This is a genomic window from Faecalibacillus sp. H12, from assembly GCF_013361255.1.
GTDB classification, from domain to species: Bacteria; Bacillota_I; Bacilli_A; order Erysipelotrichales; family Coprobacillaceae; genus Faecalibacillus; species Faecalibacillus intestinalis.
Genome location: NZ_JABWDK010000002.1, coordinates 172,552 through 337,304 on the forward strand (window position 1 = coordinate 172,552; position 164,753 = coordinate 337,304).

151 protein-coding genes, 9 pseudogenes and 1 riboswitch (1 of these 161 running past the window's edge) are annotated in these 164,753 nt (G+C 35.1%); of the genes and pseudogenes, 143 read left to right on the forward strand and 17 right to left on the reverse strand.

What is annotated here, in order from left to right:
* The 4 genes in view from HUU89_RS03915 to HUU89_RS03930 are tightly spaced (at most 22 nt apart) and all read left to right on the forward strand, a layout consistent with a single transcriptional unit that may run on beyond the window.
* On the forward strand, positions 1–247 hold the 3' portion of the coding sequence (locus HUU89_RS03915; RefSeq protein ID WP_147579628.1) for an HAD family hydrolase. Its footprint begins 584 nt before the window's first position; only the last 247 of its 831 coding nucleotides appear in the window; its start codon lies off the left edge, out of view; the stop codon is at positions 245–247.
* A gap of 15 nt (positions 248–262) precedes the next feature.
* Positions 263–1,018: a MurR/RpiR family transcriptional regulator gene (locus tag HUU89_RS03920; protein ID WP_175301046.1), complete on the forward strand. Its 756-nt coding sequence runs from the start codon at positions 263–265 to the stop codon at positions 1,016–1,018.
* A 13-nt stretch (positions 1,019–1,031) separates the two neighbouring features.
* Positions 1,032–1,787, forward strand: a complete 756-nt coding sequence (locus tag HUU89_RS03925; protein WP_032090355.1) for a MurR/RpiR family transcriptional regulator — start codon at positions 1,032–1,034, stop codon at positions 1,785–1,787.
* A gap of 22 nt (positions 1,788–1,809) precedes the next feature.
* Positions 1,810–2,367, forward strand: a complete 558-nt coding sequence (locus HUU89_RS03930; RefSeq protein WP_175301047.1) for an NUDIX hydrolase — start codon at positions 1,810–1,812, stop codon at positions 2,365–2,367.
* Here HUU89_RS03930 and bilS read toward each other — a convergent pair.
* From bilS to HUU89_RS03950, 4 genes are all read right to left on the reverse strand, one after another.
* Complete coding sequence (gene bilS, locus HUU89_RS03935) at positions 2,364–2,801, reverse strand: flavodoxin family protein BilS (RefSeq protein WP_175301048.1); 438 nt, start codon at positions 2,799–2,801, stop codon at positions 2,364–2,366. The genes HUU89_RS03930 and bilS overlap by 4 nt on opposite strands.
* Positions 2,785–3,135: a hypothetical protein gene (locus tag HUU89_RS03940; RefSeq protein ID WP_032090352.1), complete on the reverse strand. Its 351-nt coding sequence runs from the start codon at positions 3,133–3,135 to the stop codon at positions 2,785–2,787. The genes bilS and HUU89_RS03940 overlap by 17 nt, the downstream gene beginning before the upstream one ends.
* Positions 3,136–3,204: 69 nt before the next feature.
* Positions 3,205–4,098 carry an ROK family protein gene (locus HUU89_RS03945; protein WP_106986840.1) on the reverse strand — a complete coding sequence of 298 codons (894 nt, stop codon included), beginning with the start codon at positions 4,096–4,098 and terminating at the stop codon, positions 3,205–3,207.
* A gap of 48 nt (positions 4,099–4,146) precedes the next feature.
* Positions 4,147–5,490: an FAD-dependent oxidoreductase gene (locus HUU89_RS03950; RefSeq protein ID WP_175301049.1), complete on the reverse strand. Its 1,344-nt coding sequence runs from the start codon at positions 5,488–5,490 to the stop codon at positions 4,147–4,149.
* 101 nt (positions 5,491–5,591) lie between these two features.
* On the opposite strand from HUU89_RS03950, the gene HUU89_RS03955 reads away from it, so the two are divergent.
* The 16 genes from HUU89_RS03955 (at position 5,592) to HUU89_RS04030 (ending at position 18,924) form a co-directional block, all read left to right on the forward strand.
* Positions 5,592–6,134 (forward strand): TIGR00730 family Rossman fold protein, encoded by a 543-nt coding sequence (locus HUU89_RS03955; protein WP_032090349.1) that lies wholly within the window; start codon positions 5,592–5,594, stop codon positions 6,132–6,134.
* A 55-nt stretch (positions 6,135–6,189) separates the two neighbouring features.
* Entirely contained in the window at positions 6,190–6,924 is a 735-nt protein-coding gene (locus HUU89_RS03960) for an HAD family hydrolase (RefSeq protein WP_175301050.1), read from the forward strand.
* Complete coding sequence (locus tag HUU89_RS03965; RefSeq protein ID WP_032090347.1) at positions 6,924–7,718, forward strand: MurR/RpiR family transcriptional regulator; 795 nt, start codon at positions 6,924–6,926, stop codon at positions 7,716–7,718. The genes HUU89_RS03960 and HUU89_RS03965 overlap by 1 nt, the downstream gene beginning before the upstream one ends.
* Before the next feature lie 118 nt (positions 7,719–7,836).
* Entirely contained in the window at positions 7,837–8,289 is a 453-nt protein-coding gene (locus HUU89_RS03970; protein WP_119363546.1) for a heme-binding protein, read from the forward strand.
* Positions 8,270–9,004 carry an HAD-IIB family hydrolase gene (locus HUU89_RS03975; RefSeq protein ID WP_175301051.1) on the forward strand — a complete coding sequence of 245 codons (735 nt, stop codon included), beginning with the start codon at positions 8,270–8,272 and terminating at the stop codon, positions 9,002–9,004. Before HUU89_RS03970 ends, HUU89_RS03975 begins: the two co-directional genes overlap by 20 nt.
* Positions 9,001–9,921 carry a Gfo/Idh/MocA family protein gene (locus HUU89_RS03980; RefSeq protein ID WP_147579634.1) on the forward strand — a complete coding sequence of 307 codons (921 nt, stop codon included), beginning with the start codon at positions 9,001–9,003 and terminating at the stop codon, positions 9,919–9,921. The genes HUU89_RS03975 and HUU89_RS03980 overlap by 4 nt, the downstream gene beginning before the upstream one ends.
* Positions 9,921–10,898, forward strand: a complete 978-nt coding sequence (locus tag HUU89_RS03985) for a Gfo/Idh/MocA family protein (RefSeq protein ID WP_175301052.1) — start codon at positions 9,921–9,923, stop codon at positions 10,896–10,898. Before HUU89_RS03980 ends, HUU89_RS03985 begins: the two co-directional genes overlap by 1 nt.
* Positions 10,888–11,919, forward strand: a complete 1,032-nt coding sequence (locus HUU89_RS03990) for a Gfo/Idh/MocA family oxidoreductase (RefSeq protein ID WP_175301053.1) — start codon at positions 10,888–10,890, stop codon at positions 11,917–11,919. Before HUU89_RS03985 ends, HUU89_RS03990 begins: the two co-directional genes overlap by 11 nt.
* 1 nt (position 11,920) lies before the next feature.
* A complete protein-coding gene (locus HUU89_RS03995) occupies positions 11,921–12,694 on the forward strand; it encodes an HAD-IIB family hydrolase (protein WP_175301054.1) in 774 nt (257 codons plus the stop codon).
* 159 nt (positions 12,695–12,853) lie between these two features.
* A complete protein-coding gene (locus tag HUU89_RS04000; protein ID WP_175301055.1) occupies positions 12,854–13,399 on the forward strand; it encodes a transposase in 546 nt (181 codons plus the stop codon).
* A gap of 58 nt (positions 13,400–13,457) precedes the next feature.
* A complete protein-coding gene (locus tag HUU89_RS04005) occupies positions 13,458–13,802 on the forward strand; it encodes a hypothetical protein (protein ID WP_175301056.1) in 345 nt (114 codons plus the stop codon).
* A gap of 534 nt (positions 13,803–14,336) precedes the next feature.
* Positions 14,337–14,783, forward strand: coding sequence for a DUF6568 family protein (locus HUU89_RS04010; protein ID WP_175301057.1), 447 nt, complete (start codon positions 14,337–14,339; stop codon positions 14,781–14,783).
* 12 nt (positions 14,784–14,795) lie between these two features.
* Entirely contained in the window at positions 14,796–16,076 is a 1,281-nt protein-coding gene (locus HUU89_RS04015) for an FtsX-like permease family protein (RefSeq protein WP_175301058.1), read from the forward strand.
* Positions 16,057–16,806, forward strand: a complete 750-nt coding sequence (locus HUU89_RS04020; protein WP_175301059.1) for an ABC transporter ATP-binding protein — start codon at positions 16,057–16,059, stop codon at positions 16,804–16,806. Before HUU89_RS04015 ends, HUU89_RS04020 begins: the two co-directional genes overlap by 20 nt.
* A gap of 107 nt (positions 16,807–16,913) precedes the next feature.
* Positions 16,914–18,320: an ROK family protein gene (locus HUU89_RS04025; protein WP_175301060.1), complete on the forward strand. Its 1,407-nt coding sequence runs from the start codon at positions 16,914–16,916 to the stop codon at positions 18,318–18,320.
* Positions 18,321–18,324: 4 nt separating this feature from the next.
* Positions 18,325–18,924 (forward strand): MBL fold metallo-hydrolase, encoded by a 600-nt coding sequence (locus tag HUU89_RS04030; RefSeq protein WP_119363535.1) that lies wholly within the window; start codon positions 18,325–18,327, stop codon positions 18,922–18,924.
* Here HUU89_RS04030 and HUU89_RS04035 read toward each other — a convergent pair.
* Positions 18,921–20,114 carry an MFS transporter gene (locus HUU89_RS04035; RefSeq protein WP_175301061.1) on the reverse strand — a complete coding sequence of 398 codons (1,194 nt, stop codon included), beginning with the start codon at positions 20,112–20,114 and terminating at the stop codon, positions 18,921–18,923. The two genes, HUU89_RS04030 and HUU89_RS04035, sit on opposite strands and share 4 nt — an antisense overlap.
* 166 nt (positions 20,115–20,280) lie before the next feature.
* Between HUU89_RS04035 and HUU89_RS04040 the strand changes: the two genes are divergently transcribed.
* The 7 genes from HUU89_RS04040 (at position 20,281) to HUU89_RS04070 (ending at position 27,744) form a co-directional block, all read left to right on the forward strand.
* Positions 20,281–21,357 carry a M24 family metallopeptidase gene (locus HUU89_RS04040; RefSeq protein ID WP_175301062.1) on the forward strand — a complete coding sequence of 359 codons (1,077 nt, stop codon included), beginning with the start codon at positions 20,281–20,283 and terminating at the stop codon, positions 21,355–21,357.
* A gap of 493 nt (positions 21,358–21,850) precedes the next feature.
* Entirely contained in the window at positions 21,851–23,023 is a 1,173-nt protein-coding gene (locus tag HUU89_RS04045) for an MFS transporter (protein ID WP_175301063.1), read from the forward strand.
* Between the two features lie 178 nt (positions 23,024–23,201).
* Complete coding sequence (locus HUU89_RS04050) at positions 23,202–23,771, forward strand: manganese efflux pump MntP family protein (RefSeq protein WP_175301109.1); 570 nt, start codon at positions 23,202–23,204, stop codon at positions 23,769–23,771.
* A gap of 13 nt (positions 23,772–23,784) precedes the next feature.
* Positions 23,785–24,729: a calcium/sodium antiporter gene (locus HUU89_RS04055; protein WP_175301064.1), complete on the forward strand. Its 945-nt coding sequence runs from the start codon at positions 23,785–23,787 to the stop codon at positions 24,727–24,729.
* Between the two features lie 78 nt (positions 24,730–24,807).
* Positions 24,808–25,647: a Cof-type HAD-IIB family hydrolase gene (locus HUU89_RS04060; protein ID WP_032090332.1), complete on the forward strand. Its 840-nt coding sequence runs from the start codon at positions 24,808–24,810 to the stop codon at positions 25,645–25,647.
* Complete coding sequence (locus tag HUU89_RS04065) at positions 25,635–26,348, forward strand: DUF554 domain-containing protein (protein ID WP_175301065.1); 714 nt, start codon at positions 25,635–25,637, stop codon at positions 26,346–26,348. The genes HUU89_RS04060 and HUU89_RS04065 overlap by 13 nt, the downstream gene beginning before the upstream one ends.
* 73 nt (positions 26,349–26,421) lie before the next feature.
* Positions 26,422–27,744 (forward strand): NCS2 family permease, encoded by a 1,323-nt coding sequence (locus HUU89_RS04070; protein ID WP_175301066.1) that lies wholly within the window; start codon positions 26,422–26,424, stop codon positions 27,742–27,744.
* Between the two features lie 102 nt (positions 27,745–27,846).
* Here HUU89_RS04070 and HUU89_RS04075 read toward each other — a convergent pair whose 3' ends face one another.
* Positions 27,847–28,065 (reverse strand): hypothetical protein, encoded by a 219-nt coding sequence (locus HUU89_RS04075; protein WP_107030335.1) that lies wholly within the window; start codon positions 28,063–28,065, stop codon positions 27,847–27,849.
* A gap of 124 nt (positions 28,066–28,189) precedes the next feature.
* On the opposite strand from HUU89_RS04075, the gene HUU89_RS04080 reads away from it, so the two are divergent.
* Complete coding sequence (locus HUU89_RS04080; protein ID WP_175301067.1) at positions 28,190–28,453, forward strand: hypothetical protein; 264 nt, start codon at positions 28,190–28,192, stop codon at positions 28,451–28,453.
* A gap of 43 nt (positions 28,454–28,496) precedes the next feature.
* On the opposite strand, the gene HUU89_RS04085 is transcribed toward HUU89_RS04080, so the two are convergent.
* Complete coding sequence (locus HUU89_RS04085; RefSeq protein ID WP_032090322.1) at positions 28,497–29,798, reverse strand: fused HPr family phosphocarrier protein/2-hydroxyacid dehydrogenase; 1,302 nt, start codon at positions 29,796–29,798, stop codon at positions 28,497–28,499.
* A gap of 137 nt (positions 29,799–29,935) precedes the next feature.
* Here HUU89_RS04085 and HUU89_RS04090 point away from each other — a divergent pair, with 137 nt between their 5' ends.
* The 7 genes from HUU89_RS04090 (at position 29,936) to HUU89_RS04120 (ending at position 38,070) form a co-directional block, all read left to right on the forward strand.
* Positions 29,936–31,501 carry an L-lactate permease gene (locus HUU89_RS04090; protein WP_175301068.1) on the forward strand — a complete coding sequence of 522 codons (1,566 nt, stop codon included), beginning with the start codon at positions 29,936–29,938 and terminating at the stop codon, positions 31,499–31,501.
* Positions 31,502–31,708: 207 nt separating this feature from the next.
* The gene (locus tag HUU89_RS04095; RefSeq protein WP_175301069.1) at positions 31,709–33,133 is read left to right on the forward strand and encodes an extracellular solute-binding protein; all 1,425 of its coding nucleotides are present in this window, start codon (positions 31,709–31,711) and stop codon (positions 33,131–33,133) included.
* Between the two features lie 15 nt (positions 33,134–33,148).
* Positions 33,149–36,109 carry an EAL domain-containing protein gene (locus HUU89_RS04100; protein ID WP_175301070.1) on the forward strand — a complete coding sequence of 987 codons (2,961 nt, stop codon included), beginning with the start codon at positions 33,149–33,151 and terminating at the stop codon, positions 36,107–36,109.
* A gap of 57 nt (positions 36,110–36,166) precedes the next feature.
* Complete coding sequence (locus HUU89_RS04105; RefSeq protein ID WP_175301071.1) at positions 36,167–36,646, forward strand: HD-GYP domain-containing protein; 480 nt, start codon at positions 36,167–36,169, stop codon at positions 36,644–36,646.
* A 138-nt stretch (positions 36,647–36,784) separates the two neighbouring features.
* Complete coding sequence (locus HUU89_RS04110; protein ID WP_147579653.1) at positions 36,785–37,165, forward strand: D-alanyl-D-alanine carboxypeptidase family protein; 381 nt, start codon at positions 36,785–36,787, stop codon at positions 37,163–37,165.
* Positions 37,166–37,567: 402 nt separating this feature from the next.
* Positions 37,568–37,729 carry a hypothetical protein gene (locus tag HUU89_RS04115; protein ID WP_175301072.1) on the forward strand — a complete coding sequence of 54 codons (162 nt, stop codon included), beginning with the start codon at positions 37,568–37,570 and terminating at the stop codon, positions 37,727–37,729.
* A gap of 89 nt (positions 37,730–37,818) precedes the next feature.
* The gene (locus HUU89_RS04120; RefSeq protein WP_117346789.1) at positions 37,819–38,070 is read left to right on the forward strand and encodes a hypothetical protein; all 252 of its coding nucleotides are present in this window, start codon (positions 37,819–37,821) and stop codon (positions 38,068–38,070) included.
* 187 nt (positions 38,071–38,257) lie between these two features.
* On the opposite strand, the gene HUU89_RS04125 is transcribed toward HUU89_RS04120, so the two are convergent.
* Both HUU89_RS04125 and HUU89_RS15420 read right to left on the reverse strand, forming a co-directional pair.
* Positions 38,258–40,846, reverse strand: coding sequence for a cation-translocating P-type ATPase (locus HUU89_RS04125; protein ID WP_117481324.1), 2,589 nt, complete (start codon positions 40,844–40,846; stop codon positions 38,258–38,260).
* A gap of 246 nt (positions 40,847–41,092) precedes the next feature.
* Positions 41,093–42,369 (reverse strand): annotated as a pseudogene (locus HUU89_RS15420) (ISNCY family transposase).
* A gap of 254 nt (positions 42,370–42,623) precedes the next feature.
* On the opposite strand from HUU89_RS15420, the gene HUU89_RS04135 reads away from it, so the two are divergent.
* The 68 genes and pseudogenes from HUU89_RS04135 to HUU89_RS15435 all read left to right on the forward strand — a co-directional run bounded on the left by HUU89_RS04135 (position 42,624) and on the right by HUU89_RS15435 (position 117,555).
* Positions 42,624–43,082 (forward strand): PTS glucose transporter subunit IIA, encoded by a 459-nt coding sequence (locus HUU89_RS04135; protein WP_117346791.1) that lies wholly within the window; start codon positions 42,624–42,626, stop codon positions 43,080–43,082.
* Between the two features lie 84 nt (positions 43,083–43,166).
* Positions 43,167–43,313, forward strand: coding sequence for a CAT RNA binding domain-containing protein (locus HUU89_RS14690; protein WP_217498420.1), 147 nt, complete (start codon positions 43,167–43,169; stop codon positions 43,311–43,313).
* 62 nt (positions 43,314–43,375) lie between these two features.
* Positions 43,376–43,990, forward strand: coding sequence for a PRD domain-containing protein (locus tag HUU89_RS15270; protein WP_317992321.1), 615 nt, complete (start codon positions 43,376–43,378; stop codon positions 43,988–43,990).
* Between the two features lie 146 nt (positions 43,991–44,136).
* A complete protein-coding gene (locus tag HUU89_RS04145) occupies positions 44,137–45,558 on the forward strand; it encodes a PTS transporter subunit EIIC (protein WP_117346793.1) in 1,422 nt (473 codons plus the stop codon).
* 58 nt (positions 45,559–45,616) lie between these two features.
* Complete coding sequence (locus HUU89_RS04150) at positions 45,617–46,897, forward strand: DUF4038 domain-containing protein (protein WP_175301073.1); 1,281 nt, start codon at positions 45,617–45,619, stop codon at positions 46,895–46,897.
* Positions 46,890–48,359 carry a glycoside hydrolase family 1 protein gene (locus HUU89_RS04155; protein WP_117481326.1) on the forward strand — a complete coding sequence of 490 codons (1,470 nt, stop codon included), beginning with the start codon at positions 46,890–46,892 and terminating at the stop codon, positions 48,357–48,359. Before HUU89_RS04150 ends, HUU89_RS04155 begins: the two co-directional genes overlap by 8 nt.
* A gap of 11 nt (positions 48,360–48,370) precedes the next feature.
* A complete protein-coding gene (locus tag HUU89_RS04160) occupies positions 48,371–49,147 on the forward strand; it encodes an SDR family NAD(P)-dependent oxidoreductase (RefSeq protein ID WP_117346796.1) in 777 nt (258 codons plus the stop codon).
* Between the two features lie 503 nt (positions 49,148–49,650).
* Entirely contained in the window at positions 49,651–49,935 is a 285-nt protein-coding gene (locus tag HUU89_RS14900; protein WP_227359288.1) for a hypothetical protein, read from the forward strand.
* Positions 49,932–50,051, forward strand: a complete 120-nt coding sequence (gene rhuM, locus HUU89_RS14905) for a RhuM family protein (protein WP_227359289.1) — start codon at positions 49,932–49,934, stop codon at positions 50,049–50,051. Before HUU89_RS14900 ends, rhuM (HUU89_RS14905) begins: the two co-directional genes overlap by 4 nt.
* Before the next feature lie 104 nt (positions 50,052–50,155).
* A complete protein-coding gene (gene rhuM, locus HUU89_RS14910; protein WP_230311141.1) occupies positions 50,156–50,596 on the forward strand; it encodes a RhuM family protein in 441 nt (146 codons plus the stop codon).
* A 154-nt stretch (positions 50,597–50,750) separates the two neighbouring features.
* Positions 50,751–50,897 carry a hypothetical protein gene (locus HUU89_RS04170; protein WP_158546538.1) on the forward strand — a complete coding sequence of 49 codons (147 nt, stop codon included), beginning with the start codon at positions 50,751–50,753 and terminating at the stop codon, positions 50,895–50,897.
* Positions 50,898–50,939: 42 nt separating this feature from the next.
* Entirely contained in the window at positions 50,940–52,556 is a 1,617-nt protein-coding gene (locus HUU89_RS04175) for a recombinase family protein (protein ID WP_158561377.1), read from the forward strand.
* The gene (locus HUU89_RS04180; RefSeq protein WP_117346798.1) at positions 52,553–54,106 is read left to right on the forward strand and encodes a recombinase family protein; all 1,554 of its coding nucleotides are present in this window, start codon (positions 52,553–52,555) and stop codon (positions 54,104–54,106) included. The genes HUU89_RS04175 and HUU89_RS04180 overlap by 4 nt, the downstream gene beginning before the upstream one ends.
* The gene (locus HUU89_RS04185; protein WP_117783176.1) at positions 54,093–54,887 is read left to right on the forward strand and encodes a D-alanyl-D-alanine carboxypeptidase family protein; all 795 of its coding nucleotides are present in this window, start codon (positions 54,093–54,095) and stop codon (positions 54,885–54,887) included. Before HUU89_RS04180 ends, HUU89_RS04185 begins: the two co-directional genes overlap by 14 nt.
* Positions 54,888–54,975: 88 nt before the next feature.
* Entirely contained in the window at positions 54,976–55,299 is a 324-nt protein-coding gene (locus tag HUU89_RS04190) for an STAS domain-containing protein (RefSeq protein WP_022000917.1), read from the forward strand.
* A complete protein-coding gene (spoIIAB, locus tag HUU89_RS04195; protein ID WP_175301074.1) occupies positions 55,296–55,721 on the forward strand; it encodes an anti-sigma F factor in 426 nt (141 codons plus the stop codon). Before HUU89_RS04190 ends, spoIIAB begins: the two co-directional genes overlap by 4 nt.
* Positions 55,714–55,950 (forward strand): annotated as a pseudogene (locus HUU89_RS04200) (sigma-70 family RNA polymerase sigma factor); the annotation flags it as partial. The gene spoIIAB and the pseudogene HUU89_RS04200, both read left to right, overlap by 8 nt.
* Positions 55,951–56,156: 206 nt before the next feature.
* Positions 56,157–56,903, forward strand: coding sequence for a hypothetical protein (locus HUU89_RS04205; RefSeq protein WP_118575369.1), 747 nt, complete (start codon positions 56,157–56,159; stop codon positions 56,901–56,903).
* 2 nt (positions 56,904–56,905) lie between these two features.
* On the forward strand, positions 56,906–57,700 hold the full coding sequence (locus HUU89_RS04210; RefSeq protein WP_118575371.1) for a ParA family protein: 795 nt from the start codon (positions 56,906–56,908) through the stop codon (positions 57,698–57,700).
* A complete protein-coding gene (locus tag HUU89_RS04215) occupies positions 57,678–58,610 on the forward strand; it encodes a ParB/RepB/Spo0J family partition protein (RefSeq protein ID WP_226870871.1) in 933 nt (310 codons plus the stop codon). The genes HUU89_RS04210 and HUU89_RS04215 overlap by 23 nt, the downstream gene beginning before the upstream one ends.
* A 4-nt stretch (positions 58,611–58,614) precedes the next feature.
* On the forward strand, positions 58,615–59,034 hold the full coding sequence (locus HUU89_RS04220; protein WP_217498422.1) for a DUF6050 family protein: 420 nt from the start codon (positions 58,615–58,617) through the stop codon (positions 59,032–59,034).
* Positions 59,035–59,161: 127 nt separating this feature from the next.
* Positions 59,162–59,560 (forward strand): hypothetical protein, encoded by a 399-nt coding sequence (locus tag HUU89_RS04225; RefSeq protein WP_118575373.1) that lies wholly within the window; start codon positions 59,162–59,164, stop codon positions 59,558–59,560.
* 13 nt (positions 59,561–59,573) lie between these two features.
* Positions 59,574–59,972 carry a single-stranded DNA-binding protein gene (locus tag HUU89_RS04230; RefSeq protein WP_054335695.1) on the forward strand — a complete coding sequence of 133 codons (399 nt, stop codon included), beginning with the start codon at positions 59,574–59,576 and terminating at the stop codon, positions 59,970–59,972.
* Between the two features lie 13 nt (positions 59,973–59,985).
* A complete protein-coding gene (locus tag HUU89_RS04235) occupies positions 59,986–60,378 on the forward strand; it encodes a hypothetical protein (RefSeq protein ID WP_175301075.1) in 393 nt (130 codons plus the stop codon).
* Positions 60,371–61,252: a replication initiator protein A gene (locus HUU89_RS04240; RefSeq protein WP_175301076.1), complete on the forward strand. Its 882-nt coding sequence runs from the start codon at positions 60,371–60,373 to the stop codon at positions 61,250–61,252. The genes HUU89_RS04235 and HUU89_RS04240 overlap by 8 nt, the downstream gene beginning before the upstream one ends.
* Positions 61,253–61,262: 10 nt before the next feature.
* Positions 61,263–62,081: a replication initiator protein A gene (locus HUU89_RS04245; protein WP_175301077.1), complete on the forward strand. Its 819-nt coding sequence runs from the start codon at positions 61,263–61,265 to the stop codon at positions 62,079–62,081.
* A complete protein-coding gene (locus HUU89_RS04250; RefSeq protein ID WP_175301078.1) occupies positions 62,081–62,875 on the forward strand; it encodes an ATP-binding protein in 795 nt (264 codons plus the stop codon). Before HUU89_RS04245 ends, HUU89_RS04250 begins: the two co-directional genes overlap by 1 nt.
* Positions 62,876–62,959: 84 nt before the next feature.
* Complete coding sequence (locus HUU89_RS04255) at positions 62,960–63,451, forward strand: PcfB family protein (protein WP_118575383.1); 492 nt, start codon at positions 62,960–62,962, stop codon at positions 63,449–63,451.
* A 56-nt stretch (positions 63,452–63,507) separates the two neighbouring features.
* Positions 63,508–64,311, forward strand: a pseudogene (locus HUU89_RS04260) (type IV secretory system conjugative DNA transfer family protein); the annotation flags it as partial.
* A 691-nt stretch (positions 64,312–65,002) separates the two neighbouring features.
* Entirely contained in the window at positions 65,003–66,913 is a 1,911-nt protein-coding gene (gene ltrA, locus HUU89_RS04265) for a group II intron reverse transcriptase/maturase (RefSeq protein ID WP_009005801.1), read from the forward strand.
* Between the two features lie 132 nt (positions 66,914–67,045).
* Positions 67,046–68,119, forward strand: a pseudogene (locus HUU89_RS04270) (VirD4-like conjugal transfer protein, CD1115 family); the annotation flags it as partial.
* A gap of 79 nt (positions 68,120–68,198) precedes the next feature.
* A pseudogene (locus HUU89_RS04275) lies at positions 68,199–68,327 on the forward strand (Maff2 family mobile element protein); the annotation flags it as partial.
* 722 nt (positions 68,328–69,049) lie between these two features.
* Positions 69,050–70,936 (forward strand): group II intron reverse transcriptase/maturase, encoded by a 1,887-nt coding sequence (ltrA, locus tag HUU89_RS04280; protein WP_096240995.1) that lies wholly within the window; start codon positions 69,050–69,052, stop codon positions 70,934–70,936.
* Between the two features lie 148 nt (positions 70,937–71,084).
* Positions 71,085–71,183: pseudogene (locus HUU89_RS04285) on the forward strand (Maff2 family mobile element protein); the annotation flags it as partial.
* A 12-nt stretch (positions 71,184–71,195) separates the two neighbouring features.
* Positions 71,196–72,065, forward strand: a complete 870-nt coding sequence (locus HUU89_RS04290) for a VirB6/TrbL-like conjugal transfer protein, CD1112 family (RefSeq protein ID WP_175301079.1) — start codon at positions 71,196–71,198, stop codon at positions 72,063–72,065.
* A 23-nt stretch (positions 72,066–72,088) separates the two neighbouring features.
* Positions 72,089–72,553 (forward strand): PrgI family protein, encoded by a 465-nt coding sequence (locus tag HUU89_RS04295; RefSeq protein WP_118576004.1) that lies wholly within the window; start codon positions 72,089–72,091, stop codon positions 72,551–72,553.
* Positions 72,435–74,606 (forward strand): annotated as a pseudogene (locus HUU89_RS04300) (VirB4-like conjugal transfer ATPase, CD1110 family); the annotation flags it as partial. The gene HUU89_RS04295 and the pseudogene HUU89_RS04300, both read left to right, overlap by 119 nt.
* 338 nt (positions 74,607–74,944) lie before the next feature.
* Positions 74,945–75,229: pseudogene (locus HUU89_RS04305) on the forward strand (conjugal transfer protein TraE); the annotation flags it as partial.
* A gap of 16 nt (positions 75,230–75,245) precedes the next feature.
* On the forward strand, positions 75,246–75,356 hold the full coding sequence (locus HUU89_RS04310) for a hypothetical protein (protein ID WP_008688066.1): 111 nt from the start codon (positions 75,246–75,248) through the stop codon (positions 75,354–75,356).
* 3 nt (positions 75,357–75,359) lie between these two features.
* On the forward strand, positions 75,360–78,176 hold the full coding sequence (locus tag HUU89_RS04315) for a CD1108 family mobile element protein (protein ID WP_217498424.1): 2,817 nt from the start codon (positions 75,360–75,362) through the stop codon (positions 78,174–78,176).
* Positions 78,157–78,510, forward strand: coding sequence for a DUF4315 family protein (locus HUU89_RS04320; RefSeq protein ID WP_243868275.1), 354 nt, complete (start codon positions 78,157–78,159; stop codon positions 78,508–78,510). Before HUU89_RS04315 ends, HUU89_RS04320 begins: the two co-directional genes overlap by 20 nt.
* Positions 78,473–79,897: a CD1107 family mobile element protein gene (locus HUU89_RS04325; protein WP_217498425.1), complete on the forward strand. Its 1,425-nt coding sequence runs from the start codon at positions 78,473–78,475 to the stop codon at positions 79,895–79,897. The genes HUU89_RS04320 and HUU89_RS04325 overlap by 38 nt, the downstream gene beginning before the upstream one ends.
* A 4-nt stretch (positions 79,898–79,901) precedes the next feature.
* A complete protein-coding gene (locus tag HUU89_RS04330; protein ID WP_118576006.1) occupies positions 79,902–80,462 on the forward strand; it encodes an MT-A70 family methyltransferase in 561 nt (186 codons plus the stop codon).
* Entirely contained in the window at positions 80,459–82,534 is a 2,076-nt protein-coding gene (locus HUU89_RS04335; protein ID WP_118576008.1) for a DNA topoisomerase 3, read from the forward strand. Before HUU89_RS04330 ends, HUU89_RS04335 begins: the two co-directional genes overlap by 4 nt.
* A 69-nt stretch (positions 82,535–82,603) precedes the next feature.
* Complete coding sequence (locus HUU89_RS04340; protein ID WP_175301081.1) at positions 82,604–88,897, forward strand: SpaA isopeptide-forming pilin-related protein; 6,294 nt, start codon at positions 82,604–82,606, stop codon at positions 88,895–88,897.
* An 82-nt stretch (positions 88,898–88,979) separates the two neighbouring features.
* Positions 88,980–89,120: a hypothetical protein gene (locus HUU89_RS04345; RefSeq protein WP_005344203.1), complete on the forward strand. Its 141-nt coding sequence runs from the start codon at positions 88,980–88,982 to the stop codon at positions 89,118–89,120.
* Between the two features lie 6 nt (positions 89,121–89,126).
* Positions 89,127–90,215 carry a DUF5688 family protein gene (locus tag HUU89_RS04350; RefSeq protein WP_118576012.1) on the forward strand — a complete coding sequence of 363 codons (1,089 nt, stop codon included), beginning with the start codon at positions 89,127–89,129 and terminating at the stop codon, positions 90,213–90,215.
* A 945-nt stretch (positions 90,216–91,160) separates the two neighbouring features.
* A complete protein-coding gene (locus HUU89_RS15425; RefSeq protein WP_082426300.1) occupies positions 91,161–91,505 on the forward strand; it encodes a TnpV protein in 345 nt (114 codons plus the stop codon).
* Positions 91,506–93,355: 1,850 nt separating this feature from the next.
* Positions 93,356–97,966: pseudogene (locus HUU89_RS15430) on the forward strand (DEAD/DEAH box helicase family protein); the annotation flags it as partial.
* An 80-nt stretch (positions 97,967–98,046) separates the two neighbouring features.
* On the forward strand, positions 98,047–100,797 hold the full coding sequence (locus HUU89_RS04360; protein WP_175301083.1) for a YodL domain-containing protein: 2,751 nt from the start codon (positions 98,047–98,049) through the stop codon (positions 100,795–100,797).
* Positions 100,798–100,814: 17 nt separating this feature from the next.
* Complete coding sequence (locus HUU89_RS04365; protein WP_008371602.1) at positions 100,815–100,982, forward strand: hypothetical protein; 168 nt, start codon at positions 100,815–100,817, stop codon at positions 100,980–100,982.
* Entirely contained in the window at positions 100,970–101,140 is a 171-nt protein-coding gene (locus HUU89_RS04370) for a helix-turn-helix domain-containing protein (protein WP_008371604.1), read from the forward strand. Before HUU89_RS04365 ends, HUU89_RS04370 begins: the two co-directional genes overlap by 13 nt.
* A 115-nt stretch (positions 101,141–101,255) precedes the next feature.
* Positions 101,256–101,936, forward strand: coding sequence for a GTP pyrophosphokinase family protein (locus HUU89_RS04375; RefSeq protein WP_175301084.1), 681 nt, complete (start codon positions 101,256–101,258; stop codon positions 101,934–101,936).
* Between the two features lie 35 nt (positions 101,937–101,971).
* On the forward strand, positions 101,972–103,531 hold the full coding sequence (gene cls / locus HUU89_RS04380; protein WP_117502253.1) for a cardiolipin synthase: 1,560 nt from the start codon (positions 101,972–101,974) through the stop codon (positions 103,529–103,531).
* A 253-nt stretch (positions 103,532–103,784) separates the two neighbouring features.
* Positions 103,785–105,149 carry a citrate/2-methylcitrate synthase gene (locus HUU89_RS04385; RefSeq protein WP_172679323.1) on the forward strand — a complete coding sequence of 455 codons (1,365 nt, stop codon included), beginning with the start codon at positions 103,785–103,787 and terminating at the stop codon, positions 105,147–105,149.
* Between the two features lies 1 nt (position 105,150).
* Entirely contained in the window at positions 105,151–105,576 is a 426-nt protein-coding gene (locus tag HUU89_RS04390) for a MarR family winged helix-turn-helix transcriptional regulator (RefSeq protein WP_173702063.1), read from the forward strand.
* 175 nt (positions 105,577–105,751) lie between these two features.
* Entirely contained in the window at positions 105,752–107,185 is a 1,434-nt protein-coding gene (locus tag HUU89_RS04395; RefSeq protein WP_175301085.1) for a phospholipase D family protein, read from the forward strand.
* The gene (locus tag HUU89_RS04400; RefSeq protein WP_003693048.1) at positions 107,164–107,874 is read left to right on the forward strand and encodes a response regulator transcription factor; all 711 of its coding nucleotides are present in this window, start codon (positions 107,164–107,166) and stop codon (positions 107,872–107,874) included. Before HUU89_RS04395 ends, HUU89_RS04400 begins: the two co-directional genes overlap by 22 nt.
* Positions 107,874–108,917, forward strand: coding sequence for a sensor histidine kinase (locus HUU89_RS04405; RefSeq protein ID WP_158421470.1), 1,044 nt, complete (start codon positions 107,874–107,876; stop codon positions 108,915–108,917). Before HUU89_RS04400 ends, HUU89_RS04405 begins: the two co-directional genes overlap by 1 nt.
* Before the next feature lie 31 nt (positions 108,918–108,948).
* Positions 108,949–110,013 (forward strand): FUSC family protein, encoded by a 1,065-nt coding sequence (locus HUU89_RS04410; RefSeq protein WP_175301086.1) that lies wholly within the window; start codon positions 108,949–108,951, stop codon positions 110,011–110,013.
* Entirely contained in the window at positions 110,003–110,575 is a 573-nt protein-coding gene (locus tag HUU89_RS04415) for a CDP-alcohol phosphatidyltransferase family protein (RefSeq protein ID WP_055062482.1), read from the forward strand. The genes HUU89_RS04410 and HUU89_RS04415 overlap by 11 nt, the downstream gene beginning before the upstream one ends.
* A 57-nt stretch (positions 110,576–110,632) precedes the next feature.
* Positions 110,633–113,254 (forward strand): cation-translocating P-type ATPase, encoded by a 2,622-nt coding sequence (locus tag HUU89_RS04420; protein ID WP_005360247.1) that lies wholly within the window; start codon positions 110,633–110,635, stop codon positions 113,252–113,254.
* Between the two features lie 20 nt (positions 113,255–113,274).
* The gene (locus tag HUU89_RS04425; protein ID WP_175301087.1) at positions 113,275–114,471 is read left to right on the forward strand and encodes an AI-2E family transporter; all 1,197 of its coding nucleotides are present in this window, start codon (positions 113,275–113,277) and stop codon (positions 114,469–114,471) included.
* Positions 114,472–114,551: 80 nt separating this feature from the next.
* A complete protein-coding gene (locus tag HUU89_RS04430) occupies positions 114,552–115,424 on the forward strand; it encodes a DegV family protein (protein WP_005360251.1) in 873 nt (290 codons plus the stop codon).
* Positions 115,425–115,575: 151 nt separating this feature from the next.
* Positions 115,576–115,947 carry a transposase gene (locus tag HUU89_RS04435; protein WP_175301088.1) on the forward strand — a complete coding sequence of 124 codons (372 nt, stop codon included), beginning with the start codon at positions 115,576–115,578 and terminating at the stop codon, positions 115,945–115,947.
* 31 nt (positions 115,948–115,978) lie between these two features.
* The gene (locus HUU89_RS04440; RefSeq protein ID WP_005360253.1) at positions 115,979–116,389 is read left to right on the forward strand and encodes a hypothetical protein; all 411 of its coding nucleotides are present in this window, start codon (positions 115,979–115,981) and stop codon (positions 116,387–116,389) included.
* On the forward strand, positions 116,349–117,224 hold the full coding sequence (locus HUU89_RS04445; protein WP_217498427.1) for a transposase: 876 nt from the start codon (positions 116,349–116,351) through the stop codon (positions 117,222–117,224). The genes HUU89_RS04440 and HUU89_RS04445 overlap by 41 nt, the downstream gene beginning before the upstream one ends.
* Before the next feature lies 1 nt (position 117,225).
* Positions 117,226–117,555, forward strand: a complete 330-nt coding sequence (locus HUU89_RS15435) for an IS110 family transposase (RefSeq protein ID WP_005360256.1) — start codon at positions 117,226–117,228, stop codon at positions 117,553–117,555.
* A 207-nt stretch (positions 117,556–117,762) separates the two neighbouring features.
* Here HUU89_RS15435 and HUU89_RS04460 read toward each other — a convergent pair whose 3' ends face one another.
* Positions 117,763–118,101 (reverse strand): hypothetical protein, encoded by a 339-nt coding sequence (locus HUU89_RS04460; RefSeq protein ID WP_007887600.1) that lies wholly within the window; start codon positions 118,099–118,101, stop codon positions 117,763–117,765.
* Positions 118,102–118,465: 364 nt separating this feature from the next.
* On the opposite strand from HUU89_RS04460, the gene bsh reads away from it, so the two are divergent.
* Both bsh and ftsH read left to right on the forward strand, forming a co-directional pair.
* Positions 118,466–119,455, forward strand: a complete 990-nt coding sequence (bsh, locus tag HUU89_RS04470) for a choloylglycine hydrolase (protein WP_005360258.1) — start codon at positions 118,466–118,468, stop codon at positions 119,453–119,455.
* A 50-nt stretch (positions 119,456–119,505) separates the two neighbouring features.
* Positions 119,506–121,320: an ATP-dependent zinc metalloprotease FtsH gene (gene ftsH / locus HUU89_RS04475; protein ID WP_117502266.1), complete on the forward strand. Its 1,815-nt coding sequence runs from the start codon at positions 119,506–119,508 to the stop codon at positions 121,318–121,320.
* 131 nt (positions 121,321–121,451) lie between these two features.
* Here the strand turns inward: ftsH and HUU89_RS04480 are convergent, their stop codons facing one another.
* Together HUU89_RS04480 and HUU89_RS04485 are read right to left on the reverse strand one after the other, a co-directional pair.
* Positions 121,452–122,810 (reverse strand): relaxase/mobilization nuclease domain-containing protein, encoded by a 1,359-nt coding sequence (locus HUU89_RS04480; protein ID WP_175301090.1) that lies wholly within the window; start codon positions 122,808–122,810, stop codon positions 121,452–121,454.
* Positions 122,777–123,100, reverse strand: a complete 324-nt coding sequence (locus tag HUU89_RS04485; protein ID WP_117502270.1) for a MobC family plasmid mobilization relaxosome protein — start codon at positions 123,098–123,100, stop codon at positions 122,777–122,779. Before HUU89_RS04485 ends, HUU89_RS04480 begins: the two co-directional genes overlap by 34 nt.
* A gap of 211 nt (positions 123,101–123,311) precedes the next feature.
* On the opposite strand from HUU89_RS04485, the gene HUU89_RS04490 reads away from it, so the two are divergent.
* Positions 123,312–123,725 carry an MmcQ/YjbR family DNA-binding protein gene (locus HUU89_RS04490; RefSeq protein ID WP_217498428.1) on the forward strand — a complete coding sequence of 138 codons (414 nt, stop codon included), beginning with the start codon at positions 123,312–123,314 and terminating at the stop codon, positions 123,723–123,725.
* Positions 123,722–124,156 (forward strand): flavodoxin family protein, encoded by a 435-nt coding sequence (locus HUU89_RS04495; protein ID WP_117502272.1) that lies wholly within the window; start codon positions 123,722–123,724, stop codon positions 124,154–124,156. The genes HUU89_RS04490 and HUU89_RS04495 overlap by 4 nt, the downstream gene beginning before the upstream one ends.
* Before the next feature lie 57 nt (positions 124,157–124,213).
* Here the strand turns inward: HUU89_RS04495 and HUU89_RS04500 are convergent, their stop codons facing one another.
* Both HUU89_RS04500 and HUU89_RS04505 read right to left on the reverse strand, forming a co-directional pair.
* Positions 124,214–124,414 carry a helix-turn-helix transcriptional regulator gene (locus HUU89_RS04500; RefSeq protein WP_005344265.1) on the reverse strand — a complete coding sequence of 67 codons (201 nt, stop codon included), beginning with the start codon at positions 124,412–124,414 and terminating at the stop codon, positions 124,214–124,216.
* 56 nt (positions 124,415–124,470) lie between these two features.
* The gene (locus tag HUU89_RS04505; RefSeq protein ID WP_008688138.1) at positions 124,471–125,202 is read right to left on the reverse strand and encodes a helix-turn-helix domain-containing protein; all 732 of its coding nucleotides are present in this window, start codon (positions 125,200–125,202) and stop codon (positions 124,471–124,473) included.
* Positions 125,203–126,028: 826 nt separating this feature from the next.
* On the opposite strand from HUU89_RS04505, the gene ltrA (HUU89_RS04510) reads away from it, so the two are divergent.
* The 6 genes from ltrA (HUU89_RS04510) (at position 126,029) to HUU89_RS04535 (ending at position 130,506) form a co-directional block, all read left to right on the forward strand.
* Positions 126,029–127,498 (forward strand): group II intron reverse transcriptase/maturase, encoded by a 1,470-nt coding sequence (ltrA, locus tag HUU89_RS04510; RefSeq protein WP_175301091.1) that lies wholly within the window; start codon positions 126,029–126,031, stop codon positions 127,496–127,498.
* 17 nt (positions 127,499–127,515) lie between these two features.
* On the forward strand, positions 127,516–128,823 hold the full coding sequence (locus HUU89_RS04515; protein ID WP_217498429.1) for a DNA polymerase thumb domain-containing protein: 1,308 nt from the start codon (positions 127,516–127,518) through the stop codon (positions 128,821–128,823).
* A 14-nt stretch (positions 128,824–128,837) separates the two neighbouring features.
* Positions 128,838–129,050 carry a DNA-binding protein gene (locus HUU89_RS04520; RefSeq protein WP_118576025.1) on the forward strand — a complete coding sequence of 71 codons (213 nt, stop codon included), beginning with the start codon at positions 128,838–128,840 and terminating at the stop codon, positions 129,048–129,050.
* 12 nt (positions 129,051–129,062) lie between these two features.
* Positions 129,063–129,302, forward strand: coding sequence for a hypothetical protein (locus HUU89_RS04525; RefSeq protein WP_055180584.1), 240 nt, complete (start codon positions 129,063–129,065; stop codon positions 129,300–129,302).
* A 250-nt stretch (positions 129,303–129,552) separates the two neighbouring features.
* Entirely contained in the window at positions 129,553–130,125 is a 573-nt protein-coding gene (locus HUU89_RS04530) for a hypothetical protein (RefSeq protein ID WP_008688147.1), read from the forward strand.
* A 9-nt stretch (positions 130,126–130,134) separates the two neighbouring features.
* Entirely contained in the window at positions 130,135–130,506 is a 372-nt protein-coding gene (locus HUU89_RS04535; RefSeq protein ID WP_118576124.1) for a hypothetical protein, read from the forward strand.
* 76 nt (positions 130,507–130,582) lie between these two features.
* On the opposite strand, the gene HUU89_RS04540 is transcribed toward HUU89_RS04535, so the two are convergent.
* The gene (locus tag HUU89_RS04540) at positions 130,583–130,789 is read right to left on the reverse strand and encodes a DUF6219 family protein (protein WP_082210884.1); all 207 of its coding nucleotides are present in this window, start codon (positions 130,787–130,789) and stop codon (positions 130,583–130,585) included.
* 179 nt (positions 130,790–130,968) lie between these two features.
* Between HUU89_RS04540 and HUU89_RS04545 the strand changes: the two genes are divergently transcribed.
* The 12 genes from HUU89_RS04545 to rpsO all read left to right on the forward strand — a co-directional run bounded on the left by HUU89_RS04545 (position 130,969) and on the right by rpsO (position 140,170).
* The gene (locus HUU89_RS04545; protein WP_008688152.1) at positions 130,969–131,286 is read left to right on the forward strand and encodes a helix-turn-helix domain-containing protein; all 318 of its coding nucleotides are present in this window, start codon (positions 130,969–130,971) and stop codon (positions 131,284–131,286) included.
* Positions 131,287–131,436: 150 nt separating this feature from the next.
* A complete protein-coding gene (locus tag HUU89_RS04550; protein WP_024720749.1) occupies positions 131,437–131,649 on the forward strand; it encodes a sporulation initiation factor Spo0A C-terminal domain-containing protein in 213 nt (70 codons plus the stop codon).
* Between the two features lie 4 nt (positions 131,650–131,653).
* On the forward strand, positions 131,654–132,085 hold the full coding sequence (locus HUU89_RS04555; RefSeq protein ID WP_118576027.1) for a hypothetical protein: 432 nt from the start codon (positions 131,654–131,656) through the stop codon (positions 132,083–132,085).
* A 326-nt stretch (positions 132,086–132,411) separates the two neighbouring features.
* A complete protein-coding gene (locus HUU89_RS04560; RefSeq protein WP_172677496.1) occupies positions 132,412–132,885 on the forward strand; it encodes a sigma factor-like helix-turn-helix DNA-binding protein in 474 nt (157 codons plus the stop codon).
* Between the two features lie 580 nt (positions 132,886–133,465).
* Complete coding sequence (locus tag HUU89_RS04565) at positions 133,466–133,831, forward strand: type II toxin-antitoxin system PemK/MazF family toxin (protein WP_175301092.1); 366 nt, start codon at positions 133,466–133,468, stop codon at positions 133,829–133,831.
* Positions 133,832–133,967: 136 nt separating this feature from the next.
* Positions 133,968–134,156 carry a hypothetical protein gene (locus HUU89_RS04570; protein WP_118576033.1) on the forward strand — a complete coding sequence of 63 codons (189 nt, stop codon included), beginning with the start codon at positions 133,968–133,970 and terminating at the stop codon, positions 134,154–134,156.
* 67 nt (positions 134,157–134,223) lie between these two features.
* Positions 134,224–135,636 (forward strand): recombinase family protein, encoded by a 1,413-nt coding sequence (locus HUU89_RS04575; RefSeq protein ID WP_118576035.1) that lies wholly within the window; start codon positions 134,224–134,226, stop codon positions 135,634–135,636.
* Positions 135,637–135,769: 133 nt separating this feature from the next.
* Entirely contained in the window at positions 135,770–136,261 is a 492-nt protein-coding gene (locus HUU89_RS04580) for a sigma-70 family RNA polymerase sigma factor (protein WP_317992322.1), read from the forward strand.
* Between the two features lie 26 nt (positions 136,262–136,287).
* Entirely contained in the window at positions 136,288–136,794 is a 507-nt protein-coding gene (lepB, locus tag HUU89_RS04585; RefSeq protein ID WP_117481333.1) for a signal peptidase I, read from the forward strand.
* Between the two features lie 200 nt (positions 136,795–136,994).
* Entirely contained in the window at positions 136,995–138,752 is a 1,758-nt protein-coding gene (locus HUU89_RS04590) for a phosphoenolpyruvate carboxykinase (RefSeq protein WP_147579657.1), read from the forward strand.
* 27 nt (positions 138,753–138,779) lie between these two features.
* Positions 138,780–139,793, forward strand: coding sequence for an AI-2E family transporter (locus HUU89_RS04595; protein ID WP_175301093.1), 1,014 nt, complete (start codon positions 138,780–138,782; stop codon positions 139,791–139,793).
* Between the two features lie 110 nt (positions 139,794–139,903).
* Positions 139,904–140,170: a 30S ribosomal protein S15 gene (gene rpsO, locus HUU89_RS04600; protein ID WP_022000911.1), complete on the forward strand. Its 267-nt coding sequence runs from the start codon at positions 139,904–139,906 to the stop codon at positions 140,168–140,170.
* A gap of 84 nt (positions 140,171–140,254) precedes the next feature.
* Here the strand turns inward: rpsO and glmS are convergent, their stop codons facing one another.
* The gene (glmS, locus tag HUU89_RS04605; RefSeq protein WP_032090317.1) at positions 140,255–142,078 is read right to left on the reverse strand and encodes a glutamine--fructose-6-phosphate transaminase (isomerizing); all 1,824 of its coding nucleotides are present in this window, start codon (positions 142,076–142,078) and stop codon (positions 140,255–140,257) included.
* Between the two features lie 317 nt (positions 142,079–142,395).
* Between glmS and HUU89_RS04610 the strand changes: the two genes are divergently transcribed.
* On the forward strand, positions 142,396–142,953 hold the full coding sequence (locus HUU89_RS04610) for a hypothetical protein (protein WP_227351855.1): 558 nt from the start codon (positions 142,396–142,398) through the stop codon (positions 142,951–142,953).
* Positions 142,954–142,984: 31 nt separating this feature from the next.
* Here HUU89_RS04610 and HUU89_RS04615 read toward each other — a convergent pair whose 3' ends face one another.
* Positions 142,985–144,175 (reverse strand): acetate/propionate family kinase, encoded by a 1,191-nt coding sequence (locus HUU89_RS04615; RefSeq protein WP_032090316.1) that lies wholly within the window; start codon positions 144,173–144,175, stop codon positions 142,985–142,987.
* A gap of 98 nt (positions 144,176–144,273) precedes the next feature.
* Positions 144,274–144,374: riboswitch (TPP riboswitch) on the forward strand.
* Positions 144,375–144,430: 56 nt separating this feature from the next.
* Here HUU89_RS04615 and HUU89_RS04620 point away from each other — a divergent pair.
* The 17 genes from HUU89_RS04620 to nifJ all read left to right on the forward strand — a co-directional run bounded on the left by HUU89_RS04620 (position 144,431) and on the right by nifJ (position 164,356).
* Entirely contained in the window at positions 144,431–144,946 is a 516-nt protein-coding gene (locus HUU89_RS04620; protein WP_254697694.1) for an energy-coupled thiamine transporter ThiT, read from the forward strand.
* Positions 144,947–145,025: 79 nt separating this feature from the next.
* The gene (locus tag HUU89_RS04625) at positions 145,026–145,583 is read left to right on the forward strand and encodes a DUF402 domain-containing protein (RefSeq protein ID WP_175301095.1); all 558 of its coding nucleotides are present in this window, start codon (positions 145,026–145,028) and stop codon (positions 145,581–145,583) included.
* Positions 145,558–146,028: a tRNA (adenosine(37)-N6)-threonylcarbamoyltransferase complex ATPase subunit type 1 TsaE gene (tsaE, locus tag HUU89_RS04630; protein WP_022000905.1), complete on the forward strand. Its 471-nt coding sequence runs from the start codon at positions 145,558–145,560 to the stop codon at positions 146,026–146,028. The genes HUU89_RS04625 and tsaE overlap by 26 nt, the downstream gene beginning before the upstream one ends.
* Complete coding sequence (gene tsaB, locus HUU89_RS04635; RefSeq protein WP_175301096.1) at positions 146,006–146,611, forward strand: tRNA (adenosine(37)-N6)-threonylcarbamoyltransferase complex dimerization subunit type 1 TsaB; 606 nt, start codon at positions 146,006–146,008, stop codon at positions 146,609–146,611. Before tsaE ends, tsaB begins: the two co-directional genes overlap by 23 nt.
* On the forward strand, positions 146,602–147,042 hold the full coding sequence (gene rimI / locus HUU89_RS04640) for a ribosomal protein S18-alanine N-acetyltransferase (protein WP_175301097.1): 441 nt from the start codon (positions 146,602–146,604) through the stop codon (positions 147,040–147,042). The genes tsaB and rimI overlap by 10 nt, the downstream gene beginning before the upstream one ends.
* 2 nt (positions 147,043–147,044) lie before the next feature.
* Positions 147,045–148,067: a tRNA (adenosine(37)-N6)-threonylcarbamoyltransferase complex transferase subunit TsaD gene (gene tsaD, locus HUU89_RS04645; protein WP_032090310.1), complete on the forward strand. Its 1,023-nt coding sequence runs from the start codon at positions 147,045–147,047 to the stop codon at positions 148,065–148,067.
* A 1-nt stretch (position 148,068) separates the two neighbouring features.
* Positions 148,069–148,701 carry a redox-sensing transcriptional repressor Rex gene (locus HUU89_RS04650; protein WP_032090309.1) on the forward strand — a complete coding sequence of 211 codons (633 nt, stop codon included), beginning with the start codon at positions 148,069–148,071 and terminating at the stop codon, positions 148,699–148,701.
* Between the two features lie 10 nt (positions 148,702–148,711).
* Positions 148,712–150,094: an asparagine--tRNA ligase gene (gene asnS, locus HUU89_RS04655; protein WP_032090308.1), complete on the forward strand. Its 1,383-nt coding sequence runs from the start codon at positions 148,712–148,714 to the stop codon at positions 150,092–150,094.
* 52 nt (positions 150,095–150,146) lie between these two features.
* A complete protein-coding gene (locus tag HUU89_RS04660) occupies positions 150,147–151,613 on the forward strand; it encodes a metallophosphoesterase family protein (RefSeq protein ID WP_175301098.1) in 1,467 nt (488 codons plus the stop codon).
* Complete coding sequence (locus tag HUU89_RS04665) at positions 151,597–152,979, forward strand: D-2-hydroxyacid dehydrogenase (protein ID WP_175301099.1); 1,383 nt, start codon at positions 151,597–151,599, stop codon at positions 152,977–152,979. Before HUU89_RS04660 ends, HUU89_RS04665 begins: the two co-directional genes overlap by 17 nt.
* 64 nt (positions 152,980–153,043) lie before the next feature.
* Positions 153,044–154,627: a DEAD/DEAH box helicase gene (locus HUU89_RS04670; RefSeq protein ID WP_147579665.1), complete on the forward strand. Its 1,584-nt coding sequence runs from the start codon at positions 153,044–153,046 to the stop codon at positions 154,625–154,627.
* Positions 154,628–154,782: 155 nt separating this feature from the next.
* On the forward strand, positions 154,783–157,416 hold the full coding sequence (ppdK, locus tag HUU89_RS04675; protein WP_022000896.1) for a pyruvate, phosphate dikinase: 2,634 nt from the start codon (positions 154,783–154,785) through the stop codon (positions 157,414–157,416).
* Between the two features lie 104 nt (positions 157,417–157,520).
* Positions 157,521–158,420 (forward strand): alpha/beta hydrolase, encoded by a 900-nt coding sequence (locus HUU89_RS04680; protein WP_119363510.1) that lies wholly within the window; start codon positions 157,521–157,523, stop codon positions 158,418–158,420.
* A gap of 233 nt (positions 158,421–158,653) precedes the next feature.
* Positions 158,654–159,661 (forward strand): DNA-processing protein DprA, encoded by a 1,008-nt coding sequence (locus HUU89_RS04685; protein ID WP_032090304.1) that lies wholly within the window; start codon positions 158,654–158,656, stop codon positions 159,659–159,661.
* On the forward strand, positions 159,645–160,259 hold the full coding sequence (locus HUU89_RS04690) for a rhomboid family intramembrane serine protease (RefSeq protein ID WP_147579667.1): 615 nt from the start codon (positions 159,645–159,647) through the stop codon (positions 160,257–160,259). The genes HUU89_RS04685 and HUU89_RS04690 overlap by 17 nt, the downstream gene beginning before the upstream one ends.
* 9 nt (positions 160,260–160,268) lie before the next feature.
* Positions 160,269–160,724: a hypothetical protein gene (locus tag HUU89_RS04695; protein WP_032090302.1), complete on the forward strand. Its 456-nt coding sequence runs from the start codon at positions 160,269–160,271 to the stop codon at positions 160,722–160,724.
* Positions 160,725–160,846: 122 nt separating this feature from the next.
* Positions 160,847–164,356: a pyruvate:ferredoxin (flavodoxin) oxidoreductase gene (gene nifJ / locus HUU89_RS04700; protein WP_175301100.1), complete on the forward strand. Its 3,510-nt coding sequence runs from the start codon at positions 160,847–160,849 to the stop codon at positions 164,354–164,356.
* Positions 164,357–164,753: the final 397 nt, after the last annotated feature.

Consider the following 164,753-nt stretch of genomic DNA (forward strand, 5'->3'; position numbering starts at 1 on the left):
AATTATTTCAAAGAACTGTACGAAGGCAGATGCCATTGAAAGAGTGATGGATTACTATCATGCCAGTATGGAAGATACAATTGCTTTTGGAGATAGTATGAATGATTATCAAATGCTTGAAAAAGCAAATCAAGGAATTGTTTTTGAAGGAGCAAAGGAAAAGTTATTAGATATTGCTTATGATACTTTCAAAGATCCTGATCAAGATGGAATTGCCTTAAGCTTAGAAAAACTAGGCTTAATATAGAAAGGAAAGGTACGTATGGGAAATGTACTACTTGCAAGAATACTTGAATACTTTAATGGAACTCTTTTTTTAGATGATAATTATCGTTTTTGTGTATTCTTTATTGAAAATTATATAGATTTTTATAAAATGACATTAGAAGAGGTGGTTGAAAAATCAAAGATTTCTAAAGAAGCAATTTTAAATTTTTTAAGTCATTTGGGATTTGATGATTATACGTCTTTCCAAGATAAACTTTATGCCGATGTTATTTTAAGACAAGATCAAATTCGTTCAAGAATGCTTGGTTTAAAAATGGATGATCTTTTTAAACAAGTGCATTTATGTGATGATAAAGAAAAATTTATTGAAGATCTCGATCATATTTGTCATGATATTTCAACGTCTAAAAGAGTGGTTATTATTGGAGCACTTTATCCAATTTCTATTGCCGTTGAATTTCAAACAGATTTGATTACTTTTGGAAAGCCTGTTTTCCAATATCATTCTTTTGATACACAATTGGATCTCAATAAAGATGATTATGTTATATTTGTTTCGGCAACAGGAAGAGCTTATGATGCTTTCATGAATGATCATCAAGATTTTGATATCAATAGATCTCAATTCTTACTCATTACACAAAATAAAAAATATAAGAGTCAAATTGGGGATGAACGTGTGATCTATGTTGCAAGTTCAAGACATGATAGTATTGATTTTAACTATCGTTTGATGACAATCTTTGATATTATGCGAGTAACGTATTATAAAAAATATCATTTTATTTAAAGGGGAGGATGTTATGAATATACTACTTTCAAGAATTTTAAAATATTTAAATGGTACATTGTTTCTTGATGATGCGTATCGTTTTTGTGTATTCTTTATCCTTCATTATCAAAACTTTGGAGATTATTCGTTAGAAGAAGTTGCAAATGAATTAAAGACAACACCAGAAAGTATTTTAAACTTTTTAAAATATTTAGGTTTCTATGATTATCAAACATTTGTAGAAACTTATTATAAACATAAACGAATACGTCTTGAACAGATTGAAGAACGTATGGAAAATCTCAATATTTGTACGTATGTTGAACGCATTAAAGTTTCTAATGATAATAAAGAATTTTTAAAGAAAATAGAAGAAGTCTGTACAAAAATCCATGAATCAAAACGAGTAATTCTTGTAGGGGCTCTTTATCCTATGTCTATTGCGGTAGAATTTCAAACAGATTTAATTTCTTTTGGGAAAACAGTTTTACAATATCATACGTATGATAAAGATATGATTTTTAATGAAAATGATTATGTTATTTTTACTTCTTCTTCAGGAAGGTCTTTAGAAGGCTTTATGTATACAAGAACAAATCTTTCATTACAAAATACGACATCTTTGCTTATTACCCAAAATCCAACCTATGCAAGAAGAAAATTAACTACAGATACGATTCAAGTACCAGGAAGATTTGATGGTATTAACTTTAACTATCAAATTATGACGATCTTTGATTTAATTCGTGTGATGTATTATCAAAAATATATTGAAAAACAGGGATAACCTGTTTTTTTAAGGAGAAGCAATGAAACAAAAACTACTCAATTATCAACCTTTTAATGAACAAGAAGAAAAAGATAAAGAACTTTTACTTAAAGTGATTGAACAAAAAGATGTTCTCACACGTAAAAATACAATAGGACACTTCACTGTTTCTTGTTGGGTTTTAAATCAAAGTCATGATAAGGTTTTAATGTGTTATCATAAAATTTATAATTCTTGGTGTTGGCTTGGAGGACATGTTGATGGGCAAAAAGATTTTAAAAAAGTGGCATTAAAAGAATTTCAAGAAGAAAGTGGTTTAAAACATGTTCAGTTTTTAAAGGATGACCCTTTTTCAATTGAAGTTTTAACTGTTAATGGACATATTAAAAATGGAGTTTATGTATCCAGTCATCTCCATTACAATATTACCTATTTAATGGAAGCTGATGATCAAGAAAGATTAATTATTAAAGAAGATGAAAATAAAGGATTACAATGGTTTGACTTTGAAGAAGCTCTAAAAGCTTCTACAGAACCATGGTTGGTCGAAAATGTTTATAAAAAATTAAATAAAAAAATAGAAAAAGGTTACCATTAAATGATAGCCTTTTTCAAATTTTCTAAATCTTCTTCATTTGGATGATTTAGTGCTTCATAGTAGTTTTCAATAAGTAAATCAATATTTTTTGGTGCCTTGTCACTTTCTTTTAAAGAAAGATAACGTTGAAGAACAGAGTCAGGCATCTTTCCTTGACACATAAAACTTCCAACAACTTCATTGGTTGAATCAATGCTTTCTTTCACTTTGTTTATAATACGTTTAAAATATTCTTCGCTTTTTCCAAAACCAGCAGTTCCAAAGAGAAAGATTTTTTGATGATGCAATGTTTTTAAATAATCTAAAGTTTCTTGATTGGCGTTTCCTTTATCTGTCCAAAAACCAACATAGATTGTTTTTGAATCATTGATATTGTCTTTTAAAAAATCTCCAAGGAGTTTGGTGTTTCCTGTTTGACTAAAATAATGAATCATCTTTTACAACTCCTGCAACTTTTGTAATAGGCATTGCAAAGGCAATCCCTGTATTATGTTTTTTTAAACCACCCAAAGCTTTATCAATTGTATCAAAAACAAGATCTGTTTGTTCATCGTTAATAATGAAAAACATTGTTTTACTATCAGGACGTGCTTGTTCAAGGAAAAGTCTTAAAGAACCTAAGATATAACTTTCATCACTTTCTTGAATATAAGAAATCATTCCCTGAGAATCAAGAATCGTTCCACCACTTACTCCTGCTTTTTTTAAACTTGTTAATAAATTTTGTAAAAGTTCTGTTTTATGTAAAACAACAAATACTACTTGCATAATTGTCACCCCTCAATGTTATTGTACACTGATTTTAGTTTTTAAAAAAGATATTTCTCAAAGAGAAAATTATTTAAAAGTTTGAATGTGTTGGTAAAGAGCACCAATTAAATTAGCGTCATTTCTAAATTTACAAGGAACAATTTCAGGATGATAAACATCAAAGTGTAAATTATCAAAAATTTCATTCATATTTTTATTAATGAGTTCAATAAGTAATGGTTGGGCAGATATACCACCACCAATAGCCACTTTTTCACAATCAAAAATAATGTGTACATTAAAGATTTGAGTTGCGACTTCCTTGGCAAAAGCATCGATTCCTGCAATGACTTTTTCATTACCCTTATTAGCCATTTCAAAGATTTCAATTCCAGTATATTCTTTGTCTGTTTCAAGTGCCTCTTGAACACGTTGTAATAACCCAGAAATACCATTTCTCGTACACCAAGCATGATTCCAAGTAAAAGGATCTAAGTTGTTTGTTTTAATAAAAGAAAATTCACCCGCTGAAAAATGTTTTCCTGTATGAACTTTATGATCTTTAATCAAACATCCACCAATTCCTGTTCCTAAAATAACCACAGCGCCATCTTGAATATCTTGGAGATTTCCAAAACCAATTTCCGCATTGGCGGCACATTTAGCGTCATTACCAATTGTAATGTTTGTTGGACAACGCTTCTTTAAAACTTCTACAGTTTCTAATTTATCAATATAACGTAAAGCACCACCTGTATATTGATAGCCTCTTTCAGGATCAATGATACCAGGCATAGAAAGAGCCATACCATCGATCTGATCTTGAAATTGATCATAGATTTTTCCAATTGTTTCAATAAAGTTTTCAAGGGTGTCCATAGGAGTTGGTACACTTGATTTTTCTAAAATAGTTAAATCTTCTTGCAATAGCGCATATTTGATGGCACTGCCTCCAACATCTAATGTTAAATATGTTTTCATAAACTTCCTCCCATATATTATTATATAATAGAAGGGATGAAATAGGTATCATTTTTGTTTATTCATATCTTTTAAACAAGGCCCTTCAATAAGTTTTCCATAACAATCAAAAACAGATTGATGACAGGGACAATGCCATATTTGATTTTTTTCATCAAAAGAAAGTAGACCTTTTAAATGAGGACAGTAGGGAGAAAAATAATGATAAATGCCTTGCTTATCTAAATAAACAGCATAGAGTTTATGATTGATTTTCATTAATCCTCCTTGACCTCTTTGTAAATTTTTCTTGGTATGAAAATGAAATTTGACATAACCAAGATAAAGGTGATGAAGCATTTGTTTCAAATATATTTTAGAATAGCTTAAAGAATAATAATGACAAGAAAATAAGGAAAGATAGGCATTATCGTTATTTAAATAAAGATCTTTAATGATTTTAGACGCTAAAAAAGAATTTGTCATACCCCATTTTTGAAAACCATAAATAAAATATTCATGTTCTTTATAACGCCCCATATAAGGAATACCTCTTAAAGGAATCGTATCTTGTGCAAACCAGTCTTTACTCTTAGAATTAATAACTAAAGCATGATTTTTTAAAGGACGATAACTTTCTGTAAGATCAATAGAGAGGGTACATTGATTTCCTGTTCTTTGTTTTAAATCAATATTTTCTAAAGATTGAAACATTTTTAAAAAGTAGAAACCTTTTTTTATAAAAGGATAACGCGAGGCATGAATGAGATCTTGGCAGATAATACGATGTCCTTGTACATAGACAAGAAAATCGTTTTTTCTTTTTATGATTTTATCAACACGACTATGTTCATAAAATTGAACATTTTTCTTTTGACAACATTCCACAAGATGATAGAGATATTTTAAAGGATGAAAGATATATTGATGATGCAAACTGATTGTTTTTAAATGTTTTTGATTGTCAAAAACAGTTTCACCAAAGAGGTGTAAATAATGTTGTTCTTTTTCAAGCATTCCAACATTTTTTAAATCATCGGTATATAAAGACATCGTACATTCTTTTAAACAACAATCGATTTTTTCTTTTTCAATTAAATCTTTAATACCTTTCATTGCTTCTTTTTGACTTTGATAGTAGAGATAAGCTGTTTCAATATTATAATGTTTTACAAGTTTTTGATAAATAAGACCTTGTAAAAGAGTAATTTTAGCCGTTGTATGTCCACTGGTATGACTACCTAAAAGATTCTTTTCAACAATAGTTATTTGTTTACCTGTTTCTTTTAATTGATAAGCGCATGAAATGCCGGATAGACCACCGCCAATAATAAGAATATCGGTTTTTATATCTTTATTTAATTGTTTAAAACAAGGATGTTGACTTGTCTTTTGCCAATAAGATTCATTCATAAAATCACCTGCTTTATTATGAAACAAAAACGCATTTTTTATACAGAAAATGATATAATAATCAAAAGGATAAAAAAGATTTATAAATTTTGGAGGTATACATGAATATAACAGTTTATTTAGGGGCAAGTAATGGAAATGATCAAAATCTTATTTTAGCAGCAAGAAAACTTGGAAAGTGGATTGGCGAAAATGGACATACACTTGTTTATGGAGGCTCTAAATGTGGTTTAATGGGAGAATTGGCGGAAAGTGTATTAAAGGCAAAAGGAAAAGTCATAGGTGTGGAACCACAATTTTTCATTGATGCCGGTTTTGATTATCCTAAAATAACACAATTAATTGTGACACAAGATATGAGTGAAAGAAAAACAAAAATGATTGAATTAGGGGATGCTTTTATTGCTTTTCCAGGAGGAACAGGAACTTTAGAAGAAATTACAGAAGTCATGTCTAAAGTTTCATTAAAACATTTAAAGACACCTTGTATGCTTTATAATTTAAATGGATATTATGATGATTTAAAGAAACTTTTAGATAAGATGATTACTTTTGATTTATCCTCTAAAGAAAAACAAGAAGGTATTTATTTTGTGGAAAATTTAGAGGAAATAAAAGAAATATTAAAAAAAGAAAATCGATGAAAATGATTTTCTTTTTTTACAAAATCAACTACAATAAAGGCATTGGAGGATTATTATGAAAGTACTAGCAAGTGATTATGATGGAACATTATTATTTAATGAAAAATTTAAAGAAGGGGATTTAAAGAAAATCAAAGAGTTTCAAAAAGCGGGTAATTTATTTGGTTTATGTAGTGGAAGACCTTTTAAAGGCATCTATGAATTTTGTAAGCCTTATATTGATTTTGATTTCTATATTCTATGTACAGGAGCACTTGTACTTAATAAAGAAAGAGAAGTTATTTATAAAAGTACGATTTCTAAACATTTATTGCATGAATTTTATGATCGTTATCAAAAAGATTATGATATTTTTATTCAAGCTAATATGCAAATCTATACATTTTTAAAAGAAGACTTAGGTCCAATGGTTAGACAAGTTATTACTTCTTTAGATGAAGTAGAAGGAGATATTTATGGTTTATCCATGAATGCAAAAACAGATGAAAACGCTAAAAAAGTGTGTCTTGATATTGAAGAACATTTTCCTGAATTAACTGCACATCAAAATAAAGAATATATTGATATTACTGAAAAAGGATGTTCTAAAGGTTTAGGAATTTTAAAATTAAAAGAATTAATGCATTTAGAGGAAGTTGCCGGAATTGGGGATTCGTATAATGACATTCCTATGTTAGAAACAGTGGATCATTCTTTTACTTTTCCAACATCACCAGAAAGTTTAACATCGATTGTTGATGATGTAGTTGATAGTGTGGAAGAAGCGCTTGATATTTTAATGAAAGAATAATGAAAATATTACAACAACTTAAAGAAAATCATTATACCGAATCAGAACAACAAGTCATTGATTATTTATTAGATCATTTAGAAGATTTAACTTTACTTTCAATCAATGATCTGGCAAAAAAGAGCTATACTTCAAATGCCACGATTATTCGTTTATGTCATAAAGTAGGCTATCAAGGGTATCGACAATTTAAATTGGCTTTATTACAGGAACTTGAAGCTAATAAATATATGGTAAGTCAAGTAGACTATACAATCCCATTTCAAGTCAATGAAACAAGTGAACAAATCATTCAAAACATGTTTTCTCTTTATCAAGAAAGTATTCAACAAGTCTATCATCATTTATCTATTGAGACCTTAAATAAAATAGCAACATTGATGGTACAAAAGAAAAGAGTTTTTATTTATGGTTATGGCGATAGCCAAATAACAGCAGCAAACTTTATTAATAAACTTGCAAAGCTTAACTTATTTCCTGTCTTAGCAACTCAATACGGGGAAGAAATCTATATTTCCAAACAATTACAGCCAGGAGATTTTGCTTTGTTTATCTCTTATAGTGGAGAAAATACATCCCTTTTAGAATGTATGAAAATCTTAAATCAAAAAGGAATTCAAACAGCTTTGGTTACTGCTAATCTTCAAAGTCCACTTGTTGTTTATAGTCAATATCAGATTATGATTCCTGACTATGAAAAACAAAACAAGATTGCAACCTTTTATTCTCAACTTGCTTTTATGTACATCTTAAATAATTTACATGCCCTTATTTATCATCTTAAAAATAAGTGAACCAAAAGTTCAGTTTAACTGAGCTTTTTTTCATTTACCTTGAACCTTATTTCCATAATGAGATGCATCTCTTAAAAAGAGAAAGAAGATATGCTATAACAAAATTGAGGTGAAAGAGATGACAAAAGAAGAAGTCTTACAATTAGAAAAAGAACTTTCTTTTCAAGAATTCAATAATCATGATGCCTATCAATTAGGACAAATCATTGTAGATCATATTGAAAAGAATCATTTAAAAAATGTTAGAATCCGTATTGTTTTAGATAAAGATATTGTTTTTCAATATTTAATGGATGGTAAAAAAGGAGTCATTTGGCTTGATCGTAAACAAAAAACAGTTGAAAAATATGGACATAGTAGTTATTACATCTATTTAGAAAATGAAGAAAATAAAACATATCAAGAAGATGAAAAAGATGAAAGTCTTGTTATTTGTGGAGGAGGTTTTCCTTTAATTATTCATGATGAATTAAGAGGAAGTATTCTTGTTTCAGGGCTCGTCCATGATGAAGATCATCAAGTCATCGTTGATTGTTTAAGGAAACTAAAAGATGAAGGCACTTGCAAGTGATATAGATGGCACACTTGTTTTTAATCAACAAATAAAAAAACAAGATAAAGAGGCTATTGAAAAGTATCAAAAAGAACATCTTTTTGGAGTATGTAGTGGAAGGCCTCGATGTGCCCTGTTTGATTTAGAAAAGCTAAAATTAGATTTCTATATTCTTTCTTCAGGAGCAATGATCTTAGATAAAGGTTTAAATATCATTCAAGATTTTTCAATGAAAAAAGAAATCGTTCAACAAATCTTTAATGAATATAAAAAGAAAGCACACATCATTTTACAAACAGGAAATGCAGATGTCTTTTATGCAACCCTTAAAGAAGATTATAATCCTAAATTAAAAATCATTTCTTCTTTTAAAGAAGTAGAGCATGAAATAATTTATGGCATATCTCTTGTTTTTAAAGATGACAAAATAACCAAGAAAGCTTGTCTTGAAATTAATCAAAAATATCAAGAAGTTGAAGGTTTTCAAAATAGAAATTCAATTGATATTGTAAGAAAAGGCTGTTCAAAAGGAACAGGGATCAAAATCATTAAAGATTATTATCACTTAGAAAAGGTAGCAGGAATAGGGGATTCCTATAATGACTTACCGATGTTAAAAGTCGTAGATACAGCCTTTACTTTTAAAACATCCCCTCAAGAAATACAAAAACAAGTACATTATTGTGTTAATGATATTGCTGAAGCAATAGCGTTATTGGAGGTAGAAAAATGAATTTTGGAATTATAGGTTATGGAAACATAGCGCGTAAGTTTGTTAAAAGTATTACTTATACTAGTGGGGGAAAAGTGCATGCCATTGCCTCACATTCTTTAGATGAAAACGACAGTTACTTACAAAGTCATCCTTTAGTTAAACTTTATCGTGATTATGAGGAACTTTTAAAAGATGAAGATATTGAGGCCGTTTATATTGCAGTTCCTCACTATGAACATAAAAAATGGATTATAGAAGCCATTAAACATCATAAAGCGGTTTTATGTGAAAAACCACTTGTCTTAAAAAGTGAAGATATTGATGAAATTAATCAATATGTTAAAGAATATCAAGGCTATTGTTTAGAAGCTTTTAAAACAAAATTTAATGTAGGTTTTGATCATTTAAAAGAAGATTTAAAGTTGATTGGAAAATTAAAATCAATTGAAGCAAACTTTTGTTTTGATGGGACAGATAAAAAAGATTCTTACTTGTTTGATCCAAAACAAGGTGGGGCTTTAAATGATGTAGGAAGTTATGTCGTTGGTTTTGTCCTTGGTTTAGTGGATGCACCAGTTGAAAGTGTTGAATCTCATATTGAAAAAGAAAATGAGATTGAAATGAATTTTAAAGCAACTTTAAATTTTAAAAATGAAATTCAAGGAAAAGTAGAAGGTTCAATTAATTATAATAAAGAACGTTATGCTTTAATTAAAGGAGAAAAGGGAGAAATCTATGTCCCAATGTTTAACCGTGTAGTTGAATACACAATTCATTTAGAAAATGAAGTCATTCAAAAAACATATCCAATTGAAGGAGATGACATGACTTTAGAAATACAAGCTTTAATTAATCATAATCAATCAACACATACATTACAAGATTCAAAAAAATTACAAGAAACAATTGAAAAAATTAGAGAGGAAGCAAAATAATGAAACTAGGAATTTTAGGAACAGGAATGATCGTTAAAGATGTTCTTACCATGTATCATGAACTTGGCGTTGAAAAGACTTATCTTTTTTCAACAAAAAAATCAAAATCACAAGCATTAGAACTAATTGAAAAATATCATTTAGATAAAGTTTACACAGATTATGATGAATTACTTCAAAGTGATGTTGATACAATTTATTGTGCTTTACCTAATCATCTACATTATGAATTTTCAAAAAAAGCTTTAGAAAATGGTAAAAATGTCATTATTGAAAAACCAATTACAGCGAATAGTAAAGAATTAGAAGATTTAATTGAAACCGCCAATAAAAAGAATTTAATGATTTTTGAAGCTATGAATTTACATTACACACCTGCTTTTCTTTCATTAAAAGAAGATTTAAAGAAATTAGGAGATATTAAAATTGTTTCATTTAACTATTCGCAATATTCATCAAGATATAATGCTTTTAAAGAAGGAACAATTTTACCAGCTTTTGACTTTCATAAAGCTGGTGGAGCTTTAATGGATTTAAATGTTTATAACATTCATGCTTTAATCGATTTGTTTGGGAAACCTGTTTATCATAAATATATGGCAAATATTGAAAGAAATATTGATACAAGTGGGATGATGATTTTTGATTTTGAACATTTTAAAGCTTTATGTATTGGGGCTAAAGATTGTAAAGCGCCTTTAATGAATACGATTCAAGGAAACTTAGGAGCAATCGTTGTTAAATGTCCGTTAAGTCAAATGACAGAATATGAAATCTGTTATAACGATGGGACAAGTGAAATAAAATCTTTTGAAAAGAAACATCGTTTAATTTATGAATTTAAAGAATTTATGAGAATGATGGAAGAAAATGATGTTAAAAAACAAAAAGCAATGTTAGAACTTTCATTATTGATTTCTAAATTAATGGAAGAAGGAAGAATGCAAGAAGGGATCGTGTTTGATAATGATAAATAATAAAATTGTTTTAGGATATATTGGAAATGGAAAAAGTACCAATCGTTATCACTTACCATTTGTGATGCAAAGACCAGATAAGTTTATTGTTAAAACAATTTATAATCCACGTATTCATCATGATATATGGGATAAAATTGAAGGAGTCAACTATACTGAAAATCAAGATGATATTTTCTTAGATGATGAAATTGATATGGTGGTTGTATGTACAGGACATCATTATCATTATGAATATACTAAAAAAGCACTTGAACATAATAAACATTGTTTATGTGAAAAGCCTTTTATGGAAAATAGTGAACAAGCTAAAGAAATCTTTGCACTTGCAAAATCAAAAGGACTTTATTGTTCAGCTTATCAAAATAGAAGATATGACAGTGACTTTTTAACAGTACAAAAAGTGATTGAATCAGGGAAATTAGGAGATTTATTAGAATTAGAAATGCATTTTGATTACTATCGTCCTGAAATACCTGAAAGTGTTGATCATTTTGATCCAGCAATGTCTTATTTATATGGACATGGTTGTCATACTTTAGATCAAGTCATTTCTTACTTTGGAAAACCTGATGATATTCATTATGATGTAAGACAACTTTTAGGAACAGGTCGTATGAATGATTATTTTGATCTTGATCTTTATTATGGAACATTAAAAGTATCCGTTAAATCAAGTTACTTTAGGGTAAAATCAAGACCTTCTTTTATCGTTTATGGTAAAAAGGGAATGTTTGAAAAATATAGTAAAGATCGACAAGAAGAACATTTAAAACTTTTCCATATGCCTACTAATAGTGATTTTGGAAAAGATTTACCAGAACATTATGGAACCCTTACTTATTATGATGAAGATGGTATTTATCATGAAGAAAAAGTTCCAACAGTTGACGGCGACTATGCACGTGTGTATGATGGTATCTATGATAGTATTGTAAATGGTAAGGAACAAGTCATCCAACCATGGCAAACAATTCTACAAATGGAAATGTTAGAAACAGGAGTAAAGGATTTAAAATAGTATGAAAAAATATTTTTTCTTTGATATTGATGGAACACTAACTGATTTAAAAACACATCAAATTGTCCCAAGTGCGAAAATTGCTTTAGAAAAGCTTAAACAAGCAGGTCATTTTGTTTGTTTGAATACAGGAAGAGCCCATTATAAAGCGGAAAAAACAAGAAAAGAATTTAATTTTGAAAATATGGTCTGTAATGGGGGCAATGGAATTGTATTAGATGGTATTTTAAAAGAAAATATCCCCTTAGACAAACAAGGAGCTTTAAAAATCATTCAAGAAGCTAAAGAAAAAGGGATTGGTTATTTAGTAGCAATCAATGATAGTCAAGAAGTCTATGGTGAAAATGATTTATTTATTCAACAAGTAGGCTATCGTAAAGAACCAACAACTTATATCTTAGATCAAGATTTTGATTATACACAAGTAGAAAACTTTTATAAAATCTATCTTGCTTTAGATGAAAAAGAAGAAGCTTCTTTTCAAAACAAAGATCAATTAGGTTCATTACGTTTTGAAAAAGAATACTTAATGTTTCAACCAGATAATAAAAAAGGCGGTATTTTCAAAATGATGGAAATACTCCAAGCACCTATTCAAGATGTAGTTGTCTTTGGTGATGATTATAATGATCTTGATATGTTTGATAAAGATTTATGGACAGGTGTCGCTATGGGAAATGCCTGTGATGCTTTAAAAGAAAAAGCAACTTACATCACAGATAAAAATGTTGATGATGGTATTTATAATATCTGTGAAAAAATGAGTTGGTTTTAATAAAAAAATGAAGAGGCTGTAACAAAATAAAATAAACCGCCAAAAATAGAAAAGAACAATGAAACAGCAAAAACTGAAACATTGTTCTTTTTTGTTGTATAATTTATATATGGAAAACAAAATTCTAAAACAAATGATTATAACGCATTACAACTGTCTTTGCCAATAGATTTAGGTATTAAAATTGATGAAGATGATATGGTTATTTCTTTCCTAAAGGCACTAGAAGGAGTGAATTTGTCTAAATATTTCAAAAAAGGTAAGTGTCGAGGAAGAAAGGAATATGACAGATGTAAGCTTTTGAAGGTTGCACTTTTTGCCTATATGTTATGCGATAATGATTTGAGATCCATGGAATCATTATGCAGATATGATATTCGTTTCATGTACATAATGGGTGAAGAAAGACCCAGCTTCATGGCTTTTGAAAGACTTTTAAAAGATTATCTCGTTAAGAATATTGATGAGATATTTTTTGAACTTTCAAATAGTATAGGTGCTTTAATGAAAATAAATAAAGAAATTCAGTACATAGATGGAACAAAACTGGAAGCAGATGCAGGAAAATATACATTTGTCTATAAAATAAGGATCATCAATGCAAGAAAAAAACTGTGGCAAAAAATAAGTGATTCAATAGCTGATATCAATAAAAACAGAGGATTAGGATTCAATCAAATGATAAATACTGTGCTCAAGAAATAGGATATATCGTACAATATCTTTTTGAAATCATGAAACAAGAGATGCTGAAGATGCCGATTTGGATAGGTATACAAGAGATAGTCTTATTAGAATCGGCGATTGGGATCAGGCTGAGGTTGTTAGAAGAAAACTTGATACACATACAAGTAAAGAACTTCCTAAACTAAAAAAACAGAGAGGTATTAAGAACGATGAGATAACCGGTGAGCCATTAGGTAAAAATGTTGCATTTCATCATTCGAATGAGAAAGAGCTTTTTACGGAACCAGTCGATGTTCTCGATGAAAATAAAGGCATTAATGTAAATAATGATACGCACAAAGAGATTCATAAACAGAACACCAGGACTGCGGATGAGCTTAAAAAGAAATCGGTAAGTATAAAGAAAGTGATAGCAAAATAGAATTTGTCCGACGGAATGGTGCAACTTTTTTGCATTTGCGTTAAAGGGTGTAAAAAAATATGATTACATCACCACGTGCGCGAATGTTAATGCGATGCAGGATTTCAATGCATGTGGAAACATGCATTACACTTGGGGAAAAATATGTAGATGAATTCATGTTTCAATATAGGGAGTATTTGATATTATGATTTTATTTGATTTGGTTATAAATATTATTGAGGTTTTAATTTTAAAAAATAAGATTAATATTTGTTAATTTTATTAGGCAATTAGCACAGCATTTAGATGTTCGATATAAAGTGACACAAGATAATGGGTTATGTATTTTTAAAAGCATTCAATCAATGAAGTAGGTTTAAATTACCTACTTTTTTATTTTCGTGCCATAAAACTGACTTCCATGCCAAAAAGATACTGATTTAAAAGAAAATAATAAGTGTAGAGAGGAAATATAAAAAATATTTCAAAAAGTACTTGAGTATAAAGTGACTCTATAGTCTATGTTGAAGGTGTCAAAGGAGGAAATGACTTATGGAAAAGAGTAAAAAGACATTAAAAATGATTGGAATTTGTATTATTGGACTTGTAATTGTGGTAGCAGTAAATATGTTGAAGAAACCAGAAGATCCATTTAAAAATCCAAAAGGTGTTGGATTTAGGTATCAACATATAGAAGAAAAGAATCTATTAAATAATTCTGAAAATGATACGTATTTTGTATATTTCTATGAAACAGGAAATAACCAATGTGAAGAAGTAAATGATGATGTCAAAAAAACTTTAAGTGGGCATTCAAATCTTTATTTTTTCAATGTTGAAGATACTACATTAAAAACAGGAAAAGATTTTGATTATAAAAATGTGACAGATTATAAAGATATTACAATAAAACAAGTACCAATGCTTATTCATGTAGAAAACAAAAAGATTGATCATGTTTATTACAAAGCAAGTGATATAAAAAAAGCATTAGAATAGTAGGTGAAAGTTATGTTGAAGTTTGCATTAGAAATGTTGTGGACAGAAAGAAAAAAAGCATATGGCTTGATTGTTTCTATTGTCACAACACTTAGTATTTGTTTATTGTTTTTACATTTTATTATTAATCCATATCTCGCTAAAAAGGTGACATATGATGATATTCTTGATTTTAGTGAACCTTATTGCATTATGTTGATGGGATTGTTTATTTTAATGGTTTGTGTTTCATTGATTTGTTATTCATGTAACTATTATATGAAACTTCATGCTAGAGAAATAGGAATGCTTAAAATGGCAGGATTTAATCAGGGTAAAGTAGTGCTTTATCAATTGATTCAAATGATTATGCTCATGATTGTTTCAGTAATAATCACTTGTTGTTTATCACTAGTGACAACACCAATCTTTTTAACAGTTGTTTATCGTTATTGTCATATTCATCAAAGTATTTTCTATTTTAATACAAGATTATTTTCAATGATAGGAATTTTAGTTGTTTGTATTTTAATTGTTTTAATTGGAATGCAAGTGAACTATATCAACAATAATTCTTTATCATCGCTCATTAAAGATAAATATATTACAACACAAAAAGAAGATCATCGTGTATTTATCATACCTGATTATATCTATATTTTAGGTTATTTCTTAGGACTTTATGCGATGTATGTAGGAGAAGAATTAGATGCAGGATTTGCGATTGCTTCTTGTATTGGGGCTATCAGTGCTTATGGTTTGTTTTATTATTTCATTCCTCATACTTTAAATGAAATGGTTGATTCGTTGAATCTAAAAGGAGAAGATACGATTGTTTTAGGTGATTTAGCCTTATTTATGCAACAAAGTAAATTACTCATTGTTTTTATTATGTTAGCTGTCATTTTAATACCAACATTTATTTTCTCGTCACTTCATATGAAGATGTTGCATATTGCTTTACACATTGGCGCTATCTTAATTAATTTTGTTTTATGTTTAAGTGTTGTCAGTCGTTTTGATATCGATGCTTTAGAAAAGAAAGAACATTTTAAAAACTTATGTAAGATGGGACTTACAAATCAAGATGTCAAGAAAATATCTTATAAAGAAGGAAATGGATTTTATGTTGTATTATGGATTTTTGCAGGTATTTATATTTTAAGTATTGCGTGTACGTTTTTAATTCGTACATCGATTGATTTAGGACTTGTTGGTATTGTTTTACTTGAGTTTGTTGTTCCTTATGGAATGGCTGAATTGATTGTTTATTTAAAGAAAAGAGGTCAAAATTATGAGTTACATGGAAATTAGAAATTTAAAGAAAGTTTATAATCCTTATGGCATTCATCCTAAGGTGGCTTTAAATGGATTGGATTTTGAAGTAGAAAAAGGAGATTTTATTTGTATTATGGGAGCCTCTGGTTCAGGAAAAACAACACTTGTTAATATCTTGTCAACGATTGATGAAGCAACTCATGGACAAATTTTTCTTAATCAAAAAGATTTACTTCTTTTATCAGAAAAAGAAAAAGCAAATTTAAGGGAAGAAGAAATTGGATTTATTTTTCAAAATTATAATCTTATTGAATCATTAACAGTCAAAAATAATATTTTATTTTCATTAAGACTAAATAAAGTAGATCAAAAAATACAATTAGAAAAATTAAATGAACTTACAAAAATGTTAAATATTGAAGAAATCATTGATAAATATCCATCCCAATGTTCAGGTGGACAACAACAAAGAGCAGCGATTGCTAGAGCGTTGATCAATGATCCAAAGATTATCTTCGCTGATGAACCAACAGGGAATCTAGATAGTTTAAATGCCAGAGAACTGATGGAATATCTTGGTAAAATCAATGAAGAAAAACATACAACGATTATTATGGTGACGCATGATAGCTTTGTGGCTTCTTATTCAAAGAAAGTTTATTACATGAAAGATGGACATTTAGACTTATCGATTGATCGTCATACAAAATCACAAGATGATTATTATAAAGAAATCGTTAAAGTTACAACACAAATGCATTTATAAAACAGGAGCTTTTCCTGTTTTTTATATAGAATTATTTTTTCTAATTTTGTAAGAGCTTTCAATGATGTGCAATAGTGTGTTAAAATAGCAATAAAGGTGGGATTGAAATGGATGATTTTTTAAGAGAAATACAAACCTCTCTATTTAGAGAATGGATCAATAATCAAAAAAGAGATTATTATCATCTTCATCAAAGTGAAACAGATCCAGATGCAATTATTATAGAAAATGAATATTGTTATAGCTATGTAACCTTTAATCCACAATGTATTATTGAATTATGTGTAATGAATAAAAGAACAGATGAAATGGCTTTTTATCTCCATTTTCAATTCAAAACGCTTAAACATGCCATTTCTTTGTTTGAAGAAATGGATCAATGTATTAAAAAAATGATAGATCAACCGATCTGTCGACTTTTACTATGTTGTAGTGGTGGAATGACAACAGCCTTTTTTGCAGATAAAATAAAAAATGGTATTAAAGTATTAAATTTAAATATGGAAGTAGCCGCTACTTCTTATCAAAAAATATATAATGTTGCTCAAAATTATGATGTGATTTTACTTGCACCACAGGTATCTTATGTTAAATTACAAGTTGAAAAAGTCTTTAAAAACAAACTTGTTTTAAAGATACCAACACAAATTTTTGCTTCTTATAATGTGGGTGCATTGATTACTTTTATAGAAGAGTCTTTAAAACATAAAGAAAATAAATATAATGGTTATGTTGAACCATTAGCTTCAATGATGGAAATAAAGACAAATAAAAATGTTTTAGCGGTATCTATTAACGCTAATGGTGAAAATAGTCATATTTCTTATCGTTTATATAATTCACATCAAGATATTGTCTTAGACAGTAATATTATTAAAAGTAATATTAAACTTCAAGATGTATTGGATGCTTTGGATACAGTTGTTTTACAAAATGAAATGATTGATGTGATTTCTATTGCTTTACCGGGTGTTATGGTTGAAGGAAATGTTTATTCAGGGATTATAGAAGGTGGTAATCATCAATTAAAAGAACGCTTAGAAAAAAGATATGAAAAAGAAATTTATTTAATTAATGATGTTAATGCCGCGGTTGTTGGTTATTATGCTTCACAAAATGAATATAAATCACTTGCTTTTTTATTTCAACCAATTGGACGTATGGCTGGAAGTGGGATTGTTGTAAATGGACAACTGGTAAGAGGAATGGATCATTTAGCAGGTGAAGTAGCATTATTACCTTTAAATCTTTCGGATGCTTATTTAACGCTAGCTAATACTCCAGAAGGTACTTTGGAGTTGGTGACTAAAAATATCATGAGTATTATTGCGATTGTGGCACCTGAAGCGATTGTTGTTTATAGTGATTTGATTTTAGATAGTCAAGATGTTAGTGATGAAATCAAAAAAGCATTAAGTCAATATCCTTTAAAAGTGTATCCACAAATTATTAAAGTAGAAAATATCTTAGAATATATATTATTAGGAGCAATGATTTTAAGTGCAAAGGAGTAAGAAAATGAATATTATTTGGCATGGACATTCATGTTTTGAAATAACAGGAAAAGATGGAACAATTGTTTTTGATCCTTATCAAGCAAATTCAGTTCCAGGATTAAATTCTTTAAAATTGAAGGCAAATCTTGTGTTGTGTTCTCATGAACATGATGATCATAATGCAAGAAATTGTGTAGAAGTAGCACCAAAAGATTTTAAAGTGACATGTATTGAAACCTATCATGACCATCATCAAGGAAGTCATCGAGGTAAAAATACGATTCATATCGTTGATTTTGAAAATCTGAAAGTTGTTCATATGGGAGATATAGGTTGTATGATGGATGATGTTTCAAAACTAAAAAACTGTGATGTTTTGATGATTCCGATCGGTGGCTATTATACAATTGATACCAAAGAAGCTTTAAAATATATTGAACGTATTCAACCACGTATTGTTATACCAATGCATTATCACAGTCATGAATTTGGTTATGATGTATTATCAACCAATGAAGAATTTATTCAACAATCATCTTCTGTTACTTATGTTGATGATTGTTTGGAAGTTAATAAGGATACTAAAACACAAACAGTTGTATTTAAAAAACCAAGGAATTAATTTTCCTTGGTTTTTGTTGTAATCATTAATAAGAGGATACTTACAAAAATCATAGCAAGAGCGATGATAAAAGCATAGATATAAGAACCGAAGAAATCATAAATATAACCTACCATCGATAAAGAAATAGCTGCACCAACATTAGAGGCAAAAGAAATTGTTGGAAATGCTTTTGCATAGTTTTCTGTTTTAAAGAAATATTTTGTAAGTAAAGGAACAGCAACAGCTCCTAATGAATAACATGAACCAAATAAGAAAGCACCAACGATAAGAAGTGTCATGGAACGTCCAATTATTAATAAGTCAATTCCTAGAATATTTACACTAATCATCATTAAGGTTGCTTTCATTTCGCCAAAATGATCACTTAAACTTCCAATAATTAATTTAGAAACAATATTTCCCATCATTCCTGCCGATAATAAAATCGCACATGAAGTTAAAGGAAAACCTAATGATTCACCATAACCTGGTAAATGTTGTGTTACACTGGTAATACAGCTAATTAACATACCAAAGATAAAGAAGGCGATAAAAGAAATTGACATAAAATGGAATGAAGATGTTGCTTGATTTTGTGTTGTTTCATGTTTTTCTTGATAACCATAAGGAAGAAGACCTTCATCTTTAGCATTCATCGAAAATGGATAAAGAACAGCTGGTAAACATAAAAGTAAAAGAATAACCGCTTTTAATAGATAACCCATTTGCCAATTAAAAGAACTGATTACACTTGATAAAACTGGAGAACAAAGCGTTCCACCTAAACCACTAAAACCAAAGGCAATACTTGTCGCAAGACCATGTTTCTTTTCAAACCACCCATTGATAATCATGGTAATGGGTACAATGGAAAAAAGGCTTGTTGACATACCACGAATGGCTCCTAAAATATAGAAAGTAATGGCATTTTTTCCAAGTGCCATAGCGGCTGTTGAAACAACGGCAATAATAACACTGAAAGTTAGAATCTTTTTAAAAGAAAATTTTTGATAGATCTTTGGTACAAACAATGATATGATGGCAGTTGCTAGAGAAAAAAGTGTCATATGCATTGAAAATGTACCTCTTAATATATGTAAACTTTTTGAAACAGGTGTATAAAAAACACCTGATGAATTAATTGAAATACCAATCGATGCTGCAGCTAAACCACAGCAATAAATTAAAACGGACCAATGTTTTTTCATAATGTGTCCTCCTTTTCTGATTCTATTTTATAAAGAGTTTTATATAATGTCTAATACTTATAATTTATGTTTTTAATGCTTTTTAGGCATTAAAATAAATATGATTATATTTCTTTAATTTTTGAGATAAACGTATTAAAATAGTTAACAGTAGGGGGATAAAGAGATGAGATTAGAAAAAGTACTTAAAGAAATGCAAAAAAGACAATTAACACATTTAATTATTAATGATCCATCATCAATTGATTATTTAATCAATTATAAAAATAATCCAGGTGAAAGAATGTATTTACTTCTTTTATCAAGTGATGGACATCATAAATTATTTATGAACAATTTATTTTATTTAGATCATGAACTTGATATTGAACAAGTATGGTATAGTGATACAGATAATTATCTTCAATTACTTGCAGATGAATTTGATGGAGCATGTTCTATTGGAATCGATAAAAACTTTCCAGCAAGATTCTTAATTCCTTTAATGAATTTAGTAGATGAATGTCATTTTGAATTAGGATCTGAATGTGTTGATCGTGTGAGGATGATCAAAGATGAAAAAGAACAACAACTCATGATAGAAGCTTCAAAAATCAACGATTTAGTTGTCGATGAAGTCATTAATATTTGTGCTAAGGGAGACTTAACAGAAGAAGAAGTTTCTAAACAACTTGAAGGAATTTATCAAAAACATGGGTGTGTAGGAAATTCCTTTGAACCAATTGTTGCCTATGGTAAAAATGGTGCTGACAACCATCATAGTGGAGATGACAGCCGTTTAAAAGCTGGTGACAGTATTGTTATTGATATTGGTGGTTTATATAAAGGATATTGTAGTGATATGACAAGAACTGTTTTCTATAAAGAAGTATCACTAAAACAAAAAACAGTTTATGAACTTGTTTTAAAAGCGCAAAAAGCAGCTGAAGCAATGATCAAACCAGGGGTAAGACTTTGTGACATTGATAAATGTGCTAGAGACATTATTGCTGAAGGTGGTTATACGGTTGAATTTAACCACCGTTTAGGACATTTCATTGGACGTGACGTTCATGAATGGTGTGATGTTTCACAAAACTTTGATTTAGAAGTTCAAGAAGGAATGACTTTCTCTATTGAACCAGGTGTTTATTTACAAGGTGAATTTGGAGTTCGAATCGAAGATCTTGTACTCGTTACAAAAGATGGATGTAAGGTCTTAAATAGTTATCCAAAAGATTTAAGAGTTATTGGTAATGACTAATTAAAAGCATAGGTTAGAAAATCTAATCTATGCTTTTTAAATACTCTAAAAATAAAGCAAGTGTTTTAGAGTGGTTTTGATGATACAAAGCACTACTTGCTCCTAAAAGACCAAGATTTAATTTATTAGATCATTTAAAACAACTTCATGTAGAATTTACTTTAGAAAATAAAGTTGTCAAAATTAATTAAGATAGTATTGTTTATGAAAAACATAATCAATTAGAAATACTTTCTCATTTTGATACGATTGTTTTAGCTTTTGGTTCTAAAGCAAATCAAGATCTTTATCAAGAAATAAAAGGGGAACATGTTCATTTAATTGGCGATGCAAGTAAAGCGGGCGATGCTAAAAAGGCTATCTTTGAATCTACTCAACTTGCTTTAAAACTTTAGAAAGGGAAAACCCTTTCTTTTCTTTTTCAAATTATGAAAATAGCATCATCTTAAAAAAAATATGTTAGAATGTATTTTACGATTAGGGAGGAAGAAATATGTCACTAAAAGCAAAATATAATTTTTTACATTTATTTTATTGGTTTACTGGATGTTGTATTAATGGTTTCATTGCCGTTTTCTTACAATCAAAAGGTTTATCAAATACGGAAATTGGAATTGTAACAGGTGGTTCTTGTGTTGCTACAATTTTCCTATCACCATTTATGTCATCTTTAATTTCTAAAATTAAAGGCATGACAATCAAAAAATTAATGACATTTTTAATGTTAACAACAGTTTTGTTATATATTGCGATGGCTTTTTTACCAATACCAGCCTTTTTAGTTATGATTTTCTATGTCATCATGTATGCCTTAAATATGTCAACAGTACCTATGCTTACGATGATAGCAATGAATTATATCAATGAAGGAACATATGTTAACTTTGGACTTGCGCGTGGAATTGGTTCAGCTTCGTGGGCGACAAGTGCTTTGGTTTTTGGACAAGTCGTTTCATTTTTAGGAGCTAATATTTTATCAATTGCCTACTGTGTCTTTGCCTTAGTGACATTATTTATTTTATATCATTTACCTGAATCAAAGATTACAAAGACAAAAACAGAAGAAGTTCAAGAAGAAGGCTCTGTTATTACTGTTATTAAAAAATATAAAATCTTCTTTTTCTTACTTTTAGGTTTTTGCTTTATGTTTTCTGGAGCAACAGCGATCGGTACTTATTTAATTAATATTGTTAAAAGCTTAGGTGGAAATACGTCACTTTATGGGGTAGCTATGTTTGCTATGGCCTTTAGTGAATTACCAGTCATGATGACTGTACCAAAACTTATGAAGAAATTTAATAGTGTGACCCTTATTTTAGTGGCTTCTATTTTCTATATTTGTCGTAACTATACCATTGGTTTAGCACCAAATCTTATCGTTTTAATTATTGGAATGATGTTCCAAGGACTTTCTTATGGATTATTTACAGGGGTTATTACTTACTATGTGACTTATAATCTAGATACCCAAGATCAAATGTCAGGACAAACAATGATTGGTATTATGACATCAGGAATAGGGTCAACTTTAGGAAATGTTTTAGGTGGTATTTTACAAGATACTATAGGTTTAAATGCGTTATTCACTTTTGTTTATTTAATGACAGCTCTTGGGGCCGTTATTATCTTTATTTGTAAATTTGTAAGTGTAAAAGTCAAAAAATAACTTGCTTTTACTTAAAGACTTTGATACTATCAAGATGTTGAATGAGGGAGTAGTACACGTCTTAGGACGCGGTTTGTCAACATCATGGCGTAAGCCTGGCAAATCTTAAAGAACGAGACTCATGCATAAGTTTTTTTATGCATGGGCCTCTTTTATTTTAGGAAGAAAGGAATTTGGTATGAGTTTGTTTATTGAAATCTTTTTGATTGGGGTAGGTCTTTCAATGGATGCTTTTGCAGTATCTATTTGTAAAGGTTTATCAATGAAAAAGATAAAAAAGAGAAATGTTTTTATTATTGCACTATTTTTTGGAGGCTTTCAGGCTTTAATGCCTTTTATTGGATGGTTTTTAGGAAAAGGTTTTGAAAGTTATATTACGAGTATTGATCATTGGATTGCTTTTATTTTATTAGGTATTATTGGTGGTAAGATGCTTATTGATGGAATTAAAGCAGAAGATGATGAAGAAACAGGAGAATTTAAATTAGATTTAAAGGAATTATTTTTACTTGCGATTGCAACATCGATTGATGCTTTAGCTGTAGGAATTACGTTTACTTTTTTAAATTATCCAATTGTGGAATGTATGAGTATTATTGGTTGTACAACTTTTATTATTTCTTTTATTGGTGTTTATATTGGTAAGATTTTTGGGTCAAAATATGAACATAAAGCAGAAATTGCTGGTGGGATTATTTTAATTGTAATTGGTTTAAAGATTTTATTAGAACATCTAGGAATATTTTAAAGGAGAGAAAGTTATGACAAATGTATTTGTATCATTATTAGTTCTTATTGTTGGTTTTATTTTATTAATGAAAGGAGCGGATTTCTTTGTAGAAGGAAGTTCTTCTATTGCCACAAGATTTCATATTCCTTCATTAATCATCGGTTTAACAATTGTGGCTATGGGAACAAGTTTACCTGAATGTGCTGTCAGTATTACAGCATCAATGGATGGAAATAATGCTTTAGCGGTGGCAAATGCCGTAGGTTCTAATATTTTTAATTTAATGGTTGTTTGTGGTATATCTGCTTTATTTGTACCGATTGCAGTGCAAGTAAATACGCTTAAAAGAGAATTTCCATTTTCTATTTTATGTGCTATTTTATTAATGATCTTAGGTTATTTTGGGATGATCTTAGGACATATTGATGGAATTGTTCTTTTGATTTTATTTGTAGGATATATTGTTTACATGATTGTTTCGGCTAAAAAAGCCATGAATACATATCAAGAGGAAGAAGAAATTAAAGTTATTTCAATGGGATTAAGCTTGGTTTATATTGTTGGTGGAGCAATCGCTATTAAATTTGGTGGAGATTTTGTAGTAGATAGTGCTTCCAATATTGCTTTATCTTTAGGAATGTCACAAAACTTAGTCGGTCTTACCATTGTTGCTCTTGGAACTTCTTTACCAGAACTTGTTACTTCAATGGTAGCTGCTAAAAAAGGTGAAGTAGATATGGCTCTTGGAAATGTTATTGGTTCAAATATTTTTAATATTTTATTTGTTTTAGGTATTGCAGCAACAATTAGTCCAATTACTTTTATCTTTGAAAATATTATTGATATTCTTATTTTAACAATTTTTTCTTTAATAGTTTTATATTTTGGATTTACGAAACATAAAATTGATCGTAAAGAAGGAATTATTATGCTTCTTCTTTATGTCGCTTACTTAGCCTATATCATTATACGTTAGAGAGCATTGCTCTCTTTTTTTTGTTGCTAAAAGAAAGAAAAACAATTAAAATAGAGTCATTGAAAAAGGGGTAGAAGCATGAAAAAAATAGTATTTTTAGATATAGATGGAACATTAGTTACACCAAATTATCCTTTATCAGCTCTTGTAAAAAAAGGAATTAAAAAAGCAAGAGAGAATGGACATTTGATTTTTTTATGTACAGGAAGAAATCGCGTAAGTATAGAAAATATAATGTCTGATGATTTTGATGGTTGTATTTGTTCAGCGGGTGGTTATCTTGAAATTAAAGGGGAAATGATTGAAACAACTTATTTAGATAAAGAAGAAGTTGAACAAGCAAGAAAAGTTTTTGAGCAAAATCATATGCTTTATAATTTAGAATCAACTTATATGACTTTTGCTAGTGATGAATTACGTCATTATTTTGCTCATGCCTTGTTAGGTGATGAGGGTACTAATTCAGAGTTTGAAAGATTAAAAGAACAACAAAGGAAAGAATATCATATGATTGATATAAGCAAATATCAAGATCAAGGAATTCATAAACTTTGTTTCATTGCTTTTAATAGAGAAGATATTGAAAAAACAAAAATACTCTTACCAAATTACCATTTTATTGTTCATGAAATGTTTAGCCAACATTCTATCAATGGTGAAATCATCAAAAAAGGAATGGATAAGGGTCTTGCTATTAAAAAGGTCGTTGAAACACTTCATATGAAAATGGAAGATACGATTGCTTTTGGTGACAGTATGAATGATTATGAAATGTTACAAGTTTGCAATTATGGTGTAGCAATGAAAAATGCATGCCAAGAGTTAAAAGCAAGTGCTGATAACATTTGTGAAAGTGTTGAAAATGATGGTGTGTATTATGAAATGGAAAGGTTAGGATTGTTTGAATGTTTGGATTAGGAACAATTGTTAATACTATAGCTGTTGTTGTAGGTGGTATTATTGGTTTGTTATTAAAAAATGGTTTAAAAAATAGGTATCAAGAAACGATTATGCAAGGAATTGGTTTAGCAGTTTTGTTTGTCGGTATTTCAGGGTCGATGACAGGGATGTTAAAGATTTCTAAATCAATAATAGAGTCAACGGGTTCTTTAATTCTTGTTTTATCTTTATGTTTTGGAGCTTTAATAGGAGAATTTATTAATATTGAAAAAAGAATTGAACAGTTCGGTTTTTATTTAAAAAGTAAAGTAAAAAGCAATGATTCTAAATTTATTGAAGGTTTCGTTTCAACTTCACTTGTTATATGTGTAGGAGCCATGGCTATTGTTGGTTCTTTTCAAGATGGTTTACTACATGATCCAAGTATCTTGATTTCAAAAGCGGTCATGGACTTTGTTATTGTTATGGTCTTTGCTTCAACATTAGGTGTGGGAACTATTTTTTCCGCAATTCCTATCTTTGTTTATCAAGGATTACTGACAGTTTGTGCTTCTTTTCTAGCACCTTATTTTACGACGACGATGATTTCTAATATTTCTTTTGTGGGTTCGGTTTTAATATTTGCGGTAGGGACAAATTTATGTTTTCATACAAAAATTAAAGTAGGCAATCTTTTACCAGCGGTATTTATGCCCTTGTTATTAGCACTTTTTATGTAAGTGCTTTTTTTGTTTGCTTGTCAATTGTCTAAAAATAATGTACGATAATAACGTTTGAAGAAGGGGGAAATTTATGTTAGACAAGTTTTTTAAGTTAAGTGAAAAAGGCACTACAGTAAAAACTGAAATTTTAGCTGGTGTGACAACATTCTTAGCAATGGCTTATATTTTAGCAGTCAATCCAGCAATGCTTGGTGAAACGGGAATGTCTGTTCAAGGGGTATTCCTTGCAACTGCTATTGCTTCTGCTGTAGCTACCATTATTATGGGACTTGTTGCAAACTATCCAGTGGCTTTATCTGCTGGTATGGGTGTGAATGCTTTATTTACTTATACAATTTGTTTTGGTATGGGCTTATCTTATAAAGGAGCCTTAGCCTGTGTTTTTGTCTCAGGTATTATTTTCTTAGTTATTTCTATTACAGGAATTAGAACAATGATTATTAATGCTATTCCTGCACAACTTAAATTAGCAATTGGGGCAGGTATTGGTTTCTTTATTGCCTTCATTGGTCTAAAAAATGCAGGTATTATTGTCGCAAATGAATCAACATTTGTCGGTCTTGGTAACTTACAAGAACCAACAGTTATTTTAGCAGTAGTTGGTATTTTAATTACTTTATTACTTTTAACTAAAAATGTTTCTGGAGCTGTTTTCTATGGTTTAGTTGTTACAGCTGTTGTGGGAATTTTTGCTGGAGTTTGTGGTGTTGAAGGAATGCCAGAAATTCCTACTGGAGTTATTTCATTTGACTTTGATTTTTCATTAGTAGGAGCATTTGCTTCAGGACTTGGAGAATTAACTTCACATCCACAATGTTATGTAGCCATCTTTTCATTATTATTTGTTGATTTCTTTGATACTGCAGGGACTTTAGTTGCTGTATGTAACAGAGCAAACTTAGTTGATGAAACTGGAAATCTAGAAAACGTAGATCGTGCTTTATTAGCTGATTCAATCGGTACAGTTATTGGTTCTATTGCTGGAACTTCAACTGTTACATCATTCGTTGAATCAACTTCAGGTGTTGAAGTAGGGGGAAGAACTGGTTTAACTGCGGTTACTACTGGGGTATGCTTCTTATTATCTGTTTTCTTTTCACCATTACTTTCATGTGTTACAAGTGCAGTGACAGCGCCTGCATTAATTATTGTTGGTATTTTAATGGCACAACAATTAAAAGGTATTGAATGGGATAATCTTGTTTATGCAGCAAGTGGATTCATGACAGTTATTTTTATGATCTTGGCTTATTCTATTTCAAATGGTATTGCTATTGGATTTATTACATATACCGTTTCTATGATTGGTGTTGGTAAAATTAAAGAAATTAAGCCAATCGTATGGATCTTAGATATCTGTTTTGTAATCTTCTTAGTGTTCTTACCTAAATAGTGAAGAAGTGAGTTTTACGCTTAGGCGTAAGACTCTTTTTTTATTTAAATGAAAAGGATGTTTTGTACATCCTTTTCAATATGATAGGGTTAGAGTGTAAGCTTACATGCCTCCGGGACTGCGGAAAGTCATATGTGCTTGTGCTCTTGAAATTTCATAGTTGTCACTATGAACATCTCTGGATAAATCATGAAGTTCTTTTGTTTTTAAGTAAGTTTCTTTGTTTTCTTTACCTTTATTTTTTCTATCTTGGATGAATAAATAAAGATAAATTCCAATAATGATGATAATAATAAAAACTACTAAATAAATAAGCTTCATATAGATCACCTCTTATCTTTATTATATTATAACATTATTATGTGTAAATATTATGTACTTAAAAATGAAAACACAAGATTTACACAAGTAAGTATTATAATTTATAAAAAAGGAGGGATTATGTATGTTTGATGTTCATCTTACGACAATTAAAGTGATTGATATTGAAAACAATAAAGTGGTGATTGATAGTACTTTTGGAGAAAAAGAATATGTTTTAGATAAGATTAAAAATGGAGTTAAATTTGAACTTCCTAAATACAAAAGTACCTTACAATATCAAGAAAAAAACGATATATGTTATGTATTCACAAACAACCAAGGTAAAAAGCTATTTACTGCTTTAGATTCAAAATTAACTCAAGAATTATTAAAAATAATATCGTAATTTTAAGTAATAAAAAAGGAGCCACACTTGGCTCCCATTATTATTATGCTTTACATTCAGCGCTTCCTAATTCATTACCTTCATTGAAGTTACGTGCATTTTCCATTGTAACAACAGCGATTGCTTGTAAAGCTTCACGAGTAAAGAATGCTTGGTGACTTGTTAAAACAAGTTGAGGGAACATTTGTAAACGAGCTGTGATATCGTTTGTGATAGCAACATCACTTTTATCTGTATAAACGTTATTATCTTCACCTTCATATACGTCTAAAGCAACAGCATGGAATTTACCTTGTTTTAATGCTCTGATTAATGCTTCAGGATCAATGATAGGTCCTCTACTTGTATTAACTAACATAACTGTATCTTTCATTAAAGCGATTGTTTCATCATTAATTAAATGATAAGTTCCATTATCTCCCATAATTAATGGACAGTGTAAAGAAATTAAATCAGCTCTCTTTAATAATTCTTCTTTACTTACATAAGTTAATAAACCTTCATCAACTAATGCTTGATTAGGATAAGCATCCCATCCTAAAACTGTCATACCATAACCTTTACAAATTCTAGCCATACATTGACCGATTTTACCAGTACCCATGATACCAGCAACTTTATTATGTAGGTCTAAACCTAATAAACCACTTAAAGCAAAGTTGTTATCTTTAACTTTTGTATAAGCTTTGTGTAAACGACGGTTTGCTTCTTGTAGAATTGCCATTGCATGTTCAGCAACTGCATATGGTGAATAAGCAGGAACACGTAAAACTGTAATTCCACATTCTTTTGCAGCTTGTAAATCAACATTGTTGAATCCAGCACAACGTAATAAGATTAATTTAACACCACATTCATGTAATTTTTCAACAACTGGTCTTGAAGCGTTATCGTTAACGAAGATACATACAGCATCATAACCTTGAGCTAAACCAGCAGTTTCAGGTCCTAATTGAGAATCAAAATATTTGATATCTGAATTGTAAGTTCCTTGACCTTTATCTTTTACTAATTCACTAAAGAAAGTTCTATCATAATCTTTAGTTCCAAAGAATGCGATTTTTAAAACATCTACAGGTTTCTTTTCTTCAAAAGCACCATGTAATAATTCTTCAATTGCTTTTGCTGCAACTTCTTCGTCATCACCATCGATATCAAGTCTTAAAGTATCACCTTTTTTAGCACCTAATGCTAAGATTTGAAGAACGTTATCTCCATCAGCAACTTTTTCGTCTAAGTAAATTCTTACTTGGCTTTTGAAATTCACGCAACATTGAGCAAGCAATGCAGCAGGTCTTGCATGAATACCTAATGTGTTATTAACTACATAACTAATTTCTTTCATTTTAAATCTCCTCCATTTTGCAAGACCATTTTAGCACAAAAAATATGAGAATAAAGAAGAAATTGAGAAAAATTACAAAAGTAATGGAAATTTTATAAAATATCACTATAATAAGCTTGTCAAGAGGGGGAAAAATAATGCTAATTATTAATTTTATCTTAGGTTTATTACCTATTATCTGGTTAGTAATCGCTTTATGTGGTTTAAAATGGCCAGGATATAAGGCTGCTTTAGGTGCCTTAATTATTGCTGCTGTTGAAGCATTAACATATTTTGGATTCTCTATGTCAGATACATTAACTTCTATTTTAGAAGGTTTTGCATTTGCAATGTGGCCAATCGTTATTGTAATTATTGCAGCAGTCTTTACGTATAACTTATCTTTACGTACAGGATCAATCGATATGATTAAAAAATTACTTACAAGTGTATCCGCTGATAAACGTGTTTTAGTTTTATTAATTGGATGGTCATTTGGTGGTTTCATGGAAGCTATGGCTGGATTTGGTACAGCTGTTGCAATTCCAGCAAGTATGTTATGGGTTTTAGATTTTGATCCAATTCTAGCATGTCTTGTTTGTTTAGTTGCCAATGCAACACCAACACCATATGGGTCAATTGCTATTCCTACAGTAACACTTGCAACAAACTTAGGTTTAGAAAATAACTTAATTGCTTTTGCTACTTCATGTGCATTAAGTGTTTTAATTATTTTAACACCATTTGTAATGGTTTATATTTTAGGAAAAAGTACAAAAGGAAAATCTTCTGCCTTTAAAGGCATTGTACCAGTTGTTTTAGTTTCAGGATTATCTTTCTTAGTTCCAGAAATGGTTGTTTCATATTTTGTTGGTGCTGAACTTGCGGGGGTTGCAGCTTCAGTTATCTCATTAGTATGTACAATTTTAGCTAGTATGAAATTTACAAATCCAGACGCTATTCCTGATGAATATCGTTTAGAAGTAAAAAAAGGAAGTCCTTTAAAAGTAGGAAAAACTTTACAAGCATTATCACCGTTTGTTTTAATATTTGTTGTTTTATTACTTACAAGTAATTTAGTACCACCAATTCATGATGCGTTATCATCATTTGCGACAAGTGTAAAAATTTCTACATTCAAAAACGCAAGTATGACAACATTTACATGGATCAATACACCAGGTGTCTTAATTATTTTATGTGCAATTGTTGGTGGATTTATCCAAAAAGCAAAAGTATCAGAAATGGTTGCTGTCTTTATTGCAACATTAAAACAAATGATGTTTACAATTTTAACAATGTTATTTATTTTAGCAACAGCTCGTGTTATGCAATATTCAGGAATGATTGCTGCCGTTGCCGCTTTATTTTCAGTATTTGGACCTGTTTATCCATTCTTTGCCCCAATGTTAGGAGCATTAGGTACATTCGTTACAGGATCAGGTACAAGTTCAAGTGCTTTATTTGGATCAGTTCAAATGTCAACTGCTGCAAGTATTGGTGCTAATAAATATTGGCTTGTTGCCGCAAACAGCTTAGGTGTTGCTACTGGTAAAATGATGGCACCACAAAGTATTGCTATTGGATTAGTCGCTGTTGATGAAGCGGGTAGAGATGGAGAATTACTTAAAAAAGTATTACCATACGCTGCTTTATTCATTATTATTAGTGCACTCGTATGTTTCTTTGGACAATACGTATGGGCAATCTTTGGAATTGCTTAAATTAAAAATAAATGATTTAGGAAGTGTCTGTAAAAAGATACTTCTTTTTCTTTAGGTAGATTTTAAATTATTATATGAAAAGAGAAATCACAGTAAATGATTTCTTTTTTAATTCATTATAAAAAGTAAATATGTATTAATTTCATAGAAAATCCTCGATAGAAAGGAGATTTTATGAGATAATAGATGCCAAGAAGGTGGAAAAATATGAAAAAGGGAATTATGAGTAGTTTTATTATTTTAGGGGTTTTATTATCAGGATGTGGGAGTCAAAAAGAAGAACTTTATTCTTCATCAAATCCTGTTGATATTACAGTATGGACCTATTATAACGGAGATCAATTAAGTTCGTTTAATACGTTAGTTAAGAAATTTAATCGTACACAAGGGAAAGAAAATGGGATATATGTTGAAAGTGTTTCTTGTGGAACGGTAAATGATTTGGAAAAAAACCTTAAAGATTCTATTGAAAAGAAAGTAGGAGCAAGTGAGATTCCAGATATGTTTTCAGCCTATAATGACATTGCTTATACAATTGATCAAATGCATGGTATTGTTGATTTAAATAAATATTTTAGTGATGATGAACTTGATGAATATATTGAGGGATATGTTCAAGATGGGGATATTTTAAATAATGGAAAATTGAAAGTTTTTCCTGTTGCAAAATCAACAGAAATTTTAACAATCAATAAAATAGATTTTGATATTTTTGCAAAAGCAACCAATGTAAGTTCTAAAGATTTATCAACAATTGAAGGACTTGTAGAAGTTTCACAAAAATATTATGAATGGACGGATAGTTTAACACCAAAACCAAATGATGGAAAAGCGTTCTTTGGTCGTGATGCGATGGCAAACTATATTTTGGCGGGTTCTATGCAATTAGGACATGAAATCTTTAAAGTTAAAGATGGAAAAATGAAACTTGATTATAATGAAAAAGTGGCACGTAAATTATGGGATAATTATTATATTCCTTATATTAAAGGTTATTTTACTGCTTCTGGTGTCTTTAGAACAGATGACATTAAAACAGGAAATATTATTGGTTATGTTGGATCGAGTTCTTCAGCAACTTATTTTCCTAAAACTGTAACAAATAGTAATGATGAAACATATTCAATTAAAATGGAAACCTTACCATGTCCTCAATTTAAAGATAGTAAAAATTATGCGATTCAACAAGGTGCAGGAATGGCTGTAATGAAAACAACAAAAACAAGACAACAAGCTGCTGTAGAATTTTTAAAATGGTTAACAGATGCTAAACAAAACGTGCAATTTTCTAAAGAAACAGGATATCTTCCTGTTAAAAAAGAAGCCAATAAAGTAGAACCACTTGTTGATAATAGTGACAATAAGGATACTCAAAAAGTTGTAGAAGTTTCAATTGACACAGTTAAAGAAAATACAATGTATTCTCCAAAAGCCTTTAAACAAGGAACAAAAGCAAGATATTACTTACAATCAATGATGTCAGATAAAGCAACTGAAGACCGTCAAGTTGTTGAAACCAATTTAAAAAATGGGCAAGATCTTGATCAAGCAACAGCCTCATTTACTAGTGATGAATACTTTGAACACTGGTATCAAGAAACAAAAACGCAATTACAAACATATGAAGATTAATAGGAGATTATCGTTATGAATAAGATGGGAAATTCTAAAACGGTATACCGGACGATTTTAAGGCCACTTTTAATAGTGCTTCTTGTTGAAATTGTCTTAATGACAGGGAGTTATTGGCTTTTGGGGATTAATGGCCAGCTTAATAAAAATGCTAGAGATATTTTGATACAACAAACAGAAAATAGAAAAAGTTATCTACAAAATGAAATGATTCAAAAGTGGTCTAATTTATCAACGATTTCACAAACAATCAATGAACGTACCCAACAACTTATTGATCAAAATGTCATTTCTTTACAAACATTGGATTCTTCAAGTAAAGCAAGTGCACCGCTTTTAAATGAGATTTCTAAGGAACTGATTTCAACGCTTTATAGTAAAGAAACAACAGGAATTTTTGTTATCTTAAATACACATGATTTAAGAGAAAATAAAGATAATAAACCAGGAATTTATATTCGAAATGATGATCCTAGTACGGTTTCTGTAAAAGAGCATGGAGATTTACTTTTAGAAAAAGCACCTGTGGAAGTTGTTCGTTCTCTTAATATTTCAACGGATACGCATTGGGAATCGACCTTTGATCTTTCAACAGAAGAAAACACTTTACTCTATAAACCTTTTGAAAAAGCATTTCATGATAAAATAAAGATGGAAGCAAAGGAATATGGTTATTGGAATGAAAAAATCTATCATTTAAAAAATAATGAGAATTCTGCAATCTCTTATTCGATGCCACTTATTTTACCAGATGGAACCGTTTATGGAGTGGTGGGTGTTGAACTTCTTACTTCTTATTTAGAAAATTTAATGCCGATCGATGAACTTAAAAATGATAATCAAGGAAGCTATGTCCTTTCTGTAGAAACGAATGCTCAACACAATTCTTTAGTTGTTTCCTCGGCATCATTAAAGCGTAAGCAATTAAAAAAATTCTATTTAACAGAAGATTATGATAAAAATAATTTTGTATTTTTAAATGGGAAAGAATACTATGCAGCAATTCAAAATTTAGATATTTATAATAGTAATGGTCCTTTCTCCAAACAACAATGGCAATTGATGTCACTTGTTGAACGAAATCAACTTTATTCATTCGCTAATCATTTTTTTTACCTACAAATTTCAATGATTATATTAGGAGGAATTGTTTCATTAATTGGAATCTTTTATGTGTCTAGAAAAATATCTGGATCAATCAGTCGTCTTTCTAAAGAAGTGGATAATTCAAGACTCGTAAAAGAAATACCAGAATTACACGCGACAGGTATTCAAGAAATTGATCAGTTTTCATCCGCAATTATTGATTTAAGTCAGGAAGTTTTGGAAACTTCGACAAAATTCTTAAATATTATGAATATGGCAAGTATTGATATTGGTGGTTATGAAATTAAAAAGGGAAGTAAAAATGTTTATGTCACAGACAATTTCTTCTTGTTGCTTGGTATTGATAAGGTCACTCTTCCTTTAACTTATGAACAATTTGAAGAATTATTTAAAGAAGTAGAAAGGGATTATCAAGTTGAAATTAAAAATGGAAACGAACGTATTTACTGTATAAAAAAATATGTAGGCTTACGTTATGTACGTTTGAAAATGCGAAAAGAAGCAGATCGTGAAATTGGTATTGCTGAAGATATTACGACAAGTTATTTAGAAAGACAACGTATTGAACATGAACGTGATTATGATGTTTTAACAGGATTGTATAATCGTTTTTCTTTCCAAAGACACATGGATTATCTATTTGAACACTCTGAACAACTAAAAAATGCTGCTTTGGTGATGATTGATTTAGATAACTTGAAAAAAATCAATGATGCCTTTGGACATGATTGGGGCGATAACTATATTCGCCAATGTGGAAAATGTTTCCAAGAAAATGTTCCTGAAAAAACAATTTGTGCGCGTGTTTCAGGAGATGAGTTCTATTTATTCTTATATGATTTTGACAACCAAGAAGAAATACGACAAAGACTTATTTCAATGACATCAATTATGCAACATAGAACAGTTTTATTGCCTAATGGTAATAAAATGAATTTAAGTGCCTCTATTGGGATTTCTTGGTATCCTCAAGATAGTATTTATTTTGACTTTTTGAAAAAATATGCAGATTTTGCAATGTACCAAGTTAAGAAATCTACAAAGGGAAACCTTGCAGAATTTGATAAGGACCTTTATGAAGATGAAAAACATGATCGACAAATGCATTTAGAGTTCTATCAATTAATTGAAAAGGAACAATTAACATATCTTTTCCAACCGATTCTTTCCGCAAAAAATGGAGAAATTATTGCTTATGAAGCTTTAATGCGTAGTCAACTTGCTACTTTGAAAAATCCTGAAATGATTTTAAGAATTGCACGTGAGGAAAATAAACTTGAAGATGTAGAAAGAATTTGTATTTTTAAATCAACAGAAACTTTTGATCAATTAAGAAAAAATAAATTAGTTAAAGAAGATGCTTTATTATTTATTAATTCTATTGCATCGGTGTCTTTAAATGATGAAGACCGTGAACGCTTCCATCGCTATTTTAGTCATATTCAATCACAAATCGTCGTAGAAGTAACAGAAGAAGAAAATATGTCAGAAGAAGCTTTGATTCGTAAAAGAGAAACCAAAGGTTTTTCAGGAATGTTTGCATTGGATGATTATGGTAGTGGTTATAATACAGAAATTAATTTATTAAATTTAAGTCCAAAATACATAAAAATTGATCTTACTATTGTAAGAAATATTGATAAAGATTTTGATAAGCAACAACTTGTTTCAAATATTGTTGAGTATGCACATCAAAGAGAGGGTTATATTATTGCAGAGGGTATTGAAACGAAAGAAGAACTTCTTAAAGTCTTAGAGTTAGGGGTGGATTATTTACAAGGCTATTACTTATCTTATCCTCAATTAAACCCTCAAGAAGTTTCTAATGAATCTATTAAAACAATTGAAAATTATTGGAAGAAAAGATGATGAAAAATCATCTTTTCTTTGTTATAATTGTTAGCGTTTGATAACATGAGGATAGAAATGAGCAGACATACAAGAAAATATCAATGTAAAAAAAGTACATTGTTAGAGTATCATGAAATTATTGAATGTATCATGGCGGCATTAGATGCTAAAATTCCTTATACGGCAGGACATTCAAAAAGAGTAAGTGATATGACAGAAATTCTTTGTGGATTACTGGATTTAAATAGAAGTAAAACACGGATGATTCATATTGCTGCCCATTTGCATGATATTGGTAAAATAGGAATTGGTGATGCGATTTTAAATAAAGAAGGAAAATTAGATGAACAAGAATGGGAAATGATGAAGACACATCCTCAAATAGATGCGAATATTCTTGATAAATCACATTTGTTAGCACCTTTTAGTAAAATTGTTTTACATCATCATGAACGTTTTGATGGTAAAGGGTATATTTATGGACTCAAAGGAAAAGAAATTCCTTTAGGATCACGGATTATTGCTATATGTGATTCAATTGATACGATGACATAAAAAATTATCGAGATATATAGACAATTGATTTTTGTTATCATGAAATAGAAAAAATCTAGGGAAAAGTAGTTTTCTCTTTTTTTTCGTTTTTATCAAGAAAATGACAAAAAAACATACAATGTCATGAGGTGGTTTTACATGTTAAAAAAAGGATTATGTTTGTTCGTGGGGATCATGATGCTTTTTTGTCAAATCAATGTTGTTCATGCAACGAATCTTGCAAGTGGGGCAGAAAGTGCTGTTTTAATAGATGCTCAAAGCCAACAAATTTTATATCAAAAAAATGCGACAAAAAAGCTTTATCCGGCATCGACAACAAAGATTATGACGATGATTTTATTGTTTGAAGCCATTCAAGAAAAGCGTTTGAAATGGGATGATATTTTAACGTGTTCAGCTTATGCTTCAAGTATGGGAGGAAGTCAAGTCTATCTTGAAGAAAATGAAACAATGAGTGTCTTTGAACTCTTTAAATGTATTGCAATTGCTTCGGCTAACGATGCAAAACACATCGGGTAACTGTTTATATTGGAATGTTAAATATTGACTTATCAAAGTACAATGATGAGTTTCATCATAGTTATGGAAATTGCAAAGTGAAGATACATATTGTTTATTAATGAGGGCGTGTTCGCTCCAAAATTCAACCGTGTGCGATTTGTAAGGAAAAATAAAGGAATAATGCCATTATGAATTATAAGAGAACGTGTGGCGAAATATGAAAGAAATCTTAAAATGAAGATTTCTTTTTTAACGTTATGAGGATATATTAATTATTCAAATCATGAATTTGACTGTGCAGGTTAAAGGCTAGGTGTAAAAGTGGGTGTAGGATCTTTAATAACAATTGAATTTATCTTGATAAAATGGGACTAATTTAGAAATAAAAGAGGGTGTAAATAACATTAATAGGAGGAGATTATGGCAGAAACTAGAGAAAAAATAACATTTTTGGTATCAAAGGAGCAAAAAGAAAAACTTATACAATATATCAATATATCTAACGATAAAGGAATAACTGATTTTATACTATCGGCTATGGAGTTTTATGGTGGGTATTGTATGACGAGTCAAAAAAGTTAAGTGTGTAATCTTAACTCAAAAAAATTATATATACAAGACTAGATGTTTCATGATTATTCATCGATAATGCTAGCAAGGAGTGGATAGTCATGAATGAAAAAGTCAAAGTGATAAAAGTAGAATTAAAACAAGAATATGGTGAAGAAAAATTAAAAACATATTATCCTGAAGATGTAGAACTTGATGATATTATTATGAGTGTTTATAGTTTATTAAATTTTACAAGTATTATGTTCGAGTACAGTTCTTATCAATTTGATTTAGACATGTCACAAATAAAAACTTGTCTTTATGAGTCAAAAGAAAACATAGAAAATATGCTACAAAAAATCAGTAATTAAAAAGATATGATTTTCTTGTAAGAAAACCATATCTCTATTTGTTTATTGGGATGAGTCTGTCTATTTGATATCACTAAAGGAGTGCCACTGTGTCATACCTGTAACTACTTTTATAACATCTCGTTACAGAGAACATAAATATATTATGCAATCATTTATAATATATGTTGATGCATTTTATAAAATTTTATTTATTAATTTTAACAGATGACCAATATTTTTTAGTCTGAATAATTATAGTAGGAATCAATGCAAATGCATAAATAACAAATAATTGAGTTATCGAGATTGTTTGAATCATAAATAAACTGTGCATAAATGGCACGAATAAAATGACATGCAGTAAAGAAAATCCAATTAAGAATGCATAGATGCTTGAACGATTTGTATAAAAACCAATCTTTGTTAATGGAAGATTGCTACGACAATTGAAACCATGTAATAGACGAGCTAGACAAATTGTAGCAAATGCCATAGTAGATGCAACAAGAGGATCTTGTTTTAGTCCAAATAAATAAGCACACATTGTACAAATTGCAATTATAATACCTTCAAAAGTGATTTGTAAAACAGTTTGTTTGTTTAGAATAGAATCGGAAGAACTTCTTGGTTTTTCTTTTAAAACACCATTTTTTCCTGTTTCCATACCAATTGCGATGGCAGGTAATGAATCTGTAATTAAGTTCATAAATAGTAGGTGTACAGGGAAGAAAGGTGTTGGCAATAAAAGTAATGATGCAATGAAAACACAAAGAATTCCAGCAAAGTTACCAGATAATAAATAGTTGATCGAATTTTTAATATTACGATAAACATTACGTCCAGTGATCACTGCTTTAACAATTGTTGAAAAATTATCATCAGTCAAGATCATACTTGCTGCATCTTTAGAAACCTCTGTTCCAGTTATTCCCATTGCAACACCGATATCACTTTGTTTTAATGCTGGAGCGTCATTGACACCATCACCTGTCATTGCGACGATATCGCCACGTTTTTGCCAGGCTTTTACAATTCTAATCTTATGCTCAGGAGCAACTCTTGCATAAACACTAATATGAGGTAATTTTTCATCAAGTTCCTCTTCACTCATCTTATCTAATTCATAACCTTCAATAGATAAATCCCCATCTTCATAAATCCCAATTTGCGTAGCAATTGCTCTGGCAGTCACAACATGATCACCTGTAATCATAATAGGTTTAATACCTGCTATCTTACATTTAGCTACCGCATCTTGACTTTCAATACGTGGTGGATCCATTAAAGAAACTAAACCTATAAATGTTAAATCATGTTCATCTTCTAATGTGACTTGATTTCCTCTGTAATCTTTATATGCAAAACCTAAAACACGTAAACCATTGTTTGCACATCTTTGATTTTCTTTTTCAATCGCATCTAGATGTCTTTTTGTAATGGGTTCTTTAATACCATTAATTAATATTGTTGAACATCTTTTAATAATAACATCAGGAGCACCTTTTGTATAAATATGATTTAAAGAAGAAATGCTCATTAATTTTCTATCAGAATCAAAAGGTAATTCAGAAGTTCTCACTGCAGTATGTTTGAATTCAATATCATTCTTTGTATATTCATGAACCAAATCAATTAAAGCAAGTTCAGTTGGATCACCAATTCTTTGTTCACCGTTGATAACTGCATTATTACATAATAAACAAGATTTTAATAAGACACTGTGATCATGATGACGATTATCTAATTCAGAAATTTTCATTAAATGATTATAAAAATAAATTGTTTGTGGTGTCATTTTATTTTGGGTTAAAGTTCCTGTCTTATCGCTACAGATGACAGAGACACACCCTAAACTTTCAACTGAATTTAAGTTCTTGATAATCGCATTTTCTTTGACCATTTTTTGAGTACTCATTGATAAAACAATTGTGACAATTGAACTCAATGCTTCTGGAATTGCTGCAACTGCTAAAGCGACAGCAATCATTAAAGAATCAATTAAAGATTGTTTTGCTAAAAAGAGATTTAAACATAAAACAATGAGTGAAATAAAGAAAATACCAATAGATAGCTTTCCACTAAAATCATCTAGACTTTTTTGTAAAGGTGTTTTTCTTTCTTTGGCATTGTTTAACATTGATGCAATCTTTCCAATTTCAGTTTGCATACCAATATGGGTAACGATATAACGTCCTGTTCCATTTGTAACTAAACTACTTGAAAAAACCATATTTTTTTGATCACCAACAACAACTTGACCAGTAATCACATCCGTTGTTTTATCGACACTTTCTACTTCTCCAGTTAATGCACTTTCATTGATTTGGAGAGATGAGCATTCAATAATACGTCCATCACCACTAATCACATCACCTGCTTCAATTTGGACAAGATCGCCAATTGTTAGTTCTGTAGAATCAACTTCTTGAAGTGTTCCCTCACGTATAACTTTCGCTTTAGGAACAGAAAGTTTCTTTAAACTATCCAATGATTTCTCTGCTTTTAATGTTTGAATCGTTCCGAGTATTGCATTGACAATAATAACACTGACAATAACAATTGTACTTTCTATCTGTCCGCTCATTCCAGAAATGATTGCTGCAATGATTAAAATAATAACTAATAAATCTTGAAATTGTTTAAGAAAAATCATAAAAGGATTTTCCTTTTTCTTTTCATCTAAGATGTTATAGCCAAATTGCTGATGACGTTTGATAATTTCTTCATGACTTAATCCATTTTCACTTGTTTCACAAGCTTTCATAACTTCAGATATTCTTTTTTGATAATACATATATGCCTCCTATCTCTTTAGCAAACAAAAAAAGACAAGCTCGCTAAAGAAAATTATTCTTTAACGAGTCTTGTCTTTAAGATGCACCAGGATATTAAATCCGCGTCTGTTGATAACATCACACATTTTTGTGAGACTACTCCCTCATTGGAAAGTATAATAACATAGTCATAAAAATATGTAAATAAATTTATGAAAATAGTGGTTAAGTTTCGTCAACCGAAATTGATAATGTCTCAAAAATAATCAAACATTAGCACCATAACGGTGCTTTTGTTTTGCAGCATAACTGACAAAGCTCGCTTTTCTCCATGGATGATTCATTGGAGGAATATACTTTTTCTTTTCTTTCTTAGGTGCTTCCTTAGGAGCATCAAATTCCTTTGATATTAGTTCATATTCGGGTACTTCTTCCATCAGATAAAGCTTATCAGCGATATTTGCCAGAAGCTGTCCATCAAATGTCTCAATGACCATGTAGTCAGTCTTTCCTGCAAAGTATCTTCTGTCACCATTTTCAGGTACTGGAAAATGGTATTTACTCTGGAATCTGATGCAGTGGCCTTTGTCTATAGTTCTAGTTGAAAGTACTGCAAGAGTACGATTAATTTCCTCCATAGATGGTTGCTTCTCATATACCGATTCGGTACTGTTAAGGCGTAGAGCGAACTGATCATTGAATTTTTTTATGTAGGAGTTTAAAAATTCATTGACGTCCTCTATGTTGGTGATATGAGTGTGCCTTCGTTCGACTGGTAATCGTGACTGGAGCGTCTGGTTGAGTCTTTCGACTCTCCCTTTTGCTTGGGGTACGCTCGTAGTTTTTATATCGATTCCCAGATTATGACAGGCATAAGAGAACTGAGTGAATGTGTCCTCAGCATCTGAAGGTCTGTTTTTTTCTTTTATATTCAAATACAGTACGTCTGTCAGTATAAAATAAAGTAGGGATACCATGATTCGTTAATATTTGATGGAGGACATTGTAATATCCTTTAAGAGTTTCTTGATAATCAAAGTAGGCACCAACGATTTTACCATCGGCATCATCAATTGCAACATGCAGATGCCACACTTCTTTTTCAATCCAATGGAATGATGATGCATCCATCTGTATCATCTCACCTGCATATTTTGATTTAGGACGTCTTGGATGTTCATCCTGTTCATCAAATATTTTGGAGAGAGCACTTCCTCAGCTTTCATCCAGTTGTTGAGTGTTGTATCACTTATCTTTATACGAAAGTCACTTTCCACAATCTCACAGAAGTGAGTGAAGTTTGCGCCAGAGAAATCATTAATATAAAGAGAGATGATCTTATTCTTTATATCTAAAGGAACTGCAGAAGCGGGCAGTCTTCCACGGTTTCCATGCATGAATCTCTTCTTTCCCTGTTTCTTGTATTTAATGATAAGTTGTTGATTGTTCTTACTGTACATCCAAGCTTAGTAGCTGCTCTTTTCTTATTTTCATCTGTTTCTACAAGTTTCTTGATTATTTCATACTTATTCTGTTCATTCATTCTCAATTCAACCTTTTTCATAATAACCTCCCCTGGATACATTGAGATATTATCATTTTTGAATCAGAAATAATCAAAAAATATTTAAAAAGCTGTTGACTTTTTAATAATATTAAATTATTATAAGGGCGTAGAAAAAAGAATAAATAGGTTTGTAACTTCCTTTGAAGGCTTTCCCGAAAAATTCTTATGATTTTTTGGTTGCAGATAAGGAAGTTTTTTTGTTAGATAAAATAGAAAAAGGAGAAAAAATAATGTTTAGTTTATTTAAAAAAGAAAAATTTAAAATTGTTTCACCACTAGATGGACAATTGATATTATTAAAAGATGTACCCGATAGTGTATTTTCTCAAAAACTTATGGGAGATGGTTTTGCAATCATTCCACAAAGTCAAGTTGTTGTTTCACCAATAAGTGGTGTTGCTGAGAGTGTTTTTCCAACTGGTCATGCTGTAGGAATTAAAACAAAAGATGGGATTGAATGTATTGTTCATATAGGTTTAGATACTGTTGAATTAAATGGAGAAGGTTTTACCTCTTTAATTTCACAAGGTGATTATGTAAAAGCTGGAGAACCTATTGTTCAATTTGATAATCAATTTATTAAAGATAAAGGTTACAATTTGACAACAATGGTAGTTTTTCCTTCAGGGTATGAAAAAGATTTTAACTTAGGTGAAAGAGAAGTTAAAAAAGGTGAAGTTCTATTTTAGTTATAATTGACAAGAGTGAAGTGAATCAGTAATATTAAGTTATGTTTTAAATAATCAATAACAAATGGACTGGGGTTGAAAAGAATGAAGGTTATAAAAAATATTAACAATAACGTTGCTATTTGTGTTGATGATAATGGTCATGAAGTGGTCGCGATGGGTAAAGGAATTGGATTCTCAAAGCCTCCATATGAAGTTGATTTATCAAAGATAGAACATACTATAGTTTAGATTCTCATTATGTTACTTTATTAAGTGAGATTCCTGAAGAGGTAATTGATGTCACATTAGAAATTGTTGAAAAAGGAAGTGATTACTTAGGAGTTAACCTTAGTAGAACATTTTGGTTTTCACTTTGTGATCATATTAATTTTGCAATTGAGAATGTAAAGAACGGGCTTGTCATAAGTAACCCAATGACAAATGAAATCAAGCATTTGTATGAAAAAGAAATGTTATTAGGAAAATGGGCTATTAACCATATAGAAAAAAGATTATCTATTCAGTTGCCTTTGAGTGAGGTAAGTGGGATAGCGTTGCATTTCATTAATGCAGAACAAATGACTACAATTGGAACACAAAAAGATGAAATAACACATTTTATAGATGATATTACAGAAATTGTTGAGAGTGAAATGAATATTATTATTGATCGTAATGATTTTAATTATTCTCGATTTGTAACACATCTTAAATATTTATTAAAACGTTCGACACGATTAAATGAAACAAATTCTGAGAATGTCAAATTATATGATGAAGTATATGAGAAATTTCCAGAATTAAGAAAAACTATAGAAAAAATTAAATTATATATTTTGGCTGAATTAAATATAGAACCTAGTAAAGAGGAGCTTCTATATTTAGTTATACATATTAATAGATTTTGTACAAGAGCAGGATTGTAACTTAAATAAGGCTTTACCTGATGTATACTAAGAATGTTTTCATAATGTTCTTATTAGCATCAGGTTTTATTTTGGGCTTTTACAAGATAAAATAGCGCGCAAATATCTTGTTAGCATATATATTATATTAAAGAGAGGAAAGAAAAATGGCAAAGTATACAGAGTTTTGTAATGAAGTTATTAAAAATGTCGGTGGCAAGGAAAACATTTCAGGTGTTGTTCATTGTATGACAAGATTACGTCTTAATGTTAAAGACAAATCAAAAGTAAACGTTGAAGCAGTAAAAGAAGTGAAAGGTGCAATTGGAGCACAATTCTCTGGGGAACAGTTCCAAATTATAATTGGACAACATGTTTCAGAAATATACCCAGAGTTTTGTGAAATAAGTGGAATTGAAAAAACAAAATCAATCGAAGAAAATCTAGATAAAGAACCGTTTGATTTTAAAAAGATTCCAGGAAAAGTCTTAGATTTTATTTCAGGATCTATTGCTCCAATTTTACCTATTATGATGGGTGCAGGATTATTTAAAATGTTATATGCAATGTTGGGTCCAGATTTGTTCAATGTTATGAATGTGGAACATCCTTTTATGAAAATGATATCAATTGTAGGAAATTGTGGATTTTACTTTATGCCTATATTTGTAGCATGGTCAACTGCTAAGAAAGTTAATACAAGTATTCCGATGGCATTATTATTAGGAGCATTGTTAATTGATCCTAATATTCTAAGTATTGTAACAACAGGTGAACCTTTTAAAATGTATGGTATTCTATCAATGCCTTTAGTTAATTATGCACAAACATTGTTACCAACTTTACTTACTGTTTGGGTATTGCAATATGTTTTTAAGTTTTTTGATAATGTTATTCCAAAATCATTTAAGATTATGGGAGTACCATTTTGTACATTATTTATCATGATTCCTTTGATGTTTTGTGGATTAGCTCCAATTGGTAACTGGTTAGGTGAAGGTATGTCATGGGTTATCACAACTTTATATGATGTTGCAGGACCATTGGCTATTGCTTTGGTAAGTGCAGTATTCCCATTTTTAATTGCTACTGGTATGCATGTCGCAGTTGGTCAAATTGGTTTGGTCAATATGACAACTGCTGGATTTGATCCTGTAGTATTCGTAGGTATGAACATTGCATATTATGCTATGTCAGGTATGATTGTAGCTTATTTAATTCGTGCAAAGGGCGAAGAAAAACAAATGGCAGGAGTTAATGCAGTAACTTTAATTGTTGGTGGTATTAGTGAGCCTACAATCTTTGGTGTATTAGTGAGAAATAAAAAAGCAATGATTGTACAAGTTATTGGAAGTGCAATAGCAGGGTTAGTTGGTGGTTTCTTAGGAGTAACTGTTTATTCTTTTGGAGCAACAAACTTCATGACTATTCTTCAATTTGCTGGAGGACCTGGACAAGATTTTATCAATGCATGTATTGCTTGTGGTATAGCATTTATTGTTCCTTTGGTTTTAGGCTTAATGATTGGATTCGATGAAAAAAAAGGATTTAAATTAAGAAAATTTAAATCAAATAAATTATCAAAATAGTTATAAGATTTAGGTTCATTATTGAACCTATTTCTTTGTATAACAAGAGGAGATATTCATGTTAAAAATTTCTAAAAACAAGCAAACTTTATTAAAAGATGGAAAAACATTTTTTTACTTAGCAGATACTTGTTGGTCTGCATTTACAAATATAAGTGATGAAGAATGGGATTATTATTTGTATAAAAGAAAAGTTCAAGGTTTTAATACGATTCAAATTAATATTCTACCACAATGGGATGCATCTCTAACCAATTTCAATTTTAATCCTTTTATTAATAATAATCCAAATTATTTGAATGATGAATATTTTGAACACGCAAAGAAAATGTGTGAAAAAGCTAAGAAAGAAGGATTTGAATTATCATTAGTGCTTTTGTGGTGTAATTATGTACCTGGAACATGGGCGTCTTCTTTAATTCCTGATGGCGTGTTACCTTTTGATTACTTAAAAAATTATGTTGAAAAAGTTCATGAAACATTTAGTAAATTTGAACCATTATATATTGTTAGTGGAGATACCGATTTTCCAACTCAAGAATCTATAAAGTATTATGCTTACGTTGCTTCTGCTTTAAAAAAACTTGCACCAAGTTGTTTATTAACAACACATATCAAAGGAAGATATACATATATTCCAAAAGAAATATATCAGTATTTAGATCTGTGTTTTTATCAAAGTGGACACAATGTAAAAGATTTATCCATGCCATATTCATTAAGTGAAGAAATGCAAAATAAATATCCAGGGAAACCATTAATAAATTCAGAACCATGTTATGAAGAAATGGGATACTCAGGACAAATGTACGGGCGTTGGACTCGTTTTGATGTACGTCGTTGTGCTTTTATGAGTATTTTATCTGGAGCATGTGCTGGTATAACATATGGAGCAGCAGGAATATATAGTTGGCATAAAGTGAAGAAAAGTTTCGAAAGTTCTTTAGGTGAGGGATTTGATATGCCTAAGTCATGGGAAGAAGCAATGTCTTTTACTGGTGCTTGGGATTATGGATATATAAAAGCAATATTTGAAGAATTAAAGGTTAATTCAATAATACCAAAACAAGATATATTGATTAATGATACTAATGATATTCGAGTTGCTCAAGCGAATAATGGATTGATTTTTGTATATGTTCCATATAATACAACTATTCGATTATCTATTAATCTCGATGGGTGGAGTATAAAAGCTGTTGATTTAGCAGAGCGATTTATTGCAAATATAAAAATGATTGTGAAAGAAAAGCATACTGTTATTGATATGCATCCATTTTCTCAAGATGCATTACTAATATTAAAAAAAGAAAATGAAGAGGTGTGTGAAGATGTTTGATAAAGATTTTTTATGGGGTGGTGCTACTGCTGCTAACCAGTATGAAGGTGGTTGGCAAGAAGGGAAAAAAGGTATAAGTACTGCTGATTGCTGTACAAGAGGTTCTAAAACGGAACCTAGAAAAGTTACTTACAAGACTAAAGATGGTAACATTAAAGCAGATAATCTGTTTGGTATGGAAATTAATGATGATGTAGAATTTGGATGTTTTGAAGGCTATGATTATCCTAGTCATAGAGCTAGTGATTTTTATAATCATTATAAAGAAGATATAGCTTTGATGGCAGAAATGGGATTTAAATGTTATCGTATGTCAATTGCATGGACAAGAATATTTCCAAATGGTGATGAAGAAGAGCCAAATGAAGAAGGATTAAAATTTTATGATCAAATTTTTGATGAATGTTTGAAATATGGAATCAAACCGTTGGTCACATTATCACATTACGAAACACCAGTTGGTTTAGTAAATAAATGGGGTTCATGGAGTGATTCAAGAACAATTGATTGTTTTCTTCGTTATGTGAAGTCAGTAGGTGAAAGATATAAAGATAAAGTTGAATATTGGTTAACTTTCAATGAAATCAATTGTATAGATTTTAGTGGATGGGTTGCAGCAGGTATACCTAATCAAAATCCCCAAACAATTGCTGATGCTGCTAAAAACCAATTGATTGCTAGTGCTAAGAGTGTTATAACATTACATAATATTAATCCAAATAATAAGGTTGGAAATATGATTGGCTATGGTATCAAATATCCGAATACTTGTCACCCAAATGATATTTTAAAAACATGGGAAGAAGCAAATGAAGATTATTTTTATTGTGATGTACAAGCACGAGGATATTACCCACGTTATAAATTAAAAGAATATGAAAGAAATGGAGTTGTTTTTTCTTTAAATGATAAGGAAAAAGAAATTCTTAAATCTGGAACAGTTGATTTTATTAGTTTTTCTTATTATATGTCAAATTGTATTTCGGCAGATCCAAAGGTGGCTCCTAATCAAAGTGGAAATATGTCATTTGGAGTGAAGAATCCATATTTAAAAGCTAGTGCTTGGGGTTGGCAAATTGATCCAAAAGGCTTACGAATTGCCTTAAATTATTTATATGATCGTTATCAAAAACCATTAATGGTTGTTGAAAATGGATTAGGTGCACAAGATGAAGTTGATGAAAATAATAAAATACATGATACATATCGTATTGATTATTTGAGAGATCATATTCTAGCAATGGAAGAAGCTGTTCGTATTGATGGTGTTGAATTATGGGGTTACACCTCTTGGGGATGTATTGATCTTGTATCAGCATCAACTGGTGAAATGCATAAAAGATATGGATTTGTTTATGTAAATTACCAAGATGATTGTAGTGGAAATGGAGAAAGAATACGAAAAGATTCTTTTTATTGGTATAAAAAAGTTATTTCTTCACAAGGAAGAGATTTAAAATAGGAGGATTTTATATGAATAGATTAGAAAATAAAGTTGCAATTATTACTGGGGCAGCAATGGGACAAGGAGCTGCTGAAGCTTATCTTTTTGCAAAAGAAGGAGCTAAGGTTGTAGCAACAGATATGTGCGAAGATATTTTGAGAGAAACTGTTCAAAAAATTAATGAAGATTTTTCACATTCTACAATTGCCTTGAAATTGAATGTAACTGATGAAGAAGAATGGAAGAAAGTTGTAGAAGAATGTATTAATCAATTTGGTACTGTTGATATTTTATTGAATAATGCAGGTATTGGATCAAAAGGTATTAATTATGATAAGACAGATTATCAAGCGTTTGAAAATGTGATGAAGATTAATGCTTGGGGACCTTTTGTTGGAATGAAAACAGTTGCGCCAATTATGATTAAGAATAAAAAAGGTTCTATTATTAATGTTTCATCTTTAGCTGCAGTAAAAAGTATTGAATTCAATGCTTATAGTCTTTCTAAAGGAGCAGTTATTTCATTAACAAAAGCAGCTTCTGCTGATTTAGGGAAAAATGGTATTCGTGTTAATACTATTATTCCTGGTACAATAGAAACACCAATGACAAAAATTATTTGTGATTATCCCAATGTTTTGAATTCATGCATTGAAAAGACTGCTTTAGGACATATTGGTGAAGCTGATGATATTGCATATTGTGCCTTATATTTAGCAAGTGATGAATCAAAGTATACAACAGGTACAGATATAACGATTGATGGTGGGCAACGATATAAAGATACTTTAGAATTAGAAATGTAAACATTAGAGGTGAATATTTTAAAACTAGCTTGATGTTTGATTTTATTATTTGGAAAGTGCAGTATTTATTAATTCTTCTTATTATGTAGATATTATAGATAAATTAAATATGAAATAATTAATAGTAAGAAAAATTTATTCTGTTATAAAGTGTCACCAGAAATGTTAGAAATAATTTCTTCTCTTAGTAATTATGCAAAGTATAAATTAGTGAGTACAAGTATTTTTAAAGTTTTAGTACAATGATTAATGATATATTATAGATGTTATTTTAATTATAATACTTTAATTGTTCATATTTTTGGTATTATTCGTGTAACATATCAAGATTAAAATAGGAATTAAATCTAGATTTAATTCCTATTTTAGATTCTATTGTATTTTTTATTGAAAATATAAAATAATTATGGAATTGTATTAGAACTGCTCTAAAATAAATAATCTCCAAAGTTGATAAATTATGATAACTTTATTTTATGGTTTATCATAAGGAGCATAATAAAATGGCAGAAAATGATTTATCTATTCGCAGTTCAGCTGCTGAATATTTAACATATATAGCATCAACAGGAAATACTGACGAAAGTATTGAAATTCGTTATGAAGATGAAAATATACGGTTAACACAAAAAATGATGGCTGTTTTATATGATGTTGAAGCTCATACAATCAATTATCATATTAAAAAGATATTAGAAGATAATGAATTAAATGAAAATTCAACTATTCGAAAATTTCGAATAGTTCAAAATGAAGGTGAAAGACAAATCACTATAATTTACAAATGATTATAGCTGTAGGATTTAAAATTAATAATGAACGTGCTATTCAATTTATAAAATGGGCAAATACAATTGTAAAAGATTATACAATTAAAGGTTGGGTTATGGATGATGAAAGATAAAAAAAGGAACATTCCTAACTGATAAATACTTTGAAGAACAATTAGAACGTGTTCGTGAAATTAGAGCGAGTGAACGTAAATTTTATGCAACTGTTCAAAACAAAATGCATTATGCAATTCATGGTCATACTGCAGCTGAACATATTTTAGAAAGAGCTGATCATCAAAAACAAAATATGGGATTAATGACTTGGCAAGATGCACCAGATGGCAAAATTAAAAAGAGTGATGTCATAATTGCTAAGAATTATTTATCTGAATTTGAATTATCACAACTTAATCGTATGGTTACATCTTACTTGGATTTTGCTGAAAATATGGCTCAAAGAAAAATACCATTAACAATGCAAGACAGGGAAACAAGACTTAATGGATTCATTGAAATGTTTGAATATGGTTTATTAAAAGATGCTGGTAAAGTAACTGCTGCAATTGCTAAAATTCATGCTGAAACAGAATTTGAAAAATATCGAATTATACAAGATCAATTGTATATGTCTGATTTTGATCGCTATTTGTTAGAGTTAGAAGAAAAAATGAAATAGAATTTGAGAAGATATGAGTTATTCATTATGAATATATTCATATCTTTTTATTGTTGAGTTACCGAGGATTCCTCGATAACAGGGAAGGAGTGTAAAAAATGAACGACATATATTATTTCGTTAAAACATAGATTTTAAAAAGGGGGAATTATTATTGAGAGGAAATGAAATTGATATTTCAATTATTGTACGAAATGCAATTTTAGAAGAACTCTATGAAGAAAAAGAAATAGATGAAAAGACATATCACAAAATGAAAGAAATATTTTTAAACCAAGAGAAGAATTCACTAGATAAATAAAATAATCTTAGTAGTATGTTGATTGAAATGAGTGAGCGAATAATGAAAAAATTAAAAGCTGTTTTTTATGCAAGAGTATCTACAGATCATAGTGATCAACTTCATTCTTTAAAGGCACAACAAGATTATTTTTATCAATATTTAGATAATCATCCAGAGTTTGAATTAGTTAATTCATATGTTGATGAAGGTATTACAGGAACAAGCATTAAAAAAAGGAAATCATTCCAAAAAATGATTAATGATGCTTTGCATCATCATTTTGATATTATTCTTACAAAAGAAGTAACACGATTTGCAAGAAATACTTTAGATACTTTACAAATGGTCAGGTTATTAAAAGAAAATAATGTGAATGTGTTATTCTTGACAGATATGATTGATACAAGAACACATGAAGGTGAATTGCGTTTATCTTTAATGGCTACAATTGCTCAAGAAGAAGGTAGAAAAATTAGCCAAAGAGTCAATTGGGGATTTCAAAGAGCATTTGAAAATGAAAAACTTGTAATTACTAATGTTTATGGTTATGACATTGTCAAAGTTGGTCATGTGAGAAAACTTGAGGTGAATGAGCAACAGGCATATGTGATTCAACATATATTTAAATGGTACTTACAAGGATTGGGATATGGAAAAATTTCAAAAAGATTATATGAATGGAATATTCCTTCTCCTTCTGGTAACGCACATTGGGATACATCGGTGATTGCTAAAATATTGGCCAATGAGAAATATATTGGTAGACTTGTGCAAGGAAAACAAAAGACAAATAATTATCTAGAAAAGAAAATATTAAGAAATATATCAAGAAATGATATGTATATTACTAACAATCATCATGAAGCCATTGTTGATAAAGAAATATTTTATGCAGTCCAACAATTAAGACAATCAAAAGTAAAAAATGGAGAAAGAAATCGAAGATATCCGTTGTCTGGTAAAGTCATTTGTGCAATGTGTGGAAAATCATATGCTCGAATGAAATATGGAAACAGTATTGGTTGGGGATGTAGAAAATGTGAAAATACGAATATTATTAATGAAACAGTACTTATAGAATTATTACGTTCATTTATAAGTACTGTTTTCATAAACAAAGAAAAGGTCAAGAAAGAATTGGTTGATGCGTTAATGAATTCTTATGATTTTATGAACTGTGAGAATCAAATTAATCAATTACACAAAGATATTGGATATATTAGACGTCGAATGAAATTATATTTAGATGATTATTTAGAAGAAAAGATATCAATAGAAGTCTATAAAGAAAATAAATTAAAAGAAGAAAAAGAATTAGAAGCAAAAGAAAAAGAACTTCAAGCATTAGAAATGAAGGAAAGTAATAATGATATGAAGAATGCTATTCATCATATTGTGAAAGTGATTGAAAAGAAAGTTGAAATAGATAAAGGAGTTATTCATCAAATCATTATCCAATATATAAAAGCAATCATTCCTAAAAAGATGAATGAGTATCACTTATATATGGATTTAAGTGATTGTTACTTTAAAGAAAATGTGGATTTATCACAATTTGAATATGTGAAAACTTATATATTTGATTTACAAGACTATCAATCGCCATATGTTAAAAAGAAATATAAACAACTTCAAAATACAAAACTTCATCTTTACATAAGGAGGTTGTCGTTATGAAAAAGACAAGAGTCGTTTTCTATGCCAGAGTTTCAAAAGATACCGAAGAACAGTTACATTCTTTTGAAGCACAGAAAAAATATTTTGAAGAATTTATTAGTAGAAATAAGGATATGGTATTCATAAGAGGATACGCAGATGAGGGAATATCAGGAGTTAATGTAAAGAAAAGAAAACAATTTCAACAAATGATTGAAGATGCTAAGAATAGCGAGTTTGATTTAATTCTTACAAAAGAAGTCACCCGTTTTGCAAGAAATACAGTGGATACTTTAGTCAATACAAGATTGTTGTTGAAATATAATGTTGGTGTTCTTTTTACAACAGATAATATTGATACAAGAAGTAATGATGGTGAATTACGTCTATCTTTAATGGCTACGCTTGCTCAAGAAGAAAGTCGCAAAATCAGTTCACGTGTCAATTGGGCAACAAAAAGAAATTATGAAAATGGTGTTGCACATGGGACAATGCCTTATGGTTATAAGCGAGAGAATGGAAAAATTGTTATTGTTGAAGATGAGGCTAAGGTTGTTCAACAGATCTTTCGACTTTATATTGATGGGTATGGCACAAGACGAATCGCTAACACATTAAATGAACAAGGTTATTATAATGCAACTGGTGGAGAGTGGCTTCCTTCTACGATAAGAGGAATGTTAAAGAATCGAAAATATTGTGGAGATCTTGTTCAAGGAATGAGTAAGACAATTGACTTTTTAGAAAAGAAAAGAGAAGTTGTTAAAGATGAAAGTCAATATTATGTATGTGTTTCGCATCATGATGCTATTATTGATAAACAAACTTTTGAATATGTTCAACAACTTCAAGAGAATCGTAAGAGTATAAATGATAAAAACGAGGTTAAAGTTCCCTTTAAATATAGCAATCAAAATATCTTTTCTAATAAGATTTTCTGTGGATATTGTAATGCAAGCTACCGTAGAATCAAAAGAAAGAATGATAGTATTTACTATAAATGTTCAACTGCAGACAAGAAAAAACGTGTTTTCTGTCCTGAAAGTGAGAACATAAAGGAGGAGGCTTTAAAAGATATTATTAAACAGACTGCTCAATATTTTAAGGTCAATGAAGAAGATATTATTAGACAATTTGAAGATGTTTTAAAAGAAATTGAAATGGATTTAGATGAAGATTCAATTCAAGGTATCGAAGAAAAGATACAAAGTAATCGTTCTAAGCTAGAAAAACTAGTTGATCTTTATATGGAAGGTTTGATTGATAAAGAGATTTATTTTCATAAAAAAGAAGAAATTGAAAAAGAAACTTATGAACTGAACCAAAAGATGAATATGACGAGTCAAACACAAGTCAGTGTCATTCAAAAGGTTAAAAATTTGATAGAAACTATCAAAGATAAGCTGAATCATTGGAGAGATATGAGTGATACTTTGATTAAAGAATTAATCTATAAAATTGTGGTCTATAGTAAAGAAAAACTTGATATTTATATCAATGTTGCGAGTTATCAAAAAATAAGTTATGAAAATGGGGTGTTTGTGTTACCGAATGTGAGTGAAATGGAATGATGCCTGTGTTGTCGTGGCAGAAAATATTGCAGGAAGTCATGAAGAATTTGTTTCGATGATGAATGAAAAAGCAAAAGCTTTAAAACTTAAAAATACGCATTTTGTCAATTGTACAGGATTGCATGATAAAAATCATTATACTTGTGCGAAAGATCTTTCAACTATGGCCGCTTATTTACTACAAATTGGTGGCAAGAAACTTTTAGCCGTCACATCGCTTTATGATAGTTATGTTCGCGAAAAAACAAAACAAAAGTTTTGGCTTGTAAATACCAATAAACTTTTAAAACAATATCCAGGAGTAGATGGTTTAAAAACAGGTTTTACCAAAGAAGCTGGGTATTGTATTGTCACAACATGTAAGAAAAAGGATTTAAGATTAATTGGTGTTGTCATGAATGAAGATAAGCCACAAACACGCAATGAAGATATGAAAGGGTTATTGAATTTTGGTTTTTCGAAGTATCAACAAGTTAAACTTTATCAAAAAGGAGAAGTGATTGATACTGTAAAAGTCAAAGATATGGTTGAACAAAAGATCAATGTTGTAAGTCATAAAAATCTTTATTATTTATCTGAAAAGACAAATCAAGAAAAGTTCAAAAAGAAAATTGTTTTTGATTCTTTACAATTACCAATTAATCAAAATAAAAGTATTGGAAAGCTTATTTTATATAATAAAGATAAAGCTGTTGCTAGTTATCCTTTATATAGTGAAATAAATGTCAAAAAAATGAGTTTTTTAGATAAATTATTAAGAGTCTATAAATCGTTGATTTAGGCTCTTTTTTTGTGTTTTATTCTAGTTTTGTCGAATCTATTTTTTTTCTTTTTAAGATGAGCTAAGATGCATTTAAGGAGATGAAAAAATGGAAAATAAAATGGAACATGAAATTGAAAATGGACAACTGATTATTTCATTTTACGGAGAAATAGATGGTTATAATGTTGCGTATTATCGAAATAAATTAAATGTACTTCTAGCAATTAATGATGATGATGTCATTTTTGATTTTAAGCATACGACTTTTATCGATAGTGCAGGGGTAGGGTTGGTTTTAGGCAGGTATCAACAATTATCTAAAGAAGGAAGAAAATTATCACTTAGAAGATTGTCTAATACAGCTTATAAGGTTTTTGAGTTAAGTGGGTTATTTGAAATTATGGAATATTTAAAGGAGGCGCAAATATGACAAATGAAATGTCATTATCTTTTAGTGCAACTTTGGAAAATGAACCTTTTGTAAGAACATGTATTGCCTCTTTTGTGGTTTGTTTAAATCCTACGATAGATGAAATTGTAGAAATTAAAACGATTGTAGGAGAGGCTGTTTCTAATGCCATCATTCATGGTTATAACGGTGATAAAGGCTGTCTTGTAAAGGTTAAAGCTTATATCGAAGATGATTTGCTTACAATCTATGTCATTGATAAAGGACAAGGTATTCAAGATATTGAAAAAGCAAGACAACCGATGTTTACTTCTAAAAAAGAATTAGAACATGCTGGAATGGGACTTAGTATTATTGAAGCATTATGTGATGAAATGACGATCGAATCTTCTTTAGAATTAGGAACTCAACTCATAATGAAAAAAAGAATTGTTCATGAATAAAGAAGCTGTTTTAAACAATATTCAATTAGCACAACAAGGGGATGAAGCAGCTAAGGAATTAATTGTTAAAAATAATTTAGGTTTAGTTTGGTCGATTGTTCATCGCTTTAAGAATAATTATTATGATAAAGAAGATCTTTTTCAAATTGGTTGTATTGGATTAATGAAAGCTATCAATAATTTTGATGTTCATTATGGTGTTCAATTTTCAACGTATGCGGTGCCAATAGAGTAAGATAAAGGAAACGACCGGAATAGCCTTAAAATAAGGGATTTCTGATAAAGGCATTAGATTAAAAATCAGTGCTGTCAGATAAACATTTCGATATCTTATGTTGAAATAGCAGTGTAGATAAGATATTGAAAACAATTCGGAATTGTTTCTGATAGAAACCTTCTTGAATGAGATGATGAGCATTCAAAGGAGGTTTTTTTATGGCAAGAATTATGACAAGAAGAAAAGCCATACCCAAAGCAATTGAATTACTACAATGTCTGCCACAGACGGAGGAAGTTGTGGAAGTGATACAGGCATTAAAAAAATATTCCTCCACCCCATTGGATAGATGGGATGTAGCCAGTGTATATGAAGCACTGGATGAATGGACAGAATCGCATGGTGGAGTCCCGCCGAAAATAAAAGAGTGTGACAGTCATAAGGAATTGCCAAGTCATATGGTCTTTGAAAAGCTTTTTGGAAAAACAGCAAAAGAGTTTCTGAACGATTATTATGGAGAAATCGAATATGTAAGGATTGGACGTCATGGAACAAAATGTGTTGATGATCAATATGATTTTCTGGAATTATTTAGAAATGAATTTGAACGAATACAACCGGCAACATCAAAAATATATGATGCTTGTAGAAATCCAGAAACGCCATCATGGGGAACAATCGCAAGAAGGTGTAAAGTATCTTCCTGGTCAGAGCTGGTTACGCTGTCTGGTGTAGAGGCGAATTGCATCAGAAGAAGATATAACACATATAATATTAGAAATAAGTTGAGTGTTTCACAAAAAACAAATGTGGAAACAAATATGACAGTACACGAACAGAAAGAAGAAAAAGAACGATTTGAGGCATTGTTGATAAAGACACATGATTTAACATTGCAGGCTGAGAAGCAGGAAAAGACAGAAAAAGCAGTTTCAAAACATACATTACGAATTGGGAGGAAATAGAGATGGCAAAAGTTATAGCAATAGTCAATCAAAAAGGCGGTGTCGCAAAGTCAACTTCGTGTGTGAATTTAGGAATTGGACTCGTTAAAAAAGGATATAAAGTTCTGGCAATAGATTTCGATCCACAAGGAAGCTTAACAGAGAGTCTTGGTTATCAGAATCCAGATGAATTGGAAATAACTGTAGCAACAATTCTTCATTGTGAGATGAACGGTCTTGAATTACCAGAAAGTTATGGAATTCTTCACCATGAAGAGGGATTGGACATTCTTCCGGCAAATATTGAACTTTCTGGGGTAGAAGTCAGCCTGGTAAATGTTATGAGCAGAGAATATGTGTTAAAACAGTTTATCAAGTTAATTTCGCCGGAATATGATTACATCCTGATTGATAATATGCCATCGTTAGGAATGCTCACTGTAAATGCGCTTGCAGCAGCTGATTCGATTATCATCCCGGTTATGGCACATTATCTTCCGGTTAAAGGTCTCGAACAGTTGATGCAGACAATATATAAAGTCAGGAAGCAGATAAATCGAAAACTTCAAATTGACGGAATCTTACTTACCATGGTGGATCGCAGAACAAATTTTTCAAAAGAGATTATAGAATTACTTCATGCTAATTATGGAGAATATATCCATATTTTTGAGACTGCAATTCCGTTTTCTATAAGAGCTGCAGAGACGAGTGCTGAGGGAGTAAGTATTTATAAACATGATCCCAAAGGACGTGTTGCCGAAGCATATAAGAAACTGGTAGAGGAGGTGATTGATGATGGCAGTGAAAGAGAGTAGTGCTTCAAAGATAAAATTCAAAGGTGTAGATGCACTGTTTGGATTGTCAGAGGAGCAGGAGTGTGTGCGAGAAATTCCACTGGACGAGCTGGATACATTCAAGAACCATCCGTTTAAAGTATTCAGGGATGACAAAATGGAGGAAATGATTGAAAGTATTTCAGAATATGGAGTTCTTGTGCCAGGAATTGCAAGACCTTCAAATTCTGGGGAAAAGGATTATGAATTAGTAGTGGGGCACAGAAGAAAATATGCTTGCAGAGAATTGGGACTGAAAACAATGCCGGTTATTATTAGAGATATGTCTGATGATGAAGCAACTGTAGTTATGGTCGATTCCAATATTCAAAGAGAAAACCTGCTGTATAGTGAGAAAGCATTTGCATACCGCATGAAGTATGAAGCACTGAAACGTCAAGGCAGAAGAACAGATCTAACTTTGGTCCAAGTTGAACCAAAGTTAAAAAAAAGATGGGCAGCTGAGATGGTAGGTACAGAAGTCGGGGAAACAATGAGTACAATCAAACGATATATACGATTGACCTATTTGTCGAATTATTTGCTGGAGTTTGTAGACAAAAATGAATTGCCATTCACTGTTGCAGTAGATCTATCGTATTTAAAAAGCAATGAGCAGTCGTTATTATTGGCGTTCATAGGAACAACAAAGAAAATGCCTAATGGATCTCAGGCAAAAAAATTGAAAGAACTTAGTCAGCAAAAAGAATTGACTGGAGAAGATATTGAGAAAATTCTTAGAGGAGAAGCAAAAGTGAATTACCAGAAAATCAGCTTTTCAGAAAAGCAACTGCAAAAATATTTTCCACCAGATTATAAGAAAGAACAAATTGAAAAAATTATATTTCAGTTATTAGATTCGTGGAAGGCACAAACAGAACAAAGGGGATGATAGAATGGAATATGATAAGCAAATAAGATATAATGATAGCCAGATGGAAAGATATCAGGCATATATTTCTAAAGTACAGAAGATAAACAGATTGGATAAGAGGACAAAAGAAATGACGATTGGAGATGTAATTAAAAAATCAATTCTGCCACTGGCATTTATGGTATTCTGGTTTTGGATGACAAAAACAATTATGAAAGTCAGCGGACAGACGGATTGGTTCTGGTGGATATTTATTGCCGGATTACCATTTGGAATACATAAAATGCGGCTGATTCTAATCCCAAGAGGAATGGATACCACAGCAATACTTGGTATGGCTGCATTAAGTGTCATCATTGGAGCATTGATCGGAAGTATCATGATTCCAGTGTATGTGATCAGAGCGATATACGTTTTTATACGGTATATCATTGAAAGGTAGAAAATTAGTTTGATAAGAGGCAGGCTTGCGAAAACAAAAATCGTAAGTCTGCCTCTTTTTTTGTGCCTAAAAACAGGCAGTTCAGGGTAAATCCCTTTTGCAAATATAAATTTTGGAGGATTTCATTATGAGAGAGCGAATTGAAAGCAAGTATGTAACAAAAGAAATCAAAAGTCAGATGCCAGTGATTCCGGTTGAGATTATCAAAGAAAGAGGTTGTACGTTCTGCCCATATTATCTGGGAAGCTATGAGAAACAACCACGATGCATGATGAAAAATTGTGCCTGGGATGATGAAAATGAGCGTTTTCATCCAGTTCTTCGTGAACTGATTCCATTTTACAAAGAGAAGATGGAAAAAGCAGAAGAGAAGTTCCTGGCAATGAAAAAGATTTACACAACGCTGTTAGGAATGTTTGCCGATGAAATGAAGCAGGAAGAGTTGGAAAAAGATGAATGTTACGGATGTGCCTATGGAAAATGTGGACCATGTATCGGTATCTGTTACAAATCAATGAAAGCATAGGAGGGGGAAGCCAATGAATACAACAGTTATTTCTGGGCGATTGGTAAGAAATCCCGGATACAACGAAGTGGAGAATGAAAAAGGACTTCATAAGATTGCCAAGTTTGTTCTGGCAGTCAGAAGAAATTATTCCGATGAAGTTAGTTTCATTCCGGTAAAGGCTTTTGCAAAGAAAGCAGAATTTGCCAGAGATTATCTGATACAGGGAACGAAGGTCATGGTGGAAGGCGAGATTGTCACGGGTAATTATGAAGATAAAGATACCGGGAAAAAGATTTATACCACCGAAGTGTATGCAAACCGGATTGAATTTGCTGGTGCAAAAATGGTTGACAGACCACCGTTTCCAGAAGATGCGGAAGGGTTCTTAGAGATACCGGAGGGCATGGAAGAGGAAATGCCGTTTAGATAGAGGAGGATAAAAGATGGTTTCAGTAGATCAGGCGTATATGGTAGGGCATATGAAAAATGCCGATGGAAGTATCAATAACAAAAATGTAGTTCTGTCAGCAGCATGTGAAGCAGCGGAACTGTTCCAGTGCATGATGTCAGTAAATCAGAAACTGGAGGACTGGCAGAGATTTAACCACACTTTGGAGATGCATCTGAGAAGTGTGGAATGTGAGAAAATCCATGATATCTGTCAGGCAGTATATGGAATGAAACATCCGTCCAATGAACTGGAAGGACTGTATCTGGCAAGAGAGGATGAACAGATATGCCTGCTGTATTATCAGGTATTTGTGGGTATGTTGGAAATCAATATCAATTCAGCTGAAGTGCTGTACAAACAGAAGGAGAAAACAATCAATGAGTAAGATGGAGTATATGCCGGTAGATTGTCTGCAGGTGCCAAAGATGCTATTTCAGATGGATAGATACAAGAATCTGTCAAATACAGCAAAGATTTTATACAGCTTATTTCTGGATCGCTTAAAATTTGCGGTGCAGAATGGCTGGGTAGATAGTGAAGGGGATCTGTTTGTTATCTATCCGAAAAGTGAAATGAAGAAAGACCTGAACACGACCAGATATGGTGTAGATCAGGCAGTACAGGAACTGGTTCAGGTTGGTAATCTGGTGCGTATCATTCCAAACAATGGAAAGGCGAACCACTTTTATATCAATGATATTTATGAAAATGAGATGGAGGAAGAATCAATGATGACATTAGACAGAATTATGGCAAATATGCCGATGGAAGAAAGAGAAATTATCATGGACAAGATGGTGAAAGCATCCAGAGATATTCTGGGAACAATTGCAGATATGGGATATCTGGATGAATATGAGACACCACTGACTCCTATGGAAGAGCGTGGCTATTACGATGAAGAAGGTAATCTTGATATTGATGCCGTAGAAGCCGATGGCTATGAGTTTGGTATGGATCTGGCATTTGGCGTGTTATCTGTTTTTGATGGAAAGCCCGAACGTGTACTGGAAATTCAGAAATATGTAAATGAACAGTATGAGTGCTGCTCTAATAAGAAGTTTATGAAAGTTCTGGAAACGATCGCACGAATGAATGGAAACGAGGAGGTTTATATCGAGGATATGTATGCCTGCAATAAAGAAGCAAGAAATTATTATCTGAGCGAGTTAATGATGTGCTTCAACTTTGTGTTTAATGAGATGTGTCATGGAACAGGCAGTGCAGCAGGGTGTGATTTTAATAATGAGGAAGAATAGGAAATAAGCTATGGCAGATTTTGAATATTTCAGAGCAGAAGAATCTGACCAGTTTTCTTTTTTTCGGATACCAAAAGCTCTGTTCACAGAAAAAGAGTTTGCAAGCCTGTCTACAGACGCAAAGCTCCTTTACGGAATTCTGCTTGATCGAATCAGCCTATCCAAGAAAAATGGCTGGATTGACAGTGATGGTTATGTCTATATCATTTACACGATTGCAGAATTGCAGGAACTATTGCGAATGTCGCATACGACAGTGACAAAGCTTCTTTATGAGCTTGACAGTGTGCATGGGATTGGATTGATTGAACGGTATCGGCAGGGGAATAATCGTCCCTCTGTCATATACGTGAAAAATTTTGTGAAACGGATTAGAGGAAAGCCAGTAAGATACTTTGCTTCTGGAACGCCAGAAACTGGAAATCCGGACTGCAAGGAATTGGAAATCCGGATTGCAAGAAACTGGAAGTCCGGAACGCAAAAAAATAGAAGTCCGGACTGCAAGAATCTGGATGGAAGTAATACTAAGATAAATAAGACTGAAAAGAATCATACTGATAAGAGTAAGGGCAATACTCCCGCTCTGGAAGAAAAATTCAGTCAGTATGGTAGATTTAAAAATGTTGTCCTGTCAGAAGCCGAACTGCAGGAGCTGATGACGTTATTTCCATGGGATTACCAGAAACGGATTGATCATCTTTCTGTTTATATGAAATCCAGTGGAAAAGAGTATCAAAACCATTTTGCAACAATCTGTCTTTGGGCAGAAAGGGATGGAGCCAGGACAGGAATGGATAAATATGAATTTCAGGAAGGAGAAAGCCTGTGATGGAAAATAAAGTAACAGCAGATTATCTGGATGAAGAGGGATGTCTTCATTGTGGTATCTGTGGAAAAAGAAAACAGATGAAAGTTAGTCTGATGGGATTTGAGCATGTAGTGTCCTGTTTGTGTGAATGCGAGGTAAAAGCCAGGCAGGAACTTGATGAGAAGATGCAGCGGGAAGAAGCACAGCGGCAGCTTTATCAGAGAAAATCCGTCGGACTTCGGGAAAGAAGATTCTGGGAATGGAAATTTGAAAATGACAATGGAAGCAACCAGAAGATACTAATTGCCAGGCAGTATGTAGAAAACTGGACAGATATGAAGAGAAAAAATGTAGGATTGCTTCTGATGGGACCAGTTGGAACCGGGAAGAGTTTTTTTGCAGGCTGTATAGCAAATGCACTTTTGGAACAGGGAGAACGTGTCATGATGACAAATTTTTCTAGGATCTTAAATGAAATGACCAGCTATCAGGCAAATAAGAACCAGATCATACAAAATCTTGTGGATTATCCGTTGCTGATTATTGATGATTTAGGAATAGAACGAAATTCTGAGTTTGCTTTGGAGCAGGTTTATAATGTGATAGACAGCCGTTATTGTAAAATGCTTCCGCTGATCGTAACAACGAATCTGGGACTGAATGAAATGAAATCTACAGATTTGGATACTGCCCATCAGCGCATTTACAGCAGAATACTTGAAATGTGTGTTCCCATCTATTGTGGTGGGGAAGACAAGAGAAAAGAAGAAGGGACAGAAAAACTCGTACAGGTGCAGCACCTGATTACCGGTTAATCTGTCCTTTTTCATTGAAGGGGGGGTGATTGCCATGATTACAGATCTGGACAGCAGTTGAATCGCTGAAAGGAGGGAAAAGTCATGCAGGAAGAGGTAACTCAGAAAACGGTCACGTTCTGTATTCGGGCTACTAAAATTACGGCAGACCTGTTGAAAAAGGTTCTTGCTGCGTATCTGCGTCATCAAAAGCAGAAATCAGTAGAGAAGAAAGCACAGAAAAATCAGCCGAAACAGGGAAAGGTCACGGTAAAAGAGCTGGCAAAACAGAATGCCGGGATGGTCAATATCGAGATCACGGACAAAAATATCAAGTCCTTTGAACGGTATGCCAGAAAATACGGGATCAATTATGCTCTGAAAAAAGACAAGAGCAAAGATCCTCCGGTTTATCTGGTATTTTTCAAGGGACGTGATCAGGATGCCCTCAATGCTGCTTTCCGTGAGTTTTCCCAGAAACAGATTCAAAAAGCGAATAAGCCTTCCATTCATAAGCGTCTTGCAGCTTACCGGGCAATGATGCCAAAGAAGACGAAGGACAAAGTAAAGAACCGGCATCAGGAGCAGAGTCGATGAAAAAGAAAAGCGGCAAAACTCTGATGCAGAAGTGGAAGAATAAAATCGGGGGTAAGCTGTCCGCCCTGGATAAAAAGAAACTGGTTCTTACAAATATCCCTTATGCTCTGGCTGCTTTCTATGCAGACCGGGCATTTTTTCTTTACCGGAACAGTCCGGGAGAAGATATGGGGAACAAACTTTTATATGCAATGGAACACGCAGACCGGATTTTTGCTGGTTTTATGTTAAGCAATAACTGGAAAGATCTGCTAGCAGGTATTGTTGTTGCAGTCGTTCTGAAAGTCTTGGTCTGGCAGAAACAGGCAGATGCAAAGAAATTACGGAAAGGCATCGAGTATGGTTCAGCCAGATGGGGAACCGTAGAGGATATCAAGCCTTATATGTCGGAAGATCCATGGATGAACATTCCATTGACAGCAACAGAAGCACTGACCATGGAGAGCAGACCGAAGCAGCCGAAGTATGCAAGAAATAAAAATATAGTGGTCATCGGCGGCAGTGGTTCCGGTAAGACACGTTTTTTCGTAAAACCATCGGTCATGCAGATGAACTGTTCTATGGTCATTACAGATCCGAAAGGCACTTTGATTGAAGAGTGCGGGAAGATGTTAGCAAAGGGACCACCTAAGAAAGATAAGAATGGAAATATCATGAAAGATAAATCTGGAAAAGTGGTACATGAGCCATATGTGATTAAGGTTCTGAATACCATCAATTTTTCCAAGTCCCTTCATTACAATCCATTTGCTTATATACGGTCTGAAAAAGATATCCTGAAGCTGGTGACAACAATCATTGTAAATACCAAAGGCGAAGGGGAAAAAGCTTCCGAAGATTTTTGGGTGAGTGCGACTCGTTCGCAGACGGTAAAAAGTCTGCGCACGAGCAACGGTTTTCCGTTGTTCGGAGAACTGGTAGTTTGATAGGTGGAATGACGGGGTAACGCCCTGAAACGCCTACCCTTGATGGGCGTGCATTAGCTGTAATGGCTGGTGTACGAAGCCCCATGACAAAGGCTGAGAGTAACCGTAACCACTGCCTAAAGTGGTCGAAAGCGGTCTGGAGGCAGACTGTGTTACCTATAAGCCGAGAGTCTATAAGATACCTATGGTTAGAATGTTCGCTTTGGCGGGCGGACTGACGAACCTGCGAATGTACAGGTCTAAAAGAAGACCACGCAGAAATGTGTGGGTGCGTTAATGCGCAGTCGGTGTGGTTTAGTAGAAATTGATCCTACGAACGACCATGCTGTGTTACAGGCACAGGCAAGCCGACAGGTCTATAGCAGGAACCTATGGGTATGTATGAACAGATAGAACTATCGGAACGAGGAAAGGCAGCAGATTCCGCAAGGAATAGTCTGACGAAAAACAATAAGCAGACGAACTGCTGCTGAAAAGTAGTGGTCGAACCTATGATGTGCTTGCGTTATGTGAGCTACGGAGGAATGGCCACAAGTCGGTTGAGATAAGCAGGCATTATTCAATCCAACATAAGGATTCGAGTAAGACCAAAAGGGTCACTTTCGCAAAAAGGAGGTGATGCCTTATGCCAAAGAAAAACAAAACTCTATGTGTAGATGACTTACGTCATGCCGAGTATTACGGTATGCAGCCAGTTTTTGATGAACTCTATCATCGAAGTTTGGAGGGAGAAAATTTTACCGACCTTATGGATTTAATTCTGAGCCGGGACAACATTCTTCTGGCATATCGGAACATCAAAGCAAACGGAGGAAGCTACACAGCAGGAACAGACAACAAAAACATCAGTGACATCGGGTGTTTACCGCCCGAAACAGTTGCAGAGAAAGTGAGGTTTATTGTCACAGGAAGTCAGCACGGATACCGCCCAAAGCCGGTAAGACGCAAAGACATTCCGAAACCAAACGGAAAAACCAGACCGTTAGGTATTCCCTGTATCTGGGACAGGCTGGTACAGCAATGTATCAAACAGGTCATAGAGCCAATCTGCGAAGCGAAATTCAGCGACAACAGTTACGGCTTTCGCCCGAACCGTTCCGTGGAACACGCCGTGCAGAAAACTTACACCATGCTTCAACGCATGAACCTGCATTATGTGATTGAGTTTGATATAAAAGGATTTTTCGACAACGTAAATCACAGCAAGCTAATGCGGCAAATATGGGCAATGGGAATACACGACAAACAGTTGATTTTTATTATCAAGCGGATTCTGAAAGCACCGATTAGAATGCCAGACGGCACTACACTCATTCCAGACAAAGGCACTCCGCAAGGCGGTATCATTTCACCGTTGCTTGCCAATATCGTGCTGAATGAACTGGACAAATGGGTTGAGAGCCAATGGCAGAACCACCCTCTTGTAAAGGAATACGGGTATGAGAGGAAAATCAGAAACTCGATTACTTTTGACCGGAGCAAGGCATTCCTCAAAATGAGGAAAACAGGGTTGAAAGAAATGTATATCGTGAGATATGCAGATGATTTCAGAATTTTCTGCCGGAATAAAGAGGACGCTTTGAGAACGAAAGAGGCTGTAACGGCATGGATAACCGAGAGGCTGAGGTTGGAGGTATCGCCAGAGAAAACAAGGATAGTCAATGTTAGAAAACGCTATTCAGAGTTTCTTGGGTTTAAGATACGAGTCAGACCGAAAAGCAGGAAGTACATCGTGCAATCTCATATCTGTGACAAAAAGTTGGAACTGGAAAGGCAAAAACTGGTGGAACAGGCGAAACGAATTGCCCGACCTTCAGAGGGAAAAAGACCTTTGGACGAAATACGGCTGTACAATTCAATGGTTCTGGGAATACAGAATTATTTTCAACTTGCCACCTGCATCAGCATTGATTGCAGGAAAATCCACAGACAGGTCATGACAGTTTTAACAAATCGGCTCAATACAGAAACCGGGTGCAGACTTGTTCGAGAGGGCGGCGCAATGACCGAGAGCGAAAAAGAACGGTTTGGAAAGTCGGCAATGATACGGTATGTATCTGGAATCGACCAACCTATCTACCCTATCGCATACATCAAGAACAAGATACCGATGGCAAAGAAAGCGGCGGTTTGCAGTTACACGGTAGAGGGACGGGCATTGATACACACGAACCTAAGTATGAACTCATCTGTTCTATCAGGTTTGAGGAATCAACCGTCTATGGGGCGAAGCACAGAACTTACTGACAGCAGGATTTCACTATTCTCGGCTCAACGTGGAAAATGTGCGCTAAGTGGGGAACTCTTTGAAAATGCGGCTGACATAGTATGCTGGCTGAAAACACCGGCAGAATTGGGCGGCAAGGAACGCTATCGAAATATGATTTTGTTCCATAATAGATTTCTTCCACTCCTGCAAGAGTGTCCTAAGAATGAGCTAAAAGAGATAGCCGACACGCTCAAGGCAACAAAGGAACTGATGTTAAAAGTGAACAGTCTGCGCCAGCAGGCTGGTTTGTCCGCAATAGAAAACTAACATTTCATTTGGTGATTGATTAAATGCTTGTGAAAACAACCGATGGAACGCCGGATGCGGTGAAAGTCGCACGTCCGGTGTGGAGTGGGGGAAAATCCGGCGATAACTTCAAAGGATTACCTATCACTATAAGCAGAGAAATTGCTCTACACAGCATTGATTGCTTTTATCTGGTATGAAGGGGATGAAGAGGAAAAGAATCTGAATACCCTTCTTGATCTTTTGAATGAAAGCGAAACCCGTGAAGAGGATGAAACTTACCAGAATCCAGTGGATATGATGTTCCAGGAACTGGAAGAAAGAGATCCGCAACACTTTGCGGTCAGACAGTATAAAAAATACAAAATGGCGGCTGGAAAGACAGCGAAAAGTATTTTGATATCTTGTGGGGCCAGACTTGCCCCATTTGACATCGCAGAGCTTCGAGAGATCATGTCTTATGATGAAATGGAACTGGATAAGATCGGGGATAGGAAAACAGCCTTGTTTCTGATTATGTCTGATACGGATACCACATTTAATTTTGTGATTGCCATGTTACAGTCACAGCTTTTCAATCTGCTTTGCGATAAGGCAGACGATGTATATGGTGGAAGACTTCCGGTGCATGTGCGTGTCATTGCTGATGAGTTTGCCAACATCGGACAAATTCCTCAGTTTGACAAGCTGATTGCAACTATCCGAAGCAGGGAAATCTCTGCTTCTATTATTTTGCAGTCACAGAGCCAGTTAAAGGCAATGTACAAAGATAGCGCAGATACGATTCTGGGCAACTGTGATACTACGCTTTTCCTTGGTGGCAAAGAGAAAACTACCTTAAAGGAAATGAGCGAGCTTCTGGGGAAGGAAACTATTGACCTGTATAACACTTCGGAGACGAGGAGTAATCAGAAATCCTTTGGACTGAATTATCAGAAAACGGGCAAACAGCTGATGACAGAAGATGAGATTGCAGTCATGGATGGCGGAAAATGTATCCTGCAGATTCGTGGTGCCAGACCATTCTTTTCGGACAAATATGATATCACGAAACACAAAAATTATCGGTATCTTGCAGATGAAAATGAGAAAAACCGATACAAAGTAGAAAAAGAGTTAAATCCGCAGTACACACCGAAACCTGAAGAAGAGGTGGAGGTAATTCAAGTAGATCTGTCGAAGTAACCTTGGGAATGAACGGAAAATAATGAGGAAAGGAATAACTGACATTAGGTGCGCCGGCTTTTTAGTCGGTGTTTTTTCATTCCCGTAAACACCTGAAAGAAGTCAGTTTTGGTGAATGTATATGGCATTTTTTAGCAGTGCAATTACAACTTTAAAAACTCTTGTAGTCGCAATCGGCGCAGGTCTTGGCGTGTGGGGTGTCGTAAACCTTCTGGAAGGATATGGAAACGACAATCGTGCGACACGTTCGTAAGTGAAAAGCTTACGCACAAAGTCGAAGGGCAATTGTAGCCCGAAACTTTGGAGAACTGATATTCCGATGGGTGAAATGAGGGGGTAACGTCCCGAAGCGCCACCCTAATACTCCGAATGGCGGGGAGCATGCAACGGCTCTCTCCAAAAGTTTATAGAGCTCGGTGAAGTCGGCAGAGAGCAATCGTAAGACTGGTTTTCAGGCCAGACACGAAAGCTGTCCAGAGGTGGATGGTGTTGCCTATATGCCGGGGGTCGGATATCCATGGTGAGAATGTATGAAAATACTGACGAAATTCCGAATGTACGAGTCTAAACGTTGATGCTGTCGAAAGGCAGTACACCTTTCATGGTGGTATCTGTGGGCAAGTAAAATTGGTTGTTATGAAAGTCCATGCATCGTTACAGGCGGTGCGGTTATGCATGACCAGATACAGGCTTAGAGGAAGAACCTAAAGATATCCAATGATAGGAATATCGGAACGTGGAAAGCTGGGGACACGGAGGCGGTTGCAAGCCAGTGATGTGGTGGATGGGAATACCTTCGCGAGAGGGCAATAACCATTCTTTATTCCAGTGAGAGTAGTGGCACAGTACCTATGAAGCCGTGAATAAGTAAGCGGTGGAGGGATAGCCACAAGTCGAATTCAGCAATGAAAATGAAAACACAACAAACACAGCTTCGAGTATGACAAAGAAAATCCAAACCGAAGGGAGAGGATGCCTGTGTTGACTTCGGGGCAGCAAGAAAGGAAAAGTAAACAGAGAAAAATCCGCAACTCAGAGTATTACGACATGGAAGGTACTTTTGACAGGCTGTATGCAGAAAGTAAGAAAGATAAAACCTTCAACCATCTGATGGAAATCATCGAGAGTGAAGAAAATATCAAGCTTGCATACAGAACGATAAAGAAGAATACAGGAAGTGATACTTCGGGAGTGGATAAAAGGACGATAGCCGACCTTGCAAAGTTAAGCGAGGAAGAATACGTCCGTCTCATACGGAAACAATTCAGTAATTATCATCCACGACCCGTAAGGCGAGTGGAAATACCAAAGCCCAATGGAAAGACCAGACCGCTGGGAATTCCAACTATCGTGGATCGGATCGTACAGCAATGTATTTTGCAGGTCATGGAGCCGATATGTGAAGCAAAATTCAGTGAGAACTCCAACGGGTTCCGCCCGAACCGTTCCGCTGAGACTGCTATTGCGCAATGCATGAGGCTGATACAGGTACAGCATCTGTACCATGTGGTTGACCTCGATATTAAAGGCTTCTTTGATAATATCAGCCATACAAAGCTGATGCGTCAGATATGGGCATTGGGAATTCGGGACAAAAAGCTGCTATGCATTATAAAAGAGATGTTGAAAGCACCTGTTGTTCTGCCAAATGGGGAGAAAACATATCCCACACGGGGTACTCCGCAAGGCGGTATTTTGTCGCCATTGCTTGCAAATATCGTATTAAATGAACTGGACTGGTGGATTGCTTCCCAATGGGAACAGATGCCAACAAAGACAAAATTCAAAACGAGGAGCAATGCGCAGGGAACAGAGATTAAGAGCCACGCTTACAGGGCTCTGCGCCGGAGCAGATTAAAAGAGATGCATGCAGTTCGGTACGCAGATGATTTTAAAATTTTCTGCGCATCACATGAGGATGCCGTCAGAGCATACAAGGCAACAGAGTTATGGCTAAAGGACAGGCTGGGGCTGGAAATCAGCCCTGACAAATCCAAAGTAGTTAATCTCAAAAGACAGTATTCTGATTTTCTCGGGTTCAAGCTGAAAGTCCGTAGAAAGGGTAAGAAATATGTGGTTCGGTCTCATATGAGCGATAAAGCATACAAAAAGGCTCATGATAAAGTCTCGGAAGAAGTAAAGGAACTGGCTCATTCGTCAGATGATAATGTTCAGTTCATGCAGCTTCAGAAATACAACTCTGTAGTTGCTGGACTTCATGAATACTATTGTATTTCCACAGAAGTATCTCATGACTTCAGCAGACTTGCCTTTAGTATCAACAAACAGCTCAGAAACAGACTGAAAGGCGACTTATCCAAAAAGGGACAACTCAGAAATGGGTTCATCAAAGAAAAGTATGGAACAAGCAGACAGATGAGGTTCCTTCATGGACGTCCGGTGGTTCCACTGGGATATGTCCAGCCGAAGAACGCCCAGCATAAAAGGAAATCCATCAATAAATACACGGTCAAAGGTCGGGAACAGATTCATAAGAATCTTGCAATCGACACAGCGACGATGTTATGGCTGATGAGAAATCCTGTAAAGGGTAGAACCATTGAATATGCGGATAACCGTATTTCTTTGTATGCGGCACAGTATGGTAAATGTGCAGTGACGGGAATTCCGATGGATTCTCATGATATTCATTGCCACCATAAAGTGCCGGTAAGCAATGGTGGTTCGGATGAATACGCAAATCTAATTCTTGTCAGCAAAGAGGTTCATATCCTTATCCATGCTTCCTCAGAACCCACGATTGAGAAGTACCTGAAATCCTTAAATCTTGACAATAAACAAATAGAAAAGCTTAACAAACTTCGTAGTATGGCAGAAATGCCACCTATTATTCTTTGAATTTAATGCTGTAACGAAGTGTGTAAGTTGTGTTTAAAACCCTGGACGGCTGAATTCGATGGAGCGCCGTGTGCGGTGAAAGTCGCATGCACGGTGTGGAGCGGGGGAAAATCCGGAGATAACTTCAAAGGATTACCTATCGCTATCCGGCGCTAAGAGCCAGGGCATCAAACAGCTGATGGCTGGTGCCGGAATCATGCTGCTGGGAACTACCCTGATTCCACAGCTGGCAACCCTGTTCTCTTAAGAGGAGTGGTAGATGAACACCATCATTGAGAGAATTACGGAAGCGATAAAGGATATCCTGATCGGACTTATCAAGTCAAGTTTGGATAACATGTTCACGTCTGTCAATGAGCAGGTGGGAACCATAGCCGGGCAGGTGGGACAGACACCGCAGGGATGGAATGCAGGGATTTTTAATCTGATTCAGAATTTATCCCAAACGGTGATTGTCCCCATTGCGGGACTGATCATCACCTTTGTCCTGTGCTATGAATTGATCACGATGGTAACACAGAAAAACAATTTCCATGAATTTGAGACTTATAACATTTTCCTCTGGATCTTCAAAGCGTATGTAGCCATTTATCTGGTGACAAATACGTTCAATATCACGATGGCGGTCTTTGATGTTGGCCAGCATGTGGTCAACAATGCCGCCGGGGTGATATCAGGAAACACTGCGGTGGATGCAACAGAAGCAATTACACGGATTGTGGATGCCCTGGAGGATATGGAGTTAGGGGATTTGTTCCTGCTATCCATGGAAACGATGTTGATCAGTGTTACCATGCACATTCTGTCAATTATCATTACGGTAATCTTGTACGGAAGAATGATAGAAATTTACCTTTATACTTCCATAGCACCAATTCCGTTTGCCACCATGACCAATAAGGAATGGGGCAATATCGGAAACAACTATTTAAAAGGCTTGTTCGCACTGGCATTTCAGGGATTCTTCATGATGGTCTGTGTGGGAATTTATGCAGTTTTAGTAAATGCAATGACCATATCCAGTGACCTTCATGCAGCAATGTTTTCAGTAGCGGCTTATACCGTGATTCTTGCATTTTCATTATTCAAGACCGGAAGCCTTAGCAAATCAATATTCAATGCCCATTAGCGGGCAGGAAAGGAGCGCATACCATGGCGTATGTACCAGTACCAAAAGACCTTACCAAGGTCAAAACAAAAGTAGCGTTAAATCTGACAAAGCGGCAGCTGATTTTCTTTTCACTTGCCGCAGTTGTGGGAATTCCGTTTTATCTGGTCATGAGAAAACCAATTGGTTCCAGTATCGCAGCCATCCTGATGGTAACGATCATGCTTCCATTTTTCTTCATGGCAATGTATGAAAAAGACGGTCTTCCCTTTGAAAAAGTGGTGGCAAATATCATTCGACAGAAGTTTATCTGTCCGGCGGTAAGACCATATAAGACAGAAAATTTTTATCAGGAGATTTCCACCCTTGTAAAAAAGGAGGGTGTGCCAGATGGCAAAAAAGACAAAGCAGGAGGCTCAGCAGGAGCGTCTGTCCCTGGCGGAAAAAAGAAACCATCAGGAAAGAAGAAACAAAACAAGCAGAAAAGAAAGAGAACAGGAAAAGCGTAGGAAGAAGCAGGAACGGGATCGTAGGAAACAGAAAAACATTCCTACAACTGCACAGCAGAGTATTCCGTATATTCGGATGCTGCAGGATGGTATCTGCCAGGTGACAAAGACCTTTTTCTCTAAGACAATTCAGTTTTATGACATCAACTATCAGCTTGCTTTAAATGAGGATAAAACCACGATATTTGAAAATTACTGTGATTTCTTAAATTACTTTGATTCTTCCATCAGTGTGCAGCTGTCCTTTATCAATCAGCAGGTGGATGTGGCAGAATTTGAGAAAAGCATTGACATTCCTGATCAGAACGATGACTTCAATGCCATTCGTGAAGAGTATCGTACTATGTTGAAAAATCAGCTTTCAAAAGGAAATAATGGTCTGGTGAAGACAAAGTATATTACTTTTGGAATTGAAGCAGAGAGTTTGAAAGTAGCAAGACCAAGGCTTGAAAGAATCGAAACAGATATCTTAAATAACTTTAAGGTTCTGGGGGCACAGGCACATTCCTTAAATGGTCTGGAGCGGCTGGAGATTCTATATCATGTGTTCAACCAGGATAGGATTGAGCCATTTAAGTTCCAGTATAAGATGTTGCCGGAAACAGGATTGAAGACCAAAGATTTTATTGCACCGACTTCCTTTAACTTTTCCAAGAATCAGACATTTTTGATGGGAAGAACGATGGGGAGCGTGAGTTACCTGCAGATTCTGGCACCGGAGCTGACAGACCGGATGCTTGCAGATTTCCTGGATGTGGATGACAGCATCAATGTCAACATTCATATCCAGTCCATTGACCAGAGTTCTGCGATCAAAATGATCAAGAGTAAGATTTCAGATCTGGATAAGATGAAGATTGAAGAGCAGAAGCGGGCAGTACGTTCCGGTTATGATATGGACGTACTTCCATCGGACCTTATAACCTATGGAGAAGAGGCGAAGAACCTGTTGGAAGATCTGCAGTCCAGAAATGAACGAATGTTTCTTGTAACGGTTCTGGTGATGAATACCGCAAAGAAGCGTCAGAAACTGGATAACAATATTTTCCAGGTGCAGGGAATCGCACAGAAATATAACTGTTCCTTAAAACAACTGGATTATCAGCAGGAAGCAGCACTCATGTCCTGTATTCCACTGGGAGTCAATCGAATTGAAATTCAAAGAGGGCTTACCACATCTTCAACAGCGATCTTCGTGCCATTTACGACACAGGAACTGTTTCAGGAAGGGGAAGCTCTTTATTATGGATTGAATGCATTATCCAACAACATGATTATGGTTGATCGGAAACGTTTGAAGAACCCGAATGGACTGATTCTTGGTACACCAGGTTCCGGTAAGTCCTTCTCAGCAAAGAGAGAAATTACAAACTGCTTCCTGATCACAGAAGATGATATCATTGTCTGCGATCCAGAAGCCGAATATTCGGCACTTGTGCAGGCACTGCACGGGCAGGTGGTACGGGTTTCTCCGGTATCTGACCAGTATATCAATCCAATGGATCTGAACCTGAATTATTCCGAGGAAGACAATCCACTGTCACTGAAAGCGGATTTTATTCTGTCGTTGTGTGAGCTGATTGTTGGAGGAAAGAATGGACTGGAGCCGGTAGAAAAAACTATCATTGACCGTTGTGTGCGGTTGGTTTATCAGGAATATCTTGCCGATCCCGTACCGGAGAAGATGCCAATCCTGGAGGATTTATATAATCTGTTGCGGAAACAGGAAGAGTCGGAAGCACAGCGTCTTGCAACTTCATTGGAGATTTATGTTACAGGCTCCCTGAATGTATTTAATCATCGCACAAATGTAGATATCAACAATCGTATCGTTTGTTTTGATATCAAAGAGCTTGGAAAACAGCTGAAAAAGATCGGGATGTTGATTGTGCAGGACCAGGTATGGAACCGAGTGACTATCAATCGTTCCGCTCATAAATCTACCCGTTACTATGTGGATGAATTCCATCTTCTATTAAAAGAAGAGCAGACAGCAGCTTACAGTGTGGAAATTTGGAAGAGGTTCCGTAAATGGGGAGGTATTCCAACTGGTGAACTGGTTTGTTACTTGTTAGTCGCTTAAAGTGCAAACTATCGCCGTTCTGACTGAAACCGGCAAGTAAGTCAGAAGTATCAATGCGGAAAAAAACGGGAAAGGGGTAGCGACCTAATCCGAGTGGAAGGCTATTCATAATAGAATAGCCACACGCAACGCATAGAGCTTGAACCTGCATAAGCAGAATATAACAGCTCCAAGAGGCCGCATTGCCAGCCGGTACGATATAATCGTGGTAAAAAGATATGCTATGCTGAGCGTGAAATGACACGCTGATGAAAATGGGCGAAAGCCCCAGAGAGGTGGATAAAAAGCCACCTGATAATAACAATCAGATAACACAGAATATCAAAGATTTATTGGCTTCCAGGGAAATCGAGAATATTTTTGAAAACTCTGATTTCATTTATATGCTCAACCAGGCTTCTGGAGACAGGCAGATTCTGGCAAAACAGCTGAATATCTCACCAACCCAGTTGTCCTATGTAACCAACAGTAATGAGGGGGAAGGACTTTTGTTCTATGGAAATGTCATTATCCCATTTGTAGACAGATTCCCGAAGAATTCCCTCTATAAAATCATGACAACCCGCTTAGAGGAGACTTCCGAAGCAGGTTAAATCAAAGGAGAAAACAATGTTACGAGCAATTTCATATGTATTAACTTTTAGTGGCGGTGCTGTTTTCGGCATCGCTTTTCTCTGCTTATTACAGGCAGGGAAAGGGTATCCGAAGAAGGAGGAGTAAGTAGTGGCAGAACAGAGAATGAAAGTCAGGGACAAGAAAGTCCAGAAGATGACCAAGGATGGGCTGGTGGAAGAAAACCTGACAGATAAATCTTCTGTTCGTGTCAGTAACCGTGTCGGTGATGTGCAGATGGGAAGAAAACAGGGGGAAAAAGAAGAAAACCTTGTGGATAAGTCTCCTCGCCAGTCTGAACGGAGTGGGAAAAATATTCGTCCCTCTGTGCAAAAATCCAGAGATGCACCGGAACTGATACGGACAGAGAAGCAAAGTGAGGATTTTGGACAGAGTAGTAAACAGCAAAATAGAAAAAGAATCCGTGCTGAAGTTGGAAAAGAATCCAGACTTGCAGAAAAATACGAAGCCGGACAGTCAGGGAGACTGAAAGAAAAACGTGCTGATCTATCAGAAAACAGAGGAGACAGCCGGAGAAATCAGACAGGTGGCAGCAAAAAGCCAAAACAAAAACAACGTTTGAAGTTTGCTTATGAGGAAACTGGTGCTTCTGTGAAAAATGACAAAGATATGGAGAAATTGAACCAGATGGATACGGATGGAGTCAATTTCCGCCATCAGAAACAGAAAGAAAAAGCCAAAAAGTTTTCTTATGAAGAAGCAAGAAAGAAAAAGGAAGCAAAGCAGCATTCCAAGAAAGCACAGGTCTATCAGGCAAATGAAGGAGAAACTCCTGGAAAGAAAAAATCCCGTTTGAAGTTTGGTGAAGGGGAATCTGTGACAACAGAAAAAACTTCTGTTGTCAAGAAAGCAGGAAGTGCAACTTCCGTAGCATTGCACCGTGAGATCAGCAAAAATGAAGACGATAATGCGGCGGTAGAAGGTGCCCATAAGTTAGAAGAAAGCGGCGAAGGTGTTTACCGGCTGGAACAGAGAAGTGCCAGACGCAGGAAACAGTGGGCATCCAGAAAAAGAAGCAGACTTGAAAGACAGGAAGAGAAACAGGCACAGGCTGCATCCCATCAGGAGCAGAAGAAGCTGAAAAAACAGATTCAGAAGCAACAGATCAAACGGGATTATGCCAAAGCGAAGCGAAGTGAACAGACAGTAGGAACAGCTACAAAAGGCACGATTGATTATATTAAGAAGATTGGCGGTAAGGTCACCAACTTCTTTAAAGAAAACCGGAAGGTGTATATCAGTGTAGCAGTTCTGATCGGATTGATGTTTCTGATCATAACGAATGTCACGTCTTGCTCTGCAGTGTTTTTACAAAATGTGATCACTTATACCGGAACCAGTTATCTGTCATCGGATCAGGCAATCCGGGAAGCGGAACTGTATTATACACAGCTGGAAGCTAATCTGCAGGAGCGGATCAACAACATGGAATCTGAAGAACCGGGACATGAGGAATACCGATATAACATCGGACCTATTGAGCATGATCCGTTTATCCTGATCAGTTATTTGTCAGCAAAGTATGAAGAATTTACCTTTGAACAGGTAAAGCCAGAACTGGATGCTCTTTTTGCATTGCAGTATCGGTTAGAAACAGAAGCAGTCAATGAGACTGTGACAGAGACAGCAACTGTAAGAGTTGGAGAATCTTTGGGACAGGTTGTGACCAGTGGGTATTGTAACTGCCCAATTTGTTGTGGTATTTGGAGCGGAGGACCGACTGCCAGTGGAGCATATCCAACTGCCAATCATACCTTAGCGGTAGATGCTTCCAATCCGTTTGTACCAATGGGAACAAAGGTAGTTATGAATGGTGTCGAATATACTGTAGAAGATACCGGAGCTTTCGCAAGATACGGTGTACAGTTTGATGTCTATTATGACAGTCATGCGGCAGCATCTGCACATGGACATCAAACATGGGAATGTTATCTGGCAGATGATAATGGAAGCAATGAAGTGGAAGTGACCAGGACAAGAGATGTAGATGTGCTGAATGTCACCTTAAATAGTGGAAACCTGATGTCAATCTGTCAGGACAGGCTGGGATTTTTCCAGAAAGAACTGTTCAGTGCCTACAACGATACAAAAGGCAACTTGCAGATGTTTGCAACACCGGTTGATTTTAACTGGTATTCCAGTGTGACCAGCTATTATGGATATAGGATTCATCCAATATCAGGAGCAAATCAGCTTCATAATGGTATGGATATCGGAGCACCGGAAGGGACAAAAGTAATGGCAGGGCTGACCGGAACGGTTACAACTTCTGCTTATAACGACAGCTATGGCAATTATGTTGTAATCAAGGACAGTAAAGGTTATGAACTGCGGTATGCACATTTAAGCAGCCGAAGTGTATCTGCAGGAGCATCCGTCACGAAAGGTGATGAGATAGGTCTTATAGGAAATACTGGAAATTCTACAGGGAGCCATCTTCATATTGAACTTTTGAAAAATGGAGAGCGGTTAAACCCGATCTTTTATCTGGAAACAGGAGAAGGGGCAGGCTTTGGCGGTAATGAATATACCAGTGAAGCAGCACAGCGTTTGTTAAATGAAGCAGCGAGATATCTTGGAACACCATATGTGTGGGGTGGATATTCGCCAAGTGGATTTGACTGTTCTGGATTTGTAAGTTACTGCCTAGTTCATTCTGGGGTTAGAAACACCGGGAGGTTGACAGCACAGGGATTGTACAACATTTGTACACCTGTATCACAGTCAGATGCACAGCCGGGAGATCTGATCTTCTTTACAGGAACCTACGATGCAGGAGAACCAGTAACGCATATCGGAATCTATGTGGGCAATGGTCAGATGATCCATTGTGGGCATCCGGTTCAGTATACGTCCATCAACTCTCCATACTGGCAGAGCCATTTTTATGGATTCGGACGATGGTAAGGAAAAGGGCGGTGTAACAGCCGTCCGGAAAGGAGAAGCGATGAAAAGTCTTGAAAAAGCAACGGCAGATTATGAGAAAGCCAAGGAAAAAATGGAAGCATCCAAAGCCAGATATGAAGCAGATTTAAAGCGGTTCAAGGCTGCGGAGATTGCAAAAACAGAAGCGGAAAATCTGGAAATTGTAAAAATTATCCGTGCGATGGATATGAGCATTCCAGAGCTGGAAGCTTTCAAAAAGAGAATGAAAAATGAACTGCCCGGCAGGGTAGAAATACAGGAGGAGGAAACAAGGTCTGATGATGAATTTAGAGAAGATGAAACAGAAGAAATCTAAAAATAGCGTGAAAAAAGGATTGCTTGCAGCAACGACATTTCTTTGCCTGACAACACCTTTGCTCCAGACACAGACTGCTTATGCAGCTGAGAATATCACACCTGCAATCACGATTGAGAAACCGGATGGCTGGAAACAGGGAGAAACAACTATTACTGTTACGGTAGATGCCAGTCATATGCCGGAAGGTTTCTCGATAGCAAAGATTGAAGCAAAAGCTGGAAAAGATGGAAGCTGGCAGGATGTAACCGGAAGCGGAAGTATCACGATTACTGGAAACCAGACGGTATACGTGCGTGTGACAGATGGTGAGGGGAAGGTCTATGAGCAGAATCGCTCTATTAAGTGTTATGACACGGAAAAGCCGACACTCTCTGCTTCCCTGACAGATGGTGTACTGACGATTCAGGGAAATGATACAGTATCCGGGATTACTGCAGTAACAGTTAATGGCACCGCTTATACAGATCTGAAGGATGGAATGCTGAGAGTGCAACTGACACAGAAAGATTTTTCAACAAAACAGATTGAAATCACGGTAACGGATGGTGCCGGAAATACTTCTGAGAGGTATGTACTACAGAATCCTTATTATGAATGGGCAAAGAAGCAGGCAGAGAAACAGAAAACCTCCAGTGACAGTAATGGCGCAATGGCAACTACGACTAGTGCAGATGCAACTGCTACTGAGAAAACAACGACTTCACCACTTCCGCAGGATGCACAGGCTTCTGAGCCGACAGATGCAAAAGGAACTGTGGATAATCGGACAGTGACAGGTATCGAGGAACAGCTTAATAAAGAAGGCGAGACAGCAGATTCTGTTACAAAAACAGCTACGGAAGGCACAAAAGAGTTTTATACCATTTCAACTAAGAGTGGTAAGATTTTCTATCTGATCATTGATAATTCAAAATCTCAGGATAATGTGTATTTTCTTACAGAAGTCAGTGAAAAAGATCTGATGAACTTCACACTTTCTGATTCGGTGACACTTCCGGAAGTGGATACGGTTTATGCAGAACCAGAGAAAAAAGCAGAGGAAGAAAAACCGGAAACGACAGAGTCAGCCGAGAAAGATAAGGTAGAGGATGATATTCAGATGCCTGAAGATAAAAGTCCATTTGGAACGTATCTTTTGATTGCACTGGTTGCAGTCGGAGCTGCGGCAGGAGGATATTACTTCAAAGTCTATAAACCAAAACATGAATATGATGACGAGGACGAGATGGAAGAGGATGAAGATGAATCCGAAGATTCAGAGTCAGAAAAACGGGAAGTAGATGATGCAGATGAGCAGGAAGAAAGTACAGAACCGGAAATCCTGAGAGATGAAGATTTTGACGATAATGTGCTGGAAGATGAAGAAGAGGAGGAAGGGCGATGATTGAGTGCGGAATAAGAAATATCAGATTATATACGCTGATCCGCCTTGGCAGTATAACAGGAAGGCGGGGCAGGGAATTGCCGCAGACCATTACCCGACCATGAGTTTACAGGAAATCTGTGATCTTCCAGTTGGAAAATTAGCGGATAAAGATTGTGTTTTATTTCTCTGGGTCACTTTTCCACAGCTGAGAGAAGGATTAAGTGTGATTCAAGCATGGGGATTTCAGTACAAGACAGTAGCGTTCGTGTGGGTAAAGAAGAATAAAAAGGCAGATACTTTGTTTCTTGGTCTGGGACACTGGACAAGGAGCAATGCCGAAATTTGTTTGCTTGCAACGAAAGGGTCTGTTCATAGGAAATCAGCATATGTTCGACAGATTATTTTATCACACATTGAAAGACACAGTAAAAAACCAGATGTGGCAAGAGATAGAATTGTTGAGCTTATTGGTGATGTACCGAGAATAGAATTATTTGCACGACAGACAACACCTGGGTGGGATGTCTGGGGAAATGAAATACAGTCAGATATAGAAATGAAAAGTGAGGAAGAAATAGAATGAAAGCATTAGTGATTGCAGAAAAGCCATCGGTTGCGATGGCACTGGCTTCCGTGCTTGGAGCCAGAACAAGAAAAGATGGCTACGTGGAGGGAAACGGTTATATCGTTTCCTGGTGCGTAGGACATCTGGTGGGATTATGCGATGCATCGGAATACGATGAAAAATATAAAAAATGGAGATATGAGGATCTGCCGATTGTGCCGGAATGTTGGAAACACAAGATTTTGGAGGGCACAAAGAAGCAGTTCGGAATCTTAAAGAAACTGATGAGAGATTCCAAAGTAGATGAAGTGATCTGTGCAACTGATGCAGGACGTGAAGGTGAGCTGATCTTCCGTCTGGTGTATGAGCAGGCAGGATGTAAAAAGCCGATGAAGCGACTCTGGATCTCTTCCATGGAAGAACAGGCAATTAAAGATGGATTTTCGTCATTAAAAGACGGTTCGTGTTATGACAGTCTCTATCAGTCAGCACTTTGCAGGGCAAAGGCAGACTGGCTGGTGGGAATCAATGCGAGCCGTCTTTTTTCCGTTCTGTATAACCAGAATCTGAAAGTTGGAAGAGTACAGACACCAACACTTGCCATGATTGTGGATCGAAATCAGAAGATCAAGGAATTTACCAAAGAAAAATATTATATGGCTCATATCAAGTTTGACGATATGGATGCGGTCACAGAGCATTTTCAGAAAAAAGAAGATGCAGATAAAGTGGCTGCAGAGTGTCAGGAGCGTATGTGCGAAGTGGAGAAGGATGATGTGAAAGAGAAAACGGTCCGCCCTCCAAAACTCTATGATCTGACCACCCTGCAGAGGGAAGCTAACAGAATGTTTGGCTATACCGCACAGCAGACATTGGATGCTGTGCAGGAGATGTATGAGCAGAAGCTTGTCACTTATCCGAGAACAGACAGCCAGTATCTGACAGATGAGATGGGAGAAAGCACAGAAACTCTGATTCAGATGTTATTTGGGAAAATGCCTTATGCTGAAGGTCTGGAATATCAACCGGACGTGAGTAAGGTATTAAATTCAAAGAAAGTATCCGATCACCATGCGATTATCCCAACCATGGAAGTAGCCAAAGCGGATATTGGTGAACTGAAAGAACGAAGCCGCAAGATTTTGTATTTGATCAGTGCCAGGGTTCTGACAGCAACTGCAGAGCCTTATATTTATGAGAGTCATAAATGTCAGATTACCTGCAATTATCATACGTTTTATCTCAATGCAAAGAAAACAAAACAGGAAGGGTTCAAGACAATTGAGAAAAAACTGAAACAGTTCTTTGGAATCATTGCAGAAAAAGAAGAGCCGGAGTTGGATATCTGGGCAGGCAAGCATTATGGTCCCTGTGATTCTTTTGTATCGGAGCATTTTACACAGCCACCGAAACAGTACACAGAAGATACCCTGCTTTCTGCGATGGAACGTGCAGGGAATGAAGAGCTGACCGAAGATACAGAGAAGAAAGGACTTGGTACTCCTGCAACAAGGGCAGCAATCATTGAAAAACTGATTCAGTCTGGTTTTGTGAAAAGGGAAAAGAAAAATCTGGTGCCGACAGATGATGGAAATGTGCTGATTACGGTTCTACCGGATGAGATTAAATCTCCGAAGATGACCGCAGAGTGGGAAATGGCATTGAATCACATTGCCCAGAATACAGAGACAGCAGATGAATTCCTAAATGGGATTACAGAGCTGATGCAGGAACTGGTTGCCAGATATCAGGGGATTTCAGAAGAGAAGAAAAATCAGTTTCAGGGAAAGGCAAAAGGAGAAGTCATTGGCAAATGTCCCCGCTGTGGAGCTGATGTCCGGGAAGGAAAAGTGAACTTTTACTGTTCTGACCGGAACTGTGCTTTTACCTTATGGAAGAATGATAAATTTCTTGCAAGCCAAGGGAAAAAGATGGATAAGGAGACAGCAAAGAAGTTCCTGTCTAAAGGAAAAATCCATTATAAGGATCTGGTATCAAGAAAAACAGGGAGACAGTATGAAGCAACTGTGGAGATGGTCGATCCCGGTGAGGGAAATGTACAGTTCAATCTGATTTTTCCACAACGATAAGTAGTGTATTGCAGGCAGTCTAAGGACTGTCTGTTTTAATACAAATATTATGAAAGAGAGGACCTTAGCATGAAGAAAAAAGGTAATTTTAGAAAAGTAGTATCTGGCTTGCTGGCAGGCATGACAATGCTTAGTACAGTGTTATCTCCGATGACAGCATATGCAGCGGAGATCCAGCCAGAGGAAAAACCTCCACTTTATGAGGAAGTGAAAGACCTTCTGGATGAAGATGAGGTGGTGACTGCCCAAGATTATGAAATCGAAACAGGCAGTGTATTTGATGTGAAATCAGACTACACAGGACTGGAAATCAAGGATGATAACAAGGTCAAAGTCACATTTGAGGAAGCAAAGAACGACAAGGATGAGGATTTTACGACAGATCATGCGGACACTTACAAAGCGGTCTATTATGTGGAACCGGTAAATCAGGAGCATCCGAAGTACCAGATCAGCCGAAAACTGATTGTGCGTGAGAAAGCAACTGAAGCTCAGACAGAGGTGGCAGGGAGTGAAGCAGTGACCGAATCCGAAACAGCTGTAAGTGAGCAGCAGACAGAAGAAGCGGAGGATTCAGAAGCAGAATCGGAGATTACCGATATTGACGCTGATGAATTTGATGATTTGGTAGAGCAGGCACAGAACCAGGATACCTATGATGAAGAATCAGGGTTAGAGCTTCATGATGTTTTGGAACAGGCAGGAGACGAAGGTGTGGATCTTGAGGCTATGGAAGAGGGAGAGATTGCAACATTTGAAGCAGTTTCGGCTTATTCAGCAAGAAGTACACAGCAGGTAACAATTGAAAAAGGACCACTGTATAGATATGCAGATTATAATCTTGGAACCTATCTGACAGAGCCGTACTATATCAGCTACGGAAGCGTCAGAGCAACTGCGTATTGTGTACAGCCAGCAAAGCCAGGACCTGGATCTGGAAATTATACAATTACAAAGATTGGAGACAATCAGGCGTTAGCAAAAGTGTGTTATTACGGTACAGATGCCGCAGGAAGCGAGAGTTTTTTCGCTAATAAACACACGGATTTTTCAGAAGGAAAAAGATTCATCATTATTCACATGGCTGCATCATATGCCAATGGAAGCAGTGATGCATTCTATGGAACAAATGCTACAGGCGAGGCTTTGGCAAAAGAACTCTATAATTATTGTGTGAATAAGCCGGAAATACCAGATGTAGCGATGTCATTTTCAAAGCCGAATGTAAAGGCTTATGTAGATGGAAATGTTCAGAGAACGGAGAACATTCAGTTCAACGCATCTTCCCAGCAGAAAATCACAATGGACTTACCAAAGGGAGTAAAGCTCCATAATGTATCTACTGGAAATGTAAGTGCGGCAGGTGCAAGTGTAACAATTGGAGGAGGAACCACGTTTTATCTCTCAGCTCCTCTGACACAGACAAAAGATGTAAGTGCTTCTTTTTCTACAAAGATGAAGGGAAGTATTACAAAAGATTATTCAGCATATAAATTGACTACGAATGCAAGTGTTCAGGATCTGGCATTTGTATTTGGAGAAGGTGTTGCTGATGAAAAATATGTAAGCTTAAAGGTGTCCTGGATTGAACAGGCTACGATCGAAATCGTAAAGAAAGACGATACAGCGGATGTCAATCTTGCAGGTGCAGTATTCGGCGTTTACAGCGATGAGGCTTGTACAAAGCTGATCACTCAGATGCCTGCAACAGATAAAAATGGAAAATCATCTGTTACGATTATCAAGACACAGGATACCGTTTATCTGAAAGAAATCACAGCACCACAGGGATATGTAGTAAATGCAACGGCAACAAATGTAAAACTGGTAGCAAGTAAGACCTCAGCTGTAACCGTGGAAAATAAGGAACAGCTGGCAGAGCTTACCATTTACAAAGAAGGACAGGTTCTTACCGGAGCAGATGTCAGTGAAAATGGAACGGTATTTCAGTATGAAAACCGCAGACAGAAAAATGCAGTGTATAACGTGTATGCCGGGGCAGATATCGTAACAGCTTATGGCACAAAAATGTACAGCAAAGGTGACCTTGTAAAAGAAAACCTGACAACAGGTGAGAATGGTTCTGTCACACTGAAAAACCTGCATCTTGGAACCTACGTGGTAAAAGAAACAAAAGCACCGGACTCTTTCTATAACGGTAGCGAAGAAAAGTCAGTGACTCTAACTTATGCTGGTCAGAACAAAGAAGTTGTATTTGCAGATGTGACTTTTAACAACGAGAGACAGAAAGCAGATGTTTCCGTAGTAAAACAGGATAAAGACACCAAGAAACCACTGAAAGGCGGTATTTTTGCTCTGTATGCATCCGATGATATCAGAAATGCAGACGGAAGCGTTGTTGTGAAAAAAGGAACGCTGATTGAGAAAGTAACTACTGGCGCAGACGGAACTGCAAAATTCACAGTAGACCTGCCAATCGGATATTCCTATTCTGTAAAAGAAGATCAGGCACCGGAAGGTTATGTAAGAAATACAGAAGATGTGTATACGTTCAAGTTTTCTTACACCAATGATAAAGAAGCAACCGTATCTTTTGCCCATACCTTCAGCAATGACCGTGTGACAGCAAAGATCAATCTTTATAAAGTGGATAAAGAGACAGGAAAAGCAGTACCGCAGGGAGATGCCACACTGAAAGGTGCAGTTTATGGACTGTATGCTCGTGAAGATATCGTGCACCCGGATGGAGCAACGGGAACTATTTATAAAGCAGGAGAGCAGGTAGCTTCTCTTACAACAGATGACAAAGGACAGGCTTCTGTAAATGGCTTATATCTTGGCAAATATTATGTCAAAGAGATTACTCCGCCGACCGGATACCTGGCAGATGCAGAAGAGCATGATCTTACGTGCAGTTATGAAGGAGATATGACAGCAGAAGTAAAAAGAGAGTGCACTTCCAGTGAGCAGGTCATCAAGCAGCCATTCCAGATTATCAAAGCAGCCAACAATGGAAAGACCGATGCAGAGCTGTTATCCGGAGCTGGATTTACAGTTTATCTGAAATCTTCCCTTACAAAGAAAGCAGATGGAAGCTATGATTTTGATTCTGCCAAACCAGTAGTGAATGGCGAAAATGGAGCTACTGAGATTTTCACAGATGAAAAAGGGTATGCCTGCAGTATTCCATTACCATTTGGAAGCTATATCGTGCGTGAGACAACAACACCGCACAACTACAAGCCGGTCGATGATTTTGAAGTGAATATCACAGAGCATCATCCAAATGAGCCACAGATCTGGCGAGTGCTTCTGGATGAAGAGTTTAAGGCAAAACTGAAAATCGTGAAAAAAGACGATGAAACAAAGAAATCCGTATTGATTGCAGGAACAGAATTTAAGGTATATGACCTGGACAACAAAAAGTATTTAGAACAGGTAACAACTTACCCAGTGACAACCACTCACAAGTCCTATTTTACGGACAGCCAGGGATATCTGATCATGCCGAAGAATCTGAAGATCGGACATTACCGGATTGAGGAAGTCAACGCACCGGAAGGGTACACAATTAACAAGAACTATGTAGAGATTGCGGTGGATGCTAACACAGCATACCAGATGGATTCTGAGAGTGGAGATGCCATTATTACGGTAGATTACGAGAACCATCCGGTAAAAGGAAAGCTGACGATTTATAAAAAAGGTGAGATGCTGACCGGATTTAAAAAGGATTTTGTTTATGAACAAAGATACCTGAAGGGTGCATCATTTCATGTCTATGCAGCTGAAAATATCTATACACCGGATTATCAGAAAGATGAAAACGGAAACAGACAGCTGATCTATGCAAAAGATGCACTGGTAACAACGGTAACGACCGGAGAAGACGGAAAAGCAGTTGCAGAGAATCTGCCGCTTGGTTCTTACTATGTGGTAGAAAAGACTGCACCGGAAGGATTCGTTCTGAACCATGACAGATCTGATGTCACATTTGTCTATGCAGATCAGGATACACCTGTGATCGAACAGGAAGTGACGGTTGGCGATGACCGACAGAAAGTTGCAATCCAGGTAGAAAAACAGGATGCAGAGAATGGTGCAACCGTGGCGGGAGCTGTCTTTGGTATCTATAACAAAGCGGATATCAAGGCGGATGGAAAAGTGATCGTGAAAGCAGACACACTCTTACAGGAAATGACTTCTGATAACGATGGTCTTGCAACATGTACGCTGGATCTGCCACTTGGACAGTATTATGTGAAAGAGTTAAAAGCACCAGCGGGATTTGTATCCTCTGATGAAGTTCTGAATCTGGATGCTTCTTACCAGGGACAGGATGTGAAGACAGTAAAACTGAAAACAGTGAAAAAGAACCAGCCGACAACAGTTGAAATCACAAAATCTGATGTAACAACAGGTGTGGAACTGGATGGGGCAAAACTCACCGTTCTTGATAAAGAAGGAAATGTTGTGGATCAGTGGACTTCTGTAAAAGATCAGCCACATGTGATCAAACGACTGACAGTTGGAGAGGAATACACTCTTCGTGAGGAAATGGCACCTTATGGATATCTGAAAGCAACGGATGTGAAGTTCACGCTGAAAGATACTGCCGAGATTCAGAAAGTAGAGATGAAAGATGAAGTTCCAACAGGACTTCTGATCATCAACAAAAATGGAGAGTTTTTGGATAAGGTAACACTTCTGGATCAGGTAAAAGGTACTGTGGAGCATCTCTTTGAATATGTAACCGGAAGCCTTTCAGATGTGACGTTCGATGTATTTGCTGCGGAAGATATCAAAGCGGCAGATGGTGTCAGTGAAGATTATTTCAAAGCAGATGAAAAAGTGGGAACCATTACCACAGATTCCAATGGTATTGCACAGATGGGAGATCTACCGGCTGGCAAGTACTATGTGAAGGAAGTAAAAACTGCCCATGGTTATGTGCTGGACGGAGAGCCGAGATATGTTGATCTTTCCTACCGTGATCAGGACACACCAGTTATCACTTATGATGAGAAATGGCAGAATGCCCGTCAGAAAGTAAAGGTTACGGTTCTGAAGAAAGAAAAAGATACAGAACGTGTCCTTGCAGGTGGTGTCTTCGGTCTTTATACCAGTGAAGATATCAAAAATGCAAAGGGCGAGGTACTCCTTGAGAAAGACAGTCTGATCGAGCAGCGGGTAACGGATGAAAAAGGACAGATTACTTTTACGGCAGATCTTCCGGTAGACGGAAAATACTATGTGAAAGAGATCTTTGCGCCGGACGGATTTGTTACAACAGAAGAAGTACAGGAATTTACCTTTGAATATGCCGGAGAAGACCAGGCAGAAGTAAGCTACGACTTTACTTTTGAAAATCAGCCAACCACAGTGGAGCTGACCAAAACAGACCTGACAACAGGCAAAGAACTTCCAGGTGCACACCTGAAAGTGATGGATTCAGATGGCAATACAGTGGATGAATGGACTTCTACGGAAGAATCCCATGTGATCAAAGAACTGGTTGTTGGTAAGAAATACACCATGACAGAGACAAAACCGGCAGATGGATATGTCACTGCAGAAAGTATTACTTTCACAGTAGAGAATACAGCAGAGGTTCAGAAGCATGAGATGAAAGACGATGTGACAAAAGTAGAGATCAGTAAGACTGATATCACAGGAGAAACTGAGATTCCAGGTGCGAAACTGACGATTCTCGATAAGGATGATCAGGTAGTAGAGAGCTGGACTTCCACAGAGGAAGCACACTATATCGAAAAACTGCCAATCGGTAAATATACCTTACGTGAAGAGCAGGCACCGAAAGGATATCTTCTGACATTTGATGTGACATTTGAGGTGAAGGATACCGGAGAAATTCAGAAAGTGGCTATGAAAGATGATACTGCCAAGGGAAAAGTGATTCTCAATAAGACAGATAAATCGTCAGGAGAACCGCTGAAAGGGGTAGAATTTGAACTCCGTGACAGCAAAGGAAAGGTTCTGGAAACCTTAAAGACAGACGCTGCCGGTCATGCAGAAAGTAAGTTGTATGAGATTGCCACATTTAAGAACGGCAAATATGATACAGCAATCAAGTATTATCTGGTGGAAACAAAAACACTGGATGGATACACACTGGATCAGACCAAGCATGAAGTGACATTTGCTTATGCGAATGACAGTACACCAGTCGTGGAAGTTACTTTCAATCTGACAAATGAGAAACCGGAAGTTCCAGAAACACCGAATACACCGGATACACCACAGTCCCATGAAGAGACAAAGGTATCAAATGCACCAAAAACAGGTGACAGCACGAATATTTGGCTGCCGATTCTGCTTCTGGTAATCTCCACAGGAGGTATGGCAGGACTTTATATCTGCAGAAAAAGGAAAAGCAAATAAGGAAACCAACGGTTATGATTGGGAGCTTCTATGTGAGGCTCCCTTTTTCATACAAAAAAATCACAGAAAGGAACAGAAAACTATGATGAAAGCAATGGAAAAAAGACAGGAAGCACGAAAAAACCAGGAGAAAACTTTAAAGAGAATGATGGCTTATCAGAAGAAAGCCGAGCAGATGGTCAGCAGAAAAAGAATGAACCATCACATGATCAGAAAGGGGTAAAAGCGTATGATGAACAGAAAAGAATTTTATGAATATGTCAAAGACAATGTAAAGGAGTATCTGCCAGAGTCTTACAAGGACGCAGAAATTAAACTTCAAGAAGTAGAAAAAAACAATGGGCTGAAGCTTACTGGCATTACAATTCCAAATGGAGATCAGAGAATCGTACCGACAGTCTATCTGGATTCTCTCTATCAGGAATATATCAATGGGAAAGATGTAGATTCTTGTGTTGGTGATGTAGCTGATATGCGTATTGAAGCACAGGGTAAAGCAGAATTTTTTGATATGGGAGTTCCGGACATTTTTGATTATGAAAAAATGAAGGAAAAACTGCAGGTGAGAATCTGTGACAAGGAATGGAATACCGATCGTCTTGCTGATAAAGTAGTCACAGAACACGGAGATTTTGCAGCTTATTATGCAGTAAATCTGGAGGAAAATGGAGAAGGGATCAGCAGTATTCCGGTAACTGTTTCTCTGATGAACGAGTGGGGAGTATCTGCCGAACAGATTCAAGCGGATGCAATGACGGCAGACCGAAAACGTGGTGTCACACTTATGGATATGAATGAGATTATCAAATCTATGATTTTTGGTGAAGAACCAGAAAACCTGCTGAATGAAAAAATGGATATGGAAGCCATGGAAAAACCAATGTTCTGTCTGACAAACAAAGCTAAGATGAATGGTGCATCACTGTTACTGCAGGAAGACATTCGAAAACAGATTGGGGAATGTCTGGGTAGTGATTATTTTGTCATTCCATCTTCCATTCATGAAGTGCTGATTCTCCCTGATAACGGAATTTTTCAGGTCCCGGAATTAAATGCGATGGTAAAAGAAGTCAATGAGACACAGGTGGAAAGACAGGAGCAGCTTTCCGATAAGGTTCAGTTCTGTGATAAAAAGACCGCAGTATTGGAAAATGCTGAGCGCAGGGAGGCTCGTTTGGAGAAAGAAAAAGCAGCTGAAAAAGCGGAAGTAAAAGGTGGAATCCATGGAAAACTGGAGAAAGCCAAGGCAGAGATCAAGGCAAAAGAGGCAGACAAAACGCCAAAGAACAAGTCAAAAGATCTTGCCGCAGCATTATAAAGAGAAACAACGATGATTTTAAGGGGACTGTGCTAAGCAGTCCCTGATTTTATGAAAAGGAGTAGCACATGGCAAATAAATTATATGCAATGGAACAGCTGACGGAAGAGGTGGCAAAAGATGTAGCTGCCAGTCCGCAGGAATGGATGTGGTTCCTTAACACGGCATCCAGACTGTACAAATACTCTTTTCCAGAACAGCTTTTAATTTATGCACAGCGACCGGAAGCAACTGCCGTAGCATCCATGGAAATCTGGAATCAGAAGATGTACCGATGGATCAAAAAGGGATCTAAGGGGATTGCCTTGATTGACAATACTTCCGGACCGAAAACAAAACTTCGGTATGTATTTGATGTGCAGGACACTTATAAAGTGCGGAATCTTGGAAAGGATCCTCAGTTATGGAATCTTCCAGTAGAAGGAGAACATCTGGTGGCAGATTATCTGCAGGAGCAGTTATCACTGGAAGATACAGAAGGAGGACTTGCTGAAAGTCTGCATCAGGCAGCGAAGGAGAGTATGCAGGAATGGCTTCCAGATGCATTGGAAGAACTGAGACTGGACGTAACAGGGACATTTTTGGAAGAACTGGACGAACAGAATCAGGAAGTAGAATTTCGGGAACTGATGACAAATAGTGTCTGGTGTGTATTATTAAACCGGTGTGGACTGGATGTACAGGAATATCTGGATGTAGAGGATTTTCGGCATATAACGGACTTCAATCAGCTGAAAGTATTAGGACATCTGGGAAGTGCAGTCAACGAGATCAGCAGACCAGTCCTGATGCAGATTGGACGATATGTTCTGAATGATCTGGAAAATGACCTGAAAACGGTTGCAAAAGAAAAAGAAGTAGCTTATAATGAATTTAACACGTTAATTCGTGAAAGTAATGCGGATAACGAAGAAGATAGAGAAGAAAAAAAGGAGGAAACAGACTATGAGAGAAATCAGTTACAGCCAGAACGGAGAGTATCAGATTCCAGATATCAGCCTGGAAGAGACGAGAGGAACCATCGGGAAGTACGGAATGATGAGGAAAGAGTATCTGAGAAACCACAAGGTAGCCAGGTTCAACATTCTGACACTGCAGAACCGTCTGGACAGTCACCTGATGGAGATCGACAGTCAGGCAAGGCAGAGAGTAGACAACCTGATGAACGAACTTCTGGAGAAAGATCCGGCACCGGACAAAATGGCAGACGGGATGGCATGGACCAGACACATGAACCAGATCAAGGCACAGGCAGAGGAGCTGGTGATTCAGGAGATTATTTACAGTTAAGCCTGTTCCCAACAGAAGAGGAACAGTTAGGAGAAATAAGGAAAGCGGCAGCTGCATTGGAACAGCCAGCCGCTTTTCTTATTTCCGATGAAGTGGTAAATGATATTCTCCGCACGGGAAGCGGACAGAAAAATACACTGTTTCATATTACAGCAAGACTGATTGAAGGTCTGGATAATGAAGAAATGCGGAGTTTTCTGAAAGATGAATATGGAACTGGTGGCAAAGGATTTACCATAGATGGTCAGAAAATCAGTATCTGGTATGACAATGATGGTATCCGTATCCGGCGAGGGGACTCTGCCAGAAGAAACTTTGACCGCATGGTTACGTGGGAAGAAGCAGCGAACAGAATTCGGGATATGTATGAGGATGGAAATTACGTGGATAATTTGATTTCCAATAATGCCATTGAACAGGAGCAGGAAGAAATGACCAATCTTCTTGCACTTCATTTTCGGGATACTTGCAGAAACTGGGAAAAGAAACAATCATATTCAGACTGGCAGGATGTAGTGAGTGGAGCATGGACAGATCAAGAGGAAGCAGATGCGATTGTCTATCGTTTTGAATGGCTGCAGAAATATATGGATGAGAATCCGGGAGATTATCACCGCTGGGAGATTCAGCATAATCCGGAATATCTCCAACGCTTTCAGGATCTTCAGAGGGAGCGTTCCTGGGTAGACCAGAAATTTACGGTCGAACGTCCGGCACTTTCCTTTATTACACAAGATGAAATAGATGCTGTCCTTAGAAGAGGCGGCATTACAGCCGGAGGGCGCAACCGGATCTATGAGTATTTCATGGAGCATCATGATATGAAAGATGCAGCAGAGTTCCTGAAAAATGAGTATGGAACAGGTGGTGCATCACCTGGGATACCGGGAGCGTATGAATCTGATGCCTCACATGATGCAAAAGGATTAAAACTTGCGAAAGGAAAGATTGGCAGTCCAGAAGTAGAAATTCTATTAAAATGGAATAAGGTTGCAGAACGTGTCCGTCAGCTGATCCGCACCGATGATTTCTTATCACCGGAAGAATTGGAAATGTATGAAGAGCGGCAGGAAGCACAGAGATTGGCAGATTTGGAAGAAGCACAGCAGATGTTAGGAGAACAGCTGGAGCAGGATACTTTGACAGCGGAAGATATAACTGATTTGAGATTAGTTGATTCAGAATATATGTCCGGTACCAGAACAAGAATCCATGATTTTGATTGCAAAGTTAAGGGAGAAGTGAATCGACTTCAATACACATTAGAATATCATGATGATGGAGAAGGTTTCACGATTCATACGGAAAAAGATGATATTTGGAATCGAATGTCAACACAAGAATTGGAACGTCTGGATGTAAAACTCGGACAAGAAGTACTTTATTATCATTATCACAACAAAACTGTAAATGCGGATACCTTAGATGAATTACGGGAAATCAGGGAAGAAATTATGGAGGAAGAGTTCTCGTATTTTACTGCTATTTCTCAACGTGTGTGGACAGATTATGATAAAAAAGAAAAAGAATTATCGGGAGAAGCTGAGGTATCGGAAGAAAAAGAATCTTTGGAAGAGATTAACGGAATAGCAGAACCGATTCAAGCAACGAACTTCCGTATCACAGATGATGAACTTGGACAGGGAACACCGAAGGAGAAATTCCGAGCCAATATCATGGCTATCCAGTTGTTAAAGAAATGTGAGGATGAGAACCGCAATGCGACATCAGAGGAACAGAAAATCTTATCCAGGTACGTCGGCTGGGGAGGTCTTGCAGATGCATTTGATGAGACAAAAGCTGCATGGGAGACAGAATATCTGGAATTAAAGACGATTCTTACACCAGAGGAATATGCTGCAGCCAGAGCTTCCACGTTAAATGCTCATTATACACAGCCGATTGTGATTGAAAGTATGTATCAGGTGTTGGAGAATCTGGGATTTACAAAAGGAAATATCCTGGAGCCGTCTATGGGAGTCGGGAACTTCTTTGGAATGCTTCCAGAGAATCTAAATCAGTCCAAACTCTATGGTGTGGAACTGGACAGTATCAGCGGTAGAATTGCAAAGCTACTCTATCCAGATGCCAATATTCAGATCAAAGGTTTTGAGAAGACAGATTATCCTAATGATTTTTTTGATGTGGCGATTGGAAATGTGCCATTTGGTGCATACAAGGTCAATGACCGTCAGTATGATCGCTACAATTTCATGATCCATGATTACTTTCTCGCCAAGACGATAGATCAGTTACGTCCAGGTGGTGTGGCGGCACTGATCACAACAAAGGGAACTATGGATAAGGCGTCACCGGAAGTCCGGAAATATCTGGCAGAGCGGGCAGATCTGTTGGGAGCAATCCGACTGCCGAACACAGCTTTTAAGGCAAATGCGGGAACAGAAGTCAGTGCTGATATCTTGTTTTTCCAAAAGAGGGAAAGCCTTACGAAAGAAATGCCGGAATGGATAAATCTGGATAGTGATGTCAATGGAATTACGGTCAATCAGTATTTTGTTCAGCATCCGGAAATGATTCTGGGTGAGATGAAAGAAGTGTCCGGTCCGTATGGTATGGAAACAACCTGTGCTCCAATGGAAGGAGCTGATTTGGAATTACAGTTACAAGAAGCTGTGAAACAAATTAAGGGAAGCATGGTACCGGCAGTAGATGTGGAAACAGAACTGGATGAGATGCCAGAGAGTATTCCGGCTGATCCGAATGTTAGAAATTACAGCTATACGGTGGTAGATGATCAGGTATATTATCGTGTCAACTCTTTGATGAATCAGGTGAAAATGCCTGCAGCCACTGCAGAACGTGTAAAAGGCATGGTTGCAATCCGTGATACCGTTCGTGAGCTGATCGCCATGCAGATGGAAGAATTTGTCACAGACGAAGAAATCCAAAAACAGCAGGAAAAACTGAATCAGGTGTATGATACCTACACAGCAAAGTATGGAGTTATTGGAAGTAATGCTAATAAACGGGCATTTTCTGATGACTCTTCTTATTGTCTGCTGTGTTCCCTGGAAGACTTGAATGAAGATGGAACATTGAAGCGGAAAGCGGACATGTTCACCAAACGAACCATCAAAAAGGCGGTTGCTGTGACAAGTGTGGAGACAGCCACAGAAGCACTTGCTCTGTCTTTAAATGAAAGGGCTAAAGTAGATCTCCCATATATGGCACAGCTGACCGGAAAGACCGAAGAGAAAATTACAGAAGAGCTGGTTGGAGTTATCTTCAAAAATCCACTGACAGACCAGTGGGAAAGCGGAGATGAATATCTCTCCGGAAATGTTAGGGATAAATTAAATACTGCGAGAACTTTTGCAGAGAATCATCCGGAATTCACATCGAATGTGCGTGCACTAGAGGCAGTTCAGCCGAGAGACCTGGAAGCATCGGAGATTGAAGTGCGTATTGGAGCTACCTGGATTGAACCTTCGGATTATCAGGATTTTATGCAAGAAACATTGCATACACCATGGTATCTGCTTCAGAAAGAAATACAGGTGAAATTCTCTGAGGTAAATGGTGAGTGGAGGATTACAGGAAAGAATGCCGACAGTCCCCAAAATGCGTTTGCCTATGCAACGTATGGAACTGAGAGAGCAAATGCCTATAAGATTCTGGAAGATACCCTGAACCTGAAAGATGTACGCATCTATGATAAGAGTGTCAATGAAAATGGTGATGAGATCCGTGTCCTTAATAAGAAAGAAACCATGCTGGCATCACAGAAGCAGGATGCCATGAAAGCAGCATTTAAGGACTGGATTTTTAAAGACCAGCAGAGACGAGAGAGGCTGGTAAAAGTGTACAATGAACGATTTAACAGCATCCGTCCCCGTGAATACGATGGCAGTCATTTGACTTTCCCAGGAATGAATCCGGAAATTGAACTTCGCCCACATCAGAAAAACGCTGTCGCACATCAGCTTTATGGAGAGAATGTGCTTCTTGCTCATGTAGTAGGAGCTGGAAAGACCTACGAAATGGTAGCGGCGGCAATGGAGAGCAAACGCCTGGGATTATCTCAGAAAAACCTCTTTGTCGTGCCAAACCATTTGACGGAGCAGTGGGGTGCAGAATTCCTACAGTTATATCCGGGAGCCAATATCCTGGTTGCAACCAAGAAAGATTTTGAACCAGCAAACCGAAAGAAGTTCTGTGCCCGGATCGCTATGGGAAATTATGATGCTATTATCATTGGACATTCCCAGTTTGAGCGTATTCCAATCTCTGATGAACGTCAGGAAGCCATGTTACGGAAGCAGATTGATGATCTGGAAATGGCAATTCAGAGTGCAAGGTATGAACAGGATGGCGGACATTATACCGTCAAACAGATTGAAAAGACCAGAAAGACACTGCAGACAAGGCTGGAAAAGCTGAATCAGAAAGAAAAAAAAGATCAGGTAGTTACGTTTGAAGAACTGGGAGTAGATCACTTGTATGTAGATGAAGCACACAGCTATAAAAATGCGTTTCTCTATACAAAAATGAGGAATGTAGCCGGGATTGCACAGAACGAAGCACAGAAGTCGGCAGATATGTTCAATAAATGTCAGTATCTGGATGAGATTACAGGAGGAAAAGGCATTACTTTTGCTACAGGCACACCAATCAGTAATAGCATGACGGAATTATATGTTATGCAGCGGTATCTGCAGAACAGTAAATTACAAAATATGGGACTTGGACTGTTTGATTCCTGGGCTTCTACCTTTGGAGAAGTTGTCACGAGCATCGAACTTGCACCGGAAGGAACTGGATATCGAGCAAAATCAAGATTCGCCAGATTCTATAATATCCCAGAACTGATGAATATGTTCAAGGAGATTGCAGATATTAAGACTTCCGATCAATTAAAGCTTCCAGTGCCGGAAGCGGAATATGAAACAGTGGTGCTGAAACCAACAGAACAGCAGAAAGAAATCGTAGAAAGTCTGGGAGAACGTGCAGAAGTTGTCAGAAACGGCGGGGTAGATGCCTCGGTTGATAATATGCTGAAAATTACCAATGACGGAAGGAAGTTAGCACTGGATCAGCGTTTGGTGAACGAATTATTGCCAGATAATCCGGAAAGTAAAATAGCAGTCTGTGCAGAGAAAAGCTATGAAATCTGGAAAGATACAGCAGAACAGAAATCAGCACAGTTGATTTTCTGTGATTTGAGCACACCAAAAGGCGATGGCAGTTTTAATGTCTACGATGATCTGAAACGGAAGCTGATGGAAAAAGGAGTGCCGGAAAAAGAGATTGCGTTTATTCATGATGCAAATACAGAAGCAAAGAAGACGGAGCTGTTTGGAAAAGTAAAATCCGGACAGGTTCGTTTTTTGATTGGTTCAACTGCAAAAATGGGCGCTGGAACTAATGTGCAGGACCGTTTGATTGCTCTGCATCATCTGGATATTGGCTGGAAACCGTCTGACTTGGAACAGAGGGAAGGACGTATCATCCGTCAGGGAAACCATAATAAAAAGGTTCATATCTTCCGATATGTAACAGAATCCACATTCGACAGTTATATGTGGCAGTTGATTGAGAATAAGCAGAAATTTATTTCTCAGATTATGACCAGCAAAGCACCTGTGCGAAGTTGCGAAGATGTGGATGAAGCGGCACTTTCCTATGCAGAGGTCAAGGCACTTGCAACCGGAAATCCAGCAGTAAAAGAGAAGATGGCATTGGATGTGGATGTGGCGAAATTAAAGCTTTTAAAAGCGAACCACATGAATAACCAATACCGACTGGAAGATGATATTGCAAGGAATTTCCCGCAACAGATTGCAAAACTGACGGAGATTATTGCCAGCTACAAGGCAGATATCGCTCATTTTTCTGAGCATAAAATTACAGATCCAGAGCAGTTTTCTATGGAAATCAGTGGCAAAGTGTTCACAGAAAAGAAAGAGGCAGGTATGGCACTTCTGGCGGTCTGCAAAGACATTAAGTCTGTAGATGTAACTATGGACATTGGAAGCTATCAGGGATTCAGCATGAGAATCCAATTCGACAGCTGGAGCAAAGAGTTTATCCTGTCTGTAAAGCATGAATCGGTAGCTAAAGTTCGGTTGGGGGCAGATGCCCTAGGAAATATCACTCGTATCAATAATCTTTTGGAAAGCTATCCGGAGAAACTGGCAGAAGCAGAGCAACGGCTGGAAACGGTACAGGAGCAACTGGCAAATGCCAAAGAGGAAGTCGGGAAGCCATTTCCAAAAGAAGAGGAACTGAACCAAAAACTGGAGCGTCTGTCAGAACTAAATGCACTTCTCAATATGGATGAGCGAGAAGATACAGAAACAGAGCAGTCGGAATCAAAAGAGAAAGAAGAAAGACCGGCACGAGGTTCTATCCATGAGAAGCTGCAGATTTATAAAGAAAAGAGTCAGCGGGAAAGTGAAAGTGGCAAGGAAACCAGAAAACGGGACTTCGGTTTGGAATAAGTAAACAGGAAAGATGGCATAATTTGGTAGAAGAAGGTTCTGCCGGTTATGCCATTTTTTAGAACACAGGAGGAATTTGAATGGCGAGAAATATGATAACAGGAAAAGAAACGCAGAAAATGCAGGAATATACGCAGGAACAGATAGACCGTGCAGAACACATGGAAATAGAGATTCCAGCGGATGTAAAGGAACAGATTTTTGAATATGCAAATCTGATTGGTGAGGAAGAAAAAGTAAGGATGTTGGTAAGAACCCTTTCTGATGCACTCAGCCAGAAAGACAATGATAAAGTCGAGGAACTTCTGGATGATGCAAAAATGGATATTCAGGACTTACCAGATCCAACCATCGGCAAGCTGGAATTACGTGATTATGGATATACAGCAGAAGACATGGTGCCGCTCAGAAAAGAAGCAGCCTTAGATTATCACAGGATGGGTTCTAAGATTTATTGCTTGGGCAGCGATGGCGGTAAGGGAGAGTATGCAAGTAAGGAAATGATACAGGCACATGAAGGTCTGTTTGGCATGGAATCACAGATGTGGGAACGGATAAGGAATCAGGATCTGGATTATGCAGACGAAGATTTTGGAGTATTTCAGGAACCGATGAGTGTGATCAATCAGGAAGAAGCACTGAAATTATACGATGCCGGAGCAGATATCTATCTGATCACTAATTTTTCGTCACCGATCTATGTCACGGAACGCATGGAAATTGAACGAGGACCGGAGCATTATCAGATGTCCATGGCAGAACTGGAGCGTTTCCGTAACCTGGAATGGGAAATGCAGAAATATCCACAGATTCAGTCTTTGAAAGAGGCAAACCTGTTGTTAGGAACTAGGCGAACCTTTGGTATTTATCAGATCAAGGATGATTCACCGGGCGAAAACTATGCATTTATGAATATGCGCTTTATTGAAAGTCATGGTATGCAGATAAAAAAAGAAGATTATAAGCTGGTCTATGTTGGAGACTTATCGGGAAATATGTCACTGGGAGATATTTTTGAAAGGTTCAACATTGACAGACCGGAAGACTTCCGAGGACATTCCCTGTCTGTCAGTGATATCGTAGTTCTGAATGACGGGGAAAAAGTAACAGCTCATTTTGTAGACAGTATCAGTTTTGAACAACTGGATTCTTTCCTGAATCTGGAAGAACAGGTTCTTAGTGAACTGGCATATGAGGTAGGAGAACGTTACTTTGCTATTCAGAGAACAGAAGAAGGATACGATTATTCCTTTTACGATGAAGATTTCCGTCTGATGGATGGTGGCGTCTATGAAAATGATGAAATTTCTATTAAAGAAGCGGCAGAGGAACTTCTGGAAGACGAAGGCTGGACTGGAGAACGCATCCGTGGAGATTATGATCAGCTGATGGAAAAAGTAGAAGAAATGGATGAGGTTGTAATGGCGGAGATTCAGAACAGCCAGGGAGAATATAAGCCGTTGGCAAAGGTGGAGGAACTGGAAGAGGTGAATTATAACATGATTGATAATGTCCTCAATAATATGCCGCCGAAGAAAGAACCGTATCTGGAATACTTTGCGGCAGAATGCGATGAGTTCCATGATATGGGGGCTTATGAAAAAAGTACCGATGTTAATCAAATTGCTGCAGTCTATGAAAAATATAGGGAGAATCCTGAAAATGCCTATCGAGTATGCAGTATGGGGATTATCTATCGTGATCCGGAAGACAGCTTTTATGATGAGGCTGAATTTTCTATTGTAAAGGGAAATACGGTTCACGGTGATTATATGGATGATATTCGATTCTTTGGAGAACTTCCAATAATTCGGGAAGGTATAGAGAAGATTCATGAAGCATTGCCGGACTATAAATATGTACCCATGCGGGATGTCAGGGAAGCAATGTATCCAGAGAAAATGAACACAGAACAGCTGGCAGAGGCACTGGATGAGATCGCAGAAGCTTTTGATCCGTATGAATATCGGGATAATGTGGAGCCGGGAGAGAACACGGTACAAGAGGTAATGCTGGATTTGCAGAGTGGTAATACGCATTCTTATATTTCTTATTTGAAGGACATTGTAGAGGAAGAATGTGATCTGTCAGTCCGTGCTGGAGTATTGGTCGAGCGATTGAAGTCCTATGAACCGGAACTTCCAAAAGATATGGAGCCGATGGTGTATGTGAATTATTGTGAGAAAAGTGAGTTGGGGAGTCCAAGATATCAAAAGTTATCTGATCTGGATTCCAAAACCGTAGAACAGGACAAAGCCTGGTATGCTGACCGTGATCCAAACACCAACGAACCAAAAACGACAGCACAGATGTTTTTTACAGTATATTATGCTGAGAAGGGTGATAAGATGCTGCACCATTTTCAAGGTAAGATAGAGATTGGTACCGGAAACGGTGGTATCATCAGTCAGTTAAAGATGCAGAATGAAATGAAATTGACAGATGAAAGCTGGATTAGTTATCAGCAAGGAAAAGGTAATGAAGAGTATCAGAAGTATATGGAAGATCTGACGGATATGCAGAATCATGTTCTGCCGTATTTGCAGAGCTTTTGCAGTCTGGAAGAAAAAGGTGTGAAGGAGAGACGAGAACAGCAGGTGACAGAGAAAAATGAGAGCAGAGAAGCTGTGTCAAGAGCCGGCGTTGAAGCAAATACAGCAGTTAAGGACGCAGGGAAAGCTGAAAGAAAGCCAGTAGCACAAAAGAGAGCAATGACGGGAAAAGAGAAGAAACCATCAATCCATGAACGCTTGGAAATCAATAAGAAAATTATCCAGGAAAAGCAGGGAAAAGATAAGCTGGAGAGAGGGGCTGATTTGGGTGTAAGATAAACAATAAAGCCTGGTAGATGATTTTAAAAGATTATTTACCAGGTGTTTTTGTGAAAATCTTAGAAAACAATAACAAATCAAACAACCTAGAAGAAAACTTAATTTTGGTTGAAACTATTCCGATAAAAGAATATACTTATAATAGGCTTGTTGTATCGTTTGGAGGAAAATTATGGATTATATAACAACGATCGAAATGTCAAAAATATGGGGAATTTCATCTAGAAGAATTTCTCTTTTATGTAGCCAGGGAAGAGTGCCTGGAGCAGAGAAAAAGGGAAAGACTTGGCTAATACCAAAAGATGCGGTAAAGCCAACAGATCCTCGAAAGAAAAACAGATGACGTATTGGAGGTTATAATGCTTATGGGAAGACCAGAAGATTCCAGCGCTTGTGCACTTCACAAGACTTGGATATACCTATATGTCAATTAAAGATGAAGTAGAAAGGAAAGTACCATGACAAAGGATGAAGTAAAAAAACTCTGGAGGGACAGTCCGGAATCACTACAGTTTTTAAATAATGCTACAAAATTTTATAATTTAATGATGATGTATCGTTGTGCTATTCGGGAGATACAAACTAAACTTGAGGTTTTGGATGATGAATTTTCAGTTGAGAACAATCGAAATCCTATTTCTTTTATAAAAACAAGGATTAAGAAGCCCAATAGTATTTACAATAAATTGCAGAAAATGGGACATGATTTTACAACAGAAAATATACAGACATATTTAAATGATGTAGCAGGCGTTCGAATAGTTTGTGCGTTTATTGACGATATTTATATGATATCAGATTTGATTACCCAACAGGATGATATTAAAGTTATTGAAATAAAAGATTATATAAAAAATCCAAAACCAAATGGTTATCGAAGCTATCATATGATTGTTGAAATACCAGTATTTTTTGCTAAGGGTAAAACACCTATGCGTGTAGAATTACAGATCCGAACCAATGGTATGGATTTCTGGGCAACATTGGAACATCAACTTCGCTATAAAAAAGGAATTGAAGAAATGCCTGGTTATGATGAGATAAGTGAAGAATTACTTCATTCTGCAAGATCTATCATTGAAGCGGATAATGAAATGCAGAGAATAAAAGACAAAATTGGTATGTTTCATGAAATTTAGGCAGAAAACTGAGCAAGTAGGAAGGTGGAATATATATGAAGCAAGATACTTTAGAGGGCAAAGCAAAAACAAAAAATGGGGTAAAACGGCTGTGTTTTTCCATAGTCTGCATTCTTCTGGAAGTAATTTTTATTATTACTATCGTAACACGCTTGAATGAATATGCAGAAATTATAAATTTATTTACAAGGATTTTGAGTGGAATCTTGGTTTTGGGATTGTACGCATCAGATAAGACCTCTTCTATGAAAATGCCGTGGGTCATCTTAATTCTAATCTTCCCAATTATGGGTGTAGGCCTGTATTTGTTGATTGGTTTGAATGGTGGCACACATAAAATGCGTGAGCGATATGCAGAAATTGATAGCAAATTGTTACCAATGCTTCCGGACAGTCAGGAGTGTTTGAGCAAAATAAAAGAAACAATTCCGAAAGCAGGAAATATAGCAAGTTACATACAAAGAAATTCGCAGTATCCAATCTATCAGAATACGGACATTGTGTATTTTGATGAAGCAGTGAAAGGACTAGAGGCACAGCTTAAGGATTTGGAGAAAGCACAGAAGTTTATCTTTATGGAATATCATGCGATAGAAGACGCTGAAGCATGGCATAAGATTCAAGATGTTCTGGAAGAGCGAGTAAAAGCAGGTGTGGAAGTTAGAGTATTCTACGATGATATGGGTTCTATAGGCTTTATTAACACAGATTTTGTGAAAAAGATGGAAGCAATAGGAATTCATTGCCGTGTATTCAATCCGTTTATGCCAGGTTTAAATCTGTTTTTGAACAATCGTGATCATAGAAAAATAACAGTTATTGATGGAAAAGTCGGATTTACAGGTGGATATAATCTAGCAAACGAATATTTTAATTACACACACCCGTATGGACAGTGGAAAGATACAGGTATTCGTTTAGAAGGAGATGCTGTTCAGTCGCTTACGGTGACATTTTTGGAAATGTGGAATGCAGTAAGTGATAAGGATGCTAATGATTCTGATTTTAGTAAATACCTTTTCCACTATGATTATGCGGCACAGCAAACTGGGTTTGTTCAACCTTATGCAGACAGCCCTATGGATAATGAGCAAGTCGGAGAAGAAGTTTATATCAGTATGATAAATAAAGCTGAAAAATATTGTTGGTTTATGACTCCATATCTAATCATAACAGATGAAATGACGCATGCGTTATGTCTGGCTGCTAAGCGAGGGGTAGACGTAAGAATTATCACACCTGGTATCCCTGATAAAAAATTCATTTATAATATAACTCGTTCTTTTTATCATGGATTAGTTAAACATGGTGTTCGTGTTTATGAGTGGACTCCTGGTTTCTGTCATGCAAAAATGAGTGTGGCAGATGACTGTATGGCAACCTGTGGAACAATTAATCTGGATTATCGAAGTTTATATCACCATTTTGAAAACGGCTGTTTTATGGCAGATTGTCAGGCAGTTGTGGAAATAAAAAATGATCTGATAAGAACGATGGGAGAATGTCGTGATGTGACAGACCAATATCAAACCGGACGAAGTGCATATTTGCGACTGGGACAATTATTTATGAGATTATTTGCTGGATTGCTATAAGAATCTGATGAAACGACCTTTCAAAAAAAGTTGATTTAGAAGTTAACTGTTTTTGAAAGGCCGTTTTTGCTATATCTAACAGTCTGTTGTACAAAGAAGATTTTGCATGGATGAAAAAACAAACCTTGTTGAGGTTAAATTGAGTTTTCCATTGTATTGTATTGCTAATGAATAAGAATAAGAAAAAGAACAGACAATGCTGAATGCACTGGAAACAAGAATATCTGAGTATAGTATGTAAGTTCGTAACAGAATGAAAGGAGCGATTCAAATGAGCAATTTGGAAAATTATATGAAACAGCAAGCAATTTTTTGTGAACAAAATGATAGCATTAGTAAGAATCTGTATTCAGAGTATGGTGTAAAAAGAGGCTTACGAGATGAAAAAGGCCAAGGTGTGTTGACGGGGCTTACAAATATTTCTGATATAAAAGCTTTTGAATATCGTGATGGAGTAAAGAGTCCATGTGATGGCGAGTTATCTTATCGTGGTTATAATATAAAAGATTTAGTAACAGGAAGTAAAGGAAAAAGGTTTGTCTTTGAAGAAGGAGCATATCTTCTTTTATTCGGAGAATTGCCAACTGATACACAGTTAATGGAATTTCAGGGAAGACTATCTGATTGTATGGAACTACCGACTAACTTTACCAGAGATGTCATTATGAAAGCACCTACATCAGATATTATGGGTTCTATGACTCGAAGTATTCTTACATTGGGCTCTTACGATAAGGAAAAAGAAAGTCTTGAAATTCCGAATGTGCTAAGGCAGAGTATGCAGTTGATCGCAGCATTTCCTATGTTAGCAGTATATGCATACCATGCTTATTGTCATTATGAAAAAAACGAAAGTATGTATATTCATAGACCTGAAAAAGATTTATCTATTGCTGAAAATTTCCTGCGCCTATTAAGACCAGATACAAAATTCACAGAACTGGAAGCAAGAGTACTGGATATAGCATTATTGTTACATATGGAACATGGTGGTGGTAACAATTCTACATTCACTACACGGGTAGTAACATCTTCAGGTTCAGATACTTATTCTGTTATTTCAGCAGCAATGTCATCCTTAAAAGGAAAAAAACATGGCGGTGCAAATCTGATGGTAATGAATATGATGGATGATATTAAAAGTCATGTGAAAGATTATGAAGACGAAGAGGAAATTGCATCATATCTGAGTAAGATTTTGAAGAAAGAGGCGTTTGATCAGAAAGGACTTATTTATGGAATGGGACATGCTGTATATTCTATTTCAGATCCGAGAGAAAGGGTGTTCAAAGGCTTTGTAGAACAACTCGCAAGGGATAAAGGACGTGAGAAAGATATGACCCTTTATAACAATATTGAGAAGATTGCACCTAAGTTGATTGCAAAGCAGCGTCAGATATTCAAAGGAGTAAGTCCTAATATAGATTTCTATAGTGGTTTTGTGTATGACATGTTGAATATTCCAAGAGAATTGTACACGCCATTATTTGCGATAGCAAGAATTGCTGGTTGGAGTGCACATCGCCTAGAAGAATTGATAACTACAGATAAGATCATTCGCCCGGCATATAAGAGTCTAGTCAGCAAAAAAGAATATATAGAAAGAGAGGAACGATAATATGGGAGCAGGAACCAGTGCAGAGGAGTTTTTTTTAAAGAGCATCAATGTTGAAAGTATATTTGAATTTGTTGAAAGAACAGATTATTTGTTCCTTTATAGTATAAAGGAATGTGTTGAAAAATCAGACTGTCATGAAGGAGTATATCTTTCAGAAGTGGCAGAATACATGAAATTATCGATTCCAGAAACATCTAAGATGGTAAAAAATCTTGAAAATAAAGGATATATTATCTGGAAATTAGATGAAAAAAAAGAAAGAACGTACCTTGTTTTGACGAACAAGGCAATTGAATTAAGTAATTGTCAGAAAGAAAAAATGATAGAAGCTTATGAAAAAATCATATCGAATATACAAGAAGATGACCTGGCAGTTACACGGTGTACATTGAGAAAAATCCGACAGCTTATGGAAGAAATAAAATAGTGATTAATACAACGGAGTAAGAAAAGCTCCTTCATATATTAGAATAAAAATATGACTGTTTCTTTAAAAAGAAGCCTGTCATATTTTTTTATGAAAAATAAATTTTGTTGAGGTTAAATTGAGATTGACTTTGTATTGTATAAGTATGAAATAAAAAGGAATCAGGTGATGTACAATGAAAAAGCATAAAATATGTAAAATTCTTCTTGTTATACTGGCAATTTTTTTATGTGTGGCTTTTTATGAATTGCTCGGAATCTGCGTTGCATATAAAAAGCAGCCGGAAGTGTCCAATACAACCAAAAAAGAAACAAAAAATGGGTCATGGAACGAATGCAGTGAAAATACAGAACGGGCAGTAATCATAGAAAAGAATCCAGAAGCGCTTTTACAAAGAGTGCGTTTGATCAAGAATGCAAAAAAGGAAATTATTCTTTCTACTTTTGCATTTCAATCCGATGAAAGTGGAAAATTGATTTTAGGAGCACTGCATGATGCGGCAGACAGAGGTGTACATATTCGTCTGTTAGTAGATGGAATGGAGAGCTGGATTGATATGGAAGGAAATCCGTATTTCTATGGATTATCTTCTCATGAGAATGTTGAAATTAAACTGTATAATAAGGCCAATCCGTTGAAACCATGGAAGATGATGGGTAGAATGCATGATAAATATTTGATTGCAGATGGAAAGAGATATATTCTTGGGGGAAGAAATACATACAATTATTTCCTGGGTGATTTTCCGGGACATAAGAACTATGACAGAGACGTGTTAGTGGTTTGCGATGAACCTGAGAAAGAAAATTCAGTTAACCAGTTGTCAGAGTATTTTGAAACCATATGGAATCAGGAAGACAGTGGTTATTTTCATAACAATAAAAAACTGGCAAATAGAAAATCTGTAAAGAACGCAGTTTTAGAGCTGCAGAACGGCTATCAGAAATATTTTGAAGAGAATAAGGAAAGAATCTGCGATACCGATTACACGGACGAAACTTTTGAGACAGAAAAGATTGCATTAGTGTCAAATCCTATTCACACAGGTTCCAAAGAACCAGTAGTGTGGTATCAGTTGGGAGAATTGATGAAAAATGCAAAAAATCGTGTGAAGATCCACACGCCATATATTATCTGTAATGATATGATGTATAATACATGGGAGGAGATTGCAGAGAACGTTTCAGATTTTTCTATCATGACAAATTCAGTTGCGAATAATGGGAATCCATTTGGGGCTGCCGATTATGCGAAAAACAGAAATAGAATCTTAAGTACAGGAATTAATATCTGGGAATATGAAGGCGGTTATTCATACCACGGAAAAAGTATTCTGATTGACGATGATCTGTCTGTAATCGGTTCCTTTAATATGGACATGAGAAGTGCATATCTGGATACGGAACTGATGCTTGTAATTCGCAGTAAAGATATTAATAAACAGTTGGAAGAGGGCATGATGGAATATGAAAGAGTGTCCCGCCAGGTATTGGAAGATGGAACCTATCGTGATCCATATCATGTAGAGCCAATCGAATTAACAAAGAAACGTCAGAGAAAAATATTTTTGGTACAGCATCTGCTGGGATGGGCAAGGTATCTGTTTTAATAAGGAGGAAGGAAAACGTGTTTCAAATATTGATTGTAGAAGATGATAAAGAATTAAGCCAGCTATTCCAAAAAGTGCTTGAGAAGAATGGATATCAAGTCAAAAGTGCATCGGATGGAGCACAGGCATTAGAAGTATTGGATAAGGAATATATTGATCTGATCATTTCTGATATTATGATGCCGGTTATGGATGGTTATGAACTGGTGTCGGAACTCCGTTCAGCAGGATATCAGATACCGGTACTTATGATCACTGCGAAAGGTTCCTTTGATGATATGCGCCAGGGATTTCTTTCGGGAAGTGACGATTATATGGTAAAACCGGTAAATGTGAATGAAATGGTTTTAAGAGTCGGAGCACTGCTTCGCCGTGCACAGATACTGAATGAACACAAAATTGTGATCGGTTCAACAGAGTTTGATTATGATGCAATGACGGTTACAACTGATAAGGAAAGTCTTGTTTTGCCTAAAAAAGAATTCCTGCTTTTATATAAGCTTGCAGCTTCGCCAGGCAGAACATTTACAAAACAACAGTTGATGGATGAAGTATGGGGATACGAGACGGAGGCAGACCCACATACGATAGAGGTACATATAGGAAGAATCAGGGAGCGTTTTAAAGATAACCCTGATTTTGAAATTGTAACAATGCGTGGAATTGGATACAAGGTGGTGAAAAAATAATGGAACAAAAGAAAGAAAAAGGATTGCGGATCCGATCCTGTCTGACTGGTGCAATCTGGCTGGCACTCGTATTTTCAACAGTCATATCTGCGTTATTATTTGCTTTTTTGAATCATTTTTTTAATCTGCCTGGTAGCATACCTATGCTTGGCTGGCTTTTGATTTTCAATACATTGATTGCAGGGCTGATCACTTCCTTTATCAATGCAAAGTTACTGGAACCAATTACCAGACTTAGTAAAGCAATGAAGGAAGTTTCTCAGGGAGATTTTGAACAGCATTTGGAAACGAACAGCCGTATAGCAGAAGTTGGAGAATCTTATCAAAGTTTTAACGTTATGACAAAAGAACTTCGTGCAACAGAGGTGCTGCAGATGGATTTTGTATCTAATGTTTCTCATGAGTTTAAGACCCCGATTAATGCCATTGAAGGGTATACAATGCTGCTTCAGGGAGAAGAACTGTCTCCGGATCAAGAGGAATATGTAGAAAAAATCTTATTTAACACCCAAAGACTTTCCGGATTGGTTGGTAATATTTTGCTGTTATCCAAGTTAGAGAATCAGAATATACCAATGAAAAAAACAGAATATCGTCTGGATGAACAGATCCGCCAGGCATTTCTTTCATTGGAAACAAAATGGACAGAAAAAGAAATTGGTTTTCAGGTAGAATTGGAGGAAGTTAAATATACTGGGAATGAAGGACTTTTTATGCATATCTGGATAAATCTTTTGGATAATGCGATTAAGTTCAGCCCTTCAAAGGGGACAATTACGATGTTTCTGAAACAAGAACAGGATTCTGTTAAGTTCATTCTGGAAGATGAAGGACCAGGAATAGAGGATGATGTAAAATCCAGAATATTTGACAAGTTCTATCAGGTAGATGGATCTCATAAAGCAGAAGGAAATGGCCTAGGTCTTGCACTTGTAAAACGGATTGTAGATAGTGCCGGAGGAACAATCAAAGCAGAAAACCGTGAATATGGTGGATGCAGATTTGTTGTAGAGCTTCCAATACAGAAAGATGAGGCCATATAAGTTTAAGAAAAACAGATAGAGGAGGAATTACATGACATTTTATCAGGAGTTGCAGTTAAATCAGGCAGGTTCTAAAAACCTGTTGAAAAAGAGTGAAACACGAAAAGAAAAATTATATCATATGTGGGTATATCTGGTGAAGATAGCTGTTACAATGGCATTTTGTTTTTTCTTTGTTAGTATTTTCAGCATCCTATTTGGAAATGAGAACAGCATTGTAGGTGTAGTAGTCTTATTATGTCTCATGGTGTTTAGAAATGCGGATCTGGGGATCCACACCGGACAATCTACGATGCTTTTGGCTTTGTTCTTTGTAATTATGACTGTATGTCCGCATTTGGCAAATCAGTTTTCACCGGTATTGGGAATGCTGTTAAATATTGCGGCACTGGCTGTGTTGATTCTGTTCGGATGCCATAATCCATTCATGTTTAATCAATCTACATTGGTTCTTGGGTATCTGCTGCTATATGGTTATGATGTTACGGGAAAAAGCTATCAGATGCGATTAGTCGGAATGGCTTTAGGTGCAGCACTTACCTGCTTCGTATTTTATCGAAATCATAAAAACAGAACTTATAAAAGAAATCTGAAAGATCTGATACAAGAATTTGATATCACTTCTTCCAGAACAAAATGGCAGATATGTCAGATTTTATGCGTACCGATTGTCCTTTGCATTGCAGAACTTTGTAATATGCCACGTGCAATGTGGGCTGGTATTGCGGCCATGTCCGCGATTTTGCCGTTTATGGAAGATATGCGCTACAGAGTCCGTAAAAGGATTGTCGGAAATATTGCAGGTGTTATATGTTTTACAGTATTATATTTTCTGCTTCCTTCGTCAATCTATGCATATATAGGAATTCTTGGTGGAATCGGTGTAGGATTTTCAGCACAATATGGCTGGCAGGCAGTATTTAACACATTTGGTGCTTTAGCCATTGCTGCAGAGACTTATGGACTACAAGGAGCGGTTAGTCTTAGAGTGATTCAAAATGTTTTTGGTGTTGTGTTTGCTTTAGCATTTTGTGTTATATTTTATTGGTTTATGTCTAAAAAAAAGGAAAGTGAGATGACCGTACATGCAGAGTGAAGTGAATCAGGAAGAAAATTTGAATAGAATTATTACGGTTCCTAATCTTCTTTCTTTTTTTCGGCTTTGTCTGATTCCGGTAATTATATGGAGTTATTGTGTAAAGAAAAATCCTCTGTTAGCTGGTGAAATCTTATTGCTGTCTGGTCTTACGGATCTTGCTGATGGATATATCGCAAGAAGATTCCATAGGATTAGTAATTTAGGAAAAATACTTGATCCGGTGGCTGATAAGCTGACACAGGCAGCGATGTTAATCTGTCTGTTTACTCGTTTTCCGCATGTGCTTCTTTTAATCGTAATAATGGCAGGTAAGGAGCTGTATATGGTAGTCAGTGGATGTCTTGTGATACGAAAGACAGGAAAAGTACATGGTGCAGACTGGCATGGAAAGATAGTAACCTTTTTATTATATGGAACTGCAGCGGTGCATATTATATGGTTCCAAATTACACCGATGGTATCAGATCTGTTGATTGGTTTGTGCGCTATAATGATGGTCATATCGGTCGCTCTGTATATTATCCAGAATACCAGGACTCTTAAGGGAGAGACTGTATAAGCAATTTTATATTGCAATGACTAGAAAAATATTTAGGAGAACGAGGAGGCGGAAGTGATGAAGGAAATTTATCAGCAGACGGTAGAAGAGGTTCTTGAAAGGGTGAATGGCAAGAAATCTGGGCTTACGAGTGAACAGGTGAAAAGATCCAGAGAAAAGTGTGGGTGGAATGAACTTACAGAAGGAAAGAAGAAAGGTATCCTGCAGATTTTCTTTGAACAGTATAAGGATTTTCTTGTACTGATTCTAATTGCATCAGCAATCATATCTGGTATGCTTGGAGATGTGGAAAGTGCGGCAGTTATCGTGACGGTTATTACGATCAATGCAATCTTGGGAACAATACAGACGGTAAAAGCAGAACAATCTCTGCAGAGTTTAAAGAATCTTTCTGGCCCGGAGGCAAAAGTATTGCGTGATGGTACAGTCGTTCAAATTCCGGCAAGAGAACTGGTTGTTGGAGATGTGATACTGCTTGAAGCAGGAGATATGATTCCGGCTGATGGAAGACTGATTGAAAATGCAAGTCTTAAGATTGATGAGAGTGCTCTTACAGGAGAAAGTCTTGCAGTTGAGAAAAACATGGATACAATATTGACGGAAGCGCCACTTGGTGATCGGACAAATATGTTATTTTCCGGTAGTTTTGTAACGTATGGGCGTGGGAAAGCTGTTGTAACGGATATAGGAATGCAGACAGAAGTCGGAAAGATTGCAGGACTTTTGAAGTCAACTTCGGAAAAACAGACACCACTTCAGGTGAGTTTGGAAGTCTTTGGAAAGAAGCTTTCTATTATGATTCTGGTATTTTGCGGACTCTTATTTGCAATAAATGTGTTCCGCGGTGAAAAGATCAGCAGTGCATTTATGTTTGCAGTAGCACTTGCAGTAGCAGCAATTCCTGAAGCGCTAAGTTCTATCGTGACAATTGTACTTTCTTTCGGAACACAGAAGATGGCAAAAGAGCATGCAATCATTCGTAAACTACAGGCGGTAGAAGGACTTGGAAGTGTTTCTATTATTTGTTCGGATAAGACAGGAACGCTCACACAGAATAAAATGACGGTTGAAGATTATTATATAGATGGAAAAAGAATTTCAGCAGAGGCAATTGATATATCAGATCAGGCACAAAAATGTCTTTTAAATTACAGTATTCTATGTAATGATTCGACAAATGAAAATGGAGTAGAAATTGGAGATCCAACAGAAACAGCATTGATTAATCTTGGAAGTCGATATGGGATAGAGGCGGCAAGCGTAAGAAAGCTTTATCCAAGAAATGGAGAACTGCCATTTGACAGTGATCGAAAGATGATGTCAACACTTCACCTGATAGATGGTAAAAATCAAATGATTGTAAAAGGTGCAGTCGACAAGCTCCTGGAACGTACAGAGCAAATCTGGACGAAAGAGGGAATTCGAAAAATTACTGAGGAAGATAAAGAAAAAATACAACGTCAAAATCAGGAATTTTCGATGGAAGGTTTAAGAGTATTGGCTTTTACCTATCGTGAAATTCCTAAGAATCACACATTAACGATACAAGATGAGGATCACTTAGTATTTCTTGGTTTGATTGCGATGATGGATCCTCCGAGAGAAGAATCAAAAGCTGCGGTAGCGGAATGTATAAAAGCGGGAATTCGACCGGTTATGATCACCGGAGATCATAAAATTACAGCAGCAGCAATTGCAAAGAGAGTTGGAATATTACATGATTTATCGGAAGCCTGTGAAGGGGCAGATATAGAAAATATGAGTGACGAGGAACTCAAAGAATTTGTCTCAAATATTTCTGTGTATGCAAGAGTGTCACCGGAACATAAAATTCGCATTGTTCGGGCATGGCAGGAAAGAGGAATGATTGTGGCAATGACAGGAGACGGTGTCAATGATGCACCGGCATTAAAGCAGGCAGATATTGGTGTTGCAATGGGAATGACCGGAACGGAAGTTGCGAAAGATGCAGCAGCGATGGTACTTACAGATGATAACTTTGCAACAATCGTAAAAGCAGTGGAAAATGGACGAAACTTATATCAGAATATCAAGTATGCGATACAGTTTCTTTTGTCAGGAAATTTCGGAGCAATTTTAACCGTTCTTTGTTCATCGGTTGCAGGACTTCCGGTGCCATTTGCACCAGTACATTTACTCTTCATTAATCTTTTGACGGATAGTCTTCCGGCAATTGCGTTAGGCTTAGAGCCGGATAGAAGTGAAGTGATGAGTGAAAAACCGAGATTGGCAGATGAGTCGATATTGACAAAAGATTTTCTTAGCAAAATCGGTCTGGAAGGTTTGGTAATTGGAGCAATGACAATGATCAGTTTTTTGACAGGATACAACCAGAATGGTACATTGCTTGGAAGCACGTATGCTTTTGGAACTCTTTGTCTGGCACGTTTGTTTCATGGATATAATTGCAAATCAGATCATCCGGTCATTTTTACAAAAGGTCTCTTTCATAACAAGTGGCTTCAGGGAGCATTTGTGTTAGGTGCAGTACTCATTACAACAGTACTGACGGTTCCTGGTTTCCATAACTTATTCAAAGTGGAAACGTTGAATCTGATGCAGCTTGGATGTGTATATTTATATGCTTTTGCAAGCCTTCTGATTATTCAATTACTTAAGTGTATACGTATGAAACTAAGAAAAAGAGGGGAAAGATAGTGGATTTAAGCAGATGTTCTATGAAAAAAATTCGAGAACTGATTGTGTTTACGGCATTTCTTGTAGTTGCTTTGTGGAAATTCGATGTGGTGATTGAAGTGCTGAAGTCAATATGGAAAATTGTGTTTCCTTTTGCGCTTGGTGGTGCAATTGCCTTTGTGATTAATGTACCAATGAGTTTCCTGGAAAAGAAAATGCTCGGAAAGATAAAAGAAAATAATAAAATAGGAAAAAAAGCTGCGAGACCGATAAGCCTGCTTCTTACAATTATATTGGCAGCAGGTGTAATGGTATTGGTAATATTTGGTGTGATTCCACAGCTTACACAGACCATGGGAAATCTGATGACGAGTATTTCAGATTTTATTCCACAGATGCAAAACTGGATTCGGGAATTTTCACATGATAATCAGGATATTATGAAATTGGTAGATCAGCTGCAGTTTCAGCCTGATCAGGCAATTAAATGGGGAATAAGTCTTCTTGGAAACGGAGTCGGAAATATGATGAATACGACGATGTCAGCAGTAGGTTCCATTGCCAGTGGATTAGCGACCTTTTTTATTTCGTTTTCCTTTGCATGCTATATTCTTTTTCAGAAGGAAAAATTACATTTACAGGTAAGAAAAGTGATTTTCGCTTTTATTCCAAAACAAAAAGCAGATGCAATTCTTAACATATGTTCGCTGACATATCGGACATTTGCAAATTTTCTTGCAGGGCAGTGTCTGGAAGCAGTAATTCTCGGAATGATGTTTGTTATCACGCTAAGTATTTTAAAAATGCCATATGCACTTTTAATTGGAATTTTGATCGCGTTTACCGCATTGGTTCCTATCTTTGGAGCCTTTATTGGCTGTGCCGTGGGAAGTTTTCTGATCTTTATGGTAAATCCAAAACAGGCAGTTTTATTTATTATAGTTTTTCTGCTTTTGCAGCAGATAGAAGGTAATCTGATCTATCCTCATGTGGTTGGCGGATCAGTAGGACTTCCATCAATTTGGGTACTGGCGGCAGTTACAATCGGCGGAAATCTTATGGGAATTATAGGTATGCTGATTTTCATTCCACTTGTATCGGTATTTTATACTATATTCCGGGAGTTCGTATATCTGCGCCTAAAAAAACAACATATAAAACGAGTAACGAGAACGGATGTGGAAGAGTATGCGGAGGAGGAAATTGCGTCATCCTTTATTTTGCCGAATGAAAAATAATGATATGATACAAATATAAATGAAGTGTAATGCCGATTATTAAGACGTTATAAAAATAGATTACAAAGGAAGAAGATATTATGAAGAAAATAGGAATCATGACAGACAGCCACAGTGGAATTTTGAGCGAAGAAGCGCAGAGACTCGGAATTAAGGTACTACCGATGCCCTTTTATATCGGAGAGAAAGTGTATCGTGAAGGAGTAGATCTTTCCAGAGATGAATTTTATGATATGCTTCGAAAGGGCGTAGATGTATCTACATCTCAGCCGTCACCAACAGAAGTTATGGATATGTGGAAAGAGATGCTGAAAGAATATGAGGAGATTGTTTATATTCCTCTTAGTAGTGCTTTAAGTGGGTCCTGTATGACAGCAGAAGCCATGGCAAATGAAGATGAATTTGCCGGTAAGGTGTTTGTCGTAGATAACGGTCGTGTGGCAACCCCGATGCATCGTTCTGTTCTTGATGCAGTAGAAATGGCAGAAGAAGGATACAGTGTAGTCGAAATCAAGAAAATTCTTGAAGAAACCAGAGAAAAAATGACAATTTATATCGGGCTCAGCACACTGAAATATCTCAAAAAAGGAGGAAGAGTCAGCTCTGTGACAGCTTTGGCAGCAGATGTCCTGAATATCAAACCTGTTATGCATTTCAGCACAGGAAAGCTTGATATCTACCAGAAATGCCGTGGTATGAAGAAATCACGTAAAGTTATGATCGATGCAATGAAGCATGAGCTGGAAACGAATTTCCGAGAAGAATATGCTGCGGGTAAAGTGTACCTGATGGCGGCGTCCAGCAGTACCGATGAAGTGACAGAAGAATGGGTAAACCAGATTAAAGAAAGTTTCCCGGGAATGGAAGTCATGTGTGATAAACTTTCCTTCGGTTTGTCCTGTCATATCGGTCCGGATGGACTGGGAATCGGATGCACCTGTAAGCCAGTGTAAAAAACTGCTCCGGAGAAGATAAAATAAAAGATTAGGGTGTCAAAAGGTTTATAGCCTTTGATATAAATTTGTACCTTGAAAACTTAACACGATATGTAAAAACATTGGATTCTTTGGTAAAATGTAGGTAGCATTTTATGAGGTGATCTATATGTCTTTTGTTAAAAATGATAATCAACAGCTTACTGTTTTAGACAGTACTTTTAATCTTACAGAACGCGAAAAACGAATGTTAGAAAAATCATGGGCAAATACTTTTGCAGACAAAGTTTTTCCTGCTATTGATGAAAATATTTTTTCTGTTCTTTACAGTAAAAAAGCATCCAGACCTAATACTCCGGTCAATGTGATTGTTGGGGCACTGATTCTTAAAGAAGCTCTTAATGTTACTGACGATGAGATCGTTGAAGCTATGGCATTTGATATCCGCTATCAGTATGCACTGCACACAACCAGTTTTGAAGAGCAGCCAATTAGTGACAGAACCCTCGGCAGGTTTAGAGCAAGAGGAAACAGAGCATGATGTTGATCTTATTCATGAATGTGTTGTAAAAATGGCAAAAGAAATATCTGATTTTATGGATATCACTCCGGATAAACAACGTATGGACAGTTTAATGGTTGCTGCAAATATCAGAAACCTCTCATTGCTTGAATTGTTTTATACTTGTGTTGCTAATCTTTGCAAAATAATGGATGAGCGTGGAACAAAAATTCCGGATGAACAATATCATTATATTAAAAAAGATGATTATAATAAATGCATTTATCACAAGCGGGATATGGATGCAACTGAGAGAAACGTTGTTGTGATGAAAGATGCAGATATCTTGATAAAGATTTGTGATTCAACCGGTGATTTTGATGATACAAGTGAATATCAGCTTCTTATTCGCCTATTAAAGGAACGCACAATCATTGATGATGGTGGCTCAAGGCGGCTTCGACAAAAAAGAGGAAGTTGAAAATCCTTCAGAAGTATTGCTTAATCCTTCTGATCCAGAAGCCACTTTCCGCTATAAAGCAGGTGGCAGATATCTTGGATACGTTGGAAACGTAGTTGAAGCTGTCGGAGAAAAAAGCAGTCTGGTCATTGTCTACGATTACCAGCAAAATACCTACGCAGATAATCAGTTTATGAAAGATTATCTTAATGAGAAAAAAGATTTTTCTGATGGTTCTTTTATTGTTGCCGATGGGGCATACAGCGGAGAAGAGAACTCACGTTTAGCATCTGAACATAATCTAAAACTTGTTACAACCAATTTCACAGGACGCAAACCAGATGAAATATATGCTGATTTTGTTTTTACTGATGATGGAAAATATCTCATCAAATGTAAGAATAATCGTGTACCTGAAGACTGTATCTATGATCCAGGCAATGAGCGTTCCGTTGCGTATTTTCGGATAAGTGACTGCGAAGGATGTCCTTACAAAGAACGGTGTCAGTCGCGTTTTCTAAAAACACGAGTCCGAAAGGAAGTATCTTGGAAATCCGTTGGTCGTGCAAAACAATTACAGTACATGCAGACGGAAGAATTTTCTGAATATGCAAAATTTAGAAATGGAGTAGAAGCAATTCCCTCTCTTCTTCGTCGAAGATATCATGTGGACAAGATACCTGTACATGGCAAAAAACGTACCCGGTTATTCTTCGGATTTAAAATAGCAGCATTAGATTTTCAAAAGCTATTAGATTATAAAAAAGCATTATATTTTCCAAAAAGCTGGTCGATAGAACCCAGGAGGCCTGCAAGATCTCCAATTAGTTTCGTGGCTGAAAGAAACAGATTGTGAGATGGCTGCCATGGAAAGTACGGGCTCTTATTGGAAACCTGTATATAATATATTTGAAGAAGAACAGATACCGATCATGGTTGTGAATGCGCAGCATATCAAAGGAGTTCCCGGACGTAAGACGGATGTAAAAGATGCAGAGTGGATTGCCGATCTGGTACGCCATGGATTAGTAAAAGCAAGTTACATACCAAATAGGGATATTATATGGTTCCAAATTACACCGATGGTATCAGATCTGTTGATTGGTTTGTGCGCTATAATGATGGTCATATCGGTCGCTCTGTATATTATCCAGAATACCAGGACTCTTAAGGGAGAGACTGTATAAGCAATTTTATATTGCAATGACTAGAAAAATATTTAGGAGAAGATAGATATAAACAGTAAGTCAAACACACAAACTATGGAGTCTTTAGTCGCTTTAATAAAATTTTAGATAGAAAATAAATCATTCAATGTCATTTAGATAAGGTTTTTTATGACAAAAAGACAGATTGCTTATCTGCCTTATAATGCAGTATAATGGTAACGAGATTTATGCAACCCGATACATGAAATCCCTATTTCTCTTTGGACGGAGGTGGATAGGATATTTTCGATTGTACTTGACAGGTGTCAGATACTTTTGTATGAGAAGCATGGACTCTGTTTCGTTACCATCGTGTTTGAGATATGCCCTGCATATGTTTACTGCATTTGAAACGGATTTACTCTGCATCTGGAGCATAAACTGAATATACTCGCGGAAAGAAAGTTTGCGGTTCCTGGTAAAATCACTTTCCGGATTACGGCAGAACATGGAGTGAATTTCATCGAGTTCTGTGATGCAGTTGTCGAGTGTGGATTTTAAATTAGATAAGAAAAAATCAGCCATAATGAGCCTCCTTGAAATATGTTTATAATCAAGGCTTGCGCAACATATATTGGCTTACTTGTCAACTGTTTTTTGTAATATTTTTAAAGTTTTTAGGTATAAAAACAGTGGCTTTCTATGACAGAAAACCACTAAAATGATGCTTAACTGAATGGCATTGCTTTATCACCACTTTGAAAATGGTTGTTTTATGGCGGATAGTCAGACAGTTTTGGATATAAGAGATGATCTGGGAGCAACCATGAATGAATGCAGGGAAGTGACCGAAAAGTACCGCACAGGACGGAGTGCATATTTACGGCTCGAACAGTTGTTTATGCGATTGTTTGCAGGATTATTATAGCAGAAAGAAGAGGTGTTCGATATGTGTACAGCAGCAACTTACAAAACAAAAGATTTTTATATGGGCAGAACGCTTGATTATGAATTTTCCTATGGGGAACAGATCACGATAACGCCAAGAAATTACGAATTTGATTTCCGGTTTGCCGGGAAGATAAAAAGCCATTATGCTTTGATCGGAATGGCATTTGTTGCAGGAGGTTATCCGCTTTATTATGATGCTGTTAATGAAAAAGGCCTTGGAATGGCAGGTCTTAATTTTGTCGGCAATGCGGCATATGAAGAGGCTTTGCCGGAAGATGAAACAGAAGTCAGCCAGGTGGCACAGTTCGAGTTCATCCCATGGATCCTTACACAGTGTGCTACTGTAGCAGAGGCGAGAGAGAAGCTGGCAGCAATGAGACTGACAGGCACAGCATTCAGTGAACAGCTGCCGACAGCACAGCTTCACTGGATCATTGCAGACAAAGACGCCTGTATCGTTGTTGAGTCTATGAAGGATGGGCTGCATGTATATGATAATCCGGTAGGAGTGCTTACCAATAATCCACCATTCCTGGGTCAGATGTTTGCACTGAATAATTATGCCGGAGTATCCAGAAAACAGCCGGAGAGTACTTTTGCAGGAGTATTACAGCTTGATGCATATAGCAGAGGAATGGGTGGAATGGGAATACCTGGAGATCTTTCCAGCCAGTCAAGATTTGTGAAAGTTGCCTTTACAAAATTAAATTCGATCTCCGGTGAAGAAGAGGGTGAGAGTGTAAGCCAGTTCTTCCATATCTTAGGATCTGTAGATCAGCAGCGTGGATGTTGTGAGGTGACAGAAGGCAAATATGAGATCACGATATACACGTCCTGTTGTAATACAGCAAAAGGTATTTATTATTATACGACTTATGATAATCATCAGATCACAGCGGTTGACATGCATGCGGAAAATCTGGATTCAGATCAGCTGATCTGTTATCCGCTTCTGTCCAAGGGCGAAGTCAGATGGCAGAATAAATAATACGAAAATGCACGGAGAAAGCATATCGCAGAACAACAGGAGGAAAGACCATGAAAGAAGTTAAAACACCGAAAAAACCACTGGCATATTATTATGGGATTGTGTTAATAGTGCTGATTGTATTTAATCTGGTTGTCGCACCAATCCTTATGGAGCATCAGGTAAAGGAAACGGATTATGGAACTTTTATGAGCATGATCGAGAAGAAGAATATCGGTGAAGTAGAAGTTAAGGACAATCAGATCATCTTTACAGATAAAGATCAAAAAAATATTTATAAAACAGGTCTGATGAACGATCCGAACCTGACGGACAGGCTATATGAATGTGGAGCAGTATTCGCAAAAGATATCGATAAGCAGATGTCACCGATCATTAGCTTCCTGCTGACCGGGGTTTTGCCATTGATCCTTTTTATCGCACTGGGAAATTATATGGCGAAGAAACTGATGGAGCATGCCGGAGGAAAAAATTCGATGGCTTTTGGAATGGGAAAAAGCAATGCGAAGATTTATGTGCAATCCAGTGAGGGAATCCGTTTTTCAGACGTTGCAGGAGAAGATGAGGCGAAAGAAAACCTTTCAGAGATCGTTGATTATCTTCACAATCCGAAGAAGTATACCGATGTAGGTGCGTCTATGCCAAAAGGTGTCCTTCTTGTAGGACCTCCGGGAACTGGTAAAACAATGCTTGCAAAAGCAGTTGCGGGTGAATCAAATGTACCATTTTTCTCAATGTCCGGATCAGAATTCGTAGAGATGTTTGTCGGTATGGGAGCTTCCAAGGTTCGAGATCTTTTCAGACAGGCAAAGGAAAAGGCACCATGTATCGTGTTTATTGATGAAATTGATGCCATTGGTAAAAAGCGTGACGGACAAATGGGCGGAAATGATGAGAGGGAGCAGACCTTAAATCAGCTTCTTACAGAGATGGATGGATTTGAAGGAAATAATGGTGTCATCATTCTTGCTGCAACGAACCGTCCGGAGTCGTTAGATCCGGCACTTACACGTCCGGGACGTTTTGACAGGCGTGTGCCGGTTGAACTGCCGGATCTTGCAGGACGTGAAGCAATTTTAAAGGTTCATGCAAAGAAGATAAAAGCATCTGATGATGTTGACCTGCATACGATTGCACGTATGGCATCCGGTGCATCCGGTGCGGAGCTTGCCAATATTATAAATGAAGCAGCATTACGTGCTGTCCGTAGTGGAAGGACCGTTGTAAATGAATCTGATCTCGAAGAAAGTATAGAAGTGGTTATTGCAGGATATCAGAAGAAGAATGCGGTTCTTTCAGATCAGGAGAAGAAGGTTGTTGCATATCATGAGATAGGACACGCTCTGGTAGCTGCATTGCAGAGTCATTCAGCACCGGTCCAGAAGATTACGATCATCCCGCGTACCTCAGGTGCACTCGGCTACACTATGCAGGTTGAGCAGGGTGATAAATATCTGATGACGAAAAAAGAACTTGAGAATAAGATTGTTACATTTACAGGCGGACGTGCGGCAGAGGAGATCGTATTTGGTGAGATCACGACAGGAGCCTCCAATGATATCGAACAGGCAACAAAAATTGCAAGAGCGATGATCACCCGCTACGGCATGACAGATGAATTCGACATGGTGGCAATGGAAACCGTGACCAACCAGTATCTTGGCGGCGATACGTCTCTTTCCTGTTCCACAGATACCCAGAAGGAAATTGATGAAAAAGTCGTGCAGCTCGTAAAAGCAGAGCATGAAAAAGCAAGAAAAATCCTTTCCGAAAACAGGGAAAAACTGGACGAACTGGCTATGTACCTGTATGAGAAGGAAACAATTACAGGTGACGAATTTATGGATATTTTAGACAGAAAATAATGTAGTTAATTAGATAATCATCTTCCACATGGAATACATCTTCCACCAGCATATTAAGGGTGATAGGGTAGAGCAATAAAACAGATTAGATGGAAAGGGAAGAGGCACCGTTACATAGGTACCTCTTCTTTTTAAAGAGTTGGCTCTTTCCCTGATACAGGAATTTGTATCTCCGGAGCATTGAGCAGTGCTGTGAAATTCTGCTGAATGATTTCCAGAGTTTTCAGCTTTTTCTGTAATTCCTGTTTTTCCCGAACAGTAGAAGTCTGTTCAGATTCAAGATTTTCAATCTGCTTCTGGATTTTATTAGAGCTTGGGATTTTGGTAATACCGAGATCCTGAAGCTCTTTTTTTAGTGAATCGTGGAGCTGGTATTCTGCCTGATGTTTGGTGCGGTATACTTTTGGGTTTTTGGCAGATTTGCAATCTTCAATCACTTTACGGCAGAGTCGGTAAGAATCGCAGTGCTTTTGAATGATTTTCTGTGTGCTTAGCTCACTGTTAATTTGTATTATTCTCTGTTCAGCCGCTTTAACAGAAGCATCAACGTCAGAAATATGCTGCTGGAAATCTTCATAATTCAGCAGATTATTTTCGGAAAGATAGTTAAAGGTGCGGGCTGTCTCTTTTAGATTATTTAGTTTTGCCCAACGTTCAAATCCTTCTCGATTGCCGGTTGTAACATACGTGGAGATATTGATATACAGGCGAGCTTCTCTGGATAGATGCTTTGGAGTTTTCACTTTGTTACGATTTTTAGCCAGGCGGATGCGGACATTTTCTTCTGAATAATAGCTTCCGAGAGATTTCATATAAGTGAAATTCTTCTGCTCTGGTGCACGGAAGGATAGGTGTTTTCCTTGGCGGACTTCATATCCGGCTAACTGCATTTTTTGTAGAAATTCCTCATAGTTAATGGAAGTCCAGATTGCCTTATCAACTGAAACACGTAGCTTGGCTTTCCAACTGGTGCCACGATGATATTCGATGTTCTCTTTATAGCTTTTACCTTTTTCTCCGGTTGGCATACTGGTGGCAAGTCCATTTTCATGGCAGATACGATTACTGATCCGGCAGATTTTATGGTAGCTCCGCTTATTGGAAACATATTTGTGATAATCAACAAAACTTGCTGCATTAAAGATGATGTGGTTATGAATGTGGTTTTTGTCAACATGGGTACTGATCACGTATTCATATTTTCCTTTCAGTACTTCGTCTGCAAATTGTTGTCCTAAGCGATGGGCAGTTTCGGCATCAACTTCTCCAGGTTTAAATGACTGAATCAGATGAAATGCCAGGTTATCACCTTTGTCCATTCCATTCTTTTTCGTCATTTCTCTAGTCATGGAAAATTCAAGATCTGCAGTTTCCGGGGAACAGCCAAAACTGGAAACTAACAGTTTTTCATCTGTTTTATCTGGATTCGTGATGTAGTCCAGAGCTTTCTTGTCTGTTACTTTAATTGGGAAGATCTTAAGATACGCCATAGTTCTTTCACCATCTCTTTCAATTCTTTCATTTCCTCCGGGTATAGATCTCCGGTGGTATTTACCTTTTTTGCAATCTGATTGATATTTACGCCAATCTTGTGCATTTCCTCATACTGTTTCTTCAGCGGAGTAGTGTCGGTGTTGACGATGTAACCGTCGATTGCCATTTTACGAAGATAAGCTCCCATGTTTTTGGTCTTTGATTCAATCATCTTTCTGCGGATAAGCTTCCGCTCTTCTTCTGTGACATAAAAATGGATTTCTTTGTTTCGCTTTCTTTCAGCCATTGGTGGGTTCTCCTTTCTGAGAGGGCAGTAGTATCGTTGCTTTCAGCGTTTTTTCAATTTAGGGCAGGGTACCCTGAATTGGGATTTTTCGGAAGTGTATCCTCACTTCCTGTCCTTGCTGTTTTACCCCTCTATTAGCTAAAGTCAGAAGAATAAGAGAAATGCAAAAGAATTTGGCATGTAGTATGACATACGAAAATGTGGTATGATTATGGACAGGATATCAGAAGAATCAGGAGTTGAAAAGATTGTGAAGACGGAAGAAATCTTTGAATACGTGCAGAAACAGTACGGTACAGTTCCGGAATATTTATGGAGTAAATCGCCAGACAGTGCGGTACTTCGTCATAAAAATGGAAAATGGTATGCAGTATTCATGACAGTTGAGAAATCTAAGTTGGGATTAGAGGGAAATGAGCTGGTTGACATCATGGACGTAAAGTGCGATCCAGAAATGACCAGCATGATTATTCAGACTTATGGATTTTTACCAGGATATCATATGAATAAGCAGCACTGGATCACGATTTTACTGGATGGTTCAGTCAGTGAAGCAAAGACATTGGACTTTTTAGATATGAGCTATGACCTGATTGACGGAACAGACAGAAAGGAAGAAAAATGAGAACAGCGATAGTATACGCATCTGTGCATCATGGAAATACAGAAAAATTAGCAAAGAGGATCGCAGAAGAATGTCAGGTGGATTTGATTGATGCTGTGATACAGCCAGATGCAGATCTGAGCAGTTATGATATGATTGGGTTTGCATCAGGAATCTATTTTTCAAAGTTTCATCAGTCGATATTGGAATTTGCAGAGAAGAATCTACCGAACGACAAAAAGATATTTCTGATCTGTACTTATGGTGGAAGTGCGAATTATAAATCCATAGAGCAGATTTTGGATAAAAAACATGCCAGTGTGGTTGGAAAATTTGGCTGTAAAGGGTATGACACATTCGGACCATTTAAACTGGTTGGAGGTATTGCAAAAGGACATCCGAATGAAGAAGATATGAAAAACGCAGTGGACTTTGTAAAAGGAGTACACTAATTTTTGAGCAAAAGGAAAACCGGGGATTTTACTCCTCGGTTTTCTGGCTGTTATGCTTCAGTCTTCAACTTGAAAAATATCTTCTACAGGCACTTTCAGGTAATGTGCCAGCCGGATTGCAATCTCAAGAGAGGGATTACGTTCTCCACGTTCGATGCGGCCTATAGTCTGACTGCAGGAACCTATGGCTTCAGCCAAATCTGCTTGAATGAGATTCCGTTCTTCACGAATATCTTTTAGTGTATTATTGATTGCCATTCAATCACTTCCTTTGCTTATTGTTATCAGCAGAATTGTGAACCTGCTGTTGAAATCTAATGGAATCCCGGAATTTCTGCACCTTTGCATTTCCCGATTACTTTTCCAAAAATCTTAAAAGAGTCAGATTCCAAAACCTGGATAGGACGATATTTTTGATTTAAAGAAATCAGATAAACACCATCTGGCTCATCGTGTAATTCCTTGATGTAAGTATTGCCGTTGAGATAGAAGATTCCAATTTCACCATTAGCAAGAGAATCTTTTTTCTGAATCCATGCGACATCGCCTGTATGATAAAGTGGCTCCATACTGTCACCGGAGATCCGTACACCAAAGTCAGTCTGCTCAGGAGCAAGGTGTCCTACATCATAAGTTTCTTTTACAGAATCTTCCAGGTAATTTCCAGTACCAGCAGAAACTGGTTCCCAGGTAATTTCTACAGGATGATGGAATGGGATAATCTTTGCAGACAGTGGAGAAAACTTTTTAGAAGCTTTCAAAATATCAGCAAATTCAATCAATTTATTTCTGCCTTCTTCATTTAATCCACTCATAATGTTATATGGGTTTTCTCCAAAGAAGGATTCATATATATCTTCGATATCAAGTAACTGGCAAAGTGTCAGGAAAACATGTAAAGCTGGTTCTCGTGCATTGGTCTCCCATTTGGAGATTGCTTTTGTAGTGACCTGAATACCTTCTTGAGAAAGCAGGTCTACCAGATCTGATTGAGAGTATCCTTTCTTTTTTCTATTTTCTGCTAATATTTCCCCGAAATCACGCATTTGTTCGCCTCATTTCTATTTGAATTTTCTATATGCATTATACCGTATGTTAGAAATAAAATCAACAATAATCTCCGAAATGGAGAAAATGCAACCAATATGTCGCTTGACTATCTCCGGAATGTCGATATATACTAAACATACAGAAATTGATAAGACATTATGTTGAAGGAAACAGCTGGGAGGTGAAAAGTTTGAGTGAGCGTGTGATCCTGCATAGTGATATGAACTGTTTTGTGTGACTTGAAAGTCACTACATTTATTGTCTTACCGTAAGGTGTAAGACCTGCTGTTCCGTCAGTTGAGTCTAATATCTACAAAGTAGCGGGTAACTGCTATGAGGAAACGAGATATGAAAAATCATCTTTACAGAGATGTAGAACTGATTCCGTGAGGATAAGAACAAGTAAGAGCAACACTGACTTGAGATGATGACTGGGATAGAATGGCTAAGATATCTGAATCACTGGTAAATGCCGTTATGCGCGAACAGGCCAAAGGTTGCTGGGCCTGGCCCAAAATGGGAATGCGGTTTGGTTGGGGGTTGAAACAGCCATCACACGGACTATAGAACCGTCGGCAGAAAGGTGGAGCCTAATCTACCAGCATAAATGTAGTGGAACAAGGTAAGCCCGTATATCTCCATAAAGATACGGAAAGTAACCCGTAAGGGAAACCGATAGATGTGCGGGTAAGGAGGACGGAGAAAGCGAATGCCTTCTTGTAATGAGAAGGATAGAGAATATACTCACCCGAAAGGGGGCAGACTTCCGTCTGGTCTTATGTTGCAAGAGAATTAGCAGAATTTCTGAAAGGAGAAATGCAAATGTACGAGAAATCGTGTGCATCTTCAAATCACATTAAGAGCTGGAAGGATATTGATTTTGGAACAGCTGAATATGAGGTTAAGAAACTGCAGATGCGTATTGCAAAGGCTGTAAAGGAGAACAGAGTAGGAAAAATCAAATCCTTACAATGGACTCTGACTCATTCGTTTTATGCAAAAGCAATTGCTGTAAAAAGAGTAACAGAAAACAAGGGTAAAAGAACACCTGGAGTAGATGGCGTGTGTTGGATAAGTAATGAGGACAAATTTAACGCCATATTCACACTTCAGAGAAGAGGATACCAACCTCAACCGCTCAGACGAATCTACATTCCAAAGAAAAATGGAAAAAAGAGACCACTGAGTATTCCTACAATGAAAGATAGGGCAATGCAAACATTACACAAAATGGCACTGGAACCAGTCACAGAAACTCTGGCAGACGGCACTTCATACGGATTCAGACCCAACAGATGTGTTCAAGACGCTATAGAGCAATGTTTTGTCGACTTGGCTCGAAAAACAGCACCAGAATGGGTGTTGGAAGGTGACATAAAAGGATGTTTCGATAACATAAATCATGAATGGATGCAAAAGAATATCCCTATGGACAAAGAAATTTTACACAAATTTCTTAAAGCTGGATTTGTGGAAAAGGGAAAACTCAATGCTACTGACCAAGGAACACCACAGGGAGGTACTATTTCACCGACGCTGTGTAATTATGTATTGGACGGATTAGAAAGATTATTGAAGAATAAGTTCAAACGGTATTGGTCGAAAGGTAGACAGATAAATCCAAAAGTAAATCTGGTGCGCTATGCAGATGATTTCATTATTACAGGAGCATCAGAGGAACTATTAAGAAACGAGGTACTACCTTTAGTAAAAGAGTTCATGCATGAAAGAGGATTAGAATTATCGGATGAAAAGACAGTTATTACGAACATACACGATGGATTTGACTTTTTGGGTTGTAATATTCGTAAATATGGGGATAAATTACTTACCAAACCATCAAAACAGAATGTTAAATCAATTATGCGTAAAATTCGTGGAACAATTAAGAAGTTCCGAACGGACAAGCAATCCGATCTGATCAAATGCCTGAATCCTATTATCAGAGGATGGGTGAACTTTCAGAAGTATAACGTATCTTCGGTTGCATTTAGATATGTGGACTGGCAGACATTCAAGGCGCTATGGAGATGGTGCCGACGTAGACATAAAAACAAACCAGCCGCATGGATAAGAGATAAATATTTCCACAGAATCGGAAACCGTAGCTGGACTTTCTCTGAAAAGCTGACGGAGGATAATTATCTCGCATTAGTATATGCAACCGACACAAACATTACCCGTTTTACACGTATTAAAGCGGAAGCGAATCCCTACGATGAAATTTGGATGGAATACTTCGCTGAACGCAAAAATAAATCCTACAGCAATTTCAAATTTGTATACGAATGATATACAACCGGCTTATTGTGGCAGCAATAGGCTTTATAAGGCTTGAGCCGTATGATGGGAAACTATCACGTACGGTTCTTAGGGGAGGGAAGGACAGTAATGCTCTTCTCTTACCCGACTACGCCAGTGTAGAAATGCTACATCATCCGGAATTTGCCGGAATGCCTCTGGCAGTAGGTGGCGATCCGGAAGCCCGGCATGGAATTGTACTGACAGCAAATTATATCGCCAAGAAAAAAGGAGTAAAAACCGGAATGGCATTATGGCAGGCGAAACAGGTTTGCCCGGAAATTATTTTTGTACCGCCACGGATGGATTTATATTTGCGATTTTCACAAATGGCAAGAGAAATCTATTCAGAGTATACAGACAAAATTGAGCCATATGGAATTGATGAAGCCTGGCTGGATGTATCAGGCAGTGGAAATCTGAAAGGAAGCGGAATGACAATTGCGAGAGAAATCAGCCATCGGATTAAATACGAACTTGGAGTAACAGTGAGTATTGGAATTTCCTGGAATAAGATTTATGCGAAACTCGGCTCGGATTATAAAAAGCCGGATGCAATCACAGAGTTTAATCGAGAAAATTATAAAGACAGGATATGGCATCTTCCTGCGTCAGATTTGCTTTATGTCGGAAGACAGACAAATAAGAAATTGCAAAAACTTGGAATCCGGACAATCGGGCAACTTGCGGAATCAGACGAAAAGTTGTTAGAGAGCCATTTTGGAAAAATAGGAAATGTATTATGGGCTTTCGCAAATGGCTGGGATGAAGATCCGGTTTGCAAGGAAGGGTATGAAGCTCCAGTAAAGTCGATAAGTAATAGCACTACAACACCGAGAGATCTGGAAAATGATCTGGATGTCTGGATCATTCAAATAGCATTGGCAGAAAGTGTAGCTGCACGATTGCGGAAACATGGATTTAAATGCAAAACAGTAGAAATTACAGTTCGAGATAATGGATTGTATAGTTTTTCCAGACAGATACATTTACGACAGCCAACGAATATTACAAACGAGATTGTAACTGCAGCATTTCAGCTATTTAAAGATAATTATAAATGGGAACATCCCATTAGAAGCCTGGGAATCCGAGCTGCGGATCTTGTGTTAGATGATATTCCCGTGCAGTTGGATTTATTTGGAAATCAGGAGAAAAAGGAAAAGTTAGAGAAGCTGGATCGTACTGTAGATGAGATCAGACGACGGTTTGGTTATTTCAGTATACAGCGAGCGGCAATGTATCAGGATAAAGTCTTATCCCACTTAGACGCTGGTACGCACACGATCCATCCACACAGTTATTTTCATGGGTAATTGGAGGGATAGATTTGAAAAAAGCATTAACCAGAAAACAGAAAGAAAGTTATCAATGTATTTTGAATTATACGAAGGAGCATGGATACCCGCCGACAGTCCGGGAATTTGGAGAGTTGATCGGGGTGAAATCAACATCATCTGCTTTTTTCAGAATCAAGCAGTTGGAGCAAAATGGATATATCCGCAGAATCCCGGCATCACCAAGAGCAATCGAGATTTTATAGTGAGGTGTCGGCATGAACAAAGTATATGTAGATGTAGTGGCAGAGTTTCGGAAAGACGGACAGCTGGTTCCTATATTTTTTACATGGGAAGATGGAAGAAAATATAACATCGACAGAATTTTGAAAATCGAGCGATGTGCCAGCAGAAAGGCAGGCGGTGTAGGAATGATGTACACCTGTATGATACAGGGGCAGGAAAGTCACTTGTTTTATGAAGTGGATAAATGGTTTATGGAGAGAAAAACAGCATAAGGAGAGATAAGTATAGACGATATTATTTGGATTATTAACCGGCAGGGATAGTCACTTTCCCTTTATATTCCTGCAGGCTTTATATAAGAAGAAGGATTCCGGTCAGCAAAGGCAACTCCCACAATGCCTTTTGGATATCTGCTTCTGCAAATTGTAGTAAGTAATTGCTTCCCATCAAAATCATGGGGAAAGCGAACTGGGCTGAAAGACCGCCAGTTAGTGTGATGATGATAAGGAGATTTTGAAACTGATGACAGACAGAGATTATGCAATTAAATCAATGAAAGAAATTACCTTCCAGATGGCAAGTCATGCACAGGATTATCTGGAAGTTACAATCGAAAGACATTATACTGATATTAAAGAATTGATGACAAGCTATCAGAAATTGATTTTGGAAAATCAGATTGTGTTAGAAGAACTGGATATGGAATGCCAGGAGAAAATCAATGAAGATATGGCATATGCATTGAGTTATCTGAGCATTTATAACAACCAGCTGAATGTGCCAAAGATGCACCGGGAGATGAATAATCTGATGATTATTTATGGATTGTCGGACATGATCTATCGGGGAATGACTTTGGTGAAGTTCTATGCACCAAATGGTGTGATGCTCAGTGAAATCCTTCATTCCTGTTTTTGCAGTCATTATAATAAGACAGATGTGGAAGTACAACAGGAGTTAGGAATAGGCAGGACTTCTTTTTATAAAATGAAGAAGCAGGCACTTGGGTATTTAGGATTTTATTTTTATGAGATCGTGGTACCGCAGGCAAAGGATAAAAGATTTAAACCATCACTGGGCGTTGAGGAAGAGTAGGTGAGTAATATGAGATACGAAGATTCGATGAAAGGTGTAGCTAATCAGATAATCAAAGAACAGCAGCGAGCCAGTAAAATTAAAAACAATCCAGAAGAGTTCCATTGGCATGACGAATATGCAACGTTGAATTTCTTTCGGTTTATCTGTAAAAATATCGGTAACTTGGGAAATAGAGAAATTGAAAAAATGGTCACACGCTTAAAGAGCATAGATCAGAAAGCAGTGGAAAACCATGTGAATGGTGCTGTTTGGGCATTTGATTATGATAAGATGTTCTGTGTATTGATGGAAAATGAAATTTGCCGAAAGGTGTGTGAAAAGAATAAATATAATAGTTGGATGAAGCTGATTGGACAGTATTGTATTTCAATGGCTTAAAGATAAAGAAAGTTGCTGGAGAGAAAAAATATTCTCCAGCAACTTTGTCTTTGATGAATAAAGGTCAATTTTTTATTTAACTATTCTCACTATTATTTGATTTAGTGATTTTTTTCTTCTTTGGAGAAACCAGTTTGTGACCGGAATAAATGGACATGCCCATACAAAGCAATGAAGAATAGGCAAAGTATTTATGTGCAGTCATAGATTTTTTGATTCCAGAATAAATGCATCCCAACATACAGAAAAGTGCGCCTAAGGACCAGTATTTATGTGATTTCATGATTTGATACCTCCTTTGATTTAACTGATTCAATCATAACGCTTTTTTACGAAAATGCAAAGAAAAACTTTGGATATAGTTCCGTAGAATTAGAACTTGGTTTTGCGATTCTGTATATTTAAGATATCCACAAGTATACTAAATTCAGAACGATTATTCGTTCTGGAGGAGGTGTTACGATGGATTTGAAAGCAGTTGGACAGCGAATCAAATCAGCACGAGAAGCAAAAAATCTCACGCAAGAGGAACTGGCTGCATTAGTAAATTTGAGTCCGACGCATGTGAGTGTAATAGAGAGAGGCTTGAAAGTTACAAAATTGGATACCTTTGTTGCAATTGCAAATGCATTAGATGTTTCGGCAGATACGCTTTTGATTGATGTTGTGGCACATTCAGTCACAGGTGTTACCAATGAGTTGACAGAGAAAATAGAAAAACTTCCGATCAAAGAGCAGAAAAAAATCATCAAAGTAATTCATACATTATTGGAAGAGTAATATGACAAACTGGGAAGAGCAAGTAGCTCTTCTTTTTTTGACCATTTATTCAGATTTAAGTGGTAAAGTGTCTTTTCATGATAATAGAAATATGCTAAATTGGTTCTATAGAACAAGACGTAATTCTAGTTATATATCGGAGGAAAATGAATGAGAGAGAAAACTATTTATGAGAAGATTGCAGAAAAGTACAACACAACACCAGAAGAAGTACGCAGAGAAATGCAGATAGCCATAGATGCAGGATTTGATAATCCTGATCCGGCTGTGCAGGAAGAATGGAAGAAAATGACACTTAAAGGAGAAAGACCTACACCGGAAGAAGTAATCAATTACGCAGTAAAAAAACTAAAAGGAAAATAAAAATATGAAGAAAAAGATAATTGCATTGATTTCAGGAGCAGTGATCTTGATAATTGCTGCAGGAAGTATTTATGGGAAATCTGAATCTGGTCATAAGGAAGGCGAACCGGATGTAGTTGGAACATTTTCCGTAAATCGAGATGAAAATATTACCGTGGTTGCTAACCGGGGACATATCGAGGATAAAGAAGCTTTTGCAAGAGAACTTTTGCAGATGTACAAGGATGATTCATTTTATTCTACAAAATTCTCCACAGACAGGGGATATGCGACGAGCCTTGATATGAACATCTATTTATGGAAAGAGGATATTGAAGATGGGGAATCGGTAATGACAGCCGAATATAGACCTGTAGAATACGGAAAGGACTATGATGTAGTCAATAATCCTGATAAATTTCAACTATATATAGATGGAAAAGAAGTAGAAGAATAACACGGTGAACTTTTTATACTGAAATATGTACGATTCTAATAATGAGATGAACTTATGGGAATGTATTGCGGATACTTTGTGAACTTTATCCTGATACAATGATTATGCTGATGAAAGAAGGCATAGATAACTGAATACAAGAAAGAGACGAAAGCCTCAGTAGTTAAGAAAAAACTACTGGGGCTTTTTTTCGTGCCTGAATTTCTCAGCCAATAACTGCGGGCGTATCCCGGCAGGATAAAGGCGGAGCAGGCATGATCCTAAACAGAGGTCCGCCTTCTGGATTTGAAACGAGCAACAAGATTTCAAATTCAGGAGGAACGGATATGTATATTGAACACCCATATTTTTACGAAGGAAAGTATTACGCAAATATTGATGGAGAAATGATCGAGATTACAAAAGAAGTTGCGTATGCGATGAATAATTTTTACAGAAGCAGCAAGGCAAAAAAAGTTGAGATTAAGAATGAACTGGGTGAGGTTGTGGATAAGATGCTGAGAGAAGTACCTTACAGCGGTCAGTCCATTGATGGAGAAGGCTTTATGATTGAGGATTTTCCAGATCTGAACTGTGATGTGGAGCACTGTGTACTGACAAAAATGGAACAGCAGGATATTCACAAAGTGATCAATCAGCTGAACTCAGAGGAACGCATGATTATTTATGGCATTTTCTTTGAAAACAAGACACAGACACAGATGGCGGAGATTATGGGGATTTCCAGACAGATGCTGTCATACAAGCTGAAATCCACTCTTAATAAGATGCGTGAAATGTATATGAATAAATTTTTTTAAAAAATTTTTCAAAATCTTTTGCATCTGCCAAAGTCATTTGACTTTAGTAATTAGAGGAAGTTAAAGGACTTCCTAAAATGAACCATGATAACTGAATATCCAATAATAACTGACGTGACATTTCATGCAGAGAGCACGAGGAAGATGCCGCTATAGGATTATAAGACAAAACCAAGATTTTTAGCTCAGTCTGTAATGCTGCGAAAAAGCACTGACCGAAGCCAGCTGGCAGGCTGGTGATGCGATGATATGTATGAGATGCGATACACTTGCAGATCCTGAGAAGTCTGTAACTGGTAAACCTATGAACTGCTGGAGCCTGGAAACGAGAATTTTCGGGTTGTGGTCTGGAGTATGCATTCGGGCAGGTTATTATTCCCTTCTTGCATATGCGGGAGTAACGATTCGGGGTATCGAGGATAAATAGAATCGAGCGAGCACTGTTTAATAATCAAATTGGCTATAGAGGTTATGCGGCAGAGCTTTCCTTATGGGAAAGAAACTCTGCCGTATTCCTGTGGAGCCAATATAGCGCTATGGATGCTTTACAAATAGAAATAATAGATTGGAGAGAGGACAAATGACAATCCGCAGAGGAGATATTTTATGGGCAGATCTCGGTATGTTTCCTACAACATCTGTTCAGGGTGGTGTAAGACCGGTGATCATAGTGAGCAATAATAAAGCCAATACATACAGTTCAGTCATAACGGTAGTTCCGCTGACATCAAGAATATATAAGAAACGGTATTTGCCAACACATGTATTTATCAGTAAATATGATATGACGGGAATACGAAAAGGAAGTTTGGCACTGGCTGAACAGGTTATGAGCATTTCTACGAAATGTATTATTGAGAAATGCGGAAGAGTGAACAAGTGGAGCCTGGATCGGGTACTGAAAGCAGTACGGATTCAGATGGGAATGAACGAAAGAGGGAACTGATATTTCCGCTTTCGACAATTCATCAGAAAATGACGTCGTTAAATGTTGATAACACAAAAGAATGACAATACAGGACGAGCGGTTCTTGTGATTTTTTAGAGACGATTGAATATGATTTATAAAGGGAGGGATTGCGATGGCATTAAAAATTGTAAGAAGATATGACGCAAATGGTAATGTAATCGAAGATAAAGATTTAGAAAGATTCAGATTGGATTCCCCAGTGGTTCGTCAGATATTATATCAGATGAATAAAGAGATGGGAGCAGTTGATAATATTAAAGTCGATGCATCTGAAAAAGAAATTTCATATAACTTACATTAAAGTATAAAATAGGTTGAAATTATTTCTGAAGGATGGTATATTGTACTTGAGAGGAGGAAAGAGAGAGGTGAGAAACATAAGAATCGGAAAGAATACCTCAAATAATAAAAAAACAGGATTATATATCAGAGTTTCTACAAATGTTCAGTTTGAAGAAGGATATTCAGTAGGTGCTCAGACAGAGAAACTTGAAAAGTATTGTAATTACCAGGAGATTGATAATTATGATCTGTACATTGACGGTGGTTATTCGGGAAGTAATCTGAACCGACCGGAGATGAAACGTCTTATTAAAGAAATTCAAGAAGGCAAAGTTGAATCTGTTGTAGTTGTTAAACTTGACCGTTTGTCCAGAAGTCAGAAAGATACGATTTATCTTCTGGAAGATGTGTTTGAAGCAAATGGTGTTGGATTCATTTCATTAAATGAAAATTTTGATACAACAACACCATATGGAAAAGCTATGGTAGGTATTTTATCTGTATTTGCTCAGTATGAACGAGAAAATATTCGTGAACGTACACAGATGGGAATTACAGAGAGAATCAAAACTGGAAAATGGCGTGGTACGAAACCACCGTTTGGTTATGATTATAATAATGGCGATGATGTTCTTGTACCAAATAAAGATGCAGAAACAGTCAGAAAGATTTTTGCATTGTATAAGGAAGGTTATTCCACGTATGCACTGGCAAAGATGTTTGATTTAAAAGGAGACAAGCAAGTGTCCGATATGTTATCCAGGGTGACATACATTGGAAAGCTTAAATATAATAAGGAAATCGTTGATGGTCTTCACGAACCGATAGTTGATAAAAAATTATTCGATGAAGTTCAGGAATTGCGAAAAACAAGAACAAGAGCAACTTCTCATAAATCACAGTATTTACTAACAGGTTTAATATATTGTGGATTATGTGGTGCGAAGATGCGTTATCAAAAATGGAGTGGCGGAAGAGTGATGATTTATTGTTATTCACTAGATCATAGCAAGCCGCACCTGGTTAAGAATCCTAATTGTCAGAATGGAAAGTTAGATGCAGCTGAAGTTGAAGAAGTTGTTGTTAATGATATGCTGAAATTATCAAAAGAATATGAAATAATTGAGGGAAAATCAGAACAGCAAAATCAAAAGGGATTTGAAGCTATGAACCAGAGAAAAACAGTTCTTGAAGGAAAGCTGAAATCTTTGTATAATTTATATGCATCTGATACCAATAACAATGTCCTGTTGGAGACGATTGGTGAGATTAACAAGGAACTGGAAAATCTGAATACACAGATTGAACAGTACACCTTAAAGAACACAAGAGCTAAAGATATGGCAGCAAGAGCGAAAGCATTCAAAAGTGTTGCTGACAGCTGGGAGTTCATGTCTTTCAATGAAAGACAAAAGACTGTACGTGAATATATCAAGAAGATCAAAATATCGAATGATTATGTTGAAATCGAGTATAATGATCTTTTGACACGACAGTAAAATACATTTCTATAGTTAATACATCGCAAGGGGATACATCTTCTTGCGTGTAAAATTTCATATATCTTATTCAAGATAATTACCCTATTGGATAAAGGAAATTTCAAAATTTCCACTATAATACATTATCCCTATTATTATGGGAGAAATCAAACGCTATTTTAGGGATGATGGGACAATCAAGGTTTCTCGTTCACTTAAGGAATTGAATATTAAAATTAACAAAGCAAAAGAAAAATTAATTACACTTTATGGTTATGAACCGACGGTTCAAGAAATAGCAAAGGAACTGGAAGTAGATGTCATGGATGTTGTAGAAGCTATAGATGCTTCTTATTATCCAACTTCACTTTCTGAACCGATATATGAAAAAGATGGATCTACAATTTCAATGGAAGAAAGAATAGAAGATAAACATCATACAATGTGGTTTGAAAAAATTGCATTGAAATTAGAAATAGAAAAACTTGATGAAAAAGAAAGACTTATTTTATATATGAGATATCAGCTGGATTTCAATCAAGAAAAAGTGGCGCAAAGATTAAATATTTCTCAAGTACAAGTATCTAGATTAGAAAAGAAAATCATTACAAAATTAAGAAAACATTTGAATGAATCTCATTAAGTGATATAATTCATTCAGGTGATTTTATGAATGAAAGAAAAGAAAGTACGACTTCAATTATATTGGAATATGTAAGAGTCATTGTTTTAACAGTTATTGCAACTTTTATATTTTTACAGTTTGTGCAAATATCAAGAGTTAATGGTTCAAGTATGGAAAATACTTATTTTCAAAATAATATTGTTTTGATTGATAAAGTTTTTTATAAACATAGTCAACCTAAAAGAAATGATATTATTATTGTAGATTATGATGATGGTTTAGATGATACGCTTATTATTAAACGAGTTATTGCTGTTGGTGGGGATCATCTAGATATTAAAAATAATGAAGTGTATATTAATGGTAAAAAGATAAAAGAAAGTTACATTAAAGAGAATATGAATACAGAAGATCTTTCTATTGATATTCCTAAAGGAAAAGTGTTTGTCATGGGGGATAATCGTAATCATTCTTTAGATTCTAGAAAATTAGGCTATTTTGATTTTGATAATGATGTCATTGGTAAAGTCTTTTTTAAGATTCCTTTATAGGAGTCTTTTTTTGTATAGATATGTAATAAAAAAATATCTATATGATAAACAAGTCTTAATTGTATAATTTTAAGCAAAAAAATCGAAAAATAAATCATATTTTTACTGTTTTTATTTTGCTTGTGAAAAAAATTATGGTAAGATAATGTCAATCAATAAGGCAATTTATGGGGAATCTTATTGGTGGAAAGGATGATAAAATGTCATATAAATTTAAAATTACTAGAGGAAATGCAATTCTTAACTTTTCAGAAGAATACTGTCAATCACGTTGTGAGTTGATTGAAAGCGAATCTTTTGCGCGTGTACTTAAAGGGTATATACACGATATCAAAAGAAAGAAAACAACAGCTTATGAATACTTGAGAGAAGTTCAAAAAGAAAGTATTGATATTGTTGATGATTTAAGAACGGTTTTTAGATTATTACTCGTTATGGATCCTAAGGAATTAGCTTCAATTTATCCTAAATTTGCTCCATATTTTAGAGATATGGATGAATTTACACAAGTAATTGAAGATGTCTATTTATTCTGGCGTCGTTTACAACGTTATAGTGTGGTTTATAATGAAGAATCAAGAGGGGGATATCAAAACGTTCAATTCGCTGATGCACAAGTTAACTTTGAAGCGCTTGTTTTATCAGTATATCGATCAATTAAAAATAAATGTATTGGACAAAGTGAAAATGTTTTACGTCAAATTACTGCAGGTGTCAATGCAGGGTTACGTGTTTCAAATATGCGTTCATTTTTACCATATGAATATCGTTGTTTAGACAATATTCCATTTATTGAATCAGTTATTATTCATCCACCTTTTATTACATATTCAAAACGTAATAAAAGAGATGGTGTTTTCCCTGAAACAAAGAAAAACCCACTTGAAGATTTAAAATTTGATCCAGATCAATGGTTCTGTTATCCTGCGAAAGTAGGAGATCTATTATGTTTTGTTTATTTCAATGTCGCTTATATGGCACAAGGTGTTACTTTATGTAACTTATTCCAATTAGCAACTGAAGAAGAATATCGTAATAGAAAACCAGATATGATTTATGTTTATGGATATGAAGATGGTAAAAAACATCAATATTTCTATCAAGATGATGAAAATGATATGATGGTTGCTTTACTTTCAGCAAACGATGAATTTGATTATTTCGGTTACATGAAGAAAATGATGCTTACATTACACAATGTAAGAAAAATCAATAAAAAACAACTTCCAATCCATGGGGCAATGGTTCAAATCACTTTACAAAGTGGAGAAACAAAAAATATCGTTGTTATGGGTGATAGTGGAGCTGGTAAGTCTGAAACAATCGAACAAATTAAAGTTTATGGAGCAGCTTATATCAGAGATTTAATCACTGTTTATGATGACATGGGGTTATTATCATTAGACGAAAAAGGAACTGTTAAAACATCAGGTACAGAAATTGGGGCTTTCGTAAGACTTGATGATTTAGATGCAGGTTATAGTTTTAAAGAATTAGATAGGTCTGTTTTCATGAATCCTGATAAAGTCAATGCTCGTATCGTTATTCCAATTACAGAATATAAAGATGTAGTTGCTAAGCATGATGTTGATATGTTCTTATATGCAAACAATTATGAAGAAGATGGAGATTCATTAAGTTTCTTTGATAATGTTGATGATGCTCTTAAAGTCTTCAGAGCTGGTAATCGTATGGCTAAAGGAACAACAACTGAATATGGTTTAGTAGGAAGCTACTTTGCAAATCCATTTGGACCTGTACAAAGACAAGATCAATGTGAACCATTATTACAAGATTATTTCCAACGTATGTTTGATCAAGGGGTTAAGGTTGGACAATTACGTACTCGTTTAGGAATTAAAGGTAATGAACATAATGGTCCTAAAGAAGCAGCTACTGAAATCTTAAAATATATTACAGGTGAAAAAGAATTAAAAATGTTAGAAGATGATGAATAATCATCTTCTTTTTTTATATTTTATACTATGGAAAAGAAAAAACGTTGGTTAATTAATTTTTTATATTATGGAATTATTTTTAGTATAGGATGTTTGATAGTTTATATTTTATTTAAAAAATGTCTGATTGTCGTTTTAAGTTATTTATCCGCTATTTTATTAAAACCTTTTATTGACTTGATATTAGAAAAATTGCATATAAAAAATAAAGTTTTTTCAATAATTATGACAATCATCATTTTTATTCTTTTGTATACTTGTTTCTTTCTCTTTGTTTTCTTTTCATGTCTTTTTTTTATTAAAACACTTTCTTTTTTACCAAGCTTTATAGAAACGGTTTATCAAGAACTTCTTAGCCATCAATATCTCATTTCTTTTTTTACGCAATTTTATCAACAAATTCAAACTCTCATTCAAAATATTCTTTCAACAAGTATTCATTATGTATTATCGTTTGCGATGAATATGGTTCATTTTATTGCTTGTCTGTTTATTCATTTCTTTCTAACAATACTTTTTTTATTTCATCAATCACTTATTCAAAGAAAAAAAGAAAATCTTTATACGACCCTTATATCTTCTTTTACAGAGACGTTTATTATTATTATAAAAACATATAGTATTTTATTTGTTATCACATTTATAGGGCTTTTTTTAGGCTTTCAAGTGATAGGAATCAAACAAGCATTGAATCTTTCTTTTTTTATTGCCTTCTTTGACTTTTTTCCAGTATTAGGAATTGAGATGATTATGTTTCCTTGGATCATTACTCTTGCTTTATTAAATCAAATATCTCTATCATTAAAACTATTAATTCTTTATGGGATCATTGCTCTGATAAGAAATATTTTAGAACCACATCTTTTATCTAAAAAAATCAAAATACCAGCTCTCTATATGTTTGTTGCTATGTATCTGTTTATGAAATTGATGGGTATTTGGGGGTTTATGGTCGCACCTTTTGTTTTGTTAGTTTTAAATAATTTTAGACAAAAAAATAATTTTCAAGAGATTTACAAAATAATTAAAAAAAGTCTTTGAAATTTATATATGTTTTGTTATAATAGTCGTGCAACAATGTCTAGGATATGCGAATACTCAACGTATAGCTTGGATATTGCCAAGAAATTAACATATGGAGGATAAAAGAAATGTTAACAAAACAAGAAAAACAAGCTATCATGAAAGAATATGCTACTAAAGAAGGAGATACTGGTTCTCCAGAAGTACAAATCGCTGTATTAACTGCAGATATCAACAAATTAAATGGTCACTTCAAACAACATCCAAAAGATAAACACTCAAATAGAGGTTTATTAAAGAAAATTGGTAGAAGAAGAGATTTATTAAAATACTTAAAAAATAAAGATATCGAAAGATATGCTTCTTTAGTACAAAGATTAGGATTAAGAAGATAGTTAAAAAAGCGCTTAGGCGCTTTTTTGTTAAAAGAATAAAAGGATAAAAAAACTCTATGAAATAGGAATCATAGAGTTTTCTTTTTATTCAACTGTAACTGATTTAGCTAGGTTACGTGGTTTATCAACATCACAACCTTTAAGACCAGCTGCATAGTAAGCAATCAGTTGTAAAGGTACAGCAACTAAAACAGATTGTAAGATTGGATCAACGTCAGGTAAGATATATGTTTCTTTAACATTTCCTACTTCTTGTCCATCGATTGTAAATAAGATAACATTAGCACCACGAGCAATTGTTTCTTGAATGTTAGAAATTGTTTTAGCAGCAATATTTGGTTGTGTTGCTACAGCAATTACTAAACTTCCTTGTTCAATTAATGCAATTGGACCATGTTTTAACTCACCTGCAATATAGGCATCAGCATGGACATATGAAACTTCTTTTAATTTTAAAGCTCCTTCTAAAACAGTAGCATAATCTAAACTTCTACCAATATAATAAGCATCTTTTAAATCTTTTAAATAAGATGCATAATGTTCAAATGTTTTTTCATCTTTTAAGATGTTTTCAATATGTTGAGGTAATGAAGCAATACCTTCAATAATACGTTTATAATCTTCATTTTCATTTCCTAAAGCTTGAGAAATATACATACCAAGTAATAATAAGACAATTAATTGTGTTGTATAAGCTTTTGTTGAAGCAACAGCAATTTCAGGACCAGCACATGTATAAATTGTATGATCAGCTTCACGAGAAATAGATGATCCTAAAACGTTTGCAACTGCAATTGTTGTACATCCTTTTTCTTTAGCTAAACGTAAAGCAGCCATTGTATCAGCTGTTTCTCCTGATTGAGAAACAAAGACACACATTGTTTTTTCATCAACGATAGGATCACAATATCTAAATTCACTGGCAACTTGAGTAAAAGTAGGGATTCCTGTTAATCTTTCTAAAATGTTTGCCCCTGAAAGGCAAGCATGATAAGCTGTTCCACAAGCAACAAAGTAAGCTTTGTTGAAAGTTTTGAATTTATCATGAATGGCATCAAGCTCAGGTAAAACGATACGATCTGTTCCTTCAACACGTCCTCTTAAAGTTTCAGCAATAGCATAAGGCTGTTCATGAATTTCTTTTAACATGAATGTATCATAACCACCTTTTTGAGCAGCTTCATTATCATAAGGAATAGTAGTGATTTCTTTTTCGATAGGATTTCCGTATTGATCAAAGAAAGAAACATTTCCTTTATTTAAAATAGCAATTTCATAATCTTCTAAGAAATAAACATCTTTTGTATAATCTAAAATAGCTGGAATATCACTGGCAGCGACAGAAGCATCAGCTGTTTTTCCAATAACTAATGGACTGTCTTTTTTAGCGATAAAGACTTTATCAGGCTCAATTGTTGAAACAATACATAAAGCATAGCTTCCTTCAATTCTTGTAATAACTCTTTCTAATGCTTTTTGTAAATCTTTTTCTTTTTTATAATAATAATCCATCATATGAACAACAACTTCACTATCTGTTTCAGAATGAAATTGATATCCTTGTAAAATTAAGATTTCTTTAAGTTCTCTATAATTTTCAATAATTCCATTATGAACTAAAGAAATAGTCTCATCATTATTAGTATGAGGATGAGAGTTTAAATTTGATGGGATTCCATGAGTAGCCCATCTAGTATGACCAATCCCAACATGACCTAAAACATTTTCATCTTTTAATAAATCTTTTAAATTTTGAAGACGACCTTTAGCTTTTTTTGTAAATAAATGGTTCCCTTCAATTGTTGTAATACCCGCTGAATCATATCCACGGTATTCTAGTTTTTCTAGCCCTTGAAGTAAGAATGGTAGGGCTTCTTTATTTGCACTAATGGCAGTAATTCCACACATAAAAAATCCTCCTTTATATATTCATATGTGTGGTTATAAAAAAGAGGATACTAGATGAATTTGTTTTACAATCACTTGTAGTTTTTGTTCATCGTTTAGGTAGTATCATACCTCTAGACCATCCGCCGAATTTTTCGATAAGTCTAGTCCTCGTCAACTGCAATGCAGTCCTGGCGCTCTATTTTCAAATCTCATTTTATAACCGCATCTATTATATAGAGTACTTATTTATAAATCAACTACAAATTTTTTAAAAAAAGAAGAAAAAAAGAAGAAAAAATGATTTTTTTAGGCGATATAATAATGGAGGTATTTTTATGGAAAATAAAAAAAGTGAGATGTCTGTAGAATATAATATGGACGAAATGAAAAAATCATTAAAAAATTTGAAAGAAACAGAATGCTATGATGTAGAAAAGTATACCTATTCTTTGTTGCATCAAACAAGACAATTAGAATATTTTTATTGTCAATTAGTTGAAGAAGAGAATCCAGAACCTGATCAAACTTATTATCATGTTTCTCGTCGACCTATGGTTCACCAAATGGCCTATTTTAATATTGGTAGAGGATTTCCTAAAGAATTGATGGATGGGCATTGGTGCTACGTTTTAAAAGATTTTGGATCGAAAATGCTCGTTATTCCCTGTACATCTATTAAAGAAGATTCGCCAGAAGCAACTGAATATGAATTAGATATTCGTGCAAAAATAAGAAAATATCCAATAAGGAGTCGTATGCAGTTGAGTGATATGCGTGTTGTTGATCTCCAAAGATTAGATATTAGAAAAAGATTTTGCAATGTAATTACAGATAAAAAAGAAATAGAAAATCACATAAAACATATTATTTTTGATGAAGATGATGAATATTAAAAGGTCTCACGAGGGAGACCTTTCTTTTATCTTATAAATTTAACAACCTCTTAGTATCTCTAGCGATAACTAATTCTTCGTTTGTTGGAATAACGTAAACTTTAACTTTACTATTTGGCGTAGAAATTAAACGATCACCTTTACCATTAACGTTTGCATCATCATCAATTTCAATACCTAAAGCTTCAGCTAATAAATTACAAATTTCTTTTCTTGCAAAGAATGAGTTTTCTCCAATACCTGCTGTAAAACAAATAGCATCAACTCCACCTAAAGCAATGAAGTAACGACCAATATAAGCAATAACTCTTCTAAAGAAAATATCCAAGGCAAGTTGCGCTCTTTCATTACCGTTGGCAGCAGCTTCTTGTACATCTCTAAAGTCACTTGATACACCAGAAACACCAAGTAATCCAGATTCTTTATTAAGCATCTTGATGACTTCTTTCATATCTAAACCAACTTCTTCGATTAAATAATCGATAACTGAAGGATCAACATCTCCAGAACGTGTTCCCATCATAATACCAGCAAGAGGTGTAAATCCCATAGATGTATTGATTGATTTACCATCTTTAACAGCAGTTAAAGAACCACCAGCTCCTAAGTGAGCAACGATAATACGTGAGTGTTCAGGGTTTCCCATCATTTCACGACAACGAGATGAAACATAGAAATGGCTTGTTCCATGAGCACCGTATTTACGTACTTTGTTTTCTACATAATATTTGTAAGGAATTGGATAAATATAACTTTTTGGTTCTAATGTTTGATGGAAAGCTGTATCAAATACAGCAACAGCACCAGCATTAGGAATAGCTTCTTTAAAAGCATAGTATCCAGTTAAATGAGCAGGATTGTGTAAAGGGGCTAATGATTTTAATTCATCAATTTTAGAAACAACATCTTCATCAATAATGACTGATTGATCAAAATAAGCACCACCTTGGACAACACGATGTCCAACACCTTTGATTTCATCTAGGTCCTTAACAATTTCTTTTTTGATTAAAGTGTCTAATAAAAGTTGAACAGCAACTTTATGGTTTTCGATTGGTAAAGTTGTGACATCTTTTTCTCCATTATACTTAATAGTAAAAATAGAATCTTCTAAACCAATTCTTTCAATAACACCAGAAGTAATAACAGTTTCATCATCCATTTCAAATAATTGGAATTTTAAAGATGAACTTCCAGCGTTTACGGAAATAATTTTTGACATAACATTCAAGTCCTCCTTATTAATACTTTTCCATTATAACACCGACAAGGAAGAAAAAACTATAAAAAGATTGAAAAAAGAAGAGATTGATTTATAATAAGACTTGCCAGGGGCGCAAAATGCTGAGAAAGGTGAAAACCTTGTCCCTTATAATCTGAACTAGGTAATGCTAGCGTAGAGAGTGCAAAATAGTTTATTTGCCTTTTTGCGTATGTAAAAAGGTTTTTATTTTGCCTCATTTAAAGGAGGATGACTATGGAAATTAAATTAACTACGAAGAATATGGCTTATATGGCAATGTTTGCGGCAATGCAAGTTGTTTTAGAATATTGCACAAAATTTTATGAGATGCCAAAAGGTGGTAACTGTGCTTTTTCACTTGTTGCAATTATTTTATGTGGCTATTTGATGAATTGGGGTTACAGTTTGATTGTTTCACTTGTTTGTTTAGGTCTACATTTTGCTTTAGGACTTGCAACATTTTATGGTCCTTTATCGGTAATCTTTGATTATTTATTACCAATGGTTTTAATTGGACTTACACCACTTATTCCTTTATTAAAAGTAGGTAAGTATGAATTACCAATTGGAATTGTTATTACGGGTGCTTTGAAAACAATTTGTCATTTGATTTCAGGATGGTATGCTTTCCAAACACCATTACAAGCAAACTTAACTTATAACTTACCTTATAATATTGCAACAATCATTGCTTGCTTTATTTTGTTTGTGATTTTATATCCAAGACTTAAAAAAGCAGTTCATTTATAAGACTCGTTTCGAGTCTTTTTTTCTTTGAAAGAAAGATGAATTTGTGTATAATGTAAATGTTAATAAGGAGTCGTTTGCTGTGGAAGATATTGTAGGAAAGAAAATCTTAATACATGGATATAAACATAATGGTAAAATACATAGATGTTGGTCAAAGGGACTTGTTTTACAAGAAACGGATGATCATTACATTGTTATTAATAATCGGACATTGGTGACAGAATCAGATGGCAGAATGTGGCATACACGTGAACCTGCTATTTGGTATATGCCCAAACATAAATGGTACAATGTAATTTGTATGATTAGAAAAACAGGAGTGTATTATTATAGTAATATTGCTTCACCAACTTTATATGATGGAGAGGCTTTAAAATATATTGATTATGATTTAGATTTAAAAGTATTTCCAGATGGAAACTATCGCATTTTAGATCAAGAAGAATATCGTCAACATGCTCGTGAAATGGGCTATAGTGATGAATTAGACAAAATTTTAAAGAAACAACTAGATGTTTTGATTGATTTAGCGGTAAAAAAGGGAGGACCATTTGATCAGAATTTTACTAAGAAATGGTATGGTTTTTATCAAGATTTAAAAGAGGGTTATTATGGAAAAAGTGATTACTATAAATAATAGAGATGAAACATTAGCTTTTGGTGAATATTTAGGAAAATTACTAAAACCGCATATGTTATTGACACTTAATGGTGATTTGGGTGCAGGCAAAACAACCTTTACTAAGGGAATAGGAAAGGGTTTAGGAATTAAAAGAATTATTAATTCACCAACTTTTACAATTTTAAAACAATATCAAGGAAATTATCAATTATCTCATTTTGATGCTTATCGCTTAGAAGGACAAAGTGAAGATTTAGGCTTTGAAGAAATTTTTGATAGTGATGATATTTGTGTGGTTGAATGGCCAGAATTTTTAGAAGATATTTTACCTCAAGAACGTTTAGCAATGACGATAAAAAGAATCGATGATGATCATAGAGAATTTATTTTAAAACCAATTGGTAAAAAATACGAAGAACTTGTAAAGGAGATTGAATATGAAAACAATTGTCATGGATAGTGCTAATAAGTATTTAGTAGTAGCTTTATATGAAAATCAAAAATGTTTAGCTTCTTTACAAGAAGAAGGAAATCGAAAGCAATCTGAGTATGCAATCGTTTATTTACAAAAATTATTACAAGAAAATCATTTAAAAATGAGCGATTTTGATGAAATGGTCATTACTATTGGACCGGGTTCTTATACTGGTGTACGTGTTGCTTTAACGATTGCGAAAACATTAAATGCAACGATGAATATTAAGGTAAAAACTGTTTCTTCTTTAAAGGCGATGGCAGGAATGAAAAAAGCTATTTCTATTTTAGATGCAAGAAGCCATAAATTATTTCTAGGAATTTACAATGAAGGAAAGGTTATTGTTGATGATTGTTTAATAAATATTGATGAATTTGAAAATTATCAAAAACAATATACTGATTATGAAATTGTTGGTGATACACATTTAGTAGGAATACTTGAAAAAGAAGTGGATCTTGCCAAGCATATTTATACACTTTCTACTTTAGAAAAAGAAATAGAAAATGTTGATGGTCTTGTTCCAAGATATATTAAGGAAGTTGAGGCTAAAAAAATATGTCAATAAGAGAAATGAAAGTTGATGATTTAAAAAGAATTGTAGAATTAGAAAAAGATCTTTTTTTATCACCATGGAATGAAGAAGATTTTATACATGAATTAAAAGAAAACCCTATGGCGGGTTATTATATTCTTGAAAAAGAAAATCAAATTATTGGATACATAGGATTATGGTTTTTAGGTGATCAATGTCAAATTACAACAATTGCGACGGATCGACATTTTCAAGGACAAGGGTATGCAAGCCAACTGATGGAATACGCTCTTGAAAAAAGTGAAGAATTACATTATCAAAATGTTAATTTAGAAGTACGTGTTTCAAATGTAAAAGCAATTGCTTTATATCAAAAATTTGGGTTTAAAAATGTTGCTGTTAGAAAAAGATACTATAGCAATGGTGAAGATGCGTATTTAATGATCAAGAAATTGGAGGGATAGAGATGTCATTATTACTAGCAATTGAATCAAGTTGTGATGAAATGGCGATGGCTGTCTTAAAAGATCAAAGAGAATTTTTAAGTAGTGTCGTGGCAAGTCAAATCGACATACATGCAATGTATGGTGGTGTTGTCCCTGAAATTGCCAGCCGTAAGCATGTTGAATGTGTATCTGTTGTTTTAAAAGAAACGTTAAAACAAGCAAATATAAAAATGGAAGACCTTGATGCTATTTGTGTAACAAAAGGTCCAGGACTTGTTGGCTCTTTACATATTGGTTTACAAGTCGCTAAAACACTTTCTTTGGCTTATGATAAACCATTAATTGGGGTTCACCATATTGCAGGGCATATTTATGCAAATAATTATGAAAAAGATATTGTTTATCCAGCACTATGTCTTGTAGTCAGTGGTGGGCATACAGAGCTTGTTTTGATGAAACATCCTTATTCTTTTGAAGTGATTGGTGAAACTTTAGATGATGCTGTTGGAGAAGCATATGATAAAGTGGGAAGAGTTTTAAATCTTCCTTATCCAGGAGGACCGGTTTTAGATAAAATGGCTCATTTAGGAAAGGCAAGTTATCATTTACCTAAACCATTAGATGATGATAGTTATAATTTTAGTTTTAGTGGTTTAAAATCAGCAGTAATCAATTTAGCACATAATCATAGACAAAAAGGTTTAGAAATCAATCAAAATGATTTAGCAACGTCTTTTCAAAATGTTGTTGTTGATGTTTTGGTCGATAAAACGATTCGAGCTGCTAAAGAATATGGTGTTAAAGAAATTATGTTAGCTGGTGGGGTTTCTGCTAATAGGGGTTTAAGAGAAAAGATGAAAGAGCAAGTTGCCATGTTAGAAGACGTACAATTGTCTCTTCCACCAATGAAATGTTGTACAGATAATGCAATGATGATTGCTTTAGCAGGAAAAGTTATGTATGATAATAATAAGTTTAGTGATTTATCGCTTGGCATTAAACCACATCTTGATTTAGAATTAGAATCAATAGGAGGGGATTAGTGTGGAGAAAAAAATATCAAAAGCGACAATGTCCCGTTTTCCTGTTTATTTAAAAGCGCTTAGAAAAATGCAACATGAAGGAAAAGAAACATGTTTATCGAGTGAATTGTTTGAAATTACAGGAATACAAGATACAACAATTAGGCGTGATTTTACATATTTATCAAAAACGGATAATTTTGGTAGACGTGGAAGAGGCTATGATGTTAAACATCTTATAGATGGTTTAAGTGAAGTTTTAGGTTTACGATTAGATGAACCTATTATTTTAATTGGGGTTGGCAATTTAGGAAGTGCCATTTTAAAATATAATCGTTGGCAATATACAGTAGGTAAGATTGTTTGTGGTTATGATATGGATAAAAATAAAGAAGGGGAAAGATTTGGTGTGAAAATTTGTCATATTGACAAGTTGGAAGAAACTTTTCCAAGTGATTGTAAAATTGCTATTTTGGCGATTTCAGAAAATGTTCAAGAAACAGTGGATCGTTTAATGAAATTAGGCATTAAAGGAATTGTAGATTTTACGCATAGTCATTTTATGGTTCAAGAAGGCGTTGAAGTCCAAACAGTAGATGTTGTGGTAGCTATTCAAGAATTAGTAATTAAAATGAAATCAAATGATCAAGAATAGGGAGAGAAAAATGTTTGAATTTATTACAGTAAGAGAATTATATGAATTATATATCAATGATAGAGACCAATTAGATGGTATTGAATATGTTGAATTACAAGGATGGATCCGTACAAATAGAAATAGTGGGAAAATCGGATTTTTAGCTTTAAATGATGGAACATATTTTAAAAATGTACAAGTTGTTTATTTAGATGAAATTATTGATAATTATGAAGAAGCTTCTCATATTTCTACAGGAAGTGCTGTTAAAGTAACTGGTAAATTAAAATTAACACCAGATGGAAAACAACCTTTTGAAATTGAAGCAACACATTTAGTGGTTGAAGGAACTTGTGATGAAGATTTCCCATTACAAAAGAAAAGACATTCTTTTGAATACATGAGAGAAATTCCTCACTTAAGACCAAGAGCAAATACTTTTTATGCAATCTTTAGATTAAGATCTGTTTTATCAATGGCTATTCATGAATTCTTCCAAAACCAAGGATTCGTTTATGTCCATACACCAATCATTACTTCAAATGATGGTGAAGGTGCTGGAGAAATGTTTAGAGCAACAACAATCGATAATACAGAATTTGATAAAGATTTCTTTGGAAAAGAAGCTTATCTTACAGTTACAGGACAATTACATGTTGAAGCTTTTGCTTTAACATATCGTGATGTTTATACATTTGGACCTGCCTTTAGAGCGGAAAATTCAAATACTTCAAGACATGCTAGTGAATTCTGGATGATTGAACCTGAAATTGCTTTTGCTGACTTAGAAGATGATATGGATTTAATTGAAGATATGGTTAAATACTGTATTGATTATGTCTTAGATAATGCACCAGAAGAAATGAAATTCTTTGAAAGCATGATTGATAAAGAATGTATCAAACGTATCAAAGCAGTTAGAGATAGTGATTTTAAACGTATGACTTATACAGAAGCAATCGATTATTTATTAAAAGCAGATGTTAAATTTGAAAATAAAGTAGAATGGGGTATGGATTTAAATTCAGAACACGAACGTTATATCTGTGAAAAAATTGTTGGTGGACCAGTATTTTTAACAGATTACCCTAAAGAAATCAAAGCATTCTATATGCGTTTAAATGATGATGGTAAAACAGTAGCTGCTTGTGATTTACTTGTTCCAGGAATTGGTGAACTTGTTGGTGGATCACAACGTGAAGAAAGATATGATGTCTTAGAAAAAATTATGGATGAAAAAGGAATGGCCAAAGAAGGATTACAATGGTACATGGATCTACGTCGTTTTGGTGGATGTAAACATGCTGGATTTGGTTTAGGATTCGATCGTTTCTTAATGTATTTAACAGGTATGCAAAATATTAGAGATGTTGAACCATTCCCAAGAACTCCAAGAAATTTAAAATTCTAAAAGCCTATTCGTTAGGCTTTTTTTTGTGTATAATATGTGGGAGGTGACACACATGAATGAATATGATTTGATGAATCTCTATTTTAATTTTATTTTTAAAGACGGTAATAAGTCATTTAGGAATGTGTATGCAAGTTACGAACAACTTGGAGAATTTAAAAATTGGTTAACAAAACAAAATATAAAATTTCCATTTGTACATCAAATTCAAAAAAATGAATGTGAGTTACTTTTTAGAAGTAAAAACTTTGAAACCTATGATACGGCTTTTAAAACAAGTTATGCACATGATTTTCATAAATATATAGCAAAGGAAAAAGAAAAATATCAAGTCATTTTATTATCGGGAATCGATCAGCAATTCTTGGAAAATTTTGATAATAGTTATAATCATGATTTGATGCGCGTTTTTTGTATAAAAAAGGCATTGAAAGAAGATATCTCTTTATATGGACCTTTTCATCTGTTTTTAAATGCTCTTTATCAAATAGATTGTTGGCCTGGTGTTTTTATATTTAAAGGAGAGCAAAGTGTTTTTTATCCTGTAAAAAACATAGAGGAAGTAAAAGAATGTTTTAGACTAATAGAAACAAATAAGATTTTTGAAAAGAAATGTCAAACAAATGAAGATCAATATTTTATACAACTAAGTGATCTTCATTTAGGAACAAAGAAAACAGACAATGGACTTATTGTATTACAGGATAGTCTAGATGAACTTTATCATATGCTTCCTCATGATCATCAACTTAAATTTTTGATTACGGGTGATCTAATGAATTCGCCTAATCGTAAAAATATGTATGCAGCTTCTCATTTTATGAATCGTTTAAAAAGGAAATATCATAGTGATGTAACGTTTGTTTTAGGGAATCATGACGTCATTGTTTATGGCTTGAATCTTTTAAAAAAACAAAAGACAAAAGTGGTAGCTTATTTGCTAGGAGAAAATATTAAAGTTTATCCGGATGTTAAAATGATTGTGATCAAAATAGATTCTACTTCCCAAGGAAATCTAGCAAGGGGAATGGTCGGGCAAAGACTTTTACAAGAAATTGAAGATGAGTTATTATCTATTAATCATTTAGAGGATTATACTTTGATTGCTATGATGCATCATCATTTAATGCCACTTAGAAAAGATGATTTTTTGAAAATAAAATGGAATGAAAAACTATTCATGGGGAAAATTGCTGACTCGACAAAAGCCCTTGTGGATGCTCAAGATGTAATGTATTGGTTAGAAAAACATCATGTACGTTATATTTTCCATGGACACAAGCATATTCCTTGTGTTGTAAAAAAAGGAAATACATATATTATGGCAGGAGGTTCTTCTTGTGGAGGAGGTACCAGAGAAAGAAAAAGCAGTTATTTAAGTTATAATTTATTGAAATATAATCGTAAAGATCAAGCGTTTAAGTATTGTTTTGTATTCTATGATGATCTTACAAAACAAGAAAGACATCGTGTAAAAATAAAATTATTTATGGAGGATCAAAATGAAGTTAGTAGATAAGATGAAAGATGAAAATTTAGGACTTGCAATCCTATATAACTTTACAAAAGGGTATGGGCATGTTCCAATGAGTGTTTATGATGTAGTTTTACCATTTCTTTATCATGATGGTTTTAGAAATCATTTATTTGAAGGGGTTGAAGTAGAAGAAGCCCTTACTAAATGTGTTCAAGAGGATGCTTCTTTTATTCAAAATATATTAGATACAATTGAAAAAGATAAAGAAATGACATCAAGAGCATTAGGGATTTGTCTTTTAAATAAATATTTAAGTTTTGAATTTGAAGATAATGAAATGAAAGGGATTTATCATGAAAGCTCTATTTTAGATATTAATGAAGCAATCAATTTAGGAAAATTCTTTTCAGGAAAATCTTATGAAGATATTTTAAATATTTTAAAAAAAAAGAGTTCTAGCGTTGTCTTTTTAGATAGTGTTTGTTTAGGAGATGATGTTGATCTTTCTAAGTTGAATCAATTTGGACAAGTAACGATTTATAAACAAAGTAATCCAGAAGAAGTCATTGAACGTATTAAAGAAGCAGATATCATTATTACGAATAAATGTTTACTTACCGAAGAAGTCTTACAATATGCTTCTAAAGTAAAACTTATTTGTATTACAGCAACAGGTGTCAATAATGTTGATTTAGATTATTGTCATCGTCGTGGTATTACGGTATGCAATGTGGCAGGGTATTCTTCTTTAAGTGTTGCGCAACATACTTTTGCTTTAGCTTTAGAACTTTTACATAAAAATAGTTATTATCATAATTATGTTCAAAGTGGTCAATATAGTGAAAGTGGTATGTTTAGTCATATTGGACCTCGTTTTTATGAATTACATGAAAAAACATGGGGGATTATTGGTATGGGAAATATTGGACGTACGGTTGCTAAAATTGCTGAAGCTTTTGGTTGTCAAGTTCAGTATTATTCGACAAGTGGAAAAAATACGAAGCAAGATTATCTCTCAGTTGATTTAGAAACATTATTAAAAACAAGTGATATTGTTTCTATTCATTGTCCTTTAAATGAACAAACTAAAGGATTAATTGGTGAAGAATCATTTAAGTTAATGAAAAAAGAAGCGATTTTAATTAATGTAGGACGTGGTGGTATTGTTGATGAAGAAGCACTGGTTGAAGCTTTACAAAATAATGAAATTGCCGGGGCAGGACTCGATGTTTTTGAAAGAGAACCACTTGCAAAAGAAAGTCCTTTACTACAAATTAATGATGCTTCAAAACTTTTAATGACACCTCATATTGCATGGGCAACAGTAGAAGCAAGAAATCGTTTGTTTGATTTAGTCGTTGATAATATTCAAGGTTTTTTAAAGGGTGATTTAAAGAATGTATGTTAATGCATTCTTTTTTTGCATTTTAAAATGAATTATGTTATACTCGAAAAACTTGAGGAGAAAATGAATGAATAAATTTGAAAAATTAGGATTAAGTGAAGAATTATTAAAATCAATCAATGAATTAGGTTTTGAAAAACCAACACCTATTCAAGAAAATATTATCCCTGTTATTTTGGAAGGCTATGATGTCATTGGACAAGCACAAACAGGAACAGGAAAAACTTTGGCGTTTTCAAGTATTTTACTTACAAATTTAAAAGAAAGAAAAAAGAAACCACAAGCGTATATTTTATCACCAACAAGAGAACTTACCATGCAAATTCATGAAGAATTAAAAAAACTTGGAAAATACAGTTCTTTACGTTTTGCTTGTGTTTATGGTGGTAGTGGTATTGAAAAACAAATTAAATCGATTAAAAAAGGTGTTGATATTGTCGTAGGAACACCGGGAAGAATGATGGATTTAATGAGACGTAAAGTACTTCAACTAGATGAAGTTTCTTACGTGGTTTTAGATGAAGCTGATGAAATGTTGAATATGGGATTTGTAGAAGATATTGAAACGATTATTTCTAAGACAAATCCAGAACATACAACGATGTTGTTTTCTGCAACGATGCCAGAAGGTATTAAAAAAATTGCGAAAAATTATATGAAACCAGATTATAAGCATATTCAAGTTAAACAAAAAACAGTGACAGCTAATACAGTTAAACAATATTATTTTGAAGTTAAACAAAAAGACCGTTTTGAAACATTATGTCGTATTATTGATAGTGAAACTGTACAATCAGGAATTATTTTCTGTCGTACTAAAAGAAGCGTTGATGAAGTAACGGAACAAATGCAAAAGGCCAATTATAATGTAGAAGCGATGCATGGTGATTTAAATCAAGATCATCGTATGAGAACTTTAAAGAAATTCAAAGAGGGAACAATTCATTATTTAATTGCGACAGATGTTGCCGCTAGAGGAATTGATGTAGAAAATATTAGTCATGTTATCAACTATGAATTACCTCAAGAAGTAGATCTTTATGTACATCGTATTGGACGTACAGGGCGTGCGAATCGTGAAGGAAAAGCCTATACAATTGTTGTAGGAAAAGAAGAACGCTATTTAAAAGAGATTGAAAGAAAAACAAAATCTCATATTGAAAAATTAGAAGTACCAACATTAACACAAATTCACCAACATAAAGTAACAGAATTAATGTATAAATTAGAAGATATGATTTTACATGGAGAACATAAACCAATGAAAGATTTGGTAAATCAAATTGAAAATCATATGTTAAAAGATGTAACGGCAGCTTTAATAGAATTATCTTTAAATCAAGAAATTGGTTTTCCTTATACAAAAGAAAAACTTGAATCTTCATCAAAACGTAAAAAAGGTGCAAGTGAAGGTTATACACGTTTATTTTTAACGGTAGGATCTATGGATAAAGTAAAGAAAAAAGATATTATTCATTTCTTGGTCTCAAAGGCAAATATTAGAGAAAGTGATATTCAAGGAATTGATATTAAAAGAAAGTTTACGTTTGTAAATATTAATGATAAAGCTGTAAAAAAAGTAATGAGACATTGTCAAAAAGAAAAATTAAATGGACGAAAAGTAGAAATAGAGCAAGCAAATAGCCGTTAGGCTGTTTCTTGTTCTATTTTTTTAAAAAAAAATTAAAGGCGATAGAATCAACATAATTAATAAAATTTTATGAAAGCGGTATCAATTTATACTTGAATGTAAGGGCTATCATGTGTATAATTATATTAGTTGATTAATTAGGAGGATTGATTGAAATGAAACAATATGTTTACTCATTCAAAGAAGGAAATAAAGATATGAGAGTCATCCTTGGAGGTAAAGGTGCAAACTTAGCTGAAATGACAAGCATTGGTTTACCTGTTCCACAAGGATTTACTGTATCAACAGAAGCTTGTACTGCTTATTATGAAGATGGAAAACAAATTTCACCTGAAATTTGTGCGCAAATTGATAATAAATTAGCTGAATTAGAAGCTGAAACTGGAAAAAAATTAGGAGATCCAACAAATCCATTGTTAGTATCTGTTCGTTCTGGAGCAAGAGAATCAATGCCAGGTATGATGGATACTGTTTTAAACTTAGGTTTAAATGATGAAGTAGCTACTGGATTTACTAAAATTACAAATAATGAAAGATTCGTATATGATAGTTATAGAAGATTCATTCAAATGTTCGCAGATGTTGTTATGGGATTCCCAAAAAGCTCATTTGAAAGAAAATTTGATGATATCAAAGAAGAAAAAGGGGTTGAATTTGATACAGATTTAACTGCTGAAGATTTAAAAGAAGTTGTTGCTATTTATAAAGAAGAATACAAAAAACATGCGGGAGTTGAATTCCCACAAGATCCAAAAGTTCAATTAATGGAAGCAATCAAAGCTGTATTCCGTTCATGGAACAATGATCGTGCAATCACTTACAGACGTTTAAATGATATTCCTGGTTCATGGGGAACTGCTGTAAACGTTCAACAAATGGTTTATGGTAATACAGGAGATACTTCTGGTACAGGTGTTGCCTTCACTCGTAACCCTGCAACTGGTGAAAAGAAATTATTCGGTGAATACTTAATGAATGCACAAGGTGAAGACGTTGTTGCTGGTATTCGTACACCACAACCAATTGCGACATTAAATGATGTTATGCCAGAATGTTATGAACAATTCTGTAAAGTATGTGACATTCTAGAAGAACATTATAGAGATATGCAAGATATGGAATTTACTATTGAAAATGGTAAATTATTCATGTTACAAACTCGTAATGGTAAAAGAACTGCACAAGCCGCTTTAAAAATTGCGGTTGATTTAGTAAATGAAGGAATGATTACTAAAGAACAAGCATTATTAAAAGTAGAACCAAGACAATTAGATCAATTATTACATCCAAACTTTGAAGAAACTTCATTGAAATGTGCTCAAGTTGTAGCTACAGGATTAGCTGCTTCTCCAGGTGCTGCAACAGGACGTATTTATTTCACTGCAGAAGATGTTATTGAAGCTCATAAAAATGGTGTTCAAGATATCTTATTAGTTCGTCTTGAAACTTCACCAGAAGATATCGAAGGTATGAATATTGCTCATGGTATCTTAACTATCCGTGGTGGTATGACATCACATGCAGCTGTAGTTGCTCGTGGTATGGGTACTTGCTGTGTATGTGGATGCGGAAGCTTAAGAGTTGATGAAGAAGCTAAAGTATTAATGACACCAGATGGTAAAAAATATCATGAAGGTGACTATATGTCATTAGATGGAAGTACAGGTAATGTTTACGGTGAAAGAATTAAAACTGTAGAACCTGAAATCAGTGGTGACTTTGAAACATTTATGTCATGGGCTGATGATGTACGTACATTAAAAGTTAGAACAAATGCTGATACTCCAAGAGATGCTTTACAAGCTCGTAAATTTGGGGCAGAAGGTATTGGTTTATGTAGAACAGAACATATGTTCTTCGAAGAAGAAAGAATTTTCAACTTCAGACGTATGATTACTGCTGAAACAGTAGAAGCAAGAAAAGAAGCGCTAGAAAAAATCTTACCATATCAAAGATCTGACTTTAAAGAATTATTTAAGGCAATGGAAATCTATCCGGTAACAATTCGTTTCTTGGATCCACCTTTACATGAATTCTTACCACATACAGATGAAGAAATCAGACCTTTAGCTGAAAGTTTAGGTATGACATTTGATGCGTTAAAAGCACGTGTTGAATCATTAAAAGAATTCAACCCAATGATGGGTCATCGTGGATGCCGTTTAGCAGTAACTTATCCAGAAATTGCTGAAATGCAAACAAGAGCTGTTATTGAAGCTGCAATTGCTGTTAATAAAGAAGGACAAAACGTTGTTCCAGAAATTATGATTCCATTAGTTGGAGATATTAAAGAATTAAAATATGTTAAAGATGTCGTATGTAAAACTGCTGATGCAATTATCGAAGAAGCAGGTGTTGAATTACCATATAAAGTTGGTACAATGATTGAAATTCCTCGTGCTGCATTAACTGCAGATGAAATCGCAAAAGAAGCTGAATTCTTCTCATTTGGTACAAATGACTTAACTCAAATGACTTATGGATTCTCTCGTGATGATGCTGCTAAATTCTTAAATGAATATTATACTAAGAACATCTTTGAATCTGATCCATTTGCTCACATTGATGAAAATGGTGTTGGACAATTAATGCAAATTGCTATTAATAAAGCTAAACCAGTTCGTCCAGATATTAAATTAGGTATCTGTGGTGAACATGGTGGAGATCCTAGAACTGTTGAATTCTGTCATAGAATAGGTTTAACTTATGTTTCATGTTCTCCATACCGTGTACCATTAGCACGTTTAGCTGCTGCTCAAGCTGCTGTTAAAGAAAAAATGGGTAAATAGTTTATAAGGAGGGTAGTGAAAACTACTCTCTTTTTATTTGTGTGAAATTCAATTATTGAAGTTCTCTTTTTTTAGTGAAATAATAAAAATTAGGAGATGATAAAATGACGTATGAAGAAATGATAGAAGATGAAACTTTTATTGAGGAAATGCAAACACGTATCATGTCTGATCAAGAAATGGATACTATGTATATTCCTGATGTTGAATATATGAATATTGATGGAATCAGTCGTATTTTACAAATATTAGTACCTCGTAAAAGGGTAATGGAAAATGAAAAATATCCACTAATTGTCTATGTTCAAGGGTCTGCTTGGCATAAACAAAATGTTTATCAACATGTAGGACAACTTAATTATTTATGTAAACAAGGTTTTGTTGTAGCTATTGTACAATATCGTGAAAGTGATTTAGCGCCTTTTCCAGCACAAATAGAGGATACCAAAACAGCAATTCGTTTTTTAAGAAAACATCATGAAGAATATTTTATTGATGAACAAAATGTTTTTTTATTTGGTGATTCATCAGGTGGACATGTAGCTTTAGTAAGTGGACTTACAAGTAAATTACCATTATTTAACGGTAATTTATATTCTGAATATTCTAATGAAGTACGTGCTATTATTGATTTTTATGGTGTGGTTGATATTACGATGGAAGATGGTTTCCCAACAACAGAAAATCATCAACAACCTGATAGTCCAGAAGGATATTTAATTGGAAGAAAAAATGTTTTAGAACATTTAGATATCGCTCGCCAAACAAGTCCAATGACATATTTAGATGGTGATATTCCACCTATTTTAATTGCTCATGGAACAAAGGATCGTTTAGTTGCGTTTAAACAAAGTGTTAAACTTTATAAGGCTTTAAAAGATAAAAATAAAGAAGTTATTTTTTATCGTATGAAAGGGGCAGATCATGGTGGACCTATGTTCTTTTGTGAAGAAATGCTTGATGAAGTAATTAAATTTATAAAAAAGAGCATAGCTCATGATTAATAAATAGGAATATGGTAAAACATTAGTACAAAATGAAGCGTTAAGTGTAACTTTTTTTCTTTTGATAAAGGAGAATCAATTGTAATGCCTGCTGGGTTGCCACATGCAGTCTATGGAAAAGAACAATTTAAAATGTTATTAGTTGTTGTCTTTTAATGATTGCTATGATGAAATATCATCATAGCTTTTTTTTATGTTAAGATTGGTCTATAATAATTATAAAGGTGAGTATTATGGAAAAAATAATGTTGAATTTAAATAGTTTGGCAACGATGTTATGTACATGTGATTTATATGCGTATGATGAAGCTGCTTTAACAAATGACGAGTGGTTGGAAGTCGAAAAAAATTTAAAAGTTCATGGGTTAAATGGTCCAAGCAGTCTTTTTGGGTTAAATAGTGATGAATTGATGGACATATTAGATATTTCTGAATATAGTGCATATAAAATTGTGCGACGAATGAAATCGATACAGTTTTTTTTAAAAAAATTGCATGAATATGAACAACAAGGAATTCGTATTATTACTAAATATGATGAAGAGTATCCTCAAAATCTAATCAAGAAAATGAAAAAGAGTGCACCCCTTTGCTTATTTATTGCAGGAACATTACCGGTGAAATTTGAAGGTATTTCTATTACGGGATTGCAAACAGTTTCTAAAAAAGAAAAAGGATATGTTAAACGACTTGTTGATAAGATCAATAATGAAGATAAATGGTTGATTTCTAATGATTGTAAAGGAATTGATCAAGAAGCCTTTCATTATGGATTGCATCATCATAGTCAAATAATTTGCTTTGTTTGTGAAAATATGCTAAATAAAATACAAGAATATAAAAAGAGTATTAGAATGGGGAAGGTTGTTTTTTTAAGTGCTGTCGATCCTGCTAAAAGATTTACTGTTACTCATGCTATTGATAGAAATAGTTATGTATGTGCTTTGTCAATGTTTCAAATTGTTGTTTCAAGTAAAATAAATAGTGGTGCTACTTGGTTTACAATCATGCATAATATGCATCATAATTGGACTGTTTCATTGGTTCTTGATAATGATTGTTTTGGAAATCAAAGACTACTAGAAATGAAAACAGTACCAATTTATATAAAAAATATTGTTTCAGATACAAGTTTTGAGATGATTTATGAACTTAATAAAAAAGAAAATATAGAAGAAGTTAATATTGATCAAATGTCAATATTTGAATTTATAGGAGATACGAATGAATCAAGAATATAAAATATATAAAATTACATACTTTTTGATGGCTGTGAATGTTATTACATATCTGTATACTTCGTTAAAATATGGTTTATCAATGTCTGCTATGCAAGGGATACAAGTTGGAGGTTTTAATCCTTTGTATGTTTATTACTATCATGAATATTACCGGTTGATTACAGCTAATTTTATTCATTTTGGTTTAATGCATATTTTTTGTAATGTTTATTCTTTATATAATTTAGGAATGTTAATGGAAAAAATATTAAAAGAGAAAAAATATATTATCGTTATTGTAGTTTCGATGATTTCGACAACATTATTTTCTTATTTGTTATTTTTATTATTTAATATTGGTACAAATAGTGTGATGGGTGGTATTTCCGGTGTTATTTTTGGACTTATTGGTTCGCTTTTAGCACTATCTGTTTTATATGGTGATGTGTATAGCTATTTGTTTAAACAAATTGTTTCTAGTGTTGTATTGATGCTTTTTATTTCGGTGGCTGTTCCTTCGATTTCTTTAGTGGGTCATTTGGGCGGAATGATTGGTGGATTTGCTGCAACGTTTGTTTTAGAAAAGATAGATTCAAAAAAAGAAAGAATAATAAATTAGGGGGATATAATGAATTTACAAGAAAAATACAATGAATATAAACAAAGGCAAGAGGCCAAAAAGTTTTTTAATCAAAATAATGATTATCATTTATCAATAAGTGATTATATAAAAATGTTTGTTGTTGGTACAGTAATTGCTATTTTTTCAACAATTGCTTTTGATTTTATTAGTTTACAAATAGGGTGGAGCTTTTCATATTTTGATATTTTAACAGGTTATTTTACAGGTTTTATTGTTTTAAAAATAGCACGTTATGGAAGCGAAAAAGTTGGGATCATTTCAGTGATATGCTATCTACTTGGAACGCTGTTTACACCGATATTGACATATTATGCTTTTTGGGGTCAATCTCTTACTTTGATGATAGCTATTCAATTAGCGATAGGACAGTTTAGCAATCTTTTTTCTTTAGTTTTTATAGCTATTGGAGCAATGACAGCGTATATAACAAGTAAAAATTAGTAGGACTATAAGGTCCTATTTTTTATTTTTGATAGAAATAGTAAGCGAATTCATGAATTCGTGTAGTCAAAATGTTTGGAAAGTAGTATAATAATAGAAGCAAAAGGAGGAATTTTTTAATTATGGCTAAGAAATATTTGTCAATGGATGGGAACCAAGCTGCTGCTCATGTTGCATATGCATTTTCTGAAGTAGCAAGTATCTATCCAATCACACCTTCATCTCCAATGGCTGAACATGCTGAAGCATGGGCTGCAAATGGAATGAAGAATATCTTTGGGTCTCCTGTGAATGTTATTGAAATGCAATCAGAAGCAGGTGCTGCAGGTGCAGTTCATGGGGCTTTACAAGGTGGTGCTCTAGCAACTACATTTACTGCATCTCAAGGATTGTTATTAATGATCCCAAACCTTTATAAAATTGTTGGTGAAAATTTACCAGGTGTATTCCATGTTGCTGCACGTGCTTTAGCAACTCGTTCACTTAATATCTTTGGGGATCATCAAGACGTGTATGCTTGTCGTCAAACAGGTATTCCAATGATTTGTTCACACTCAGTACAAGAAGTAATGGATTTAGGAGGAGTTGCTCACTTAACAGCAATTAAAGGGTCTGTTCCAGTAATGCACTTCTTTGATGGATTTAGAACATCTCATGAAATTCAAAAAGTAGAAGTTATGGATTATGATGTATTAGAAAGCTTATTAGATAAAGAAGCTTTAGCTAAATTTAAAGCAAATGCATTAAATCCTCATACAAACCCAATTGAACGTGGGGGAGCTGAAAACGATGATATCTACTTCCAAGGTAGAGAAGCTCAAAATAAACATATCGATGCAGTTGTAGAAATCGCTGCTGATTACATGAAAAAAATCTCAGAAGTAACAGGTAGAGAATATGCACCATTTACTTATTATGGTGATCCAAATGCTGATAGAGTTATTATCGCTATGGGTTCTGTTACTGAAACAATTAAAGATACAATTGATGAAATGGCTAAATCTGGAGAAAAAGTTGGTTTAGTTAAAGTTCATTTATATCGTCCATTCTCAGCAAAATACTTATTAAAAGTATTACCTGCTTCAGCTAAGAAAATTGCGGTATTAGATCGTACAAAAGAACCAGGATCTGCTGGTGAACCATTATACTTAGATGTATGCAGTGTTGTAAAAGATGCGGATGTTTTAATTGGTGGACGTTATGGTATGGGTTCTAAAGATACAAACCCTGCTCAAATTAAAGCTGTTTATGATCATTTGAATTCTGATAATCCATTCAATAGTTTTACTATTGGTATTGTTGATGATGTTACTCATTTATCATTACCAACTGAAGAATTTAATGTAACAGGTGACTATACAGAATGTCTATTCTATGGTTTAGGATCAGATGGTACTGTATCAGCTAATAAATCATCTATTAAAATTATTGGTGATCATACAGATTTATATTCTCAAGCTTACTTTGCTTATGATAGTAAAAAAGCAGGTGGAACAACTCGTTCTAACTTAAGATTTGGGGCTTCACCAATTCGTGCTACATATTATGTAAATAATGCAGACTTTATCTCATGCTCATTAGATAATTATGTATTAAAATATGATATGTTGAAAAACTTAAAGAAAAATGGTTCATTCTTATTAAATACAGAATTCTCTAAAGAAGAAGTTGCTGACTATTTACCAAATAGAGTGAAAAAACAATTAGCTACAAAGAATGCTAAATTCTATATTATTAATGCTAATAAGATTGCTATGGAAATTGGGATGGGACGTCGTACAAATACTATTTTACAATCTGCGTTCTTTGCATTAAACCCACAAATTTTACCAATTGATAAAGCTGTTGAATATATGAAAGAAATGGCTAAAAAATCTTATAGTAAAAAAGGTGATGCCATTGTTCAATTAAACTACAAAGCAATTGATGCTGGTAAAGATGCAATTGAAGAAGTAACAGTTGATCCAAAATGGGCTGATTTAGAAATCCAAGAAACTAAGAAATTAACAGGTGATGATCATTTTGATAATTTCGTTTCTGTAATCAACGCATTAGATGGTAATGATTTACCAGTTTCAGCATTCATGGATAAATTAGATGGTTCTATGAAATCTGGAATGGCTTATATGGAAAAACGTGGAATTGCGACTATGGTCCCTCAATGGAATAAAGATGACTGTATCCAATGTAATAACTGTGTTATGGTTTGTCCTCATGCTACAATTCGTGCGTTCTTAATGACTGATGAAGAAATCGCTAATGCACCAGAAGATATCTCTAATGATGTTTTAAAACCTATGGGTAAAGGTGTTGACGGATTATCTTATAGAATTCAAGTTTCACCAGATAACTGTGTTGGATGCGGTTTATGTGTTGAACAATGTTTAGGAAATAAAAAAGGTGAAGCTTTAAAAATGGTTAATGTTCATGAAGAATTAGAACATGCTCCATTAGCTGATTATATCTATAAAGAAGTAGAATATCGTGATGATAAATATCCTACAACTACTGTAAAAGGTGTTGGATTCAAGAGACCATACTTTGAAGTATCTGGTGCTTGTCCAGGATGTGGAGAAACTCCATATTATAGATTAGCAACTCAATTATTTGGATCAGATATGATGATTGCAAATGCTACAGGATGTAGTTCAATTTATTCTGGTTCTACACCATCTACACCATTTACAACTGATAAAAATGGTCAAGGTCCAGCCTGGTGTAACTCATTATTTGAAGATAATGCTGAATTTGGCTATGGTATGAAATTAGCTCAAAACTATAATGAAGCTCATATGATTCAAGTAATGGAAGAAGCTAAAGATGCTTGTGAACCCGAATTAAAAGAAACTATTGAAAAATACTTATCTGTAAAAGGACAAAGAAGCGAAGAAAAAGCAATTGTTCCAGAATTATTAAAATTAGTTGAAGCATCTTCAAATGATGCGATTAAAGAAGTTTTAGATAATAAAGGTAACTTAGTTTCTAAATCTCAATGGATTGTTGGTGGAGATGGATGGGCTTATGACATCGGTTATGGTGGATTAGATCATGTTATCGCTAATAATGAAAATGTTAATATTTTAGTATTGGATACTGAAGTATATTCAAATACAGGTGGACAATCTTCTAAATCATCTCAAGCTGGTTCAATCGCTAAATTTACTGCTGGTGGTAAAACAGGAGCTAAGAAAGATTTAGCACAAATCGCTATGGCTTATGGTCATGTTTATGTTGCACAAATTGCTATGGGTGCAAATCCTGCACAAACAATTAAAGCAATGAAAGAAGCTGAAAGCTATGATGGACCATCATTAATTATTGCTTATGCTCCATGTCAAGCACATGGTATTAAAGGTGGTTTAGCAAATCATCAAGCTGAACAAAAACGTGCAATTGATTGTGGATATTTCAACTTATTAAGATATGATCCAAGATTAGAAGAACAAGGAAAGAATCCATTACAATTAGATTCTAAGACTCCAAACTTTGATGGATTTAAAGATTACTTATTAGGTGAAAACAGATTCTCACAATTATTAAAAGTAAATCCAGAACATGCAGAACAATTAATGGCTAAATGTCAAGCTGATGCACAAAAACGTCGTGCTCGTCTAGAAAAAATGGCTCAATAATTAAAATGAAATCCATTTGGTTAATTCCAAATGGATTTTTTTGTAGTTATTAAATATAAAATAATCGATTTTTAAAAGTAATAAATTCATTCTTTAGTATCTAAAATACTCTATAAACACCAAATCATAAAAAACATCAAAAAAGATCAATGGGAAAAATGTTGATATAAAGGCAGAAAAAGAGGGGAATAGAGAAAAAAATAAAAAAAGGACAAGAAAAAGCTTTACAAAAGGGAGAGAGGATGGTAATATAAATGGGCACTCGACGAGAGAGACGAGTGAGAGGACATTGAAAACTGAACAGGAAAGAATAAAACACAACGTCAATTAAGTTTAAGAAATAAAAAAGAGCTAAACAGACCAAAGTTGTCTGAAGAGATAGAAGGACAATGGAGAG

What these genes read in the sequence shown, in the direction of transcription:
- HUU89_RS03920 (WP_175301046.1), top strand. Translation starts at nt 263, where the DNA reads ATGGGAAATGTACTACTTGCAAGAATACTTGAATACTTTAATGGAACT.
- HUU89_RS03925 (WP_032090355.1), top strand. Translation starts at nt 1,032, where the DNA reads ATGAATATACTACTTTCAAGAATTTTAAAATATTTAAATGGTACATTG.
- HUU89_RS03930 (WP_175301047.1), top strand. Translation starts at nt 1,810, where the DNA reads ATGAAACAAAAACTACTCAATTATCAACCTTTTAATGAACAAGAAGAA.
- bilS (WP_175301048.1), bottom strand. Translation starts at nt 2,801, where the DNA reads ATGATTCATTATTTTAGTCAAACAGGAAACACCAAACTCCTTGGAGAT.
- HUU89_RS03940 (WP_032090352.1), bottom strand. Translation starts at nt 3,135, where the DNA reads ATGCAAGTAGTATTTGTTGTTTTACATAAAACAGAACTTTTACAAAAT.
- HUU89_RS03945 (WP_106986840.1), bottom strand. Translation starts at nt 4,098, where the DNA reads ATGAAAACATATTTAACATTAGATGTTGGAGGCAGTGCCATCAAATAT.
- HUU89_RS03950 (WP_175301049.1), bottom strand. Translation starts at nt 5,490, where the DNA reads ATGAATGAATCTTATTGGCAAAAGACAAGTCAACATCCTTGTTTTAAA.
- HUU89_RS03955 (WP_032090349.1), top strand. Translation starts at nt 5,592, where the DNA reads ATGAATATAACAGTTTATTTAGGGGCAAGTAATGGAAATGATCAAAAT.
- HUU89_RS03960 (WP_175301050.1), top strand. Translation starts at nt 6,190, where the DNA reads ATGAAAGTACTAGCAAGTGATTATGATGGAACATTATTATTTAATGAA.
- HUU89_RS03965 (WP_032090347.1), top strand. Translation starts at nt 6,924, where the DNA reads ATGAAAATATTACAACAACTTAAAGAAAATCATTATACCGAATCAGAA.
- HUU89_RS03970 (WP_119363546.1), top strand. Translation starts at nt 7,837, where the DNA reads ATGACAAAAGAAGAAGTCTTACAATTAGAAAAAGAACTTTCTTTTCAA.
- HUU89_RS03975 (WP_175301051.1), top strand. Translation starts at nt 8,270, where the DNA reads ATGAAGGCACTTGCAAGTGATATAGATGGCACACTTGTTTTTAATCAA.
- HUU89_RS03980 (WP_147579634.1), top strand. Translation starts at nt 9,001, where the DNA reads ATGAATTTTGGAATTATAGGTTATGGAAACATAGCGCGTAAGTTTGTT.
- HUU89_RS03985 (WP_175301052.1), top strand. Translation starts at nt 9,921, where the DNA reads ATGAAACTAGGAATTTTAGGAACAGGAATGATCGTTAAAGATGTTCTT.
- HUU89_RS03990 (WP_175301053.1), top strand. Translation starts at nt 10,888, where the DNA reads ATGATAAATAATAAAATTGTTTTAGGATATATTGGAAATGGAAAAAGT.
- HUU89_RS03995 (WP_175301054.1), top strand. Translation starts at nt 11,921, where the DNA reads ATGAAAAAATATTTTTTCTTTGATATTGATGGAACACTAACTGATTTA.
- HUU89_RS04010 (WP_175301057.1), top strand. Translation starts at nt 14,337, where the DNA reads ATGGAAAAGAGTAAAAAGACATTAAAAATGATTGGAATTTGTATTATT.
- HUU89_RS04015 (WP_175301058.1), top strand. Translation starts at nt 14,796, where the DNA reads ATGTTGAAGTTTGCATTAGAAATGTTGTGGACAGAAAGAAAAAAAGCA.
- HUU89_RS04020 (WP_175301059.1), top strand. Translation starts at nt 16,057, where the DNA reads ATGAGTTACATGGAAATTAGAAATTTAAAGAAAGTTTATAATCCTTAT.
- HUU89_RS04025 (WP_175301060.1), top strand. Translation starts at nt 16,914, where the DNA reads ATGGATGATTTTTTAAGAGAAATACAAACCTCTCTATTTAGAGAATGG.
- HUU89_RS04030 (WP_119363535.1), top strand. Translation starts at nt 18,325, where the DNA reads ATGAATATTATTTGGCATGGACATTCATGTTTTGAAATAACAGGAAAA.
- HUU89_RS04035 (WP_175301061.1), bottom strand. Translation starts at nt 20,114, where the DNA reads ATGAAAAAACATTGGTCCGTTTTAATTTATTGCTGTGGTTTAGCTGCA.
- HUU89_RS04040 (WP_175301062.1), top strand. Translation starts at nt 20,281, where the DNA reads ATGAGATTAGAAAAAGTACTTAAAGAAATGCAAAAAAGACAATTAACA.
- HUU89_RS04045 (WP_175301063.1), top strand. Translation starts at nt 21,851, where the DNA reads ATGTCACTAAAAGCAAAATATAATTTTTTACATTTATTTTATTGGTTT.
- HUU89_RS04050 (WP_175301109.1), top strand. Translation starts at nt 23,202, where the DNA reads ATGAGTTTGTTTATTGAAATCTTTTTGATTGGGGTAGGTCTTTCAATG.
- HUU89_RS04055 (WP_175301064.1), top strand. Translation starts at nt 23,785, where the DNA reads ATGACAAATGTATTTGTATCATTATTAGTTCTTATTGTTGGTTTTATT.
- HUU89_RS04060 (WP_032090332.1), top strand. Translation starts at nt 24,808, where the DNA reads ATGAAAAAAATAGTATTTTTAGATATAGATGGAACATTAGTTACACCA.
- HUU89_RS04065 (WP_175301065.1), top strand. Translation starts at nt 25,635, where the DNA reads ATGTTTGGATTAGGAACAATTGTTAATACTATAGCTGTTGTTGTAGGT.
- HUU89_RS04070 (WP_175301066.1), top strand. Translation starts at nt 26,422, where the DNA reads ATGTTAGACAAGTTTTTTAAGTTAAGTGAAAAAGGCACTACAGTAAAA.
- HUU89_RS04075 (WP_107030335.1), bottom strand. Translation starts at nt 28,065, where the DNA reads ATGAAGCTTATTTATTTAGTAGTTTTTATTATTATCATCATTATTGGA.
- HUU89_RS04080 (WP_175301067.1), top strand. Translation starts at nt 28,190, where the DNA reads ATGTTTGATGTTCATCTTACGACAATTAAAGTGATTGATATTGAAAAC.
- HUU89_RS04085 (WP_032090322.1), bottom strand. Translation starts at nt 29,798, where the DNA reads ATGAAAGAAATTAGTTATGTAGTTAATAACACATTAGGTATTCATGCA.
- HUU89_RS04090 (WP_175301068.1), top strand. Translation starts at nt 29,936, where the DNA reads ATGCTAATTATTAATTTTATCTTAGGTTTATTACCTATTATCTGGTTA.
- HUU89_RS04095 (WP_175301069.1), top strand. Translation starts at nt 31,709, where the DNA reads ATGAAAAAGGGAATTATGAGTAGTTTTATTATTTTAGGGGTTTTATTA.
- HUU89_RS04100 (WP_175301070.1), top strand. Translation starts at nt 33,149, where the DNA reads ATGAATAAGATGGGAAATTCTAAAACGGTATACCGGACGATTTTAAGG.
- HUU89_RS04105 (WP_175301071.1), top strand. Translation starts at nt 36,167, where the DNA reads ATGAGCAGACATACAAGAAAATATCAATGTAAAAAAAGTACATTGTTA.
- HUU89_RS04110 (WP_147579653.1), top strand. Translation starts at nt 36,785, where the DNA reads ATGTTAAAAAAAGGATTATGTTTGTTCGTGGGGATCATGATGCTTTTT.
- HUU89_RS04115 (WP_175301072.1), top strand. Translation starts at nt 37,568, where the DNA reads ATGGCAGAAACTAGAGAAAAAATAACATTTTTGGTATCAAAGGAGCAA.
- HUU89_RS04120 (WP_117346789.1), top strand. Translation starts at nt 37,819, where the DNA reads ATGAATGAAAAAGTCAAAGTGATAAAAGTAGAATTAAAACAAGAATAT.
- HUU89_RS04125 (WP_117481324.1), bottom strand. Translation starts at nt 40,846, where the DNA reads ATGTATTATCAAAAAAGAATATCTGAAGTTATGAAAGCTTGTGAAACA.
- HUU89_RS04135 (WP_117346791.1), top strand. Translation starts at nt 42,624, where the DNA reads ATGTTTAGTTTATTTAAAAAAGAAAAATTTAAAATTGTTTCACCACTA.
- HUU89_RS14690 (WP_217498420.1), top strand. Translation starts at nt 43,167, where the DNA reads ATGAAGGTTATAAAAAATATTAACAATAACGTTGCTATTTGTGTTGAT.
- HUU89_RS04145 (WP_117346793.1), top strand. Translation starts at nt 44,137, where the DNA reads ATGGCAAAGTATACAGAGTTTTGTAATGAAGTTATTAAAAATGTCGGT.
- HUU89_RS04150 (WP_175301073.1), top strand. Translation starts at nt 45,617, where the DNA reads ATGTTAAAAATTTCTAAAAACAAGCAAACTTTATTAAAAGATGGAAAA.
- HUU89_RS04155 (WP_117481326.1), top strand. Translation starts at nt 46,890, where the DNA reads ATGTTTGATAAAGATTTTTTATGGGGTGGTGCTACTGCTGCTAACCAG.
- HUU89_RS04160 (WP_117346796.1), top strand. Translation starts at nt 48,371, where the DNA reads ATGAATAGATTAGAAAATAAAGTTGCAATTATTACTGGGGCAGCAATG.
- HUU89_RS14900 (WP_227359288.1), top strand. Translation starts at nt 49,651, where the DNA reads ATGGCAGAAAATGATTTATCTATTCGCAGTTCAGCTGCTGAATATTTA.
- rhuM (WP_227359289.1), top strand. Translation starts at nt 49,932, where the DNA reads ATGATTATAGCTGTAGGATTTAAAATTAATAATGAACGTGCTATTCAA.
- rhuM (WP_230311141.1), top strand. Translation starts at nt 50,156, where the DNA reads ATGCATTATGCAATTCATGGTCATACTGCAGCTGAACATATTTTAGAA.
- HUU89_RS04175 (WP_158561377.1), top strand. Translation starts at nt 50,940, where the DNA reads ATGAAAAAATTAAAAGCTGTTTTTTATGCAAGAGTATCTACAGATCAT.
- HUU89_RS04180 (WP_117346798.1), top strand. Translation starts at nt 52,553, where the DNA reads ATGAAAAAGACAAGAGTCGTTTTCTATGCCAGAGTTTCAAAAGATACC.
- HUU89_RS04190 (WP_022000917.1), top strand. Translation starts at nt 54,976, where the DNA reads ATGGAAAATAAAATGGAACATGAAATTGAAAATGGACAACTGATTATT.
- spoIIAB (WP_175301074.1), top strand. Translation starts at nt 55,296, where the DNA reads ATGACAAATGAAATGTCATTATCTTTTAGTGCAACTTTGGAAAATGAA.
- HUU89_RS04205 (WP_118575369.1), top strand. Translation starts at nt 56,157, where the DNA reads ATGGCAAGAATTATGACAAGAAGAAAAGCCATACCCAAAGCAATTGAA.
- HUU89_RS04210 (WP_118575371.1), top strand. Translation starts at nt 56,906, where the DNA reads ATGGCAAAAGTTATAGCAATAGTCAATCAAAAAGGCGGTGTCGCAAAG.
- HUU89_RS04215 (WP_226870871.1), top strand. Translation starts at nt 57,678, where the DNA reads ATGATGGCAGTGAAAGAGAGTAGTGCTTCAAAGATAAAATTCAAAGGT.
- HUU89_RS04220 (WP_217498422.1), top strand. Translation starts at nt 58,615, where the DNA reads ATGGAATATGATAAGCAAATAAGATATAATGATAGCCAGATGGAAAGA.
- HUU89_RS04225 (WP_118575373.1), top strand. Translation starts at nt 59,162, where the DNA reads ATGAGAGAGCGAATTGAAAGCAAGTATGTAACAAAAGAAATCAAAAGT.
- HUU89_RS04230 (WP_054335695.1), top strand. Translation starts at nt 59,574, where the DNA reads ATGAATACAACAGTTATTTCTGGGCGATTGGTAAGAAATCCCGGATAC.
- HUU89_RS04235 (WP_175301075.1), top strand. Translation starts at nt 59,986, where the DNA reads ATGGTTTCAGTAGATCAGGCGTATATGGTAGGGCATATGAAAAATGCC.
- HUU89_RS04240 (WP_175301076.1), top strand. Translation starts at nt 60,371, where the DNA reads ATGAGTAAGATGGAGTATATGCCGGTAGATTGTCTGCAGGTGCCAAAG.
- HUU89_RS04245 (WP_175301077.1), top strand. Translation starts at nt 61,263, where the DNA reads ATGGCAGATTTTGAATATTTCAGAGCAGAAGAATCTGACCAGTTTTCT.
- HUU89_RS04250 (WP_175301078.1), top strand. Translation starts at nt 62,081, where the DNA reads ATGGAAAATAAAGTAACAGCAGATTATCTGGATGAAGAGGGATGTCTT.
- HUU89_RS04255 (WP_118575383.1), top strand. Translation starts at nt 62,960, where the DNA reads ATGCAGGAAGAGGTAACTCAGAAAACGGTCACGTTCTGTATTCGGGCT.
- ltrA (WP_009005801.1), top strand. Translation starts at nt 65,003, where the DNA reads ATGCCAAAGAAAAACAAAACTCTATGTGTAGATGACTTACGTCATGCC.
- ltrA (WP_096240995.1), top strand. Translation starts at nt 69,050, where the DNA reads ATGCCTGTGTTGACTTCGGGGCAGCAAGAAAGGAAAAGTAAACAGAGA.
- HUU89_RS04290 (WP_175301079.1), top strand. Translation starts at nt 71,196, where the DNA reads ATGAACACCATCATTGAGAGAATTACGGAAGCGATAAAGGATATCCTG.
- HUU89_RS04295 (WP_118576004.1), top strand. Translation starts at nt 72,089, where the DNA reads ATGGCGTATGTACCAGTACCAAAAGACCTTACCAAGGTCAAAACAAAA.
- HUU89_RS04310 (WP_008688066.1), top strand. Translation starts at nt 75,246, where the DNA reads ATGTTACGAGCAATTTCATATGTATTAACTTTTAGTGGCGGTGCTGTT.
- HUU89_RS04320 (WP_243868275.1), top strand. Translation starts at nt 78,157, where the DNA reads ATGGATTCGGACGATGGTAAGGAAAAGGGCGGTGTAACAGCCGTCCGG.
- HUU89_RS04325 (WP_217498425.1), top strand. Translation starts at nt 78,473, where the DNA reads ATGATGAATTTAGAGAAGATGAAACAGAAGAAATCTAAAAATAGCGTG.
- HUU89_RS04335 (WP_118576008.1), top strand. Translation starts at nt 80,459, where the DNA reads ATGAAAGCATTAGTGATTGCAGAAAAGCCATCGGTTGCGATGGCACTG.
- HUU89_RS04340 (WP_175301081.1), top strand. Translation starts at nt 82,604, where the DNA reads ATGAAGAAAAAAGGTAATTTTAGAAAAGTAGTATCTGGCTTGCTGGCA.
- HUU89_RS04345 (WP_005344203.1), top strand. Translation starts at nt 88,980, where the DNA reads ATGATGAAAGCAATGGAAAAAAGACAGGAAGCACGAAAAAACCAGGAG.
- HUU89_RS04350 (WP_118576012.1), top strand. Translation starts at nt 89,127, where the DNA reads ATGATGAACAGAAAAGAATTTTATGAATATGTCAAAGACAATGTAAAG.
- HUU89_RS15425 (WP_082426300.1), top strand. Translation starts at nt 91,161, where the DNA reads ATGAGAGAAATCAGTTACAGCCAGAACGGAGAGTATCAGATTCCAGAT.
- HUU89_RS04360 (WP_175301083.1), top strand. Translation starts at nt 98,047, where the DNA reads ATGGCGAGAAATATGATAACAGGAAAAGAAACGCAGAAAATGCAGGAA.
- HUU89_RS04365 (WP_008371602.1), top strand. Translation starts at nt 100,815, where the DNA reads ATGATTTTAAAAGATTATTTACCAGGTGTTTTTGTGAAAATCTTAGAA.
- HUU89_RS04370 (WP_008371604.1), top strand. Translation starts at nt 100,970, where the DNA reads ATGGATTATATAACAACGATCGAAATGTCAAAAATATGGGGAATTTCA.
- HUU89_RS04375 (WP_175301084.1), top strand. Translation starts at nt 101,256, where the DNA reads ATGACAAAGGATGAAGTAAAAAAACTCTGGAGGGACAGTCCGGAATCA.
- cls (WP_117502253.1), top strand. Translation starts at nt 101,972, where the DNA reads ATGAAGCAAGATACTTTAGAGGGCAAAGCAAAAACAAAAAATGGGGTA.
- HUU89_RS04385 (WP_172679323.1), top strand. Translation starts at nt 103,785, where the DNA reads ATGAAAGGAGCGATTCAAATGAGCAATTTGGAAAATTATATGAAACAG.
- HUU89_RS04390 (WP_173702063.1), top strand. Translation starts at nt 105,151, where the DNA reads ATGGGAGCAGGAACCAGTGCAGAGGAGTTTTTTTTAAAGAGCATCAAT.
- HUU89_RS04395 (WP_175301085.1), top strand. Translation starts at nt 105,752, where the DNA reads ATGAAAAAGCATAAAATATGTAAAATTCTTCTTGTTATACTGGCAATT.
- HUU89_RS04400 (WP_003693048.1), top strand. Translation starts at nt 107,164, where the DNA reads ATGGGCAAGGTATCTGTTTTAATAAGGAGGAAGGAAAACGTGTTTCAA.
- HUU89_RS04405 (WP_158421470.1), top strand. Translation starts at nt 107,874, where the DNA reads ATGGAACAAAAGAAAGAAAAAGGATTGCGGATCCGATCCTGTCTGACT.
- HUU89_RS04410 (WP_175301086.1), top strand. Translation starts at nt 108,949, where the DNA reads ATGACATTTTATCAGGAGTTGCAGTTAAATCAGGCAGGTTCTAAAAAC.
- HUU89_RS04415 (WP_055062482.1), top strand. Translation starts at nt 110,003, where the DNA reads ATGCAGAGTGAAGTGAATCAGGAAGAAAATTTGAATAGAATTATTACG.
- HUU89_RS04420 (WP_005360247.1), top strand. Translation starts at nt 110,633, where the DNA reads ATGAAGGAAATTTATCAGCAGACGGTAGAAGAGGTTCTTGAAAGGGTG.
- HUU89_RS04425 (WP_175301087.1), top strand. Translation starts at nt 113,275, where the DNA reads ATGAAAAAAATTCGAGAACTGATTGTGTTTACGGCATTTCTTGTAGTT.
- HUU89_RS04430 (WP_005360251.1), top strand. Translation starts at nt 114,552, where the DNA reads ATGAAGAAAATAGGAATCATGACAGACAGCCACAGTGGAATTTTGAGC.
- HUU89_RS04435 (WP_175301088.1), top strand. Translation starts at nt 115,576, where the DNA reads ATGTCTTTTGTTAAAAATGATAATCAACAGCTTACTGTTTTAGACAGT.
- HUU89_RS04440 (WP_005360253.1), top strand. Translation starts at nt 115,979, where the DNA reads ATGGCAAAAGAAATATCTGATTTTATGGATATCACTCCGGATAAACAA.
- HUU89_RS04445 (WP_217498427.1), top strand. Translation starts at nt 116,349, where the DNA reads ATGGTGGCTCAAGGCGGCTTCGACAAAAAAGAGGAAGTTGAAAATCCT.
- HUU89_RS15435 (WP_005360256.1), top strand. Translation starts at nt 117,226, where the DNA reads ATGGCTGCCATGGAAAGTACGGGCTCTTATTGGAAACCTGTATATAAT.
- HUU89_RS04460 (WP_007887600.1), bottom strand. Translation starts at nt 118,101, where the DNA reads ATGGCTGATTTTTTCTTATCTAATTTAAAATCCACACTCGACAACTGC.
- bsh (WP_005360258.1), top strand. Translation starts at nt 118,466, where the DNA reads ATGTGTACAGCAGCAACTTACAAAACAAAAGATTTTTATATGGGCAGA.
- ftsH (WP_117502266.1), top strand. Translation starts at nt 119,506, where the DNA reads ATGAAAGAAGTTAAAACACCGAAAAAACCACTGGCATATTATTATGGG.
- HUU89_RS04480 (WP_175301090.1), bottom strand. Translation starts at nt 122,810, where the DNA reads ATGGCGTATCTTAAGATCTTCCCAATTAAAGTAACAGACAAGAAAGCT.
- HUU89_RS04485 (WP_117502270.1), bottom strand. Translation starts at nt 123,100, where the DNA reads ATGGCTGAAAGAAAGCGAAACAAAGAAATCCATTTTTATGTCACAGAA.
- HUU89_RS04490 (WP_217498428.1), top strand. Translation starts at nt 123,312, where the DNA reads ATGGACAGGATATCAGAAGAATCAGGAGTTGAAAAGATTGTGAAGACG.
- HUU89_RS04495 (WP_117502272.1), top strand. Translation starts at nt 123,722, where the DNA reads ATGAGAACAGCGATAGTATACGCATCTGTGCATCATGGAAATACAGAA.
- HUU89_RS04500 (WP_005344265.1), bottom strand. Translation starts at nt 124,414, where the DNA reads ATGGCAATCAATAATACACTAAAAGATATTCGTGAAGAACGGAATCTC.
- HUU89_RS04505 (WP_008688138.1), bottom strand. Translation starts at nt 125,202, where the DNA reads ATGCGTGATTTCGGGGAAATATTAGCAGAAAATAGAAAAAAGAAAGGA.
- ltrA (WP_175301091.1), top strand. Translation starts at nt 126,029, where the DNA reads ATGTACGAGAAATCGTGTGCATCTTCAAATCACATTAAGAGCTGGAAG.
- HUU89_RS04525 (WP_055180584.1), top strand. Translation starts at nt 129,063, where the DNA reads ATGAACAAAGTATATGTAGATGTAGTGGCAGAGTTTCGGAAAGACGGA.
- HUU89_RS04530 (WP_008688147.1), top strand. Translation starts at nt 129,553, where the DNA reads ATGACAGACAGAGATTATGCAATTAAATCAATGAAAGAAATTACCTTC.
- HUU89_RS04535 (WP_118576124.1), top strand. Translation starts at nt 130,135, where the DNA reads ATGAGATACGAAGATTCGATGAAAGGTGTAGCTAATCAGATAATCAAA.
- HUU89_RS04540 (WP_082210884.1), bottom strand. Translation starts at nt 130,789, where the DNA reads ATGAAATCACATAAATACTGGTCCTTAGGCGCACTTTTCTGTATGTTG.
- HUU89_RS04545 (WP_008688152.1), top strand. Translation starts at nt 130,969, where the DNA reads ATGGATTTGAAAGCAGTTGGACAGCGAATCAAATCAGCACGAGAAGCA.
- HUU89_RS04550 (WP_024720749.1), top strand. Translation starts at nt 131,437, where the DNA reads ATGAGAGAGAAAACTATTTATGAGAAGATTGCAGAAAAGTACAACACA.
- HUU89_RS04555 (WP_118576027.1), top strand. Translation starts at nt 131,654, where the DNA reads ATGAAGAAAAAGATAATTGCATTGATTTCAGGAGCAGTGATCTTGATA.
- HUU89_RS04560 (WP_172677496.1), top strand. Translation starts at nt 132,412, where the DNA reads ATGTATATTGAACACCCATATTTTTACGAAGGAAAGTATTACGCAAAT.
- HUU89_RS04565 (WP_175301092.1), top strand. Translation starts at nt 133,466, where the DNA reads ATGACAATCCGCAGAGGAGATATTTTATGGGCAGATCTCGGTATGTTT.
- HUU89_RS04570 (WP_118576033.1), top strand. Translation starts at nt 133,968, where the DNA reads ATGGCATTAAAAATTGTAAGAAGATATGACGCAAATGGTAATGTAATC.
- lepB (WP_117481333.1), top strand. Translation starts at nt 136,288, where the DNA reads ATGAATGAAAGAAAAGAAAGTACGACTTCAATTATATTGGAATATGTA.
- HUU89_RS04590 (WP_147579657.1), top strand. Translation starts at nt 136,995, where the DNA reads ATGTCATATAAATTTAAAATTACTAGAGGAAATGCAATTCTTAACTTT.
- HUU89_RS04595 (WP_175301093.1), top strand. Translation starts at nt 138,780, where the DNA reads ATGGAAAAGAAAAAACGTTGGTTAATTAATTTTTTATATTATGGAATT.
- rpsO (WP_022000911.1), top strand. Translation starts at nt 139,904, where the DNA reads ATGTTAACAAAACAAGAAAAACAAGCTATCATGAAAGAATATGCTACT.
- glmS (WP_032090317.1), bottom strand. Translation starts at nt 142,078, where the DNA reads ATGTGTGGAATTACTGCCATTAGTGCAAATAAAGAAGCCCTACCATTC.
- HUU89_RS04610 (WP_227351855.1), top strand. Translation starts at nt 142,396, where the DNA reads ATGGAAAATAAAAAAAGTGAGATGTCTGTAGAATATAATATGGACGAA.
- HUU89_RS04615 (WP_032090316.1), bottom strand. Translation starts at nt 144,175, where the DNA reads ATGTCAAAAATTATTTCCGTAAACGCTGGAAGTTCATCTTTAAAATTC.
- HUU89_RS04620 (WP_254697694.1), top strand. Translation starts at nt 144,431, where the DNA reads ATGGAAATTAAATTAACTACGAAGAATATGGCTTATATGGCAATGTTT.
- tsaE (WP_022000905.1), top strand. Translation starts at nt 145,558, where the DNA reads ATGGAAAAAGTGATTACTATAAATAATAGAGATGAAACATTAGCTTTT.
- tsaB (WP_175301096.1), top strand. Translation starts at nt 146,006, where the DNA reads ATGAAAACAATTGTCATGGATAGTGCTAATAAGTATTTAGTAGTAGCT.
- rimI (WP_175301097.1), top strand. Translation starts at nt 146,602, where the DNA reads ATGTCAATAAGAGAAATGAAAGTTGATGATTTAAAAAGAATTGTAGAA.
- tsaD (WP_032090310.1), top strand. Translation starts at nt 147,045, where the DNA reads ATGTCATTATTACTAGCAATTGAATCAAGTTGTGATGAAATGGCGATG.
- asnS (WP_032090308.1), top strand. Translation starts at nt 148,712, where the DNA reads ATGTTTGAATTTATTACAGTAAGAGAATTATATGAATTATATATCAAT.
- HUU89_RS04660 (WP_175301098.1), top strand. Translation starts at nt 150,147, where the DNA reads ATGAATGAATATGATTTGATGAATCTCTATTTTAATTTTATTTTTAAA.
- HUU89_RS04665 (WP_175301099.1), top strand. Translation starts at nt 151,597, where the DNA reads ATGAAGTTAGTAGATAAGATGAAAGATGAAAATTTAGGACTTGCAATC.
- HUU89_RS04670 (WP_147579665.1), top strand. Translation starts at nt 153,044, where the DNA reads ATGAATAAATTTGAAAAATTAGGATTAAGTGAAGAATTATTAAAATCA.
- ppdK (WP_022000896.1), top strand. Translation starts at nt 154,783, where the DNA reads ATGAAACAATATGTTTACTCATTCAAAGAAGGAAATAAAGATATGAGA.
- HUU89_RS04680 (WP_119363510.1), top strand. Translation starts at nt 157,521, where the DNA reads ATGACGTATGAAGAAATGATAGAAGATGAAACTTTTATTGAGGAAATG.
- HUU89_RS04685 (WP_032090304.1), top strand. Translation starts at nt 158,654, where the DNA reads ATGGAAAAAATAATGTTGAATTTAAATAGTTTGGCAACGATGTTATGT.
- HUU89_RS04690 (WP_147579667.1), top strand. Translation starts at nt 159,645, where the DNA reads ATGAATCAAGAATATAAAATATATAAAATTACATACTTTTTGATGGCT.
- HUU89_RS04695 (WP_032090302.1), top strand. Translation starts at nt 160,269, where the DNA reads ATGAATTTACAAGAAAAATACAATGAATATAAACAAAGGCAAGAGGCC.
- nifJ (WP_175301100.1), top strand. Translation starts at nt 160,847, where the DNA reads ATGGCTAAGAAATATTTGTCAATGGATGGGAACCAAGCTGCTGCTCAT.